The organism is Buttiauxella ferragutiae, assembly GCF_022637515.1.
GTDB classification, from domain to species: Bacteria; Pseudomonadota; Gammaproteobacteria; order Enterobacterales; family Enterobacteriaceae; genus Buttiauxella; species Buttiauxella ferragutiae.
The window spans coordinates 4,321,172-4,551,857 of sequence record NZ_CP093332.1 but is presented as its reverse complement, the minus strand read 5'-3'; the positions used below and the strand labels follow the sequence as shown (position 1 = coordinate 4,551,857).

General features: G+C 50.4%; 204 protein-coding genes, 2 tRNA genes, 3 pseudogenes and 1 riboswitch (2 of these 210 cut by a window edge). Of the genes and pseudogenes, 137 read left to right on the top strand and 72 right to left on the bottom strand.

Annotated elements, in window-relative coordinates:
* From MNO13_RS20965 to MNO13_RS20845, 25 genes are all read left to right on the top strand, one after another.
* Positions 1–621, top strand: partial view of a GPO family capsid scaffolding protein gene (locus MNO13_RS20965; protein WP_241939227.1) — the 3' portion only. Its footprint begins 201 nt before the window's first position; 621 of the gene's 822 nt are visible here — the last part of the coding sequence; its start codon lies off the left edge, out of view; the stop codon is at positions 619–621.
* A 31-nt stretch (positions 622–652) separates the two neighbouring features.
* Positions 653–1,723 carry a phage major capsid protein, P2 family gene (locus MNO13_RS20960; RefSeq protein ID WP_241939226.1) on the top strand — a complete coding sequence of 357 codons (1,071 nt, stop codon included), beginning with the start codon at positions 653–655 and terminating at the stop codon, positions 1,721–1,723.
* Positions 1,724–1,726: 3 nt separating this feature from the next.
* Entirely contained in the window at positions 1,727–2,479 is a 753-nt protein-coding gene (locus MNO13_RS20955; protein WP_241939225.1) for a phage terminase small subunit, read from the top strand.
* 92 nt (positions 2,480–2,571) lie between these two features.
* A complete protein-coding gene (locus MNO13_RS20950; RefSeq protein ID WP_241939224.1) occupies positions 2,572–3,078 on the top strand; it encodes a head completion/stabilization protein in 507 nt (168 codons plus the stop codon).
* On the top strand, positions 3,078–3,281 hold the full coding sequence (locus MNO13_RS20945) for a tail protein X (protein WP_121814369.1): 204 nt from the start codon (positions 3,078–3,080) through the stop codon (positions 3,279–3,281). The genes MNO13_RS20950 and MNO13_RS20945 overlap by 1 nt, the downstream gene beginning before the upstream one ends.
* Positions 3,272–3,493, top strand: a complete 222-nt coding sequence (locus tag MNO13_RS20940; RefSeq protein WP_115631019.1) for a primosomal protein — start codon at positions 3,272–3,274, stop codon at positions 3,491–3,493. Before MNO13_RS20945 ends, MNO13_RS20940 begins: the two co-directional genes overlap by 10 nt.
* The gene (locus MNO13_RS20935) at positions 3,477–3,986 is read left to right on the top strand and encodes a lysozyme (protein ID WP_241939223.1); all 510 of its coding nucleotides are present in this window, start codon (positions 3,477–3,479) and stop codon (positions 3,984–3,986) included. Before MNO13_RS20940 ends, MNO13_RS20935 begins: the two co-directional genes overlap by 17 nt.
* Entirely contained in the window at positions 3,983–4,408 is a 426-nt protein-coding gene (lysB, locus tag MNO13_RS20930; RefSeq protein WP_241939222.1) for an Rz-like lysis system protein LysB, read from the top strand. The genes MNO13_RS20935 and lysB overlap by 4 nt, the downstream gene beginning before the upstream one ends.
* Positions 4,296–4,541: an Rz1-like lysis system protein LysC gene (lysC, locus tag MNO13_RS20925; protein ID WP_241939221.1), complete on the top strand. Its 246-nt coding sequence runs from the start codon at positions 4,296–4,298 to the stop codon at positions 4,539–4,541. Before lysB ends, lysC begins: the two co-directional genes overlap by 113 nt.
* Positions 4,504–4,971, top strand: a complete 468-nt coding sequence (locus tag MNO13_RS20920) for a phage tail protein (protein ID WP_241939220.1) — start codon at positions 4,504–4,506, stop codon at positions 4,969–4,971. The genes lysC and MNO13_RS20920 overlap by 38 nt, the downstream gene beginning before the upstream one ends.
* On the top strand, positions 4,964–5,413 hold the full coding sequence (locus MNO13_RS20915; protein ID WP_241939219.1) for a phage virion morphogenesis protein: 450 nt from the start codon (positions 4,964–4,966) through the stop codon (positions 5,411–5,413). Before MNO13_RS20920 ends, MNO13_RS20915 begins: the two co-directional genes overlap by 8 nt.
* Before the next feature lie 130 nt (positions 5,414–5,543).
* Entirely contained in the window at positions 5,544–6,302 is a 759-nt protein-coding gene (locus MNO13_RS20910) for a hypothetical protein (RefSeq protein ID WP_241939218.1), read from the top strand.
* 69 nt (positions 6,303–6,371) lie between these two features.
* Positions 6,372–7,013 (top strand): phage baseplate assembly protein V, encoded by a 642-nt coding sequence (locus tag MNO13_RS20905; RefSeq protein WP_241939217.1) that lies wholly within the window; start codon positions 6,372–6,374, stop codon positions 7,011–7,013.
* Complete coding sequence (locus MNO13_RS20900; RefSeq protein ID WP_241939216.1) at positions 7,010–7,360, top strand: GPW/gp25 family protein; 351 nt, start codon at positions 7,010–7,012, stop codon at positions 7,358–7,360. The genes MNO13_RS20905 and MNO13_RS20900 overlap by 4 nt, the downstream gene beginning before the upstream one ends.
* A 4-nt stretch (positions 7,361–7,364) precedes the next feature.
* Positions 7,365–8,273, top strand: coding sequence for a baseplate assembly protein (locus tag MNO13_RS20895; RefSeq protein ID WP_241939215.1), 909 nt, complete (start codon positions 7,365–7,367; stop codon positions 8,271–8,273).
* On the top strand, positions 8,266–8,796 hold the full coding sequence (locus MNO13_RS20890; RefSeq protein WP_241939214.1) for a phage tail protein I: 531 nt from the start codon (positions 8,266–8,268) through the stop codon (positions 8,794–8,796). The genes MNO13_RS20895 and MNO13_RS20890 overlap by 8 nt, the downstream gene beginning before the upstream one ends.
* 11 nt (positions 8,797–8,807) lie before the next feature.
* Positions 8,808–10,733 (top strand): phage tail protein, encoded by a 1,926-nt coding sequence (locus tag MNO13_RS20885; protein WP_241939213.1) that lies wholly within the window; start codon positions 8,808–8,810, stop codon positions 10,731–10,733.
* Positions 10,733–11,257 carry a tail fiber assembly protein gene (locus tag MNO13_RS20880; protein WP_241939212.1) on the top strand — a complete coding sequence of 175 codons (525 nt, stop codon included), beginning with the start codon at positions 10,733–10,735 and terminating at the stop codon, positions 11,255–11,257. Before MNO13_RS20885 ends, MNO13_RS20880 begins: the two co-directional genes overlap by 1 nt.
* A 388-nt stretch (positions 11,258–11,645) precedes the next feature.
* On the top strand, positions 11,646–12,833 hold the full coding sequence (locus tag MNO13_RS20875) for a phage tail sheath protein (protein WP_241939211.1): 1,188 nt from the start codon (positions 11,646–11,648) through the stop codon (positions 12,831–12,833).
* 13 nt (positions 12,834–12,846) lie between these two features.
* Entirely contained in the window at positions 12,847–13,368 is a 522-nt protein-coding gene (locus MNO13_RS20870; protein WP_121815279.1) for a phage major tail tube protein, read from the top strand.
* Between the two features lie 62 nt (positions 13,369–13,430).
* On the top strand, positions 13,431–13,736 hold the full coding sequence (locus MNO13_RS20865; protein WP_121814354.1) for a phage tail assembly protein: 306 nt from the start codon (positions 13,431–13,433) through the stop codon (positions 13,734–13,736).
* A gap of 32 nt (positions 13,737–13,768) precedes the next feature.
* Entirely contained in the window at positions 13,769–13,888 is a 120-nt protein-coding gene (locus tag MNO13_RS20860) for a GpE family phage tail protein (RefSeq protein ID WP_121814353.1), read from the top strand.
* The gene (locus MNO13_RS20855; RefSeq protein ID WP_241939210.1) at positions 13,881–16,286 is read left to right on the top strand and encodes a phage tail tape measure protein; all 2,406 of its coding nucleotides are present in this window, start codon (positions 13,881–13,883) and stop codon (positions 16,284–16,286) included. Before MNO13_RS20860 ends, MNO13_RS20855 begins: the two co-directional genes overlap by 8 nt.
* A 12-nt stretch (positions 16,287–16,298) precedes the next feature.
* On the top strand, positions 16,299–16,760 hold the full coding sequence (locus tag MNO13_RS20850) for a phage tail protein (protein ID WP_241939209.1): 462 nt from the start codon (positions 16,299–16,301) through the stop codon (positions 16,758–16,760).
* Positions 16,760–17,923 (top strand): phage late control D family protein, encoded by a 1,164-nt coding sequence (locus MNO13_RS20845; protein WP_241939208.1) that lies wholly within the window; start codon positions 16,760–16,762, stop codon positions 17,921–17,923. The genes MNO13_RS20850 and MNO13_RS20845 overlap by 1 nt, the downstream gene beginning before the upstream one ends.
* A gap of 44 nt (positions 17,924–17,967) precedes the next feature.
* Here MNO13_RS20845 and MNO13_RS20840 read toward each other — a convergent pair whose 3' ends face one another.
* Positions 17,968–18,381 carry a hypothetical protein gene (locus tag MNO13_RS20840; protein ID WP_241939207.1) on the bottom strand — a complete coding sequence of 138 codons (414 nt, stop codon included), beginning with the start codon at positions 18,379–18,381 and terminating at the stop codon, positions 17,968–17,970.
* Between the two features lie 99 nt (positions 18,382–18,480).
* Here MNO13_RS20840 and MNO13_RS20835 point away from each other — a divergent pair, with 99 nt between their 5' ends.
* Complete coding sequence (locus MNO13_RS20835) at positions 18,481–18,699, top strand: DNA-binding transcriptional regulator (RefSeq protein ID WP_115630999.1); 219 nt, start codon at positions 18,481–18,483, stop codon at positions 18,697–18,699.
* A gap of 144 nt (positions 18,700–18,843) precedes the next feature.
* Here MNO13_RS20835 and MNO13_RS20830 read toward each other — a convergent pair.
* From MNO13_RS20830 to rpsU, 4 genes are all read right to left on the bottom strand, one after another.
* Positions 18,844–18,920, bottom strand: a tRNA-Ile gene (locus tag MNO13_RS20830).
* A gap of 184 nt (positions 18,921–19,104) precedes the next feature.
* Positions 19,105–20,943, bottom strand: coding sequence for an RNA polymerase sigma factor RpoD (rpoD, locus tag MNO13_RS20825; RefSeq protein ID WP_064540155.1), 1,839 nt, complete (start codon positions 20,941–20,943; stop codon positions 19,105–19,107).
* A 154-nt stretch (positions 20,944–21,097) separates the two neighbouring features.
* Positions 21,098–22,843 carry a DNA primase gene (gene dnaG, locus MNO13_RS20820; RefSeq protein WP_064540153.1) on the bottom strand — a complete coding sequence of 582 codons (1,746 nt, stop codon included), beginning with the start codon at positions 22,841–22,843 and terminating at the stop codon, positions 21,098–21,100.
* A gap of 166 nt (positions 22,844–23,009) precedes the next feature.
* Positions 23,010–23,225: a 30S ribosomal protein S21 gene (gene rpsU / locus MNO13_RS20815; RefSeq protein WP_001144069.1), complete on the bottom strand. Its 216-nt coding sequence runs from the start codon at positions 23,223–23,225 to the stop codon at positions 23,010–23,012.
* A gap of 247 nt (positions 23,226–23,472) precedes the next feature.
* On the opposite strand from rpsU, the gene tsaD reads away from it, so the two are divergent.
* Complete coding sequence (tsaD, locus tag MNO13_RS20810) at positions 23,473–24,486, top strand: tRNA (adenosine(37)-N6)-threonylcarbamoyltransferase complex transferase subunit TsaD (RefSeq protein WP_064540151.1); 1,014 nt, start codon at positions 23,473–23,475, stop codon at positions 24,484–24,486.
* Positions 24,487–24,520: 34 nt separating this feature from the next.
* Here the strand turns inward: tsaD and plsY are convergent, their stop codons facing one another.
* On the bottom strand, positions 24,521–25,138 hold the full coding sequence (gene plsY, locus MNO13_RS20805) for a glycerol-3-phosphate 1-O-acyltransferase PlsY (RefSeq protein ID WP_064540149.1): 618 nt from the start codon (positions 25,136–25,138) through the stop codon (positions 24,521–24,523).
* 107 nt (positions 25,139–25,245) lie between these two features.
* On the opposite strand from plsY, the gene folB reads away from it, so the two are divergent.
* The 10 genes from folB to MNO13_RS20755 all read left to right on the top strand — a co-directional run bounded on the left by folB (position 25,246) and on the right by MNO13_RS20755 (position 39,696).
* Positions 25,246–25,614 (top strand): bifunctional dihydroneopterin aldolase/7,8-dihydroneopterin epimerase, encoded by a 369-nt coding sequence (gene folB, locus MNO13_RS20800; protein ID WP_064540147.1) that lies wholly within the window; start codon positions 25,246–25,248, stop codon positions 25,612–25,614.
* Positions 25,615–25,718: 104 nt separating this feature from the next.
* Positions 25,719–26,537, top strand: coding sequence for an undecaprenyl-diphosphate phosphatase (gene bacA / locus MNO13_RS20795; RefSeq protein WP_241939206.1), 819 nt, complete (start codon positions 25,719–25,721; stop codon positions 26,535–26,537).
* 148 nt (positions 26,538–26,685) lie between these two features.
* Entirely contained in the window at positions 26,686–27,189 is a 504-nt protein-coding gene (locus tag MNO13_RS20790; RefSeq protein WP_064540142.1) for a hypothetical protein, read from the top strand.
* Positions 27,171–27,485 (top strand): PTS fructose transporter subunit IIB, encoded by a 315-nt coding sequence (locus MNO13_RS20785; RefSeq protein ID WP_064540140.1) that lies wholly within the window; start codon positions 27,171–27,173, stop codon positions 27,483–27,485. The genes MNO13_RS20790 and MNO13_RS20785 overlap by 19 nt, the downstream gene beginning before the upstream one ends.
* Positions 27,478–28,599 (top strand): PTS fructose transporter subunit IIC, encoded by a 1,122-nt coding sequence (locus MNO13_RS20780; protein WP_064540138.1) that lies wholly within the window; start codon positions 27,478–27,480, stop codon positions 28,597–28,599. The genes MNO13_RS20785 and MNO13_RS20780 overlap by 8 nt, the downstream gene beginning before the upstream one ends.
* Before the next feature lie 136 nt (positions 28,600–28,735).
* Positions 28,736–31,324 carry a glycoside hydrolase family 38 N-terminal domain-containing protein gene (locus MNO13_RS20775; protein WP_241939205.1) on the top strand — a complete coding sequence of 863 codons (2,589 nt, stop codon included), beginning with the start codon at positions 28,736–28,738 and terminating at the stop codon, positions 31,322–31,324.
* Between the two features lie 12 nt (positions 31,325–31,336).
* A complete protein-coding gene (gene ptsP, locus MNO13_RS20770; protein ID WP_241939204.1) occupies positions 31,337–33,817 on the top strand; it encodes a phosphoenolpyruvate--protein phosphotransferase in 2,481 nt (826 codons plus the stop codon).
* Positions 33,818–34,213: 396 nt separating this feature from the next.
* Positions 34,214–35,839 carry a PTS transporter subunit EIIC gene (locus MNO13_RS20765; protein ID WP_241939203.1) on the top strand — a complete coding sequence of 542 codons (1,626 nt, stop codon included), beginning with the start codon at positions 34,214–34,216 and terminating at the stop codon, positions 35,837–35,839.
* An 11-nt stretch (positions 35,840–35,850) separates the two neighbouring features.
* Positions 35,851–37,086, top strand: a complete 1,236-nt coding sequence (locus MNO13_RS20760) for a CehA/McbA family metallohydrolase (RefSeq protein WP_241939202.1) — start codon at positions 35,851–35,853, stop codon at positions 37,084–37,086.
* A gap of 12 nt (positions 37,087–37,098) precedes the next feature.
* Positions 37,099–39,696, top strand: a complete 2,598-nt coding sequence (locus tag MNO13_RS20755; RefSeq protein WP_241939201.1) for a glycoside hydrolase family 38 N-terminal domain-containing protein — start codon at positions 37,099–37,101, stop codon at positions 39,694–39,696.
* Between the two features lie 2 nt (positions 39,697–39,698).
* Here MNO13_RS20755 and MNO13_RS20750 read toward each other — a convergent pair whose 3' ends face one another.
* Together MNO13_RS20750 and MNO13_RS20745 are read right to left on the bottom strand one after the other, a co-directional pair.
* Positions 39,699–40,922, bottom strand: a complete 1,224-nt coding sequence (locus MNO13_RS20750; RefSeq protein ID WP_237931763.1) for a multifunctional CCA addition/repair protein — start codon at positions 40,920–40,922, stop codon at positions 39,699–39,701.
* Between the two features lie 67 nt (positions 40,923–40,989).
* On the bottom strand, positions 40,990–41,610 hold the full coding sequence (locus tag MNO13_RS20745; RefSeq protein WP_232886577.1) for a TIGR04211 family SH3 domain-containing protein: 621 nt from the start codon (positions 41,608–41,610) through the stop codon (positions 40,990–40,992).
* Between the two features lie 243 nt (positions 41,611–41,853).
* Here MNO13_RS20745 and MNO13_RS20740 point away from each other — a divergent pair, with 243 nt between their 5' ends.
* Genes MNO13_RS20740 through hldE form a run of 3 tightly spaced genes read left to right on the top strand, consistent with a single transcriptional unit; the run spans position 41,854 to position 47,532 of the window.
* Positions 41,854–43,152, top strand: coding sequence for a CYTH domain-containing protein (locus tag MNO13_RS20740; protein ID WP_241939200.1), 1,299 nt, complete (start codon positions 41,854–41,856; stop codon positions 43,150–43,152).
* A 44-nt stretch (positions 43,153–43,196) separates the two neighbouring features.
* Positions 43,197–46,049 (top strand): bifunctional [glutamate--ammonia ligase]-adenylyl-L-tyrosine phosphorylase/[glutamate--ammonia-ligase] adenylyltransferase, encoded by a 2,853-nt coding sequence (glnE, locus tag MNO13_RS20735; RefSeq protein ID WP_422387202.1) that lies wholly within the window; start codon positions 43,197–43,199, stop codon positions 46,047–46,049.
* Positions 46,050–46,104: 55 nt separating this feature from the next.
* A complete protein-coding gene (gene hldE / locus MNO13_RS20730) occupies positions 46,105–47,532 on the top strand; it encodes a bifunctional D-glycero-beta-D-manno-heptose-7-phosphate kinase/D-glycero-beta-D-manno-heptose 1-phosphate adenylyltransferase HldE (RefSeq protein ID WP_121814338.1) in 1,428 nt (475 codons plus the stop codon).
* A gap of 51 nt (positions 47,533–47,583) precedes the next feature.
* On the opposite strand, the gene MNO13_RS20725 is transcribed toward hldE, so the two are convergent.
* The gene (locus tag MNO13_RS20725; protein WP_064540116.1) at positions 47,584–48,489 is read right to left on the bottom strand and encodes a prohibitin family protein; all 906 of its coding nucleotides are present in this window, start codon (positions 48,487–48,489) and stop codon (positions 47,584–47,586) included.
* Between the two features lie 318 nt (positions 48,490–48,807).
* Positions 48,808–49,092, bottom strand: a complete 285-nt coding sequence (ubiK, locus tag MNO13_RS20720; RefSeq protein WP_064540114.1) for a ubiquinone biosynthesis accessory factor UbiK — start codon at positions 49,090–49,092, stop codon at positions 48,808–48,810.
* A 134-nt stretch (positions 49,093–49,226) separates the two neighbouring features.
* Positions 49,227–49,374: riboswitch (FMN riboswitch) on the top strand.
* Between the two features lie 98 nt (positions 49,375–49,472).
* On the opposite strand from ubiK, the gene ribB reads away from it, so the two are divergent.
* On the top strand, positions 49,473–50,126 hold the full coding sequence (gene ribB / locus MNO13_RS20715) for a 3,4-dihydroxy-2-butanone-4-phosphate synthase (RefSeq protein WP_121814337.1): 654 nt from the start codon (positions 49,473–49,475) through the stop codon (positions 50,124–50,126).
* Positions 50,127–50,162: 36 nt separating this feature from the next.
* Here the strand turns inward: ribB and zupT are convergent, their stop codons facing one another.
* A complete protein-coding gene (zupT, locus tag MNO13_RS20710) occupies positions 50,163–50,930 on the bottom strand; it encodes a zinc transporter ZupT (RefSeq protein ID WP_064540110.1) in 768 nt (255 codons plus the stop codon).
* 198 nt (positions 50,931–51,128) lie between these two features.
* Here zupT and ygiD point away from each other — a divergent pair, with 198 nt between their 5' ends.
* The gene (gene ygiD / locus MNO13_RS20705) at positions 51,129–51,917 is read left to right on the top strand and encodes a 4,5-DOPA-extradiol-dioxygenase (protein ID WP_237931154.1); all 789 of its coding nucleotides are present in this window, start codon (positions 51,129–51,131) and stop codon (positions 51,915–51,917) included.
* Positions 51,918–51,955: 38 nt separating this feature from the next.
* Here ygiD and MNO13_RS20700 read toward each other — a convergent pair whose 3' ends face one another.
* The 3 genes from MNO13_RS20700 to tolC all read right to left on the bottom strand — a co-directional run bounded on the left by MNO13_RS20700 (position 51,956) and on the right by tolC (position 55,441).
* On the bottom strand, positions 51,956–53,116 hold the full coding sequence (locus tag MNO13_RS20700) for a glutathionylspermidine synthase family protein (RefSeq protein WP_237931157.1): 1,161 nt from the start codon (positions 53,114–53,116) through the stop codon (positions 51,956–51,958).
* A gap of 6 nt (positions 53,117–53,122) precedes the next feature.
* A complete protein-coding gene (locus MNO13_RS20695; RefSeq protein WP_064540103.1) occupies positions 53,123–53,797 on the bottom strand; it encodes a DUF1190 family protein in 675 nt (224 codons plus the stop codon).
* Positions 53,798–53,956: 159 nt separating this feature from the next.
* Positions 53,957–55,441 (bottom strand): outer membrane channel protein TolC, encoded by a 1,485-nt coding sequence (gene tolC, locus MNO13_RS20690; protein WP_064540101.1) that lies wholly within the window; start codon positions 55,439–55,441, stop codon positions 53,957–53,959.
* A 212-nt stretch (positions 55,442–55,653) separates the two neighbouring features.
* Between tolC and nudF the strand changes: the two genes are divergently transcribed.
* The 5 genes from nudF to parE are packed head-to-tail and all read left to right on the top strand — an operon-like array spanning position 55,654 to position 60,079.
* On the top strand, positions 55,654–56,286 hold the full coding sequence (nudF, locus tag MNO13_RS20685; protein ID WP_064540100.1) for an ADP-ribose diphosphatase: 633 nt from the start codon (positions 55,654–55,656) through the stop codon (positions 56,284–56,286).
* Positions 56,287–56,288: 2 nt separating this feature from the next.
* Entirely contained in the window at positions 56,289–56,711 is a 423-nt protein-coding gene (locus MNO13_RS20680) for a DUF1249 family protein (protein WP_064540098.1), read from the top strand.
* Positions 56,712–56,736: 25 nt separating this feature from the next.
* On the top strand, positions 56,737–57,564 hold the full coding sequence (cpdA, locus tag MNO13_RS20675; RefSeq protein ID WP_064540096.1) for a 3',5'-cyclic-AMP phosphodiesterase: 828 nt from the start codon (positions 56,737–56,739) through the stop codon (positions 57,562–57,564).
* On the top strand, positions 57,564–58,139 hold the full coding sequence (yqiA, locus tag MNO13_RS20670; RefSeq protein WP_064540094.1) for an esterase YqiA: 576 nt from the start codon (positions 57,564–57,566) through the stop codon (positions 58,137–58,139). The genes cpdA and yqiA overlap by 1 nt, the downstream gene beginning before the upstream one ends.
* 44 nt (positions 58,140–58,183) lie before the next feature.
* Positions 58,184–60,079, top strand: a complete 1,896-nt coding sequence (parE, locus tag MNO13_RS20665) for a DNA topoisomerase IV subunit B (protein WP_064540092.1) — start codon at positions 58,184–58,186, stop codon at positions 60,077–60,079.
* Positions 60,080–60,143: 64 nt separating this feature from the next.
* Here the strand turns inward: parE and MNO13_RS20660 are convergent, their stop codons facing one another.
* From MNO13_RS20660 to qseB, 6 genes are all read right to left on the bottom strand, one after another.
* Entirely contained in the window at positions 60,144–64,403 is a 4,260-nt protein-coding gene (locus MNO13_RS20660) for an autotransporter outer membrane beta-barrel domain-containing protein (protein WP_241939199.1), read from the bottom strand.
* Between the two features lie 281 nt (positions 64,404–64,684).
* Positions 64,685–65,605, bottom strand: coding sequence for a LysR family transcriptional regulator (locus MNO13_RS20655; protein ID WP_241939198.1), 921 nt, complete (start codon positions 65,603–65,605; stop codon positions 64,685–64,687).
* A gap of 121 nt (positions 65,606–65,726) precedes the next feature.
* The gene (locus MNO13_RS20650) at positions 65,727–66,044 is read right to left on the bottom strand and encodes a putative quinol monooxygenase (RefSeq protein ID WP_064540086.1); all 318 of its coding nucleotides are present in this window, start codon (positions 66,042–66,044) and stop codon (positions 65,727–65,729) included.
* 31 nt (positions 66,045–66,075) lie between these two features.
* The gene (locus tag MNO13_RS20645) at positions 66,076–66,657 is read right to left on the bottom strand and encodes an NAD(P)H-dependent oxidoreductase (protein WP_064540084.1); all 582 of its coding nucleotides are present in this window, start codon (positions 66,655–66,657) and stop codon (positions 66,076–66,078) included.
* Between the two features lie 120 nt (positions 66,658–66,777).
* A complete protein-coding gene (gene qseC / locus MNO13_RS20640) occupies positions 66,778–68,133 on the bottom strand; it encodes a quorum sensing histidine kinase QseC (protein ID WP_241939197.1) in 1,356 nt (451 codons plus the stop codon).
* Entirely contained in the window at positions 68,130–68,789 is a 660-nt protein-coding gene (gene qseB, locus MNO13_RS20635) for a quorum sensing response regulator transcription factor QseB (protein ID WP_133522731.1), read from the bottom strand. Before qseB ends, qseC begins: the two co-directional genes overlap by 4 nt.
* 193 nt (positions 68,790–68,982) lie before the next feature.
* Between qseB and MNO13_RS20630 the strand changes: the two genes are divergently transcribed.
* The 5 genes from MNO13_RS20630 (at position 68,983) to MNO13_RS20610 (ending at position 76,826) form a co-directional block, all read left to right on the top strand.
* Complete coding sequence (locus tag MNO13_RS20630; protein ID WP_121814332.1) at positions 68,983–69,387, top strand: YgiW/YdeI family stress tolerance OB fold protein; 405 nt, start codon at positions 68,983–68,985, stop codon at positions 69,385–69,387.
* A gap of 161 nt (positions 69,388–69,548) precedes the next feature.
* Positions 69,549–71,819, top strand: a complete 2,271-nt coding sequence (gene parC / locus MNO13_RS20625) for a DNA topoisomerase IV subunit A (RefSeq protein WP_064540076.1) — start codon at positions 69,549–69,551, stop codon at positions 71,817–71,819.
* Between the two features lie 149 nt (positions 71,820–71,968).
* Complete coding sequence (locus MNO13_RS20620; RefSeq protein ID WP_064540258.1) at positions 71,969–72,724, top strand: 1-acylglycerol-3-phosphate O-acyltransferase; 756 nt, start codon at positions 71,969–71,971, stop codon at positions 72,722–72,724.
* A 202-nt stretch (positions 72,725–72,926) separates the two neighbouring features.
* Complete coding sequence (ftsP, locus tag MNO13_RS20615) at positions 72,927–74,339, top strand: cell division protein FtsP (protein ID WP_064540074.1); 1,413 nt, start codon at positions 72,927–72,929, stop codon at positions 74,337–74,339.
* Positions 74,340–74,573: 234 nt separating this feature from the next.
* A complete protein-coding gene (locus tag MNO13_RS20610; protein WP_241939196.1) occupies positions 74,574–76,826 on the top strand; it encodes a YgiQ family radical SAM protein in 2,253 nt (750 codons plus the stop codon).
* 134 nt (positions 76,827–76,960) lie between these two features.
* Here MNO13_RS20610 and dkgA read toward each other — a convergent pair whose 3' ends face one another.
* Together dkgA and yqhD are read right to left on the bottom strand one after the other, a co-directional pair.
* Positions 76,961–77,788, bottom strand: coding sequence for a 2,5-didehydrogluconate reductase DkgA (dkgA, locus tag MNO13_RS20605; protein ID WP_064540070.1), 828 nt, complete (start codon positions 77,786–77,788; stop codon positions 76,961–76,963).
* Between the two features lie 130 nt (positions 77,789–77,918).
* Positions 77,919–79,082 (bottom strand): alcohol dehydrogenase, encoded by a 1,164-nt coding sequence (gene yqhD, locus MNO13_RS20600; RefSeq protein ID WP_064540068.1) that lies wholly within the window; start codon positions 79,080–79,082, stop codon positions 77,919–77,921.
* Positions 79,083–79,272: 190 nt separating this feature from the next.
* On the opposite strand from yqhD, the gene MNO13_RS20595 reads away from it, so the two are divergent.
* Positions 79,273–80,163 carry an AraC family transcriptional regulator gene (locus MNO13_RS20595; RefSeq protein WP_064540065.1) on the top strand — a complete coding sequence of 297 codons (891 nt, stop codon included), beginning with the start codon at positions 79,273–79,275 and terminating at the stop codon, positions 80,161–80,163.
* A 58-nt stretch (positions 80,164–80,221) separates the two neighbouring features.
* Here the strand turns inward: MNO13_RS20595 and MNO13_RS20590 are convergent, their stop codons facing one another.
* Together MNO13_RS20590 and metC are read right to left on the bottom strand one after the other, a co-directional pair.
* Positions 80,222–80,881, bottom strand: a complete 660-nt coding sequence (locus MNO13_RS20590; protein ID WP_064540063.1) for a DedA family protein — start codon at positions 80,879–80,881, stop codon at positions 80,222–80,224.
* Between the two features lie 180 nt (positions 80,882–81,061).
* On the bottom strand, positions 81,062–82,249 hold the full coding sequence (gene metC / locus MNO13_RS20585) for a cystathionine beta-lyase (RefSeq protein ID WP_241939195.1): 1,188 nt from the start codon (positions 82,247–82,249) through the stop codon (positions 81,062–81,064).
* 188 nt (positions 82,250–82,437) lie between these two features.
* Between metC and exbB the strand changes: the two genes are divergently transcribed.
* The 3 genes from exbB (at position 82,438) to fucR (ending at position 84,513) form a co-directional block, all read left to right on the top strand.
* Positions 82,438–83,172, top strand: coding sequence for a tol-pal system-associated acyl-CoA thioesterase (exbB, locus tag MNO13_RS20580; protein ID WP_121814329.1), 735 nt, complete (start codon positions 82,438–82,440; stop codon positions 83,170–83,172).
* A gap of 4 nt (positions 83,173–83,176) precedes the next feature.
* Positions 83,177–83,602, top strand: a complete 426-nt coding sequence (gene exbD / locus MNO13_RS20575; RefSeq protein WP_064540055.1) for a TonB system transport protein ExbD — start codon at positions 83,177–83,179, stop codon at positions 83,600–83,602.
* 173 nt (positions 83,603–83,775) lie between these two features.
* Entirely contained in the window at positions 83,776–84,513 is a 738-nt protein-coding gene (gene fucR / locus MNO13_RS20570) for an L-fucose operon activator (protein WP_064540053.1), read from the top strand.
* Here the strand turns inward: fucR and MNO13_RS20565 are convergent.
* The gene (locus MNO13_RS20565; protein ID WP_241939194.1) at positions 84,492–84,878 is read right to left on the bottom strand and encodes a cytoplasmic protein; all 387 of its coding nucleotides are present in this window, start codon (positions 84,876–84,878) and stop codon (positions 84,492–84,494) included. The two genes, fucR and MNO13_RS20565, sit on opposite strands and share 22 nt — an antisense overlap.
* Positions 84,879–84,883: 5 nt before the next feature.
* Positions 84,884–85,282: a hypothetical protein gene (locus MNO13_RS20560; protein WP_064540049.1), complete on the bottom strand. Its 399-nt coding sequence runs from the start codon at positions 85,280–85,282 to the stop codon at positions 84,884–84,886.
* A gap of 103 nt (positions 85,283–85,385) precedes the next feature.
* On the opposite strand from MNO13_RS20560, the gene MNO13_RS20555 reads away from it, so the two are divergent.
* The 4 genes from MNO13_RS20555 (at position 85,386) to MNO13_RS20540 (ending at position 88,952) form a co-directional block, all read left to right on the top strand.
* On the top strand, positions 85,386–85,889 hold the full coding sequence (locus MNO13_RS20555) for an ESA_00282 family adhesion-associated protein (RefSeq protein WP_133522735.1): 504 nt from the start codon (positions 85,386–85,388) through the stop codon (positions 85,887–85,889).
* A 203-nt stretch (positions 85,890–86,092) separates the two neighbouring features.
* Complete coding sequence (locus tag MNO13_RS20550; protein ID WP_121814327.1) at positions 86,093–86,653, top strand: NlpC/P60 family protein; 561 nt, start codon at positions 86,093–86,095, stop codon at positions 86,651–86,653.
* A 175-nt stretch (positions 86,654–86,828) separates the two neighbouring features.
* Positions 86,829–87,374, top strand: coding sequence for an OmpH family outer membrane protein (locus MNO13_RS20545; protein WP_064540044.1), 546 nt, complete (start codon positions 86,829–86,831; stop codon positions 87,372–87,374).
* Between the two features lie 219 nt (positions 87,375–87,593).
* On the top strand, positions 87,594–88,952 hold the full coding sequence (locus MNO13_RS20540) for an 8-oxoguanine deaminase (protein WP_241939193.1): 1,359 nt from the start codon (positions 87,594–87,596) through the stop codon (positions 88,950–88,952).
* Between the two features lie 2 nt (positions 88,953–88,954).
* Here the strand turns inward: MNO13_RS20540 and MNO13_RS20535 are convergent, their stop codons facing one another.
* Entirely contained in the window at positions 88,955–90,316 is a 1,362-nt protein-coding gene (locus tag MNO13_RS20535) for an HdeD family acid-resistance protein (RefSeq protein WP_241939192.1), read from the bottom strand.
* Between the two features lie 252 nt (positions 90,317–90,568).
* Here MNO13_RS20535 and MNO13_RS20530 point away from each other — a divergent pair, with 252 nt between their 5' ends.
* The 7 genes from MNO13_RS20530 (at position 90,569) to MNO13_RS20500 (ending at position 101,272) form a co-directional block, all read left to right on the top strand.
* Positions 90,569–93,103, top strand: a complete 2,535-nt coding sequence (locus tag MNO13_RS20530) for a penicillin G acylase (RefSeq protein ID WP_121814324.1) — start codon at positions 90,569–90,571, stop codon at positions 93,101–93,103.
* A 238-nt stretch (positions 93,104–93,341) separates the two neighbouring features.
* Positions 93,342–93,599, top strand: coding sequence for a hypothetical protein (locus tag MNO13_RS20525; protein ID WP_064540036.1), 258 nt, complete (start codon positions 93,342–93,344; stop codon positions 93,597–93,599).
* A gap of 538 nt (positions 93,600–94,137) precedes the next feature.
* The gene (locus MNO13_RS20520; protein WP_064540034.1) at positions 94,138–94,845 is read left to right on the top strand and encodes an oligogalacturonate-specific porin KdgM family protein; all 708 of its coding nucleotides are present in this window, start codon (positions 94,138–94,140) and stop codon (positions 94,843–94,845) included.
* A gap of 295 nt (positions 94,846–95,140) precedes the next feature.
* On the top strand, positions 95,141–97,603 hold the full coding sequence (locus MNO13_RS20515) for a hypothetical protein (protein ID WP_241939191.1): 2,463 nt from the start codon (positions 95,141–95,143) through the stop codon (positions 97,601–97,603).
* The gene (gene bglB, locus MNO13_RS20510) at positions 97,600–98,673 is read left to right on the top strand and encodes a beta-galactosidase BglB (RefSeq protein WP_064540030.1); all 1,074 of its coding nucleotides are present in this window, start codon (positions 97,600–97,602) and stop codon (positions 98,671–98,673) included. The genes MNO13_RS20515 and bglB overlap by 4 nt, the downstream gene beginning before the upstream one ends.
* Before the next feature lie 39 nt (positions 98,674–98,712).
* Positions 98,713–100,356: an alpha-glucoside-specific PTS transporter subunit IIBC gene (locus MNO13_RS20505; RefSeq protein WP_064540028.1), complete on the top strand. Its 1,644-nt coding sequence runs from the start codon at positions 98,713–98,715 to the stop codon at positions 100,354–100,356.
* An 82-nt stretch (positions 100,357–100,438) separates the two neighbouring features.
* The gene (locus MNO13_RS20500; protein WP_241939190.1) at positions 100,439–101,272 is read left to right on the top strand and encodes a sugar phosphate isomerase/epimerase family protein; all 834 of its coding nucleotides are present in this window, start codon (positions 100,439–100,441) and stop codon (positions 101,270–101,272) included.
* Positions 101,273–101,346: 74 nt separating this feature from the next.
* Here the strand turns inward: MNO13_RS20500 and MNO13_RS20495 are convergent, their stop codons facing one another.
* A complete protein-coding gene (locus tag MNO13_RS20495; RefSeq protein ID WP_241939189.1) occupies positions 101,347–101,682 on the bottom strand; it encodes a hypothetical protein in 336 nt (111 codons plus the stop codon).
* Positions 101,683–101,743: 61 nt separating this feature from the next.
* Here MNO13_RS20495 and MNO13_RS20490 point away from each other — a divergent pair, with 61 nt between their 5' ends.
* Positions 101,744–101,962: a SymE family type I addiction module toxin gene (locus MNO13_RS20490; protein ID WP_241939188.1), complete on the top strand. Its 219-nt coding sequence runs from the start codon at positions 101,744–101,746 to the stop codon at positions 101,960–101,962.
* A 42-nt stretch (positions 101,963–102,004) separates the two neighbouring features.
* Here MNO13_RS20490 and MNO13_RS20485 read toward each other — a convergent pair whose 3' ends face one another.
* The 8 genes and pseudogenes from MNO13_RS20485 to MNO13_RS20450 form a co-directional block, all read right to left on the bottom strand.
* Positions 102,005–102,487: a pentapeptide repeat-containing protein gene (locus MNO13_RS20485; RefSeq protein ID WP_064540020.1), complete on the bottom strand. Its 483-nt coding sequence runs from the start codon at positions 102,485–102,487 to the stop codon at positions 102,005–102,007.
* Positions 102,487–102,954, bottom strand: a pseudogene (locus tag MNO13_RS24570) (RHS repeat-associated core domain-containing protein); the annotation flags it as partial. The pseudogene MNO13_RS24570 and the gene MNO13_RS20485, both read right to left, overlap by 1 nt.
* A gap of 181 nt (positions 102,955–103,135) precedes the next feature.
* The gene (locus MNO13_RS20475) at positions 103,136–103,444 is read right to left on the bottom strand and encodes a hypothetical protein (RefSeq protein ID WP_064540018.1); all 309 of its coding nucleotides are present in this window, start codon (positions 103,442–103,444) and stop codon (positions 103,136–103,138) included.
* Positions 103,441–107,640, bottom strand: coding sequence for an RHS repeat-associated core domain-containing protein (locus MNO13_RS20470; protein ID WP_241939187.1), 4,200 nt, complete (start codon positions 107,638–107,640; stop codon positions 103,441–103,443). The genes MNO13_RS20475 and MNO13_RS20470 overlap by 4 nt, the downstream gene beginning before the upstream one ends.
* Before the next feature lie 58 nt (positions 107,641–107,698).
* Positions 107,699–108,043, bottom strand: coding sequence for a PAAR-like domain-containing protein (locus MNO13_RS20465; RefSeq protein WP_064540016.1), 345 nt, complete (start codon positions 108,041–108,043; stop codon positions 107,699–107,701).
* An 11-nt stretch (positions 108,044–108,054) separates the two neighbouring features.
* Positions 108,055–109,149, bottom strand: a complete 1,095-nt coding sequence (locus MNO13_RS20460; protein ID WP_232886592.1) for a DUF2169 family type VI secretion system accessory protein — start codon at positions 109,147–109,149, stop codon at positions 108,055–108,057.
* A gap of 55 nt (positions 109,150–109,204) precedes the next feature.
* Positions 109,205–111,196: a type VI secretion system Vgr family protein gene (locus tag MNO13_RS20455; RefSeq protein WP_232886593.1), complete on the bottom strand. Its 1,992-nt coding sequence runs from the start codon at positions 111,194–111,196 to the stop codon at positions 109,205–109,207.
* Positions 111,197–111,422: 226 nt separating this feature from the next.
* On the bottom strand, positions 111,423–111,941 hold the full coding sequence (locus tag MNO13_RS20450) for an Hcp family type VI secretion system effector (protein ID WP_064540010.1): 519 nt from the start codon (positions 111,939–111,941) through the stop codon (positions 111,423–111,425).
* Between the two features lie 642 nt (positions 111,942–112,583).
* On the opposite strand from MNO13_RS20450, the gene tssB reads away from it, so the two are divergent.
* From tssB to MNO13_RS20355, 19 genes and pseudogenes are all read left to right on the top strand, one after another.
* Positions 112,584–113,084 (top strand): type VI secretion system contractile sheath small subunit, encoded by a 501-nt coding sequence (gene tssB / locus MNO13_RS20445; protein WP_064540008.1) that lies wholly within the window; start codon positions 112,584–112,586, stop codon positions 113,082–113,084.
* Between the two features lie 20 nt (positions 113,085–113,104).
* Positions 113,105–114,589 (top strand): type VI secretion system contractile sheath large subunit, encoded by a 1,485-nt coding sequence (tssC, locus tag MNO13_RS20440; protein ID WP_241939186.1) that lies wholly within the window; start codon positions 113,105–113,107, stop codon positions 114,587–114,589.
* A gap of 2 nt (positions 114,590–114,591) precedes the next feature.
* The gene (tssE, locus tag MNO13_RS20435; RefSeq protein WP_416135270.1) at positions 114,592–115,014 is read left to right on the top strand and encodes a type VI secretion system baseplate subunit TssE; all 423 of its coding nucleotides are present in this window, start codon (positions 114,592–114,594) and stop codon (positions 115,012–115,014) included.
* Positions 115,015–115,016: 2 nt separating this feature from the next.
* Positions 115,017–116,837 carry a type VI secretion system baseplate subunit TssF gene (tssF, locus tag MNO13_RS20430; protein WP_241939185.1) on the top strand — a complete coding sequence of 607 codons (1,821 nt, stop codon included), beginning with the start codon at positions 115,017–115,019 and terminating at the stop codon, positions 116,835–116,837.
* On the top strand, positions 116,804–117,850 hold the full coding sequence (gene tssG, locus MNO13_RS20425) for a type VI secretion system baseplate subunit TssG (RefSeq protein WP_241939184.1): 1,047 nt from the start codon (positions 116,804–116,806) through the stop codon (positions 117,848–117,850). Before tssF ends, tssG begins: the two co-directional genes overlap by 34 nt.
* A gap of 28 nt (positions 117,851–117,878) precedes the next feature.
* Complete coding sequence (gene tagH, locus MNO13_RS20420) at positions 117,879–119,174, top strand: type VI secretion system-associated FHA domain protein TagH (RefSeq protein ID WP_370919136.1); 1,296 nt, start codon at positions 117,879–117,881, stop codon at positions 119,172–119,174.
* A gap of 17 nt (positions 119,175–119,191) precedes the next feature.
* On the top strand, positions 119,192–119,701 hold the full coding sequence (gene tssJ / locus MNO13_RS20415; RefSeq protein ID WP_121815691.1) for a type VI secretion system lipoprotein TssJ: 510 nt from the start codon (positions 119,192–119,194) through the stop codon (positions 119,699–119,701).
* Positions 119,702–119,703: 2 nt separating this feature from the next.
* Entirely contained in the window at positions 119,704–121,047 is a 1,344-nt protein-coding gene (gene tssK / locus MNO13_RS20410) for a type VI secretion system baseplate subunit TssK (protein ID WP_064556633.1), read from the top strand.
* A gap of 79 nt (positions 121,048–121,126) precedes the next feature.
* A complete protein-coding gene (gene icmH / locus MNO13_RS20405; protein WP_121815690.1) occupies positions 121,127–121,870 on the top strand; it encodes a type IVB secretion system protein IcmH/DotU in 744 nt (247 codons plus the stop codon).
* Between the two features lie 8 nt (positions 121,871–121,878).
* The gene (gene tssH, locus MNO13_RS20400) at positions 121,879–124,581 is read left to right on the top strand and encodes a type VI secretion system ATPase TssH (protein ID WP_241939183.1); all 2,703 of its coding nucleotides are present in this window, start codon (positions 121,879–121,881) and stop codon (positions 124,579–124,581) included.
* An 83-nt stretch (positions 124,582–124,664) separates the two neighbouring features.
* Positions 124,665–125,270: pseudogene (vasI, locus tag MNO13_RS20395) on the top strand (type VI secretion system-associated protein VasI); the annotation flags it as partial.
* A gap of 4 nt (positions 125,271–125,274) precedes the next feature.
* On the top strand, positions 125,275–126,669 hold the full coding sequence (gene tssA / locus MNO13_RS20390; protein WP_241939182.1) for a type VI secretion system protein TssA: 1,395 nt from the start codon (positions 125,275–125,277) through the stop codon (positions 126,667–126,669).
* An 18-nt stretch (positions 126,670–126,687) separates the two neighbouring features.
* Positions 126,688–130,212: a type VI secretion system membrane subunit TssM gene (gene tssM, locus MNO13_RS20385; protein ID WP_338423817.1), complete on the top strand. Its 3,525-nt coding sequence runs from the start codon at positions 126,688–126,690 to the stop codon at positions 130,210–130,212.
* Positions 130,213–130,286: 74 nt separating this feature from the next.
* Positions 130,287–130,766, top strand: a complete 480-nt coding sequence (locus MNO13_RS20380; protein WP_064539989.1) for an Hcp family type VI secretion system effector — start codon at positions 130,287–130,289, stop codon at positions 130,764–130,766.
* 19 nt (positions 130,767–130,785) lie between these two features.
* Positions 130,786–131,646: a hypothetical protein gene (locus tag MNO13_RS20375; RefSeq protein ID WP_241939181.1), complete on the top strand. Its 861-nt coding sequence runs from the start codon at positions 130,786–130,788 to the stop codon at positions 131,644–131,646.
* A 4-nt stretch (positions 131,647–131,650) separates the two neighbouring features.
* A complete protein-coding gene (locus MNO13_RS20370) occupies positions 131,651–132,109 on the top strand; it encodes a DUF1240 domain-containing protein (RefSeq protein WP_162303014.1) in 459 nt (152 codons plus the stop codon).
* A gap of 66 nt (positions 132,110–132,175) precedes the next feature.
* Positions 132,176–132,640 (top strand): hypothetical protein, encoded by a 465-nt coding sequence (locus MNO13_RS20365; RefSeq protein WP_241939180.1) that lies wholly within the window; start codon positions 132,176–132,178, stop codon positions 132,638–132,640.
* A 66-nt stretch (positions 132,641–132,706) separates the two neighbouring features.
* Positions 132,707–133,177: a hypothetical protein gene (locus MNO13_RS20360; RefSeq protein ID WP_241939179.1), complete on the top strand. Its 471-nt coding sequence runs from the start codon at positions 132,707–132,709 to the stop codon at positions 133,175–133,177.
* A 112-nt stretch (positions 133,178–133,289) separates the two neighbouring features.
* Positions 133,290–134,618 carry a VasL domain-containing protein gene (locus tag MNO13_RS20355; RefSeq protein ID WP_241939178.1) on the top strand — a complete coding sequence of 443 codons (1,329 nt, stop codon included), beginning with the start codon at positions 133,290–133,292 and terminating at the stop codon, positions 134,616–134,618.
* A gap of 157 nt (positions 134,619–134,775) precedes the next feature.
* On the opposite strand, the gene MNO13_RS20350 is transcribed toward MNO13_RS20355, so the two are convergent.
* Together MNO13_RS20350 and MNO13_RS20345 are read right to left on the bottom strand one after the other, a co-directional pair.
* On the bottom strand, positions 134,776–135,537 hold the full coding sequence (locus tag MNO13_RS20350) for a lipoprotein YafT (protein WP_241940090.1): 762 nt from the start codon (positions 135,535–135,537) through the stop codon (positions 134,776–134,778).
* A gap of 260 nt (positions 135,538–135,797) precedes the next feature.
* Positions 135,798–136,706: a LysR substrate-binding domain-containing protein gene (locus MNO13_RS20345; RefSeq protein WP_241939177.1), complete on the bottom strand. Its 909-nt coding sequence runs from the start codon at positions 136,704–136,706 to the stop codon at positions 135,798–135,800.
* Between the two features lie 99 nt (positions 136,707–136,805).
* Here MNO13_RS20345 and MNO13_RS20340 point away from each other — a divergent pair, with 99 nt between their 5' ends.
* Positions 136,806–137,579 (top strand): HalD/BesD family halogenase, encoded by a 774-nt coding sequence (locus MNO13_RS20340; protein ID WP_241939176.1) that lies wholly within the window; start codon positions 136,806–136,808, stop codon positions 137,577–137,579.
* Here MNO13_RS20340 and MNO13_RS20335 read toward each other — a convergent pair.
* The 4 genes from MNO13_RS20335 to MNO13_RS20320 all read right to left on the bottom strand — a co-directional run bounded on the left by MNO13_RS20335 (position 137,576) and on the right by MNO13_RS20320 (position 140,930).
* Complete coding sequence (locus tag MNO13_RS20335; RefSeq protein ID WP_422387201.1) at positions 137,576–138,610, bottom strand: DUF2817 domain-containing protein; 1,035 nt, start codon at positions 138,608–138,610, stop codon at positions 137,576–137,578. The genes MNO13_RS20340 and MNO13_RS20335 overlap by 4 nt on opposite strands.
* Before the next feature lie 71 nt (positions 138,611–138,681).
* Positions 138,682–139,452, bottom strand: a complete 771-nt coding sequence (locus tag MNO13_RS20330; protein WP_121814308.1) for an ABC transporter substrate-binding protein — start codon at positions 139,450–139,452, stop codon at positions 138,682–138,684.
* A gap of 357 nt (positions 139,453–139,809) precedes the next feature.
* A complete protein-coding gene (locus MNO13_RS20325) occupies positions 139,810–140,601 on the bottom strand; it encodes an SDR family NAD(P)-dependent oxidoreductase (protein ID WP_064539978.1) in 792 nt (263 codons plus the stop codon).
* Positions 140,602–140,854: 253 nt separating this feature from the next.
* Positions 140,855–140,930 (bottom strand) — tRNA-Phe (locus MNO13_RS20320).
* A gap of 435 nt (positions 140,931–141,365) precedes the next feature.
* Between MNO13_RS20320 and MNO13_RS20315 the strand changes: the two genes are divergently transcribed.
* Positions 141,366–143,504 carry an ornithine decarboxylase gene (locus MNO13_RS20315; protein ID WP_241939175.1) on the top strand — a complete coding sequence of 713 codons (2,139 nt, stop codon included), beginning with the start codon at positions 141,366–141,368 and terminating at the stop codon, positions 143,502–143,504.
* Between the two features lie 136 nt (positions 143,505–143,640).
* Here MNO13_RS20315 and MNO13_RS20310 read toward each other — a convergent pair whose 3' ends face one another.
* From MNO13_RS20310 to mutY, 4 genes are all read right to left on the bottom strand, one after another.
* Complete coding sequence (locus MNO13_RS20310) at positions 143,641–144,894, bottom strand: nucleoside permease (RefSeq protein ID WP_064539974.1); 1,254 nt, start codon at positions 144,892–144,894, stop codon at positions 143,641–143,643.
* Between the two features lie 255 nt (positions 144,895–145,149).
* Positions 145,150–146,226, bottom strand: a complete 1,077-nt coding sequence (gene mltC / locus MNO13_RS20305) for a membrane-bound lytic murein transglycosylase MltC (RefSeq protein ID WP_064539972.1) — start codon at positions 146,224–146,226, stop codon at positions 145,150–145,152.
* A 59-nt stretch (positions 146,227–146,285) separates the two neighbouring features.
* On the bottom strand, positions 146,286–146,558 hold the full coding sequence (locus MNO13_RS20300) for an oxidative damage protection protein (protein ID WP_034493327.1): 273 nt from the start codon (positions 146,556–146,558) through the stop codon (positions 146,286–146,288).
* Positions 146,559–146,560: 2 nt separating this feature from the next.
* Positions 146,561–147,643 carry an A/G-specific adenine glycosylase gene (gene mutY, locus MNO13_RS20295; protein ID WP_157092904.1) on the bottom strand — a complete coding sequence of 361 codons (1,083 nt, stop codon included), beginning with the start codon at positions 147,641–147,643 and terminating at the stop codon, positions 146,561–146,563.
* Between the two features lie 155 nt (positions 147,644–147,798).
* On the opposite strand from mutY, the gene trmB reads away from it, so the two are divergent.
* The 3 genes from trmB (at position 147,799) to MNO13_RS20280 (ending at position 149,633) form a co-directional block, all read left to right on the top strand.
* Positions 147,799–148,518, top strand: coding sequence for a tRNA (guanosine(46)-N7)-methyltransferase TrmB (trmB, locus tag MNO13_RS20290; protein WP_064539968.1), 720 nt, complete (start codon positions 147,799–147,801; stop codon positions 148,516–148,518).
* The gene (locus MNO13_RS20285) at positions 148,518–148,844 is read left to right on the top strand and encodes a YggL family protein (protein WP_064539966.1); all 327 of its coding nucleotides are present in this window, start codon (positions 148,518–148,520) and stop codon (positions 148,842–148,844) included. Before trmB ends, MNO13_RS20285 begins: the two co-directional genes overlap by 1 nt.
* A gap of 72 nt (positions 148,845–148,916) precedes the next feature.
* A complete protein-coding gene (locus MNO13_RS20280; protein WP_241939174.1) occupies positions 148,917–149,633 on the top strand; it encodes a YggN family protein in 717 nt (238 codons plus the stop codon).
* Between the two features lie 128 nt (positions 149,634–149,761).
* Here the strand turns inward: MNO13_RS20280 and leuD are convergent, their stop codons facing one another.
* From leuD to leuA, 4 genes are read right to left on the bottom strand one after another with little or no spacing between them, the layout of a single operon-like run.
* Complete coding sequence (gene leuD, locus MNO13_RS20275) at positions 149,762–150,367, bottom strand: 3-isopropylmalate dehydratase small subunit (RefSeq protein ID WP_237931560.1); 606 nt, start codon at positions 150,365–150,367, stop codon at positions 149,762–149,764.
* Between the two features lie 11 nt (positions 150,368–150,378).
* Entirely contained in the window at positions 150,379–151,779 is a 1,401-nt protein-coding gene (gene leuC / locus MNO13_RS20270) for a 3-isopropylmalate dehydratase large subunit (RefSeq protein ID WP_241939173.1), read from the bottom strand.
* Positions 151,780–151,781: 2 nt separating this feature from the next.
* Positions 151,782–152,873 carry a 3-isopropylmalate dehydrogenase gene (gene leuB, locus MNO13_RS20265; RefSeq protein WP_064539956.1) on the bottom strand — a complete coding sequence of 364 codons (1,092 nt, stop codon included), beginning with the start codon at positions 152,871–152,873 and terminating at the stop codon, positions 151,782–151,784.
* Position 152,874: 1 nt separating this feature from the next.
* The gene (gene leuA / locus MNO13_RS20260) at positions 152,875–154,446 is read right to left on the bottom strand and encodes a 2-isopropylmalate synthase (RefSeq protein WP_064539954.1); all 1,572 of its coding nucleotides are present in this window, start codon (positions 154,444–154,446) and stop codon (positions 152,875–152,877) included.
* A gap of 844 nt (positions 154,447–155,290) precedes the next feature.
* On the opposite strand from leuA, the gene leuO reads away from it, so the two are divergent.
* From leuO to lpxC, 20 genes are all read left to right on the top strand, one after another.
* Complete coding sequence (gene leuO / locus MNO13_RS20255; RefSeq protein ID WP_064539952.1) at positions 155,291–156,235, top strand: transcriptional regulator LeuO; 945 nt, start codon at positions 155,291–155,293, stop codon at positions 156,233–156,235.
* Between the two features lie 410 nt (positions 156,236–156,645).
* Positions 156,646–158,370: an acetolactate synthase 3 large subunit gene (gene ilvI / locus MNO13_RS20250; RefSeq protein ID WP_232886607.1), complete on the top strand. Its 1,725-nt coding sequence runs from the start codon at positions 156,646–156,648 to the stop codon at positions 158,368–158,370.
* Between the two features lie 2 nt (positions 158,371–158,372).
* Positions 158,373–158,864, top strand: a complete 492-nt coding sequence (gene ilvN / locus MNO13_RS20245) for an acetolactate synthase small subunit (RefSeq protein ID WP_064539950.1) — start codon at positions 158,373–158,375, stop codon at positions 158,862–158,864.
* A gap of 173 nt (positions 158,865–159,037) precedes the next feature.
* Positions 159,038–160,042, top strand: coding sequence for a catabolite repressor/activator (cra, locus tag MNO13_RS20240; protein ID WP_064539948.1), 1,005 nt, complete (start codon positions 159,038–159,040; stop codon positions 160,040–160,042).
* Positions 160,043–160,604: 562 nt separating this feature from the next.
* Positions 160,605–161,063 (top strand): division/cell wall cluster transcriptional repressor MraZ, encoded by a 459-nt coding sequence (mraZ, locus tag MNO13_RS20235; RefSeq protein ID WP_064539946.1) that lies wholly within the window; start codon positions 160,605–160,607, stop codon positions 161,061–161,063.
* A 3-nt stretch (positions 161,064–161,066) separates the two neighbouring features.
* Entirely contained in the window at positions 161,067–162,008 is a 942-nt protein-coding gene (rsmH, locus tag MNO13_RS20230) for a 16S rRNA (cytosine(1402)-N(4))-methyltransferase RsmH (RefSeq protein WP_133522754.1), read from the top strand.
* The gene (gene ftsL / locus MNO13_RS20225) at positions 162,005–162,370 is read left to right on the top strand and encodes a cell division protein FtsL (protein ID WP_064539942.1); all 366 of its coding nucleotides are present in this window, start codon (positions 162,005–162,007) and stop codon (positions 162,368–162,370) included. The genes rsmH and ftsL overlap by 4 nt, the downstream gene beginning before the upstream one ends.
* Positions 162,371–162,385: 15 nt before the next feature.
* The gene (locus tag MNO13_RS20220; RefSeq protein WP_064539940.1) at positions 162,386–164,152 is read left to right on the top strand and encodes a peptidoglycan glycosyltransferase FtsI; all 1,767 of its coding nucleotides are present in this window, start codon (positions 162,386–162,388) and stop codon (positions 164,150–164,152) included.
* Positions 164,139–165,626 carry a UDP-N-acetylmuramoyl-L-alanyl-D-glutamate--2,6-diaminopimelate ligase gene (gene murE, locus MNO13_RS20215; RefSeq protein WP_064539938.1) on the top strand — a complete coding sequence of 496 codons (1,488 nt, stop codon included), beginning with the start codon at positions 164,139–164,141 and terminating at the stop codon, positions 165,624–165,626. Before MNO13_RS20220 ends, murE begins: the two co-directional genes overlap by 14 nt.
* Positions 165,623–166,981 (top strand): UDP-N-acetylmuramoyl-tripeptide--D-alanyl-D-alanine ligase, encoded by a 1,359-nt coding sequence (murF, locus tag MNO13_RS20210; protein ID WP_064539936.1) that lies wholly within the window; start codon positions 165,623–165,625, stop codon positions 166,979–166,981. Before murE ends, murF begins: the two co-directional genes overlap by 4 nt.
* Entirely contained in the window at positions 166,975–168,057 is a 1,083-nt protein-coding gene (gene mraY, locus MNO13_RS20205) for a phospho-N-acetylmuramoyl-pentapeptide-transferase (protein ID WP_064539934.1), read from the top strand. Before murF ends, mraY begins: the two co-directional genes overlap by 7 nt.
* A 2-nt stretch (positions 168,058–168,059) precedes the next feature.
* A complete protein-coding gene (murD, locus tag MNO13_RS20200; RefSeq protein WP_241939172.1) occupies positions 168,060–169,376 on the top strand; it encodes a UDP-N-acetylmuramoyl-L-alanine--D-glutamate ligase in 1,317 nt (438 codons plus the stop codon).
* The gene (gene ftsW / locus MNO13_RS20195) at positions 169,376–170,620 is read left to right on the top strand and encodes a cell division protein FtsW (RefSeq protein WP_064539930.1); all 1,245 of its coding nucleotides are present in this window, start codon (positions 169,376–169,378) and stop codon (positions 170,618–170,620) included. Before murD ends, ftsW begins: the two co-directional genes overlap by 1 nt.
* Positions 170,617–171,684, top strand: coding sequence for an undecaprenyldiphospho-muramoylpentapeptide beta-N-acetylglucosaminyltransferase (murG, locus tag MNO13_RS20190; RefSeq protein ID WP_064539929.1), 1,068 nt, complete (start codon positions 170,617–170,619; stop codon positions 171,682–171,684). Before ftsW ends, murG begins: the two co-directional genes overlap by 4 nt.
* A 67-nt stretch (positions 171,685–171,751) precedes the next feature.
* A complete protein-coding gene (gene murC / locus MNO13_RS20185) occupies positions 171,752–173,227 on the top strand; it encodes a UDP-N-acetylmuramate--L-alanine ligase (protein WP_064539927.1) in 1,476 nt (491 codons plus the stop codon).
* On the top strand, positions 173,220–174,140 hold the full coding sequence (locus tag MNO13_RS20180; protein WP_064539925.1) for a D-alanine--D-alanine ligase: 921 nt from the start codon (positions 173,220–173,222) through the stop codon (positions 174,138–174,140). Before murC ends, MNO13_RS20180 begins: the two co-directional genes overlap by 8 nt.
* Position 174,141: 1 nt before the next feature.
* Positions 174,142–174,975, top strand: coding sequence for a cell division protein FtsQ (ftsQ, locus tag MNO13_RS20175; RefSeq protein ID WP_064539923.1), 834 nt, complete (start codon positions 174,142–174,144; stop codon positions 174,973–174,975).
* A 2-nt stretch (positions 174,976–174,977) separates the two neighbouring features.
* Positions 174,978–176,234, top strand: a complete 1,257-nt coding sequence (ftsA, locus tag MNO13_RS20170) for a cell division protein FtsA (protein WP_034460940.1) — start codon at positions 174,978–174,980, stop codon at positions 176,232–176,234.
* A gap of 63 nt (positions 176,235–176,297) precedes the next feature.
* Positions 176,298–177,449, top strand: coding sequence for a cell division protein FtsZ (ftsZ, locus tag MNO13_RS20165; RefSeq protein WP_064539921.1), 1,152 nt, complete (start codon positions 176,298–176,300; stop codon positions 177,447–177,449).
* Positions 177,450–177,548: 99 nt separating this feature from the next.
* Entirely contained in the window at positions 177,549–178,466 is a 918-nt protein-coding gene (gene lpxC / locus MNO13_RS20160; RefSeq protein WP_064539919.1) for a UDP-3-O-acyl-N-acetylglucosamine deacetylase, read from the top strand.
* Between the two features lie 8 nt (positions 178,467–178,474).
* Here lpxC and MNO13_RS20155 read toward each other — a convergent pair whose 3' ends face one another.
* The gene (locus tag MNO13_RS20155; protein WP_064539917.1) at positions 178,475–178,993 is read right to left on the bottom strand and encodes a DUF721 domain-containing protein; all 519 of its coding nucleotides are present in this window, start codon (positions 178,991–178,993) and stop codon (positions 178,475–178,477) included.
* A gap of 22 nt (positions 178,994–179,015) precedes the next feature.
* Here MNO13_RS20155 and secM point away from each other — a divergent pair, with 22 nt between their 5' ends.
* From secM to mutT, 3 genes are all read left to right on the top strand, one after another.
* Positions 179,016–179,522, top strand: a complete 507-nt coding sequence (gene secM / locus MNO13_RS20150; RefSeq protein ID WP_064539915.1) for a secA translation cis-regulator SecM — start codon at positions 179,016–179,018, stop codon at positions 179,520–179,522.
* A 67-nt stretch (positions 179,523–179,589) separates the two neighbouring features.
* On the top strand, positions 179,590–182,295 hold the full coding sequence (gene secA / locus MNO13_RS20145; protein ID WP_064539914.1) for a preprotein translocase subunit SecA: 2,706 nt from the start codon (positions 179,590–179,592) through the stop codon (positions 182,293–182,295).
* Positions 182,296–182,359: 64 nt separating this feature from the next.
* Positions 182,360–182,749 (top strand): 8-oxo-dGTP diphosphatase MutT, encoded by a 390-nt coding sequence (mutT, locus tag MNO13_RS20140; RefSeq protein WP_064539912.1) that lies wholly within the window; start codon positions 182,360–182,362, stop codon positions 182,747–182,749.
* On the opposite strand, the gene yacG is transcribed toward mutT, so the two are convergent.
* The 3 genes from yacG to coaE are packed head-to-tail and all read right to left on the bottom strand — an operon-like array spanning position 182,746 to position 184,316.
* Positions 182,746–182,943 carry a DNA gyrase inhibitor YacG gene (yacG, locus tag MNO13_RS20135; RefSeq protein ID WP_064539910.1) on the bottom strand — a complete coding sequence of 66 codons (198 nt, stop codon included), beginning with the start codon at positions 182,941–182,943 and terminating at the stop codon, positions 182,746–182,748. The genes mutT and yacG overlap by 4 nt on opposite strands.
* Before the next feature lie 9 nt (positions 182,944–182,952).
* Positions 182,953–183,696 (bottom strand): cell division protein ZapD, encoded by a 744-nt coding sequence (gene zapD, locus MNO13_RS20130; RefSeq protein ID WP_064539908.1) that lies wholly within the window; start codon positions 183,694–183,696, stop codon positions 182,953–182,955.
* On the bottom strand, positions 183,696–184,316 hold the full coding sequence (gene coaE / locus MNO13_RS20125; protein ID WP_064539906.1) for a dephospho-CoA kinase: 621 nt from the start codon (positions 184,314–184,316) through the stop codon (positions 183,696–183,698). Before coaE ends, zapD begins: the two co-directional genes overlap by 1 nt.
* A 185-nt stretch (positions 184,317–184,501) precedes the next feature.
* Between coaE and MNO13_RS20120 the strand changes: the two genes are divergently transcribed.
* Positions 184,502–185,545, top strand: coding sequence for a GMP reductase (locus MNO13_RS20120; protein ID WP_064539904.1), 1,044 nt, complete (start codon positions 184,502–184,504; stop codon positions 185,543–185,545).
* 32 nt (positions 185,546–185,577) lie between these two features.
* On the opposite strand, the gene hofC is transcribed toward MNO13_RS20120, so the two are convergent.
* The 4 genes from hofC to nadC all read right to left on the bottom strand — a co-directional run bounded on the left by hofC (position 185,578) and on the right by nadC (position 189,689).
* The gene (gene hofC / locus MNO13_RS20115) at positions 185,578–186,783 is read right to left on the bottom strand and encodes a protein transport protein HofC (RefSeq protein WP_232886612.1); all 1,206 of its coding nucleotides are present in this window, start codon (positions 186,781–186,783) and stop codon (positions 185,578–185,580) included.
* Positions 186,776–188,155, bottom strand: coding sequence for a type II secretion system protein GspE (gene gspE / locus MNO13_RS20110; protein ID WP_064539900.1), 1,380 nt, complete (start codon positions 188,153–188,155; stop codon positions 186,776–186,778). Before gspE ends, hofC begins: the two co-directional genes overlap by 8 nt.
* Positions 188,156–188,158: 3 nt before the next feature.
* Positions 188,159–188,608: a prepilin peptidase-dependent pilin gene (gene ppdD / locus MNO13_RS20105; RefSeq protein WP_133522760.1), complete on the bottom strand. Its 450-nt coding sequence runs from the start codon at positions 188,606–188,608 to the stop codon at positions 188,159–188,161.
* Positions 188,609–188,798: 190 nt separating this feature from the next.
* Positions 188,799–189,689, bottom strand: a complete 891-nt coding sequence (gene nadC / locus MNO13_RS20100; protein ID WP_064539896.1) for a carboxylating nicotinate-nucleotide diphosphorylase — start codon at positions 189,687–189,689, stop codon at positions 188,799–188,801.
* 83 nt (positions 189,690–189,772) lie between these two features.
* Here nadC and ampD point away from each other — a divergent pair, with 83 nt between their 5' ends.
* Both ampD and ampE read left to right on the top strand, forming a co-directional pair.
* Positions 189,773–190,336 (top strand): 1,6-anhydro-N-acetylmuramyl-L-alanine amidase AmpD, encoded by a 564-nt coding sequence (gene ampD, locus MNO13_RS20095; RefSeq protein ID WP_241939171.1) that lies wholly within the window; start codon positions 189,773–189,775, stop codon positions 190,334–190,336.
* Positions 190,333–191,187 carry a beta-lactamase regulator AmpE gene (ampE, locus tag MNO13_RS20090; protein ID WP_064539892.1) on the top strand — a complete coding sequence of 285 codons (855 nt, stop codon included), beginning with the start codon at positions 190,333–190,335 and terminating at the stop codon, positions 191,185–191,187. Before ampD ends, ampE begins: the two co-directional genes overlap by 4 nt.
* A gap of 18 nt (positions 191,188–191,205) precedes the next feature.
* On the opposite strand, the gene MNO13_RS20085 is transcribed toward ampE, so the two are convergent.
* The 3 genes from MNO13_RS20085 to aroP all read right to left on the bottom strand — a co-directional run bounded on the left by MNO13_RS20085 (position 191,206) and on the right by aroP (position 195,109).
* Positions 191,206–192,162 (bottom strand): glycoside hydrolase family 43 protein, encoded by a 957-nt coding sequence (locus tag MNO13_RS20085; RefSeq protein ID WP_241939170.1) that lies wholly within the window; start codon positions 192,160–192,162, stop codon positions 191,206–191,208.
* Between the two features lie 9 nt (positions 192,163–192,171).
* Positions 192,172–193,572, bottom strand: a complete 1,401-nt coding sequence (locus tag MNO13_RS20080; protein ID WP_064539888.1) for a glycoside-pentoside-hexuronide (GPH):cation symporter — start codon at positions 193,570–193,572, stop codon at positions 192,172–192,174.
* A 178-nt stretch (positions 193,573–193,750) separates the two neighbouring features.
* Positions 193,751–195,109, bottom strand: a complete 1,359-nt coding sequence (gene aroP / locus MNO13_RS20075; RefSeq protein WP_064539886.1) for an aromatic amino acid transporter AroP — start codon at positions 195,107–195,109, stop codon at positions 193,751–193,753.
* Positions 195,110–195,694: 585 nt separating this feature from the next.
* Here aroP and pdhR point away from each other — a divergent pair.
* The 4 genes from pdhR to lpdA all read left to right on the top strand — a co-directional run bounded on the left by pdhR (position 195,695) and on the right by lpdA (position 203,028).
* Positions 195,695–196,459 (top strand): pyruvate dehydrogenase complex transcriptional repressor PdhR, encoded by a 765-nt coding sequence (gene pdhR / locus MNO13_RS20070; protein ID WP_064539884.1) that lies wholly within the window; start codon positions 195,695–195,697, stop codon positions 196,457–196,459.
* A gap of 383 nt (positions 196,460–196,842) precedes the next feature.
* Positions 196,843–199,506 (top strand): pyruvate dehydrogenase (acetyl-transferring), homodimeric type, encoded by a 2,664-nt coding sequence (gene aceE, locus MNO13_RS20065; protein WP_064539882.1) that lies wholly within the window; start codon positions 196,843–196,845, stop codon positions 199,504–199,506.
* Between the two features lie 15 nt (positions 199,507–199,521).
* Complete coding sequence (aceF, locus tag MNO13_RS20060) at positions 199,522–201,399, top strand: pyruvate dehydrogenase complex dihydrolipoyllysine-residue acetyltransferase (RefSeq protein WP_064539880.1); 1,878 nt, start codon at positions 199,522–199,524, stop codon at positions 201,397–201,399.
* Between the two features lie 201 nt (positions 201,400–201,600).
* Positions 201,601–203,028, top strand: a complete 1,428-nt coding sequence (lpdA, locus tag MNO13_RS20055) for a dihydrolipoyl dehydrogenase (RefSeq protein WP_064540238.1) — start codon at positions 201,601–201,603, stop codon at positions 203,026–203,028.
* Between the two features lie 50 nt (positions 203,029–203,078).
* Here lpdA and MNO13_RS20050 read toward each other — a convergent pair whose 3' ends face one another.
* Both MNO13_RS20050 and MNO13_RS20045 read right to left on the bottom strand, forming a co-directional pair.
* Entirely contained in the window at positions 203,079–203,924 is an 846-nt protein-coding gene (locus tag MNO13_RS20050) for a DUF2950 domain-containing protein (RefSeq protein WP_121814294.1), read from the bottom strand.
* An 11-nt stretch (positions 203,925–203,935) separates the two neighbouring features.
* Complete coding sequence (locus MNO13_RS20045) at positions 203,936–205,528, bottom strand: DUF3300 domain-containing protein (protein WP_064539876.1); 1,593 nt, start codon at positions 205,526–205,528, stop codon at positions 203,936–203,938.
* Positions 205,529–205,945: 417 nt separating this feature from the next.
* Between MNO13_RS20045 and acnB the strand changes: the two genes are divergently transcribed.
* Complete coding sequence (gene acnB, locus MNO13_RS20040) at positions 205,946–208,543, top strand: bifunctional aconitate hydratase 2/2-methylisocitrate dehydratase (RefSeq protein WP_232886616.1); 2,598 nt, start codon at positions 205,946–205,948, stop codon at positions 208,541–208,543.
* 153 nt (positions 208,544–208,696) lie between these two features.
* A complete protein-coding gene (yacL, locus tag MNO13_RS20035; protein ID WP_133523128.1) occupies positions 208,697–209,062 on the top strand; it encodes a protein YacL in 366 nt (121 codons plus the stop codon).
* Positions 209,063–209,149: 87 nt separating this feature from the next.
* On the opposite strand, the gene MNO13_RS20030 is transcribed toward yacL, so the two are convergent.
* The gene (locus MNO13_RS20030) at positions 209,150–209,497 is read right to left on the bottom strand and encodes a YacC family pilotin-like protein (protein WP_064539870.1); all 348 of its coding nucleotides are present in this window, start codon (positions 209,495–209,497) and stop codon (positions 209,150–209,152) included.
* Positions 209,498–209,642: 145 nt separating this feature from the next.
* On the opposite strand from MNO13_RS20030, the gene cueO reads away from it, so the two are divergent.
* From cueO to MNO13_RS19990, 8 genes are all read left to right on the top strand, one after another.
* Positions 209,643–211,235: a multicopper oxidase CueO gene (gene cueO, locus MNO13_RS20025; protein WP_121814291.1), complete on the top strand. Its 1,593-nt coding sequence runs from the start codon at positions 209,643–209,645 to the stop codon at positions 211,233–211,235.
* A 352-nt stretch (positions 211,236–211,587) separates the two neighbouring features.
* Complete coding sequence (locus tag MNO13_RS20020) at positions 211,588–212,163, top strand: fimbrial protein (RefSeq protein WP_064539866.1); 576 nt, start codon at positions 211,588–211,590, stop codon at positions 212,161–212,163.
* 78 nt (positions 212,164–212,241) lie between these two features.
* Positions 212,242–212,979: a fimbrial chaperone gene (locus tag MNO13_RS20015; RefSeq protein ID WP_064539864.1), complete on the top strand. Its 738-nt coding sequence runs from the start codon at positions 212,242–212,244 to the stop codon at positions 212,977–212,979.
* Positions 212,980–213,024: 45 nt separating this feature from the next.
* Positions 213,025–215,631 carry an outer membrane usher protein gene (locus MNO13_RS20010; RefSeq protein WP_166642092.1) on the top strand — a complete coding sequence of 869 codons (2,607 nt, stop codon included), beginning with the start codon at positions 213,025–213,027 and terminating at the stop codon, positions 215,629–215,631.
* Between the two features lie 38 nt (positions 215,632–215,669).
* Positions 215,670–216,239: a fimbrial protein gene (locus tag MNO13_RS20005; protein ID WP_064539860.1), complete on the top strand. Its 570-nt coding sequence runs from the start codon at positions 215,670–215,672 to the stop codon at positions 216,237–216,239.
* 30 nt (positions 216,240–216,269) lie between these two features.
* Positions 216,270–216,845: a fimbrial protein gene (locus MNO13_RS20000; protein ID WP_133523126.1), complete on the top strand. Its 576-nt coding sequence runs from the start codon at positions 216,270–216,272 to the stop codon at positions 216,843–216,845.
* 105 nt (positions 216,846–216,950) lie between these two features.
* Complete coding sequence (locus MNO13_RS19995; RefSeq protein ID WP_237929867.1) at positions 216,951–217,463, top strand: fimbrial-like protein; 513 nt, start codon at positions 216,951–216,953, stop codon at positions 217,461–217,463.
* Positions 217,456–218,571 (top strand): fimbrial protein, encoded by a 1,116-nt coding sequence (locus MNO13_RS19990; RefSeq protein WP_241939169.1) that lies wholly within the window; start codon positions 217,456–217,458, stop codon positions 218,569–218,571. Before MNO13_RS19995 ends, MNO13_RS19990 begins: the two co-directional genes overlap by 8 nt.
* 39 nt (positions 218,572–218,610) lie before the next feature.
* On the opposite strand, the gene MNO13_RS19985 is transcribed toward MNO13_RS19990, so the two are convergent.
* Entirely contained in the window at positions 218,611–221,022 is a 2,412-nt protein-coding gene (locus MNO13_RS19985) for a glucose/quinate/shikimate family membrane-bound PQQ-dependent dehydrogenase (RefSeq protein ID WP_422387200.1), read from the bottom strand.
* 160 nt (positions 221,023–221,182) lie between these two features.
* Here MNO13_RS19985 and hpt point away from each other — a divergent pair, with 160 nt between their 5' ends.
* Complete coding sequence (gene hpt, locus MNO13_RS19980; RefSeq protein WP_034460899.1) at positions 221,183–221,719, top strand: hypoxanthine phosphoribosyltransferase; 537 nt, start codon at positions 221,183–221,185, stop codon at positions 221,717–221,719.
* Positions 221,720–221,783: 64 nt separating this feature from the next.
* On the opposite strand, the gene can is transcribed toward hpt, so the two are convergent.
* Complete coding sequence (can, locus tag MNO13_RS19975; protein ID WP_064539851.1) at positions 221,784–222,464, bottom strand: carbonate dehydratase; 681 nt, start codon at positions 222,462–222,464, stop codon at positions 221,784–221,786.
* Positions 222,465–222,574: 110 nt separating this feature from the next.
* Between can and MNO13_RS19970 the strand changes: the two genes are divergently transcribed.
* The 4 genes from MNO13_RS19970 to MNO13_RS19955 all read left to right on the top strand — a co-directional run bounded on the left by MNO13_RS19970 (position 222,575) and on the right by MNO13_RS19955 (position 226,279).
* Complete coding sequence (locus MNO13_RS19970) at positions 222,575–223,501, top strand: ABC transporter ATP-binding protein (RefSeq protein ID WP_121814287.1); 927 nt, start codon at positions 222,575–222,577, stop codon at positions 223,499–223,501.
* Positions 223,498–224,268, top strand: coding sequence for an ABC transporter permease (locus tag MNO13_RS19965; protein WP_064539845.1), 771 nt, complete (start codon positions 223,498–223,500; stop codon positions 224,266–224,268). Before MNO13_RS19970 ends, MNO13_RS19965 begins: the two co-directional genes overlap by 4 nt.
* 244 nt (positions 224,269–224,512) lie before the next feature.
* Complete coding sequence (locus MNO13_RS19960; protein ID WP_064539843.1) at positions 224,513–224,944, top strand: PTS sugar transporter subunit IIA; 432 nt, start codon at positions 224,513–224,515, stop codon at positions 224,942–224,944.
* Between the two features lie 84 nt (positions 224,945–225,028).
* A complete protein-coding gene (locus MNO13_RS19955) occupies positions 225,029–226,279 on the top strand; it encodes a polysaccharide deacetylase family protein (RefSeq protein ID WP_133523123.1) in 1,251 nt (416 codons plus the stop codon).
* A gap of 105 nt (positions 226,280–226,384) precedes the next feature.
* Here the strand turns inward: MNO13_RS19955 and panD are convergent, their stop codons facing one another.
* The 6 genes and pseudogenes from panD to gluQRS form a co-directional block, all read right to left on the bottom strand.
* Entirely contained in the window at positions 226,385–226,765 is a 381-nt protein-coding gene (panD, locus tag MNO13_RS19950; RefSeq protein ID WP_232886625.1) for an aspartate 1-decarboxylase, read from the bottom strand.
* A gap of 98 nt (positions 226,766–226,863) precedes the next feature.
* Positions 226,864–227,718 carry a pantoate--beta-alanine ligase gene (gene panC / locus MNO13_RS19945; RefSeq protein ID WP_133523122.1) on the bottom strand — a complete coding sequence of 285 codons (855 nt, stop codon included), beginning with the start codon at positions 227,716–227,718 and terminating at the stop codon, positions 226,864–226,866.
* A gap of 13 nt (positions 227,719–227,731) precedes the next feature.
* Entirely contained in the window at positions 227,732–228,526 is a 795-nt protein-coding gene (gene panB, locus MNO13_RS19940; protein ID WP_241939168.1) for a 3-methyl-2-oxobutanoate hydroxymethyltransferase, read from the bottom strand.
* Positions 228,527–228,573: 47 nt separating this feature from the next.
* A complete protein-coding gene (gene folK / locus MNO13_RS19935) occupies positions 228,574–229,053 on the bottom strand; it encodes a 2-amino-4-hydroxy-6-hydroxymethyldihydropteridine diphosphokinase (protein ID WP_064539834.1) in 480 nt (159 codons plus the stop codon).
* Complete coding sequence (pcnB, locus tag MNO13_RS19930; protein ID WP_208111337.1) at positions 229,050–230,447, bottom strand: polynucleotide adenylyltransferase PcnB; 1,398 nt, start codon at positions 230,445–230,447, stop codon at positions 229,050–229,052. The genes folK and pcnB overlap by 4 nt, the downstream gene beginning before the upstream one ends.
* A 56-nt stretch (positions 230,448–230,503) precedes the next feature.
* A pseudogene (gene gluQRS / locus MNO13_RS19925) lies at positions 230,504–230,686 on the bottom strand (tRNA glutamyl-Q(34) synthetase GluQRS) (it continues 713 nt past the right edge of the window).

Below are 230,686 nucleotides of genomic sequence, written 5' to 3'. Positions count from 1 at the left end.
AAAGCCGAAACCATTGATGATGATTCCGCGCTCAACGGCAAGCTGGCTTTGTTCGCCCGCATCACCCCGCTGGCGAACCTGGTGGAAATGGTCGGCAAAGGCCAGAAGGTTTACACCTCGATGGAGATCCGCCCGAATTTCTCCAACTCCGGCAAGTGCTATCTGATTGGCCTCGCGGTGACTGATGACCCGGCAAGCCTCGGTACTGAATATCTGGAGTTCTGCTCGCGTGCCAAAACCAATCCGCTCGCGGGTCGCAAAGAACGCCCGGAAGATTTGTTCTCGGTTGCCACGCTGGCCGAGCTGGAATTTGAAGACCAGCCCGACACCCTGCTGAACAAACTGACCGACACCGTCAAAGGCATTTTCAGCCGTAAACAGGCTGATGACGATGCGCGTTTTAACGATGTGCATGAAGCGGTAACGGTGGTCACCGAGCAGGTGCAGGCCAACCACGACGCCACTGAGCAGCGTCTGAATGCGATGGAGCTGTCATTCAACACCCTGAAAGGCGAACTCTCCACGCTGGAAACCTCACTCGACAACACCGAGAGCTTTACGCAGCGCCGTCGCGAACCGGCAAGCGGCGGCAATGGCGACTCCGTGCTGACCAACTGTTAACCCCGAACAACCTCATTAATCAGGAAAAACAATGCGCCCACAAACTCGCTTTAAATTTAACGCCTACCTCACCCAGGTGGCGAAGCTCAACAACGTCGACACCGGCGACATGACCAAAAAATTCAGCGTTGACCCGTCCGTCACGCAAACGCTGATGAACACCATGCAGGAGTCATCCGACTTTCTGACCCGCATCAACATGGTGCCGGTCGCGGAAATGAAAGGGGAAAAAATCGGTGTCGGTGTCTCCGGCTCGATTGCCAGTACCGCCGATACCGCCAGTGGTGATGAGCGTAAAACCGAAGATTTCACCGCGCTGGAGTCCAATAAATACGAATGTGATCAGGTCAATTTCGATTTCCATATTCGTTTTCGTACCCTCGATTTATGGGCGCGTTTCCAGGACTTCCAGCTGCGTATTCGTAACGCCATTATCAAACGTCAGTCGCTCGATTTAATGATGGCCGGTTTCAACGGCATTAAGCGTGCGGCAACCTCTGACCGCAGCAAAAATCCCCTGTTGCAGGACGTGGCGGTCGGCTGGTTGCAGAAATACCGCAACGAAGCGCCCGCGCGCGTGATGAACAAACATACCGCTGAAGATGGCACTGTTTCGGATGTGATCCGCGTGGGTAAACACGGCGATTACGCCAACCTCGATGCGCTGGTGATGGATGCCACCAATACCATGATTGCGCCGTGGTATCAGGAAGACCCTGACCTTGTGGTGATTTGTGGTCGTCAGTTGCTGGCCGACAAATACTTCCCGATTGTGAATCAGGAGCAGGCCAACACCGAAGCCATGGCGGCGGATGTGATTGTCAGCCAGAAACGCATCGGCAACCTGCCAGCGGTACGCGTGCCGTTCTTCCCGGCGAATGGACTGATGGTGACCACCCTCGAGAACCTGTCGATTTACTACATGGATGACAGCCATCGCCGCATCATTGATGAGAACGGCAAGCTCGACCGTATCGAAAACTACGAATCCATGAACATTGATTACGTGATCGAGGATTACGCCGCTGGTTGCCTGGTTGAAAACATCCAGCTCGGTGAGTTCCCTGCGCCGCCGAAAGATGAACCGGCAGCGGAGGCATAAACCATGACGAGTCCCGCTGCACGACACATGATGCGGGTCTCGGCCATTGTGACCGCGCAGCGGGACGATAACCCGCTGCGCCATGCAAATGCTTACGAGCAGATGCTGGTCAAACTGGCCGCCGACCAGCGCATTTTAAAAACCATTCATTCCATCGAGCGCAAGGCCGACAAAAAGCGCGCGCTGTTGCCGTCCTATGCGCCGTGGGTCGCCGGTGTGCTGGCCGAAGGCAAAGGCGCGCAGGATGACATCGTGATGACCGTCATGCTGTGGAAGCTCGATGCCGGTGATATTGCCGGTGCGCTGGAGATTGGCCGCTATGCGATGCAGTACGGCCTCACCATGCCCGCGCTGCACAAACGCACAACGCCATATGTGCTGGCCGAAGATGTGGCGCTGGCCGCCATGCGTGCGCACGCCGCTGGTGAGCCGGTCGACGTTGGGCTGTTGCTGGCGACCCAGACCCTGACCAGTACCGCCGATATGCCCGACAAGGTGCGCGGCAGGCTGCACAAAATCACCGGGCTGGTACTGCGTGACGTGGGGCTGCTGGCGGATGCACTCGCACAGCTGAAGCGAGCAATGCAGCTCGATGCACAGGCGGGTGTGAAAAAGGACATTGAGCGCCTTGAAACCGCTCTCAAACCGAAGCCCGTCATCGTGAAGAAGCCAAAGACAAAACCGCGACCGCGTAAACCTGCGACCACACCAGGCAAACGCGGTCGCCCCCGCAAAGTGGCTAACACCACCGGTTAAGAATGCGCCCCGCGCCGGACGGCACGCCGGTTGAGAATGGATTTATTCCTCATCGATACCGGCGTCCACCGTCCACCTATTTTGAGGTTGTCATGACGACAGTGATTATCAGCAAGCCTGAAAGCCCGCAGGTCGGTCAGGGTGTGGTTATTCCTCCGCGCCCGGTCGCGGAAGCGGCCATTAGCAATACGGCTTTTTTCCCCGACGTTGAGCCGCTGCGCATTCGCGAACTGCTGCGCCTTGAGCACACCGTGACACCGGTGCGGCTGCGTGCGGCGATTATTGACGGGATGGCGGAAACCAACGCCGAGTTACGCGACTACCGCCGTGAGCAGATGGCGCTCGGGTATGACAGCCTGGCTGCTGTACCGGCTGACGCGATTGATGGGGAAAGTGTGCGGTGTTTTTACTACCTGCAAGCCGTGACCGCGATGACCACCGCGAAGCTTTATGAGAACTATCGCGGCGTGGATGCGAGCGCTAAAGGGGATAAAAAAGCCGACAGCATCGAGAGCACCATTGATGAGATGTGGCGGGATATGCGCTGGGCGGTCTCCCGCCTCCAGGATAAATCCCGCTGCATCATCGGGCAAATCTGATGAAGGTTTTTGCGCTCCAGGGCGACACGCTCGACGCACTGTGTGCACGCCATTACCGGCGCACCGAGGGTGTGGTCGAAGCAGTGTTACTCGCCAATCCAGGTCTTGCAGAACTCGGTGAGGAGCTGCCTCACGGCACCGCGGTTGAACTGCCGGATGTCGATTCCTCACCGGTCACGGAGACCCTGAATTTATGGGACTGACAATGGAAAAAATCACCACGTTTGTCACTTACTGGCTGTCGGTGGCGCTGGCGTATTTCGGTACGCAGACGCCGGAAAAACTGGCGCTGTATGTCGGCGGAGGCTGCGCGATTTTCACCGCGCTGGTGAATTTCTGGTATCGCCGCCAGACCTTCCGCTATCTGCGCGCAATGGGGTTGAATGAGGAGGTGGTGCGTGGCATCAATCGTTAAACGTTGCAGTGTCGCGGCTGTGCTGGCGCTTGCCGTTCTGCTGCCGGATTTCTCATTACTGAAAACCTCACCCGACGGGCTGGCACTGATTGCCGACCTCGAAGGGTGTCGCCTGAAACCGTACCAGTGCAGCGCCGGTGTCTGGACGTCAGGCATCGGTCACACCGCAGGCGTTACGCCAAAAGGCGATATTACCGAGCGTCAGGCCGCGCAGAACCTGGTCAGCGATGTGCTCAATGTTGAGCGCCGTCTTGCTGTTTGCGTGCCGGTCGATATGCCACAGCCGGTGTATGACGCAGTGGTGAGCTTTGCGTTTAACGTCGGCACCGGTGCGGCCTGTCGCTCGACGATGGTGAGCTACATCAAGCGTCACCAGTGGTGGCAGGTGTGTGACCAGTTCCCGCGCTGGGTGTTTGTGAATGGCGTCAGAAATACCGGGCTGGAAAACCGCCGCGCACGTGAGCGGGCTTACTGTCTCAGGGGGATGGAATGAAAACACTGATGATTTTGCTGTTGCTGGCCGTCGCCGGTCTGATGTGGATGAAGCGCGAAAACAACACGCTGACCCGCTCGTTTGAAAAGGCAAACCGTGTCGCCGGTGAGCAGAAAACCCAGATCATCATGCTGCGCAATCAGCTCGATGTTGCTGCAAAACTCCGGCAGCGGAATGAACAGGCGCAGGTCGATTTACGCAACCAGCTCGCCACCGCAAACCGGCTTGCGGCGAACCGTGGCAATACCGTGACGAGGTTACTCAATGAAAATAAAGCGCTGCGCGAGTGGTATGAGTCTGATTTGCCTGATGACATTATCCGGCTGCACACTCGCCCCGCATTCACCACCACCGCTGATTATTTACAGTGGCTGTCCGAAAGTGGCGCTGTGCAAGATACCGGCAAGCCAGCCGCACACTAACGGTGATTTAAGCGCGGACATTCGCCAGCTTGAGGCCGGGCTGGTCAGCTGCGCCGCCCAGACTGAAACCATCAGACACTGCCAGGAGAAACTCGATGCTCAAGCCCGCCAGTTTACGCAAAGCCCTCTGTGATGCAGCGCCGGTGCTGCGAAATAATCCGGACATGCTGCGCATTTTTATCGACAGCGGGAAAATCGCCTCCACACTTGCGGCCTCGCTGTCGTTTGAAAATCAGTACACGCTGAATGTCGTGGTCACCGATTATCACGGGGATCTGGATTACCTCATCGTACCGGTCAACGCCTGGCTGCGGGAAAACCAGCCCGATATCATGACCACCGATGAGGGGAAAAAAAGAGGCTTCACCTATATCGCCGATATTAACGACGACGAGAGTGTCGATGTCAGTATCAGCCTGTTGCTGACCGAGCGCACACTGGTCAGGCAGGAAGGTGAAGCGCTGCACGTGAAGCACGTCCCTGAGGCGCCCCTGCCTGAGAACGTCTCCCGCCCGATGGAACTCTATGCTAACGGCGAGCTGGTGAGTCAGTGGCATGAATGAATTTAAACCCTTCGAGGACAAACTCGCCGGACTGATTGCAGCGTTATCACCGACAGCGCGCCGCAAAATGACGGCTGAGATTGCGAAGGAACTGAGAACCTCGCAGCAGCAGCGTATTAAACGCCAGCAGGCACCGGACGGCACGCCGTATGCCGCCCGTAAACGTCAGCCGGTAAAGGGCAAAAAAGGCCGGGTGAAACGTGCGATGTTTACCAAACTGCGCACCAACCGGTACATGAAAACGAAAGGAACAAATGACGCTGCGGTCGTGGAGTTTGTCGGGCGTGTGCAGCGTATGGCGCGGGTGCATCAGGAGGGGCTGAGAGACAAGCCAAACCGTTACAGTGCGGGGGTGCAGTATGAAGAGCGGCCGTTGTTGGGCGTTAGTAAACAAAATGAACAGCTAGTTTCTGAAGTAATAATTAACCACCTGAATAATTGAATTTTTAATATTATTAATTTCGATAAATTAATGATGGTTTATATCAGGTTATGGATTGGCTGTTGTTAACGTAATATCTTCCATAAAAAAGAGAAGTGTTTTATAAAGAAAATCCATTATAGGAGGTGCTATGTTTGAAAGTTTGGTCAATATTGAATCACTGATTGCAGTTTCAGTTGGGGCTATTTTTAGTTTTAAAATCAGCAAGGCTAACGTTAATATTAGGTCTGAGAGGCGCGAGCAGAGTCCGAATGTAAGTGGAGATAACAATGTTATTGTTTACAATAATAACATGTTAAATGTGCGAAAAGAGATGCGCTTTTCTGTAAAGGCATGCGCCTTCGCTATTTTTTTATTTTTCCATATGTTTTCAGGTTTTTTTATCCAGCTACTTTCTTCGCTATCTATTTTTCTCCCTTTATTCTGTTTGTTTGGTGTTATAAATAACATAAGACTTTACGGTTTTAGTCGGGGTGGTGATTTTCTTTATTTGCTTTTCGCGATTCCTCTAGGCGTTGTATGCTATTGCGCAGCACAGTTAATATCGCAACATGCTGACTTATACCCAAGGTTATTTCAATTATTTAGTGATGTGTCCAGTTACGGTATTAAGAGTGTTTTCTATGCCAACACCCAAATTATATCAATAGCATTTATCATTTTGTCGAGCATTGCATGCTCTGGGTTGATACTACTTCATTTCTATTTGAGCTTTGCTTTTGTTATTTATCGCAATGCAAATGATGCGTTCAGATACTCGCTTTCAATTTTAGTCTTCGGCTACGCGCTTTATTTCCTCTCATCAGGTGCAGTCTTTTCACCATTCGCATCTGATCTTGAGTACTTCAAAGCCGTGTTGGTATATCCATTCAAGATACTTAGTTTTTAAGTTGTTGTACTACTAGCAGGCAAACGACCATCAATTGCCGCCTGAGCCTTCAGGCGGCATCCTTTCCCCATGAATACTCTCTCATCACTCCAGGAAGTCGCGCGCCTGCTGCGCAACCTTATCCGCATCGGCCTCGTGACCGAAGTCGACACCGCACAGGCATTATGCCGTGTGGAAACCGGCGGTATTACTACCGACTGGCTGCACTGGCTGACATCCCGCGCCGGTCGCTCGCGCGCCTGGTGGGCACCGTCTGTCGGTGAGCAGGTTCTGGTGCTGGCAATTGGCGGTGAGCTGGATACTGCTTTTGTCCTGCCTGGCATTTATTCCGGTGACCATCCCGCACCGTCAGCGTCCGCCGATGCGCTGCACATTTCTTTCCCCGATGGTGCCGTTATCGAGTACGAGCCGGATACCGGTTCGCTGACCGTGAGTGGGATTAAAACCGCTGATGTCACCGCGACCGAGTCTATTACCGCCACCGTGCCGCTGGTGCTGGTCAAAGCCGAGACCCGCATTACCCTCGATACGCCGGAAGTGGTCTGCACCAACAAGCTGACCACCGGCACGCTTGAAGTCAAAAAAGGCGGCAAGATGAGCGGCAACATCGAGCACAGCGACGGTACGTTTAAATCCAACGGCGTGCAGGTGGATAAGCATAAGCATGGCGGCGTTGAGCGCGGCGGAAGTCTGACGGAGGGCACACAATGACGGCTCGTTATCTCGGCATGAACCGTGCCACCGGTCTGAGTTTGTCCGATTCCGGACATATCAGTCAGAGCGTGCGCGACATTCTGATCACCCCCATTGGCTCACGCGTGATGCGCCGCGATTACGGCTCGCTGTTATCAGCACTGATTGACCAGCCCGATAACCCGGCGCTGCGCCTGCAAATTATGTCGGCCTGCTACATGGCCATCCTGAAATGGGAACCCCGCGTCAGGCTGACCGCCATCACCTTTGAAAGCACCACCGCAGGGACGTTATTCGTCGACATCACCGGCGTGCGAACCGGCACCGGCGGAGCGCCTTTTTCTTTAACCATTCCCCTGAGCTGAGATTATGGCAACCATTGACCTGAGCCAGTTACCGCCCCCGGACGTGGTCGAGGTACTGGACTATGAAACCCTGCTGGCTGAACGTAAAGCGACGCTGATTTCCCTTTACCCGGAGGAGGAGCAGGAAGCCGTTGCGCGGGTGCTGGCGCTGGAATCCGACCCCATCGTCAAGCTGCTGGAGGAGAACGCGTATCGTGAGCTGATTCTGCGCCAGCGGGTTAACGAGTCGGCGCTGGCCGTGATGCTGGCATTTTCCAGGGCAAACGACCTTGATGTGCTCGGTGCAAACAATAACGTCACGCGCCTGGTCATTACACCTGCCGATGACACTGCCATCCCACCGGTGGCGGCGGTGATGGAATCGGACAGTGATTTCCGTCTGCGTATTCAGCAGTCCTTTGAAGGACTGAGTGTGGCGGGGCCGGTCGGGGCGTATCAGTTTCATGGCCGCAGTGCCGACGGGCGTGTCGCGGATGTGTCGGTGATCAGCCCGTCACCGGCGTGCGTGACGATTTCGGTGCTCTCGCGTGAAGGGAACGGCACCGCCAGTGATGAGCTGGTGAACATTGTCAGCCTTGCCCTGAATGATGAGAACGTGCGCCCGGTGGCTGACCGTGTGACGGTGCAGTCGGCGGTCATTGTCGACTATGAAATTGACGCGACACTTTACCTTTACCCTGGACCCGAACTGGAGCCGGTGAGGCAGGCTGCCGAGGCCAAACTGAAAGCCTACATCAGCGCGCAGCACCGCCTCGGCCGTGATATTCGCAAGTCGGCCATTTATGCCGCTTTACATGTTGAAGGTGTGCAGCGCGTTGAGCTGGCTAAACCGCTGGCCGACATCGTGCTCGATGACACTCAGGCTTCGTACTGTGCGGATTACCAAATCGTTATCGGGGGCGCTGATGAATAACGTCCGGCTGCTGCCGGTTGGCTCCTCTGAGCTGGAGCTGGCCGCCGAAAAAGCCTGTGCCGAACTGACGCGCGTACCGGTGCCGCTGCGCCAGCTCTGGAACCCGCTGGAATGCCCCGCACAACTGCTGCCGTATCTGGCTTGGGCGTTTTCGGTTGACCGCTGGGATGAGAACTGGACGGAAGAAGCCAAACGCAACGTTATCCAGACCGCCAAATACATTCACAAACACAAAGGCACCATCGGCGCTATCCGGCGCGTGGTGGAGCCGCTCGGCTATCTGATTAATGTCACCGAGTGGTGGCAGAGCAACGAAGCACCCGGCACGTTTCGTCTTGATATTGGCGTGCTGGAAAGCGGCATTACCGAGGAAATGTACCTCGAAATGGAGCGCCTGATTGCTGATGCAAAAGCCGCCAGCCGTCACCTGACTGGCCTGAACATTACCCAGGATGTCAGGGGCGAATTTTACGTCGGTGGCATGAGCTATGACGGCGACATTATTACCGTGTACCCCGGATAAAAGAGGCAATTATGACCGTGAAATATAAAACACTGCTGACCACCGCCGGGGCGGCAAAACTGGCTGCTGCCACCGCAGGCGGCACACTGATTAGCCTGACACACATGGCTGTCGGGGATGGCGGCGGCTCGCTGCCGGAGCCGGATGTCAGCCAGACAGCCCTCATCCGTGAAAAATGGCGCGCAGAACTGAATAAAATCAGCATCGATGTCAATCACGATAATTACGTGGTGGCCGAGCTGGTTATTCCGCCAGAACGGGGCGGATTCTGGATGCGGGAAATGGGCTTGTTTGATGCTGATGGCACACTCATCGCCATTGCCAATATGGCCGAAAGCTACAAGCCGAAACTGGCTGAGGGTTCAGGCCGCGCGCAAACCGTGCGTATGGTGATTATGGTCAGTGCCATTGAGTCGGTTGACCTGACCATCGACACCACCACGGTGATGGCGACCCAGGACTACGTTGATAATCAACTCGCGGAACATGAACGCTCGCGCCGACATCCTGATGCCACGCTGGAAGCTAAGGGTTTTAGCCAACTGAGCAGCGCGACCGACAGTGACAGCGAGGTGCTGGCCGCCACGCCGAAAGCGGTGAAAGCCGCATTTGATATGGGCGATAAGGCGAACAAAAATGCCGACAGCCGCCTGCTCAAAGAAAACAACCTGTCGGATTTACCTGATGCTGGTCAGGCTCGCCAGCATCTCGGGCTGAAAGGTGCGGCGGTGATGGATACCGGCACCACGGCGGGAACGGTGGCGGCGGGTGACGACGCGCGTATTGTTAACGCCCTGCAGAAAGACAAAAACCTTTCTGATGTGGAAAACAAGGAACAGGCTCGGGAAAACCTCGGGCTGAAATCCGCCGCCTTGTGTGACGCTCAGACCTCAAGCGCGGATATCACTCCCGGGCGCGTGCTCGTCAACGGAGGCACATTCTCCATTGGCGCTAATCAGGTTCAAATGTTGGTGGGGGATGCCAGTTTCCGGTTCAGTGCTAATGGCGACTTCACCGCTACGCGCGCGATTAACATCGGCGACAGTGACACCGGCTTCCTGGCAAATAGTGACGGGAGCACGTTTATTCGTGCTGACAATGCCAATATTGGTTGGTGGAACAGTAGCAAATTTGTACTCGACAGATATTTTCTGGCTAATGCCGGATTGCAGACTCCGGCAATTGAGCTGACAGGTGGTAATGCGATTGTCGACTTCCACCTGAGAAACGACACCGATGATTTTAACGTCAGACTCTACAACGATGCCGATAATCAGTTACTGCTGCAAAGCAGAAGCGGCAGAGCAATCCTTAATAACCAGGGGAAGTATATCGGACTGGCTGCTGCGGGTGCCTGGAATACGGAATATGGTAACCAGACTCACTCACCCTTTAATGCCTCGTATTTAAATGTCGGCAATGGCGATACATGGTGCCCCATGATGACGGGAGGCGCACAAAAAAATAACGGTTTCCCTACCTTTACCTCGTTTGGTCAATACATTCCGGCTGACAATGGGTTCGGCTGCCCGGTTATTACGGCTATTGGGGATAATGGTCGGTGGGCTCGATGGATGTTTGATTTCGGATCAGGAGGCATTTCTTATTTCAACCAGGCGGGTGGCAGAAGTGTCGCTTTTCAGGACTGGGTCAACGGGCGTGTAGGTGAAGTGCAAAACTGGGTCAATGGACGTGTCAATGATGTGGTCAATCAGTCCGATGGTCGTTACATCATGGACGTGGCACGCGGCGGGCAGGCGATGTCAAATCCCGGTCACGGTCAGGAACAGGTCTGGGAAACCCCGGATGGGTGCTTTATGACTGGACTATCCATGCGTAGTGACCTGGGGGATTGCCGAAACATGGGTAAATATTATCGCGCTCTTGTAGTGCGTACTTATAGCGGCAGCTGGCGGCAGGTCGGGAGTATTGCGTAATGATCCAGTTTAAAAATATCCGTATTTCAAAGCGGGTGATTGAGAAAGGCATGGCCTTACCCTTTATCTATTTTGAAGATGACAAGGGGCGAGACTGGTACACACTGCGTGATAAAACCTGGACAGGTAAAACGGCATTTATCGCGGTTGCACCAGATGGTTTTATCACTACCGGTGCGCTGAATCCCAATTTCCTGACGCTTCATGAAGGCCTGAGTGTTTACGAAATTAACGCGGCTGACTACCAGGCTGATATCGGGAGCAAGCCCTATGTTTTCAAAGACGGGAAAATTACCGCGTTTACGTTACCCCCGCAGGAACTGGCGGGCATCACCCAAAACGAACTGCTGATTCAGGCCACCAAAGCGATCGCGCCACTTCAGGATGCGGTTGATGTTGGTATCGCAACCGGGGAAGAAACCGAACTGCTGACCGAGTGGAAACGCTTCCGTGTGATGGTCAGTCGTGTGGATACCACGCTTGCACCTGCCATTGAATGGCCGGTCGCACCGGACACAAAGTAACAGACACAAAAAAGCCCGCGCAAAGCGGGCTAGTCATACGGACATTCCTGATAATCCTCCTCTTCATCATCGACAAACCACAGGCACCAGAAATACCCTGCCAGTAACCAGACGACCAGTGCCGCCACGCCCCATAAAACATATTCCATCGCGTCATCTCCCTTAATGCCGGAAACGATAACGGCAATACACCTTTATAGATAATGGATATAAACGATCAATTCTCGTCAATTGATCGCTCTCGCCGATCAATCACCGTCACATTCCCCCGTTGATTTTGCTCTGTTTTCCGGTTTGTTGTGCCTTATGTGAGCGAGCGCTGATTGCTCGCACGCTGACGGCACAACACCTGAAAATAGACACTTCTGAAAACTACGGAGTGACCCGGATGGCTGACTATCACCACGGCGTGCAGGTTATTGAAATTAACGACGGCACGCGTGTTATTTCCACGGTCTCGACGGCGGTCATCGGCATGGTGTGTACCGCCAGCGATGCCGACGCGCAGACCTTTCCCCTTAATGAGCCGGTCTTAATTACTAATGTGCAGACCGCCATTGGCAAAGCTGGCACCAAAGGCACCCTTGCTGCTTCCCTCCAGGCGATTGCTGACCAGTGCAAGCCGGTAACCATCGTGGTGCGCGTCGAAGAAGGTGACGACGAGGATGAGGACGCCGCCCGCGCGCAGACCATCAGCAATATCATTGGTGGCACCGATGTGAACGGTAAATACACTGGCATTAAAGCACTGCTGACCGCTTCAGCCGTCACCGGTGTAAAACCGCGCATTCTCGGCGTGCCGGGGCTGGATTCACAGGAAGTGGCGGTTGCGCTGGCCTCGGTGTGCGTCAGCCTGCGCGCCTTTGGCTATGTCAGTGCGTGGAACTGCAAAACGATTTCTGACGCCATCAAGTACCGCGACAATTTCAGCCAGCGTGAGCTGATGGTTATCTGGCCGGACTTTATCGCCTGGGATACGGAGACGAACGCCAGTGCTCCGGCGTATGCCACGGCGCGTGCACTCGGTTTGCGTGCCTTTATTGACCAGACCGTCGGCTGGCACAAAACCCTGTCTAACGTCGGGGTGCAGGGTGTCACCGGTATCAGTGCTTCGGTGTTCTGGGATTTGCAGGCCTCCGGCACCGATGCCGACCTGCTCAATGAGGCAGGGGTCACGACCCTTATCCGCAAAGATGGTTTCCGCTTCTGGGGTAACCGCACCTGTTCTGACGACCCGTTATTCCTGTTTGAGAACTACACCCGCACCGCGCAGGTCATTGCCGACACCATGGCCGAGGGGCATATGTGGGCGGTGGATAAGCCGATCACACCGGTGCTCATCCGCGACATTGTTGACGGCATCAAGGCCAAATTCCGCGAGCTGAAAACCGCTGGTTACATTGTCGATGCAGATTGCTGGTTTGACGAAACCGCCAACGATAAAGAATCGCTGAAAGCCGGGAAACTCTATCTCGATTACGACTACACGCCGGTGCCACCACTGGAAAACCTCACCCTGCGTCAGCGCATCACCGATAAATATCTGGTGAACCTGATCGCCTCGGTCAACGGATAAGGAACGCTGAATCATGGCAATGCCCCGCAAGCTTAAATCACTCAACCTGTTTAACGACGGCCTCAGCTATATGGGCGTGGTGTCCTCGGTGACGCTGCCGAAGCTCACCCGCAAGCTGGAAAATTATCGCGGCGGCGGCATGAACGGTGCCGCGCAGGTGGATTTTGGTCTCGACGATGATGCACTCACGATTGAGTGGACACTCGGCGGTTTTCCGGATGAAGAACTCTGGGCGCAGTACGCACTGCCGGGAGCGTCCAGTGTGCCGCTGCGTTTTGCAGGCTCCTACCAGCGCGACGACACCGAAGAAGAAACCGCCGTCGAGGTGGTGGTGCGTGGCCGTCACAAAGAATTTGACGGCGGTGACAGCAAACAGGGTGAGGACACCGAAACCAAAATCACCACGGTGTGCACCTATTACAAGCTGACGATGAACGGCAAAGAGCTGATTGAAATCGACACCCTCAACATGATTGAGAAAGTGAACGGCGTCGACCGTCTGGAGCAGCGCCGCCGCAATATCGGTCTGGCTTAAAGTATTGACCGGTCAGCCAGGCTGGCCGGGTATCCCTTGTGAAATCCACGGAGAACAACCTCATGAGCAACGCAAAAAAATACAAGAACACCTCTGATAACCCGAACATTGTGACCCTGGTGAAGCCGGTTAAACGCGGGGAAATTGTGATTGAAACGGTCACCCTGATTAAGCCGACCGCAGGCACCCTGCGCGGGGTGAGTCTCGCTGATGTCGCCAGCTCGGATGTGAACGCGCTGATTAAAGTGCTGCCGCGCATGACTTACCCGAGTCTGACTGAGTCGGATGTTGCCGCACTGGAGTTGCCGGACATGATGACGCTGGCCGCGAAGGTGATCGGTTTTTTGGCTCCGGCTTCGGCGGCTTAAGCTTCCCGTCGGGTTTATCGGTCGACGACCTGATGGCGGATATTGCGGTGATCTTCCACTGGCCGCCATCAGAGCTCTACGCCCTGAGCCTGAGCGACCTCATCAGCTGGCGCGAGATGGCGCTTAAACGTAGCGGAAATTCTCATGAGTAATAACGTCAGAATCGAAGTGCTGCTTAAAGCCGTTGACCAGGCAACGCGCCCGTTTAAACACATCCAGACGGCGAGCAAGGCGCTGGCGGGTGACATCCGCAACACGCAGAAAACCCTCAAGGATTTAAACGGCCAGGCATCGCGTATTGACGGTTTTCGTAAAACCAGCGCGCAGCTTGCGGTCACCGGTCAGTCACTGGCAAAAGCAAAACAGGAAGCCGCCGCGCTGGCGGTACAGTTCCGGAATACCGCCAGCCCGACGCGTGCACAGGCGCAGGCACTGGAAGCCGCAAAGCGTTCGGCTTCGGAATTGCAGACCAAATACAACGGGCTGCGTCAGTCGGTCCAGCGCCAGCGGCAGGAGCTGGCACAGGCGGGAATTAATACCCGCACCCTGTCAGCTGATGAGCGCCGCCTGAGAAACTCGCTCAGCGAAACCACCGCACAGCTTAATCGCCAGCGGGAAGCTCTGGCGCGGGTCAGCCGACAGCAGGACAGACTCAACGCCGTCAACAACCGTTATCAGGCCGGTAAACAGCTGGCCGGGACAGCCGGTGCCGTGGGTGCTGCCGGTATCGGCATGGCAACCGCCGGTGTGGCAGCAGGTGTCGGTATCCTGAAACCCGGCTACGACTTTGCACAGAAAAATTCCGAGTTGCAGGCGGTACTCGGGGTGGAAAAAACCTCACCGGAAATGGAAGCCCTGCGTAAACAGGCGCGCCAGCTCGGGGACAACACCGCAGCGTCAGCAGATGATGCCGCCGGTGCGCAGATTATTATCGCCAAATCCGGCGGGGATGCGGCGGCCATTCAGGCGGCGACACCGGTCACGCTGAATATGGCGCTCGCCAACCAGCGCACCATGGAAGAAAACGCCGCGCTGCTGATGGGGATGCGCTCGGCGTTCCAGCTTTCCGACGACAAGGTTGCACACATTGGTGATGTGCTTTCGACCACGATGAACAAAACCGCCGCCGACTTTAACGGGCTGAGTGATGCCCTGACCTATATCGCGCCGGTGGCGAAAAATGCCGGTATCAGCATTGAAGAAACCGCCGCGATGGCCGGTGCGCTGCACGATGCGAAAATCACTGGCTCGATGGCCGGTACCGGAAGCCGCGCGGTCATCAGCCGTTTGCAGGCACCGGTCGGCCAGGCGAAAACGGCACTCACTGAGCTGAAAGTCAGCACCGCCGACAGCAAGGGCAACATGCGCCCGCTGTTTACCATCCTGAAAGAAATGCAGGGCAAATTTGAGAAAAACAAACTCGGTACGGCGCAGCGTGCGGAGTACATGAAAGTCATCTTTGGCGAGGAAGCCAGTTCGGCGGCTGCGGTACTGATGACCGATGCCATGACCGGCAAACTCGACAAACTCACCGCCACCTTTAAAGCCTCGGACGGCAAAACCGCCGAACTGGTGAAGGTGATGCAGGACAACCTCGGCGGCGACTTTAAAGAGTTTCAGTCGGCGTATGAGGCAGTCGGCACCGACCTGTTTGACCAGCAGGAGTCTTCCCTGCGCCAGCTGACACAGACCACCACCAAATATGTGCTCAAACTCGACCACTGGATTGTGCAGAACAAAGGACTGACACAGACCCTGCTCAAGGTCGGGGGCGTGGCACTGGCGGTCATTGGCCTGGTCGGTGCGATTGGTCTGGTGGCATGGCCGGTGATTGCCGGGGTTAATGCCCTGATTGCCGCTGCCGGTCTGCTCGGCACCGCGTTTACCGTGGCCGGTGGGGCGATGATGACGGTACTCGGCGCACTCAGCTGGCCGATTGTCGCCATCGGTGCCGCCATCGCCGGGGGTGCGCTGCTCATCTATCAATACTGGGAGCCGCTGAGCGCCTTCTTCAGCGGTGTGGTGGAAGGACTGAAAGCCGCCTTTGCGCCGGTGGCTGAGATGTTCGCGCCACTGGCTCCTGTGTTTGACGCTATCGGGCAGAAAGTTCAGGGGGTCTGGCAGTGGTTCAAAGAGCTGATTGCCCCGGTGAAAGCCAGCAAGGACACGCTCGACAGCTGCAAGGAATCCGGCGTGGCGTTTGGTCAGGCACTGGCCGGTGCTTTCCGGCTCGCCATGACACCGTTTACCGCCCTGCGCGACGGTATCGAGTGGGTACTCGACAAGCTCGGCCTCATCAACCAGGAGTCCGGTCAGCTCAGTGTGCAGGCCGAAAAGGTCAACGCTTATGCCAGCGGAGCCGGGGGTTATCAGCCGGTCACCGCCAGCAGTGGCAAAAGCTACACCGACCAGAGCCGCAATGAGTATCACATCGCCATCGGTGGCGGCGTGCAGAACGGCGGTGAGCTTGACCGCCAGCTGCGCGACAGCCTGGAAAAATACGAGCGCGAGAAGCGGGCGAAACAACGCGCCAGCATGATGCACGACTAAGGAGGAATCACCATGATGCTTGCCCTCGGCATGTTTGTTTTTCAGTTACAGACGCTGCCTTATCAGAGCCTGCAACGGGATGTGGATTATCGCTGGCCGTCGAACAGCCGCGTCGGCCTGCGACCAGCGATGCAGTTCCTCGGCGTGAATGAGGAAAAAATTGTCCTTAGCGGAAGTCTGTTGCCGGAAATCACCGGCGGCAGGCTGTCACTGCTGGCACTCAACCTGATGGCGGATGAGGGGCGCGCCTGGTCGCTGCTCGATGGCAGCGGCACCATTTACGGCATGTTTGTGATTAATTCAGTCAGCGAAACCCACAGCGAGTTTTTTGCCGACGGCTCAGCCATGAAAATTGATTTTACCGTCAGCCTGACCCGCGTGGATGAGTCGCTGACGGCAATGTTTGGTGATATTGAGAAGCAGGCCGAAAGCCTGGTCGGGAACATGCAGAGTAAAATCGGAGGGTTATTTTAATGCTGACCGGAATGACACTGGATGCCGGGGCAAGCATGGCACCGGCGTTTATGCTCACCCTCAACCAGCAGGACATTACTCGCAATATCAGCGACCGGTTGATTAGCCTCAGCATGACGGACAATCGTGGCTTTGAGGCTGACCAGCTCGATATCGAACTCGATGACACTGACGGCCTGATTGAGTTGCCGGTGCGCGGCGCAGTCTTGTCACTGTTCCTCGGCTGGCAGGGTTCGGCGCTGCTGGGGAAAGGCCTGTTCACGGTCGATGAAATTGAGCACCGGGGTGCACCGGACACCCTGACCATTCGTGCGCGCAGTGCAGATTTTCGCGGCACGCTCAACTCACGCCGCGAGGCGTCCTATCACGACACCACGCTCGGGGAAGTGCTCAACACTATCGCCAGCCGTAACAAACTGACCGCCAGCGTTGCCCCGCAGTTCGCCGGAATTGCCATCCCGCATATCGACCAGACGCAGGAGTCCGACGCGAAATTCCTCACCCGCCTGGCAGAACGCAACGGCGCGGAGGTATCAGTCAAGGCCGGTAAACTGCTGTTTATCAAAGCCGGTGCCGGAGTTACCGCCAGCGGCAGACCTATTCCGCAGATGAGCATCGAGCGCCGCGACGGTGACCGTCACCAGTTTGCGATTGCCGACCGTGGGGCTTATACCGGCGTGACCGCCAAATGGCTGCACACCAAAGAGCCGCAAGAGCAAAAGCAGCAGGTCAAACTCAGGCGTAAGGCCAAACCGCAGAACCTGCGCGCGCTCCAGCACCCGAAGGCCAAACCGGTGAAAGCGAAGAAAGCCGCGAAGGAAAAGGAAGCGCGCGAGGGCGAGTATATGGCCGGTGAGGAGGATAACGTGTTTGCGCTCACCACCATTTACGCCAGCAAGGCACAAGCGATGCGTGCGGCTCAGGCCAAATGGGACAAACTGCAACGCGGGGTGGCGGAGTTTTCGATTAGCCTCGCGATGGGGCGCGCAGATCTTTACCCGGAAACACCAGTCATTGTGTCAGGCTTTAAGCGCGTCATCGACGAGCAGGCATGGACGATCACTAAAGTGGTGCACTCACTCAGTAACAGCGGCTTCACGACAACCTTAGAGCTTGAGGTGAGGTTAAAAGATGTTGATTACGACGCAGATAATGAAGATTAACTAAAACAACCCGCTTTTGCAGCAGGTTGTCAGTTTTGTGGTAGTTACTTGAGGCTGCCTGTAAACAAATGGGTTTTTGAAAGCATCAGTGTTTTTGCATCAGTTGGTGATAGATCCCCCATTTCCTTACATGTATTAAGTGGGGTCTCGAGAGAGTAGCCAGTCGCTTTAAATTGATTAGTGATATGCAGGTATTTTACTCCGACCAGATATGAAGACGGAGCATCTTTAGTCCATATTGAATTACAGACTCCAGTTTTTATAACTAAATCGTAAATCTCAGGGGTAATGCTGCGACTCGGGAGGGCGACTAAAACACCTTCTTTCTCAGCTGTAATCTCGACAGGTTGCCATGGGGCGAGGTATTTGTTCAGGACTTTAGTGTTTACGTTCTGGGCTAGGGCAGAGGAGGAGATGACTAACATTGAACCCAGAAGGGTAAGTTTAATCGGTGACATAAAACGTCCTTATCTTGAGAAAATATCAAAATTCAAAATTCACAATTAATGAATTAAGGTGTACTATTTATTCACTTATTGGGAGTTTTGGGGGTGATTATGTTTCATTGTCCACAGTGTCAGCACGCAGCACATGCGCGTACAAGCCGCTATCTTAGTGAGAATACTAAAGAGCGTTATCACCAATGCACTAACATAAATTGCAGTTGCACTTTTGTAACAATGGAGTCCGTAGAGCGATTTATCGTCACTCCGGGCAAGGTAAATCCTGCGCCGCCACATCCATTACCAACCGGTCAGCGTCAGCTGTGGATGTAATAGAACCCGCTTGGAGCGGGTTTTTTTATGTCTTTTTTATGATGGCGATAAAAATCTACCGCCATTCTATCGCCATCGAAAATCAGAAACAAAAAAGCCACTTCGTTAAAAGTGGCTTAATCATATGATTTTAAAGCTAAAATTTGGTGGCCCCTACTGGACTTGAACCAGTGACCAAGCGATTATGAGTCGCCTGCTCTAACCAACTGAGCTAAGGGGCCGTGGCGCAGGATTATAATGTAACTCTGGGCTGCAATCCAGTGATTGCGTGACATCTGCCGCTTTTATAATCAAAGCCTAATCAAACTCTTATATTTCCCGCTTCTGATATTTTGCTCAGCTATTGTTAGCGGGCAGAAATAAAAAAGCCCTCGCGATGGAGGGCTCTTGAGAAGGGCGATGTGATTAGTCGTCCAGGAAGCTACGCAGTACTTCAGAGCGGCTTGGGTGACGCAGTTTGCGCAGTGCCTTCGCTTCGATCTGACGGATACGTTCGCGGGTAACGTCGAACTGTTTGCCCACTTCTTCCAGCGTGTGGTCGGTATTCATGTCGATACCGAAACGCATACGCAGAACTTTCGCTTCACGCGCTGTCAGGCCCGCCAGAACGTCGTGAGTTGCGTTACGCAGGCTTTCAGACGTTGCAGAGTCCAGTGGCAGCTCGAGGGTGGTATCCTCGATGAAATCACCCAGATGCGAATCTTCATCGTCGCCGATTGGCGTTTCCATGGAGATAGGCTCTTTGGCGATCTTCAGCACTTTACGGATTTTGTCTTCCGGCATTAACATGCGTTCAGCCAGTTCTTCCGGCGTTGGCTCACGACCCATCTCTTGCAGCATCTGGCGCGAAATACGGTTGAGTTTGTTGATAGTCTCAATCATATGCACCGGAATACGGATGGTACGCGCCTGGTCAGCGATAGAGCGAGTGATAGCCTGGCGAATCCACCATGTGGCGTAAGTCGAGAACTTATAACCACGGCGGTATTCAAACTTATCAACCGCTTTCATCAGGCCGATGTTACCTTCCTGAATCAAGTCGAGGAATTGCAGACCACGGTTGGTGTATTTCTTGGCGATCGAAATAACCAGACGTAAGTTTGCTTCCACCATCTCTTTCTTCGCACGACGAGCTTTCGCTTCACCGATGGACATACGACGGTTAATGTCTTTAACCTGCTCGATAGTCAGGCCGGTTTCTTCTTCAATCTGTTGCAGTTTCTGCAAGCTGCGATGAACGTCGTCAGCAACGTCATGCAGTTTTTCAGACCACGGCTTGTTCATTGCGATAGCGGCTTTGAACCAGGTTTCGCTGGTTTCGTTGCCGGTGAACAGTGTGATGAAGTTTTTCTTCGGCATTTTGCACTGTTCAACACACAATCTCATGATCAGACGTTCTTGCGTACGAACGCGGTCCATCATGACACGCATGCTGTTTACCAGGTAATCGAATTGCTTCGGTACCAGGCGGAACTGTTTGAAGACTTCAGACAATTGCAAGATTTCAGCGGCAGAGTCTGCGTGAGCACGGCCTTTCGCTTTAATCGTGTCGCGAGTTCTTTCGTACTGCGTGCGCAGTTCGCCAAATTTCTCACGAGCGAGTTCAGGGTCGATGCTGTTGTCATCGTCCGCGTCGTCGTCGTCGTCTTCCTCATCGTCACTGTCACTGTTTTCTTCGGTGGTCAGTTCTGAGCCAATGTGAGTGGCGGTAGGGGCAAGGTCTTCTTCTGCATTCGGGTCAACAAATCCGGTGATCAAATCAGACAGACGTGCTTCTTCTGCTTCGACGCGGTCATACTGCTCAAGCAGATAAGTGATCGCTTCCGGGTATTCGGCAACGGAGCACTGCACCTGGTTGATACCGTCTTCGATACGCTTAGCGATATCGATTTCACCCTCACGGGTTAACAGCTCAACGGTACCCATTTCACGCATGTACATGCGAACCGGGTCAGTAGTACGCCCGATTTCGGATTCAACGCTGGACAGAACCTGTGCAGCAGCTTCTTCCGCATCTTCGTCTGTGTTGTTTGAGTTTTCAGCAAGCAACAGGTCATCGGCGTCAGGTGCTTCTTCCATCACCTGAATGCCCATGTCATTGATCATTTGGATGATGTCTTCGATCTGATCAGAGTCGACGATATCTTCCGGCAGATGGTCATTGACCTCGGCATAGGTCAGATAGCCTTGCTCCTTGCCCTTGGTAACAAGAAGTTTAAGCTGTGACTGCGGGTTTTGCTCCATAAGACGGTATCCACACTTCAGTATTAGGGTTGGTGTCGGTCGGCGAAACCGCCAACAATAACGTAACGAGGGCTGACTTATTTTATTGCCGCTGCCCATCCTTGCGGCGTTCGGGTTTGACCCGATCAATGTTCGGCAGTTAAGCCGATAATAATTACTTTTTCGCGCGTGATTCTGTTATCACACGGACTTCCTCACGCTCCGCAGGCGTTAGCCCTGTAGTTCTGGAACGTGCCATCAATTCTTCAAACCTCAATTCCAGCACTGAATCAAACATGTGTTCGAGTGCGTCGTTGAATGTTTTTTCTGCAATGTCCTTATCTGCTATATCGTCCCATGAAGAGAGTTTTTCAAGGGTGGCGGCTTCTTCTGTACCGCGATATAGCTCTAAAAGCTGCCCGGTGGTTAAACCCGGTTGTGCCAGACAGGTGTTCACCAAATTGATAAACAGTGTCAGCCCTGGCAACTTAGCCTGCTCCAGACCGTTTAGCGGTGGCACATTCGGTGCCAGCTCTGGATTCTGCACCAGCAGTCCTATCAGTATACGCATGGTTGTGCGTTTTAGCTGTGGGGCTGGGCGCGGCGTGCTGTTTTCCGCAAGCTTTGGCATCAATTTTTCAAGCTGGCTATCGTCCAGAATGCCCAGTTTGTTACCCAGCTCCTGACGCAGATAAATGCGCAAAGTTTCACCAGGTACCTGACTAATCAGGGGTAATGCAAGAGTACTCAGTCGCGCTCGGCCATCCGGTGAGCTCAAATCGACCTGCGGCATCAGGCTGTTAAAAAGAAACGTAGAAAGCGGCTGAGCATGTTCCATGCGCGCTTCAAATGCTTCTTTGCCTTCTTTGCGCACCAGCGTGTCGGGGTCTTCACCGTCAGGCAGGAACATAAAGCGCAACTGACGGCCGTCCGTCATATAAGGTAGTGCAGTTTCCAGAGCACGCCATGCGGCATCTCGCCCTGCGCGATCCCCGTCATAACAACAGACAACGGTATCAGTCACCCGGAACAGCAACTGGATATGGTCGGCAGTGGTTGAGGTGCCCAGTGAGGCAACGGCGTAAGAAATACCGTATTGCGCCAACGCCACCACATCCATGTAGCCTTCCACAACTAACAAACGTGCGGGTTCGGGCTGGCTCTGTTGAGCTTCATACAGGCCATACAACTGGCGGCCTTTATGGAAAATATCGGTTTCCGGGGAGTTCAGGTACTTCGGCAGGGCATCGCCCAGCACTCGGCCACCAAAACCAATTACCCGGCCTCGCTTGTCGCGGATGGGGAACATCACCCTTTCGCGGAAACGGTCGTAACTACGTCCCTGATCGTTAGTGACCAACATACCCGCATCCGTCAGTGCTTGACGGTTTTCGGTATTACCACCAAAACGTTTTAAAACGTTATCCCAACCGGGAGGGGCGTAGCCGATGGCGAAATGTTGAATAACTTCGGAGCTTAAACCGCGCTGTGCCAGATACTGACGAGCAGGTTCAGCCGATTGTTGAGCCAGGGATTGTTGATAAAAGGCGTTTAAGCCATCCATTAATTGATAAAGACTTTGCCGTTGATGACGCTCAATCTGGCTCGGTCCGCTACCTGCTTCGTAAGGCACTTCAAGATTGTGCATTGCCGACAGTTCTTCAACGCTTTCGACAAACTCAAGCTTGTCATAGTTCATTAAAAAATCGATGGCGTTGCCATGTGCCCCACAGCCGAAGCAATGGTAAAACTGTTTTTCACCGTTTACGGTGAAAGAGGGGGTTTTTTCGTTATGGAACGGACAGCACGCATGATAGTTCTTGCCCTGCTTTTTGAGCTTAACACGGGCATCAATCAGATCGATGATGTCGGTGCGAGCCAGCAAGTCATTGATGAATACACGTGGAATTCGTCCAGCCATAGGCCCCGTTTGGTACTCGCTTTCTTTCAATATTGCGATAAAACCGCGACATGAAAGAGCAGGAAGTATGTCAGTTCATGAACGAAAATAAGCCGCGCATTCCTTTCGGAAGCACGGCCTTTACAACTACTACTAGTCTGTTTTGGAGGATTGAGCCTCCAGAAAATTAGTACAGACGAGTGCGGCGTGCGTTTTCGCGAGCCAGTTTCTTCGCGTGACGTTTCACAGCAGAAGCTTTAGCGCGTTTACGTTCGGTAGTCGGTTTTTCATAGAACTCACGACGACGAACTTCCGCCAGAACACCTGCTTTCTCACAAGAACGCTTGAAGCGACGCAGTGCTACGTCGAATGGCTCGTTTTCACGTACTTTAATTACCGGCATTAACTCTCACCTTTGATAAATTCGGTTTGCCGCTGACTTAGGCGTCAGCTATTTCAAAATGGTGCGGAATTTTACTGCAACTACTGCTGCTTTGTAAAGCACCGGACAACCAGAAACCTGGCTTTTAAGGCCGGAATCTTCCAGGGGTGCGGATTATACACCACCGTCGGCCAATAGGTGAGCATTGTTTTACAATAAGCCCCCATGAGCTTAAACTTCGCGCCAAGACTTTGAGGTAGAGACCGCCATGCGAGTACTGGGTATAGAGACTTCCTGTGATGAAACCGGCATCGCCATTTATGACGATGAAAAAGGGTTATTAGCTAATCAATTGTATAGTCAGGTGAAACTGCACGCTGACTATGGCGGCGTGGTGCCGGAGCTTGCTTCCCGCGACCATGTTCGCAAAACAGTGCCATTGATTCAGGCAGCATTAAAAGAAGCAGGATTAACCGCAAAAGATATTGACGGTGTCGCCTATACCGCAGGGCCTGGTTTGGTCGGTGCGTTGTTAGTCGGCGCAACAATTGGTCGCTCGCTGGCGTTTGCCTGGGATGTTCCTGCTGTGCCGGTTCATCATATGGAAGGGCATTTATTAGCGCCGATGCTGGAAGAAAATCCACCTGAGTTCCCGTTTGTCGCCCTGCTGGTTTCCGGCGGTCATACACAATTGATTAGCGTGACGGGAATTGGGCAATATGAGCTTTTAGGTGAGTCTATTGATGATGCTGCCGGTGAAGCCTTTGATAAGACTGCCAAACTATTGGGGCTGGATTATCCTGGCGGCCCAATGCTGTCAAAAATGGCATCACAAGGCACTGCGGGGCGCTTTACTTTCCCACGCCCGATGACTGACCGCCCAGGTCTTGATTTCAGCTTCTCCGGCCTGAAAACGTTCGCGGCGAACACTATTCGCGGCAATGAAGCCGATCCACAAACCCGTGCAGATATCGCTCGCGCATTTGAAGATGCGGTTGTCGATACGCTGGCGATTAAGTGTAAACGTGCGTTGGATCATACTGGCTTTAAACGCCTGGTAATGGCTGGTGGCGTCAGTGCAAATCGTACTCTGCGTACGCGTATGGAAGAAATGATGGCAAAACGCCGTGGGGAAGTGTTCTACGCGCGCCCAGAATTTTGTACTGATAACGGCGCAATGATTGCTTATGCTGGCATGATTCGTTTGAAAGCCGGAACAGCGGGTGAATTGAGCGTGACTGTGCGCCCTCGTTGGCCGCTGGCTGAGTTACCTGCTGCGTAAAGGTTCACCAGAATCATTAGAAGGGAGTGAGAATTCACTCCTTTTTTTTGTCTTTATTTCTGCGCAGTTTCTTCCAGATTTTGGCTTCCTGCCCACGCCATAAACGTTGAATGTTGTCGTGGTGGCGCATCAAAATCAGGCACGACAGCATGGCAACCGGGAAGGTAAATTGCGGTTTGAACCACCAGACATAGAACGGCGCAATCAGAGCGCTGATAATCGCCCCTAAAGACGAATAACCGCTCAGTAATACGCTCAACAGCCAGGTTCCCGCCATTACGCCGGTTAAATCCCAGCCGATGGGAGCGATAGCACCAAAAGCCGTCGCAACGCCTTTACCGCCGTGGAAATTGAAGAATACAGGCCAGATATGCCCGATACAGGCTGCGATAGCGATAAGCCCCAGCCAGAACGGTGTCACGCCTAGTGCGTAAGCCGCCCAGACGGGTAGCATTCCTTTAAGAACATCAAAAATCAGTACCGCTACGGCAGCGCCTTTGCCGCCAATGCGTAAGACATTGGTTGCTCCAGGATTGCCAGAACCGTTTTGTCGTGGATCAGGAAGACCGGCAACTCGGCAAACCAGGATGGCGCTAGAAATTGAGCCGCAAAGATACGCAAGCAGGATCATGACTGGCGCGATTGCACTCATAACGCTGTTCCATTTTGAAAGTGTCGTTGTATTCTCTGCATCTGTGGATAATACGCATATTTCGCCGGAAGTGGTATCTGGCGTGACTAAAAACCGGGCAGGGCGTGATGGATATTGTATTTATAGAGCAACTCACTGTAATCACCACAATTGGTGTTTACGACTGGGAACAAACGATCTCACAGAAACTGGTCTTCGATATCGAAATGGCATGGGATAACCGCCAGGCTGCCAGCAGTGACGACGTAAAAGATTGTTTAAGCTATGCCGATGTCAGCGATGCAGTCATCAGCCATGTTTCGGGTGGCCGTTTTGCATTGGTTGAACGCGTGGCTGAAGAGGTTGCACAACTGCTACTCACTCGCTTTAACTCGCCGTGGGTACGTTTAAAAGTCAGTAAACCAGGTGCGGTTGCGCAGGCCGCCAATGTTGGTGTAGTTATCGAGCGTGGCATTAATCTTAAATTAAGTCATTAGGTTCATATTGGCTAAACCAAACAGGCGTAGCTTAGTCAAAACTGTCATCTTTTCGCGGCAGACGCCGCTTTTTTTCTGTGTGTTTTGGGGTTAGAGGATTTTTAATGAGCGATCTGCACTCGTTAGTTATTGCTGCAATTCTTGGGGTTGTCGAAGGGTTAACGGAGTTTTTACCCGTCTCATCCACCGGTCATATGATTATTGTTGGTCACCTTCTGGGATTTGAAGGTGACACGGCGAAAACGTTTGAAGTCGTTATCCAGTTAGGTTCGATTCTGGCGGTTGTGGTGATGTTCTGGCGCCGTCTGTTTGGGCTTATCGGTATCCACTTTGGTCGCCAACCTCACGAAGGTACCGGAACCGGGCGTTTAACGCTGATTCACATTCTGCTGGGCATGGTGCCTGCAGTAGTGTTGGGGCTGGTTTTCCATGACATGATCAAGTCGCTATTTAACCCGGTAAACGTCATGTATGCGCTGGTGGTTGGTGGTGTGCTACTGATTGCCGCTGAGATGTTCAAACCGAAGGTTCCGCGTGCCGAAGGTGTGGATGACATTACTTATCGTCAGGCTTTTGCGATTGGTTGTTTCCAATGCTTAGCGCTGTGGCCGGGCTTCTCGCGCTCAGGCGCCACGATTTCAGGTGGTATGTTAATGGGCATCAGCCGTTATGCAGCCTCTGAGTTCTCGTTCCTGCTGGCGGTGCCAATGATGATGGGTGCGACCGTGCTGGATGTTTATAAGAGCATCGGTTTCTTAACCATGGCTGATTTGCCAATGTTTGCCGTTGGTTTTATGACAGCATTTATAGTTGCGTTGGTTGCCATTAAAACGTTCCTGCAACTGATTAAACGTATTTCGTTCATTCCGTTCGCAATTTATCGATTTGCGGTCGCAGCAGTGGTTTATTTCGTATTCTTCTAATATTAACCACTAATAACAAAAGCCACTTTAATTAAGTGGCTTTTTTATTCCAAATATTTGGTTGATTAGAATAACGGGAATTGTGCGAGCAATCACATTTACTCCACAGGTTAATGACTATTATCATGCGCTCAAGACTGGAGGAAATATGTACGTCATAGTCCACCGATTAATCAGTTACTGCTTTTACTGCCTGCTGGGGAAATTCAGCAGCGTGAGGTCATTGCTGAGTGGACTTTGCTGTTTCAACTCCGTTCAATCACTTAGTGTTGCCGAAGAATACCCGCAGGAAAATAACGAAGATGAGTTTTCTGGCGGCTGGTCACGCTTGTGGGATTGTGCTGGCGAGAGCCTGTTTACCTTATCCAAACGCCCACAAACCCCACTCGTTTCCAACACTGTAAATACCACTATTCAGGCCCAACTAGTGGCGCAACTTCGCCATGAACTGGCATTTAGCTACACCACTCGCAGTGCGCACCAGTTGCTGGTGTGCCACCGTTTGAGTGGCGAGTCCGATGCGAATTCAGATTCACATAACAGACTGTTTTACTGCTTAAAAAGCACAATGCGCCTTATCGCCATTGTGCTTTTTTTATTGTCTGTACCCGCCCATCTGAGAGAGGAATCACTATGTACATCGTTTGTGTAGCTGCATGTCCGACTGGCGTTGCTCATACCTTCATGGCCGCCGAAGCTCTGGAAATCACTGGCAAAAGCCGTGGGCACGAAATTAAAGTCGAAACCCAGGGCAGTATGGGGTCGGAAAATGAAATTACCGCGGAGGATCTGGCGCGTGCCGATGGTGTAATCATCGCCGCTGATGTGGCCATTAACAACAAAGAGCGCTTCGATGGCATGCTAAAGCTGGAATGCAGCGTGGCAGACCCGATTAAGTTTGGTGACGCCGTCTTTGATGCCATTGAGCAGGAGATCAATAATGGCTAAATTTCAGGGTGGCGGGGTGAAATCCTCTACCGGGACGGAGGTGAAAAACGCCATTATGACCGGTGTGTCATACATGCTGCCGTTTGTCATTGCCGGTGCCGTCATTATGGGTATTGCCCGTATCGGTGCATCGATGTATGGCATTGATAACATTTGGGATGCCAGCCACGAACAGGCCGCAAGCCTGGTGGTGCAGATGCTGCATAAGTTCGATGGTTTTGGCGGCCTGGCGTTGTCATTAATGCTGCCGATTGTGGCAGGTTACATCAGCTTTGCGATTGCCAATAAACCGGGGATTGCACCAGGTATGGTCGGCGGCCTGTTAGCCAGCAACCTCGGCACCGGCTTTCTTGGTGCGCTGGCGGCGGGTTTTGTCGCCGGTTACGTGGTCCGCATGCTGACCGCAAAAATAAAACTGCCACGCTCGCTGGCCTCTGCTGGGCCGATTTTCATTCTCCCCGTTGGCGGCACGCTGCTGACCTGCATCATTATGGCGTTTGTGATTGGCACGCCACTGGCGGCGCTCAATCGCGGTATGGAAGCGTGGCTGCTGGCGATGTCCGGCACTAACAAAATTATTCTGGCCGCAGTGGTCGGTGGCATGGTGGGCTTTGACCTTGGCGGCCCGGTCAATAAAGCCGCAGTTACCACCGCAATGGCACTGCTGGCCTCGGGGATTTACGACCCCAACACCGCGGCACAAGTGGCGATAATTATCCCGCCGATTGGCCTTGGCGTCGCAACTCTTATCTGGAAGCATCGCTTCCCAGAATCTCTGCAAGAAGCGGGCAAAGCCTCAACGTTAATGGGCTTGATTGGTGTTTCAGAAGGGGCGATCCCTTTCGCCTTAGCCAATCCAAAGATCATCATTATCAACGTGGTCGGTACAGCGACAGGGGCGGCGATGGCGGTTGGTTTAGGGGCGGTAAACCATGCGCCAATTTCCGGATTTTACGGTTGGTTAGCCGTTGATGGCTGGCCGGTTTACATCCTGTCTATTGCCGTAGGTTCAGCAATTGTCGCAATGGGTTCGCTGCTGGTGTTCAGTCAGTCGACACCTTCGGGCAATAAAGTAGAAAAAGCAGCTGCACCTAAATTTAAAGTGAGCCGTTAGACTTTTATTTAATGGTTTGCTGATAGCGCAGTAATAAATATCAATGAGACTCATCAGTCTCAGGGTTTCCTGTATTTAAAATAAAGTCATGGCAGCTGGGTTAAATATGCAGTCATTGTCATGATGAGGTTGAAATATGAAAATTGTTCATCTGGTACAACATACCCATTGGGATCGCGAGTGGTATTTCACTGAGAACGATTCAAAAGCGGTACTTTATTATTTTATGGACGATCTTTTTCAGCGTCTGGAAGAAGATAAAACCTTAGGGCCATTTGTTCTCGATGGGCAAACGGTGGTTATAGAAGATTACTTGAGTGTTGCGCCTCATCAGGAAACCCGGTTACGACAGTTAATAGAGCAGGGGCGTATTGTGATTGGCCCGTGGTATACACAGAGCGATTTTCTGGTGGTTGGTGCGGAATCAATAACCCGAAACTTATTGCTCGGCCACGCCGACTGCCAGTGTTTCGGTGGCACAATGCCAATCGGTTATGTGCCTGATTCTTTTGGGCAAAGTGCACAACTGCCGATGTTTTTGCAGCAATTTGCGATCGACTACGCCGTTATCTGGCGCGGCTGGAGCGAACACAATGTCGCGCATAGCGAATTTAGCTGGCAGGCCGCCGATGGCAGCAAAGTCACCACCGCCGTGTTGCCGTGGGGCTATGGTTGCGCCAAATGGCTGCCTGACAATCCCCAAACGGCCCAAAAAACGCTGGAACCGATACTGGAAAAACAGACGCGTTTCTCCCTCACCGACCACGTTTTGCTGCCCAACGGTAACGACCAGTCGCCGTTTGAATATCGTGTTCCGGCAATGCTCGAGCAGCTTAACCCACAGCAGGATGACTACCGCTTTGTGCGCAGTAGTTTCAGCCAGTTTTTCCAGGCGCTGGAAAGCGCCAACGTGACTCTGCCGGTTTATCAGGGCGAGTTTCTCAGCCCGAAATATATGCGTATTCATCGCGGTATTTTCTCGACCCGCATCGACATCAAGCAACTTAACGCCCGCCTGGAACGGACGCTGAGCCAGCATCTGGAGCCGTTGCTGGCAGTCAACTGGCGCCTGGGCCTGCCGTATCCGCAACATGCCGTCGATAATATCTGGCGTGAAGCGATGAAATCCCACGCCCACGACAGCATCGGTGGCTGCAATTCAGATCGGGTTAACGCGATGGTCAAAAATCGCCTTGAATCGGGTCTGGAAATGGCGAACCAGTTGATTGACCTGAATATGAAGATGCTGGCTGAAGGGATCACAGCGCAGCAAGATGGCAAGAAAATCATCATCTTCAATGCGCACCCGCAGATGAGTGCCGGGCTGGTCGAGCTGACAATATTCACACCGGAACAAGATTTCCGCGTGGTCGACAGCGAAGGCAAAGAGTGTCGCTGGCAGATTGTCGAAGAAGGCCGCCAGGATATGTCGACTATCGTTCAGGAGTTATCAAACAGCACCGAAACCACCTGGTATCGCAAATGTTGTTTGTTGCTGGAGGTCGCCAATATTCCTGCCTGTGGCTATCAAACGTTGTATCTGCAAGAGGGTATTAACGCAGGCTTTGAGCAGCAGGCTAAATCGATAAACAAACTGGAAAACGCCTGGCTGCGTCTGGAAGTGGACGAGCAAGGCATTTTGACGTTAACCGACAAGCGCAGTCAGCAGAGCTATCACAATATTCTGCAACTGGTTGATGGCGGCGATGCAGGCGATAACTACAACTATTCGCCGCCGTTTGATGACTGGCTAATCAACAGTAATGGCTTCCTGGCGTCAATCAGCGGCACACAAGGGGCGCTGCAAAGTGCGCTGACGCTAAGCTGGAAAATAGCGGTGCCGCAGGATCTGGCGGCTCGCCGTGAACAGCGTGCGGATGCCGTACTCGATATCACCATGACCATCACGCTTGCCGACAGCAACGCCTGGCTGGATGTGGCAATTAGCGTCAATAACACGGTGCGCGACCACCGCTTGCAAGTGCTACTGCCGACCGCGGCTCAAAGTCATATTCATTTTGCTGACCAGCCGTTTGGCCTGATTGAGCGCCAAAACTTGCCGTCGGAAATGGCGGTCTGGCAGGACGAGCAATGGACCGAAGCGCCGGTGGCGCTCTACCCGATGCAAAGCCAGGTGATGATGTATGACGCTCAGCGGGGATTGTGCACGGTGACTGAAGGGTTGCGTGAATATCAAATCCCGCAAAACAGGCAAGATGTGATAGCGGTGACCTTGCTGCGCAGCGTCGGTTGGCTCGGGCAGGCCAATATGTCTTACCGTCCAGGGCGTGCGTCCGGTATGGTTTTGCCTTCGCCTGATTCGCAAATACAGGGCATGCACCACTTCAAACTCAGTGTACTGGCGATGAATCACGGTGCGGATAACGCATTCTGGCGCAACGTTGAACGCGCGCGCGGCAACCTTCATGCGTGGCTGGCTACTGGCTGGTCGCGTTTTCGCACTAATCCTCATGGCCGCACTTTCCCGCCTCATTTCAGCGTCTTAAGTTGGGATACCGAACTGCATTTCAGCGTGCTGAAAAAAGCTCAGCATCGCGATGCGCTGGTGGTGCGTGGCTGGAATCCCTCAGCTCAACCGCTGCAGCGTGGCGTGCCTGAAACCCACGGCGAAATCATGCCAGCAACGCTTGCGGAAACCGCACTGGAAGCTCAGCCAGACACGGTGCCAACGTGCGCGCCGGCGACTTTTGTCATCACATTTTAGGGCGGGAAACACATGTTAACCCTCAACTTTATTTGTACTTTGCCTAACGGCATCCATGCTCGCCCGGCAAGCGAAATAGAACAGCGCACACAACCTTTTTCGGCGTCGATTACGCTTATCAACTTCAGCAAAAAGACCCAGGCCGATGCGAAAAGCGTACTGGGCATGATTGGTGCCGATATTACTAACGGCGACTCGTGCCAGTTTCTGATTGAAGGTGGCGATCAACAGGCAGCCTTTGAGGTGTTGCAGGCTTTTATGCGTGATGAGTTTGCCGATTGCGATGAACCGCTGGCTTTCTCACTGGAAACCCACTCACAGCCGTTGCCGGTATTTATAGAACATGCGGGCGCGGAGTATGTGCGTGGTAACGGAGTGAGTAAGGGAATCGGGCGCGGTGTGCCGGTGCATATTAATTGCGTCGATCTCCATGAATTGTCGCGCCATGAACCTGCCGCTGACCTCGTACATCAGCATCAGCAACTGTGTGATGCCTGGGTTTTAACGAAGAATATGTTAGCCGAGTCGGATAGCGGTGCTGCGCAGGTGTTAGCCGCACAGCTTAAATTGCTGAGCGATCCAGCATTTAAATCCTGCTTGCTGTCACATACCTCGGCGCGCAATGCGTTGCAGGCCATCGCATTGACGGTGCAAACACTGAGCGAGTCTTTGCTGAAAAGCAGCAGCCAATATTTGCGTGAAAGGGTGATCGACATTCGCGATCTTTGCCAGAGCATTGCCGCAAATGTGCTGGGGCGGCCACTTGAAATTCAACTGACGCTCACCGAAGACAGCATCGTGATATGTAGCGGCGTACTGACGCCAGGGCAGTTCCTGCGACTGCGCAACCCACATCTGCAAGGCATAGTGATGGGCGATGGCGGTGAAACGTCCCACACCGTGATTCTGGCGCGGTCATTTGGTGTGCCGTTGTTGTGCGGAGTGACGCAATCTGAGGCACTCGTGCGTAGCGCCAGCATGATGATTCTCGACAGCCGCCACGGTGTGCTGGTGGCCAATCCCAATGCCGCAATGGAAAGCTGGTATCGGCTGGAAACCGAAAAGCAGCAGGCGATTACGGCACGCAGTGCATCGCTGTGCGGGCAACAAGTTACGACGGTGGATGGCACATCGGTGAGCGTGCTGGCGAATATTGCCCTGGCTGTTGAAGCGCAGGAGGTGTTTAGCAAAGGCGCGGATGGCGTCGGCCTGTTCCGCACCGAAATGCTCTTCTGTGAACGCAGTCTGCCACCTGATGAAGAAGAACAATATCAGGCGTATAGCGAAGTGTTGCGTGCGGCGAAAGGCAAAAAAATCACCATTCGTACACTGGATATCGGCGGCGATAAACCTTGTGATTTTCTCGATTTACCCAAAGAAGAGAACCCATTCCTCGGCTATCGCGCAGTGCGCATGTATCCGCAATTTCATGAAATATTCACCACACAAGCGCGAGCTTTACTCAGATCGAGCGCGGTTGGCCCGCTAAATATTATGGTACCGATGGTGGCCACGCTTCAGGAAATTCAGTGGTTACACAGCCAGTTCCACCATGTCGCGCACACCTTGCAGCAAGAAGATATCTCCGTCGGCGAATGGCATCTCGGCATTATGGTTGAGGTGCCATCTACGCTTTATTTACTGGAAAAAGCCGCGAAATACCTCGATTTTGTCTCTATTGGTAGCAATGACCTTACACAGTACTTCCTGGCGTGCGATCGCGGTAATACACAGGTGCGTCACCTTTACGATTATCGCAACCCGACGTTTTTGGCACTTATGCGTGATATTACGCAACGTGCGCAGGCCGCCGGGCTGGCGATTAGCTTGTGTGGCGAAATGGCCGCAGATAAGCAAATGTTGCCGCTGCTGATTGGAATGGGATTAACGCAGTTAAGCATGGCGGTGGGAGCTATCACGCCGTGTAAGGAAGCGCTAACTTCGCTGGATATTGCGCAATGCCAACAACTCTTTGAAACAGCGATTGCCAGTGAGAGCGGCGAACAAGTGCTGGAACTTGTTGAGCAATTCATGCGAGCACAGTCGCAAAAAACGGTGCTGGCGGCGGAGTTGGTGTTGCTGGATAAAAGTGTGTCCAGCAAAGAAGAAGCCATCAAATTACTGACTGATAACCTTGAAGTGCAGCAGCGTGTCGTTTCCGGAGCACTAGTGGAAAGGGCTATCTGGGATCGCGAAACCGTGTTTTCTACCGCACTCGGATTTTCAGTGGCGATTCCACATTGCAAATCAGCGCATGTATTGCACAGCAGTATTTCGCTTTTGCGGTTAAATGCGCCATTGAATTGGGGCGAAGATGTTGATGTGAAGCTGGTCATTATGCTGACAGTGAGCGAACAGGAACAAGATAATCACATGAAGATTTTCTCGCGCCTGGCTCGCAAATTGATGCACAGCGAATTCCGCGAACCGCTTCACACGTTGTCGAATGCTGCCGCGATCACCGAACTTTTAGCTATTGAACTGGCACTTTAACGGACTATAGCGAAATGAGCCTGTCCCATTAGACTATTTGTTTCATGAATGTATTTTGAAGTGTAATGGGATTATTTATCTCTGTTTTTTGTAGAGTAAATAACATAAGGAAATAATAAATCTTGCTAGGGTGGTTACTGTAATTACCCTGGCTTTATTAATTGAGTGGTTTTATTTTCTGGATGTAACGGGAAGTAATGGATATTGTTTGTTTCTAAATCTAAATGAGAGCAAAGATAACTTCACTATGACAGGGTTAATTAATCTGTGACTCCTGTCTTTTTTCTTTTTAACACAATGCATTATTTATATCCGTCATGATTCAACTGATTGGGTGCAGTCAGTACAGGTGCCACAGCGAATCTGTCTGATATATATGAATAAGAGGGATCTTCAATGAAGCAGCAGATGCAAATGGTCGGGCAGGCTATGTTAGTCCCTATTTCTATTATCACGATTGGTTCTATGTTAATGGGTTTTGGTAGCGCTTTTACAAATAAAGAGGTGATAGCAGCGCTACATCTGTCCTCCTTTATTTATGAGGGGTCTTTGCCATTTATTGGTTTCACAATTATGAAAGCGATGGGCGATGTGGTTTTCACTAATTTACCGCTTTTTTTTGCCTGTGGTGTCTCTTTTGGTTTGGCCAAAAAAGAGAAAGGCTGGGCCGCGTTTTCCGGTGTGGTTGGGTTTATGGCGATGCACTATGTCATAAGCACCATCCTCGGTTTAAACGGTTTATCCCCACAGACGACCAGTGCGAGTTATTTTCAACAAGTAGGTTTTGAGCAGGTGAGTGCAGTCCAAAAGGCTTCGATATATACCAACGAGCTTGGCATGTTTACCTATCGAATGAGTATTTTTGGTGGCCTGCTTATCGGGTTAGTCACCTCTTATTTGCATAACCGTCTTTATAACGTGAAGCTGCCCATCGTGCTGTCTTTTTTTGCCGGAACACGCACCGTGCCTATTGTGGCGCTGTTAACCGGTTCAATGTTGGGCATTGTTTTTTACTTTATCTGGCCTCCGATAGGCGGTGTGCTTGCCCAGTTCAGCAAATTGATCTGGAATTCCGGGTTGTTCGGGACATTCCTTTGGGCGGTGGTCGATAAATCGTTACTGCCAATTGGTTTACATCATCTGGTCACCACGCCGATTCGCTTAACTGAATTGGGCGGGTCAATGGAGATCTGCGGCAAGTTGGTTAGCGGGACCACGAATATTTATATGGCTCAACTCGCTTGCGAGGAAACAACTGAACTATTAGTGAGAGGTTTTCAGTCTGGTCGTTCCGTGATTCATTTTGGTGCTTTACCCGGCGCAGGTTTAGCTATCTATCAGTGTGCTAAATATAAACATAAAAAAGCGGTGGCGGGTTTACTGATTCCGGTATTAACGGCCATGGTTCTTTTTGGCGTAACGGAACCGATTGAATATACCTTTTTATTTGTCGCACCGTGGTTGTTTTACCTGGTGCATGTGCCATTAACTGGACTTGCCTTTGTGCTGACTGAGATGGCAGGTGTTTCCATTTATGGTGGAAGTATTAAAGATATTTTACCGGTGCTGCTACAGCCTTCAAAACTTAATTGTTGGGGCTATCTCTGGCTGATACCCCTGTTCTTTTGTATTTATTACGTGCTATTCAGGTTTCTCATTTTGAAATTTAATGTCATGACACCAGGTCGTGAGCCTGACGATGAAGAAAATACAGCAGAAGAAATAAAGTTGTATACCAAAGCAGACTATAAAAATAAGCAGCAAAGTACGCCTGGCGACATGCTAGCCCATCAAATCATTGAAGCCTTTGGCGGTGCGGAAAATATTATTGCTTTTGATAACTGTATTTCTCGCTTACGGGTCGAAGTCAAAGATCCCGAAAAAGTGGCCGCTGATAATTACTGGAAGAAAAAATTACAGGCAAAAGGCGTCGTCCGCGTGGGTGATAAGGGCTACCAGATTATTTATGGCGCTGAGGTGGTAATGATTGCTGGCGATTGTAAAGAATTATTGGATTGTTAAGGGAAAATATCATGACGATTCAGAAACCCACCGACACAGAATATATCGAACTCTTGCCGTTACATCTGACCGTATATCCAAAAGATCAGCAGCAGATCCAGCAAATTTCCTTTTGTGTGCCGGAAGGAATCGAACGACTGGAAGTTCGCTATCGCTATAGCCCCGGGAACACAGTTGATCTGGGAATGATGGCGAATGGAACGGTGCATGGCTGGAGTGGGGGGGCAAGAGATGCAGTGCGACTTAGCGAATGCTATGCAACACCGGGTTATCAGCGAAGTGCCATTGCGCCAGGAAACTGGCACATCCTGCTTGGCCTGCATCACGTAACCAATACCTGCGATATTCATGTTGATATCACTTTTCACAAGAAACACTGGCGCTGGTTTAAAGGCGATACACACATTCATTCCCTGCACAGCGACGGGAAATTGAGTGTCGGGGAACTGGTTGAGCGAGCGCAGGCGTATGGCTATCACTACCTGTTTTTTACCGATCACAATACGTGCTCTCAAAACCGAGAAATTAGCGCCATCAACAGTGAGCTTTGCCTGATACCGGGAATGGAACTGACGACCACTCGCGGGCATGTCAACCTGGTAGGTTGCGATCGCCCGGTTCAGAATTTCATCCCCTGCGACAGTGAATTCGCTGTCTTTGCGCGCATCCACGAAGCGCGTCAAAACGGTGCGCGCATTGGTATCAATCATCCTTTTTGCCAGCATTGTCCGTGGCTGAGTGAAATCAAAGAGTTTGACTGGCTGGAAATTTGGAACGGTGAATGGGATGGCTGTACGCAAAATGAACAGGCGTTTCAGTTCTGGTATCAACAGCTTTGTGACGGGAAATTTTGTGTTGCGGTAGCCGGAAGTGATTTCCACCGTGAAAAAGGTCTGGCGCTTGCACATACCTGGGTGCGGGCCGAATGTTGCGAACGTGAAGCCATTCTCAGTGCATTACAGGCTGGCCGAGCCTGGTTTCAGTGCGATGACATGGTGCTCGAAGAGTTTAGTGTCAGCGGGGCAGGGATTGGCGAGTCCACTTCCGGGCAGCAACTGGTGGTGAAACTTAAGACCGAGCCTGCGAACGAAATTCTACTCTATAGCAGCAGGGGCATCACAACGCTGGAAAGTGACAACGGAAATCTCTGCTGGTCCGGGGATTGTGCAGCGGAAGGTTTTGTTTTCCTGCGTATTAATCGCGAGGGTCATGCTCGTTTAATTACCAACCCTGTCTGGCTTAGATAAAAGGAATATCCAATGAAGAAGGATCGCCGTGTTATTCATGCTGTGTCGCATACCCACTGGGATCGCGAATGGTATTTCACTACCATCGATACCCAGGTGCTGGCAGTAAAAGCATTTACCGAACTGGTGGAGGCGTTAGAGGGGAACGAGCACTTTGACTACCATCTTGATGCACAAAGCTCCTTGCTGGTTGATTATTTGCAGATCAAACCGGAGATGACCGCACGGGTCAGGAAACTGGTGGCAGACAAGCGTTTGCTGGTCGGGCCGTGGTACACCCAGCCGGATTTGTTTGCTATTAGCACCGAGTCAATGTTCCGAAACTTGCGGATTGGTATCTACCATGCAAAGCAAGCTGGCTACTGCATGGATGTCCTTTATTTGCCTGACACTTTTGGCGCACATGCTCAAATTCCTCAGCTCGCTAGCGCATTTGGTCTGAATAATATTTTGATCCGCAGAGGTTATGACCGCGATTTGATGGGGCCGCCAGAGTTGATGTGGCAGGCCGCCAATGGCGAGCAAGTTAAAACGGTCGTGATGCCTTACGGTTACATGCTGGGGCATCCTGAGCGCGGGGCGCGATACCGCAATTTTGATATTAACCATTTTCATGTTGAAACCTTCCCGCTGCTGGAACGCATGAAACAGCTAAGCGATAGCGAACATCTGCTTTGCCCGATCGGTGGCGATCAGGTGAGCTGCGACAAGGATTTTGAAAAGCTGGTGGCGCAGGTGGGTTGTCACTCGGAGGATGACTGGCGGGTCAGTAACTACGAGGCTTTTATGGCCGCCATTGAGCCTGATTCACTGTCGATATACCAGGGCGAGTTTCGCAGCCCGCGTATGGCTCGGGTACACAAAAGTATCGGTTCTTCGCGTTATGACATTAAAAAGGCGAACTATGAGGCTGAGGCCTGTTTAATCACCCTTGTCGAACCGATGATTGCCCTGGCGCGGGCGAATGGTTTTCGCGTGCCGGAAGAGATGCTCGAAAAAGCGTGGCGGTTGCTTCTGGAATCTCATGCCCATGATAGTGCGGGTGGGTGTAATAGTGACGAAACCAATCGTGATGTTGTGCATCGTTGCCGCCAGGCGCAGCAGATTGGTGAAGCACTTTATAATTTGTGCGCGCGCTTGCTGTTGCAAAATCATGATCGCCAGAATACCTACCGTTTTTTACTCACCAATGGTACCAGTAGCCCGCGCATTTACAGCCGCGACCAGGTGTTAATCTCGGCCAGCGCCGCATTTTCCATTCTCGACAACGAAGGTGCCAGCGTACCGTTTGTCTTGCTGGATCAGCAGAAGATCAATCGCCCACGTCATGTGCTGTTAACGCCAGATGGTGAAGTCGAAACCTTGAGTAACGAGTTTTATTATCTTAATCGCATTGATATTCCTGATGTTGCCGTCCCGCCAACGGGTATGGCTCAGTTCAGACTGGAGAGCGCCACGGCGGATTCAATGATCACTATGCAGCCGCTAGCTCAGAGCGCTATTGAAAACAGTCGCTACAAACTCACCTGGCGGGAAGGAAATCTTGACCTGCTTGATAAATTCAGCGGCGACACCATTGAGCGGTTAATACGGCTGGCGGATATCGCGAACGATGGCGATTTATATGATTTCTCTCCGCTTGCTGGAGATGAAGAAAGGCTGTTTGACCAGTTTGAATGGCTCGGTGCCAGTCAGTGCGAACGCAAGCAGGAGCTGCGGTTATCTGCCACATTGCAACTGCCCGAAGCGATCAATTCGCAGCGAACAGAGAGAGTTTCGCAGCAGCGGCCAGTCGCCATTGAGCTGGTTGTGACAATGGAAGACGACGTAATACGCTTTGCGCTGGCGGTTGATAATCAGGTGCGCGAGCATCGTATGCAGGTACTGATTAACACCGGTAAGGCGATCACTTCCGTGAAAGCCGACATGCCGTTCGGCTGGATTGAGCGGCATAACCAGAACATCACCTCAGCTTCAGGCTATACAGAAATGCCAGTGGATACGGAGCCTTTTATGCACTGGCTCAGCGCCCACGAGGATTACCACGTGTATGCCCGTGGTCTGAAAGAGTACGAATATAGCGGGTCAGATCTGCGATTGACGTTGTTCAGAGGGGCGGGTTTTGTGGGGAAAGACGATCTGCTATATCGGCCAGGGCGCGCTTCCGGGCATGTGCTTGCGGCACCGGAGGCGAATTTGACCGGTTGGCTACATTTCGAATTTGCGCTTAGCCTTGGGAAAAGAAGTGCCGCTGCGGTGGTTATCAGCCAGCAAAAGTACAGTTTCAATGCTTTGCTCTGGCAGTGGCAGGAGGAAGAGAAGCACCTTCATCGGCTGGATAATTTCGATATGGAAATAACCCAAAAGCCGGTCACCGTCTGGAGCCTGATTGATGAGATTCCTCAAGGGCTGGTGTGGAGTGGAACAGACGTGTTGTACGGTAAAACCCTGCTACGGTTCTGTAATCCCGCTGCGCAACCGATAGACATTCCGCAATGCTGGAAGTCATTGTTGTGTAACGCACTGGGAGAACCGATTAACAAGGACAGGCTCACGGCTTTTGATCATCTGACGCTACGCCTGGCGAACACCGAGGCTCAAAGCTGTTAGCGCTAGAGTGTCATTTTCCATGCCTGAATAGCGGCAATACGGCGACGCGTTAACTCATCGCGGATCGCCGGGCCGCTAAAACCAGCATCAATGACCTCTTTGTTGGTGACGCTTTGTGCTGCAACCCAGGCCGCACGCAGCAATCTGCCCTGAGGATAGTCATTGGCTTCAAAACCTGTGCGCCCGCGGGCATCCGCTTCGCTGGTTAAAGCGACTTGCTCAATGCGCTGCGGTTTGCGCCAGGCATCAATGGCATCGAATAACTTGATGATGGTTTTTGGCTGTAAAATAGCGAAGGTGTGAATCAGGTCGTGGTATTCAGCGACCAGTTTGGCAAGGTCGCGAATTTCATTAGGCACACGCATTCGCTGGCACATTCGTTCGACGAGTTTTACCCCCGCCGGGCCATGCCCGTGATGACGCGGCCAGAACTCTTTTGGTGTCAGCCCTTTCCCCAGATCGTGGCATAAGGTGGCAAAGCGTACATCGACTTCAGGGCTGAGTTGCGCGGCAATCGCCAGCGTCATCAAAACGTGAATGCCGGTGTCGATTTCCGGGTGCCATTTTTCTGGCGCAGGGACACCAAACAGCGCATCAATTTCTGGAAACAGAATTTTCAGTGCGCCGCATTTGCGCAGTACATCGAAATACACTTGTGGATTGCGGGTGGTGAGCGCATTTTCTGTTTCTTTCCAGACGCGTTCCGGTGTCAGATGCTCAAGCTCGCCATTGGCGGCCATCGACGACATCAATGCCATGGTTTCAGGAGCAATCTGGAAATTTAGGTGAGCGTAACGTGCAGCAAAACGCGCGACGCGTAAAACACGTAGCGGGTCTTCATTAAAAGCGGGAGAGACATGGCGCAGCAGGCGTTTTTCGATATCGACACGCCCGTTATATGGGTCGATAAACTCGCCGTGTTCGTCCTGTGCAATGGCATTGATGGTGAGATCACGGCGCAGTAAATCTTGCTCAAGCGTGACATCAGGCGCGGCGTAGCAGGTGAAACCTGTGTAACCCTGGCCTGATTTTCGCTCGGTGCGCGCTAATGCGTACTCTTCACGCGATTGGGGATGCAGAAACACCGGGAAATCTTTGCCCACCTGCTGATAACCCGCATCGAGCATTTCTTGTGGAGTTGCCCCCACAACCACCCAATCTTTATCTTTGACCGGTAATCTCAACAACCCATCGCGTACTGCACCACCGACCAGATAAATCTTCACGCTTCAATGCCCCTGCATCTGTTAACCAATTACGATAATACCTAAGTGTAGGATACAGGGATGGCGATCAGTTCATCCAGCGATCTTTCTTCTTCCGGCTTGGAATCATGTGTGGCAGTAACAGGCCAAGCAGCAAGCCGAAACCTGCAACACCGCCGCCGTACATAAACCATTGCATGATGATGGCGCGTTGCTTGTCGTCCAATTGAACATTCGCGGCTTCAACTTTTTTCTTCGCGACGATCAATTGGTTTTTAAGTTCTTGATTTTCATCTTTTAGACCGGTGATAACGCTGTCGCTCTGCGCGACTTTCTGCTGCATATCAGCAGTACGCTGATTCCAGGTGGTGTCGATATTAGTCAACTTGTCCGTCAGCGTTTTAACCTGGTTTTCCAGGTCTGGCACTCGAATACGCAGGCTTGGCGTGGTGCTCAGTTGCGCCAGAGGAATCCAGGATGTACGGCCATTGCTATCGCGCACCTGACCGTATTTGCTTTCTTCATTGCTCTGCAACAGAGTCACTTCTTCCCCGGCATTGACGGTGCCAAGTAAGCGATAATTGTCCCCAGGGCCACTACGTACCCAGGTATTTAGTTCGTCCGATACGTAACGTTTTTCTTCGGCATGAGCCACAACGGAAACGCTAAGAGAAAGCAAAGTAAGGCAAATTAGGCGGAATTTGTGCATGATTTCGTCGTTATTGTCATAAATAGTGGAACGATAGTAGTGGCATCAGTCTGACGGTGCAATCCGTAAACCTGAATGAGAATCATCCTGGTGTTAATTTGACCACTTACTCGCGATTAGTGGCCCGTCGAAATACGCGCCACTCATGGTAATTTGGTGAAAAATATTATCTACTGACCACCAGTTAAAGATTAAGTTCGCCGGGTGTAAACCCGATGTGACCCAAATAAAAGTAAAAAGACGATGACCCAAGAAATCGAGCTCAAATTTATTGTTAATCCAGCTGAACTGGATTCCATTCGTAACACTTTAAATTCGCTGGAAAGCCAGCACAGCGAACCTCGCCAGTTGCTCAATATCTACTATGAAACTGCCGATAACCAACTGCGCCGTCATGATATGGGGCTGCGTATCCGTGGCGATAACGGCCACTATGAAATGACGATGAAAATCGCGGGACGTGTCATTGGCGGGCTGCATCAACGCCCGGAATACAACGTTGAGCTGACATCACCGGAACTGGCACTTGCGCTGTTGCCGGCAGAAGTCTGGCCGGAAGGTATTTCCCCTGACGAAATTCAGTCACAGCTTAATCCTTTATTCAGCACTGATTTTGCCCGTGAAAAATGGGTCGTTACGCACGGTAACAGCCGTATCGAACTGGCGCTGGATTTAGGTGAAGTGAAAGCGGGCGAACAGGTTGAACCTTTATGTGAGCTGGAGCTTGAGCTGCTGGAAGGCGAAACGTCGGATGTGCTGGCTTTTGCTAAACAACTGGTTGCACAACCGGGTATACGGCAGGGTAGCTTGAGCAAAGCCGCGCGTGGATACCATCTGGCACAGGGAAATGTGGACCGCGAAATTAAGCCGTTAACCGTATTGCGAGTGGCACCGAAAGCAACAGTAGAGCAAGGTCTGGAAGGCTCTCTGGAGCTGGCGCTTTCCCACTGGCAATACCACGAAGAACTGTGGTTGCGTGGCAACGGCAAAGCGAAAGCTCAGGTGTTGGAAGCGGTTGGCCTTGTGCGACACGCACTGGCACTGTTCGGCGGCATCGTTCCACGCAAAGCAAGTACAGAACTGCGTGAATTGCTGGCAACCTACGAAGCGATGCTTCCACAAGAACTGAAAGCAACTGAACTGGCATTCAGCGAACAAAGCAGCCAGGCCAAACTGGCGCTAACTGAATGGCTGGTTGGGCGTCAGTGGCAGAAATTTAGCGACGACAAAGCCAATGTCAAACTGGCCGGTTCGTTTAAGCGCTTTGCGGATACCCATCTTTCGCGTCATGCCGCAGAACTGAAAGAAACTTTCCAGCGTCCATTGGGCGATAGCTATGCTGATCAGTTGCCGCGTCTGGCACGTGAAACTGGCTCCATTCGCCTGCTGGCAGGCGTTTATGACGATGCGAAAACGCAACCGTGGCTGGATAACTGGCAAGGGTTGCGTCATGCCATTGTGACTCGCCAACAAGTCGAAATTGAACATTACCGTAATGAAGCGATCTCGCAGGCTCCTTTCTGGTTGCATAGCGGGAAGTAACTTTACCCATTATTTAGAGCATATCGTTTGTAAGGGACACACCCATGATGTCGCAAGCGCCACTTTTACAGCAGCATATGCAGGCGGCGCTGGCGCGTCTGCCACAGGATATTGACCGCCAGACGCTAAGCCACGAGGCTCAAGCTGTGTTGGCGTTTAGTGATTTTGTTTGTGACAGCATGGCGGCTTATCCCGCATGGATGGCGGAGCTGGAACAGTCCCCTCCGCTTGCCGACGAATGGCAGAACTATGCCGCCTGGCTGCAGGAAGAATTGCAGCACGTTGATAGCGAACCTACGCTAATGACCGCGCTGCGTCTTTTCCGCCGCCGTATCATGGTGAGAATTGCCTGGGCGCAAACACTGCAACAAGTCCCTACCGAAAGCTCTCTCCAGCAATTAAGTGTATTGGCCGAAACGTTAATTATTGCCGCTCGTGACTGGTTGTATGCCGCGTGCTGCCGCGAGTGGGGCACACCCTGTAATCAGGCGGGAGTCGCTCAGCCGCTGATGATTCTCGGCATGGGTAAACTGGGCGGGGGGGAGCTTAATTTTTCCTCCGATATCGACCTGATTTTTGCCTGGCCAGAAAACGGCTCGACACAGGGCGGACGGCGGGAACTCGATAACGCACAGTTCTTTACTCGCCTGGGTCAGCGGCTGATTAAAGTCCTCGACCAGCCAACACAAGACGGCTTTGTTTACCGTGTTGACATGCGCCTGCGTCCGTTTGGCGACAGTGGCCCGTTGGTGGTGAGCTATGCCGCGTTAGAGGACTATTACCAGGAACAGGGCCGCGATTGGGAACGCTACGCGATGGTCAAAGCCCGAATCATGGGCGATACCGACGACGCATGGAGCCAGGAACTGCGCAATATGCTGCGGCCGTTTATCTTCCGTCGCTATATCGACTTCAGCGTTATTCAGTCTCTGCGAAATATGAAAGGAATGATCGCCCGCGAAGTGCGACGCCGTGGGCTGACCGATAACATTAAACTCGGTGCTGGCGGCATTCGTGAAACCGAGTTTATCGTCCAGGTCTTCCAGCTGATTCGCGGTGGCCGTGAGCCTGCTTTACAGTCCCGTTCATTATTGCCGACCCTTGAAGCTATCCAGCAATTACATCTGCTGCCCGAATCTGATGCGGTTAAATTGAATGCGGCCTATTTATATCTGCGTCGCCTCGAAAATCTGTTGCAGAGCATCAATGACGAGCAGACTCAAACCTTGCCTGGTGATGATTTAAACCAGGCTCGCCTGGCGTGGGGCATGAACGCGCAGAATTGGGATTCTCTGCAAGAAACCCTGCAACAGCATATGAATGCCGTGCGGCAGGTATTTAACGAATTGATTGGCGACGATGAACCGGAACCCGGTGAAGATAAGCTCGCCGAAGCGTGGCGCGAACTGTGGCAGGATGCGCTGGATGCTGATGCCAATACGCCAGTGCTGGAGCATTTAACGCCGGAAGCGCGTAGCGAAGTGTTACGTCTGGTGAGTGATTTTCGCCAGGACACTGACAAACGCACCATTGGCCCGCGTGGCCGCCAGGTGCTGGATCAGCTCATGCCGCGTTTGCTGTGTGAAGCTTGTTCGCGCCACGACGCGCCACTGCCATTATCACGCCTGACGCCGCTGCTGCTCGGCATTGTCACGCGTACCACCTATCTTGAGCTGCTGACGGAATATCCTGGAGCACTGAAGCATTTGATCACGCTGTGTGCGGCATCACCGATGATTGCCAGCCAACTGGCGCGTTATCCGTTGCTGCTCGACGAACTACTCGACCCGAACACGCTTTATCAACCGACCGCGACGGACGCTTATCGTGACGAGCTACGCCAGTATTTACTGCGCGTGCCTGAAGACGATGAAGAGCAGCAACTGGAAGCATTGCGTCAGTTTAAGCAGGCTCAGCTGTTACGTGTGGCGGCGGCTGACATTACCGGTACATTGCCGGTGATGAAAGTCAGTGACCATCTGACCTGGCTTGCTGAAGCGATGATTGACGCGGTTGTTCAGCAGGCCTGGGCGCAAATGGTCTTGCGATACGGCCAGCCAAAACACTTACAGAACCGTGAAGGGCGTGGTTTCGCGGTCGTCGGCTACGGCAAACTCGGTGGCTGGGAACTGGGTTATAGCTCTGATTTGGACCTGGTATTCCTGCATGACTGCCCGTCGGATGTGATGACGGATGGTGAGCGTGAAATCGATGGCCGCCAGTTCTATTTGCGCCTCGCACAGCGTGTGATGCACTTGTTCAGCACCCGGACGTCATCAGGCATTTTGTATGAAGTGGATGCGCGTTTACGCCCGTCTGGTGCGGCTGGCATGCTGGTAACGACTGCCGAAGCCTTTGCTGATTATCAGCAAAATGAAGCCTGGACCTGGGAGCATCAGGCTCTGGTTCGCGCGCGTATTGTGTATGGTGACCCGCAGTTGCAGCGGGAGTTTGATGCCATCCGCCGCAATATTTTGTGCCTTGGGCGTGAAAGCGAAAAACTACAAACTGAAGTACGAGAAATGCGTGAAAAAATGCGTGCGCATTTGGGTGGGAAAAATATCGAACGCTTTGATATTAAAGCTGATGAAGGTGGTATCACCGATATCGAATTTATCACTCAATACCTGGTTTTACGTTATGCGGCGCAGGCCCCAAAACTGACACGTTGGTCAGACAATGTGCGCATTCTGGAATTAATGGCGCAAAACGACATCATGAGTGATGACGAAGCGAAAGCGCTGACGCATGCTTATGTCACGTTGCGCGATGAACTCCATCACCTGGCATTGCAGGAACTGCCCGGGAATGTGGCAATGGATACTTTCACTCAAGAACGCGAGCAGGTACTACAAAGCTGGCTTACGTGGCTGAGTGAGCCGCAAACATGCGCTTAACACTAATTGTGATATTATCCGCGACAAAATTTTATCCCTCTCTGGAGAGTCAGGAATGAAAGTAACGCTGCCCGAATACAGCCGTGCAGGCGTCATGGTAGTTGGTGATGTGATGCTGGATCGCTACTGGTATGGCCCTACAAGCCGCATTTCCCCGGAAGCTCCGGTGCCAGTGGTGAAAGTCGACAACATTGAAGAACGGCCTGGTGGTGCGGCAAACGTGGCAATGAACATTGCCTCGTTAGGCGCAAATTCTCGCCTGGTTGGCCTGACAGGGATCGATGATGCCGCGCGTGCGCTCAGCCAAACGCTGGCTGGCGTGAACGTTAAATGCGATTTTGTTTCCGTGCCGACACACCCGACAATCACCAAACTGCGTGTACTTTCCCGTAACCAGCAACTGATTCGCCTCGACTTTGAAGAAGGCTTCGAAGGTGTTGACCCAGAACCGATTCATGAACGCATTAGCCAGGCTTTGCCGCATATTGGCGCGCTGGTGCTGTCTGACTATGCAAAAGGTGCCTTGGCAAGTGTTCAGCACATGATTAGCCTTGCGCGAGCAGCCAAAGTGCCAGTGCTTATCGATCCAAAAGGTACTGACTTTAATCGCTATCGTGGTGCAACACTGCTGACGCCAAATCTCTCTGAATTTGAAGCGGTTGTTGGTAAGTGCAAGAATGACGAAGAGCTGGTGGAGCGCGGCATGAAACTTATCGCGGAATACGATTTTTCCGCGTTGCTGATCACCCGTTCTGAACATGGCATGACGCTGTTACAGCCGGGTATCGAGCCATTCCATCTGCCGACTCAGGCGCAAGAAGTTTACGATGTGACCGGTGCTGGTGATACGGTAATTGGCGTGTTGGCGGCAACCCTTGCCGCAGGCAACACCCTGGAAGAAGCGTGCTACTTTGCGAATGCAGCCGCAGGCGTGGTGGTCGGTAAACTGGGTACTTCTACCGTTTCCCCAATTGAACTGGAAAATGCTGTGCGTGGCCGTGCCGATTCAGGTTTTGGTGTAATGACCGAAGCTGAACTGAAAGTAGCGGTGGCGACGGCGCGCAAACGTGGTGAGAAAGTCGTCATGACCAATGGTGTGTTCGACATTCTTCACGCCGGCCATGTTTCGTATCTGGCCAACGCCCGTAAGTTGGGTGATCGCCTGATTGTTGCAGTAAATAGTGATGCTTCAACTAAACGCCTGAAAGGGGAGACCCGTCCGGTGAATCCGCAGGATCAACGTATGATCGTGTTGGGTGCACTGGAAGCCGTGGATTGGGTAGTGTTGTTTGAAGAAGACACACCACAACGCTTAATTGGGCAGATTTTGCCAGATTTGTTGGTTAAAGGCGGTGATTACAAACCGGATGATATTGCCGGGAGTAAAGAAGTCTGGGCCAATGGCGGTGAAGTGATGGTGCTGAACTTTGAAGATGGGTGTTCAACCACCAACATTATTAAGAAGATTCAGGAAAATAGTTAAATAAATTGCCAGCCTTGCATAGAGCATGGGCTGGCAATTTTAACTGCAATATTAATGGCCTGATTTACCTGGCGTGGTATCAATAAACGGTAACGTGCCAGAAGGTAATACGGTTGTTGGTAATACACCGTTCCAGCGTTCGGCTTTGGTCAGTTCAATCAGGTTTTGATTACTGGCTAACGCGTCGGCGCGAGCTTTAATTGCTTCGGCTTCTGCCTGGCCGCGCAAACGAGTCGCTTCGGCTTCTGCTTTGGCGTTGGCTAATTGGGCATCAGCTTCTGCCTGAGCCTGAGTGACACGGATTTGGGCCTGAACCTGTTCGGTCGCCAATTCTTGTTCCCGTGTTTTAACCTGAACTTCAGCCGTCATTCTGGCCTCTACCGCTTTTTCATATACATCACTGAAATCGATATTTTCCACCTGAACGCTATCAATAATAATCGGACCAATAACATTTTTCTTAATAGCGTTGGAAATATCGTTAACCAATTGCAAGCGGTGCTGTACAGCATCAACCGCAGTATAACCGCCAAAGACATTCTCAACCTGAGTAGGGACCTGGCGGCTGATTAGACGATCATTGAGAGAAGATACATTTTGATACTGGCTATAGACTTTCGTGACATCCGATGGTGGAACATGCCAGGAAACGGAAACTTTAAGTGTCGCAGATTGCTGGTCTTTACTGTAAGCCTGTAATGAATCATAAACGGTGACCTGGCTTTGAACGGAAATGATTTTTACGCTTTCAATAAACGGGATTTTGAACGACAAGCCTGGGTCAATAGCTTCGACTACCGCGCCGTTACGTAATAAAACACCACGTTCCGTTTCATCAATGGTGTACCACGACCCTAATAGTGAGCCTAAAATAACGAAGGCCGCCACTGCACCACCTACTATTTTTATTTTCGAGCCAGTTCCATTTTTTAAATCAGGAATAAGTTGGTTTATCATTTTAACTTCCACTGTAGATGGGCTGAATATGGCATGATGAAATGCTTTTTTGTGTGCTAATTTAAGTGTTGATGCAGGTGTGGAAATGTATGAAAAATAAAACCTTAAATCAATGAGTGATGAAAATAGCTATTTCAGATGTGGAGGTTATTGTTTTTTAAAACAATACGTTGCTTTTTTTGTATGTTTTAATAAGTATTATTTCGGATTATTCGGAGGTGAAATATCTGACAATAAAATCTAAAGATATTTATTTAATATATGTAGGTAGGGCGATATATTAAGACTCTCCTGCGAACAGGAGAGTAGTGTTATTCATTATTCTTGCGATTCTGTCGGCGGAGTCACAACAGGCGCCTGAACGCTACGATTTTCCAGTTCGGTTAAACGTTGTTCCAGCAAAGCCAGTTTTTCTCTGGTGCGTAACAGTACTTGAGTCTGTACATCAAACTCTTCACGGCTAACGAGATCCAGACGGGTTAATTGAGATTGCAGAACCTGGCGTACTTTTTTCTCAACATCATCCCCGAACTCACGAATCCCTTTCGGCATTGACTCGTGGACCTGGCGTGCGATCTGTTCAATTTTTTTCGGGTCAATCATAGTGGCTTCCATAATCTTACGGGATTGTCTTGCGCGATTAACACTAATTGTAATGCCTGTGAGGCCGGTTAGAAACCCGAAATGTTCTAAGGTTTGGCGTTGCCAGAGAAAATCATCGGCGTTATAGTAAGTCTGCTTATTCTCAGGGCGGGGTGTAACTCCCCACCGGCGGTAAATCAGTGAACGCTGAAAGCCCGCGAGCGCTCCAGAGCAATCTGGAGGTCAGCAGATCCGGTGTAATTCCGGAGCCGACGGTTATAGTCCGGATGGGAGAGAGTAACGACTAAGCTCAAGCTTTAGTAAGCTTGCACACGTTATTTTTTTAGCTCCTAAGACTGCCCTGATTCTGGTAACCATAATTTTAATGAGGTTTTTTTACCATGAATCAGACGCTCCTTTCTGCATTTGGCACTCCTTCCCAGCGCGTGGAACATGCTCTTGAAGCATTACGCGAAGGTCGTGGGGTAATGGTTCTTGACGATGAAGATCGCGAGAACGAAGGCGACATGATTTTCCCAGCCGAAACCATGACCGTTGAGCAAATGGCTCTGACCATTCGCCACGGTAGCGGTATTGTTTGCCTGTGCCTGACTGAAGAACGCCGTAAACAACTCGAATTGCCAATGATGGTTGAGAACAACACCAGTGCTTATGGCACAGGGTTTACTGTGACTATCGAAGCCGCAAAAGGCGTGACCACCGGTGTTTCTGCCGCAGACCGTATTACCACGGTGCGTGCCGCGATTGCTGATGGCGCAACACCAAGTGACCTGAACCGCCCGGGCCACGTGTTCCCGTTGCGCGCTCAACCGGGTGGCGTGTTAACCCGTGGTGGCCACACAGAAGCCACTATCGATTTGGTGACACTGGCAGGCTTCAAACCTGCAGGTGTGTTGTGTGAATTGACCAACGATGATGGCACCATGGCGCGCGCGCCTGAATGCATCACCTTTGCACGTGAACACAATATGGCTGTGGTGACAATTGAAGATCTGGTGGAATACCGTCAGACTCACGAACGCAAAGCCAGCTAAAATGCAAAAAGCCCGGTGATTAAACCGGGCTTCTCCTCAACCAATGCCGCTGGTTTGCAGCAGCGTCAGACTAAACCCCATCACCGCCATACCGCAAAGCACGCCATAACTTGGGTTGTTATGGGGATCAATTTCTTTGGCAAGCGGCATCAGTTCATCAACCGATAACGCCACCATAATCCCTGCGACGGCAGCCATGATAGCCGCCATGATGACTGGCGACACCATTGTGCCCAGAATCAGCCAGGCCAGCACACCACCAAGAATTTCGGCAAGACCCGAAATCCCTGCCCAGAAAATAGCTTTGCGTTTCGATCCCGTTGCCGCGTACACCGGGCCTGCAACCGCTAATCCTTCTGGGATGTTGTGCAACGCAACGGCGAGCGCAATCCCCATTCCTAACTCCAGGTTACTGCTTGCCGTCACAAATGTCGCAACACCTTCCGGGAAGTTATGCAGACTAATGCCGAGGGTCAGTAGCAACGCGGTACGCCGTAAATTGCGAGGCTGCGGTTTACTGTCCATTAAATCTTGCGGATGTGCATGGGGTAGGGCGCGGTCAAGAGCGAAATAGCCTAACAAACCCAACATAAACATGCCGTAACCTAAAACGGGTGACATTCCTTGTGTGTGAAGTGCTGCGGGTAACATCTCCATTAACGAGATAAGCAGCATAATTCCCGCTGCAAAACCGAGAGAAAATGCCAGCACACGGTTTGAAGGTTTCTGGCCGATAACGCCAAGAAAGGCACCTATAAAAGTGGCTCCCCCTGCTAACAGGGTCAGAATCAAGGGTACTGACATTCATTGCTCCTTTTGATAATGATTCTCATTTATATTAATGGGCGGTGTGATAAAAATCGAGAGCCAGATGGGAAGCTTTACACATCGCTTACATTCAAATTTCCTGAAGATCTTCATCATGCTTATCTGAGTTCTTCATTGTGTAAAAGCGCGTACTGTAGTTTTCATAAACTGAATGACCTGATTAAAGGACACACCATGACAACTCAACGAATGCCTGCGCTATTCCTCGGACACGGTAGCCCAATGAACGTGCTGGAAGATAATCACTATACCCAAGCCTGGCGTCATTTGGGAGAAACCTTGCCGCGGCCAAAAGCTATTGTGGTGGTCTCAGCGCATTGGTTCACTAAAGGCACGGGTGTCACCGCGATGGAAACACCAAAAACTATTCATGACTTCGGTGGTTTCCCACAAGCGTTATATGACACGCATTACCCGGCACCGGGTTCGCCTGAACTGGCGCAGCAGTTAGTTGATCTTCTGGCACCTGTCCCAGTAATGCAGGATAAAGAAGCCTGGGGGTTTGACCATGGCTCCTGGGGTGTATTGATCAAGATGTACCCCAATGCTGATATCCCGATGGTGCAACTGAGTATCGACAGCACGAAACCAGCAGCCTGGCATTTCGAGATGGGTCGAAAACTGGCAACACTGCGCGATCAAGGCATCATGCTGATTGCCAGTGGCAACGTGGTTCATAACCTGAGAACCGCACGCTGGCACGGCGAAAACACACCATATCCATGGGCTGAGTCGTTTAACCAATACGTTAAAGACAACCTCACATGGCTTGGGCCGGTCGACGAGCACCCGCTGGTGAACTTCTTAGATCATGAAGGCGGATCGTTATCTAACCCAACGCCGGATCACTACCTGCCGTTGTTGTATGTTCTGGGAGCGTGGGATGGTAAAGAGCCGATTACGTTACCTGTAGACGGCATAGAGATGGGATCGTTGAGTATGCTTTCGGTACAAATCGGCTGATATGTTTCTCCCTCTCCTTTAGGAAGAGGGAGAAACAATTATTCTACGAACACATGCGGATAGAAGCGTGAAAGATCCTGGGTGATTAACTCGCGATCTTCACGAATACCAATACCTGCAGGTTGATCGTTGATAAGCCAACTGCCGATCAGCACATAACTGTCGCCAAATTTTGGTAACTGATAGAACTGCTGGACGATCATCCCTTCTTCACCGTAAGGGCCATCGACACGGGCAATTTCTTCGCCGTTTTCGATGATCTTCACATTCGCACCTTCGCGAGAGAAGATTGGCTTTACCACGTATTTATCCATCGGTGGATAGTTATCTTCGGCAAAATATGAAGGTAGCAGATTTGGATGATCCGGGAACATTTCCCACAGCATTGGGAGCAATGCTTTGTTGGAGATAATGCTTTTCCAGGCCGGTTCCAGCCAGCGTACACCCGCATCTTCCAGCTTGGTGGAGAACATCTCACGCAGCATGAACTCCCACGGGTACAGTTTGAACAGGTTGCTAATCACCTGATCCTGCAGATCGGTAAACTGGCCTTTTTCGCCCAGACCGATATCTTCCATGTAGACGAATTCGCTCGCCACTTCGGCTTCAGCCGCACAGTCTTGTAGATACTGAACGGTCCCGCGATCTTCTTCTGTGTCCTGGCAGCAAGCAAAATGAACCAGATTGAAACCGTGTTGCTGTTTCAGCTCAGCAAAACGCTCAATGATCTTCTCTTGCAGGCTGTTGAACTGATCGCTTTCTGCTGGCAGGTTACCGGCCTGGATCTGATCTTCCAGCCAGATCCACTGGAAGAACGCCGCTTCGTATAAAGAAGTCGGCGTGTCGGCGTTGTTTTCCAGCAACTTGGGTTCACCTACGCCATCCCACGCGATATCCAGGCGTGAGTAAAGTGACGGCTGTTGCGTGCGCCATGACTGACGCACAAATTCCCAGGTGTGTTTAGGAATGCGGAATTTAGCCAGCAGTTCATCGCTGCTCACGACTTTTTCCACTACCTTCAGGCACATTTGATGTAATTCAGCGGTGACCTCTTCCAGGCGTTCTACCTGCGGAAGCGTCAGCTTGTAATATGCGTTTTCACACCAGTACGGCTCGCCGTACATGGTGTGAAAATTGAAACCGTATTCTGTGGCTTTCTCGCGCCAGTCCGGGCGCTCAGTAATCGCGATTCTTTCCATAATTTCTTAGCCACCCATGGAACGAGAAGAACCTGTTGCGCTGCTACTGCGCTGCATAGTCGATTGTTTAGCCACTGAGTCACCGAAACCGCCGCGTGTCACAGTGCTGGTGGTGGCAGGTTTAGGTGCCATTGCCGTTTTCGGTACGGTTGTCGTACGGCCTGGTGTCGCGGCACCATAGCTCTTACCGCTGGCATCGGCATATTTACCGTAAGCAGGGCTTGCAGGGTTCTTCGAAGTAAACAGAGGTTGCTGCGCAAAGCCCGCCCCGCCGCCCATCAATCGGCCCATCATGTAACCGGCCATCAATGGCATCCAGAAACTGCCGCTTTGCTGTGGTTGTGCCTGAGCTTGCTCACCTGCCACGCTGGCTTGAGCTGGTGCTTGCTGGCATTGGCCTTCACCAAACTCAGCGATACATTCTTCACGTGAGGCGTATTTTGGCGCTGTACGTTCTGCTTCTTTTAGTGCGTTGTTAAAGGAAGTCGTACATTCTGCACTTTTGCCAGGGTTGGCTTGCGAACAGTCATCCGCATTTTGATACATGGAGACTGTTTCGTCATTTTGTTCGCAACCGGCTAGCATAAACACAGCGGTAACAGCCAATGCGACTGGCGTCAAATGGCGGGCGTTCCAGCTTTTGCGGAACGATGCGTGGTTTATGATTTTTGTCCGTTTCATTTATCTGTCCTGAGCCCAGTGGTTATGGTGCTTAGGATAGGGGATGAATGGTTGAAATTAAAGCGATGACGGATGTTTGAAGGGAGATCTTTACTCTGCCTTACGTTCGCATGCGTAAGTTGTGATGGGGGCATGTTGCCACACCCCCAAAATATCTGATCAGTTGCCGAATGGGTTAGCTGATTTGCTGCTAGTCGCAGAAGCTGGAGTCGCTTGTGCTGGTGTTGTAGCAGTCGTTGCTTCGCTATCCGCTGTATAACCATCCGCGCGAGCATTTTGGTCTGGCGTTTCTGGAGCCACGCTGTCAGCCGTGGTTGGTACTGGTTTACCCAGTGTTGCATTCAACGCTACAAGATCCTGTTCGTTAAGCGTACCCAGTGCTGATTTAATATTCAGCTGGTTGATTAGGTAGTTATAACGAGCGCTGGAGAGCTGTTGCTTGGCGTTATACAGCGTCGTGGTCGCATCTAACACATCAACGATGGTACGAGTACCGACGGAATAGCCTGCTTCCATGGCATCCAGGGAGCTTTGTGCAGACACAACCGCTTGTTTATAAGCGTTGATGGTACTGATGGACGCATTAACGTTGTTGAACGAAGAGCGAACTGTTTGCACTACGCTACGATGCGCGCTTTCAAGCTGCTCACTTGCGCCAACAAAGTTGTATTGCGCTTGTTTCACTTGAGAGTTAACAGAACCGCCAGTGTACAGTGGCAAGGAGAAGTTCAGGCCGATTTTATTCTGGCCCATATCGCTGTCGTTGTACTGAGAACTATTGGTTTTAGAACCACTGTAGCTGGTATCGGAAACACCAGTAGAAGCGGTCAAACCCACGGTTGGCATGTGGCCGGTTTCTGCGTAGCGAATTTGCTCGCGAGCCAGGTCCTGAGACAGACGTGCTTGCAACAATGCCAGGTTACGTTTTTCCGCTTCTTTCAGCAGATTATTCACGCCATCCGGTTTGTTGGTTTTGAAGCCGTCTACATTCAGTGATGCCAAAGATGGATAGTAATTACCGGTCACCTGGCGCAGCGTTTCTACCGCGTTATCCAGATTGTTTCGTGCAGTGACTTCGTTTGCTAATACGTTATCGTATTGCGCACGGGCGTTCTGTACATCGGTAATGGCGACCAGGCCAACGTTAAAGCGCTGAGTGGTTTGATCCAACTGACGATAAATAGCCTGTTTCTGTGCTTCAGTGAAGGACAGTGCATCAATCGCACTCAATACATTAAAGTAGGCTGTTGCAGTATTCAGAATCAGTGTTTGTTGGTCTGTCTGATAAGTGACATCTTGAATACCGGCTGATTTCTCTTGCAGGGTAAGCGCACGCCATTTCGACATATCAAAAATGGTTTGCGTCAATTGCAAAGAGGCACTCGCTGCCCTGGAGTCGATGCCATTCGCATCGCTAAAACCATTGGTGTATTCATAATCAGCACCAAGGCCAAGTTGTGGCAGTAACGGGCTACGTGCTTCGTTAATTTTTTCGAATGCGGCATCACGGTCAGCAGCGGATTTGCGCAAGTCCGGGTTGCTTAAACGTGCCTGCTGATAAACCTGCATCAGGTTTTCTGCCTGGCTCATGGCACTGAAACCCGTTAGGCTCAGACCGATAAGAATTGGGAGCAGTTTCTTCATTTGCATTCCTTGTTGTGAAGCAAAAAATTATTTGTAAGCGCTGACAAGAGCCGGAAATGATCGTCGATTTTAGCAGAGTCCGCCAGCTCAGGTGCTTGGCGTAATGTGCCATTGACTCTTAATTTTCATCAATCTATCACATAGGAAATGAAACGGCAGTCAAACTGGCTTGAAATTACTCATTTCATAACCATCAAAATCAGGAACCCATCATGACTAAGCAAAACAGTCAACTCGTCACATTAGCCAAAAACGATGTTGAAATTATTGCACGGGAAACGCTTTATAGCGGTTTTTTTTCTCTGGATCTTTATCGCTTCCGCCATCGCTTGTTTAATGGCGAAATGAGTGGCGAAATTTGCCGTGAAATTTTAGAACGCGGGCACGCCGCAGTACTGCTACCCTATGACCCTGTGCGAGACGAAGTTGTCTTAATTGAACAGATTCGGATTGCCGCGTACGACACCAGTGAAAGCCCGTGGCTGCTCGAACTTGTTGCGGGAATGATTGAAGAAGGTGAAAGCGTCGAGGACGTTGCGCGTCGTGAAGCAACTGAAGAAGCTGGAGTGATTGTCGGTCGCACCAAACCGGTTATCAACTACCTGGCAAGTCCTGGGGGGACCAGCGAGCGTTTATCGATCCTGGTTGGGGAAGTCGACGCTACCACCGCGAATGGCATACATGGTCTGGCAGATGAAAACGAAGACATCCGTGTTCATGTCGTGAGCCGGGAACAGGCTTATCAGTTAGTAGAAGAAGGGAAAATCGACAACGCGGCTTCAGTCATTGCACTGCTTTGGCTGCAATTGCATCATGAGAAATTAAGAGAAGAGTGGAATCGATAAATATGAAGCGCTATACACCTGACTTCCCTGAAATGATGCGCCTGTGCGAAACCAATTTCGCGCAACTCCGACGCTTGCTTCCTCGTCATGACGAAGTGGGTGAAAAAGTCACTTATCAGGTAAGTAGCGCTCAATATCGACTCTCTATCCTTGAGTCGACACGTTACACGACACTAGTACAAATCGAACAAACTGTTCCGGCGATAAGCTACTGGAGCTTACCGTCGATGTCGGTCAGGCTTTATCATGACGCCATGGTCGCGGAAGTGTGTTCAAGTCAGCAGATCTTTCGTTTCAAAGCACGGTATGATTATCCTAATAAAAAGTTGCATCAACGCGACGAAAAGCATCAAATTAATCAGTTTCTAGCCGATTGGCTGCGGTATTGTTTAGCGCATGGAGCGATGGCGGTTCCGGTTTGTTAGTGAGGGTGAAACCTAAGGACACCATTTGGAAAGCCTGTTAAATCTTCCTGTGGCCGGTGGGGGCCAGATCAGGATCTTGCAAATTACCGATACCCACCTGTTCTCTGGAAAGAACGAAACGCTGCTTGGTATCAATACCTGGATGAGCTATCAGGCTGTTATTGCCGCCATCCTCGCCGAGCAGCGTCAGTATGACCTAATTGTAGCTACTGGGGATTTAGCCCAGGATCACAGTGCGCAGGCCTACCAGCATTTTGTTGAAGGCATTGCGGAGATTCCTGCGCCCTGCGTTTGGCTGCCAGGCAATCACGATTTCCAGCCAGCCATGTTTAGCTCGTTGCTGGAAGCAGGGATTTCACCTGCGAAGCAAGTTTTCCTCGGTGATAACTGGCAAATCCTGCTGCTCGACAGCCAGGTATTTGGCGTCCCACATGGTGAACTGAGCGATTATCAGCTCGACTGGCTGGAGCGTAAACTCGCCGCTGAACCTGAACGCCATACGCTGCTATTGCTGCATCATCATCCTGTTCCTGCGGGTTGTAGCTGGCTTGACCAACATAGCCTGCGCAACGCCGCAGAGTTGGATAACGTTCTGCAAAAATTCCCGAAAGTGAAAACTCTGGTGTGCGGTCATATTCACCAGGAGCTAGATTTGGACTGGAACGGCAGACGAATGCTGGCGACGCCATCCACTTGTGTGCAATTTAAGCCGCACTGCTCAAACTTCACGCTCGACACTATTGAACCAGGTTGGCGTTGGCTGGAACTTCATCCAAACGGTGAAGTGACCACTGAGGTTTGCCGCCTGAAAGGTGCGGTGTTCAACCCAGATACCGCTTCAGAAGGGTATTGATGTCAACGCTACTTTACTTACACGGTTTCAACAGTTCGCCGCGTTCCGCTAAGGCTACCAGCTTGCAGGCCTGGCTGGCGCAGAACCATCCGCACATCAATATGATTATCCCAGAGCTCCCTCCGTATCCTGCCGATGCGGCAGAGCTGCTGGAGTCGCTGGTACTCAAGCATGGCGGTGAACCTCTGGGGGTTGTTGGCTCCTCTTTAGGTGGTTATTACGCCACCTGGTTAGCGCAATGTTTTATGCTGCCAGCGGTAGTGGTAAACCCTGCGGTACGGCCTTTTGAATTGCTTGTCGATTATCTGGGCACCAACGAGAACCCCTACACCGGGCAGCAATATGTGCTAGAGTCACGCCATATTTACGATCTTAAAGTCATGCAAGTTGACCCGTTAGAAGCGCCAGATCTCATCTGGTTGTTACAGCAAACGGGTGACGAAGTGCTTGATTACCGCCAGGCGGTGGCGTACTACACCCCCTGTCGACAGACGGTAGAGTCCGGTGGCAATCACGCCTTTGTAGGCTTCGAAGATTATTTCTCACAGATCATCGACTTCCTGGGCCTGCATTAATGCCTGATGTCGAATTCCTGTTTCGCAATCTGAACGAATAAACCATGACGCAATCCAGTTATAACGCCGATGCCATTGAGGTACTCACCGGGCTTGAGCCTGTTCGCCGCCGTCCCGGGATGTACACCGACACCACCCGTCCAAACCATTTGGGCCAGGAAGTCATTGATAACAGCGTGGATGAAGCGCTGGCAGGCCATGCGAAGCGTGTTGATGTTATTCTCCATGCCGATCAGTCATTAGAAGTCATTGATGACGGGCGAGGCATGCCGGTAGATATCCACCCGGAAGAGGGTGTTCCGGCTGTAGAACTCATTCTTTGTCGTCTGCACGCGGGCGGTAAATTCTCCAATAAAAACTACCAGTTCTCTGGTGGTTTGCACGGTGTTGGCATTTCGGTGGTTAACGCCTTGTCAAAACGTGTCGAAGTCACGGTGCGTCGTGATGCGCAGGTTTACAGTATCGCTTTTGAAAATGGCGATAAAGTCGAGGAACTGGCGGTGGTCGGGACCTGCGGCAAACGTAATACCGGCACCAGCGTTCACTTCTGGCCAGATGCCTCATTCTTCGACAGCCCACGTTTTTCCGTTTCCCGTTTAAGCCATTTGCTGAAAGCCAAAGCAGTATTGTGCCCTGGTGTTGAAATCACTTTTACTGACAAAGTGAACAATACCGAGCAGCGTTGGTGTTATCAGGATGGCCTGAAAGATTACCTGTGCGAAGCGATTAACGGCTTACCGACGCTCCCTGAATCACCATTTGTCGGCAATTATGCCGGTGATGTTGAACAGGTTGATTGGGCGCTGTTATGGCTGCCAGAAGGCGGCGAACTGCTGACAGAAAGCTACGTTAACCTGATCCCAACCATGCAGGGCGGTACTCACGTCAACGGTCTGCGTCAGGGGTTGTTGGATGCGATGCGTGAATTTTGCGAATACCGCAACATTCTGCCGCGCGGCGTGAAACTCTCAGCGGAAGATATCTGGGAACGTTGCGCCTACGTGCTGTCAGTGAAAATGCAGGATCCGCAGTTTGCCGGGCAAACCAAAGAGCGCCTCTCATCACGCCAGTGTGCCGCCTTTGTTTCCGGTGTCGTTAAAGATGCCTTCAGCTTGTGGCTGAACCAGAATATTCAAGTGGCGGAACAACTCGCAGAACTGGCGATTTCCAGTGCTCAACGCCGTATGCGTGCCGCTAAAAAAGTGGTGCGTAAAAAGCTAACCAGCGGCCCGGCATTGCCTGGAAAACTGGCCGATTGCTCCGCGCAAGATTTGAGTCGTACTGAATTGTTCCTGGTGGAAGGGGATTCTGCAGGCGGTTCTGCCAAGCAGGCCCGTGACCGCGAATACCAGGCGATCATGCCGCTGAAAGGTAAGATCCTTAATACCTGGGAAGTATCTTCCGATGAAGTGCTTGCATCGCAAGAAGTGCACGATATTTCGGTAGCGATCGGCATCGATCCGGACAGTGAAGATCTGAGCCAGTTGCGTTACGGCAAAGTTTGTATCCTTGCGGATGCGGACTCCGATGGTCTGCACATTGCAACGTTGTTATGCGCGCTGTTCGTGCGCCACTTCCGCTCTCTGGTTCGCGGGGGTCACGTCTATGTGGCGATGCCACCGTTGTACCGCATCGATTTGGGCAAAGAGGTTTACTACGCGCTGGACGAAGAAGAGAAAGCCGGCGTGCTCGAGCAACTTAAACGTAAGAAAGGGAAACCGAACGTGCAGCGCTTTAAAGGGCTGGGCGAGATGAACCCACTGCAATTACGTGAAACGACGCTCGATCCCAACACTCGCCGTCTGGTGCAGCTTACGATTGACGATGAAGATAACGATAAAACCATGGCAATTATGGACATGTTGCTAGCTAAAAAGCGTTCTGAAGATCGACGCAATTGGCTGCAAGATAAAGGCGACATGGCTGATATTGAAGTCTAATTATCGTATCAGGCGGGTGATGCAATACATCCCCGCCTGATAAAAACGCCAGTTCTTTCCCTTATCAGAACTTAATTTTTACACCCGCAATCCCGCCGTAATTGATGCTGTCCCCTTCAAACGACTTCTCTACGCTTAAAGAACCGGTGAGTGAAACTGACTCATTGATCTGATGATCAACGCCCGCATTTAATTGACCCCATGTTCCGGCGCTGTTGGTGACGAATGGAATGTCGCCTTGTTGAGAAGAAAATGCGGTTTTTGTTTCTCCTCTGAATTCATGCAGGATCCCCGGACGTACCCAGGCCGTCGTTCTGGTGCGCTCCTCCTCCACTTTTTGTTTATCATCATGATGCCAGGTCTGATGGACGCGCAGGCTCAGACGCCCGGTCAGGGAATCTGCGTTACCGAATTTAACCGCAGATGCCTCGTCATGGGTGTTATCCAGTTTCACTTTTGAGTAAATCAACTGGGCCTGAGGCTCAATAAAGCGCTGTACGTCAGCGTCCGGCTGCCACGGATAACCCGCTTCCAGCGAGGCACTTAAACCATATCCTTTGGTTTTCATTGGGCTGAGATCGGTGGGGTTGGATTCAACATACAGTCGGTTGTATTGGGCGACGGCATCCAGATAGCTTCCCTTTGGTGTGAAGTGCGTCCAGTAACCGCCTAACCCCCATGATTTCAGGGTATTACGCCCAGCAAACTCGTTGTCAGTATCAGTGACTTTGCTGCTCATTTTGCCGATATTACCAAGCACTCCAGCAAAATTTGAACTCCCGTCATCTTTACTTTCACGATACAAATCAATGCCTAACTGAATGGCGCTCAATGAGAATCGAGACTGCGGGCCATCAAAGTCGGATTTCCCATTTTTAAAAATCACCCGTCCCCAACTCATATGTGGCGATTCGGTTGCCTCAGTGATTTTCTCCACGCTGGCAAACTGTTCGCCAGTTCGCTCATGCAGGCTATCGACCAGCATCCGGCTATACAGTAATGCCTGTTGAGGAATGACCTGATACAGCGATGTTTCTGCCCGATAATCTGGCACCGCAATCGGCTGTTGAGGAGCCGCAGGCGCTTCGGGTTTAAGATTATCAACTGGCGGTTCTGCTACTGGCGTGAAATCAGCTGGCGGTGGTGATGGCGGCAGAGGAAGAGGAAGCTCGCTATCGTCAATGATGCCAGGCAACTGCTTATGCGAGCGCAGATACCAGGCTTCTTCATTGCTGCCATCAACACTTGAACGGTAAAGCGAGTATTCATACGGTCCCGCTTTCACTTTGCTGAGCAGGCTAAAAGCTTCTGTTGCCGTTGTCGCACCGCTAATGGTATCTACAACTTTGATACCGTTACCATGAGTGAGAGCGCCACTGCCATCGGTATTGGTGATTTTTAGGCTGGTGGAGCCGTCGGCATGGCCACCATCGACAACTAATTGATCCGACGGTGAATTATCGCTGTGCAAATGGGTGTTTAACGCAATCGTTCCGTTGTCGCCGTGATAGTTATTCACCGTCAACGTCTTGTAGCGGTTATTTTCTGGTGTACTGAAGTTGATCAGGCTTTGATTATTCGTCAACTGGCTGAGCACCGAATTGCCTGTCAAAAACCACAGGCTGGTATTGTTTAATGAAACATCAGAAAACGCATTTGCCTCGGTTAGTGCAGCCCCCGTGAAGAGACTTCCTGACGCGTTGATGCTGGCATTTCCTGGCAACATCACCCCATTTTTTACCTGCAGCCACTGGCTTTCTCCCGTCACACGGCTATTTTGCATTTCAATATCTGCATAACCCGTGGTTTCAATACCATGGCCGTGCTCGCTGGTCAGAATGCTGTTATTGAGGGTGGCTAACCCTGGATTAGTGGCTGTACCCTGGGCTGCCAGGGCAGCAGAACTATCACCATGGGTGGCGACAGAAATATTATCGCCCTGAACATACCCGCCATTGCTGGCGAGAATACCGGCAGCACTAGCACCTTCGGTTTGAACCACGGTATTTTTAGCGTGTAGATTGGCTCCTGCTTCCGCCCAGAGACCGCGCGAGTTATCGCCGTGGGTATTTAGCGTGACGTTATCCAGTGCCATCTCAGCGGTTTCTGCTTTATATTTGCGGCCGACAAATGCGCCGCTCGCATTATTGCCGAGTGTCTCGATTGTGACATTACTGGCTGTCAGGCTAACGTTACCGGGTTTTGCCGCACCAATTCCGGCATACAAACCGATGGAGTTATCACCCTCAGTTTTGACGGTTGTATTCTTCAGAATAATATTCCCACCGTCATCTGCCGTTGCGCCATAAGCCTGCGTACCTTTTGTCTGCAGGGTGGTGCCATCCACCGTCAGCAAAGAACCGGCGTTACGGGAAGCCACGGCATGCGGGAAGGTGAGGTTGGATTGCACAGGTGAGCCATTGCCTGTTGTCATCACACTTCCTCCCGTCACATTCACCGTTGCGCCAGCATCAGCCACAATTCCCATCGCATTATCGTTACCCGAAGTATTGATATGGGTGTGGGTGATTGACGCGGTGCTATTTGCGACCCCAATTCCGGTGCCGTAATTACCCGAGGTGGTAATTCGTGATCTGTTCACCTCAAGCTGGCTACCGTTACTGGCGCTAATACCACTACTGGGATTCTGCGTGGTGAAGACTTCGCTGTCTGTTAAAATCAGTGAGGACCCCGCACCTTGCAGCAAGATCCCTGGAGACCACGGCCCGATAGCGTTAGGAGCGGCGGTGGCGGTTATTTTGCTTTCGCTAATCTCGGCTGTAGCGCCATCAACAATATTCATTCCAGAGCTGCGTGCGCCGCGTGTTTCTATCGTTGTACCACTGACCTGCGTATGCGAACCGGAACCTTCTACTGAGATACCGTGGCTTTGCATCCCGGAAGTACTGATTTGCGAGTTTATGACAGAAACAGAGGCGCCAGCCAGGGCCCGCGCTGCTGCCGTTGAGTGCAACGCATTTCCCTGGCCGCTGACGTTGATAGTGCTATTAGCAAGGGAGATGGCACTGTTTTCCCCTTCAGCGCGGCTCCCACCCTGGTTTACGCCAGAAACGTTTATTGTCAGATTTGAACCAGAGATGTTTGCGCCAGAAAGCGCATGCAGCGCAGCGGTTGTGGTTGTGCTCGAGGCATTGCCGGTACTTTCTATCGTACTATCCTGCAAGCTAATACGGGCATTGTCTTCAGCTCTTGCGGCGCTGGCACTCGCTGCGGTGGTGGTGAGTTGTAGACCCTTTCCGCGGATAGATGTCGCGCTGTCACTTGCCAACAACACATGACTTATACTGAGGGACTTTTCATTGTCCACTGGCGTGGTTGCTGATGCTGCGGCACCGGCAGTGGTGATGGCCGTGCCATCATGCAGCGTAGCCGTTGCGCCAGTTCTTGCCCAGACACCGACTGCACCTTTGCCTGCTGTTTGAATCGAACCGCCATCAATGTCGCCGTGCGTTGTTGCCCCATCTAAAAGTACGCCGTGGCCGTAAACTCCTGCTGTATCAATGGCAGTTTCTTGGAGAGTAATTTGGCTGCTGTCTTGTGCTTTGATTCCGTAGGCTGAGGCTCCAAGTGTGCTGATGGTGGCATTTTCAGCATTTAGCCTGCTATCCGTGCCGCTGACATACACACCGTGGCTTCCTCCAGTTGTTGTACTTCTGGCTCCCGTGGTCAGGACTTCACTGCTATTAGTCAGCTTGACTGCACCGCCTTGTGTCACCGTGATGCCCACCGTTCCCCAGGAGGCAGTTTGTACTTTGGAATGATCCAGAACGGCCTGCGAACCAGCTCCTGACACCACAACGGCGCGGTTATTATTTCCCTTCGCCCCGCCGCCTACGGTGACTGCCGAGTCTTTGAGGTTGAGATGCCCCCCTGATTCCACCAGCATTGCGGTCATATCATTGGCGGTGATGGTTGCACCTGCCAGCGTTTTGGGGTCGAGCAATACCTCGGTTTCCAGTAAATCGACACCGCTTGCAGAAAATACGTGCACACCGATTTGGTCTTTGGAACCTGCAGCCGAAACGGCATTATTCTTGATGCTACCTCTGGCCAATGAAACAATCCCGCCGTCGCCCATTTTGATGCCTGCGGTATTGGCAACGCTCATTTTTATCGTTTCATCATTGTATAAACCCCGGGTACAAATCCCGGCAGTACCAATAGTATTCACCAACCTTTCGGTAGCACTGACGTCAACACAACCAAAACTCAGCACACCAACGATTAATCCGGCGGAGGTTTTAAGCACAATTTTGTGGCGGTTATGGGAGATGTTAGCGGGCGATATCTTAATAATTTTCATACGAGTGCCTCTACGATAGTCTGGTTTGAATATGCCGGGCCTCGCTAAGGGAATGTCATTGTTCTCCGCGGTAAATCGGCAGTAATTCATTGCATGACAGTTGCACGGTATTAAATAGAAATAAAACCGTATCAGGGAATGGAAGTGATTGATATTTATCTGTCTGGGACGCAGGCATTATACGGCCAGTAATTAGATATGGGATTACTCGGGTTTAATTGCGGATTTAGTTTTATTATTGCGCTGTTGTGTTGTTTATTAATGGCATTGCTTTCAATAACCTAATTATTCTTCATTGCTTCCAAAAACTGCATGAAGCTGGCTTTCTTCTCCAGTTCTTTTCGATAGACCAGATAGACGCTAATTTTCTGTACCGGGAATAAGGGTGTTAATTGCCTTAATTTGAAAATATCCCGATAACGAGTAAAGGCATCCTGGGTGATGAAGCCAATACAATCGGTTTCCGACAGTAGGGTGAGAAGCATCAATATCGAATTAGTTTCAAAGGCAACCTGGGCATTTTTCAAGGTTGCCAGCAAAGATTGTTTACGCTGATAAATCATTTCATCACCGGTGAGATGGGTGACCATATCCATATTTTTTAAATCGTCAATGCTAATCGATGTTTTTTGAAAAGGATTATCCTGGCGGCACACTAGCACTGGTGTTAATTCACAGAATAAGACGCAGGTTAATGTGGTGCTGACGACCGGTGCACCTGAGAAAACTAAATCAGCTTTACGCAAATTAAGCAAACCCACAGCATCGGGAATGCCGAGAATAGTTTCGATGTATTTTATTTTAAAGTTAAGTTTTGCCAGCTTTATTTTAATTAATGCAGATGACAAGTCATGCACAGCGACAGAGAATGGAGAATAGATAACCCATGTTTCTCGTTTATTGGTTTGCTTACTTCTGGCTATGGAATCACTCATTATTTCTAAAGTTTGTTTTAGCTGAGTGTAAAGGTCATCGGCAAATACAGTGGGGGCGATGGTGTTTCCGTGGCGAATAAATAAAGGGTCTTCGAAATGAAGACGTAACTTTCGTAAGGCATGGCTAACAGACGGTGGGGTGACCTCAAGAATTTCAGAGACTTCAGTAATGCTTCGTGTCGAGTAAATCAAACAAAAAGTGGTTAACAGATTAAGATTAAAACTGGCTAGTTTTAGAACTTTATCGGAAACCATATTCGTTTTCATTTCTTGCCTCGCTACAAACTTGGGGTAAAAAGTAGCTTAGCAGATATTAAGAAATGCGAATCTTGCAGCCAAAAAAAGGAGCAGGTGTAAACACCGCTCCCGTTATTTCGTCGTCAGCTGATTACTTAATCGCGTCTTCCAGAATATGGATATGAACATCCAGAACATCGTCTTTGACTGCGGCACTGTGAGCTTTCATATGCGGGGTTTGCAGATGGGCTTCAAGGTGAGCCACAGTTTCCCATTTTTCCAGCATAAACACGGAATCGGGTGCGGCTGTCTGGAAGGCGACTTGCGCATTATGATCCACCAGCGGCGCATAACCGAAGCAACCTTCTTCTTCGAGCACAGTAGGAATAATTTTTGCAAAAGCATCTATCACCGCCTGGCGATGATGGGCGCCTGGACGGGTACGAATTTCAGCTATTACTGTTAGCATGACTGACTCCTTCATTTAAACACGGCAACAGTTAAGCAAAAATTTGGCCGAGATGCTCGCGGTATTCTGCGATAAAACGCGGAACATCAGGGACTTTCATCACATCGTTAGCGATAAAGGTCGGCAGGCCTTCCATACCGAGGAACTGGTTAGCTTTATGGAATGGCAGATAAACGCCATCAACACCCACGCCATGGAAGAACTGCTCTTTGTCTTCAAAGGCTTGTAACGGGGCGTTCCAGGTCAGGGAAAGCATATAAGTTTTGCCCTGAATCAGACCACCGGAACCGTATTTTTTCTCAGCGTCTGAACGGGTACGGCCATCGCTGGCATACAGAGAACCATGACCCTCAGTAAATACATCATCGATGTATTTTTTCATGGTCCACGGCGCGCCCATCCACCAGCCCGGCATTTGGTAAATCACGGTATCGGCCCACAGATATTTTTCGACTTCTTCTTTGACGTCGTACTCGCTGTCGGTACGCGTCACCAAAACATCATGCCCGAGGTCGCGCAAAAAACTTTCCGCGACGTCGGTCAGGGTGTCATTAAGTTGGCCGTTTGAGTGGGCGAATTTTTTCGCGCCATTGATAATCAGAATGTTGCTCATAGTTAGTCCTCGAATTATTGCGTATGGCGCGGAGTGTACCGTGATCAATGTCACTGTAAAATGCCGCATACAGGCAAAGACTTTTGCTAAAAACGCAATAATTCGAATGTGAAACCCTTTTTACCAACGTATCCGAACCTCGAAACCGCCGCTACTGGTGTTCATAAAGAGAGCTTGCATTCCATGCAAAGAAGCAATGCGCCGCACTATAGATAACCCCAGTCCGCTGCCGGTTTTTTCCTGTCCTGGTGGGCGGAAGAACCGTTCACCCAATGAAGTTAAAAACTCCGGACTGACGCCTGGCCCGTTGTCAGTAATCGTTATTTCGTGACTTTGCAGAACGACGTCTACCACGCAACCGCGCGGGCTGTAACGTATAGCGTTATCCAGCAAGTTTCTGACCATTAAACTTAGCAACAACGGTTGCCCCTGACGTTTCACGCTCGGGTCTTGCACATCAAGACGAATATCAATGCCTGCACGTAGTGCCTCGTGCCAGGCGTCCATCACGGCATTTTGCAGCAAGAGTTGAAAGGCGACTTCCTGCACATCATCCAAACTCGCTAAAGAGTCCAGGCGTGATAGCGTCAGCAACTGATCAACCAGGCGAGTGGCGCGATCGATTCCCGCACTGAGATTATTGAGGGCATGATCGCGTACTGGCTCGTCATGCTGCGCAAGCTGCGCGACTTCGGCCTGCACTTTTAATGCGGCAAGAGGGCTGCGCAGCTCGTGTGCTGCATCGGAGGTAAAACGCCGTTCGCGCTGCATCAATTCCCCGGTGCGCGAAAAGAGCTGATTGAGTGCCATAACCAGTGGCCGTACTTCTTGTGGCAAGGTTTGGGTCGGGAGCTCGCGCTCATCGTCAGGTTTGCGGGTACGTAACTGATTCGCTAGTTTGTGAAGTGGGGCAAGGGCGCGGCTAACCAACCATACGAGTAGTAGTAAAATCAGCGGTAGCGCGATAAGCCATGGGGTGATCTGCGACAATACAATATCCAGCGCCAGATCTTCCCGATACTCCCATTCCTGTCCCACCACAATCCGATATTTCCCATCTGGTGTGGTGACCCACACCATGCGCCACATATCGTCGTCGCCAGCTAGTTTTCCGTCTGTAAATCCGTCGCGCTGGTAGCGCCAGATGAGGTTGCGGCCATTGTCTCCATCGTTGAGTAACAGCTTTCCATCGGCGGTATATATGGCGAAGGCCAGCGTGTCGTCGTCTTGCTTACCACGATGGTTGGAAATCATGGTTTTAGTGCGCGGTAATTGTGCATCACCTTGCACGCCATCCAGTTCTAATGCACTCAGGCGTTTAGCAAACAGCACCTGCTGAGTGTCAAACAGTTTGTTTAGCGTTTTACTGGTTTGATGCCAGGCGGCAATGCTTGCGCCAACCCATGCTACAAGGGTCAGCAAAATGTACCCGGCAATTAATCTGGCGCGTAAACTTTGAGTCAGTGTTTTTATCATTCTTCGCCCAACGTATAACCAATTCCGTGCACTGTGCGAATAAAGCCGCTACCGAGTTTGCGGCGTAAATGATGGATGTGTACTTCCAGAGCGTTTCGGGAAACGTCGTCATCCCAGTTATAAAGTTTTTCTTCAATAAGTGTGCGTGGTAATACGCGCCCGGCGTTACGCATGAATAATTCCAGCAAGGCAAACTCTTTGGGTTTTAACTGCAACGGCCCTCCATCGCGAGTGACGGTTAATTTAATCGGGTCGAGCTCAACCCCTGCATGGAATAACGTCGATTGTGCTTGCCCATGATTACGACGAATTAAAACCTGCAGCCGGGTGGCAACTTCTATTAACGCAAAGGGTTTACACAAGTAATCATCGGCACCGAGCTGCAACCCCTCAACCCGTTGTTCCAGCGTGTCTCTGGCAGTTAGAATGAGTACCGGTTCAGTTTGGCCACTACGACGCCATGTTTTTAGAATATCCAGCCCGTCGATTCCTGGCAGGCTTAAATCGAGAACTGCTGCATCGTAAGGAGCCAGACCAAGTGCCGACTGGCCTTGCTGGCCATCGGTGAACCAGTCGACAGTAAAGCCCATTTTGGTGAGTCCGGCTTTTAATCCATCACCAATGAGCTTATCGTCTTCAATGAGTAATACGCGCATGCGTTGTCCCTTACTGTCTATTTAGCGGAAGTTAATAACTTTTGCGCAGGTGTGTACAGGGGAAAAATACGATGCTTCGGCAAGCTGCGCAATTTTCTAAAAAATACGATTTCTCAGGGAGAAATTAAGATCGCGTTAAGATCTCTCCGGTTAAATAGCATTCAGAAATTCATTCATATAAGGAAAATAAACGATGAAAAAAGTAGCCGCTATTTTGACTATTCTCGCAATCACCGCAGCACCTGCACTAGCTGCAAATCAAGGCGGGTTCTCTGATCCGAATGCCGCTCCGGCCGCCACACAAACTCAAGCCGCGGGCGGCTTTGTCGGTCCAAGTGGCAGCAATACCACGGCGGCACAGGCGAAGTCATTGTCTGATGATACCTGGGTCACTTTGCGCGGTAAGATTGAGTCCCGCATCGGTGGTGACCACTACATCTTCCGCGATACATCCGGCACAATTAACGTCGATATCGACCAGAAACGCTGGAACGGCCAGACCATCACCCCACAAGATAATGTTGAAATTCAAGGGGAAGTGGACAAAGACTGGAACTCCGTTGAAATCGACGTGAAACAAATTACTAAAGTGAAATAATTCTCTGTAATGAGCCGCAATTTGCGGCTCATTTCTTATCGCTGTGCTTCACCTAAAGATACTCACTCCTCTGTGACTACGACTGCCAGATAAGGTACTATCGGCGGCAATTACGCCGTTTGTGGCCACATGCGGCTCGTCAGTTTGAGGATGAATAATTAATGAGTGATTTAACTCATGATGGTGCAGAACGCCTTGCGCTGCACGAATTCACGGAAAATGCGTATCTCAACTATTCCATGTACGTCATTATGGACCGCGCTCTGCCGTTCATTGGTGATGGCTTAAAGCCGGTACAGCGTCGCATCGTCTATGCGATGTCAGAGTTGGGGTTAAGCAACAGCGCTAAATTCAAAAAATCAGCCCGTACCGTCGGTGACGTTCTGGGTAAATACCATCCGCACGGCGATAGTGCCTGTTACGAAGCGATGGTTCTGATGGCGCAGCCGTTCTCTTACCGCTACCCGTTAGTTGACGGGCAGGGGAACTGGGGGGCTCCGGATGATCCGAAATCCTTCGCTGCGATGCGTTATACCGAGTCGCGACTGTCAAAATATGCGGAAGTCTTGCTGGGTGAGTTAGGGCAGGGGACGGTCGACTACGTGCCGAACTTTGACGGCACCATGCAGGAGCCGAAAATGCTACCTGCGCGCCTGCCTAATATCCTGCTCAATGGCACCACTGGCATTGCAGTCGGCATGGCAACAGACATCCCGCCACATAACTTGCGAGAAGTGGCGAAAGCCGCAATCACCCTGATTGACCAGCCGAAAACCACGCTCGATGAGCTGTTGGATATCGTGCAGGGGCCGGACTACCCAACCGAAGCCGAAATCATCACCCCGCGTGATGAAATTCGTAAAATCTACCAGAATGGCCGCGGTTCTGTGCGTATGCGCGCAGTCTGGAAAAAAGAAGATGGCGATGTGGTGATTACCGCGTTACCTCACCAAGTTTCCGGCGCGCGCGTGCTGGAGCAAATTGCCAATCAGATGCGTGCTAAAAAGCTGCCGATGGTTGAAGACTTGCGCGATGAGTCGAACCACGAAAACCCGACGCGCCTGGTGATTGTTCCACGTTCCAACCGTATCGACGTCGAACAGGTGATGAACCACCTGTTTGCTACTACCGATCTTGAGAAAAGCTATCGCATCAACCTCAATATGATCGGACTGGATAATCGTCCATCGGTGAAAAACCTGCTGGAAATCCTGACTGAGTGGCTGGTTTATCGTCGCGAAACGGTGCGCCGTCGCCTGAGTTATCGTCTGGAGAAAGTGCTCAAACGCCTGCACATCCTTGAAGGTTTGCTGGTGGCGTTCCTCAATATTGACGAAGTGATTCACATTATTCGTACCGAGGACGAACCCAAGCCCGTGTTGATGTCGCGTTTCGAATTAAGCGAAACGCAGGCTGAATCTATCCTCGAGCTGAAATTGCGCCACCTCGCAAAACTCGAAGAGATGAAAATTCGCGGCGAGCAGAGCGAGCTGGAAAAAGAGCGTGACCAATTGCAGGGCATTCTGGCGTCCGAACGCAAAATGAATACCTTGCTGAAGAAAGAGTTGCAGGCCGATTCAGATGCTTATGGCGACGATCGTCGTTCACCGCTGCGTGAACGTGGTGAAGCGAAAGCCATGAGCGAACATGATATGACTCCGTCCGAACCGGTCACCATTGTGCTCTCACAAATGGGCTGGGTGCGTAGCGCTAAAGGCCATGACATTGACGCGCAAGGACTTAACTATAAAGCAGGCGATAGCTTCCTTGGTTCGGCTAAAGGGAAGAGCAACCAGCCAGTGGCGTTTATTGACTCCACCGGACGCAGCTACGCACTTGACCCAATAACGTTACCCTCGGCACGTGGCCAGGGTGAGCCGCTGACCGGTAAACTCACGCCACCACCGGGTGCGGTTGTCGAGCATGTCTTAATGGCGCCAGACGACCAAAAACTGCTGATGGCATCTGATGCGGGCTACGGTTTCGTTTGTACCTTCAACGATTTAGTGTCGCGTAACCGTGCGGGTAAAACGCTGATTTCATTGCCGGAAAATGCGAAAGTGATGCCGCCGATGGAAATCTCAAGCACTGACGATATGCTGCTGGCGATTACCGCTGCAGGCCGCATGCTGATGTTCCCGGTCGCTGATTTGCCGCAACTTTCCAAAGGCAAAGGGAATAAAATTATCTCGATTCCTTCTGCGGAAGCGGCAAAAGGTGATGACAAACTGGCACATTTGTTTGTCTTGCCGCCACAAAGCACGGTCACGCTGCATGTTGGCAAACGCAAAATTAAACTCCGTCCAGAAGAACTGCAGAAAATCACCGGTGAGCGCGGTCGTCGCGGTACGCTGATGCGTGGTCTACAACGCATTGATCGTGTTGAAGTTGATTCACCTCAGCGTGCTAGTGCGGGCGACAGCGAAGAGTAATCGAATTCTGGCGGTCGTCAGGCCGCCGGAACGATGTGTTTTGTGCTAAAGCAGGTCATATATCCGCGATATTTCAGGTGCAGGTGGGGCGACTGCTCCTCCTGGAATTTAGGGTATACTTGTCAGCGGTTTTGGCTTTTGAGGTTGTTATGCTATCCATCGTACGTTTTATAATCGTAATAATTTATTGCCTGCTGGTGTGCATTTTTGGCTGCATTTATTGCTTGTTCAGCCCACGTAACCCACGCCATGTTGCTACGTTTGGTCATCTTTTTGGGCGTCTTGCGCCTGTCTTTGGTTTGAAAGTTGAAACCCGTTTGCCTGAGGGCGTAGAAAATCATCCGACGGCGATTTATATCTGTAACCATCAGAATAATTTCGACATGGTGACGGCTGCTAGTATTGTGCAGCCACCGACGGTGACCGTTGGGAAAAAAAGCCTGTTGTGGATCCCGTTCTTTGGCCAAATTTATTGGCTTACCGGGAATATGCTTATCGACCGTGATAATCGTACCAAAGCGCTCAGCACCATTTCCCAGGTTGTGGCGCAAATTCAGAAACGTAATGTGTCGGTGTGGATGTTCCCGGAAGGGACTCGCAGCCGTGGCCGTGGCCTGCTGCCATTTAAAACCGGTGCATTCCATGCCGCAATTGCTGCTGGCGTCCCAATTATTCCGGTGTGTGTTTCCAACACCAGCAATAAAATTAAACTGAACCGTTTGAATAATGGTTTAGTTATTGTCGAAATGCTGCAGCCGATTGATATCAGCCATTACGGTAAAGACCAGGTGCGTAAACTTGCCACCGATTGCCGTGAAATTATGATGGCAAAAATCGATGAACTAAATAAAGAAGTCGCGGAGCGAGAAGCCTCCGGTCGAGTTGAAAGCAAACAAGCGAACTGAACCGGATTGTTGACAAAGGTCACTAAACCGGTGCTGTAGGGTGGATAAGCGGTCGCGCCATCCACCATTTTCGCCAGTTTTGTCGGATGGCGCTGTGCTTATCCGACCTACGAAGAGGTTTGTCATCCGTTTCACCGAGCGCTTTTATTTTGGCGGTACGTGTTGTGCCGCCCCACGTTAGTCAGTTTCACATGGAGTTATTATGTCACTCAGTCGGCGTCAGTTTTTACAGGCATCAGGAGTCGCACTATGTGCAGGCTCGGTGCCACTGAGGGCAAATGCGGCAGGTATGCAGCAACCTTTACCCGTTCCTCCTTTACTGGAGTCTCGCCGTGGTCAGCCTTTATTCCTGACGTTACAACGGGCACATTGGTCATTTACTGGCGGCGCTAAAGCACCCGTTTGGGGCTTGAATGGGCGTTATCTTGGGCCGACCATCCGCGTATGGAGCGGCGATGACGTGAAGATGATTTACAGCAATCGTCTGCAAGAAAACATCGCCATGACGATTGCCGGTTTGCAGGTGCCAGGCCCGTTAATGGGGGGGGCGGCACGAATGATGTCGCCAAATGTAGACTGGGCTCCTGTTCTGCCAATTCGCCAGCAGGCTGCTACATTGTGGTATCACGCTAACACCCCAAACCGCACCGCGAAACAGGTCTACAATGGCCTGGCGGGGATGTGGCTTATCGAAGATGAAGTCAGCAAATCGTTACCTATTCCCAACCATTATGGCGTCGATGACTTCCCGGTAATCATTCAGGATAAGCGTCTTGATAACTTCGGGGCGCCTGAATATGAAGAGCCGGGTAGTGGTGGTTTTGTGGGGGATACGCTGCTGGTGAATGGTGTGCAAGGGCCGTATGTCGAGGTCTCTCGCGGTTGGGTGCGTTTGCGTTTGCTTAACGCCTCGAACTCGCGCCGCTATTTGCTACAAATGAGCGATGGCCGTGCGATGCACGTGATTTCAAGCGACCAGGGTTTTCTCCCGGCACCTGTTTCTGTTAAGCAACTTTCACTGGCACCGGGCGAGCGTCGCGAGATTCTGGTTGATATGACCGACGGCAAAGAGGTGTCGATAACCTGCGGTGAAGCCGCCGGTATCATGGACAGGATCCGTGGCTTCTTTGAACCCTCAAGTATTCTTATCTCCACGCTGGTTCTCACCCTTCGTGCAACCGGTTTGCTGCCTTTGGTAACCGATACGTTACCAATGCGTCTGCTACCGGAAGAGATTATCAACGGTAACCCATCACGTAGCCGTGATATTGCGCTGGGTGATGACCCTGGTATTAACGGCCAACTGTGGGATATGAAGCGCATTGATATTCAGACTCAGCAAGGCACCTGGGAGCGCTGGACGGTGCGTGCTGATATGCCGCAATCTTTCCATATCGAAGGTGTGAGCTTCCTGATTAAAAACGTCAATGGTGCGGCACCGTTTGGTGAAGACCGAGGCTGGAAAGATACGGTTTGGGTTGATGGGCAAGTCGAGCTACTCGTGTACTTTGGCCAACCTTCCTGGGAACATTTCCCGTTCCTTTATTCCAGCCAAACGCTGGAAATGGCGGACCGTGGCTCTATTGGGCAGTTGTTAGTGCAGCCTGCGCCGTAAACCACCCTCACCCTGGCCCTCTCCCTGAGGGAGAGGGAAGATTCGGTATCCGCTCTCGATCACTGAGGGAGAGGGAAGATTCGGTGTTCCCCCTCTCCTGAGGGAGAGGGTTGGGGTGAGGGCAAGAAAACATTGATCGCCCGCAATAATCCTTCATTTATTACCCAATAAAAGCGTATAATCGCCGGCTTTGGTTATTTTTAAATCATTTTTTATTCATTTTTCGGAAGCATTATGAGCTCTATAAGCTTGATCCAGCCCGATCGCGAACTCTTTTCGTGGCCTCAATACTGGGCAGCCTGTCTTGGCCCGGCACCGTTTTTACCCATGTCACGTAAGGAAATGGACGATTTAGGCTGGGATAGCTGTGACATCATTCTGGTTACCGGAGATGCTTACGTTGACCATCCAAGTTTTGGTATGGCGATTTGTGGCCGTATGCTGGAAGCCCAGGGTTTCCGCGTGGGGATCATCGCCCAGCCTGACTGGAACAGTAAAGAAGACTTCATGCGCCTGGGTAAACCGAACCTGTTCTTCGGGGTGACTGCGGGTAACATGGATTCGATGATCAACCGCTATACCGCTGACCGCAAACTGCGTCATGACGATGCGTATACGCCTGATAACGTGGCAGGTAAACGCCCGGATCGCGCCTCACTTGCTTATACCCAACGCTGCAAAGAAGCCTGGCGTGATGTGCCGGTTATCCTTGGCGGTATTGAAGCGAGCCTGCGCCGTACAGCGCACTACGATTACTGGTCTGATACCGTTCGTCGTTCCATTCTGGTGGATGCCAAAGCCGACATGTTGATTTTCGGCAACGGTGAACGTCCGCTGGTGGAAGTGGCTCATCGCCTGGCAATGGGCGAGAAAATCGACGAAATCGGCGATGTGCGTAACACCGCGATGATGCGTAAAGAAGCGATGCCAGGTTGGTCTGGCGTGGATTCTACGCGTCTGGATATGCCTGGTCGTATCGACCCCATTCCACACCCTTACGGTGAAGATTTGCCTTGTGCAGAAACCGGTAAACCGGAAAAGCCAATCAACGAAGCGAAAGCGATTGTTGTGAAGCCTGCACCGATGAAACCGTGGGAAAAAACCTACGTGTTGCTGCCGTCGTACGAAAAAGTTAAAAACGACAAAGTTCTCTACGCGCACGCTTCACGTATTTTGCACCATGAAACCAACCCTGGTTGTGCTCGTGCGTTGATGCAAAAACACGGTGACCGTTACATCTGGATTAACCCGCCAGCCATCCCGCTTTCCACCGAAGAGATGGACAGTGTGTTTGCTCTACCTTATAAGCGCGTTCCGCATCCTGCGTATGGCAAGGCGCGTATTCCTGCGTATGAGATGATTCGCTTCTCGGTGAATATCATGCGTGGTTGCTTTGGTGGCTGTTCGTTCTGTTCCATCACCGAACACGAAGGCCGCATTATTCAGAGCCGTTCTGAAGATTCGATCATCAGCGAAATTGAAGCGATGCGCGATACGGTGCCTGGCTTCACCGGCGTGGTTTCCGATCTGGGTGGCCCAACAGCTAACATGTATATGCTGCGCTGCAAATCGCCACGTGCGGAACAAACCTGCCGCCGTCTGTCGTGCGTCTATCCGGACATTTGTCCGCACATGGACACAAACCATGAGCCGACGATCAACTTGTATCGCCGCGCCCGTGAGATTAAAGGTGTTAAGAAGATCCTGATCGCTTCCGGTGTTCGTTACGATATCGCGGTAGAAGATCCTCGCTATATCAAAGAACTGGCGACGCACCACGTTGGTGGATATCTGAAGATTGCCCCGGAACATACCGAAGAAGGGCCGCTTTCTAAGATGATGAAGCCGGGTATGGGCAGCTATCAGCGCTTCAAAGAGCTGTTTGACACCTACTCTAAACAAGCTGGAAAAGAGCAGTACCTGATTCCGTATTTCATCTCGGCGCACCCTGGTACGCGCGATGAAGATATGGTGAATCTGGCGCTGTGGCTGAAGAAAAACCGTTTCCGTTTGGATCAGGTACAGAACTTCTATCCGTCACCGCTGGCGAACTCCACCACCATGTATTACACCGGCAAGAACCCGCTGGGTAAGATCAGTTACAAGAGTGAAGAAGTTGTGGTGCCGAAAGGTGACCGCCAGCGTCGTCTGCACAAAGCGCTGCTGCGTTATCACGATCCTGCTAACTGGCCGATGATTCGTGAAGCGCTGGAAGAAATGGGTAAAAAGCACCTGATCGGTGGCCGTCGTGAATGTCTGGTGCCTTCGCCAACGCTTGAGGAGATGCGTGAAGCGCGTCGCTACAATCGTGGTGCTCGTCCGGCACTGACAAAACATACGCCAATGACACATCAGCGTCGTACTCCGCAAGCGGGCGCGAAGCCTGCTGTTGGTGCTAAGCCTGCTGCGGGCGCGAAACCTAACGTGGGTGCAAAACCAGCGGCTAAAGCTGCGTCGAAGCCTGCGAACAGAAAGCGTCCGGCATAGTTAATGCCCTCACCCTAACCCTCTCCCACAGGAGAGGGGACTGCTCGGTTTTCTCCCTCAGCCCCAGAAGAGGATTACCACGGTTTTCTCCCTCTCCATCAGGGAGAGGGTCGGGGTGAGGGTTGTTCTAAACCTTAACTCCCAAACACATCAGGGTCTGGTCCCAGACGCTTGCTGCTATCCAATTTCGCAATCTCGCTTAACTCGTCTTTATCAAGACGGAAATCAAACACGTTAAAGTTCTCAGCAATACGCGCTGGCGTCACCGATTTCGGGATAACCACCAGGCCGCTATCCAGGTGCCAGCGAATCACAATTTGTGCCGGCGTTTTGCCGTATTTATCGGCCAGGTCGCGGATGATTTTCTTATCGAACACACCGTCACCACCCTGAGCCAGCGGGCTCCAGGACTCGGTCTGAATCTTGTGTGTGGCATTCCAGGCATGAAGTTGACGCTGTTGCAGCAACGGATGGAGTTCTATCTGGTTGATTACCGGTGAGACACCCGTTTCATCAATCAAACGCTGAAGGTGGTTGAGCTGGAAGTTACACACGCCAATGCTTTTAACCAGGCCTAGTTTTTGCAGCTCAATCATCCCTTTCCAGGCTTCAACATAATGATCTTTGCTCGGCACCGGCCAGTGCATCAAATAGAGGTCGACATAATCCAGTTGCAGTTTTTCGAGGCTATCTTCCAGCGCCTGGCGTGGACGTTGTTGATCGTCGTTCCACAGTTTGGTGGTGATAAACAGCTCTTCACGCGGAATACCCGCTTGTTTTAGCGCACTGCCCACGCCGTCTTCATTCTTATACGCGGCGGCGGTATCAATCGATCGATAGCCGACTTCCAGCGCTTTATCGATGGCAATCAGAACTTGCTCGTTGCTGGCTTGCCAGACACCGAGGCCCAATTGCGGCATTACATTTCCATCCTGGAGCTTGATTACAGTTGGAGTCGCCATGTATTCCTCCTTAATGATTAAACTCACATAATTCAAGTTGCAGGGGCGTTGGCTAATCCTGCAACCTGAATTATTTAGGGTTTAAGTCTGGACCAAATACTCAAAAACGAGAACCAATTGACTAAATTACTTAGCGTGCAGCTTCGTAAATACGACGGCTCACGTCCAGAGTAATGTCCTGGCGCTCACCCAATTTAGTCATGCCTTTTTCTTCCAGTTTCACCAACAGAGCCGGGATAGTGCTGCCATCCAGACCGTAGGCAGACAGGCGAGTTGGTGCGCCCATTTGCTCGAAGAAATTGCGCGTTGCAGCAATCGCCGCATCAATACGTTCTTCTTCAGAACCTGCAGTGATATTCCACACGCGCTCAGCATATTGCAGCAGTTTGCCGCGTTTCTCGTTACGTTTTTCGTTCAGCAACGATGGCAGAACCACCGCCAGAGTTTGCGCGTGATCCAGTCCGTGCATCGCGGTCAGTTCGTGACCCAGCATATGAGTTGCCCAGTCTTGCGGTACGCCAGCACCAATCAGGCCGTTTAACGCCATGGTCGCCGCCCACATTACGTTGGCACGAACGTCATAGTTTTCAGGTTCTTTCAGCGCTTTCGGGCCATCTTCAACCAGAGTTAACAGAATGCCTTCGGCAAAACGGTCCTGCACTTTGGCGTTTACCGGATAAGTAATGTATTGCTCCACGGTATGCACAAACGCATCCACCACACCATTTGCGACCTGACGTGGTGGCAGCGTGTAGGTATAAACCGGATCAAGCACCGCAAAGACAGGCTGCACGTGTTCAGACATAAATGCCTGTTTGTCGCCTGTAGTACGGCGAGATACGACAGCACCTTTGTTAGATTCAGAACCGGTTGCTGGCAGTGTCAGAACAGAGCCCATTGGGATGGCGCTTTTCACATCATTGCCGTGAGTCAGCAGAATATTCCATGGGTCGATATCAGCCGGGTAGTTGGCTGCCGCGGCGATGAACTTAGTACCATCCAGCACAGAACCACCGCCGACGGCTAACAGGAAAGTGACTTTCTGCTGGCGAACGATTTCGACTGCTTTCATCAGCGTTTCGTAAGTCGGGTTCGGTTCAATACCGCTAAACTCCAGCACGTCCAGCCCTTCAAGTTGGGAGTAAACCTGGTCCAGTACGCCATTTTTCTTCACGCTGCCGCCGCCGTAGGTAATCAGAACGCGGGCACCTGCTGGAATTTGTGCACGCAATTCGGAAACAGCGCCTTTACCAAACAGGATGCGAGTCGGGGTGTGTAGGTTGAAGTTGTTCATTATTGGTTCCCTTTGCTTGGGTAAACAGAGATTGCTTATCGCATTTGATGGTAGCCATTGTCGGCCTCGGGTGGCTATCTCTCAATGCTTATTCCTGCCTTTATCTTGCCTATTTCTCCTGGGTGCTGGAGAAATGAAAGAATTAGTTGCACACTGACATCGGTAGAAAAGCCATGCGGAGCGCAGGAAAATGAAGCGGAAGGCGATTTGTCAGCAGTTAACTAACAAAATTAATTTATTGATACAAAAAGAAAATAGTGGCCTGAGTTCTCTGCCAAACGTTAGCTTACTGTATGGCACGAAACCCTATGCGCGCACGCCAGTTATGTATGAGCCGGGGATCATTATTCTCTTTTCCGGCCATAAAACGGGTTATCTGAATGATCGCGTGTTTCGCTATGATGCCAACGAATACCTGCTATTGACCGTCCCACTCCCTTTTGAATGTGAAACCTTCGCTACCCCTGAAGTGCCGTTGGCCGGGCTGCGCATTAATATTGATATTTTGCAGCTTCAGGACTTGCTGATGGATATCGGCGAAGATGATTTATCGCACCCGCAAACCTGCTCGACCGGGATTAACTCCGCCCAGCTATCCGAAGAAATCCTTTGTGCTGCCGAGCGCTTGCTGGACGTGCTGGAACACCCGCTCGATGCGCGTATCTTGGGCAAACAAATTATCCGCGAGATTCTCTATCACATTCTGGTGGGGTCATGCGGTGCGGCACTGCTGGCGCTGGTTAGCCGGCAGACGCATTTCAGCCTGATAAGCCGGGTGCTCAGGCGCATTGAAACGCAGTACACAGAAAACCTGTCGGTGGACCAACTCGCCGCAGAAGCGAACATGAGTGTTTCGGCGTTTCATCACAACTTTAAGTCGGTCACCAGCACCTCGCCGCTGCAATATCTCAAGAGTTACCGTTTGCACAAAGCGCGAATGCTGATTTTGCATGATGGGATTAAAGCCAGTACCGCGGCGATTCGTGTCGGGTACGAAAGTGCATCGCAGTTTAGCCGCGAGTTTAAGCGTTACTTTGGTGTGACGCCGGGGGAAGATGCTGCGCGGATGCGGGTGATTTAAAGGAAAGTGAACAGCGTTAGCGGGGTGGATAATGTCACGTTATCCACCCTGTAATGTCTTATGCCGGGTTAAATTTTTTCTTGATGACCACAAACAGAGTACCCACAAGTCCTGCTACCAGCAGCGCCATCGGTAGCACCATCAGGCAAGTCATCACCTGATCTTCATGGCGTTTCACAAATGGAATCATGCTCAGGGCAAAGCCCAGACTCGTCACACTGCCGACCCATAACAGTCCACTTAACCAGTTAAACACCTGGAAGCGACGGTTGCTGAGCCCAGAAATCCCCGCCATGGTAGGCAATAACGTGCGGACAAACGCTAAAAAGCGGCCCGCTAACAAAGCGGCTAACCCGTGCCGGTCAAACATCACCGTCGCCCGCTGGTGGTATTGCGGTGGTAGTTGTTTCAGCCAGCTTTTCACTATTTTGGTATTACCGAGCCAGCGCCCTTGTGCGTAGCTCAACCAGCAGCCAAGGCTCGCCGCCGCGGTGAGGATCAATAAGGTGGGGACAAAACCCATCACCCCTTTCGCCACTAAGGCTCCCGCGAGTAACAGCAGACTGTCGCCCGGCAAAAATGAGGCGGGTAGTAATCCATTTTCGAGAAACAGCGTCGCAAACATGACGCAATAAACCACTCCAACAACATGAGGGTCCGCGAGTGCAGCAAAATCATGTTGCCAAAGCGCCTGAACAATATTGTGTATAACAGCCATGGCAAATCCTGTGGAACCGCTTTATTGGGCGTACCTAAATCTAAAGTCATTAGCTTAGGCACACCTTAATTTTAGGGACATAGTGTAACGCTAAATGGCCTGCGACACCTTGATCACAGGCTCAACAAATCACCATGAAAGCAAAAAAACTGTTCTTTGCGGTGTCCACATTTGGCAATTTTAGGCGATACGCTGGAAACCTGCGTCCAGATCGGCAATCAGGTCGTCCACATTCTCCAGCCCGATATGAACACGCACCAGCGTTCCGGTGAAGTCTATTCCCCCGGCAGGGCGAATCTCCGCGAGTTCTTCTGGCTGGTTGGCCAGAATCAGCGATTCATATCCGCCCCATGAATAGGCCATACTAAAGTAGTTGAAATTGTCCAGGTAGCTTTGATACTGGTCATTATTCAAACGCTTTTTAAGCACAAATGAGAACAAGCCGCTGCTCCCTGTAAAGTCTCGTTTCCAAAACTCGTGGCCTTTGCTGCCGGGCAATGCAGGATGATTGACGCGCTCAACCTGCGGATGTTGCGCCAGCCATTCGGCAATTTTCAGGCTGCTTTCATGATGTTGACGCAGACGCACGCCTAATGTGCGCAAACCACGGCTGGTCATATAAGCAGTATCTGCATCCAGCATTTGCCCCATCAGATACGAGTTCTCACGCAACTGATCCCAGCAGCGGGCGTTTGATACCGCTGTTCCGACCATCGCATCCGAATGGCCAATCAGGTATTTGGTTCCCGCCTGAATTGAAATATCAATGCCGAAATCCAGCGCTTTAAACAAAATGCCCGCCGCCCAGGTGTTATCGATCATGATGATGGCGTCAGGGGCCACGCTGCGTATCGCCTGAACAATGGCTGGAACGTCATGTACTTCCATTGTTATCGAACCAGGCGATTCCAGAAATACAACTTTAGTATTGGGTTGCACGAGTTGGGCAATGCCTGCGCCAATCATCGGGTCAAACCAGGTGGTCGTGACGCCGAGTTTAGCGAGGATTTTGGTGCAGAAATCCTGGCTGGGTTCGTAGGCGGAGCCGGTCATCAGCACATTATCGCCATGTTCGACAAAGGCCAGAATCGCATTGGCGACGGCTGCGGCACCGCAAGGGTAAAGTGCGCAACCCGCACCGCCTTCCAGTTCGCACATGGCTTCTTGCAACGAGAAGTGGGTCAGGGTGCCACGGCGACCATAAAACAGCTCGCCTTTCGCGCGGTTTTCCGTGGCCTGTTTTTTGGCTTCGACGGTTTCAAAAACCAATGATGACGCGCGTTGAATGACGCTGTTAACCGAACCCTGGGTGAATTTTTTATCGCGCCCGGCATTAACCAGCGCCGTTTCAATGTGCTTGTCAGTCATGTTCACTTTGCCCTATTTAACCATCTGGATGTCCAAAACTAACTTATCATGCTTTTGCTGCGTAAACGCAAGGAATCCATGGACAATTTAAGGCACTCTTTAAATACTAATGAGAACTACTATCAATTCGATGTCGTTTTGATATTATTGCGCACAGTTTTAGTATTATTTCGCGGTGGAGAGTAAGAGTGACGAATAATTTGATGCAGACAGATCTCTCTGTCTGGGGCATGTATCAGCATGCTGACATCGTGGTAAAGATTGTGATGATCGGCCTGATTCTGGCCTCTGTCGTCACCTGGGCAATCTTCTTTAGCAAAAGTGTTGAGCTGATGTCGCAAAAGCGCCGTCTGAAGCGTGAACAACAACATTTAGCTAATGCCCGCTCTCTGGATGAAGCCAGCGAAATGGCCGAAACGTTTGATGCAAAAAGCCTGAGCACGATGCTTATCAATGAAGCGCAAAATGAGCTTGAGCTTTCCACAGGTAGCGAAGATAACGAAGGTATTAAAGAGCGTACCGGTTTTCGCCTTGAGCGTCGAGTTGCGGCGGTGGGTCGCCACATGGGGCGCGGTAATGGCTTCCTGGCGACTATTGGTGCCATTTCCCCATTTGTCGGTCTGTTTGGTACCGTCTGGGGCATCATGAACAGCTTTATTGGTATCGCACAGTCACAAACTACTAACCTTGCTGTTGTTGCACCAGGTATTGCCGAAGCCTTGCTGGCCACGGCTATCGGCCTGGTGGCAGCGATTCCGGCGGTTGTTATCTACAACGTATTTGCTCGGGTGATTGGCGGTTACAAAGCTTCTCTGGGCGACGTTGCTGCTCAGGTTTTACTGCTGCAAAGCCGTGACCTCGATTTAGCAGCCAGTTCTCTTGCTCGCCCGGTTCGTACCGCTCAGAAACTGCGTGTAGGTTGATCCCATGGCTTTGCGTCTTAACGAAAATCTCGACGATAACGGTGAAATGCACGAAATCAACGTGACACCTTTTATCGATGTCATGTTGGTATTGCTGATTATCTTCATGGTGGCAGCGCCGCTGGCGACCGTCGATGTGAAGGTTAACCTTCCCGCGTCTTCAAGCCAGCCGCAGCCGCGTCCGGAAAAACCGGTCTACCTGTCTGTCAAAGCCGATCACACGATGTTTATCGGCAACGATGAAGTGACCAAAGAGAGCATGGTCAATGCTCTGATTGCTGCGACAGAAGGCAAGAAAGACACCACGATTTTCTTCCGCGCCGACAAATCAGTTGATTACGAAACGATGATGAATGTGATGGATACGCTGCATCAGGCAGGGTATTTGAAGATTGGCCTGGTTGGGCAAGAAGTCACGAAAACCCAATAAGCATCAATTTTCCTTTCTCTCCATCGCATCACATATATAGAGCGGCCTGCTGGTTAAACTAGCAGGCCGCTTTTTCATAAAGCGAATGAGCGACAGCTGGCGATTTCCGTGTTTCGCCTGGCACGAATGGTTTTGCTGGGCTAATCTCGGGCATTGCCAGGAGACACGCGCTAATGAAAACCGAACGCCACCAGCAACTGGTTCAACTTGTCGAGCAGTACAACAATCTGACCACACAACAGCTGGCGCAGTTATTAGGCGTGAGCCAGGAAACTGTGCGGCGCGATCTGCGTGTACTACAAAAGCAGGGGAAAATTGTTCGCCAACATGGGCGGGCAAAGCGCATTAATCGAGGCGCAGACGAAAGCGGTGATCCTTTCACCGCCCGCCTGAAAAGCCATCTCAATAGCAAAGCGGATATTGCTCATCGCGCTCTGGCCTGGATTGTGCCGGGCATGGTGATTGCACTGGATGCCAGCTCAACGTGTTGGTATCTGGCGCGATTACTGCCAGATATTCCTCTCACTGTTTTCACCAATAGTGAACGTATTTGCCAGGCGTTATCCAGGCGCGAGCATATTAAGCTGATTAGCACTGGCGGTCTTCTCCAGCGCAAATATGCCTGCTATATCAATGCCCCGCTGGCAGCGCATCTTAAATCGATGGATATCGACTTGTTCCTGTTTTCCTGCGAGGGGGTGGATAGCGACGGAACGTTATGGGACACGCGCAGCTGGAATGCCGAATATAAAACGATGTTGCTCAAGCGATCAGCACAGTCCTTGCTGTTGATCGACAAGAGTAAATTTGACCGGGTGAGTGAAGTCCGGATCGGTGAGCAGGCTGATGTGACCGAAATTATTAGTGAAGGCGAGCATACTTTAACGCCTTACAAATGCGGAGTTTTGTAGTTGTTTTCCAGCAACGCACGCGTGCACGACAAACTTTGCGCCTCTTCATCTCTTAGTTTCTGATAAACCACTTCAAGCCGGGCAAGGATCTCGTTTTTCCACCGCGGCTGGTGGGCGATGATTTCACAGAGCACCGCTCCGTAAACTTCTTCTTTTACCCGCCAGGGAAAGATCTGGTGGCGGTTATGCCATTTCTGTTCAACCAGTGCCGAGGTGATATTGAGCTGGCTTTGGGTAAAGCGCGCAATATTTCCATTTTTAATCTGCACTAGTGCTGCAATATTTTCGCGTAATAAGGTGTTATCGGATTCTGCACCCACAGGTGAATCGGAACTGTGCAGAACCTCAGGAAGTTCTTCAGACATTGAGATTACTCGTCCAGTGAATAAAACATCGGCCAGCTTTTTTCCTGGGTGAGTTGATTGACCCAGATTTGCTGTGAATGGTGACTTATCTGCAATTCTTTATCTTCTATTAGCATTTGCAGGTCGGCAGGACTGATCTTTTCTTGCTCAATTAATTCATTTAATACGGTGACCAGCGCTTCAATTTTAAGCGCGCAAAATAATCGGTCTTTTAAATGTCGGTCGCTTTCTTCAAGCAGAGTATTTTTCGCCTGCCCAGCGTAATGATTTGCGCTAAGAACCGTTTTCTCGAGCGATAAAATATTATCCTGGGGATTTAGTGTTAGAGCGCTATCTTCTGCTAATGGTATAAATGCAACCTGCATAGCAGGAAGCATTCCTGGTACCATGTTTTTAGGTAACATATATAAATATCCTGTTATATCAATAGAATGAGATGCGTAGTCACCAAGAATAGCGTTGACAACATTTTGCCTCAAAATTACTATAAAAAAAACAGGAGTCCCCATGCAAAGTGTCTTTTATTCAATTGTATTAATACTATTGTTGCTGTGCGGCGTATTGATGCTAATGCGTGAAAAATCCCATTCCAGCGTCAACCCCATCCCTCAGGCTTCCCCTAAATTAAATTTCTCGCAGAGTGATGAACATGAAGATTACTTTGCGAAATTAATTTTAAAAATCACCCCTGATTATTATTGGCGAGTAAGCCATGAATATGCAGATTTTAACCACGCCACTATTAAGCGTATGAGTATCGATATGCTTAGCGCCGATCCCAAACTCTTTAGTGCCCAACGGCGATGCAGCGATTTAAATTCCGCTATCTATCGCTATTACGACAATCTCAGAAAACGTTGCACTGAGGGTGAAAAAGTCTCTTTTGCTGACATCGAAGTGCTGAACTTACGGCAGTGTTTTGATGAGTTCAGCCAGGATGCTTACCCAGCGCTGGTGGCACTGGTTTGGCCGCATTACCAGCGGCCGGAAGTCAGTCTCCATAACGTGTAAGCCCCATGCCAAACAGCCTGACTCAGTATCAGGCTGTTTTTAAAATAAAAAAAATAGAAGTCTAAAAATAGACCGATTCTCTCGTGGCTAAATTTCATACAGCGGTTATTATTTGCTCACCCAAAAGGAGTTGTTCGTCCCATTGCTAAAAATCAGCAATGGCTTGTTTCGCTGTATTTGCCAGTAGATGAAAGATATTTCTTATGCCTCGTTTAAAAAAATTAATTGCCGCAACTTTGTTTATTATTCCTGTTATTTTTAGTGCAAATTCCTTTGCTTTTAATATGCCAAAGGAATTTGCATCAATCGCAAGCCAGTCGCTTGCCAAGAAAGATGTGTTCTCTGAAAAAGGGAACTATATAAAGAATGATGATCACGGTAATACCAATAGTATTAAGTCTGCCATATTGGCACAATTTTCAAACTGGAAAGGAACGCGTTATCACCTTGGCGGTACGACACATCAAGGTGTCGATTGTTCTGCACTGATGCAGCATATATTTAGCGATTCATTCCATAAATCATTACCGAGAACCACAACGCAGCAAATAAAAAATGGGCAGCCTGTCAGCAAAGAAAAACTCGAGCCGGGTGATTTAGTCTTTTTTAGAACGTCGCCGGGGATGCGCCATGTCGGTGTTTATGTTGGCGATAACCAGTTTGTCCACGCCTCAAGCAGTGTCGGTGTCACCATGTCTTCTCTGGCGAACCGTTATTGGGTTGAACATTATGAAACCGCTCGCCGTTTAAACATGGTTGGTTAAATACAATTCTGGATTGCGGGTTTAATTTTATATTGATAATCACTATTATAGCGGCTGGTTTAAGATATTGGTTATTTTACTATGTGGTGCGCAAATATAATGATGGCGATGTATATTCATGACTTATGAATTAGCCGGTGATTATATTTTAATTTCCTACAGGGATTAGTATCAAATGAAACGAAATTTAATGCGTCAGATGACGGGTGCCGTAATCGCTGTAATGGTTGCTGGTACCTTGCTGGTTGGTTGCGATGCGAAACAAGCTGGAGAAGTTGAAATGAAATTTATTAATGTGGAAAAGGTCGCACTGGATTCAGGTCTGGTTAAGCAAGAACAAGCGTATCTCAAAGCAGTAAATGAAAATCTGCATAAAGGCCTGCAACTGGCAGAAAAGAATTATGCCACGCTGCCTGCAGATAAAGTCGCGGCCGCGCGCCAGGCAGATAAAAAAATTATTGCTCAGCAATGGCAAGGTCAGCAACGCGCCGCACGCCAGGTTGTGTTGGCAGCGGTAAAACAGGCAACTGATGCCTATCGCACTGAAAAGAAAATTGCTGCCATTATGCCTATGCAGACTGCAGTTTCGGTTGCGCCGGAACTCGATGTCACCGCTGACCTGACCACTAAATTGAATGCAACCAAACTGGATTTTGGCAAAGTGCCTGAAATCACGGTTAAAGCGGCTGATACTGCAAAACCGGCAGTAGCAGCAAAGTAATTAGCAAATAATTATCCGCAAATATTGGGCTTCGCCTGCGTGTTCCGCGAAGCCCATTTTCGTTAATCCTTAACACTTTCACCTGCCTGATAACAGCCATACGACGATGCCCCGTCAGTTTCCTGTTAGAATGGCAAAATTGCCCCCGCAATGCCTGGATCAGCAGACAGGCCATAACTGAGCTGGCTTCCTTCACTTTTTAATATTCAGGAGCCAGATATGTCTGACCAACGTTTGTGGATCAAAAATCCCCGCGCAGTTTTTACCGCCAATTCGCAAGACGCCGCAGGTGGCGTAGTGATCGAAGGGGCAATCATTCGTGAATTAATTCCCCTGGGTGGCAAGCCCGCAGTTCCATGTGACTCTGTGTTTGATGCTCGCGAACTTGTCTTGTTACCCGGACTTATCAACACACACCACCATTTCTATCAGACTCTGACCCGAGCGTGGGCACCGGTGGTTAACGTGCCGCTGTTTCCCTGGTTAAAACAACTCTATCCGGTTTGGGCGCGGCTTGATGCCGAAGCTTTAGCGCTGGCCAGTAAAGTGGCGATGGCTGAGCTGCTGCTTTCCGGTTGCACAACCACAACGGACCATCACTACCTTTTCCCGCAGGGCATGGAGGAGGCCATCGATGTGCAGGTTGATGTGGTGAACGAAATTGGCATGCGTGCCGTATTAACGCGCGGCTCGATGAGCCTGGGTGAAGATGACGGTGGGTTGCCTCCTCGCCACACAGTACAACAGGCCGGGACAATTCTGCGTGATAGCGAAAGATTGATTAAACGTTACCATCAGCGCGGGGAAGGGGCGTGGCTACAAATCGCGCTCGCTCCATGTTCGCCGTTTTCTGTGACCACTGAAATTATGCGGGATAGCGCCCAACTTGGGCAGCAAGAGGACGTGCGGCTGCATACGCATCTGGCTGAAACCATAGATGAAGAAAACTTCTGTCTGCAACGTTTTGGCTTGCGTACCGTGGATTATCTGGAAAGTGTTGGCTGGCTAAATGACCGAACCTGGCTTGCCCACGGCATCCATTTTAATGAGAGTGAAATTCAGCGCCTGGGGCGAGCGGGAGTCGGTGTCTGTCATTGTCCGGTTTCAAATATGCGTCTCGCATCAGGCATGTGCCCGACGGTTGATTTGGAAAATGCCGGTGCGCCAGTTGGCCTCGGTGTTGATGGTTCCGCTTCAAACGATGCGTCAAACATCATGTACGAGGCGCGGCAAGCATTGTATTTACAGCGCCTGCGTTATGGCGCTGAAGCGATTACTCCGCACAGAGTGTTAGGCTGGGCGACGCGTGGCTCGGCAAAACTGATTGGGCGTAGCGATATTGGCGAAATTGCCGTCGGGAAGCAGGCCGATTTGGCGCTGTTTGCTCAGGACGAACTCCGCTTTAGTGGCAGCCACGATGCGATTTCAGCCCTGTTGTTATGCGGTGCAGAAAGGGCAGAACACGTGATGGTTGGCGGTAAATGGCGAGTGACCGACGGCAATATCGTCGGGTTGGATGTGCCGGATCTGATATCCCGGCACCGCAAGGCGGCGGCGAAATTAGTCGCTGATGTTTAACATTAATCCTCGGTAACTTCCTCGCCGCTTTTGCCTTTTCCCCAGGCGACGCGGCGCTGAAGCATTTTTTTCAGCGCCCGTCCGCTGGTATTCAACCAACCGGTTGGACGTGGATCGGCCAGCATACTCAGTGCGCGAGCGTAATCCAGCACCAGGCCTGGCGTCCACGCCATGGTTTCAGCCCGTTTACGCAGTTGCAGTGCGACCCAAAGTTCCGGCGTCGACATCAGTTTTCCCATCGCCATCCAGAAACCACGTTTTTGCCAAAGCCTGCCGACCGCCCCCTCAAGTGCCGCTTCCAAAGCCCGCGCCACGCTGCTCGAACAGTTTCGATAGGTCAAATTGTAGGACTCATTCTGGCGATAGCTTTCCCAAAACGCTTGTAGCCGTGCTTCGCTGTAATTACGGATTCGTACTTTTCTTGTGGATGGGCACCACTTTGCGGATTCCGTTGCGTAATCCGGCTGGAAAATCCCCGGTACGTTGTTTTCAGGTGTAGCCCGCAGCAGGCGGGCAAACTCATCTGGCGACTGGTCGATAAGCTCAGCAGGATAGAGGCTGATATAAACCCCGCCGGGAGATTCCAGTGCGGCGTGACCAGTCGAGATCACGCCGTTGCGATCGACCGCTGCGATATAACGGCTGATCACCGGACGGGGGATCGCTTCTCCTGCGGCGGATCCGACGGGTGTCCAGACGTGAACCGTCAGCGCTCTTTCGTCATCGTCCGGTGGGCCGTCCCACTCCACAACGTCAGGCGGAAGATGGTCGGCTTCTGCCATAAATACTGAACCTTTAAGACCCGGATTCTCAGCGGCATTTTTAACGCGCATGGCGAGAATAAACAGGTTCCAGCCCGCAAATGCCAGGCCTAACCCGAGGCAATAAGGAACCGTTCCTTCATAGTTTGACGGCCAGGGCTGGAAGAAAAATATCGCCAGCGCAATTTCGGCAATGCCCCCCCACAAAGCGGGCCGCCATCGGCGATAACGCACCACCACAGCTGAAGCGATTTGCAGAGTGCCGTCGAAGAAAAACAACAAGCCAAAGATCACCGATAACACGAAGTTACCGTGGTGATGACCGGCCAGAATCAACAGCGCCGCAAGGGAAAATGCCGCGCCTTTAACGTAGCGCAGAATGCGTTGCCCACCCATACCGCTATGCGCGACCATCAATGTCGCAGCACCTTCAAACAGCAGCAGGCAGGCGAATGGCTCGATAGGGAAATAGAGCGAGCCATCCAGGGCATCAAGAAAAATGACTATTCCGGCAATAAGCGTAATCCAACCGAAACGACGCAACCCACGCCAGTGGGAACGCAAAAAATCAATGCCGAGCAGGATCATCGTAAGCCGCATCATGGGGAAGTTTCCGTCAATTGCTCCACCAAATATATAGCCCACCAGACTCAAGTGCGATACGAAGCGAATCGACATAACTTTGTGCTTTATGTCAAATTTAATGATTCATATTTTTTGATTAAAGATAAAAATATGAATGATTAATTTAGTTACCACGCTCACGATTTCATCAGAAACTGTTCTGTTGAAATGGATATTGCCAGCTCTGTTGCTAGTATCCTTTTGCGAGTCTTTCACCCGTAAGAGGATACAATGAAAAATAAAAATACCATTATTGTGAGTTGCTTTCTGACAGGAGTAGCTGTGTTGTACAGCGCGAAAGTGTTGGCTGCGGAACAAAGCAAAGACGTAAAAATCATTCGCGACGAGTATGGTGTTGCGCACATTTATGCCAACGACACCCACAACCTGTTTTATGGCTACGGCTATGTTGTGGCTCAGGACCGGCTTTTTCAGATGGAAATGGCACGTCGCAGTACTCAGGGTACGGTGGCGGAAGTGCTGGGTGACAAGTTTCTCAATTTTGATAAAGACATTCGGCTGAACTATTGGCCTGCCAGCATTCATGCCCAAATTGATGCTTTACCTGCTGAAGAAAAAGCTGTTTTGCAGGGTTATGCTGATGGTATGAATGCGTGGATTGATAAGGTTAACGCCGAGCCTGGAAAGTTGTTGCCAAAAGAGTTTTCGACACTGGGTTTTAAACCGCAACACTGGCAGCCTTTCGATGTCGCGATGATTTTTGTCGGCACGATGGCTAACCGTTTTTCAGACAGCACCAGCGAAATTGATAACCTGGCGTTGTTTAACGCGCTGAAAGATAAATACGGTGACAAGCAGGGGATGGGGGTATTTAACCAAATCAAATGGTTAGTGAACCCTTCAGCCTCAACCACTATCGAACCAGAAGAACATCGTTATCCGTTCAAACTGGCAAACCAGGCCATGCAACTGGCTTATAACTTACCGCGTTTCGACCATACTCCTCCGATGTTCGAGCGCCTGGCAAAAGGCAATGATGGCGCTTTACTCACACTAACTCATCAGAAAAATCAGCAAGTAATTGGCGAACAGTTTGCTCACAGCGGCGCAAATGGGCTGGCGGGCTACCCAACCACCAGTAACATGTGGGTGATCGGCCAGAAAAAAGCGGCAGACGCTAAATCCATTATGGTTAACGGGCCGCAGTTTGGCTGGTACGCACCGGCTTACACCTATGGAATCGGCCTGCATGGCGCTGGATACGATGTGGTCGGGAACACGCCATTTGCCTATCCGGGCCTGGTGTTTGGGCATAACGGAAGCATCTCGTGGGGATCGACTGCCGGTTTTGGCGATGACGTCGATATCTTTGCGGAAAAACTTGATCCTCAACGCCCTGATTATTATCAGCGTCACGGGCAGTGGGTGAAAATGCTTAGCCGCAGTGAAACGATCAACGTTAAAGGCGGGACACCGGTTTCGTTCACGATCTATCGCACGGTACACGGCAACGTCATCAAAAACGACCCGCAAACCTCAACGGCTTACGCAAAATCTCGAGCCTGGGAGGGAAAAGAAGTCGCTTCATTGCTGGCGTGGACGCATCAAATGCAGGCGACAAACTGGACGCAATGGACGAAACAGGCGGCAAATCAGGCTTTAACCATCAACTGGTATTACGCGGATAAACAGGGGAATATCGGCTATGTTCACACTGGTGCGTATCCGCAGCGTAAACCTGGGCACGACCCACGCCTGCCTGTTCCTGGAACCGGTGAATGGGACTGGGATGGGATTTTGCCGTTCTCCAGCAATCCGCAAATCTACAACCCGAAATCGGGTTACATCGCAAACTGGAATAATGCGCCAGAAGCAGGTTATCCGGCCTCGGATCTTTTTGCTTTCCTGTGGGGGAGCGCCGATCGTGTCGATGAGATAAAAAAATTGATCGACGCACAGCCGAAACTCACGCATGAGCAGGCATGGGATATTATTGCCAAAACCAGCCGCCAGGATCTGAATCTGCGCCTCTTCCTGCCTTCTATCGAACAGGCGGTTAAAGCGTTACCAGCTGACGATCCGCGTCGCCAGCTTGCGGAGATCCTCGCAAATTGGGATGGCAACAATCAAATGAATGCCGACGGCAAAACTTATCAGCATCCGGGGTCAGCAATTTTGAACGCGTGGCTGACCAGCATGCTGAAACAAACGCTTGTTGCCGCTGTGCCTGCACCATTTAATAAGTGGTACAGCGCCAGCGGCTATGAAACCACACAGGATGGCCCAACCGGCTCACTGAATATCAGTGTCGGAGCCAAAATTCTGTATGAGGCATTGCAAGGAACGCGTTCACCAATCCCGCAAACGGTTGATCTTTTTGGTGGAAAACCATCGGATGAACTGATCAGAAATGCGTTGCAGGATAGCTGGCAGCAGCTCTCACAACGTTATGGCACTCAAGTTGATAGCTGGAAAACTCCGGCGATGCCGCTGACCTTTAGAGCGAATAACTTCTTTGGCGTGCCGCAGGCCAACGCCGATGAAGCGGTGCATCAGGCGGAATACCAAAACCGTGGTACTGAAAACGACATGATTGTTTTTGGTGCGAAGGGAGATGAAGTGCAAGCGTGGGATGTGGTTGCACCTGGCCAAAGTGGCTTTATCGCTCCAGACGGAACGCCTGCGAAGCACTATCGCGATCAACTGGAAATGTATCAGACGTTTGGCCGAAAAGCATTATGGCTAAACAGCGCAGACGTGAACGCCCATAAAGAGTCTGAAGAGGTAATTCAAGTCGTGCAGTAGTTAATTATTAGTACAGCCAAAATAGCGTGTGATGGCTATTTTGGCTGTGGTTTAACCTGTCATTTTTTATCATTTGTCCTCACATCCTTGCAAAATAGCCATTTCACTCATCACTCAGCGGCGTCGCCAAGCGATGGATCCTTTCGCCATGCATTGCGAGCCTTACATTATTGCCATCGCCACGGATAAAAGAGAGGGTTAAGCTCGTGTCAATTATCAGCGCTTTGATTCTGGAAACGTGAAAGTTTATGAACTGGCCGTTGTTCCCGATAACGCAATATTGTTATACGGGCCGGAAAACCCCGGTGATTTTGTCACCCTTAATCTGGCGCTAATGGAATCCGATGCTGATATCAGAATGGCTGGTGAAAATCTCGATGCTTTTATCAGCGATGCGGCAAATAAAACTCAAGCGTCCACATTACTGGCAGCCAACCCAACCGTTTCGGTTGCGATAAAAGTTGCTGAAGAAATGCTGGCATTAAGTGCCAGGTAAATGATGAAAAATGATGATGACAAGGTGATGTTGATTCATGATAGCTGGTTGCGCGATTAACCCATTCCTTACGATATTAACCATCACAAAATTCACGCTAATGACTTTGCTGAAATGACGCTGCGGGTTATGCCGATGATCAGTTCGAAATAATAAAAGAGGCGATATTTTCGCCTCTCTATTTCCGCCCCTAATTATTTCATTTAAAATTAAATTTATTATTAAACAAAAAAAAGAAAATCATTTTATTGAATTTGAAGCTGGCTCTCATTTTTTTAATGCGACAAACTCCCATCGTTGAAAATGAAACAACGTGACAGTATATTAAAACCGTTGTTTTGAAAAAATATTGTGATTTAATTGAATAGGTTATGGCGGTACTTTAAATCTATGCCACTACTGTGCCTCTGACCCATTCGTTGCAATTTTACGCGCTCAATACGACCCCATGAACCCATTCCACATTAAGTGCCATAGAGCACGTTTTCTGGCGTGGGTCATTGTTAGTTGCCGTTTCACAGGAGAGTGATCGAAAGGTATGAAGTTAAAATTCGCATGTGCCGCTATTGCCGTTTGTTCGGTGTTAACCAGCATGAATGCTAACGCATGGAGCCTGAATTATCGCCACGAGTTTCTGGAAAAACAGGAACAGCAAAGCGACCGATTGGTTGTTTCGCATCGTTTCGATAATGGTTGGGGCTTTGGTGTAGAGTCCAAATTTACCAATGGTGGTGAAGGGGAAGGCGCTTTCGACGAATTCCACACTACCGGTACTGAATATGATTTGAGTTATCTTGCCAAACCTAATGATACATGGTGGTGGGAAGCCGGTTTTAATACCGAGATCACTGATACCGTGCAGGATTTGCGAGTTCATGTTAAACCAACGTATTGGTTCAACGAAAATTTTTATACTGCCGCTCGTTTCCGTGTTGGGCAGAGAAACTATACGGATGATGTCAATAAAGATAATGGCCATTATTTCCAGCTGAACTATTACCTTGGCTATAATGCGGAAAGATGGTCTATCGCCTATGACTTCGAATATAAGAAACTTGATTACCCTGATTTTAAGGGTGAAGAGTACTCTTATCTTAATAACGTAACAATTCGTGTGCCAATTAATAAAAATTGGCGGCCATATACCGAAATTGGTTATGTGTCATATAACGACCCTTCTGACAATAGCCCTTACCCAAATGACTGGCAGTGGCGTTGGCGCGTCGGGATTGAATACGTCTTCTAATTTTATCTCTGCTTCACTAACAATGAATCAATCACACTATTAATAGATTTTGTGAATGCATGGAGTGCATCTATTTTTTAGTGCGTGGCTTTTTAGCGCATGGTTTTTTAGCGCGTAGTTTAATTGTGTTGGTTATAACAATAATTCTCGGTGAAATAAGTTATTAGTTTATTGAGAACCATGTTTTCACCTTCATCAAGCTGCTTCCCCCTTTCTGGAATACAGGAAAGGGGGAAGTCAGGTTATTTAACTCTACTAGCACTCGATGGGTGCTAATGGCTTCAAGGACAGTTGTATGGACATTGGGAATTGGGTGCTTGAGCCAAATACAGCACTGACCCGTTTTTGTGTTTCTCCTCCTCGTGAGGAGCGATTCGCTGAATTTTTCGCTGGCGAAGCCATGGATATGGCTATGGATTACCGCTTCCAGAATGGCTCCGGGCCGCAAGAAGATGCGTTTTGTCGGCGTATTTTTCGCCAGCAGATGGCTGAACGCACCGTTGAACTGAGTGAGGCCATTGCGCGTACCCATGTGAGTTACACGGGTGAAAGCGACACGGTTTCCTTTTCCTCCTTCCAGCGCGTGCCATTCCATGTGCAACGTTGGCTGGAGTTGGAGCTACACGCTACGGAAGCGGGCAGTTACCCTTTTCAGCTATCGACTTGTGGTGGGGCTCGCCTATGGTGCAATGAACAGGCCGTCGCCAAGTTCACTCCTTTCTCCCGCAACAAAATGCAAAGTTGTGAGCTGATGCTTCCCTTGCAGGCGGGTAAAAATACCCTGCTGATCCACCTGGAAGAGCTGTTTGAACGCGATACCGTGTTTGCGCTGCGTTTTATCTACCAGGGCTGCGTACCGCTTGGTGTTTCATTGCCGCAAACTGATGCCGCCGTGCTTGATGAATTGAGCCTGTTTGCTGGCGCTATGCGCCCGGAACTCACGGCCAGGGATAACCAGGTAAGGATTCGGCTCGGCGCAAATGCACCGACGCAACCGGTTAGTTTGTCGGGTGAGATCCACGGCATGGGTAATGACAATTTTACCCCGCGTCAGGTGGATTTCGGCACTGCCACGCCGGACGGTCAGCTGTTGACTCTGTCTCTGCCCGCGGAGATTGGTTCCGCTCACTATCAAATTGTGCTGCGCATCAGTTGCGCGGGCGTTTCGATTACCCGCAGTTTTGGTGTCAACCTCATACCGTCGCCTGGCCATGCTGAGCATTCAACCAGCCTCGATGAGCGCAAACTGAAAGCGTTGCGTCACACCGCCCGGCATGGCATGGAGCGGACTTCTCGCCTGCTCGCCATGTTGCAATGTGGTGAAACAACAGCCGAAGCCGATCGGCTGTTGCTCGACACTTTAAAGCGGATCAGCGCCCGCGAAGATTGCTCAGATTTTTCTCTGGTTCCGCTATTGTGGATCTGGCGCGAGCACAATGGCGAACACTTCCCGGCGGCTTTATGGCGACGAGTGCGCAGTTCAATCCTCGGCTATCGCTACTGGATGGACGAGCAAGGCAATGACGTCATGTGGTTCTGGAGTGAGAACCATACCCTCTGCTTCCATACCGCCCAATATCTGGCAGGCCAGATGTTCCCTAATGAGCTGTTCCTGGCGTCTGGGCGTAGTGGCGAAGAGCAGCGTGCTATCGCCGCTCTTCGTCTGGCGCAGTGGTTCGATGCCATCGAACTGTACGGCTTCGTCGAGTGGAATTCAGCTCCTTACTATCCGGTCGATTACATTGGCCTGTTTGCGCTCTATCAACTGGCGGAAGATGCCTGGGTGCGTCAGCGTGCTAAGGGACTGATCGATCGCTTGATGCTGCTAAGTTCCCTGCATTACCAGGATGGGATTGCCGCAGGCACCATGGGCCGCGTCTACGAAAAAGAGCTGTTGGCAGGTGTGCTCACTGAGTTGTCAGCGTACGGAAATGTTGCCTGGGGCGGCGGCTGGTATAACCGCAAATGTGCTTCCTTGCCGCTTTTTTGTGCCAGCGACTATCAGCCACCGGTCGCCGCCGACAGCTACGCAAGGCTGTCTCAAGGCTCGCTCTCAGCCTTCTACCAGGCGGGCGGCGGCAATATTGTTGTCTGGAAAGAGCCGGGCGTTAGCCTCTCAAGTTGCATTAACCACCATCCCGGCCAGCGTGGCCATCAGCAACATCTGATGGACGTGCAGTTTGCCACTCATCACGACGCCAAATTCTGGGTCAATCACCCCGGTGAAGCAGAACCCGGTGGCGAGCAGCGCCCTTCATATTGGTCTGGCAACGGCGTGCTGCCACAACTGATGCAGGTGGAGAATCGCGCTCTCCAGTTCTGGCAGTTGCCCGCAGATACCGCCTTCCCCTGGACTCACCTCTACCTGCCAGCAGATGCCTTCGAACAGGTGATCACATTGCCTCGGACTTGTCTGGTTCGCGCCGGTAATGCCTTTGCTGTGATTGGCTGCTCGGCACCGCTAAACGCGGTCACCACTGGAATGACCGCGGGCAATGAATATCGGGCCCAGTCGCATCACGTCGCCTGGTTTACCGAAGTCGGTCATGGCGACGACGCAGCTTTCGCGGCGTTCTGCCAGCGCATGGAAACACTGGTGGTCAGTATTGAAGACCAGCAGGCCGTTGTCAGTACGGCGCAAGGCGAGCTCATGCGCCTCGATTGGCAGGGTAAATGCCTGATTGAGGGCGTCGTACACCGTTTCCCCGACGCGGCAGGATGCGATCCCATTGTTACCTGGAGTGGAGAAGCACAATGAAACAACAAGCACTGATCCCAACCCTGGAGCGAGTCGTTCACGGTTTCTGCCAGTTGAAAGGCATGGGTGAACTGACGGCCAGTAAAGGCCTGGCGATTCAGTTTGAGCAGTGGGAGTGGGAGGTTGGCGTTGGGCTATATGGTTTCTGGCGCTACGCCAGCCACAAAGACGATGTCGAACTTCAGGATTCTCTGCTGGCCTGGTACGAAGGGCAGATCCGCAAAGGGCTGCCTGCGATGCAGATCAACACCACGGCTCCGATGATCACCCTGGCGCTGCTGGCGGGTCACAGCGGCCGCGACGATCTACGCGAAACGGTGAACGCCTGGGCTGATGATCTGCTGGCTAATCTGCCAAGAACCGAGGAGGGCGGATTCCAGCACGTAGTGAAGGAGCAACCCAACACCGGCCAACTCTGGGATGACACCCTTTTCATGACCTGCCTGTTCCTCGGCACTGCCGGGATCGTGCTCAAGCGAAAGGATTTGATCGACGAGGCGGTCTATCAATTCCTGCTGCACACCCGTTACCTGAGCGAACCCAAAAGTGGACTTTGGTATCACGGCTGGACCTACGTCGAAAAACACCATTTTGCCGGAGTTTTATGGGCGAGAGGGAATGCGTGGATCACTGTTGCCATCCCCGAATTCATCGATCTGATGGGCGACCACCTGGATGCTGGCGTACGACGCTATTTAACCCAGGTGGTGTCACGCCAGGTGCGTTCTCTGTGTGCATTGCAGGCTGAGAACGGTATGTGGCACACGGTGTTGGATGACCCTTATTCACCTCAAGAATCCTCAGCCACGGCGGGGATCGCCTACGGCATGTTGCGCAGCGTGCGGCTGGGTCTGCTGGATGACAGCGTCATTGCCCCAGCCCTGCGGGCAGCCCATGCCGTGTGGCAGCGCATCGACGAGGACGGCATCGTTCTCGGGGCTTCCAAAGGAACCATGGTAGGGCATGACCACCAATACTACTGCGACATTGCCATCGCACCGGTTCCTTATGCACAGGCACTGACCATGTTGCTGCTACTCGAACTAGAGCAAGGCCAGTGGCTGGCATAACAGTTTAATTTTTTTTGTTATTTTTTGGAGAAACAAGAGATGTCCAAACGGAATTTTATGGGGGCCTTCCAGACTTTTGGTGGTGCTATGGCTGTCCCCATTGCCTTTTTACCTTTCACCGGTTTGCTGCTCGCTATCACCGGGCTACTCACCATGCCCGATATCATGGGGAGCCTGGCTCACCCTGACTCCAACTTTTACAAGGTGATGACCATCATCAAGTCGGGTGGCTGGACTATATTCCGCAACTTCCCGTTACTGTTCTGTATGGCGCTCCCTGTGGGTCTTGCCAGGACCGGCCAGGCACGAGCGGCGCTGGTCGCCTTCTTTGCCTACATGGCTTACAACTATTTCACCAACAGCATGCTGACCTTCTGGGGGCCAGAGTTTGGGGTCGATTTTAATCAGAATGTTGGCGGCTCCAGCGGCCTGGCAATGGTTGGTGGCGTCAAAACGCTGGATACCAGTATCGTCTTCTCGCTGATCATCGGCGGAGTGGTCACCTGGATCCACAACCGTTTCTTCGAAAAGAAACTGCCGGATTACCTGACTATTTTCCAGGGGATGAGCCTGGTCTTTATCGTCTCTTTCTGCGTGATGTTGCCGATGGCCTGGCTGACCTGCGAACTTTGGCCAAAGGTACAAGTCGGCATCAATGCCATGCAGAGTTTCTATGTTGAAGCCGATGCCTTTGGTATGTGGATGCTGGCGTTCGTGGAACGTATGCTGGTACCAACCGGCTTGCACCGTTTCGTTTACTTCCCGTTCTTCTTCGGCCCAGCGGTAGTGGATGGCGGTCTTTACACCCACTGGATCGAGAACGTCTCGACTTATGCAGCATCAACCACGCCTCTGGTTGAGCAGTTCCCCGCTGCCGGTTACTCCTTGTATGGCAACATCAGCGTGTTCTGCTCACTCGGTTCAGGCCTGGCTATTTATGCTACTGCTAAGAAGAAGATGAAGCGCAAGATTGCCGCTCTGGTGATCCCGGCGATCATCACGGCAATGGCTGTTGGTATTACCGAACCTATCGAGTTTACCTATCTGTTTGTGGCGCCGGTGCTGTATCTGGTCAATGCTATTATTGGTGCGACCCTGTGTGTGGCGCTCTATCTGTGCGGCGTAGTGGGTTTCATGGGCGGTGGTCTCAACGATATCATCCTGTTCAACTGGGTCTTCTATGCTAAGAACCATGCTCACCTTATCTGGATCCACCTTGCTCTGGGCCTCGGTTTCGCGGCTATCAACTTCTTCGTGTTCCGCTACATGATCCTGAAATTTAACTTCCTGACACCAGGCCGTGGTGATGAGGAAGAGGAAGAAGATGTGCGCCTTTATTCTAAACAAGACTACCGCGGCAAACAGTCTGGACCGGTTGTTGCAGGTCAAGAGCCAGATCGCCTCAGAGCTGCCGCAATCCTGCAATGTGTGGGTGGGTGTGAAAACGTCGATACCATCGGAAACTGTCAGACGCGTTTACGCCTGGTGGTGAAAGACCCGGCCCTGGTACAGGATGACAAGGCTCTCAAGCAAGCCGGAGCTTTGGGTGTGATGCGTACAGGTAAAAACCTTCAGGTTGTGGTGGGTTTATCCGCTCCAATGGTGCGCGAATATTTCGAGCAGGAGTACAATAAAGGCCCGGCCATTCAACCGGACACGACGACTCCAGTGCCAGCAGTCTGATTAGACTGGAAGCGTTTCATTAATTGAATTTGCGAGCCCTGATGGGCTCGCAAGCCATTTTATGACTTCACAGGATGAAGATATGACAACGTTAAAAATAGGCGCACGCGGACATGATCTTATCGATCAGACTCCAGAAGGGATTATTGCTTATGCGCGCCAGGCGGGGATTGACGGACTGCAACTGGCAGTACACAGGAGCTGGGTCGAGGCCTGGCAGGCTCGTGATATCGACACGATGGTCGCCAATATTCAACAGCTTCAGCAGGCCGGTATTTCCATCTTTCTGCTGGCCAGTTACTTCAACCCTGCTCATTCAGATCCAGACTTCTTGAAGAGTGAGATGGAGCGCGTGCGTTTTAATATCGAACTTGCTCGCCGCTGCAATGTCGGCGTCGTGGGCAGTGAGACTGGCTCTCTGAACGACAATGACTGGACCTGGCATCCGGATAATCACAGCGCGGCCTCCTTCAAGAAAGTGGAGCGGACCTTTGAGCAGTTAAAACCCGAACTGGAGCAGGCAGGTTGTGATTTTCTGGTCGAGGCGGTCAAAGATCATATTATTTATGACGCCAATTGTCTGGCGAGCCTGAACACGCGATTGGGCGATAATTTCAAGGTGACTCTTGATCTGGCCAACTTGCTGGATGCGGACAATGCCGGGAACTGGCGTGAGATCTTAGTCGATTTTCTTAGCCAGCATGGCGAGCGCATCCGATTGTTCCATTTCAAGAATTTCATCTTGCAAGGGCGAGATAAGATTCCGACGAGCCTGGAACATGGCCTGATTGATTATGTTGAGGTGTTGGCTGTGCTGGAACAGCGCCAACTGGCTCATATTCCGATCATTGTTGAAGAACTGACCGGTGACCCGCTGTTAGAAAGTGTGGCTTACCTGCGCCGCTTGAGTCAGTGATTCATGGTTTAGAGATAGGGTTTTTCACGGCACGTGGCGCCTGGACGCCACGTTTTCCATAACTCAGCGGGGAGTCAATTATTCGACTCGCTCATCGCTTCATTTCGGTACTGGGCAGCAGCAGTTATGAGTTGCTCCACCCGTTTTTCCACCAGACTACCGTTAACAGCGTATTTCCAGGTGATGTTGTGTTCGTTCACTACCTGGACAAATTTCTCGTCTTCCGGTTTCCCGCTGTCGGGGTTGATGCGTGTGGTGGTGTGCCGCCAGGCTTTGTGCTCCCGCGATGCGACCTGGCCATGCTGGTACTCTTTGCTTTCCAGAACGTCATTCTTCGCTTCCACCCGGCTGCAGAGGGTGGCACTGAGGACGCGGTTGTTGTCACCCTGTGGGACGTCCTCGCGTACCACCTGAACGCTCTATACCGTCGACTATGGTGCGCGCATACCGTCCGGGAAGCTCAATATTCATTTGAAGGGTAAATGGCTGAAAGAGGCGGGGTTTGAGACGGGCGCACATCTCACCGTTAAAATATCGGACGGCTGCATTGTGATTATTAAAGACAGTGACGAAGTGGACACGCTGAAACATGAGCAGGAAGCGCTGCGTCAGCAATTGCGGGATATTAAGCAGGCTAATTGGGACATAAAGAGCACCGCTAAGGCGGCGCTCCAGGGGATGGCGGTTTAGAGAATAAAAGAACCGGGAAGATATGAGATTTTTTCCGGTTCTTCAAATTAATATCAGACCCCGATGTTCTGGGGAAAAACTCTCAGGCCAAAGAGTTTTTTCGTTATAAAGCGCTTCGTTAAAACTTGCATTATCAAATCGTTCTACACCAAGAAAATTAGCCCCTCTTAAATCAGCACCATTAAATTCAACACTAAATACATCTGCCTGGGAAAAATTAGCATTCCTCATATCCGCTTTAAAAAAGCAAGCACCTGATAACCTCGAGGAAGAAAAATCTGAATTCGTTAATACTGAATATTTAAAATAGGCATTCATTAACAACGCCTCAATAAAAATAGCTTCGTCTAAATAGCATCGGGAAAGTTCTGCACTTCGTAGATTAGCTTTTATAAAGCTAGCTTTATATAAAGAAAGCCCATCAAAAATGGCTGCATGCAATTGATTTCCATCAAAATTGGCTCTATCCAAGCTCTCAAGATTAAATTCTTGTGTTTCGTTTGTTTTAAATTTAATGGTTATCATTAATGATTTCCCCAGTCAAAATCATCTACTGTAGTAGATGACATCGGTTTAATATTTGGTACTTGGCCTGGTGATAAAGTCCCTGGTGATATTTCTGTCATTTTCCCTGCTACCTTACCTGCAACGTATCGGTGATTTCCCTCAACGACAACATTACCATCAACTTTAATTGGAGGAGCAACATCACCTTTAAGTAATCGATCTACATAACGTTGAATAGCTGGAAGAGAAACGTCACCTTGCAGAGTCTACATTGTGTCGTCTTTTAATGCGTTTCGAATTATATCTGGCGTTACATCAGCACCGTTGCTGACTTTACACAACCCAAGCGGATCAATCCATTTCAGTGGATTCGACACATACCCGTAAGGGTTCACCCCACCTGCCAGCCCTATCGGGTCCGAGCTCAGGTATTGCCCCGTCCCGTTATCATAGTGACGGAACCGGTTGTAATGCAACCAGGATTGCTGTCAGGGTGTGGACTGCGGCACCGCGCAACGAGTCGGCAATCGTGGTTACATTTTTCACCAGCAGATTTATCCCGATCGCTGTAGCGGAATTGTTGTTGACGACTCTACGAGTCAGTCAAACAGAATCTGCTGCCATAGTATTCATAATTATTTCTTGAGATTACCTTAAGTTATGGATTTAACTATGTGAAGGGTTAAATATTCTTTGCCCTTTGCAAGGTGCTAGATCGTTTATTTTAGCATTTGTATTCTGCTCGATAAATATTAATGCATCGTCAATGGTATTAAATTCAATGATTTCCTCTCTGAGATATTCTTCGGAAGACATCATGGATTCTAATATTTCATCAACATAGACTTTATATTTTCCCTCCCATTTTTGCAACCCGACAGAAGACCAGCAGACCTTGTCTTTATTTAAGAATGAAAATCTGCATCCTACCTGAAAACCATTGGAGATCTTGTTTAATAAACTGTCTCTGTTCATGGATTACCTGTTATGTTAATTACTACTTTTACACCATCTCTACGTTTTATGTTTATATGAGGGTAGTTTCCGTGATCGTCATTTGGACCATGTCCTCTCACTCTTCCCGTTGTAGGATCAACTGAATAATCTTTGTGATATGCCCCTCCTTCTTTAAAACGATCCATTTTCCTTTTTTTTCTAAGGCCAACGGCGTCCTCTGGACCAACGCCATTGACTTTTTGATAGTCAGGGAAAGCCGCTTTGAGCAACGCATCAGCATCCGCTTTAGTTTTAACATTTATTGTAGTATTTTTCCCGCCAGTGCGTAATGCATCAACATCTTTAGGGCAAACACAAGCCAACCCCAGCGGATCAACCCAACTCAACGGGTTATGCACATACCCGTACGGATTCACCCCACCCGCCAGCCCTATCGGGTCTGCCGAAATGTACTGTCCCGTTTCACTATCATAGTAACGGAAGCGGTTGTAGTGCAAGCCGGATTCTGTGTCTTCGTATTGCCCCGGAAAGCGCAGTCTGCAACTCAGCTTGTCATCATTCGCACTTTCTTCACGACCCCAGAGCTGTTGCCTGCCTCGCCAGACGATGGTGCCGTCTTCGGTCAGTAATTCCTGAATACGACCGACCGTATCGGTTACCGCATAGTGCAACTGTCCTTTCTCATAACGCGCCAGTGGTGTGAAGCTGCCTGGCTCGTAAATCCAGCGGATACTGTCGTCATACGCCGGAGTGCCACCGGCATACACCGGGATTTCTTCGGTCAGCTGGTCGCCATTCCAGTGGAAGTTGTAACCGGTTTTCTGGCGGTTAGTGCAACGTTTGCTGATGCGCCTGCCAGACGGGTCGTAGCGGTATTCCCAGCGTTCGCCGTCCGGGGTTTCCAGCGCGGTGAGCTGGCTTCTGGCGTCCCAGCGGTAGCGCCACTGAAGAGGGCGATAGCCGCCTTTATCCACCAGTTTTTCGACCAGGCGACCATTCACATCATATTTCCAGGTGATGTTGTGTTCGTTCACCACCCGGACAAATTTTCCGTCTTCGGGTTTCCCGCTGTCGGGGTTGATGCGCGAAGTGGTATGCCGCCAGGCTTTGTGCTCCCGCGATGCGACCCGGCTATGCTGCTGTTGCTGGTAGGCTTCGCTTTCCAGTACGTCATTCACCCAGGTCTGGCGGCGGGTGATATTAAGGTTCTGGTCATAGGTGAAGCGCTCTTCGCGCATTGGCACACTGCTGCTGCCGGTCCAGGTGGCGTGGCTTATCTGGTCGTTCGCCGTCAGGGTGTGAACTGCGGTACCGCGCAGTGAGTCGGCAATCATTGTCAGGTTGTAAGCCTTGTCGTACAGCCACTGGCGTTGCAGGTCTTTATTGCGGGCGTCCGGTTCAGTGTTACTGCCGGCGCGCTGCTGCGTCAGCATCCCGGTTGGTGTGTAACCCAGTTGCTGGAGGAAGCCGGTGTCATTCTGTCGGGTGATTTCGTGGCCGCGCAGGTCGTGGGTGAAGGTCAGTGGCGAATGGCTGTCCAGTTGCCACTGCTCCAGCTCTCCCATTAATCCACGGGTGAAGTATTCGGTGATACCCGCAGTGGTGCGCTGCGTGACATAATCCTGTTGTGCATCGAACCGGTACTCGGTACGTCTGCCGTTAATAGTTTCGGCACAGAGCCGCCCGGCCTCGTCATATTCATAGATGACAGTGGCATCGTCATTCTTTGCTTCGACCAGACGGCAGAGGGTGTCATAGCGGAAGAGGGTGGCACTGAGTACGCGGGTGCTGTCGCCCTGAGTGACGTTTTCGCGTACGACCTGGTCGGTGACGTTATATACCCGGTTAAGGTGGGCGCCATCCGGGAAAGAAGTGCAGATACAGCGGCCTGCGGCGTCGTAGCGGTAATTCAGCGTTCTGCCGGTAAAGTCGGTTTCCGCAATAAGTTGCCCGGCTTTGTCGTAGGTCAGACGGTAGTGCTCACCGGCGGCGTTGGTGATTTCAGTCAGGCGGGTGAGTTTATCGTAACGGCATTCCAGCCGTTCACCGTCCGGGCGTATCACCGCCGTCAGCAGGTCGAATGCACCGTATTCATAACGGGTGGTTTTTCCTTCCCCGTCAGTGAAGCTTTCGGGCAGTTTTTCACTGTTCTGACGCATCAGTTCGCGCACACCGTCGGGGCGGTTAATTTCCTCGATGCTACCCTGTGGCCCGGCATGTTTTTTGCTGTGGCGGAACTGCGTGGTGAAGCCCTGCGGGTCTTTGACACTCAGCAGACGGCCCAGCATATCCTGTTCTGTGTGTGTGATACCGCCATTCGGGGCAGTGGTTTCCCGCACCTGGTGCAGGGCATCATGGCTCCAGCGCCAGGTCGCGCCGCCGGGAAGAATATGAGCCAGTAAATCGCCCTGTTCGCTGTAGCTGAACTGCTGGCTCCGGCCCTGCGGGTCAGTGAGGCTGACCACGCTGCCGAGCTCGTCGTAAGCCCACAGCCATTGCTGGTCGCCCGGTGTGGTCAGGCGGGTGAGCTGTCCGGCGTCGTTGTACTCGTACCAGAGACTGTGGCCTCCGGGGATGGCGACATGGCGGATATCGCCCTCATCGTTATAGTGATATTCAGTGGTGCGCCCAAGGGCATCGGTGCGCGAGAGCAGGAGGGTATTATCCCAGTGAGCCGAACTTTCACGGCCCAGCTCGTCAAGTGTGCGGGTGACGAGGCCTTCATCGTCATACCAGTAATGACTTTCTCCCCCTTCAGCATCCTGGTAGGTGGTACATTTTTCTTCATCGTTATAGATAAAGTGGTCACTGTAATAGCCTTCGGTTGACTGTGTGCTGATGACCCGGCCCTGCACGTCATAGCTGATATCGACACAGGTTTTATCCGTATCCCGCCAGCGGGTCATAAACCCTTCAGGAGAGTATTCGTGCCACAGATGGGTGAACTGGAAGGTGTCGCATTCAGCGAGAAAACCGTTGCTGTCATAGTGGCAGGTGACAAGGCGCTGGCGTTGAGGGGTGACCAGGTCAATGCTCATCAGTTGCCGGTTCTGCCAGTCAAGGGCGAGCGTGTAACCGTCGCTGTGGCGGATTTCAGTCAGCAGATCATCTGTGCGGATAAAGTCAATGCGGTTGCCGTACTGGTCGTGAAGCGCAGACAGCAGAAAAGTCCCCGGAGCAGAAGGAGCAAAGCGTAGAGTTTGCTGTGTGTGGCGGTCAAAAACGGTGAGTTCTGCGCTAATGTCCCCGGTCAGCCGGTAACGGGGTTGCCGGGAGTTGGCGGCTTGCTGGAAAATACCGTCACGAGGCAGGGGGTAATAGAGCACCACGCCTTCCTGGTCGGTAAAATGCAGATCATTTCCCTGTATATGCAGTGAGCGGGACCATTCATCGGTCCATTTTGGGCCAAATATTCCACCATGGCTGGAGCGGGAGCGATAGACGCGGGAGAGCGTTAATGGTAGTGAGCCGGGTAGCGTGAGTACGCTGAGTTGCTGGAGAAGGCTACCCGTCCCGACATCGACAGGATCACCCCGGCAGATGCTGGAGGTATTGAGCCGCCCCACCCCCCGACCATTTCCCAGTCCTTTACCTTGAATAAATACTCCCTCATTAGCTAAGAGAGGTGCCGGTGGCGGTTTTTGCTTCATGCCAGCAGCCATACCCGCCATATCAGATAGCACGGCACCAGTTTCAAGGGCGCCAGAAACCTGTTGCGGTGTTCCCCCCGCCATCTTTGTTAAGAATGCAGGCAGGTTGAACGGAGGGGCAAGGAGAGCCATGACGATGTCATTGCTGTTTTGCAGAAGCCATTGCTGCTCAGCTTCCGTAATCGGAGCTTCTAGCCTGGGGCCGGGACGATAAACTCTTTCATAGAGGTTATGAAGGTGGCGGATGCGATAGATATCTTCGGGTGGCATGTTGTGGTCAACGTAATCGTTGAGCAACTTTTGCAGGTCATTAAGGTCCTGCTCGGGCATCTGGCTGGGTAAAGCTTCGCACTGGTTTCTGAATGAATTACCAGCGTTCACATTGCCCTGATAGCCTTTATCTGCCATTTTTTTCAGGATGTCTTTTTCGTCGTATTCTTTGAAGATATTCTTCAGATAAGCTTCACAGATGCCGGGTTGTTTGGTCAGCATCTTCTGTGGTTTACAGATACCGGTCAGCGTGTAGATACGCCCCAGTGTTCCGTTGGGGTTAAAGTCGGCCATGGGTTGCCCTCCTTACTGGCATAGTCCGTCGTCAGGTTGTTGAATGACGGGTTTCGTTTCAGACTTTTCCATTCATCAGAACTTCATCCAGATGTCGTGCAGTCTGGCGACCTTCAGTGAAGACCGTGGTGGCACCAGTTAGCACTTTGCAGTGGCCATTACTGAGCGATACACCTGACTGGACACCAACCCCTGCGTTACCTTCCACGCCCTGGATGATGCTATCTATCATCAGTACCTTCTTTCCCCGGGCAAAAACTGTTTTGGAATAAGATATTTTTTCGGAAGATAATTTTTGGACGATATCGAAGGGAATGACGGTTAATCCGACTATGCAAAAATCCGGTGTCACGTTGACGACGATGAACTCATTTTCGGCATCAGCAATATGTTTTATAGCCATATCAGTTCTCCTTAAGCGGAATGCTGTTCTGGTTCTGGCAGTTGAACAGTCCGTAGAAGCAGTTCATGGATATTCAGATGATGCGGTTTGCTCCAGCGCCACACGAGGTCGATACGCCCTTGCCCGGTGTTTTCGTCGGTAGCGATATGTACGGTATCCAGAGGCAACATAGACTGTCGAGCGGTTATGCCTTCCTGCCAGTACGCTGCAATACCAAGGGCGGGTAGCCAGGTTCCAAGATGTGGAATGCCTTTAATTAGATGGAAAAATTCAAGTTTCTCATTTCCATTTAGTGGGGTTGAGCTTTGCAGTGAAGGATGCGCGCACTGAAAAAAGCGCAGGTCAAAGTCATCGGGATAATCCAGATAGGGTGGGTTATCTTTGAGTTGATCCCGCCATTTTTCATCATACGTTCCGGCATATTTTTGACGACTTAACCAATGGCGGGCCACGGGGCCAAAACCGGTCAGTGGCGGTTTTGTACCGATTTGATGTTCTTTTGGTTCCCACTGCGGGGCGGGGAACTGGTCATCAGTTGAGTAGCCTGCAAAACTAAAACCATTGCCTGAAGGATTAGGGGCATAAATTTCCCACTCTTCAGGTGGGGTATCAGGAATTACGTTGCGTCCGCCATAGGCTAGTTCGTAGGCAATCGGAACGTGTTCTGTCAGGGCGGGTTCACTCATATGCCATCCCAGCCGTTCAGTGTGTTGCCAGCAACGCTTTCCAGTGGCTATGCAGGTGTAATCAACCAGCGTGTTGTGACGGTTGCTGATGCGTAAACCTGTCTGAAAATGTTGTGTGGGGCAATCGGCATAAACTGACCCAGTAACCAATATATCGGTACCGGGTTTACCCAAAACAAGATCCCCTGCCTGAAGCAGAGAAGAACCCATTGGGTTATCAGGCTGGCGGTATTTATCAGCAAGAAACAGTACTGCTGGCTGGGGAATAGGGCAAAGGCCACCAGGTAGCAGATTAAAGCTGGCTTTCACTACTACAACATCATGAAACACCTTTCCCGGAGCCATTTTGTCGTACTGAAAAGTAGTCAAACCCGTCTGATTATCCAGAATACGTAATTTGGGTTCAGGTAAAACAGACATGAGTTCTCCTTATCTGTCATGACGTTCACTAATTTTTTAATATGCTGAGCTGCTTTTAATTAAGATGAACATCTTTACCCTTGATCTCCACGGGACCGCTGGCAGTGAATTCAAACTCGGTACCTTTGATGGTGACCTTCCCGCTGTTTTCCAGCGTGATGGAGCTGGAACCGCATATTAGTTCGATTTTATCCACTGATTTAATTTGGGTTTCGTGGTCCACATCAAGCGCATAGTTCTGTTCTACCTTGATTTTTTGAGACTTTTTTACCGTTTCATTATCTTCACCGGCGATGACTGCTTTCTGATCTCCTCCGACGTTTTTCTCGCGATTTTCCGTGATATCCAGCGTCTGATCATTCTGCACAGCTATCTTTTGATCATGGGAGACAGTGACTTTCTGGTCATGACCACCTTCCTTCTTACTCCCCACATTGATGGTCTGACCGACCACAACGGTGACCGTCTGGTTATTCTTCACGGTTTCGGTATGGTCGTGGTTTACTGTCGTTGTCCTGTCATGCAGCACTTCCGTTTGCATGTCTTTCTGGGCGTGGATGTAAACCTGTTCCTTACCGGTTGCATCTTCAAAGCGCAGTTCATTAAAACCATCGCCTTTGTAGGTTTTCGAACGAATAGTCATCTGAGTTTTGGTGCCAGGCAGGCCGCCTGGAGAACGGTTATCCTGATGATAAGTCCGTCCCATAATGATGGGCTGATCCGGGTCGCCATTGAGGAAGTCCACGATCACTTCTTGACCTATACGCGGGATAGCCAGGTTGCCAAACCCCGCGCCTGCCCAGGCCTGTGATACCCGAACCCAGCAGGAACTGTCTTCAGTTTTTGGGTTGTATCTGTCCCAGTGGAATTTCACTCGTACCCGGCCATGTTCGTCACAAAAAATTTCTTCACCGGCTGGGCCTGTGACAATTGCGCTTTGGGGGCCATCTACTTTAGGTTTAGATCGAGGTGAAATGCGCCAGGTTCTGTCTGCTGGTATTGCGGTGAACTGGTTGCTTAGTGTGGTTCCTTGTCCCTGATTACCATGTTGTGCCTGAGGTTGGGCACCCGTGATAATACTGCTGACGATCTGCCAACTACGGTTCAGAGGTTCCTGCGGATGCTTCACCAGCGTGAAGTTTGTTCCAGGCCATAGTTTCGGTGAGTTAGTGGTTCCGGTGCCTTTTTCTGCATCGTTACGCAGCCCGTCCATCTGGTAGCGAGTAAAATCCTGGCCGTGTTGCTCATCCTTGAACCTGCCTGGATAGTCAAAGATTTCATATTGTGAGAACTGGTTATTTAGGTTTATACCTTTCTGTTGGTATTGCCCTTGCCACCCTGGAACTTTAAAGGTGTAATCCTGGCTCATAACTGATGAAGGCCGGACATTCGCTTCGTAACAGAACACGCTTATACATTCATCAGTGACTTCGGTTGTCGTATTCGGGTTGAACGAAATGGGATTCGGTAACTTGGATAGGCCTGCCACATCATCACACAGTGTCAGTTTTTGGTTCGGCCCATCTGCGGACATTTTGTCATAAAAGAAAATCCCCTCTTCGGACCACAGTCGATTCAGAAAATCTAAATCTGATTCGCCGTATTGCACGCAGAATTCTCGCGGAGAATGCTTTTGATAAAAGGATGGAGACCAATCAGTCACACCGTTTTCATTAAGCAGAGTGCTTGAGATTGTCTTGATATCTTGTTGCTGGAATATACGAAAGTTCTGTCGCAAACCACAGCGCCACAGGGTTGGGTGAATTCTGAAGCGGTATTGCATCTGCCATTGGTCATTATTTTGCATCCCAAAGCTGGCTATAACACCTTTGACAGAACGCAGTGCCTTCATTCCCTGCCAGATGGTCAGTGTGACGTTCTTTTCCAGTAAAACTTTCGCTTCCCGATCAAATGACTTACTGACAACATCTACGTCCAGAACAAATGGTAAAGAATATTTTTGCATTAGCAAAAAGTTGACAACCGCGAACGTATCCGGCGCCTGGCCGTCTACCTCCAGTGTGAAACGCAGCCCTTTTAATGACATAACAACCTCCCTGAGTTCACAGGAAAAACAGACTAACCGCAGGAAAGTGACTGTGAATGTAAAGCGATACGTTTCTATTCAGACATGCTACCGGCAGGGGGGACGGCTTATGCCAGCTCCCGTGAAAAACGTAACTTCTTTTTTAGGACAGATCTTTCAGCTTACGGATAGATACAAAAACAACATTCTGCCTATAAGGCAGAATGTTGTTAGTTCACTTTGACACTTACGCTTCCAGCGGTGCGCGCCAGTCATCAGCACCGGAAGTGCCTGACTTGACGTGTTCCCACTCGATCTTGCGGTATGCCAGTGACACTGCGAGCAGTTGGGTAAATTCTCGCTGGCTCGGATCCTGGCAGTGCGGCATATGCAGATTGATATCGACGATGGTCGAATCTGTCAGGCGCGTAGTGAAATAATGCTCTTGCTTGCCTTCAACCGACGTACGCCACCAGTGCAGTTCAGTCGTTGGTAGCATTTCACCGCTTGCCAGTGCGTTGTACAACAGCGGCACAGCTTTGTTTAGTGCTACGGTGAAAATGAACGGCTTGTGCGCCCGTTGACCGCTTGGCTGACCAGATTGCGGGTCAGTTGGGACGGTCACGTTATGCAGAAATTCCTGCACTAGCATTTCATCTTCGTGGCCCTGAACGTAAATATTACCGACAGAATCGGCGGTAAATGCACCGGCAGTGATGTTTCCCTGGGTCAGACCATTGATTGATATATAACAAGGGGTAGGCATAGTTTTAACTCCTTTTTTGGTTGCTGCTAATGATTGCCTACCGTTATTCCTCGATAGGCAGAGGCGGCACGGCTTTAACCGGGAACCGCATCATTCGTGTAGCTGGTATGTTGTTAAAAAAACAAAACCAGATGAATGTATAAAAATTTAAGTACCACTTATTTATTTATATGAAATGGATGAGACATATATAAATTATTAATATTTAGTAGTGCTAATGGAATATGCTATATCGGGATTGGTGTTTTTCACAACAATTGTTTTTATATTATTTGGAGCTTTTAAGATTCTGGCGTTCCTGTATTTCAGTAAAATGAATGCGCAGGGTGCCCTGCTTTGTGAATAGTGATTTAGTACGCCTTAAGTTATTGTTAATTAGCGATTAATTTTTGAGGCTATGTTTGTAATACATTGTTTTTATTTGTTTTATTTTTAATTTAATTTGTTTTTTTAATTGTTTTTTGTGCAAAATAAATTCTCGTATTGAAATGAAAAAAAGTTCTTTTGAAATTATTTAATGCGAGAGTAGAATGCGTTTTAAACACATGGACTGATATTATAAAGCGGCCACTGCATCGGTATTTCTGTTATACGGATTTTGCCGTATTCATGGCTTGAACGATAACCCGATGGACTATTCTCATGAGCAGCAATAAAAACGACGGTAGTATCGCACCTAAAGAGCGCATCAATATTCGTTATATCCCTAAAACTGATGGTCAGGCGGCCGAAGTTGAGTTGCCGCTTAATCTGCTGATCACTGGCAATCTGAAAGGTACTGCAGATGATACTCCGCTGGATGAGCGTCAGCCCGTTTCTATTAACAGGAATAATTTCAACGCTGTGCTAGAAAAGTCCGGAATCGAACGGAGTTTCATCGTTACTTCTGCGCTCAGCGAAATCCCTGATGCACAAATGAATGTCAGCCTGAAAGTGAAGTCGATAAGCGATCTTTCACCAGACAACGTTGCCGCGCAGGTTCCAGAAATGAAAAAACTACTGGAGCTACGTGAGGCGCTTGTTGCGCTGAAGGGGCCAATGGGCAATATCCCAGCTTTCCGCGCCCAGATTCAGGCTCTGCTGGATAACGAAGAAACCCGCGAACAGCTGATTGCGGAACTGGGCCTCGTTGGTCGGAAATAACTTTGTACAAGGATTTCAGTATGTCAGATACCTCATTACAAGAAGAACTCGCTTCGACCACGCCAACGGCTGCACCATCTCTGTTGGATAAAATTATGGCGCAGACCCGCTTTCAGCCAGCATCGGAGAGCTATGATGTTGCCCGTCAGGGCGTGACCGCGTTTATCGCTGCCTTGTTAGAGAGCAATACAGATGCGGAGCCTGTCGATATTCTGGCCGTGAATGCCATGATTGCTGATATTGATGCTCGTATGGGGCGTCAGATGGATCTTATTCTTCACGCTCCTGAGCTTCAGGAGCTGGAGTCGTTCCTGCGGTCACTTAAGTTACTGGTTGATCGTGCAGATACACGGGAAAACATCAAGATTCACGTGCTGCATGCCACCAAAGAAGAATTGCTGGATGATTTTGAATTTGCCCCTGAGATCACCCAATCTGGCTACTACAAGCATGTTTACTCAAGTGGTTTTGGCCAGTTTGGCGGTGAACCAGTAGCCGCCGTTATCGGTAACTACGCATTTGATAACACCGCGGCAGATATGAAGCTGCTGAAATATATCAGTGCAGTAAGTGCGATGGCTCATGCCCCATTCTTGTCAGCAGTATCTCCTGAATTCTTCGGGCTAGATTCGTACACGGAATTGCCGGGTATGAAGGATGTGTCCGCTATTTTTGAAGGCCCGGCATATACAAAATGGCGTGCCCTGCGCGAATCGGAAGACTCCCGTTATCTGGGGCTGACAGCGCCTCGCTGTCTGTTGCGCCATCCGTATGCACCAGATGAAAACCCGGTGAAAAGCTTTAACTATCGGGAAAACGTCAGCCGTAACCATGAGGATTACCTGTGGGGTAACACAGCGTTCTTACTGGCGGCTAATATGGCTGAAAGTTTCATGTTGAGCAGATGGTGCCCAAATATCGTCGGTCCACAGAGTGGCGGAGCGGTGAAAGATTTGCCGGTGCACCTGTATGAGTCGATGGGACAACTTCAGGCTAAAATTCCGACCGAAATACTTATTACTGACCGCCGTGAATATGAGCTGGCAGAAGAGGGATTCATCTCTCTGACCATGCGTAAGGGCAGTGATAACGCGGCATTCTTCTCAGCTAACTCGGTACAAAAACCTAAAACCTTCCCAAATACACCGGAAGGTAAGGCGGCTGAAACGAATTACAAACTGGGTTCACAACTTCCCTACCTGTTCATCATCACGCGTCTTGCTCATTACATCAAAGTGCTGCAACGCGAGCAGATTGGTTCATGGAAAGAGCGTGGCGATCTTGAGCGTGAGCTGAATACCTGGATTCGTCAGTATGTGGCGGATCAGGAGAACCCACCTTCTGAGGTTCGCAGTCGCAAACCTCTGCGCCAGGCGAAGGTTGAGGTATTGGATGTAGAAGGCGAACCAGGCTGGTACCAGGTTGCCCTCTCTGTACGTCCGCATTTCAAGTTCATGGGCGCCAGCTTTGACTTATCCCTGGTGGGTCGTCTGGATAGGGAATAACTATGATGAAGGAGCGGGTGTTCGGGGGCAGTCTGTTTGAACGCATCCAGGAGGCGGTGGATCTGCCTGTACGCAGGAAACCGAAAGAAGCGTTGCTGCGCTCTGTTCGGAGCAATCTGCAGAATGTACTCAACACCCGTTCCGGTAGCTGTTATGGGTCACCGGAGCTAGGTATCACCGATTTAGATGATGATGCCCTGGTCTCCAGTGATTTCAGAAGCGAAATAATAAAAGCCATCAGGAACTGTATGTTGCGCTACGAACCTCGAATGTCTGATGTGGTGGTAACGGCAATTGCAGAGGATGGGTATTCGCCATTGGAACTGTGTTTCCATATTGTGGCGTACATGAATTTCAGCGAAAGCAGGGATGTTCTGGAGTTTGATATCCTGCTGGATAACCGCCAGCACTGGTGTGTGGAGTAGAAATGGCTTTCGAAGAACGCTACTACCGGGAGGAGCTGGATTACTTGCGTCAGCTCGGCAAACTACTCGCGCAAGAAAAACCTTACCTGGCCCGTTTTCTGGCTGAAAAGGAAGGAGATCCAGATGTCGAGCGCCTGATGGAGGCGTTTGCTTTCCTTTCTGGCGGTCTGCGTCAGAAGCTGGAAGATGAATTTCCTGAATTCACACATGGGCTGATTAATATGCTGTGGCCTAATTACCTGCGCCCAGTTCCGTCCATGACAGTCATTGAATATCAGCCCAAAAAAGAGTTACTGACCGCGGTTGAAGTAAGCCGGAACGAATTGGTAAGAACCGATACAGGTAGCAGCTCACAGTCTCTTGCCCCTGGAGGGCTGACCGATGACGAGAAAGCGGCGCCTCCAGCCTGCTATTTTACTCTTGCACGCAATACTTGGTTGCAACCCCTGTATATCCGGGATGTACGCAATGTCAGTAGCTTGAAAGAGGGGGTCATTGAGGTTGATTTCTTCACTGAGGGGAATGTTCCATCTCGCTCCCTGGATATGAATAAACTGACCTTCTGGCTGGGTAACGAGGATGATTACACTCGTCACCAACTTTATCTGTGGTTCAGTGAGCGGTTGATGGATGCTGAACTGGTTTCCGGGTCACATCGTTTCGCATTACCGGAACTGTGGCTGGATGCTGCCGGATTTGAACGGGACGATGCGTTACTACCCTGGCCAAAAAATGTTCATACCGGTTACCGTGTACTCCAGGAATACTTCTGCTATCCGGAGAGTTTTTTCTTCTTTCGCATGCGTGACGCAGCACCGTTACCGGAAGATTTTCCGGTTCAAACCTTCACGCTGCGCCTGCATTTTAACCAGCCGTTGCCTGTGGACATAAAACTGCGAAAGGATTCTTTGCGTCCGTACTGTACGCCAGCGGTAAACCTGTTTGCTTACCATGCCGAACCTGTCAGCCCAGACAGCAGCACACCGCAGTACCCTCTGCGCGCGAGCCATCAGCATCCGGAAGCCTATGATATCTTTCGAGTGAAATCTGTATCCAGCAAGATGAGCAGTTCATCTGACGGTAAACCCTTCCGCCTCTGGCCTGAATTTGAAGGCTTTCAGCATCAAATAGAATACAGCCGTCAGCGCGAAGTCGTTTACTGGCACCACCGGACAAAAACCTCGTTGTTCCATCGTGGTCTGGAACATTCCATAGCCTTTGTACATGCAGATGGCAGCCAGCCAGACCACTCCGGACTGAACGATGAAGTCATCACCGCCTCACTGGTCTGTACCAACCGGATGCTACCTGCGTCGCTACATACTGGTGATATAAGTGTTGCGGTTGACAAAAATTCGTCGGTAGCATCCTTCAGCAATGTTACCCGTCCGACCCGTCCATTGTACCCCGTCACAGATGGCGACATGCACTGGTCGCTGATTTCCTGTATGAACCTGAATTACCTGTCTTTGCTTGACAGAGACGCGCTAATTCAGGTGATGCGTACATTCGACCTGCCGGGGATCCACCACCCGCAGCAAGCAATGCTCTCACGCCAAAAACTGGATGCCATTGAAAAACTTGATACCCACCCAGTTGACCGCTTGTTTAAAGGGGTACCAGTACGTGGATTATCCACCACGCTGTGGATCGACCCCACTCCCTTTGTCTGCGAGGGTGAGATCTACCTGCTGGGAACCGTGCTGTCGCACTTCTTCGCCCTGTATGCCAGCATCAATTCATTTCACTGTCTGAAAATCATCAATACGGAAAGTCAGGAGGCCTGGGAATGGCAACATACCGGTCAGCACGCCCTGATGTAGGGAAACGGGACTCATTCCCGACCGATGTGCGCGGGATGAATTTTTATGTCCTGATGGATGCGCTGTACCGTTTGTATGGAGATTCAGGCGAGGAGCCTTCTTTGCGCACGGAACCCAGCCGGGAAGTGGCACTGTTCAAATCAGACGCCGGCATCGCCTTTCCGGTAAGTGACTTGACTACGCTTGGGCGCAACGATACTGGCCAGTTCTCTCTGACCACAACGTTTCTTGGTTTCTCAGGTAGCCAGTCCCCTTTACCGGGTTATTACCTGGATAAGATGGCCCGGGAAGATGCGCAGCATGAAGAAGGGCTGAAAGCATTTCTCGATCTGTTCAGTCACCGCTGGACACAGTTTGCTTACCACGCCTGGCGCAAGTACCGCTATTACATCTGTTTTCGCAATGGTGGTACGGACATTTTCTCGCAGCGTATGTATGCCCTGGTGGGGTTAGGTAATCAGAGCGTGCGTGGCAAGCTCGCTATCAACCATAGCAAGATGTTGGCTTATGCCGGAGTGCTGGCGACACCAGGCCGTTCGCCGGATGTGGTATGCAATTTGGTATCCCATTGTTTTGATCTGCCGGATGTCACCATTGAAAGCTGGCAGTTGCGTAAAGTACCGATTGAACCATCACAGCAGAACCGTCTGGGTGTCCGTAATTCGAAGAAGAAAACTGCCGGGTATATCCCCGGACGCTCTGTGATTGGCGTTAATTTTACCCTCGGTTCGCGAGTGCCAGATCGCAGTGGAAAATTCTTGCTAAAGATTGGCGGTTTATCGATGACTCGTTATCTGTCTTTTTTACCAGGCGGTGATAACCATCAGGCGCTAACGGTATTTATTTCCTTTCTTCTGCGAGATCAGTTTTCCTGGGATTTACGGCTAGATCTGGCACCAGAACAGGCCCAGGGAATGCGACTGGGTGACTGTGCCCGCTCCTGTATTGGCCGTACTGCGTTTATTGGTCTGCCGAAAACACCGCCTTCTGTCACCCTCCACATCAGGGAATAATTTTATGGAGCAGTATATGGCTGAGGAAATACCACAGTCTTCCGCATTATCACTGACGTTACAGGTGATGAACGGCAACGAACTGGAAAGTGGACGTGCCGCAAAATGCCTTTTTTCCGCCGGAGGTGGGGATATTGGTCATACGCAGGCATGCCACTGGCCGATACAGGACCGGGCTGGTTCGGTTGCAGGCCGTGCCTGCCAGGTCGTCCTGCATGATGGCACATTCTGTTTACGCAATCTGACACCCGGATTGATGATTAATCAAGCTTCAGTATCGGTAGACACTGGGCTGGTGCGTTTGTGTCAGGGCGATGAGATTGGCTTGGGCGCACTGGTATTGAAAGTGTTTATTCACGAAGGGAAGCTGGTGAGTTATGGCGAACAGATGGCCGCGCCCGAAACGATAGTGACAAACCGTGATCGACTAGCTGATGCCCTGCTGACCACTGACGGCCAGCCTGCATATCCAGGAATGCCTCACCGCCATCAACTTGCGGACACGGTTGTAAATGGTTTTTCCACCGACCCATTGCAGGTGCTTCAGGCCGAAAACCTGACCACTGCAGGCGATCTGCTTTCTGGTATGGGGCGCGGTAGGTCTTCCGCCCAGTTGTCCGATCCTGCCAATAATAGTGGGATCGATATTCCTTTTATGGATCTTCCTCCTATGTATGCCGATGCACGTGACAATCGTGACACTAATGAGAATACCGATTCGCCTGCTCAGATGGCGCAGCGCCACCTTGCCGTTACCCCGCTTCTCCGCGGGTTGGGTAGCTCACTTGCCGTACGTAACTCTCAGGATGCGGACGATTTTCTCGAAGAAGCAGGGCGTTCATTACAGGCAGCAATAAAGGGCTTGCTCGACCTACAACAACGGCAAAGTAGCCTGTCAGACAAACATCTGCGTCCCCTGGAAGATAACCCCCTACGCCTGAATCTGGATTATTCCACTGCTGTGGATGTGATGTTTGCCGAAGGCAAAAGCCCGGTACATCTTGCGGCCCCTGCGGCCATTGCTGAGAGTTTGCGTAACATTCGCCATCATGACGAAGCAAACAAGGCAGCTATCAATGAAGCATTACACGTGATGCTGGAGGCTTTCTCTCCGCAGAGTTTGATGCGTCGCTTTATTCAATACCGTTGCAGCCATGAACTGCGTCAACAACTTGATGATGCAGGTTCCTGGCAGATGTACAGCCATTATTACGACGAACTGGCTTCAGATCGCCAGCAGGGTTTTTCCATGTTGTTCAACGAAGTATACGCCCAGGTCTATGACCGGGTGCTGCGTGAGAAACAGCGGGAGCCTGAAGAGTGAAAGGACGCGTTTTCTGCATCTGGATAACGTTGCTTGCCGCAACCCTGAGTGGTTGCGAGACAGCGAAAAAAATTGGTCAGGTGATCAGCGACCCGAGTGTTCAGGTTGGAAAGCGGGCAGAGCAGCCGTCGGAAATCACGATTACCCTGCTAACTGAACCGGACACCAATACCAACGTAGATGGTGAAGCCGCTCCAGTGGATGTGCAACTGGTTTACATGAGCGATGACTCAAAATTACAGGCTGCGGATTATGACCAGATTGCCAGAACCGCGTTACCGGACGTGATTGGGAAAAATTATATCGATCACCAGGATTTCAGCTTATTGCCTGACTCTATGAAAACCCTGCCACCAGTGAAACTGGATGAAAAAACACAGTTTATTGGTGTCATTGCCTATTTTTCTGACGATCAGACCACTGAATGGAAACAAATCGAACCAGTGGAAGGCGCGGGTCACCATGAGTATCGCCTGCTGGTACATGTACGGCAGAACAGCATCGAAATGAAAAAAGAGGAAAACTGATAATGGCGACCATGAAAAATAAAGTGATCTGGCAGGAAGGTTTGTTCGCCGTGCCTCAGCATTTTCAGCAACAGCAGCGTAACCATGAATACCTGCTGAACCAGCGTATCAATGCCCGGGATGATTTCGCCTGGGGGTTTACTGAGCTGTCACTCAATACAGAGCTCCTCGCGCAGGGGAAAATTATGCTTTCCAGTGCGACTGGCTGTATGCCTGATGGCACGGTGTTCAGTATTCCTGAGCAGGATCATCTTCCCGTGCCTTTTCAACCCATCGATATGTCCGCTCCAGGAAGCCATGATATTTACCTGGCGATACCGGTGATCAGCGATATTATCTGCGAAATTAAGGGGCATCAGAGTACCGGGAACGGAACGGAGCGTTACAGCTTAACCCGTGCCGATGTCCGTGATTTACACTCCGATGGTGGCGACGTACAGCAGATCGAACTGGGAATGCTAGTACCGAAAATTGTCAGCGGCGCGGACGATCTCAGTGCCATGGTGACATTGCCGCTATGCCGTATCCGGAGCCTGCAACCCAATGGTGCACTGGTGCTGGATGACAGTTTTATTCCTACCTGTCAGGCCATTCGGGTCAGCTCGGTGCTGAGTGCATTTGCTGGTGATGTGCAGGGCCTTATCAGCAATCGTGCCAGCGAACTGGCGAAACGTATCGGCTCCCCTGAGCAAAGCGGTATTGCTGATGTTGCGGAATTTATGATGTTGCAGATGCTCAATCGCAGTCAGATGCACTTCAATCACCGCTCGCACTTACATACTTTGCACCCCGAAAGTTTTTATCTGGATCTGGTCCGGCTACTGGGTGAGTTGATGACGTTTACTGAAAACAGCCGTCAACCCTGTAGTGTGGAGGTTTACATTCATCGCGACCTCACTATGTCGTTTAAAACGGTGATACCGGAACTGCGCCGTGCGCTTAACACTGTGCTGATGCCACGTGCGCAGAACCTGCCATTGAGCTTCTCGGATGGTGTCTATCTCGCTACTGTAAACGATCCGGCACTGCTGCAATCCGGCTCCTTTGTACTGGCGGTCCGCGCACGTATGCCGAGCAACCAGATTATCCTCCAGTTTACTCAGCAGTCCAAAATCGCCGCTACTGACAAGATTCGCAATGTGGTCAGTGTGCAGGTACCGGGTGTGCCGCTGCGTACACTGACCGCTGCCCCGCGCCAGCTTCCGTATCACGACGGGTATGTTTACTTCGAACTGGAAAAAGGTTCTTCGGCCTGGCAGGACGTGGTGAAAGCCGGTGCGCTGGCACTGCATATTTCCGGTAATTTCCCGGAACTAGACATGCAGCTGTGGGCGATAAGAGGCTAAGTCTATGAGCGAACAGTCCGTTCTTCTATCCGACAAAAATGACCCTCTGCTCACCGTGGGCTCCCCCGGGCAGAGCAGAATGGTTTCACCTGAAGGTGGAGAAGAAATATCTCTGCGCCATTACCGTCTCGTCCTGCGTGGTAGCAGCCTGAACCCAATGATTGACGCTGCCACTCCGATGCTGGGGATGGTCATGCGCGTCACTGGGATGAACAGCCATGCCATGCCGGAACATCTATTTCCTCAGGTGGTGACGGATGTGCAGGCAATAGAGCAGTTGCTCCAGGAGCAGGGTTATGAACCTGGCGCTATCGTTTCATTTCGCTACATCCTCTGCACCTTTATAGACGAGGTGGCGCTAGGTAATGGTTGGTCGAACAAGAATGAGTGGATCAAACAATCTTTACTGGTGCATTTCCATAATGAAGCGTGGGGTGGTGAGAAAGTCTTTATTTTGCTCGAGCGACTGATGCGCGAACCAAAACGCTACCAGGACTTACTGGAGTTCTTATATCTGTGTTTTTCTCTGGGTTTTCGTGGGCGCTACAAAGTTGCGGTACAGGATTCTGGGGAATTTGAGCTGATTTACCGCCGTCTGCACCATGCTTTGCATGGGCTGCGTGGCGATGCGCCGTTCCCGCTGCTGCATCAGGATAATAAAACACAGGGCGGGCGTTATCAGTTAATCAAGCGGCTGACCATTAAACATGTGCTGCTCGGTGGTTTTACTGTGTTGGTTCTGTTTTTCCTATTTTACCTGCTGCGCCTGGATAACCAGACGCAGGACATTCTCCACCAGTTAAACCGGCTGCTCGCCAGGTAAGGACACCTATGATCCAGATTGATTTATCAACGTTGGTAAAACGCCTTAACCTCTTTTCCAGGCAGGCGTTAGAGACGGCTGCATCGGAATGCATGAGCCAGCAAGCAGTGGAGATTACTGTTAGCCACATATTAATACAGATGCTTGCCATTCCTCGTAGCGACCTGCGGGTGATCACCGAACATGCCGAGATCCGGTTGGATGAACTACGCCAGGCACTGACAGTGGAAAATTATGCCAGCTCCCGTTCAACAGACAGTTACCCATCTTTTTCACCGATGCTGGTTGAATGGCTGAAAGAGGCCTGGCTACTGGCGTCTGCACAAATGCAACAGAGCGAATTGCGTGGCGGTGTGCTGCTGCTAGCCCTGTTACATTCACCGTTGCGTTATTTACCTCCCGCTGCAGCTCGTCTGTTGAGCGGTATTAACCGTGACCGTTTGCAACAGGATTTTGCACAGTGGACGCAGGAATCAGCGGAAACAGTGCTATTGAATGCAGAGGGACTGGCCGTCAATACAGCAGCAGATACAGGTGACAGCTTACTTGCCCGCTATGCGAAGAACATGACCGAAGATGCCCGTCAGGGGCGACTTGATCCGGTATTGTGCCGCGATAACGAAATAGACCTGATGATCGATATTCTCTGCCGTCGCCGTAAGAACAACCCAGTGGTAGTGGGGGAGGCGGGCGTGGGTAAAAGTGCACTAATTGAAGGACTGGCGTTACGCGTTGTCGCAAGCCAAGTACCGGATAAGCTACGCGATACCGATATCATGACCCTGGATTTAGGTGCACTTCAGGCAGGGGCGTCAGTCAAGGGTGAGTTTGAAAAACGTTTTAAAGGACTGATGGCGGAAGTGATTCAGTCACCGAAACCAATCATCTTGTTTATTGATGAGGCGCACACGCTAATTGGTGCCGGCAATCAGCAGGGGGGGCTGGATATCTCCAACCTGCTCAAACCCGCCCTGGCTCGTGGTGAGCTGAAAACAATCGCTGCTACGACCTGGAGCGAATACAAAAAATACTTCGAGAAAGATGCTGCGTTGTCACGTCGTTTCCAGCTAGTGAAGGTCAGCGAACCGGATGCTGCCGAGTCCACTATTATCCTGCGTGGCCTATCGGCGGTATATGAACAGTCGCATGGTGTGCTGATTGACGATGAGGCTCTACAGGCGGCGGCGTCACTTAGCGAGCGCTATATTTCTGGCCGTCAGTTGCCAGACAAAGCTATTGATGTGCTGGATACCGCTTGTGCACGCGTAGCGATTAACCTCTCGTCGCCGCCAAAACAAATCTCAGCCTTGACCACTCTGATCCACCAATGTAAAGCGGAAATCCGTCAGCTGGAACGCGAAATCCGAATTGGCCTGCGTTCTGATACGTCGCGACGGGACGAGGTTCAAGCACAATATGAAACAGCGCATAGTGAATTATTGACACTGGAAGCCGCATGGCACCAGCAGCAGGCATTGGTGCAGGAGATTATCACGCTGCGACAAGGGCTGCTGGAAGCGGTGGTTGTCAGCGATGATGCCGCCGAAGCAGCAGATGAACCTGTAATGGAACAGCCTGAAAACGAAGCCGGGATTTGTCCTGTAACACGTCTGGCGGAACTGACCGCCGAACTGGATGCCCTGCATCATACTCAGTTACTGGTCTCGCCGCACGTTGATAAAAAACAAATTGCCGCTGTGATTGCCGAATGGACTGGCGTCCCACTTAACCGTCTGTCGCAAAACGAAATGTCGGTCATTACTGAGTTACCACGGTGGCTCGGCGATACCATCAAAGGTCAAGAGCTGGCAATCAAACATCTACACAAACATCTGCTGACTGCGCGGGCCGATTTGCGCCGGCCAGGGCGTCCGCTCGGCGCCTTCCTGCTGGCTGGCCCTAGCGGTGTGGGTAAAACCGAAACCGTGCTGCAACTGGCAGAACTGCTCTACGGCGGTCGCCAGTATCTCACCACCATTAATATGTCGGAGTTCCAGGAAAAACACACCGTCTCGCGCCTGATTGGTTCACCTCCTGGTTACGTTGGCTACGGCGAAGGTGGGGTGTTGACCGAAGCCATTCGCCAGAAACCTTACTCAGTAGTCCTGTTGGATGAAGTGGAAAAAGCTCATCCGGATGTGCTCAACCTCTTCTACCAGGCATTTGATAAAGGTGAGATGGCCGACGGTGAAGGTCGTCTTATTGACTGCAAAAACATTGTATTTTTCCTGACGTCCAACCTTGGTTACCAGGTGATTGTTGAACATGCCGAAAATCCTGAAGTCATGCAGGAAGCGTTGTATCCGCTGCTAGCGGAATTTTTCAAACCTGCGCTACTGGCGCGTATGGAAGTCGTACCCTATTTACCGCTTTCACGCGAGACCTTATCCGTGATTATCGCCGGGAAGCTAACCCGCCTTGAGAACATTTTGCACACCCGCTTTAGTGCAGAAGTGGTGATTGAACCGGAAGTGACGGATGAAATCATGCAGAGAGTCACCCGCGCGGAAAACGGGGCTCGTATGCTTGAGTCGGTGATTGACGGCGAGATGCTGCCGCCACTTTCTCTACTGCTGTTGCAGAAAATGGCCGCCAGTACGGCGATTGCGCGGATTTGCCTGAGCGCAGTGAACGGCGTGTTTACGGCAGAAGTAGAAGATGAATTGAATGAAGCAACGATTGCTGAGGAAGAAGACGTTTTATGCGAATAGCTCCCTGCTGGTCGCTGATGGCGTCTCTGACGTTCTCTCCGGTGTATGCCGGGGAGTTTCCCGACGTTGCACCGCAGGCGCAGGATGCATTGTCCTCGTTGCAGGCAATGCAATCCTGCCGTCGGGAGTCTGCGGCACTAGAGCGTCTCGATTGCTATGACCAAATACTCGCTCCGATGCAATCACAGGGGTTCAGCGGTGCGCTGGCAAAAGCAAGTTACGTTGGGGAGGCGTGGACGCGAGCTATTGAGCAGGAAAAACAGCGTACCGGCAATACTACTGAATTGCTGATCACACAGGCTTCTGGCGAGCGCCCGACGGTAACTATCACTACCCCTGCGATTGGCAACTTGCCGCCTCGCCCGGTGCTGATGTTCAGTTGCGTGGACAACATCACCCGGATGCAGGTAGCGCTAATGCAACCGCTGAACAGACACGATCTCACCGTCCAACTGAATGCAGATAACAGAACTTTCAGTAGCCACTGGTTTGTACGTGAGAACGGTACGCTGCTGGAGGCCAGCCGGGGGCTATCCGGTATTGATGAAATCAGACAGATCCTGGGTGCAAAAACACTGACTATTAACACTGGCACGGACAGCGCCGCCGGGAAATTGACCTTTAATATCGACGGACTAGCGCAGGTGATTAAGCCGTTACAGGAAGCCTGTCACTGGGCGAGGGAATAAATAGATGGACTTACATAATCCCGATGTGTGGTTTGCACAACTACTGGAAAATCTGCCAGAAGATAAATCAGCCGCAGCACTAAAAGATGACAATCCTGACTGGGAGTATATTGACGGCGACATCGTCAAGCTTGGTTCGCTGGCGCATGGTCAACTGAATATTCCAGAAATACAGCGTCGTGGGCTTGTACTCCTGGCCTCAGAGAGCAAAGACTTCCGTCTGTTGGCGCATCTTTTGCGTACCTTGCAACACGCTGGCAACCCGTTGCTGGCATTGCGCCTGTTGGACCGTTACGTGGAACACTACTGGTTGGTCGCTGCGCCACAAAATATGGCGCATAAAAAACGCTTTGCCGGGCAGGTGATAAAGCGTTTTGAGCCTGGCGTTGATGGTTTTGCCCGGCAGGCTGATGCCACACAGCGCGACCTGCTACTGGGGGAATTGGCGAAACTTGCACTGCGCTGGCAGGAACATAACGCGCCGGAACTGGCACAGTCCGCAGATGATCTCTTTGCTCTTTACCAGCGGGCATTCCGGGACTGCTCGCCAGTCTCTTCTCCTGCATCTACACAGTCCACCGCTACCCCGGTGCAGACCGCTGCTTTGCCGGTATCAACAACGCCTGCGGCAATGGTAAATATCGATAGCCATGACAATAAAACCTGGCGCGACACGTTACTGAAAGTTGCAGCCATCTTATGTGAACGCCAACCGGACTCGCCGCAGGGCTACCGTTTGCGCCGCCATGCATTATGGCAATCTATCACCAGCACTCCTCAGGCTGAAAGCGATGGACGCACACAACTGGCGGCAGTCTCTGCCGATATGGCAGCAGAGTACCAGTCCCGTCTGAACACTGCGGATATGGCGTTATGGCAACAGACAGAGAAAAGTCTATTGCTTGCCCCGTACTGGATTGACGGCCATTACCTTTCCGCACAAATCGCGCAGCATCTTGGCTATTCCCGCGTGGCGGAGTCTATCCGCGATGAAGTTACCTGCTTTCTCACCCGGTTACCTCAGTTGGCTAACTTAAAGTTTAACGATCTCACACCGTTTATGGCTGAACCAACGAAACAGTGGCTGCTTGCAGGGCAGGGTAGCCAGCCAACTCATGCCGTGCAGACAGATGAAGCTACGCAGGCCATCCGTCAGTGCTTTAGCGATCACGGATTGGAAGCAGCGCTGCGGTATCTGGAGCAACTTCCTGCAGGGGAGCCCCGTGACCAGTTTCACCGGCAGTATCTTGGTGCACAACTGATGGAAGAAGCAGGGATGGAACAGCTTGCTCAACAGCAGTACCGGATGATGTTCCAGGCAGGGGGGCGGATGATGCTGGCCGACTGGGAGCCGTCATTGCTGGAAGCACTGAAAAACAAATTCACGGCAGAACAATAAGAAATTACAGGAGTTTTTGTGTTCAGATTACCAACCCCCCGACTGTTTAGCGGGCTTAAGACCATGCTCAGGCCGGCGATGCCGCGGTTAAAGGTTTCCGCTGCCTGGTTGTTGATGCTGGCGTGGATCTTTCTGCTGGTATGGATCTGGTGGAAAGGCCCCGCGTGGAAGCTGTATGACGAGTATTGGCTACAACCTTTGGCAAACCGCTGGCTGGCCACTGCTGCCTGGGGATTGATCGCGCTGGCGTGGCTGACTATCAGGGTCATGAAGCGACTGCAGCAACTTGAAAAACAGCAGCGTCAGCAGCGTGAGGAGACGCAGGATCCGCTCAGCGCGGAACTGAATGCACAGCAGCGTTATCTTGATCGCTGGTTGTTGCGTCTGCAACGTCATCTCGACAGCCGTCGTTACCTGTGGCAATTGCCGTGGTATATGGTCATAGGCCCAACAGGGAGTGGTAAAACAGCGCTGCTGCGCGAAGGTTTTCCATCTGACATTATTTATACTCCTGAAGCCGTTCGGGGAGCAGAACAACATCTACGCATAACACCGCATGTCGGGAAGCAGGCGGTGATTTTTGATATTGATGGTGCGCTCTGCGACCAGCCAGATGGAGATGTCTTACACCGTCGGCGCTGGGAACACATTCTGGGCTGGTTAGTCGAAAAACGCGCCCGTCAGCCGCTGAATGGCCTGATCCTGACACTGGACTTTACTGATCTGCTTACTGCTGACAAACGCCGCCGTGAGAATCTGTTGCAGATGCTGCGCAGCCGTCTGCAGGATGTACGTCAACATCTTCACTGCCAGTTACCGGTCTATGTGGTGCTAACCCGACTGGATTTACTCCATGGTTTTGCCGCCCTGTTTCAGTCGCTGGACAAAAAAGATCGTGACACTATTCTCGGCGTCACCTTTACCCGCCATGCCCATAAGAATGAAGACTGGCGTACGGAATTGAATACATTCTGGCAAAAATGGGTAGAACAGCTCAACCATAGCTTGCCGGATCTGATGCTGGCGCAGAACCACAATCGCAGTTCCCTGTTCAGCTTTGCCCGCCAAATACAGGGCAGCCGCGAATCCCTGACTGCGCTGATTGACGCCTTGCTGGACGGCGAAAACATGGATGTCATGTTGCGCGGGGTGTACCTCACCTCTTCGCTGCAACGTGGTCAGGTAGATGACATCTTTATGCAGTCCGCTGCCTGTCAATATCGGCTGGGTAGCAGCCCGCTGGTGGCCTGGCCACTGGTAGACACCGTACCGTATTTCACCCGCAATCTGTTTCCACAGGCGTTGCTGGCAGAGCCTAATTTGTCTGGGGAAAATAGCGTCTGGCTGGGTAATGCCCGTCGCCAGATGATGGCTTTTTCGGCATGCGGTGCAGTTCTGGCCATCCTGCTTATCAGCGGCTGGCAGCATTACTACAACACCAACTGGCGCGCAGGGATTAGGGTACTGGAGCAGGCGAGGGCGTTTATGGCCGTACCGCCGCCACAGGGAACAGATGACTACGGCAATCTGCAATTGCCTCTGCTTAACCCGGTACGTGATGCCACGCTGGCGTATGGTGACTGGGGCGAGCGTAGCCGCCTGGCTGAACTGGGGTTATATCAAGGGCGGCGTATTGGTCCCTATGTGGAACAGACTTATCTGCAACTGCTGGATCAGCGTTATCTCCCAGCTCTGTTTAATGGCCTGATGAAGGATCTGGCAGCAGCTCCGGATGGCAGTGAAGAGAAACTTGCTGTACTACGTGTGATCAGGATGCTGGAGGACAAAAGCGGGCGCAACGTGACTGCGGTGAAGCAGTATATGGCGAAACGCTGGAGCGATAAGTTTCATGGCCAGCGCGATGTGCAAGCGCAACTGATGGCGCACCTCGATTACAGCCTGAAGCATACAGACTGGCAGGCAGAGCGTGTGGCAGGCGATGTCGACGCCATCAATCGCTGGACACCGTATGAAAATTCAGTCGCTGCCGCACAGAAAGAACTCAGCAAACTGCCGGTTTACCAGCGCGTCTACCAGAGCCTGAAAACAAGGGCGTTGGGTGTGTTGCCTGCTGATCTGAATTTGCGTGACCAGGTCGGCCCGACCTTTGATCTGGTGTTTACCTCTTCAGATGACAGCAAACTAATTGTCCCGCAGTTTCTTACCCGTTACGGCCTGCAAAGTTACTTTGTGCAACAGCGTGACGCGCTGGTGGAGTTGACGGCGATGGACTCTTGGGTACTGAACCTGACTCGCAGTGTGAAATACAGCGAGGCTGACCGGGCTGAAATCCAACGTCAACTCACCGAGCAGTATTTCAGCGATTACACAGCGACCTGGCGTGCAGGGATGGACAACCTGAACGTGCATAACTATGAGTCGATCACGGAACTGGCAGGGTCGCTGGAGCAAATCATCAGCGGCGACCAACCTCTTCAGCGGGCGCTGACCGCATTGCGGGATAACACGCAACCGGCGGTGTTTTCCGAAAAACTGGATGACAAGGCCCGCGAAGAAGCGTTGGCAGAGCCGGATTACCTGTTGCTGACGCGTCTGGGGCATGAGTTTGCTACCGAAAACAGCACACTGACGGTACAGAAAGACAAAGAAAGCACTCTACAGGCAGTTTACCAACAACTGACAGAGCTGCATCGTTATCTACAGGCTATTCAGAACGCACCGGTGCCGGGTAAATCAGCGCTGAAAGCCGTGCAGTTACGGCTGGATCAAAACAGCAGCGACCCTATTTTCGCCACTCGGCAGATGGCGAAAACATTGCCCGCACCGCTCAACCGTTGGGTAGGCAAGCTAGCTGACCAGGCCTGGCATGTGGTGATGGTGGAAGCTGTTCACTATATGGAAGTGGACTGGCGCGAAAACGTAGTAAAACCGTTCAATGAACAGCTTGCGAATAACTATCCGTTTAACCCGCGTTCATCGCAGGATGCATCGCTGGACGCGTTTGAACGCTTCTTTAAACCAGACGGTATTCTGGACAGCTTTTATCAGCAGAACCTGAAGCTGTTTATGGAAAACGATCTGAGTCTGGTGGATGGCGATAACAACGTGATTATTCGCGAAGATATCCGCCAGCAACTAGATACCGCGCAAAAAATCCGCGACATCTTTTTCAGTCGGCAAAACGGTTTAGGGACTCAGTTTGCGGTGGAGCCGGTGCAGCTTTCGGGTAACAAACGGCGCAGCGTATTGAACCTGGATGGCCAGCTTGTCGATTATAGCCAGGGGCGTAACTATACCGCGCATTTGGTGTGGCCGAACAATATGCGCGAAGGTAACGAGAGCAAGCTGACGATGATCGGTACTGGAGGGAATGCGCCACGAAGTATTAGCTTCAGTGGGCCGTGGGCACAATTCCGGTTATTTGGTGCAGGCCAATTAACCAACATTCAGGATGGTAGTTTCAGTGTGCGCTTTAATGTGGATGGCGGTGCAATGGTATATCGGGTACATACCGATACAGAAGATAACCCATTTGTTGGCGGGCTATTCAGCCAGTTCAAACTGACGGATACGCTGTACTAAGGATCGATGCCTTCTCAGGTTATTTATCTGATGAAGGCATCACATAATATTTAAACTTATCGTGCGGAATAATTATGGCAAATCTTATATATATGTCTCTTAACGGGGAATTACAGGGGTTAATTTCAGCTGGATGTTCTTCTCTGAATTCTATCGGTAATAAAGCGCAGGTTATTCATTATGATCAAATAATGGTGATGGAATTGTCTCACAGCTTAACTCGGCAGCAGAATGTTAATCACCAGGCGCTAACGATGGTTAAGCCGATAGATAAATCATCCCCTTTATTGGGGAAAGCCATCACAGAAAATGAATGTTTAACTTGTGATTTCAGTTTCTATCGTACCAATCGTATGGGCATGAATGAATGTTATTATAAGCTGAAATTAATTAATGCCAGAATAGCGGGAATTCATCTTCAGGTTCCCCATACTATTGATGATAGTGATGGCCAACCGCAAGAAACTATTGAACTGACATATGAGTCAATTAATTGGGAGCACTGTACTGCGGGAACCAGTGCATATAGTTTATGGAGCGATCGTATTTTCTGAATTAGGGAGGTGTGTTTAAATGACAAGTTATTCCCAGTGGTTAGAGAATAATGCTCAGGATGCTTTCATAAGGGGGGGGGACGATACCATTCTGGAGGCATGGAGACAAAGTCGCCGCGATTTAGAAGCACAATTATCAAAAAACACGCAGCATATAATGCTGTTAACTACGGATGAAGCACTTGATGCTGTGAAGGATCTTTATAGTTACGGCACCACCTTTGCAGGCAATATAAAAGATACAATATCTGGTGCAAAAAATATTACTAAACTGATGAGCTACAGAGAGGCTGAGAAGCTGGTTTTTAGATTTAAAGGGTTGGGTGTTAAGGCAGAAACTTATATTCAGAAAGGTGTCACCTATATTAAAATTACCGGCTATGCTTCTCTGCGCCGAATTTTGAATGGAACCCGTTATGCGGTTAATCACCCACAGATCCTTGAACTGGGTATAGGAAAAGCAGGAATTAATGCCGGAATCATGAGTGGTGCACGGTTCTGCATTTATTTTGCTGCTGCTCAACGTGTTGTGGAGTTTATTTTTTCCGATCACAGCGGGGAGGCTGTTGCCGCATTTATTGGAAATATCACCATGGATGTGGCTAAAGTAGTGGTGACTATATTTGTGACAAAAATGGTAGTAGCAGGAGCAGGAATTATGTTTAGTGTCACTCTCCCAATTTCTGCTGGCATAGTGCTTATTATTTTATTAGGGGTTGCTGTTACGACCGGATTGATGTATTTGGATGAAGAATTTCATTTATCCAATAAACTAATCTCGAGTATCGATAAAGGGATGGAAGAACATCAGAAAGTGACTGAATGGAATGTCAAAAATGCCAATCCTTATTTGTATACAATGTTGAATGGGCAGTATTGACATTATGGATATTGAGACATCCAAGAAAAAAGTTGTAGCGTTTATTATGGTTGTCTTTCTGACAAGTATGATAATCTTTCTTTATAATGCTTGCAGCAAAACTATAATGGGTTTGATTAATAGTGAGGATTATATTTTTTATACGTGGGGAAGTATTCCATCCTTTTTTGCACTGCCTGTAATAATTTATGGCGATGTGCTCTGTTTGAGTGTACTTCTTCCATATAGTTTGAAAACGACTCCTGCTTTGCTAAAGCTAATAATCCCAGCAACAATTTATGCCGCTGCTGCATTGGTTCTTGGTTTTATGCTTTCTTTAATAATATCCATTTACCCACTGGGTGCTAATTACTATCAATGTAAAGCCCCAAGTATTGTGTCAGGTAGTCATTATGCTAAGAGTAAAGAAATGTGCAAGGCGAGAGAATATTCAATAGACAGTGAAGGCGAAACTCAGAGGTAAATCCAGAAGATATTTAAAGCACAGATGATTATCAATTCACATTAATGATTAAGAGATGTTTATATTATGGACATGGTAAAGCTGAAAGGTATAGCTGGGGCTGTTTTTCTTATTGTGTTTCTAACGAGCGGGATAGTTTTTATTTACAATGAAGCAGGGTCGGATACAATAGAATTAATCAAAGGCTACGACTATATTTCCTATGATTGGAAACAAATGCCGTTATTTCTTTTTCTGCCAGTTATGGTTTTTTTTGATCTATTTATTATTTGTATGTTACTACTTCCATGGAGAAGAAGAATATCTTTGGTAATGCAAAAATTAATGATCCCAGTAACAGTTTACGGCATTTTTTCATTTGTTATTGGTGTAATTATCTCTATGGTCATTTCTGTATATCCGCTTGGTACCGATTACTATAAATGTGATTCCACAAGTATAGTCTCTTCAGGTAGTCATTACGCTAAGAGTAAAGAAATGTGCAAGGCGAGAGAATATTCAATAGACAGTGAAGACGAAACTCAGAGGTAAATCCAGAAGATATTTAAAGCACAGGTGATTATCAATTCCCATTAATGATTAAGAGATGTTTATATTATGGATATTGTAAGGCTGAAAGGTATAGCTGGGGCTGTTTTTCTTATTATACTCCTGACGAGTGGTGTGTTGTTTTTTTACACTATTGGCAGTGAGACAGTGATTGGGTTGATTAAAGGAGATGATTATATTTATTATGACTGGAAACAAATACCATTATTCCTTTTCACTCCGGTTATGATTTTTTTTGATTTATTTATTATTTGCCTTTTGATTTTTCCATGGAAAAAAAGAATGGCTTCGGTAATGCAGAAATTAATGATTCCAGTAACGGTTTATAGTATTTCCTCATTTGTTGTTGGTATTATTATTTCCATGATTATTTCTGTATACCCTCTTGGCACCGATTACTATAAATGTGATTCCACAAGTATCGTATCCTCAGGTAGTTATTATGCTAAGAGTAAAGAGATATGCAAACAAAGAGCATATTCACCTGAGCAGGAAAGCAAAGTAGATTCTATTAAATAATGTTTAATCTGTCGACATTGAATTTGTAAGAGTTATGCGAAATATATAATGAGCACAAGATTATTCTGTACGTGGTTATTTTGTTCTCAATTACATCCAAGGAATAAGTAAAATGAAAGAGACGCAGACCATCGTTACTGGTAGCGACCCGCGCGAATTGCCGGAATTTAGTGCCATCCGCGAGGAAATTAATAAAGCCAATAATCCATCGCAACCGGAACTGAACTGGAAACTGGTGGAATCGCTGGCGCTGGCGATTTTCAAAGCCAATGGAGTGGATTTGCATACTGCAGCTTACTATACGCTGGCTCGCACTCGTACCCAAGGGTTGCCTGGGTTCTGTGAAGGGACTGAATTGCTGGCAGCGATGATAAGCCATGAATGGGAAAAATTCTGGCCGCAGAGTGGCCCCGCGCGCACCGAAATGCTCGACTGGTTTAACACTCGTACTGGCAATATCTTGCGCCAACAGCTGTCATTTTCTGACGCTGACCTACCGCTGCTCTATCGCACTGAGCGGGCATTACAACTTATCTGCGACAAACTCCAGCAGGTGGAGTTGAAGCGTCATCCGCGTGTGGAAAATCTTTTGTACTTTGTGCAGAACACGCGAAAACGGCTTGAACCACAGCTAATAACCAGCGTGCCAGTACAACCGACTGTCCGGACGCTGGTGTACGCACCAGAGGGTGCAGAAACCTCACACGATTTGCTGCCGCCCCTTCCTGAATTGCCGGAGATGAGAGTGGCTGTTCATGGTGTGGCAGCCAGCCAGCCTATAGCCCAGAAGGGAAATCTCGTTAAGGGATTTGCAGGTGGTGTGTTCTGTAGCGCCGTTGCGGTTGTCGCATTCTGGTGGTGGCAGGTTTACCCTATGCAGCAACAAATCGGTGCAGTGCGCGATACGGCGCAGGGGGCAGCAACTGTGTGGTTAGTATCACCGGATCAGGCGAATTATCAGCAGCGGTTACAGCAACTCCTTACTGTTTCACCGTTGAAACCACTGGAAACGGGTCAACGGATGGTTCGCACGGCAGACAGCCAGTGGCCTGAAAGTTTGCAACAACAGCAAGCGACGGCGCAGTGGAATGACATGCTAAAAGGCCGCTCAGCAAACAGCCCCGAACTTAAGGGCTGGCAGCAGACGCGCACGGATTTACGCGCATTCGCTGAATTGTTAGTACAACGTGAAAAAGCGAAAGAAGGTTTTACACTTTCTTCTATCAAAACCATGGTCTATCAGGCAGAACGGACGCTGAACCAGGAAACACCTCTGGAATACCTGCTGACGCAATACCAGGATGCACACGAGCAGAAGCTGAATACTGATGCTCTGGAAAAACAAATTAATGAGCGGCTGGATGGCGTATTAAGCCGCTGGTTGTTGCTGAAAGACACCACTGTTCTGGGGACGGTAACCGACACTAAAGTTGATAAATAGTACTGACTATCAGGGGGATTAACATGGCAGATTTTTTAACTGACATTAAACAGAGAGTGATAGTTGTTGATATATCACCGTATTTCACATGAAGTACGAAAGTAATATATTTATCAATGCCTGCCGCCATAAATTACAGGCGGCAGATGTGGTGATATTACTGATATCGGTTCACTAGATCTTTAACCACAGCTACAAACGTTTTCTGCTTAAGCTGAATAATCTGTTGCTCTGTTGTATTTATGTTTCCTGACTGAACCGGGAGCACACTGTATTCATAATTGACAGGTGACCAGGTAGCCCATTCACCCGTTGCTACATTCACCAGAGAAAAACGTATCAGGTAACGCAGTGAGGCTGAATCCGTGAGTTTTTCATTTTTATAATCGGACCATGCCATGTTTTTTGTCACAGAATCATATCTGCCTGACTGCAATGTATCCTGGTAAACGATAATGACTCTTTGATGCCCCTTCGCTGCAATATAACGTAACGCCTGCATATAATTCATATTTTCACTGGCAATAATATCCCCACTCTCATTTTTATTACATACAGCTACTTTTTGTCTGTCTGGAATTCCGGTGAATGTCGATACCCGATAGTATTTTTCCATTTCCTGTTGCATGGACATTTCAGGCGCCTTGTTACCTGACTGAACCAGGATAACGGCAGAATTCAGCGGTACACTTAACTTCTCGCCATCCAGTGCTGCCTGAATATCTTCTTCAGATACAGCCAGTGTCGTTTCATTCCCAAAAATGTCTTTGTCGGTCAGTTGCTGTGCGAGGGCATTTTTACTGGCACTACTTTCTGGACGAAATGCTCCGGTTTTTTTTGCATCAATAGGGGAATGTGGTGCACAGCCAGCAAGAAAAAATGCAGCCGCGCACAAAAAGACTGTTGACCTGGAATCCATGCTACTTTCTTCCTTGTTTTCGCCAAAATTATTGTGATTGTTCATCTGGAAATCTGAAGTGATTATATACCTGTACTAGTAGTCAGCAAAATAGGATTTATTTTATTATACATTCATGAAATATATGGGTTGTACTGAAATGATTATCTGAATGATTATCATGATGGTGAATTAAGTCTTTGGTCGTGGTGGTGATATTTCTGTAATATTAAATAGGTAAGTAGAAATATCACAATGTTTGGTCTGGCACGGCACTTTTATTAATCATCCGTTCCGGTAATCCCTCCTAGCCAGGCAATTAACTGGCTACTTCCCGGTTGGCTCAGTGTTCGTTGTGGCCAGGCGAGAAAATAGGGTTTACTCAGCGGCAGGCTGAGCTCATCTACGACAACAAGGCTGCCTAATGCTAGTTCTTTGGCAATTAAATGCCGTTGCCCAAGTACAACCCCCGTACCCGCGACAGCGGCATCTAATGCGAGTGAAGTGAGATTGAAGATGAAAGAGGGCTGCGGTTGAGGTTCTTCCCTCTCTTTAGCCTGAAACCAGCTTCGCCAGTCAGGTAGAAAACGCCCTTCATTTCCCCAGTCGAGATGAATCAGTGGTGCTTCGTTTAGCAGATCCCGGCCCTGGAAACGCGCAACCAGTTCCGGGCTGGCGACTGGCAGCACCTCATCGTGAAATAAAAATTGTTTTTCCAGTTGGCTATAGCGCTCCTCACCAAAACAGATAACAAAATCGGCATGCATGGTGTTGAAGTCCACCTGGGTATGAGTGCCATGCAACGCCAGGTCAACATCCGGGCAATGGGCACGCCAGTTATGTAACTCGGGAAGTAGCCATTTGGTTGCCAGTGAAGGCAAAGAATAGAGCGTTAATCGGGGAGCCGCAGCGGCATAGCGAATGTTTTGCTGGCCAAGCAGCAAAATATCAAAAGCTTCAGTGACATAACGTAAATACTCTTTCCCTGTTTCGGTCAACATCACTCCGTTTGGTGTGCGGACAAAAAGTGCACTGCCTAGCTGTTCCTCCAACTGACGAATTTGCTGGCTAACAGCCGCAGGAGTGAGCGCTAACTGAGCTGCCGCTTTTGCAAGGCTGCCCAATTCAGCCGCCGCTTTGAACGAGTTAATCACGCTGATTTTGGGTAATCGCAGTTGCGGTGCAGGCATTAATTTTTCCTTTTCAAGGTATTAAGTATTTATCGTTATCTACTCAGCGTGCAGGGGATTACAGTAAAATCACACCTGCTAACGATGAGAATTGCATATATGCCTGAATCCATTATTAGTCTCGACGCGCACCCGATTAACGATATCGCCTGGCGTCGCTCTTGCCGGGAGCAGTTAAACACCAGCGGTGCGCTGGTACTACGCCAGTTTTTGCAACCAGCAGCACTGAATACCATTATCGGTGAGGCCGAAGCACAGCGCCATCAGGCGTATCACACGGTCAGCAACCATAATGCATACCTGATGAAAACCGATCCGGAATTCAGCGCGGAACATCCCCGCAATCGCGACGTAATCAGTACCAAAGGTTGCATCACTGATGATTTAATTGCCTCTAATTCGCCGCTACGCACACTTTATAATAGTGCTGAGTTTCAGTTTTTTCTTTGCGATGTACTGGGCGAAGAAGCTCTCTATCCTTATGCCGACTCCCTCTCATCGATTAATATTCACTATGCTCCGCACGGTAAGGAATTGGGCTGGCATTTTGATAACTCATCGTTTGCCATCACTCTGTTATTACAAAAACCGCTAGCGGGCGGTATTTTTCAGTATGTGAAGGATTTGCGCGATGCAGATGCGGGTGAGATGAATTACGACGGAGTGGCAGAAGTCCTTGATGAACGCCGCACTGTCGATCAATTGGCAATTGACCCGGGCGATCTGGTTTTGTTTCGGGGCCGTAATTCGCTTCATCGCGTCACGCCCACCGAAGGTGAGGTGACGCGAATGTTGGTCGTACTGGCTTACAACACTAAACCGGATATCGCACTATCAGAAAACGCCCGTATGACCTTTTATGGGCGTCTTTAATCTTCAGTCTCGTTAAGCAGCGCCCGCCAACCACGGGCAAAGTATTGCTGAGTACGCAACGCCACCAGTGCCCGCCAGTCCTCATCGGCGGGCCAGAACGCTTCCACCAAATCACGTTTAATTTCCTGGCCCTCGGCAGTGGCAGGATTACCTTTGAGATGTAACCAGTGATCGTTCCGTAGTCGCCGGTGCATCTCTTCTGCGGGGTAGGTGCCACATTCCACGACCAGCGGCAGAATCTGGGTATCAGGCAGAGCGTTGAGCAGGAACTGCGACAAATAACCCGTTGCTGTCGCTGTGACGCCGGTATCGCTATCTCGACCCGCACCGGTAAACAAAAGCGTCAGTGATTCTTTGTAGATCCGTTTGCCCCATGCGTGTGCCGGGAATGGCTGCTCAGCAATAGAAAGCAGCATTGGATGGGCCCAGGCTCCAGCACCCGTATGCAGATCAAAACTGATGATGGTCCGTGCGCGACTGAGATGACGCTCAATGATGGCTTGCATGGTTTGCATGGACCAACTGGGTTGGTTGCCACCATAGAACAAGCCTGTCGGAAACTGATACTGCCCGGCCTCGACTACGCGTTTTAGCGCAGGCCATCCCTCCCTGGACAGCGCTGACGCCAGTTGCCTGTCGGCAAATTCCCGCTCACCAGAGTAAATATCGTGCCAACGCAGATAGTCTTGATTACTCGGGATGGTCTGTGAAAAATCGATGAAACCGCGGTTAAGATCAATATTGTCTTCGTTGACTCGCCGCAGGTGGGCGGTTCCCCAGGGGTTAAGCAGATGGATAAACAGCAGTGCTGTATCAGCAGGTAACTGATTCATCTCAAATTCCGCAAGCCAGGCAATCTGGCTCTCTGAGCCATAATAGCCTTCAACCCCGTGAGTGCCAGAAATCACAAGCATCATGCGAGATGCCGTCTCACTGCCAAAAAGCGCTACATCGGTATAAAGTAATTCACCTTTCGGGCCGCTGAGTGGATGTGGGTAAGAATGAATCAACCCACCTTTCGTCTCTGCCATGGAAATAAAACGCGACCTTTGAGTGGTATAATCCGCTAATGGAATATCCGCTGTCATCATTATTTATTTCCTTATGGATAAACTGAGTAATTAAAGTATTTCTTTGCCAGACGATCGTAAGTGCCATTTTTATGTATTTCGGCCAATGCCAGGTTTATTAATTGCAGATTTGTTTTATCGTCTTTTCTTAATGCGATGCCAACACCATCACCAAATACTTCTTTGTCTGTAATAGTGGCCTTAATCGCAAAGTTTTTACCCTCCGGTTTATCAAGAAAACCTTGCTCGGCAGAGATAATATTGGTCAGGCTGCCATCAAGACGCCCGGAAACCAGATCAGGATAAATCTCCATCTGATTGGCGTAGGAGATGACCTCCACGCCTTGTGGTTCCCATTTTTTCTTGGCGTAGGTTTCCTGAATAGTCCCCTGTGCTACGCCGATTTTTTTGCCCTGCAGTGAAGCCGTATCATGGCTCAGTGTGCTGCTGTTCAGTGCGATCAGCGCATTTGGAGTGTTATAAAGCATGTCGCTAAATGCGACCTGCTCACGGCGCTTCTCGGTCATTGCCATAGCAGACAGAATCGCATCAAACTTCCGCGCATTAAGCGCAGGAATGGTCGCGTCAAAGCCAATTTCTACCCACTGGCAGGTCACTTTAGCCTGGGCGCAGATGGCATTGCCCAGATCAATATCAAACCCCTGAAGCGAGCCGTCAGTAGCTTTAGATTCAAACGGCGCAAACGTTGGGTCGACACCAATACGTAGGGTCTGCTGTGCAAAAGCAGTATGACTTAATCCTGAAAACGCGAGAATCAGTGAGGCGAGAATATGCTTTTTCATTTTTATCTCCGAGGGGCGCAGGTGAAATTATTAGTCACACATAAATTAATTACCATGACGTTACTATTTCCGCCAGTAAATATCTTACTTCAGCTCTAGTTTTTTCTTATAATTTCGGTTGGGTCGTTGTGGTAAGTAAAACTTTCGACAGCATTAAATATTATTTAATACTATTAGTGGGAATAAATGCGTTTATTTATATTGCAAATTAAGCAGGCGATTTATTGATAAATTATTGGTCAAGTAACCGAACTGTAGAATGGTGATGATTCCAGTTTATTGATAGTGCTTAATAACCAGGTTAGAGATCTATAAAAATGCCGTTCAACCCGGTTATGTCAGTGAAATAGTTTGCTGTCAGAGAGTATCGATGACCCCACCGTCAACGCGAACGGACGCTCCTGTGGTCGCGGAAGCAAACGGCGACACAAGATAGGTTACTAAGTTTGCGACTTCCTCGACGCTGCTGGCACGTTGAATGATCGAACTGCCACGATGCTGCTTGACGAAGGCGGCGGCAATTTCCTCCAGCGGCAACCCCGTTTTCGCTTGCTCATCGGCAAGCATCGCTTCTACACCTTCGGAAAGAGTAGGACCCGGGAGTACGGAGTTAACGGTGACATTTGTACCAGCCATGCGCTTAGCGAGACCGCGGGCGACAGCGATGTCGGCGGTCTTGCTGACGCCGTAGTGAATCATTTCGACCGGAATATTAAAACCGGATTCTGAGGCCAGGAATATCACGCGGCCCCAGTTCAGTTTCTGCATGCCTGGAAGATAGGCGCGAGAAAGCCTGACGGCGGACATGACATTGACCTGCCAGTGGCGATCCCAAACTTCGTCGTCAGCGTCGAAAAAGTCAATTGGCTGGAAGATGCCTGCGTTGTTAATCAGGATGTCTACCTGAGGAATTTGGGCGACAAGAGCCGCACACCCCTCGGCAGTTGACAGGTCGGCCGTGGCAGGTTTAACGCTACCTCTTGCGCCTTCGGCTTCTAGCCGTTTGGCGGCCTTTGTGGTCTTTTCCTCTGAGCGGCCATTGAGCACGACATCCGCTCCAGCCCTTGACAGTTGGCGAGCAATTGCGTAGCCGATGCCTTCCGTTGAACCTGTAACCAGCGCTCTCTTGCCTGTGAGATCGATTTGCATTTTCTGCTCCTGTCGAGATTGGATGACAAAAACATGGGGGTCAGTTTTGCAGTCTCGCAATGGGCAGGTCAGTGGGGAATATGGGGAGAAAGGAAGTGAATTCGCCCTTCAGAATGCCTGCGCATCAGGATTGCTGAAAGTGTAGCAGGCGCTGGAATGTGGGGGGAGGCGATGAGTCATCGAATAGGGTTTGATGGAGTGAGCGTTTCTCTAAAAGCAAAAAACCAGCCCGTAGGCTGGTTTCTTTAAATAGTGGTGCCCGGACTCGGAATCGAACCAAGGACACGGGGATTTTCAATCCCCTGCTCTACCGACTGAGCTATCCGGGCAACGGGGCGCATTAAACCGTAAAGGCCGTTTGTCGTCAATGGTTTTGTGTTAATAAGCCGTGCGTTTGCGCGAATATTGTGCTCCGGCTAGCAGCGTCGTCTTGAACCCTCGTGCAGAAGGTGCCATGATTGCGCGAAATTTCACACATCGTAACGGGGCGCTTATTGATGTTTAGAGTCAATGTTCACCGGCATCTCTCGATGGCGCTCGTTCACCTTTCTGTTGTATCCCGAAGACCCTTGCTCACCATGCGGTGAGGGCATCGCACGCTCACTGCAGGACATCAGTAAAATCAGGTGATGCCTGGTTTTACTGATGTCTGGCGGTCGGAGTGGGAATCATCCTTCAGACCATCAAGACACATTCGCCGGGGAATGCTCCCTTTGCCGTGCCATCTGGCACTCACTCATCCTTGACCTCTGGGATTTGTGCATATGAAATCTTTGAAAATTGCCGCCAGCCACGATGTGGTTGCCACACTTGAAACGCATCGCGAAGTGGTCACGCTCGATAGCACTGACTTCACCGATATCGCCGCCGTTGTCCTTTCTGTCGCTGATAGCTGCAGCGGTATTCTGGCGCTACTCAAACGTACAGGTTTTTCGATTCCCGTTTTTTTAGCCGCTGATGCAAGGCCTGGCGAGCAAGAAGGGATATCGGGGCTGATAACCGGCGAAGCGCAGGATTATCTGGAGCTGGAAAAAGCGGCCAGTGACTACGAAGCCAATCTGTTGCCGCCGTTTTTCGATACGTTGACGAAATATGTCGCGATGGAAAACAGCACTTTTGCCTGCCCTGGCCACCAACACGGTGAATTTTTCAAAAAGCACCCGGCCGGCCGCCAGTTCTATGATTTCTTCGGCGAGAATCTATTCCGCGCCGATATGTGCAACGCTGACGTTAAACTCGGTGATTTGCTGATCCATGAAGGATCGGCCAAGCATGCGCAGAAGTTTGCCGCCAAAGTGTTTAACGCGGATAAAACTTACTTCGTGCTAAACGGTACCTCGGCGGCCAATAAAGTCGTCACTAATGCGCTGCTGACCCGTGGCGATCTGGTTCTGTTTGACCGCAACAACCATAAATCAAACCATCATGGTGCATTGATTCAGGCCGGAGCGACTCCGGTTTATCTCGAGGCTGCTCGTAATCCATTTGGGTTTATCGGCGGTATCGATGCGCACTGTTTTGATGAAAAGTATCTGCGTGAGTTGATCGCCGAAGTTGCGCCAGCTCGCGCACAAGAAAAGCGTCCGTTCCGCCTGGCGGTGATCCAACTCGGGACTTACGATGGCACCGTCTATAACGCGCGCCAGGTGGTGGATAACATCGGCCACCTTTGTGATTACATTTTGTTTGATTCAGCATGGGTCGGTTATGAGCAATTCATCCCGATGATGGCGGACTGCTCGCCGCTGCTGTTGGATCTTAACGAAAACGATCCGGGGATCTTTGTGACGCAATCGGTGCATAAGCAGCAGGCCGGTTTCTCGCAGACTTCGCAGATCCACAAAAAAGATAACCATTTACGTGGGCAAGCACGATTCTGCCCGCATAAGCGGCTGAATAACGCGTTTATGTTGCATGCTTCAACCAGCCCGTTTTATCCGCTGTTCGCCGCACTTGATGTGAACGCGAAAATTCACGAAGGGGAGAGCGGACGCCGTCTATGGGCCGAGTGCGTGGTGCAGGGCATTGAAGCGCGCAAAGCGATCATCGCCCATTGTAAGATGATCAAACCGTTTATCCCACCGGTGGTGGCGGGTAAGCCGTGGCAGGATCATCCCACTACGGCAATCGCGCAGGAGCGCCGTTTCTTCAGTTTTGAGCCGGGTGAGAAGTGGCATGGTTTTGAAGGTTATGCGCAGGATGAATACTTCGTTGATCCTTGCAAGTTGTTGCTGACGACACCGGGTATCGATCCACAAACCGGGCAATACACTGAATTTGGTGTACCTGCGGCGATCCTCGCAAACTATCTGCGTGAAAACGGGATTGTCCCTGAGAAATCGGATCTTAATTCGATTCTGTTCTTACTGACGCCTGCGGAAAGCACTGAGAAGCTGGCGCATCTGGTGGCGATGCTGGCGCGGTTTGAGCAGCATATCGAAGACGATACACCGCTGGTGGATGTTTTGCCGACGATCTATCAGAAATATTCCCAACGCTACAGAGGCTATACGCTGCGCCAGTTGTGCCAGGAAATGCACGATCTTTACGTCAGCTTTGCGGTGAAAGATCTGCAAAAAGCGATGTTCCGCAAAGCCAGCTTGCCTGCGGTTGCTATGAATCCACAGGATGCCAACAGCGAGTTTATTCGCGGCAATGTGGAACTGGTGCGTTTAAGCGAATCAGAAGGGCGCATTGCGGCGGAAGGTGCGTTGCCGTATCCGCCGGGCGTGTTGTGTGTCGTACCGGGCGAAGTCTGGGGCAGTGCCGCGCTGCGTTATTTCCTCGCGCTGGAGGAAGGTGTGAATATGTTGCCGGGCTTCTCGCCAGAATTACAGGGTGTGTATAGCGAAACAGATGCGGATGGGATCAAGCGTTTGTACGGCTACATGATAAAAGCCTAAAAACGCTCCCCTTTTCAGCTTTTGTAGGGGGGATAAGCGCTAGCGTCATCCACCAATTTACATTAGTGGTGTCGGATGACGCTGCGCTTATCCGACCTACGAAAAAAGATTTGCCAGTAGTTTTAGGTGTTATCAATCAGGCAACTGGCTGGATAGCCGCAGGCGTTCTGACGTGTTTATATTTGAACAGTGCGACGAAGGCGAAGGCTAGTACCAGTGAATATCCGGCGAAAATTAGCCATACGCTTTGCCAGTCAGTAATGCCAGCCGTCGTGTAGTTTTCCACCACTTTCCCGCTGACAATCCCGCCCAAAATGCAACCAAAGCCGTTGGTCATCATCAGGAACATGCCCTGTGCGCTGGCACGAATTTCTGGTTTCACTTCTTGCTCAACGAATACCGAACCGGAAATGTTGAAGAAGTCAAAGGCGCAACCGTAGACGATCATCGACATTACCAGCAGCATGGTGCCCATCGGCGTTGGGTCGCCAAAGGCAAACAGACCAAAGCGCAGCATCCACGCCACAATACTGATAAGCATCACGTTCTTGATGCCGTAACGCAGCAGGAAGAACGGAATCGTCAGGATAAATACGGTTTCAGAAATCTGCGAAATAGACATCAGCACTGACGCGTGTTCAACAATAAAGCTGCTGGCGAACAGCGGGTTTTGATCGAAGCTGTGCAGGAAGGTGTTGCCAAACATATTGGTAATTTGTAACTCGGCACCTAACAGCATAGAGAAGATAAAGAAAATCGCCATGCGCTTGTTTTTGAATAAAGCGAAGGCATCCAGCCCTAACATGGAAGTCCAGCTTTGGTTTTTTTGCGCGTTGGCGACCGGAATATGTGGCAGTGTCAGGGTGAACAAGGCTAAAACCACTGACAGTGTGGCACCGATATAAAGCTGCATGTGGCTCAATTCGAAGCCTGAGAAGCTCACGCCCCACATGGCGAAGATAAAGCCAATGGTTCCCCAGATACGAATTGGCGGGAAGTCAGTGACAATATTCATTCCCGCTGATTGCAGGCGATAGTAAGAGATGGTGTTCACCAGGCCAAGCGTTGGCATATAGGCCAGTGAGTTCAGCAGAATCACCACGAACATCGCACTCGGTGAGGTGACCTGGGCTGCGAAATACAGTGTGACGGCGCCAACCAGATGACAGGCAGCGTAGAGCCAGCGCGCACTAATCCATTTGTCCGCAATAATACCCAGTAGCGTTGGCATAAATACCGCAGCAATCCCTAATGAACTGTATACCGCGCCGATGGCCGCGCCATCAAACTTGAGGGTGACGAACATGTATGAGCCGAGCGTAGTCAGCCAGCTACCCCACAAGCAGAACTGCAGAAACGAAAGTACTTTAAGCTGCAGCTTAAGGTTCATGGAAATTTCCTCACAGGATTTAACTATCGAATGTTTCATTTCTCACATATCTGTTTCGATATGTTGTAATCGTAACATTAGCAGGGCTGCGGAGTAATTTTTGGTACATTCAGCAAATAAATGAAAACATCTTCAAGTTACATTCGAAAATAGTGACCGGGGCTACATTTTTTGCTGAATGAGGCAGGTAAAGCGCGGGCAATGTTGTCTCTCCTGGCATCAAAATGAATGACAGGAGAGACAACAAACAGAGGATTAACGCCGACGATAGCTCTTCTGTGCGGTGTTCACTTTTTTCAGATAATTACGAGATTCCGCAGACGGGTGGCGTGTTGTCAGGGTTTGATAGATATCACCTGGAGCCATACTATTGATAATATTGAACGCGCGGTTCTTATCGTTGTTGAACACGCGCAGCACGCTGCCCGCACCGCCGTTATATGCGGTGATGACGGCATAACGGCGCGAGGTTGGGTTATCAATTCCGCTCAAATAGCTGTCTTGCAGAATCGCCAAATAAGCCGTGCCGGTATCGATATTGCTTTCCGGGTCAAACAAGAAGCTGCGGCTTGGTTTGCCCCATTTCCCTTGCGATTTGAAGACATCAACCCCGGCGCTGTGCTGCACAACCTGCATCAGGCCCAGTGCATCAGCGTGGCTCACGGCATACGGGTTAAAGCTCGATTCGGTTTGCATGATTGCCAGGATCAGGGATTCATCGACGCCATATTTCTTCGACGCTTTGCGTACCATGCCAATGTATTTATGCGCACGTTTATCAAGGTGGTTTGGTACCAGGTTGATGGTCACGCTATAAACAATTTTCAGCCCGGTACTGCGGCTTTTCATGCGTGTTTGCAGCAGGTAATCAGCAAACTTAGAGGCGCGGCCTTCCCAGCGAATCGGCTGGCCGGTGTTATCAACTACCTGGCCATACAGGAACGGTTCTTTGGAGATAACCACATCGTTGGCATCGGAATAAAGGTCGATTGAACCCGGATCGTCGCCCATCAGTAACGTGTTGATGATCGCCTGACGTAAGTGCGCAGCAGGTTCAGTGCCGGCAATGGTTTCGATGGTAATCGTACCTTCGTCAAAGTTGATGTGGCTACGGGTCAGGTATTGGTCGGTATATTTCACGTAGTCTTTAGGACCCGCAATCAACACTTCCTTGATGCCCCAGATATTTTCAATGTTATGAGCGAATTGCCCCATCAAAATATCGAAACCATTGGTGTCTTTAACAAAAGCCTCGTTATAGGAGTCTTCTTTTTTGCTCGAACATGAGATGAGCAAGGGGACAACCAGAGCTAGCGCGAGAAATTTTTTCATCGTTCCGTGTATGCGTGTGCTTGTTGGAGTTTGCATAAGGGGCGATGGCCCCTGTATTTTTATTTTTCTGGCGGCGTGTAGCCTTCGATGTGGACTTCTTTGCCTTCGAACAGGAAGTTGACCATTTCAGCTTCCAGCTCTTTGCGGTGTTCTGGATTCATCATGCTCATTTTGCGTTCATTGATAAGCATGGTTTGTTTGGTCTGCCACAAAGCCCATGCTTCTTTAGAGATCTCGTTATAGATACGTTTGCCGAGTTCACCTGGATACAACTGGAAATCCTGGCCTTCCGCGTCACGTTGTAGGTAAGTACAAAAAATAGTTCTGCTCATCATTATTCCTCTTCAACAGCTCGTGCGGGTTTAAGTACCACCGGCTCGGCGTGTAATTGCTGTAATAAACGCTCTACAGGGGCGGCCAGTCCTACGGACGGTGGCTGCGCTAAGTTATACCAGAGAGCGGTTCCTTCATCCATGCACCCATTAAACGAAAGCACCGGCAGCCACATCGGGACAATGTCCAAATGGAAGTGGCTGAATGTATGGCGGAAGGCGTTTAATTGCGTGAGATTATCTGCGGGAATATTGCGTTGTGCTAGCCAGTCGTACAGCTCTTCTTCGCTCGCAAATTGTGGGAAGCAGTACAAACCGCCCCATAATCCAACAGCAGGGCGCTGGGAAAGCAGGATGCTTTGTTGATGCTGCATCATCAGGAAATAGCCAGTGCGCTCAGGTATCGTCACCTTCGGTTTTTTGCCTGGATAGTTCGCCCAACTGTTATTGGCATAAGCGACACAAATATTATTCACCGGACAAAGTTCGCACTTGGGTTTCGAACGCGTGCAAACCATCGCGCCAAGATCCATCATCGCCTGGTTAAATTGGCTAACGCCTTGCGCGGGTGTGACTTGTTCGCTGATGTCCCAGAGTTTCTTCTCAACATCTTTTTTACCCGGCCAGCCAGAAACCGCATAACAACGTGCCAGCACGCGTTTTACGTTGCCATCAAGAATCGGGAAATGTTTGCCCAGCGATAGAGAGAGGATTGCACCTGCGGTGGAACGACCCACACCGGGTAGCGCTGAAACCTCTTCAAAGGTTTCCGGGAACACGCCATTGTGAAGATTAGCCACCATTTGTGCTGCTTTATGCAGATTTCTGGCGCGAGCGTAATAACCGAGGCCAGTCCAAAGATGTAGCACTTCATCAAGTGGCGCATTAGCGAGATCGGTGACGGTCGGGAAGCGTTCCATAAAGCGCTCAAAGTAAGGAATGACGGTGGTAACTTGCGTTTGTTGCAACATTACCTCCGACAGCCATACTTTATATGGCGTTTTTTCGAGTTGCCATGGCAGGGTTTTGCGCCCGTACTTTTGGTACCAGTCGAGAACCTGGTTGGCGAATTGCGGCGCTTGTATCATTGTTGCCTGGCATCCGATAAATGTGTGATTTAGGGGGCTGATTCCAGCACAGACGGCTCCGTGCTGTAAACCGGAACTTTCTGGTGCTTGCTTCTCATCATTAACTTTGGATAATGCCCGTTTCCCGAACACTAACTCAAAGCCTGAACACCATGAAAAATGACGTCATCTCACCGGAATTTAATGAAGAAGGCCGCGCAATGCGCCGGATTCGTAGTTTTGTGCGCCGCCAGGGTCGCCTGACTAAAGGGCAGGAGTACGCACTGGAAAACTATTGGCCGGTGATGGGCGTTGAATATCAAGACGCGCCTGTCGATTTTGCCGAGCTGTTTGGCCGCGAAGCACCAGTGACGCTGGAAATTGGTTTTGGCATGGGTACGTCGCTGGTGGCAATGGCAAAGGCTAATCCACAGCAGAACTTTTTAGGCATTGAAGTGCACTCACCAGGCGTCGGTGCATGCCTCGCGACAGCTCATGAAGAGGGCGTTGAGAACCTGCGCGTGATGTGTCACGACGCGGTTGAAGTGCTGCAAAAAATGGTTCCTGACAATTCTTTATCCATGGTTCAGCTCTTTTTCCCTGATCCGTGGCACAAAGCACGTCATAATAAGCGCCGTATCGTTCAAGTGCCGTTTGCCGAGCTGGTAAAAAGCAAACTGAAATTGGGTGGTGTGTTCCATATGGCAACCGACTGGGAACCTTATGCAGAACACATGCTCGAAGTGATGTCCTCTATCGATGGTTATCAAAACCAGTCAGAGAGTAACGACTACGTACCGCGCCCGGATTCACGTCCGGTGACCAAATTTGAACAACGTGGCCATCGTCTTGGTCATGGCGTATGGGACTTAATGTTCGAGAGGGTAAAGTAATGGCAATTAATCGTAGCCGTCGTTTGCGTAAGAAAATGCACATCGACGAATTCCAGGAACTAGGGTTCTCTGTTGCATGGCGTTTCCCGGAAGGCACCTCCGAAGAACAAATTGATAAAATCGTTGATGCGTTTATTGACGAAGTTATCGATAAAAATGGTTTGGCTTTTGATGGCGGCGGCCACCTTTCCTGGGAAGGCTTAATCTGCCTGCAGGAAATCGGCAAATGCACCGAAGAGCATCAAGCTCTGGTGCGCAAATGGCTTGAAGATCACAAAGCAGAAGACGTTCGCACCAGCGAGCTGTTTGATGTTTGGTGGGATTGATATTTGCAGAATAATTAGGTCGGTGAAAACCGGCCTTTTTTTTCTTAAATTTTTAGAAGTTCAGGAGTCACTATGATTCGTAAGGCACTGATGGGCGTTTTGCTGCTCACCGCGATGCAGGCGCAGGCCGACTATAAATGTAGCGTCACTCCTCGCGATGACGTGGTCATCAACCCGCAATCAGTCCAGGTTGTTGGTGAGAATGGAAATCTGGTTATTGCCCCAGACGGTAGCCTGCAATTCAACGGCAAGCCACAGACTTTAAATGCAACGCAGCGCCAATTGGCGGTGAATTATCAGCAAGCGTTGCGTACAGACCTGCCATGGATCAATAACGGTGCTTTGGCTCGTGTAGAAAAAGGCCGTGTCGCGCTGGATAAAATCATCGCTAAAGAAGTGGGTGAGAGCAGCAATATGCGTGGCCGCCTGACTAAACTCGACGCGCAACACAAAGAGCAGATGAACCGTATTATCGAGACTCGTCAGGACGGTTTAACCTTCCATTACAAAGCGATTGACCAGGTTCGAGCCGATGGGCAACAGCTGGTAAACCAGGCGATGGGCGGCATCTTGCAAGACAGCATCAACGAAATGGGTGCGAAAGCGGTTCTGAAAGGTGGCGGTAACCCGCTGCAAGGCGTGCTGGGTAGCCTTGGTGGCTTACAGACTTCCATTCAGAATGAGTGGAAAAATCAGGAAAAAGATTTCGAGCAATTTGGCCGCGATGTGTGCAGCAAAGTGGTGACGCTGGAAGGGCAGCGCAAAGGGCTGGTCGAAACATTAAAGTAATGTTTTAGCCGTTGTAGGGTGGATAAGCGAAGCGTCATCCACCGTTTGTCGGGTGACGCTGCGCTTACCGGACCTACAACAAAGCTGTGTCATCAGTCTAATGGCGGGTGAAACACCCGCCATTATTGTTAACGCATAAACGCCGGTTGTTTTTGCTCGTAAGCAGAAATTGAACCTTCGTGTTGCAGCGTCAGGCCAATACTATCCAGCCCTTCTAACATGCAGTGGCGGCGGAAAGTATCGATATTAAACGAGTAACTTTTCTCGCCCGCAATTACGGTTTGCGCTTGCAGATCGACGACAAACTTAATCCCCGGATTTGCCGCAACCAGTTTGAACAGCTCGTCCACTTCTTTTTCGCTCAACGTCACCGGCAGCAGCTGGTTGTTGAATGAGTTTCCGTAGAAAATATCTGCAAAACTTGGCGCGATAACCACTTTAAAACCGTAATCGGTTAAGGCCCACGGTGCGTGTTCACGCGAAGAACCACAGCCGAAGTTTTCACGCGCCAGTAAAATTGAAGCGCCTTTAAACTCCGGGAAGTTCAGCACGAACTCTGGGTTTGGCTTTTGGCCTGCGTCATCCAGAAAGCGCCAGTCGTTAAACAGATGAGCGCCAAAACCGGTGCGTGTCACCTTCTGCAAAAATTGCTTAGGAATGATTGCGTCAGTATCAACATTTGCGGCATCCAGCGGAACGACCAGGCCGGTATGTTGGATAAATTTTTCTGCCATGGTGTTTTCCCTTATTTCAACGTGCGGATGTCAGCAAAATGACCAGATACCGCAGCGGCGGCTGCCATTGCTGGGCTAACCAGATGCGTGCGGCCACCACGGCCCTGACGGCCTTCGAAGTTACGGTTGCTGGTGGAAGCACAACGCTCACCGGGTTCCAGGCGGTCGTTGTTCATTGCCAGGCACATCGAGCAGCCTGGTAAACGCCATTCAAAGCCCGCTTCAATAAAGATCTTATCCAGACCTTCAGCTTCGGCCTGCGCTTTGACAGGGCCGGAACCAGGAACCACTAACGCCTGCACGCCTGGAGCCACTTTGCGGCCTTTGGCAATTTCAGCCGCAGCACGCAAATCTTCAATGCGTGAGTTGGTGCATGAACCGATAAACACTTTATCGATAGCCACTTCGGTTAATGGAATGCCTGGTTTCAGGCCCATGTAAGCCAGTGCTTTTTCAGCAGAGGCGCGTTCAACAGGGTCCACGAAGGATTCTGGATTCGGGATGTTTTCGGTGACGGAAATCACCTGGCCTGGGTTGGTACCCCAGGTGACTTGCGGTGCAATGTCAGCGGCGTCCAGCGTGACAATGGTGTCGAACTTAGCGCCTTCGTCGGTGCTGAAGGTTTTCCAGTACGCTACTGCATCGTCCCAGTCGGCATCTTTCGGTGCGTGCAGGCGGCCTTTCACGTAGTTAAACGTAGTTTCGTCTGGAGCAACGATGCCAGCTTTAGCACCCATTTCGATTGCCATGTTGCACAGCGTCATGCGGCCTTCCATCGACAACGCCTGAATTGCGCTACCGCAGAATTCCACCACATGCCCGGTACCGCCAGCGCTGCCGGTTTTACCGATAATTGCCAGCACGATGTCTTTTGCCGTGATGCCTGGTGCGGCGGTGCCGGTGACTTCAATCTTCATGGTTTTAGCACGACCCTGTTTCAGGGTTTGCGTCGCCAGAACGTGTTCAACTTCAGAAGTGCCGATACCGAACGCCAGTGCACCGAATGCGCCGTGGGTCGCGGTGTGGGAGTCGCCACAAACAATGGTCATGCCAGGCAAGGTGATACCTTGTTCTGGGCCCATGACATGGACGATGCCCTGGAATGGGTGGTTCAGGTCATACAACTCAACGCCGAATTCTTGGCAGTTTTTCATCAACTCCTGCATTTGAATGCGGGCCATTTCGCCGGAAGCGTTGATGTCTTTAGTTTGCGTAGAAACGTTGTGATCCATGGTGGCAAACGTTTTGCCTGGCTGACGCACCGGGCGCTTATGCGCACGCAGGCCATCAAACGCCTGCGGGGAGGTCACTTCGTGAACCAGATGACGGTCGATATACAGCAGCGGCGTTTCATCTACTGCTTCGTAAACGACGTGGGCATCGTACAATTTTTGATATAACGTCTTCGCCATGATTATTTCCCCTCTGCCACGAAACGAGCAATGGTATCGCCCATTTCGTCGGTGCTGATTGCATTGCCATCGCGAGCCAAATCGCCGGTACGGAAACCTTCTTCCAGCGCAAGGTTGATAGCGTTTTCGATGGCCTGTGCGGCCTCTTCAGCATCCAGGCTGTAGCGCAGTAATAGAGCCAGAGACAGGATCTGCGCAATTGGGTTAGCAATGTTTTTACCTGCGATATCAGGTGCTGAACCGCCAGCAGGTTCGTACAAACCAAAACCTTGTTCGTTCAGGCTTGCGGAAGGCAACATGCCCATAGAGCCGGTGATCATCGCGCATTCGTCAGACAAAATGTCGCCGAACAGGTTGGAGCACAGCAGCACGTCAAACTGAGATGGGTCTTTGATTAACTGCATGGTGGCGTTGTCGATGTACATGTGCGCCAGTTCTACGTCCGGATATTCTTTAGCGATTTCGCCGACGATTTCACGCCACATTACCGACGATTGCAGCACGTTAGCTTTATCAATCGACGTCACTTTGTTGCGACGTTTGCGTGCTGATTCGAAAGCGATGCGGGCAATACGCTCAATCTCAAAGCGGTAATACACTTCGGTATCAAACGCTTTTTCGTGCATGCCAGAACCTTCGCGGCCTTTCGGTTGACCGAAGTAGATCCCGCCGGTTAATTCACGCACACACAGAATGTCGAAACCGTTAGCGGCAATGTCAGCACGCAGCGGGCAAAACTCTTCCAGGCCTTGATACAGGCGAGCAGGGCGCAAGTTGCTGAACAATTTGAAGTGCTTACGCAATGGGAGTAACGCGCCACGCTCAGGTTGCTGAGCGGGTGGCAGGTGTTCCCATTTCGGGCCACCGACGGAGCCAAACAGAATGGCATCTGCTTGTTCGCAGCCTTCAATGGTCACCGGCGGCAGTGGATTGCCGTGGCGGTCAATGGCAATACCGCCCACGTCATATTGACTGGTGGTTATGCGTATATCGAAGCGCGTACGAACTGCATCCAGTACTTTCAGCGCCTGAGCCATGACTTCTGGGCCAATGCCGTCACCCGGCAATACTGCTATATGATGAGTTTTTGACATGTCACACGGTTTCCTGATTATTTTCTTTATTATGAGCTTTGCGTTGCAATTCTTTCTCGACGATTCCCGCGCGCCAGATGTTGTTCAGCACGTTGACCATCGCTTTTGCTGAGGATTCGACGATATCGGTCGCCAGACCTACGCCATGGAAGCGACGGCCTTTGTGGGTGACGACTATGTCCACCTGACCCAGCGCATCTTTACCCTGGCCTTTCGCAGACAGCTGGTATTTCACCAGTTCCACATCGTAATTGGTGATGCGGTTAATCGCCTGGTAGACCGCATCGACCGGGCCGTTGCCTGTTGCTGCTTCAGATTGTGTTTCTTCGCCACATTGCAACTGGACGGAAGCGGTAGAAATCACACTTGAACCGGACTGCACGTTGAAGTATTCCATGCGGAAATGTTCTGGCTCTTCTTGTTGCTTACCGATAAAGGCCAGAGCTTCCAGATCGTAATCAAATACCTGGCCTTTCTTATCAGCCAGTTTCAGGAAGGCGTCGTACAACGAATCCAGATTGTAATCGTCTTCTTTATAACCCATCTCTTCCATGCGGTGTTTCACAGCAGCGCGGCCAGAGCGGGAGGTCAGGTTCAATTGCACCTGATTCAAACCAATAGTTTCCGGGGTCATGATTTCGTAGTTTTCGCGGTTTTTCAGTACGCCATCCTGATGAATCCCGGAGGAGTGCGCGAAAGCATTGGAACCAACCACCGCTTTGTTAGCTGGAATTGGCATGTTGCACAACTGGCTGACAATCTGGCTGGTGCGGTAAATTTCATGGTGATTGATATTGGTATGCACGCCCAACATTTGGCCGCGTACTTTAATCGCCATGATCACTTCTTCCAGCGCGGTGTTACCAGCACGTTCACCGATGCCGTTCAGGGTGCCTTCAACCTGGCGAGCGCCTGCCTGAATTGCCGCGATAGAGTTGCCTGTCGCCATGCCCAAATCATCGTGGCAGTGAACGGAGATAATCGCTTTATCAATGTTAGGGACGCGGTTATACAGGGTCTGGATAATGCCGCCAAACTGTACTGGAGTGGTGTAACCCACGGTGTCCGGGATGTTAATTGTGGTAGCGCCAGCGCCAATTGCAGCTTCTACAATGCGGCACAGGTTATCGATTGGGGTCCGGCCTGCATCTTCACAAGAGAACTCTACGTCGTCGGTGTAGTTACGGGCGCGTTTTACAGAATTGACTGCACGGGCTAACACATCATCGAAGGTACTACGCAGTTTCGTTTCGATGTGCATCGTGGATGTCGCCAGGAACACGTGAATACGGAAGGCCTCGGCAATTCTTAATGCTTCAGCTGCAACATCAATATCTTTATCTACACAACGAGCGAGGCCACACACACGGCTTTTTTTGATGTTGCGAGCGATGGTCTGCACAGATTCGAAGTCACCAGGGGAGGAAACAGGGAAACCAACCTCCATCACGTCAACACCCATACGCTCCAGTGCCATTGCGATTTGCAGTTTCTCTTTAACACTCAGACTAGCCTGTAACGCCTGCTCACCATCACGTAAAGTGGTATCGAAAATAATGACTTGTTGGCTCATGTTGTGGTCCTTTCTCGTCTTAGGGGCCGTTGCTACGAGCATAAAAAAACCCGCGCAGTGGCGCGGGTTTTTTCTGTCTGATGGCTTGAATCAACGCTTGATTTCGCCCACCAGCCTACCGCGCAAAGAAGTTGCGTTTAGTAGTAGGTCTAGTAGGCGAATGCTGCGAATCATGTTTCAAGCCTCAAGTGAATTCGTTATGCATTTATTGGTACTTGATCTGCTTTGCTGTGTCAACACTCGATTGCCTCAACCCCCGATTAAGGATTGAAAGACAACCACCGACCTAAGCCATTTGTGCTGACATATGTAACTTTCATAATATATCTAAAAAGTATGGAAAAGGATTACTTACGTTCCCCTGTAAAATTGAAATTCTCAGAAACAATTAAAAATATAATGTTTGTTATCTATTTCATTCATCATGGTTATGATTTGAGGTCAATAATCCATGTTTTGATGCTATTTTAGGAATTTGGCCTCTTTCTTTATTAACTGAATATGAGTAGAGAGATTGTTTCCGTGATGATGATGTTATCCATGCTTAATATATTATTCACTGTGCGAATCATTGTGTGTTAAGTCATTTTGTGATTTGATTAGCACGATCCAGAAATCAACTGACGAAGAGTAAAATCATATGAGTTTTATAGATTTATCAGGGTGTCAGTAGCTGAAGTCGTGTTGGTATATTAGAAAGCGTAAATTTATTGATTTATATCTGAATTGTTTAATTAACGTTTTTAAATGCATAAATCAGCATGCTCTGCTTAGTAAATGATAATAGGAGTAGTTCACAGGGCTAATCTGTGAATAAGGAATTGAAATCTTAGTGGAGACTAACATGTCTGATAACTACGTAGAGCAGCCAGCAGCTCATGATGGGTTTAAGCCTCAGTTGCGTTCCGTTGATTTAAATTTATTAACTGTATTTGATGCTGTTATGCAGGTGCAGAATATTACTCGTGCTGCTCAATCTCTGGGAATGTCCCAACCCGCAGTGAGTAATGCAGTAGCCCGGCTTAAAGTGATGTTCAATGATGAGCTGTTTGTTCGCTACGGCCGTGGTATCCAGCCTACAGCACGCGCATTTCAGCTATTTGGTTCAATTCGTCAGGCTTTGCAATTGATACAGAATGAGTTGCCGGGAGCTGGTTTCGAACCGAGCAGCAGTGAAAGAGTGTTTAACATCTGCGTCAGTAGTCCTTTGGACAATATGTTAACCTCTGCGATTTTCAATAATATGAAGCGTTTTGCTCCAGGTATTCAATTATTGTTTAAGTCTTCATTAAATAAAGATATTGAACATCAATTGCGTTATCAAGAGACCGAGTTTGTTATTAGCTATAGTGAATTTCGTCGTCCTGAGTTTACTTGTATCCCATTGTTTGAAGATGAAATGGTACTGGTAGCCAATCAGAAGCATCCGCGTTTAATTAAACCGCTTACTGAAGAAGATGTTTATAACGAAAAACATGCAGTGGTCTCCCTTGAGCGTTTTGCATCATTTAGTGCTCCGTGGTATCACACTTTGGAACAGCAATCCTGTATTGCTTATCAAGGAATGGCATTAACTAGTGTTTTAAATGTTGTTTCGCAGACTCAATTGGTCGCTATCGCACCACGCTGGTTAGCTGAAGAGTTTGCTGAATCACTTCATTTGCAAACATTCCCACTGCCGCTGCAAAATAATAAGGCCACCTGCTATTTATCCTGGCACGAAGCTGCCGGACGCGATAAAGGGCATCAGTGGATGGAAAAACTTCTGACCACTGTATGTAGTAAATAGGTTCCGATTGTTCACTTGATCCAGCCGGATAGTAAAAACTATTCGGTTATTCCGCATTTATTCATTTTTCTGGTTTTTTTCTCTGTAGTTGTTTTTGTTCTTTCCTTCCTTCGATCCCAATAATTCCTGCTGTAATTAGATTTAACCTACAAAGCCACCATTCATAACATTTTCAATCATAATCTTTGCTTATGCTCAGAGCTTAACTCCGTCTGAGTAGTGTTTTGCAGTGTTGATGAGAAAACGCTGTATCGACGGCTGAAGATTGGCAATTGATTGCCTGATTTTCAACGGTTATGTTAGGCGGACTATCAAAAAAGAAAATAAATGCAGGGCGCAACAACCTGTCTCAACGACTTAGCCGAAATGATTTCAGCGGTCGGTCAAACACGTAAGCCTGGAGGCAAACCATGGAGATGTTGTCAGGAGCCGAGATGGTCGTTCGATCGCTTATCGATCAGGGCGTTAAACATGTATTCGGTTACCCCGGAGGCGCAGTACTCGATATTTACGATGCGCTTCATACTATTGGCGGCATTGATCATGTGCTGGTACGCCACGAACAAGCAGCAGTGCATATGGCCGATGGCCTTGCACGTGCAACCGGTGAAGTGGGTGTCGTACTTGTGACATCAGGTCCGGGTGCGACAAACGCGATAACCGGTATAGCTACGGCTTATATGGATTCAATCCCGATGGTCGTACTATCGGGCCAGGTGGCGACATCCCTTATTGGCTATGACGCTTTCCAGGAATGCGACATGGTGGGAATTTCTCGCCCAGTCGTAAAACATAGTTTCTTAGTCAAACAAGCGGAAGATATTCCGGCCATTATTAAAAAAGCCTTCTGGCTCGCAGCAAGCGGTCGCCCAGGGCCGGTGGTGGTGGATTTGCCGAAAGACATTATGAGTCCGGCAAACAAGTTTCCTTATAGCTACCCTGAATCCGTCAGCATGCGTTCTTATAACCCGACCACTCAAGGTCACAAAGGGCAGATTAAGCGTGCACTGCAAACGTTGCTGGCGGCGAAAAAACCGGTGATGTATGTCGGCGGCGGGGCAATCACTGCTGCTTGCCATGACGAATTGCACGAGCTGGCGGAAAAACTCAATATTCCCGTTGTTTCCTCCTTAATGGGGTTGGGTGCATTCCCGGGAACGCATCGTCAGGCATTAGGAATGCTGGGGATGCACGGAACCTACGAAGCCAACATGGTGATGCACAATTCCGATGTGATTTTCGGTGTCGGAGTGCGCTTTGATGACCGCACCACTAACAATCTGGCGAAGTACTGCCCGAACGCGACTGTGCTGCATATTGATATCGACCCAACTTCGATATCTAAAACAGTCGGTGCAGATATTCCAATTGTTGGCGATGCGCGTCAGGTTTTACAGCAGATGCTGGAATTGCTGGCGCAGGAGGATACGTCACAATCCTGCGATGAAATTCGTGACTGGTGGCAACAGATTGAGCAATGGCGTGCGCGTCAGTGCCTCGAATTTGACAGAACCAGCGATAAAATTAAGCCACAGGCAGTTATTGAAACTATCTACCGTCTGACCAAAGGCGAAGCTTATGTCACTTCGGATGTCGGCCAGCACCAGATGTTCGCCGCACTCTATTACACCTTTGATAAACCACGCCGTTGGATTAACTCTGGTGGCCTCGGCACCATGGGCTTTGGCCTGCCTGCGGCACTAGGTGTGAAGCTGGCATTGCCGGAGGAAACCGTAGTTTGTGTCACCGGCGATGGCAGTATTCAGATGAATATCCAGGAGCTTTCTACTGCGCTGCAATACGGTTTGCCAGTGTTAGTGCTCAATCTTAATAACCGCTATCTCGGCATGGTCAAACAGTGGCAGGACATGATTTATTCGGGTCGGCACTCCCAATCCTATATGGAGTCTTTACCTGATTTCGTACGCGTTGCAGAAGCTTATGGCCACGTTGGGATTGGTATCAGTAAACCTGAAGAACTGGAAAGCAAACTTATTGAAGCGCTGGAAGCGGTGCGTAACCAGCGTCTGGTATTTGTCGATGTGACTGTCGATGGCACTGAGCATGTGTACCCAATGCAGATCCGTGGCGGTGGTATGGATGAGATGTGGTTAAGTAAAACGGAGAGAACCTGATTATGCGCCGGATATTATCTGTATTACTCGAAAATGAGTCCGGGGCGCTGTCCCGAGTTATTGGCTTGTTCGCTCAGCGTGGTTACAACATTGAAAGCCTGACGGTGGCACCGACTGACGATCCGACACTGTCTCGTATGACTATCCAAACGGTAGGTGATGCAAAAGTGCTTGAGCAGATTGAAAAGCAATTGCACAAGCTGGTTGATGTTCTGCGGGTGAGTGAACTGGGACAAGGGGCCCACGTTGAGCGCGAAATCATGCTGGTTAAAGTACAAGCCAGTGGTTACGGGCGTGAAGAAGTGAAGCGCAACGCTGAGATCTTTCGTGGGCAAATCATTGATGTAACCCCAACGCTGTATACGGTTCAGTTAGCAGGAACCAGCGATAAGCTAGACGCTTTCCTGAATACGATTCGTGAAGTGGCAAAAATTGTCGAAGTGGCACGCTCGGGTATTGTGGGCGTATCGCGTGGTGATAAGATCATGCGCTAGCCTGTGAATGGCGAATAAAAAGTAACCCGGTCTACTCATGCCGGGTTTTTTTTTGCAAATGACCCAACAACTGCCAGTAAAAGCGGTTGCCCGAGTTATTATTCTGCGCTTAGATGATAAAAATGAAACCATGACCAGGGCATGGTTATGGCAATCCTAAATAAGGGGCTACTGTGAAATTGGATGAAATCGCGCGCCTGGCTGGAGTTTCGCGCACCACGGCGAGCTACGTCATCAACGGTAAGGCAAAGCAGTATCGCGTCAGCGATAAGACTGTTGATAAAGTTATGGCGGTTGTTCGCGAACATAACTACCACCCGAATGCGGTGGCGGCGGGATTACGTGCCGGGCGTACGCGTTCTATCGGATTGGTTATTCCAGATCTTGAGAACACGAGTTATACCCGTATCGCTAACTATCTCGAGCGGCAGGCTCGTCAGCGTGGGTACCAGCTATTAATTGCCTGCTCTGAAGATCAGCCGGATAACGAAATGCGCTGTATCGAACATCTGTTGCAACGTCAGGTGGATGCCATCATTGTTTCCACCTCTTTACCCCCTGAGCATCCGTTCTATCAGCGTTGGGCGAACGATCCCTTCCCAATAATTGCACTCGATCGTGCATTAGACCGTGAAAATTTCATCAGCGTAGTGGGTGCTGACCAGGAAGATGCAGAAATGCTGGCCAGCGAGCTGCGTACTTTTCCTGCTGAAACTGTACTTTACCTTGGCGCATTGCCTGAGCTTTCCGTCAGCTATCTGCGTGAACAAGGTTTTCGCACTGCATGGAAGGATGATCCGCGTGAGGTGAATTTCCTCTATGCCAACAGCTACGAGCGCGAAGCTGCAGCACAGTTATTTGATAAATGGCTGGAAACCCATCCAATGCCACAGGCCCTGTACACCACTTCATTTGCGTTATTACAAGGTGTTATGGATGTAACATTGCGGCGTGAGGGGCAATTACCGACAGAGTTGGCGATTGCTACCTTTGGGGATCATGAACTGCTCGATTTCCTGCAATGCCCAGTCCTCGCGGTAGCTCAGCGCCACCGTGATGTTGCGGAGCGTGTGCTGGAATTAGTTCTTGCCAGTCTTGATGAGCCACGTAAACCTAAGGCCGGCCTCACTCGTATTCGCCGTAATCTATACCGTCGTGGCAGTTTAAGTCGCCACTAACAAGAAATGGCAGTTCCGGCTGCCATTCTTATTTAAGAATATTCTCGTGTTAATTCCCTTAGTAATACAGGTAATTATTTTTTACCGGTAATAGTTAAATCTTTAATTCCAGAATCGATATAACACGGCTTTGGAATTATTTTGTTACATAGCAATGTGTAAAAATGCCGGATAATTAAACAATAGCTATCTGAAAAGAATCAAACTTCCCTCCAGCCCGCGCTTCGCCTACATCTGACGCTGTTATCCTGCCGAGAAATACCTTAAAATGCCGACCGCGTCGCAAACTGGACACTTCATATTTTACCTGTCAGGTTTTCAGTCGATTTAACGATATTTATGCTTATTGATCCTTTTTCTTTCAAATATTCATAACGTTAATTTTGCATCGTGAATGTAGCGCCTTTTCACGCCAGTCATTTATCAATCGCTTAGGAGATGAAAATTATTTCCGTCTGCGTTGTAGCTTGCTTGACAAGGTTTTCCTCCGCTCCGTAAACTCCTTTAGGTGGGATTTTGTGGGTCAAAGTGGTGGAAAGGGGAATTTAAGGGTGAGGCTGGCATGTTCCGTGGGGCAACATTAGTCAATCTCGACAGCAAAGGGCGGCTCGCCGTACCTACCCGTTACCGGGATGCGCTTGTCGAAACCTCTGAAGGTCAGATGGTTTGTACCATCGACATCCATCACCCATGCCTGCTGCTTTATACCCTTCCCGAGTGGGAAATTATTGAACAAAAGCTAGCTCGTCTGTCGAGCATGAACCCGGTTGAGCGTCGCGTGCAGCGATTGTTACTGGGCCATGCCAGTGAATGTCAGATGGATAGCGCCGGGCGTTTGTTGTTGGCCCCAGTTTTGCGCCAACACGCCGGGCTAACCAAAGAAGTGATGCTGGTTGGGCAGTTCAATAAATTTGAACTGTGGGATGAAACGACCTGGCATCAACAGGTCAAGGAAGACATCGACGCTGAGCAGGCCACGACGACTACGTTGTCGGATAGGCTGCAGGACTTGTCACTATAAATAATGATGGAAAATTTTAAACATACTTCGGTGCTGCTTGATGAGGCCGTGAATGGTCTCAACATTCGTCAGGATGGCATCTACATCGATGGCACCTTTGGTCGTGGCGGCCATTCTCGTTTGATTCTTTCCCAACTGGGACCAGAAGGACGCTTGCTGGCTATCGACCGTGATCCGCAAGCAATTGAAGCGGCTCAGGCAATTGATGACCCACGCTTCTCCATTATTCATGGGCCTTTCTCTGAATTAGCTGAATACGCACGCGAACGCGATTTGCTGGGAAAAATTGACGGCATCCTGTTGGATCTTGGCGTCTCTTCACCGCAACTCGATGATGCTGAACGCGGTTTCTCGTTTATGCGTGACGGCCCGTTAGATATGCGTATGGACCCAACTCGTGGTCAATCCGCTGCTCAGTGGTTACTCACAGCAGACGAAGCTGATATCGCCTGGGTTATTAAAACCTTTGGTGAAGAAAAGTTCGGTAAGCGTATTGCTCGCGCCATTATTGAGCGCAACCGTGAACAGCCAATGACTCGTACCAAAGAACTGGCAACAGTCGTGGCTGCGGCAATGCCGGTAAAAGATAAGTTTAAACATCCGGCAACGCGTACGTTCCAGGCGATCCGTATCTGGATCAACAGTGAACTTGAAGAGATTGAACAGGCACTTAAAGGTTCAATTGAAACACTGTCCCCTGGTGGCCGCTTGTCGATTATCAGTTTCCACTCTTTGGAAGACCGGATTGTTAAGCGCTTTATGCGTGAAAACACCCGTGGGCCACAGGTTCCGGCTGGTATTCCAATGACTGAAGCTCAGTTGAATAAACTCGGCGGCAGATATTTAAAATCCATCGGCAAAATGATGCCGGGTGACGAAGAAGTGGCGGAAAACCCACGCGCGCGTAGTTCGGTACTGCGTATCGCTGAAAGGACGAACGCATGATCAATAAAGTGGCAGAAGCCCTAAATAAAGTTACTGGCCAGTTGAGCAGTGGCGAGCGTCATGCACTACCAGCGGTGATTGGTGGTGACTTGCTGCGTCATGGGAAAATGCCACTGATTTTGTTTACCGCCATTATCGTTACCGCCATTTTTGTCGTCACCACCGCGCACCATACCCGTCTGCTTACCGCACAGCGTGAGCAAATGGTGGTGGAGCGTGATGCGTTAGATATCGAGTGGCGCAATCTGATTTTGGAAGAAAATGCACTAGGCGATCATAGCCGAGTGGAGCGGGTCGCGACGGAAAAGCTGCAATTGCAGCATGTCGACCCATCGCAGGAAAACATCGTAGTTCAGCAATAAGGAATCGCGTGACAGATGAGAGCAGCGGCAAAAACGCTTAAACCGAAACGCCAGGAAGAACAGGCCAACTTTGTAAGTTGGCGTTTTGCGTTGCTTTGCGGTTGCATTTTGCTGGCGCTGGTTTTCCTGTTGGGGCGCGTTGCCTGGCTGCAAATCATCGCGCCAGACATGTTAGTGCGCCAGGGGGATATGCGTTCCCTACGCGTGCAGGAAGTCTCGACTTCTCGTGGCATGATTAGCGACCGTGCAGGTCGTCCACTGGCAGTGAGTGTGCCGGTGAATGCGATTTGGGCAGACCCTAAAGAGTTGCATGATGCGGGTGGCATTACGCTTGATAACCGCTGGAAAGCACTGGCAGATGCTCTAAAAATCCCTCTTGATCAGCTTGCTTCTCGCGTCAACAGCAATCCAAAAGGTCGCTTTATTTATCTGGCACGCCAGGTAAACCCCGATATCGGCGACTACATCAAAAAACTCAAACTTCCAGGGATTCATCTACGTGAAGAGTCTCGTCGCTACTACCCATCTGGCGAAGTAACCGCTCATCTTATTGGCTTCACCAACGTCGATAGTCAGGGGATTGAAGGCGTAGAAAAGAGCTTCGATAAATGGCTTACCGGCCAACCTGGCGAGCGCGTTGTGCGTAAAGACCGCTACGGTCGCGTCATCGAAGATATCTCCTCAACCGATAGCCAGGCTGCCCATAACCTGGCTTTGAGCATTGATGAACGCCTGCAGGCGCTGGTTTATCGCGAGCTCAACAACGCTGTGGCCTTCAACAAAGCTGAATCAGGTAGTGCAGTGCTGGTGGATGTGAATACAGGTGAAGTGTTGGCGATGGCTAACAGCCCTTCCTACAACCCCAATAACCTGACCGGCACGCCGAAAGACATTATGCGTAACCGTACTATTACGGACGTTTTCGAGCCGGGTTCGACAGTTAAACCGATGGTTGTCATGACCGCTCTGCAACGTGGTGTGGTACGTGAAAACACCGTTCTGAATACCGTGCCGTACCGCATTAATGGTCATGAGATCAAAGATGTGGCGCGCTACAGCGAATTGACCCTTACCGGGGTACTACAGAAGTCGAGTAACGTCGGGGTTTCAAAACTGGCGTTAGCGATGCCCTCCTCAGCGTTGGTAGATACTTACTCACGTTTTGGATTGGGAAAAGCGACCAACTTGGGGCTGGTCGGAGAACGCAGTGGCTTATATCCGCAAAAACAACGGTGGTCTGACATAGAGAGGGCCACCTTCTCTTTCGGCTACGGGCTAATGGTAACCCCGTTACAGTTAGCGCGTGTCTACGCAACGATCGGCAGCTACGGCGTATATCGTCCGTTGTCGATAACGAAGGTTGATCCACCGGTTCCAGGTGAACGTATCTTCCCTGAACCGTTGGTTCGTACCGTCGTTCATATGATGGAAAGTGTGGCATTACCCGGTGGTGGTGGCGTGAAAGCGGCCATCAAGGGTTACCGCATTGCAATTAAGACCGGTACTGCGAAAAAAGTCGGGCCGGATGGAAAATACGTCAACAAATACATCGCTTACACCGCAGGTGTTGCGCCAGCCAGTAATCCACGATTCGCTTTGGTTGTGGTCATTAACGATCCACAAGCAGGTAAATATTACGGTGGTGCCGTCTCTGCACCTGTGTTCGGTGCCATCATGGGCGGCGTTCTGCGCACCATGAATATCGAACCGGATGCTTTGGCGACAGGTGAAAAAAGTGAATTTGTAATCAATCAAAAAGAGGGAACAGGTGGCAGATCGTAATTTGCGCGACCTTCTCGCTCCGTGGGTGCCAGCGCTACCTGCGAGAGCTCTGCGAGAAATGACACTCGATAGTCGCGTGGCGGCGTCGGGCGACCTTTTTGTGGCTGTAGTCGGCCATCAGGCGGACGGGCGTCGATATATCCCGCAGGCAATAGCGCAAGGCGTAGCCGCTGTCGTGGCTGAAGCTGAAGGCGAAGCAACGGATGGCGAAGTCCGTGAAATGCACGGTGTGCCGGTTATTTATCTGAGCCAGCTGCATCAACGCCTTTCTGCCCTGGCAGGGCGTTTTTACCACCAACCCTCGAGTGCATTACGCCTGGTTGGCGTGACGGGTACTAACGGTAAAACCACTACAGCTCAGTTGCTTGCGCAGTGGAGCCAGTTATTAGGCGAAACCAGTGCCGTTATGGGGACTGTCGGTAACGGCCTGCTTGGTAACGTAAAACCAACCGAAAACACCACCGGTTCTGCCGTTGATGTACAGCAAGTGCTTGCTAACCTTGCAGAGCAAGGTGCGAGCTTTGCCGCAATGGAAGTTTCCTCCCACGGTCTGGTTCAGCATCGTGTTTCCGCTCTGAAATTTGCCGCCAGCGTGTTCACCAACCTAAGCCGTGATCACCTCGATTACCACGGCGATATGGCAGGTTACGAAGCGGCTAAATGGCTGCTGTTCTCCGAACACGATTATGGCCATGCCATCATCAATGCTGACGATGAGGTCGGGCGCAACTGGTTAGCGCGTCTACCTGACGCCGTTGCCGTGACGATGGAAAATAATTTACAGCCTGGCTGTCGTGGCCGTTGGTTGAAAGCCACCAACGTGCATTATCACGATGGTGGCGCGACTATCCAGTTCAACTCCTCCTGGGGCGATGGCGAAATTGAAAGCCGCCTGATGGGAGCCTTTAACGTCAGCAACTTGTTGTTAGCGCTGGCGACTCTGTTAGTGCTGGATTACCCAATTGAAGAATTACTGAAAACAGCACCGAGTCTGCAACCGGTTTGCGGGCGAATGGAAGTTTTCAGCGCGCCGGGTAAACCGACGGTAGTGGTGGATTATGCCCACACGCCGGATGCTCTGGAAAAAGCATTACAGGCTGCCCGTTTGCATTGCAGTGGCAAGCTATGGTGCGTCTTCGGTTGCGGTGGCGATCGTGATAAAGGCAAGCGTCCGATTATGGGCGGTATCGCCGAGCAATATGCGGATGTTGTGGTTGTCACCGATGACAACCCACGTACTGAAGAGCCGAACGCAATTGTGGCTGATATTCTGGTTGGCATGCTGGACGCCGGGCGTGCACATGTGGTTTCAGGTCGTGCCGAAGCGGTAACCAACGCGATTATGCAGGCGCAAGAAAATGATGTCGTTCTGGTAGCAGGCAAAGGCCATGAGGACTATCAGATTGTTGGTGTGCGCCGTCTGGACTATTCCGACCGCGTCACTGCCGCCCGCCTGTTGGGAGTTGTGGCATGATCCGCGTTTCATTAGGCCAGCTCGCCACTATCCTGCATGGCGAATTGCACGGCGCTGATGCGGACATCATTGATGTCACCACTGACACGCGCAAATTAACGCCTGGGTGCCTGTTTGTCGCATTAAAAGGCGAACGCTTCGATGCACACGATTTTGCGCAAGATGCGGTAAACGGCGGGGCAGGTGCATTACTGGTTTCTCGCAAGCTGGATGTTAAGGTTCCGCAACTTGTGGTTGCAGATACACATCAAGCATTCGGCGAACTGGCGGCCTGGGTCCGTCAACAGGTTCCAACGCGGATTGTGGCGTTGACTGGTTCTTCCGGAAAAACCTCTGTAAAAGAGATGACCGCAGCGATTTTGCGCGAATGCGGTAACACCTTGTATACCGCTGGCAATCTGAATAACGACATTGGTGTGCCAATGACGTTGTTACGCCTGACGCCAGAATATGAATATGCTGTCATTGAGCTGGGTGCAAACCATCAAGGTGAAATCGCCTGGACGGTTAATCTGACGCGCCCGGAAGCCGCACTGGTGAACAACCTTGCCGCGGCACACCTTGAAGGCTTTGGCTCACTTGCCGGTGTTGCGAAAGCGAAAGGTGAGATCTTCGCCGGCCTGCCGGAGAATGGTATTGCGATTCTCAATGCCGACAATAATGACTGGCTGAACTGGCAAGAAATTATTGGTGCGCGCAAAACCTGGCGTTTCTCTCCGAATGCAACCGGAAGTGATTTTACCGCGACCAATGTCCACATCACCGTACATGGCACTGAGTTCACCATCAAAACGCCAATCGGCGATGTTGATGTGACCTTGCCGCTTCCTGGCCGTCACAACATTGCTAATGCATTGGCTGCAACGTCGCTGGCGTTGGCGGTGGGGGCGTCACTGGAAGCTGTGAAAGCAGGTCTTGCCGACTTAAAAGCTGTTCCTGGGCGTTTGTTCCCGATTCAACTTTCCGAAAACCAACTTCTGCTCGATGACAGTTACAACGCGAATGTGGGCTCAATGACCGCCGCCGCGCAGGTGCTGTCTGAAATGCCGGGTTTCCGCGTGATGGTTGTTGGCGATATGGCTGAACTGGGCGACGAGTCTGTTGAATGCCATCGTCAGGTGGGTGAAGCGGCGAAAGCCGTGGGTATTGATTGTGTATTGAGTGTTGGCAAACTGAGCGAAATTATCAGCCAAGCCTCTGAAGTTGGCGAACATTTTACCGATAAGCCTTCTTTAATCGTGCGTCTGAAGGCGCTTATCGAAGAGCATTCAATGATGACCATTTTAGTGAAGGGTTCACGTAGTGCTGCCATGGAACAGGTAGTACTCGCATTACAGGAGAATGGAACATGTTAGTTTGGCTGGCCGAACACTTGGTCAAATATTATTCAGGCTTTAACGTCTTTTCCTATCTGACGTTTCGCGCCATTGTCAGCCTGCTGACTGCTCTGTTCATCTCGTTATGGATGGGGCCGCGTATGATTGCTCGTTTGCAGCAACTCTCTTTCGGCCAGGTCGTGCGTAATGACGGCCCGGAGTCCCATTTTAGCAAGCGCGGTACACCAACGATGGGCGGGATTATGATCCTGACCTCAATCGTTATCTCTGTGTTGATGTGGGCGTATCCTTCCAATCCATACGTCTGGTGCGTGTTGTTCGTACTGGTGGGTTACGGGGCGATTGGCTTTGTCGATGACTACCGCAAAGTGGTACGCAAAGACACCAAAGGTTTGATTGCTCGTTGGAAATATTTCTGGATGTCGGTTATCGCGTTGGCTGTTGCCTTCACGATGTACATCGCAGGGAAGGGAACGCCAGCCACCGAGCTGGTTGTGCCGTTCTTTAAAGACGTGATGCCGCAACTTGGCCTGTTTTACGTACTGCTGGCGTACTTTGTCATCGTCGGTACCGGCAATGCCGTAAACCTGACCGATGGTCTCGATGGCCTGGCGATTATGCCAACCGTGCTGGTGGCGGCAGGATTTGCGCTGGTGGCGTGGGCGACAGGTAACATTAAGTTTGCTGAGTATCTGCATATCCCTTATCTGCGCCATTCCGGTGAACTGGTTATCGTCTGTACGGCGATTGTCGGTGCCGGGTTAGGTTTCCTGTGGTTCAACACCTATCCAGCGCAAGTCTTTATGGGCGATGTCGGCTCTTTGGCTCTGGGCGGTGCACTCGGCACTATCGCGGTACTACTGCGCCAGGAATTCCTGTTAGTGATTATGGGTGGCGTGTTCGTGGTTGAAACGCTGTCGGTTATTTTGCAGGTTGGTTCCTTCAAATTGCGCGGGCAGCGTATTTTCCGCATGGCCCCGATTCATCACCATTATGAATTGAAAGGCTGGCCTGAGCCGCGAGTCATTGTGCGCTTCTGGATTATTTCGCTGATGCTGGTTCTGATCGGCCTCGCTACCCTGAAGGTGCGCTAACCATGACTGATTACCAGGGTAAAAAAGTCGTTATTATCGGATTGGGCCTCACTGGCCTGTCCTGTGTGGATTTCTTCCTTGCGCGCGGCGTCACGCCTCGCGTAATGGATACCCGCATCTCACCACCGGGGTTGGAAAGATTGCCAGACACGGTGGAACGACATACTGGCTCACTCAACGAAGACTGGTTGTTAGCGGCTGACTTGATTATTGCCAGCCCTGGTATCGCTGTCGCTCATCCTGCGTTGAGCCGTGCCGCAGACGCCGGTGTTGAAATCATTGGTGATATCGAACTGTTTTGCCGTGAAGCACAAGCGCCTATTGTGGCGATTACCGGTTCTAACGGTAAAAGCACGGTCACCACGTTAGTCGGTGAAATGGCGAAAGCCGCTGGCGTCAATGTTGGCGTGGGTGGAAACATCGGGTTGCCAGCATTGATGCTACTCGATCAGAACTGTGAGCTTTATGTACTTGAGTTATCCAGCTTCCAGTTGGAAACCACGTTTAGCCTGAAAGCCGCAGCGGCGACCATTCTCAACGTCACTGAAGATCATATGGATCGCTATCCGTTGGGTTTGCAGCAGTACCGTGCGGCTAAGTTACGAGTTTATGAAAACGCGGCGCTTTGTGTCGTCAATGCTGATGACGCGCTGACGATGCCAGTGCGTGGTGCAGACGAGCGCTGTGTGAGCTTTGGTGTGGATGTCGGTGACTATCATCTTAATTACCAGCAGGGCGACACCTGGCTACGAGTGAAGGGCGAGAAAGTCCTGAACACCAAAGAGATGAAAGTGGTGGGGCGTCATAACTACACCAACGCGCTTGCTGCACTGGCACTGGCTGATGCGGTGAAACTCCCACGCTCCAGCAGCCTGAAAGCCCTCACCACATTTACGGGTCTGGCTCACCGCTTCCAGCTTTCCTGGGAACGTAACGGTGTGCGCTGGATTAACGATTCTAAAGCGACCAATGTCGGCAGTACTGAAGCGGCGTTGAACGGTTTGAAAGTCGACGGGACTTTGCATCTGCTGTTAGGCGGTGACGGTAAATCTGCGGATTTCTCCTCGCTTAGCCAATATCTGCAAGGTTCAGCAATTCGCCTTTATTGTTTTGGCCGTGATGGTGCTGAACTTGCGGCACTGCGCCCGGATGTTGCCGAGCAAACTGAAACCATGGAACAGGCGATGAAATTGATCGCAACCCGCGTACAACCGGGTGACATGGTTCTGCTTTCACCGGCTTGCGCCAGCCTCGATCAGTTCAAAAACTTCGAGCAACGTGGCGACCAATTCACTCTGCTTGCGAAGGAGCTTGGCTGATGCGCTTATCTCTCCCTCGCCTGCGAATGCCACGACTGCCAGGATTTGCCATCCTGAGTTGGCTGGCGTCGGCGGTAAAAGGCTGGGTGATGGGCTCCCGCGAAGCTGATTCAAATAGCATGGTGCTGTACGACCGTACTTTGCTCTGGCTGACTTTCGGGTTGGCCGCAGTAGGCTTTGTTATGGTCACATCGGCATCGATGCCGGTGGGGCAGCGTCTGGCAAATGATCCGTTCCTGTTTGCCAAACGTGATGGTTTGTACATCGCACTGGCTTTTGCACTGTCGTTGGTAACACTGCGTTTACCGATGGAATTCTGGCAGCGTCACAGTACCGCGCTGCTGCTATTATCCATCGCAATGCTGTTGATCGTACTGGTCGTCGGTAGCTCGGTTAACGGGGCATCACGCTGGATTGCGTTCGGTCCACTGCGTATTCAGCCTGCTGAGTTTACCAAGCTGTCGTTGTTCTGCTATCTGGCCAACTACCTGGTTCGTAAGGTTGATGAAGTACGTAACAACTTGCGCGGCTTCCTCAAACCGATGGGCGTTATTCTGGTGATGGCAGTGTTGTTGCTGGCGCAGCCTGACCTCGGTACTGTGGTTGTGCTGTTTGTGACAACGCTTGCGATGTTGTTCCTCGCCGGTGCCAAACTCTGGCAGTTCCTCGCGATTATCGGCATGGGTATTTCTGCCGTGGTGCTACTGATCCTCGCAGAACCTTATCGTATTCGCCGCGTAACGTCCTTCTGGAATCCGTGGGAAGACCCGTTTGGTAGTGGCTACCAGCTAACACAATCTCTGATGGCGTTTGGCCGCGGTGAATTGTGGGGGCAGGGCTTAGGGAATTCGGTACAAAAACTCGAGTATTTACCGGAAGCGCATACCGACTTCATCTTCTCCATTATCGGAGAAGAGCTCGGATATATCGGTGTGGTGCTGGCATTAATGATGGTATTCTTCGTGGCTTTTCGTGCGATGTCCATCGGTAAACGTGCGTTAGAAATGGACCAACGTTTTGCAGGGTTTTTAGGCTGCTCAATCGGGATCTGGTTTAGTTTCCAGGCTCTGGTAAACGTTGGGGCGGCAGCGGGCATGTTGCCAACCAAAGGCCTGACATTACCCCTGATCAGTTACGGTGGTTCAAGCCTGATAATTATGTCTACAGCAATCATGATGTTGCTGCGTATTGATTATGAAACCCGTCTGGCAAAAGCACAGGCGTTCACGAAGGGTGTGCGATGAGTAATCAAACCCGGCGGTTAATGGTGATGGCAGGCGGGACTGGCGGGCATGTGTTCCCGGGGCTTGCTGTGGCGCATCACTTAATGGACCAGGGCTGGCAAGTCCGCTGGCTGGGAACCGCCGATCGTATGGAAGCTGACTTAGTTCCTAAACATGGGATTGAGATCGATTTTATTCGTATTTCAGGTTTGCGCGGTAAAGGCCTGAAAGCCATGTTGTTGGCGCCCGCGCGTATTTTCAACGCCTGGCGTCAGGCGCGAGCCATCATGAAAGCGTATCGCCCGGATGTGGTTCTGGGGATGGGCGGTTATGTATCTGGCCCTGGTGGTCTGGCAGCCTGGTCGCTCGGTATTCCCGTGGTGTTACATGAGCAAAATGGTATTGCTGGTTTAACCAACAAATGGTTGTCAAAAATCGCCAAAAAAGTGATGCAGGCATTTCCGGGGGCTTTCCCGAATGCTGATGTGGTGGGCAATCCGGTGCGCACTGATGTGCTGGCGCTACCATTACCGCAAGAACGTTTTTCCGGACGTGAAGGCCCTGTTCGCGTTTTAGTCGTCGGTGGCTCTCAAGGGGCTCGCGTGCTGAACCAGACGATGCCGCAAGTTGCAGGCCGTCTGGGTGATTCTGTCACTATCTGGCACCAATGTGGTAAAGGTGGGCTGGACGTTGTTCAGCAGGCCTATGCTGAAGCCGCACAGCCTCAGCATAAAGTGACCGAATTTATTGATGATATGGCTGCTGCTTATGCATGGGCCGATGTCGTGGTGTGTCGCTCCGGTGCGTTAACCGTCAGTGAAATCGCGGCAGCAGGGTTACCTGCACTGTTTGTTCCCTTCCAGCATAAAGATCGGCAGCAATACTGGAATGCGCTGCCGCTGGAAAAAGCTGGAGCGGCAAAAATACTGGAGCAACCGCAGTTTACCGTGGATGCCGTTACCCAAACTCTCGCCGGGTGGGACAGAACGACGTTACTGGCAATGGCCGAACGTGCGCGTGCTGCATCCATTCCTGATGCCACAGAACGGGTAGCAAATGAAGTGAGCGCCGCAGCACTGGCGTAATCATTGTGGGTGGCTCTTTTGCCCATGAATATTTGAAGTAATGGCGTTTGACGCTGCAGGTTAGAGAATGAATACACAACAACTGGCGAAACTGCGTTCTATCGTGCCCGAGATGCGTCGCGTCCGGCACATTCACTTTGTTGGCATCGGCGGCGCCGGTATGGGCGGTATTGCCGAAGTTTTAGCTAACGAAGGTTACCAGATCAGCGGGTCTGATTTGGCTCCGAACCCGGTCACTCAGCAGTTGTCGGCGCTGGGCGCCACGATTTATTTCAACCATCGTCCAGAGAACGTACTGGATGCGAGTGTTGTGGTGGTTTCTACCGCCATCTCGATGGATAACCCAGAAATTGTTGCGGCGCATGAAGCGCGTATTCCGGTTATCCGTCGCGCTGAAATGCTGGCAGAACTGATGCGCTTCCGTCATGGCATCGCCATTGCAGGAACACACGGGAAAACCACCACCACAGCGATGGTTTCCAGTATTTATGCAGAAGCTGGTCTCGACCCGACTTTTGTCAATGGTGGTCTGGTGAAAGCAGCAGGAACCCACGCGCGTCTGGGTCATAGCCGTTACCTGATTGCTGAAGCCGATGAGAGTGATGCGTCATTCCTCCATCTGCAACCGATGGTTTCTGTGGTGACAAATATAGAAGCTGACCATATGGATACCTACCAGGGCGACTTCGAGAATTTAAAGCAGACGTTTATTAACTTCCTGCACAACCTGCCGTTTTATGGCCTGGCTGTGATGTGTGTAGACGATCCGGTTATTCGCGAGCTGTTGCCACGAGTGGGCCGCAAGATCACCACTTACGGTTTTAGTGAAGACGCTGACGTTCGTGTTGAAAATTATCAGCAGAAAGGGCCGCAGGGGCATTTCACCATCGCACGTCAGGGTAAGCCTGCTCTGCATGTGACCTTGAATGCTCCTGGCCGCCACAACGCGTTAAACGCGGCTGCTGCGGTGTCCGTTGCCACTGAAGAAGGCATTGATGATGCTGACATTCTGAGTGCGCTGGAAAGCTTCCAGGGTACAGGGCGTCGCTTTGATTTCTTGGGTGAGTATCCGCTTGCCGAAGTGAATGGCAAAGAAGGTACCGCGATGTTGGTTGATGACTACGGTCACCATCCGACAGAAGTGGATGCCACCATTAAAGCTGCACGTGCGGGATGGCCGGATAAAAATCTGGTGATGATTTTCCAGCCGCATCGCTTCACGCGTACTCGTGATTTGTACGATGATTTTGCTAACGTATTGTCGCAAGTCGATTCTTTGCTGATGCTGGATGTTTATTCTGCCGGTGAAGCGGCAATTCCAGGCGCTGATAGCCGTTCGCTATGCCGCACTATTCGTGGCCGTGGAAAAGTCGACCCAATTCTTGTACCTGACGCAAGTCAGATTGCGGACATTTTAGCGCCAGTTTTGTCAGGAAATGACCTGATCCTGGTGCAAGGTGCAGGAAATGTTGGGAAAGTTGCCAGAAACCTGGCTGAATTCCGCTTGCAGTCCCACACTAAGGAGGGCGACCAACATGGCTGAGAAAATCGCTGTCCTGTTCGGCGGAACTTCTGCTGAACGTGAGGTGTCATTGCAATCAGGTGCAGCGGTACTCGCGGGCCTGAGAGAAGCCGGAATTGACGCTCACGAGGTCGATCCGAAAAATACACCGGTGACTGAACTGAAAGCGCAGGGTTTTGAAAAAGTATTTATTGCTTTACATGGCCGTGGTGGCGAAGACGGAACCCTGCAAGGGTTACTGGATTTCCTGAAACTGCCATATACCGGTAGTGGCGTGATGGCTTCGGCTATCTCTATGGATAAGCTGCGTACCAAATTGTTATGGAAAGGTGCCGGTTTACCCGTTGCTCCGTGGGTTGCATTGACTCGCCGTGATGTGGAAGCCGGTATCAGCGCAACAACGGTAGAACGTATTGCCAGCCTGGGGCTGCCAGTTATCGTGAAACCAAGCCGTGAAGGTTCAAGCGTGGGGATGTCGAAGGTTGATAGCGTTGCTGCACTGCCAGCAGCACTTGAACTGGCCTTCGAACACGATGAAGAAGTGTTGATTGAGAAATGGTTAAGTGGCCCTGAGTACACGGTTGCTATCCTGGGTGAAGAAATTTTGCCGTCAATTCGCATTCAACCCGCCGGAATTTTCTATGATTATGAGGCGAAGTATCTCTCTGATGAAACACAGTATTTTTGCCCAGGCGGTTTAATCGAACAACGCGAGCAAGAATTGCAGGCGTTAGTGCTGCAAGCCTGGCAAGCTTTGGGTTGCAGTGGTTGGGGGCGCGTAGATGTCATGCTGGATAGTGACGGGCAGTTTTATCTGCTGGAAGTTAACACGTCCCCTGGCATGACCAGCCATAGTCTGGTGCCGATGGCGGCACGTCAGGCAGGCATGACGTTCTCTCAACTGGTGGTGCGTATTCTGGAGTTGGCAGACTGATATGTCGCAAGCAGCTCTGAATACACGTAATCGCCAGGAAGAAGAGGAAACCAGCTCTCGCCGGAGTAATGGCGGGCGACTGGCCGGGATCATTTTCCTCAGTGCAGTGCTGTTTACGGTATTTATCGGCGGCTGGATTGTCGTCGGCTGGATGGAAGATGCACAACGTCTGCCACTGTCTAAGTTGGTAGTTACTGGTGAACGGCATTACACCCGTAACGATGATATTCGTCAGTCAATTCTGGCACTTGGGCCACCAGGCACCTTTATGACCCAGGATGTGAATATCATCCAGCAGCAAATTGAACGCTTGCCGTGGATTAAACAGGCGAGTGTCAGAAAGCAGTGGCCGGACGAATTGAAGATTCATCTGGTTGAATATGTACCCATAGCGCGCTGGAATGATCAGCATATGATTGATGCGCAAGGAATTGCGTTTAGCGTTCCAGCAGAACGCGCGGTAAAGCAGACTTTACCTATGTTATCTGGACCCGAAGGCAGTGAAGGTGAAGTCTTGCAAGGCTATCGCGCAATGGGCGATGTGCTGGCAAAGGATAAATTTACTTTGAAAGAAGCGGCGATGACCGCTCGTCGTTCCTGGCAATTGACGTTGAATAATGGCATCAAGCTCAACTTGGGCCGTGGCGATACGATGAAACGCTTGAGTCGCTTTGTAGAACTTTACCCTGTTCTGCAGCAGCAAGAGCAAGCCGACAATAAAAGGATTAGCTACGTCGACTTGCGTTATGACTCAGGCGCGGCAGTGGGTTGGCAGCCAGCTCCCGTAGAGGAACCTAATCCTAATCAGCAACAGAATCAGGCACAGGCAGAATAACAATGATCAAGGCGACGGACAGAAAACTGGTAGTAGGACTGGAGATCGGTACCGCAAAGGTTGCCGCTTTAGTAGGGGAAGTTCTGCCTGACGGTATGGTCAATATTATTGGCGTGGGCAGTTGCCCATCGCGTGGTATGGACAAAGGTGGCGTAAACGATCTCGAGTCAGTCGTGAAATGCGTTCAGCGCGCGATTGACCAGGCCGAGCTTATGGCTGATTGCCAGATTTCTTCGGTCTACCTTGCGCTGTCAGGTAAACACATTAGCTGTCAAAACGAGATTGGCATGGTGCCAATTTCGGAAGAAGAAGTGACGCAGGAAGACGTTGAGAACGTTGTTCACACCGCGAAGTCAGTACGCGTACGTGACGAACATCGTGTTTTGCACGTTATCCCGCAAGAATATGCAATTGACTACCAGGAAGGCATCAAAAATCCTGTAGGTTTATCGGGGGTGCGCATGCAGGCTAAAGTGCACCTCATCACCTGCCATAACGATATGGCTAAAAACATCGTCAAAGCTGTTGAACGATGTGGCTTGAAAGTGGACCAACTGATCTTTGCAGGTCTTGCGGCGAGCTACGCAGTATTGACCGAAGATGAGCGTGAATTAGGGGTCTGCGTTGTGGATGTCGGTGGTGGTACTATGGACATCGCGGTCTACACTGGCGGCGCGTTGCGCCACACAAAGGTTATCCCTTATGCGGGGAACGTGGTGACCAGCGATATCGCTTACGCCTTTGGTACACCACCGAGTGATGCAGAAGCCATTAAAGTCCGTCATGGTTGCGCGTTGGGTTCAATTGTCGGTAAAGATGAAAACGTTGAAGTGCCAAGTGTCGGTGGACGTCCACCGCGTAGCCTGCAACGCCAGACGCTCGCTGAAGTCATCGAGCCTCGTTATACCGAACTGTTGAATCTGGTCAACGAAGAGATTTTGCAATTACAAGAGCAACTTCGCCAACAAGGTGTGAAGCACCACCTGGCGGCGGGGATTGTACTAACGGGTGGCGCTGCACAAATTGAAGGTCTGGCAGCCTGTGCGCAACGCGTGTTCCATACGCAAGTTCGTATCGGACAACCGTTAAATATTACCGGCCTGACTGATTACGCCCAGGAGTCTTATTACTCCACAGCGGTCGGCTTGCTGCACTACGGGAAAGAAACTCATCTCAGTGGTGAAGCGGAAGTGGAAAAACGGACCTCTGTCGGCTCATGGATTAAGCGAATCAACAGCTGGCTGAGAAAAGAGTTTTAATTTTTATAAGAGACCAGACAAAATTAGTGGTCTCAGGCGACAGGCACAAAACGGAGAGAAACTATGTTTGAACCTATGGAACTGACCAACGACGCGGTGATTAAAGTCATCGGCGTCGGTGGTGGCGGCGGTAATGCCGTTGAACACATGGTGCGTGAACGCATCGAAGGTGTTGAATTCTTTGCAGTGAATACTGACGCGCAAGCGTTACGTAAAACTGCGGTAGGCCAGACTATCCAGATTGGTAATGGTATTACCAAAGGTCTGGGTGCTGGAGCTAACCCTGAAGTGGGTCGTACCGCTGCGGAAGAAGACCGCGATGCGTTACGTGCAGCCCTTGAAGGCGCAGACATGGTCTTTATCGCCGCTGGCATGGGTGGCGGTACTGGTACAGGTGCAGCGCCGGTAGTTGCGGAAGTTGCTAAAGATCTGGGCATCCTGACCGTAGCCGTTGTGACTAAGCCTTTCAACTTCGAAGGCAAGAAGCGCATGGCGTTCGCGGAGCAGGGTATTGCCGAGTTGTCTAAGCATGTTGATTCACTGATCACCATTCCAAACGACAAATTATTGAAAGTTCTGGGCCGTGGTATTTCTCTGCTGGACGCTTTTGGCGCAGCAAACGATGTACTGAAAGGTGCAGTTCAGGGTATCGCTGAACTGATTACCCGTCCGGGTCTGATGAACGTCGACTTTGCTGACGTGCGCACCGTAATGTCCGAAATGGGTTATGCCATGATGGGCTCTGGTGTAGCAAGTGGCGAAGATCGTGCAGAAGAAGCGGCAGAAATGGCGATTTCTAGCCCACTGTTGGAAGACATCGATCTGTCTGGTGCTCGTGGCGTTCTGGTCAACATCACCGCTGGCTTTGACCTGCGTCTGGATGAGTTCGAAACTGTGGGTAACACCATTCGTGCGTTCGCATCTGATAACGCTACTGTGGTTATCGGTACTTCTCTGGATCCAGAGATGAATGACGAACTGCGTGTGACTGTTGTTGCAACTGGTATTGGCATGGACAAACGTCCAGAAATTACTCTAGTGACCAACAAGCAGACTCAGCAGCCAGTGATGGATCGCTACCAGCAACACGGTATGGCTCCTCTTCAACAAGAGCAAAAGCCAGTTGCAAAAGTAGTGAATGACAATACGCCACAAACAACGAAAGAGCCTGATTATCTGGATATTCCAGCGTTTCTGCGTAAGCAAGCTGATTAAGAATAAACCGGAAGTTGGGGATCTGCGCTCTTTGTGCTAAACTGGCCCACCGATTGTGATATACACTTCGGTTGGATAGGTAATTGGCGAGATTATACGATGATCAAACAAAGGACACTTAAACGTATCGTTCAGGCGACTGGCGTCGGTTTACATACCGGCAAGAAAGTCACACTGACGTTGCGCCCTGCGCCGGCAAATACCGGGGTCATCTATCGTCGCACCGACTTGAATCCTCCGGTAGATTTTCCGGCAGATGCCAAATCTGTGCGTGATACCATGCTCTGTACTTGCCTGGTGAACGAGCACGATGTGCGGATTTCTACCGTTGAGCATTTGAATGCCGCCCTTGCGGGATTAGGTATTGATAACATTATTATTGAAGTCAATGCCCCAGAAATCCCAATCATGGACGGTAGTGCAGCGCCATTCGTCTACCTGCTGCTTGATGCCGGGATTGACGAATTAAACTGTGCGAAGAAATTTGTGCGCGTGAAAGAAACAGTTCGCGTTGAAGACGGCGATAAATGGGCTGAATTCAAGCCGTACAATGGTTTCTCGTTGGATTTCACCATCGACTTTAACCATCCGGCGATTGATGCCAGTACCCAACGCTACAGTATGAACTTCTCTGCGGACGCGTTTATGCGCCAGATTAGTCGTGCTCGTACCTTCGGTTTTATGCGTGATATCGAATATCTGCAGTCCCGTGGTTTGTGCCTGGGCGGTAGCTTCGATTGTGCCATCGTTGTTGACGATTATCGCGTACTGAACGAAGACGGTCTGCGTTTTGAAGATGAATTCGTTCGTCACAAAATGCTCGACGCAATCGGCGACTTGTTCATGTGCGGCCATAACATTATCGGCGCGTTTACCGCCTATAAGTCAGGTCATGCACTGAATAACAAACTGCTTCAAGCGGTTCTGGCGAAGCAAGAAGCCTGGGAATGGGCAACCTTCCAGGACGATGCCGAACTTCCGTTAGCGTTCAAAGCACCGAAAATGGTTCTGGCATAACACCAGAATTATTTATTACGACTGGTTTCATTGGTACTCTCTCCGGCCAATGACGCCAGTCGTTCTATTATTGCCTTCAATTTCTCAGGGCTACGTTCAGCCACCATTCTTAATGCCTCCGCGCTTTGCTGGCTTAACACTCTGTTGACCCCTTCAGTTTTCCCTTTCACTGTCTGAGTGCTGTTTTCTTGTACTGATTCTTGTCCAATTGCAGCCAGTGATGGATTAATCCTGATGTCGATTGATGTCAATGATGGTAATATTTGTGCACGTAATGCACTCAGTAGCGTGGCTTGTTCATAGCGTAACCGCATCAGCCAGCTAGCATTTGCAGTTTCAAGTACGAGAATGCCTTGTCGGAAATTTGCTACCCGGCACCAGGGATGCAGTTGAGCGGGTAATATCCCTTTCACTGCCCTGTTGAGCTTAAGTAGCGCAGTTGCGCGCTGTTGCACGTTTTGCAACACGCTTTCGGCACCAGCATCATCGAACAAATGATCTAAAGATTGTGGGCGGCTATCACGCATACATAATGCTCCGGCGGATAAAGTGATTGGTATTCTAAATCGTTGGCGACAGTTTGGCAGACGTTATTTCTGGCCGCATCTCTTATTAGGGATGGTTGCGGCGAGTTTTGGCATGCCTGCGCTCAGCCAAAATACCGAACCAACCGCCCCTGCCGAAACATCTACCAGTAGCCACGACTACCTGAATAAGGTTAGCTTCAATAGTCTGGCATTATTGCAGGAAAGTACCCGCCGACCATCTTTTAGTGTCGATTACTGGCATCAACATGCTATTCGTACAGTAATTCGTCATCTTTCATTTGCAATGGCACCTCAAGCATTGCCTGTAGCACAAGAAAGTTTGCCACTTCAGGCACACAAACTCGCTTTGCTGGACACGCTCACAGCGCTTCTTACCCAGGAAAGCAAACCCCCTGTTATTGTGCGTCATATCGCGCTTTGGCAATCTCCAGCGGTTGAGACATTCAGTCCTGCCATTTGGATTAGCCAGGTTCACGGTATCCGCGCCGGTCCACAACGCCTCAGCTAAATTCCTTTCCTTTAATTATAACGTTATTTTTAGCTCTGCCCTGATGGCAGGCGTTTGAGAATTAATCATGCTAATCAAATTATTAACTAAAGTTTTCGGTAGTCGTAACGACCGCACTCTGCGTCGTATGCGTAAAGTTGTCACCCTGATCAATAGTATGGAACCGGAAATTGAAAAACTTTCCGATGATGAATTAAAAGCCAAAACGAATGAGTTCCGTGCTCGTCTTGCGAAAGGTGAAGTACTTGAAAATCTGATCCCAGAAGCTTTTGCGGTTGTTCGTGAAGCTAGTAAGCGTGTATTCGGGATGCGTCACTTCGACGTGCAGCTGCTTGGCGGTATGGTACTAAACGATCGCTGTATCGCAGAGATGCGTACAGGTGAAGGTAAAACACTGACCGCAACTCTACCAGCATACCTGAATGCGCTGAGTGGCCGTGGTGTTCACGTGGTTACAGTGAACGATTACCTGGCCCAGCGTGATGCCGAAAACAACCGTCCGCTTTTCGAATACCTCGGTCTGAGCGTTGGCATTAACTTGCCAAACATGCCAGCTCCGGCAAAGCGTGAAGCTTATGCCGCTGACATCACTTACGGCACCAACAACGAATACGGTTTTGACTACCTGCGTGACAACATGGCGTTCAGCCCTGAAGAACGTGTACAGCGTAAACTGCACTACGCATTGGTGGATGAGGTTGACTCAATTCTTATTGATGAAGCGCGTACGCCGCTAATCATCTCCGGTCCTGCTGAAGACAGCTCCGAGATGTACCGTAAAGTAAACAAAATCATCCCGAGCCTGATCCGTCAGGAAAAAGAAGATTCTGATACTTTCCAGGGTGAAGGCCACTTCTCCGTAGACGAAAAATCTCGTCAGGTAAACATTACTGAACGCGGTCTGGTACTGGTTGAAGAGTTACTGGTACAGGAAGGCATTATGGAAGAAGGTGAGTCTCTGTACTCCCCGACGAACATTATGCTGATGCACCACGTGACTGCAGCACTGCGTGCGCATGTGCTGTTCGCCCGTGACGTTGATTACATCGTTAAAGATGGCGAAGTTATCATCGTTGATGAACACACCGGTCGTACCATGCAAGGCCGCCGTTGGTCTGATGGCCTGCACCAGGCTGTTGAAGCTAAAGAAGGCGTCGACATTCAGAACGAAAACCAGACGCTGGCATCTATTACCTTCCAGAACTACTTCCGCCTGTATGAAAAACTGGCCGGTATGACGGGTACTGCGGATACCGAAGCATTCGAATTTAGCTCTATCTACAAACTCGATACTATCGTTGTGCCGACTAACCGTCCAATGATCCGTAAAGACATGCCTGATCTGGTCTATATGACTGAAGCAGACAAGATTATGGCAATCATTGAAGATATTAAAGAGCGTACTACTAACGGTCAGCCCGTTCTTGTTGGTACCATTTCTATCGAAAAATCCGAAGTGGTTTCCGCTGAGTTGACCAAAGCGGGTATCAAACACAATGTTCTGAACGCCAAGTTCCACGCTAACGAAGCCGGTATCGTGGCGCAGGCGGGTTATCCTGCCGCAGTGACCATTGCAACCAACATGGCTGGTCGTGGTACGGATATCGTACTGGGTGGTAGCTGGCAGGCTGAGGTCGCTGAGCTTGAAGACCCAACGCCTGAGCAAATCGCGCAGATTAAAGCTGACTGGCAGATTCGCCATGACGCAGTTCTGGCATCCGGTGGCTTGCACATTATCGGTACCGAGCGTCACGAATCTCGCCGTATCGATAACCAGTTGCGCGGCCGTTCCGGTCGTCAGGGTGATGCGGGTTCATCGCGTTTCTACCTGTCTATGGAAGATTCACTGATGCGTATTTTCGCATCGGATCGTGTTTCAGGCATGATGCGTAAACTGGGTATGAAGCCGGGCGAAGCGATTGAACACCCATGGGTCACTAAGGCAATTGCTAACGCACAGCGTAAAGTTGAAAGCCGTAACTTTGATATCCGTAAGCAGCTTCTTGAATATGATGATGTGGCGAACGACCAACGTCGTGCGATCTACAGCCAGCGTAACGAATTGCTGGACGTGAGCGACGTTAGCGAAACCATCAACAGCATCCGTGAAGATGTCTTTAAAGTGACAATCGACACGCACATCCCACCGCAATCACTCGAAGAAATGTGGGATGTTGAAGGCCTGCAAGAACGCCTGAAAAACGACTTTGACCTCGAGCTGCCAATTAAAGAGTGGCTGGATAAAGAGCCAGAGCTGCATGAAGAAACGCTGCGCGAGCGTATTCTGCAAAACGCAATGGAAGTGTATCAGCGTAAAGAAGAAGTGGTTGGCGTTGAAATGATGCGTCATTTCGAAAAAGGCGTGATGCTACAGACCCTGGATTCATTGTGGAAAGAGCACCTGGCGGCTATGGACTATCTGCGTCAGGGTATCCACTTGCGTGGTTATGCGCAGAAAGATCCTAAGCAAGAATACAAGCGTGAATCTTTTGCCATGTTTGCTTCTATGCTCGAAGCTCTGAAATATGAAGTTATCAGTACCTTGAGCAAAGTCCAGGTTCGTATGCCTGAAGAAGTAGAAGCGATGGAACAACAGCGTCGTGATGAAGCTGAGCGTTTGGCGCAGATGCAGCAGTTGAGCCATCAGGATGACGACACGCTGGCTGCGGAATCACTGGCAGCAGAGACGGGTGAGCGCAAAGTGGGTCGTAACGATCCGTGCCCATGCGGTTCCGGTAAAAAATTCAAGCAGTGTCATGGCCGTTTAAGCTAAGAACTGTATTGTTGACGAAGGCGCAGCTTGCTGCGCCTTTTTTCTATGGAGCACCTGCACAAAAATGAAACAACTAGAAATAGCCGTCGGGATCATTCGCAATTCCCAAGGGCAGATTTTTATCACTCAGCGAGCTGCTGACGCTCATATGGCAAATAAGCTGGAGTTTCCCGGTGGGAAAATCGAAGTTGATGAAACGCCAGAGCAAGCATTAGTTCGCGAGCTACATGAAGAAACAGGCATCACGGTCACTGGGTTTACGCTGTTTGATAAACTGGCTTACCAGTTCCCGGACCGGCATATCACGCTGTGGTTTTTCATGGTGGAGAGCTGGGAAGGCGAGCCGTGGGGCAAAGAAGGGCAACCGGGGCAGTGGGTTACACAGAATGCGCTGGTGGCAGCAGATTTCCCACCAGCAAATGAACCGATTATCAGAAAATTACAGCAGAGCTAACGTAAATCTTCTTCACTCCAGTCATCACTCTCTGACAAATCGCCGCTGCTTGGAATACGTTTTTCCTCAGCGGCCCATTCACCTAAGTCAATCAGCTGGCAACGTTTACTGCAAAATGGGCGATACGGGCTGGCTTCATTCCAGACAACGACTTTGCCACAACCAGGGCAGTTTACTTTAGTAAGTTCAGACATATTCGCTCCTTAACAGCATGCCAGCTCAAAATCGAGACGCTCAGGGATAATTCCATTTTCGCTATCTAGCGGTAAGAAACGGATTGCAAAACGGCTTTTATGACCAGAAACCTGGGGGTAGAGCTGGGACGAGAGATCCAGCTGTAAACGCAGCAAATCAGCATCATCACCGTTATCCTGATAAAAACCATTCAGGCTGGTTTGTTTACGGAATGGAGCCGAATTACGAATAATATCCAGCAACAAATCCAATGCCTGCTTCAACGGCTGCAAACTCGTAAGCCAGGTATTAATTTGGGCATTGCGCTGCTCTTGTGGCGAATACAACCAGATGTGTAACGTTGGCAAATCGAAACTGCAGCATCCGCCAGGAATACTTAGACGCTGACGAACAAGGGCAATCAGACGGTCTTCTCGTAAAGACTGCCCAAGGCGTGGCGCTGCCATTAAAACACTACCGCGTTCTTTGAGCTGGCTACGCAGCGAATCGATAAGCTGCATATCTACACCAGGAACCTCAGCCCAGTTCAATAATTTACGCTGCTGACGCTCAAGCTCTTTGAGGATATCTGTGCGAATTTCGCCTCGTTCAAAGACGTCTAGCAGGTCACCGACATTACGGAAAAAATGAAGGGCTTTGGAAGTCCCATCTACCGGTAATGAACTGTCGAGTTGTTGGATTAAGAACTCGATACGCAACCAGGTACGCATTTTTTCATTCAGTGGGTGCTCAAAAAGAATCTGGGTGCTCATTATTCATTTTCCTGCTGTGCGGCCTGGGACGCCAGTTCCAGATACTGGCGGTGCAGACGGTCAACATGTGCGGCCACCTGTTCGGCGGCACCATCATTATTAATTACATCATCGGCAGCGCTCAAGCGCGCCTCGCGTGTCGCCTGTGCAGTAAGGATTTGTTGCACATGTTCACGACTGACTTTATCGCGCGCAATAGTACGTGCGATTTGCACCTCTGGCGAGACATCAACAACCAGCACGCGATCGGCCATTTGCTGTAGATTATTCTCAACTAACAACGGAACAACCCACAAAACGTAGGGGGAAAGAGCCTCATTGATTTCAGTTCGGGTTCGTTGATGGATCAGTGGATGTAGCAGCGCATTGAGCCATTGTTTTTCTTCAGGTGAAGAGAAGATCTTTTCGCGAAGAACCCGGCGGTTAAGAGTGCCATCCTGAAGAAGAATCTCTTTGCCAAAATGGTCAGAAATAATGCTAAGAGCAGGTTGCCCTGGCTCAACCACCCGACGAGCAATTACATCTGCGTCTACTACGGTAATACCTAATTGGGAAAAGTTATCGGCGACAGTACTTTTACCACTGCCAATCCCACCCGTTAATGCCACCGTATAAACCATAAGACCCAGACCCTAAAGCGATTTCATATTTCTAAGGTAAATTTTAACGATTGTAGCGCAAAAAAGACTGTTTTCGCAGTCTTGCGGCGGCATTAATAGTGCGTATGATAGCGTCACTGGAATTGGTGCCTAAATCGCCAATTGCGTTCACGCGTCCTTCGCCATTCGACCCAGGAATCTGCAACATGCGTATTGAAGAAGATTTGAAGTTAGGTTTTAAAGACGTTCTTATTCGCCCAAAACGTTCCACTCTTAAAAGCCGCTCTGATGTTGAGCTCGAGCGCCAATTCACTTTCAAACACTCCGGTATTGCATGGTCAGGTGTGCCGATCATTGCTGCTAACATGGACACCGTGGGTACATTCGGTATGGCCGAGGCGTTGGCTTCGTTTGATATCCTTACTGCTGTCCATAAGCACTACTCTGTTGAAGAGTGGAGCAACTTCGTTAAATCTGTTCCAGAAAACATCCTGAAGTTCGTGATGGTTTCCACCGGCACATCTGATGCTGACTTCCAGAAAACCAAACAAATTCTCAACCTGAACCCTGCGCTGCAATTTATCTGCATCGATGTGGCGAATGGTTACTCTGAACACTTCACTCAGTTCGTGTCTAAAGCGCGTGAAGCATGGCCGGATAAAGTGATCTGTGCGGGTAACGTTGTGACTGGCGAAATGTGCGAAGAGCTGATTCTCTCTGGTGCGGATATCGTTAAAGTCGGTATCGGTCCTGGTTCAGTTTGTACTACCCGTGTGAAAACCGGCGTGGGTTACCCACAGCTTTCAGCTGTTATCGAATGTGCCGACGCGGCTCATGGCCTTGGCGGCCAGATTGTTAGCGACGGTGGTTGTACTATGCCGGGCGATGTTGCTAAAGCATTCGGCGGCGGCGCAGATTTCGTGATGCTGGGCGGTATGCTGGCTGGTCATGACGAAAGCGGTGGCACAATCGTTGAAGAAAACGGTGAGAAATTCATGCTGTTCTACGGTATGAGCTCCGAGTCTGCAATGACTCGGCACGTTGGTGGTGTTGCGCAATACCGCGCAGCAGAAGGCAAAACCGTTAAGCTGCCATTGCGTGGCCCGGTTGAAAACACTGCTCGTGACATTATGGGCGGCCTGCGTTCTGCCTGTACTTACGTTGGTGCTTCTCGCCTGAAAGAGTTGACCAAACGTACTACGTTCATTCGTGTGAATGAGCAGGAAAACCGCGTTTTCAATAGCCTCTAAGCGATATAAACGGCGTGGCTTTGGCCGCGCCGTCATCCCGCACTCATCGCATCTCCTAGCTGGAAAATAGGTAGATACATCGCAATCACTAGTGTCCCAATTATAATACCCACGACGATCATCATGATTGGCTCCAGCGCTGCGGCCAGGTTATCCGCCAGTTCCTCAGTATTGTTGTGATGCCAACTCGCCAGTTTCTCCAGCATCAAATCCAAAGAGCCTGACTCTTCACCAACCCGTACCAGCTGACAACACAACGCTGTGAATCGCTCACTCTCATTGAGCGCATGCCAAAACGGAACACCCTGGATCACTTTGGCGCTAATTTGCGAGATCACTTTTTTCCACAGCAGTGGAGTGAGTGTCGTTTCCACCGCCTCAAGTCCTTGTAATAAAGGAATGCCTGCCTGCTGGGAGAGTGACAGTGTGGTATAGATTTGGCTGAGAATTTGCCCTCGCCAAAGTGGGGCAATCAGCGGAATGTGCAGCAAAAGATTTTGCTCATACTCTTGCCAGTGAGGTTTTCGTCGCCGAAGAAAATATCCACAGGCAAACAGAATGACAAACGCCAATAACCATCTCAAACCTTGCGTCGTGACCCAATTTGACACTGCCATTACCATCGCCGTAATGGCAGGCAGTGGGGCGTTAAAAGATCGATAGATATTGGCAAACTCCGGCAGCACAAAACTCATCATTCCGATAGTGACAAGTAAGGCGACAACTATAATAAACAGTGGGTAGCGCAAGGCTTTCATGACCTTTTTACGCAGCTGATACAGTTTTTCTTGTTGGTCAGCTAATCTTTTACAGCACTCGTCCAGCTTCCCCGTTAACTCCCCAATGTGAATAAGGGCAATGAATAGCGCAGGGAAAATCTTCGGCCATTGCCTTAATGCGGCTGAAAATGGTGTACCGTTTGAAACACGTTGCTCAATGTCTTTTAGCAAAGCACGCCATTCCTCAAAGGGATGTTGCTGAGCAATAAGCACTAATCCATCAGATAAGGAAATTCCTGCCTGAAGTAGCGTAGCAAGCTGGCGGAATACTTGAATTTTTTGCTGAATATTCCAGCAGCCACGACGGGTGTGCGAGGTTTTACGTAGATGCAACAGCTGAAGATCGGCATTGAACAATTGATCGGTAACGGATGTGGCATCCTCCGCTAATACCGCTCCTTTCTGTACTTGTCCGAATTGATCGATCGCTTTCCAGCGCCAAAGCAAAAACTTAGCCATGAGGTATACCCAGTACCCGATAACACTCTTCGAGAGTGGTTAGCCCTTGTTCCACTGCTCGACAGCCATTTTCGAATAGCGTCTCCATACCTTGTTGACGAGCCAGAGCTTCGATTTCATTAGCGGGCATGCCTTTGATAATCGCAGCTTGTAGGTGCGGGTCGATAAGTAAAATTTCAAACAAGGCGCTTCGCCCATAAAAGCCGCCGTAGCAGCGTTCACAACCGACTGCCTGCCAGTAGGGTAAAGCTCGATTCCAGAGTGTTGTCGGAAGCGTGATGTCTTCCGCAAGCTGTTGCTTGCAGTGAGGGCAGAGTTTGCGAACCAGTCGCTGTGCGACCACCATGTTCAACGCCGAGGCTAACATCCAGCGCTCCACCCCCATTTGTTGTAGGCGAACCACAGTTTCAGCCGTTGAGTTGGTATGGAGTGTTGAAAGTACAAGGTGCCCAGTTTGCGCTGCTTTAATGGCAATATCAGCGGTATCACCGTCCCGAATCTCACCCACCATGATGATGTCGGGATCCTGGCGCAGTAAGGCGCGTAATACACTCTGGAAACTCAACCCTGCTTTACTGTTTACCTGCGTTTGATTGAGCCCCCGCATCGGAATTTCTATCGGGTCTTCTACGCTACAGAGGTTGCTGGAAATCTGGTTGAGTATCTTTAGTGCGCTGTAAAGTGTGATGGTTTTACCGCTGCCGGTGGGGCCGGTGACCAGAATCATGCCTTGTGGGTTGGCTAAACAACTCTGAAAACGGGTGCAGTCATCCGGTGACATTCCCAAATCTGAAAGCTCAAAAGTTTGTTTGGTTTGGGTCATTAAACGTAGAACGACCTTTTCACCGTGATACACCGGTAGCGTAGCAATGCGAAATGAACATTTGTGCTGTTCGACTTCAATCTCCATTTGCCCATCCTGGGGTAAGCGACGCTCTGCGATATCCAGACTTCCCAGTACTTTTAACCTTGCCGTTAATGGTGCAGCCAGATGAGCGGGTAGAAGGGGTTGCAGTTGTAGTACACCGTCGACGCGAAAACGAATCTGGTAGCCTTGCTCTATCGGCTCAAAGTGAATGTCTGAAGCACGTAGTTGTATTGCTTTATGAAGTGTTTCTTGTAGCAACTTAACCACTGGCGCGAAATTTTCAGCTGTTTCAGCTGTGTTGGCAGAAACACCTGAATGGCGTGCTTTCTCCAACTGCTCGACTGGCCAGTATTCAATGTTTGCTGGTTTATCACAGATAAAACGCAATGCCTCAAAAAACTGCGCGGGCGGATTCGGTGCAATGGCGATATGCAGTGTTGGAGTTTCAGAAAGTAATACTGCTTGATATTGGTTGCACAGGGCGAGGATCTGCCGATTTTCCATGGCTTAGTTTCCCGCCTGGTTATTATCAAAACGGAAAACCTCTTCACAAGTCTGTTTAAGCGAACCGCCATCGGTCGTGGCGCAGGTTCGTGTCCAACCTTCCACACCCTCAGAGTCACTCCAGCTTGGGGTTAACGAAACGGAAAGCCCATTCAGGCTTTCTTGTCCTGTCAGAGTAACCGTGCCATTTTCAACGCTCATGCCACTGACATAACGGGTCGTTTTAGGGGGCGGAATACCGTTAGTTCCGGCATCACACTCGCTAATTCCACCTCGTTCAAGCGCGCAAAGCTCTATAGCGGTACGGTAGGGGATGAAGGTTTGTAGCATGTCTGTCAGTGCCGCTTTTCGCAGGTAGTTTTGGTAAGCCGGTATGCCGATGGCGCTAAGAATCGCAATGATGCCAATGACCACCATTAGCTCAATGAGTGTGAATCCATGTTGTTTGTTCATGTGCCGCTCCTGAATATGATTGCGGGCACTTTGCGCCGTAAAAATGGCTCAGACGAGGGCGAGTCGAAGTATCAGGAAGGCGTCTTCCAGGATTTATTTATGGTTTGCATAGGGAAGCATTGAAAATGCGAGCGGTGACGAAACGAGAAGAAAAAGGCAGATGAATATTACCTCATCTGCCTGGCAGGCATTAGCGGAAGCGCATAGAGAGATCGAGTGCGCGAATATGTTTAGTTAGCGCACCCACAGAGATAAAGTCGACACCTGTTTCGGCAAATTCACGGATGGTTTCTTTCGTCACGTTGCCGGAAACTTCCAGGCGGGCTTTGCCATCGGTGATAGCGACAGCCTGGCGCATATCTTCAACGTTGAAATTATCAAGCATGACGATATCAGCCCCAGCATGCAGCGCCTGTTCCAGTTCTTCAAGCGACTCAACTTCAACTTCTACCGGCACATCCGGATGGTACCAGAAGGCTTTTTCTATCGCCTGGCGAATCGAACCCGAGGAGATGATGTGGTTTTCTTTAATCAGGAAAGCGTCAGACAAGCCTAAGCGGTGGTTGCTGCCGCCACCGCACAATACTGCGTATTTCAGCGCGGTGCGCAGGCCTGGCAGTGTTTTACGCGTATCAAGTAGTTGCGTATTGGTCCCTGCCAGCAGGTCGACGTAAGTGCGAACTTCACTGGCGACGCCAGACAGCGTTTGCACAAAGTTAAGCGCAGTCCGTTCGCCGGTTAACAATACGCGCGAAAGGCCGGCCAGTTCGAACAACGGCTGGTCAGCCACGACAAGATCGCCATCTTCGACATGCCATGTGACTTTGACATCTCCGCCAAGTTGGATGAACACTTCTTCAACCCAGCGTTTACCGCAAAATACGCCGTTTTCACGGGTGATGACCACCGCATGGGAACAATGTTCTTCAGGTAGTAATTGCGCGGTAATATCATTTTGAGGGTTGACGTCACCACCCAGATCTTCACGTAAAGCCTGGGAAACAGCCTGGGGAATATCAAGGTTAATACGTTCGAGAAGCTCGTCACGTCGGCGGTCTGGGTTATAACGGCGAGGCGGCATGATAAAACTCCGAAATGGCTTAGTTAATGTCGAAACATGCTACATTGATGCGACGTCAAGTACCACTACTGAGGAGACTATGGATGCAGCTAAAAGACGGCTGGCTAGTGGGCGTAAAGCAGGTTCCTTCCCCACATTTCGATTGCCGACCGGAGGATGAAACCCCTTCGCTGCTGGTGGTGCATAACATCAGTTTGCCACCGGGAGAATTTGGTGGTCCATGGATTGATGCTTTGTTTAGTGGCACGCTTGACGCCACGGCTCACCCATATTTTGCCGGAATCGCCCATTTGCGCGTTTCGGCGCATTGTTTGATTCGCCGTGATGGCAAAATCGTTCAGTATGTTTCTTTTGATAAACGTGCCTGGCATGCGGGTATTTCTTTGTATCAGGGGCGTGAGCGCTGTAACGATTTTTCCATTGGTATAGAGCTGGAGGGTACCGATACGCTGCCTTATACTGATGCGCAATATCAACAGCTTACGGCTATCACTGAAACATTGATTCAGGTGTATCCGTCAATTGCTGACAATATGACGGGGCATTGCGATATTGCACCGGATCGTAAGACAGACCCAGGCCCCGCGTTTGATTGGTCGCGTTTTCGTCAGGCGGTTGAGGTCACGTCAAACAAGGAGAACAAATGACGCTATTTACATTGCTGCTGGTGATGATTTCAGAGCGGCTGTTTAAGCTGGGTGAGCACTGGCAGTTAGATCACCGCCTTGAAGTGCTTTTTCGGCGAGTAAAAAGCTTCTCGCTGATGCGCACTATCCTGATGACCGCCCTGTGCATGCTGGTGGTTTTCCTCTGTATTCGTGCGTTGCATGGTTTGTTCTTCAATGTCCCGTTGCTGGTTTTCTGGATTGCGCTCGGCGTGCTGTGTATTGGCGCAGGCCAGGTTCGATTGCATTATCACGCTTATTTGCAGGCAGCGAGCCACGACGACAGCCACGCGCGTGATGCGATGGCGAGTGAACTGACGCTGATTCATGGCATCCCGCCAGACTGCGATGAACGTGAGTACCTCAAAGAGCTACAAAACGCGCTGTTGTGGATTAACTTTCGTTTTTATATCGCACCGCTTTTTTGGTTTATCGTCGGTGGAGTTTGGGGGCCGGTTACGCTTGCGGGCTATGCTTTTCTGCGCGCGTGGCAGACCTGGCTTGCTCGTCATCACACGCCGCAGCAGCGTCTGCATTCAGGAATTGATGCCATTCTGCATGTGCTGGATTGGGTGCCGGTGCGTCTGGTTGGCGTGGCTTACGCGCTTCTGGGGCACGGTGAAAGGGCACTTCCGGCGTGGTTTGCATCCCTGGCCGACCGTCATACTTCGCAGTATCAGGTGCTGACTCAACTCGCCCAGTTTTCACTGGCACGAGAGCCGCATCTCGATAAAATCAAAACGCCGAAAGCCGCCGTTTCTCTGGCGAAGAAAACATCTTTGGTGATTTTGGTGGTAGTGGCGTTGCTGACTATTTACGGCACTCTGGTTTAGGCCAGAGCGCCGCTCAGGTTAACGGTTATCCGCAGGCGGTATGCCAAACACTGGCATACCGTTTTCATCCCATTCGAGTGTTTTCAGACGTGTGTGGCGGTTCGGGTCATACAGCGGGTCACCTTCAATTTCCGTATAATTCCGCGCGTGGTACACCAGCACGTCCTTACCGTCTTTGGTTTTGGTAAAGCTGTTATGCCCTGGCCCAAACTGTTTGTTCTCGTAGCTGGTGGTAAACACCGGCTGCGGAGATTTGTGCCAGTTCGCCGGGTTGGTTGGGTCCGCTTTCAGGTCGATCCACAACAGCCCAATACAGTAATTTTCGTCGGTGGCGCTGGCTGAATAGCTGACAAACAGTTTGTCGCCATGAACCACCACCGCCGGGCCTTCGTTAACCAGAAAACCTCTGCATTCCCAGTCCAGTTCAGGCTTGCTTAACATCACAGGCGTGCCTTTGATGGCCCACGGCGTTTCCAGTTCGGCAAGATAGATATTCGAGTTACCGGCAATATTCGGATCTTTTTGCGCCCATAAATACCATTGCTTGCCCTGATGTTTAAAGGTTGTGGCATCCAGACAGAAGCTGTCGAATTGGGTTTTTACCTGGCCTTTTTCACTCCATTTTCCGCTTAACGGATCGGCGTCTGCGCATTCCAGCGCAAACATCCGATGCTGGAACATATTTAGCTGATCCAGCTCTTGTGTATGGGTGGCGGCAAAGTAGATATACCACTTGCCGTCGATATGATGCAGTTCTGGAGCCCAGATAAGCTCGTTCATCGGGCCGTGGTTCGGTTTGCGCCACACAACGGAAGGCTGTGCATTAGGCAACTCGCTTAAAGTTGCTGCGTGGCGGATCTCCAGTCTGTCGTACTCCGGCACTGACGCAATAAAATAGTAGCCATCGCCATGTTGCAAAATAAACGGGTCAGCGCGTTGCTCTATAAAGGGATTTGGCCATTGCTCCTGGTTCATAACGCTTCCTTAAAGTTTGGCTTCAACAGGTTTGCTGTCGTGATATTCATTCAGTTCGCGGTAGTTGATACGGCGTTTTTCAAGGTCAGCCTGAATGCGCTGCATCAGTTCACGGTCAACTTTCAGCAGACGCACTACGCCTGCGGTAATCAGGTAACCGACGCCAGGGATAATGGTAAACAGCATCACGATTCCGTTAATTGAGTCGGCGCTTTGTTGTTTTGCGCCCGCATCGTAACCGTACCAGGAAAGCAGGAAACCAACCATCGCACCAGCAATTGCTAACCCCAGTTTCAGGAAGAATAAGTTACCAGAGAAGCTGATACCGGTGATGCGTTTACCGGTTTTCCACTCGCCGTAGTCATCAACGTCAGCCATTAATGACCAGTGCAGCGGTGACGGAATCTGGTGCAGAATGTTGAGCAGGAAGTACATCACTACAATAAGCGTGGTGGCGTGCGGGTCGAGGAAGTAAAAACCACAGGAGAAAATCGCCAGCACGATGTTGGTCCAGAAGAACACTTTCAGTTTGCAAATGCGGTCGGTCAGTACTTTCGCCAGCATACTGCCGCCCATCATGCCTACCACGCCCAGGCTGATGAACAACGTTGCGAAGCTGGTACTTTGCCCCATTACCCAGGTGACGTAGTACATGGTGGCTGCCATGCGGATAAATCCAGGACAGACGTTGCACAGGGTCAGCAGAAGAATGCGCACCCACTGGTCGTTTTTCCACACATCTTTCAGGTCAGCCTTCAGATCGTCGTTGCTTGGTACAGCCGGGCGCACACGTTCTCTAACGGTGGTGAAGCAGAACAGGAACATACACATTCCCAGTACCGCCAACACACCCATCGCCATTTGGTAACCTTTGGCTTTGTCGCCGCCGCCAAACCAGTCAACCATCGGTAGCAGTGAAAGTGACAGGATCAGCGTGGCAATCCCGACCATCACAAAGCGATATGCCTGGCAGGCCACGCGTTCTTTCGGGTCGTTGGTGATAACGCTTCCGAGTGAGCAATAAGGAATGTTGATGGCGGTATAGGTTAAAGACAGCAGGAAGTAAGTGACGAAGGCATAGATAACTTTGCTGCTATAAGCCCAGTCTGGTGTGGTAAACATCAGGTAGCTGAAGAAGGCGAATGGCGCAGCCATCCATAAAATCCATGGACGAAAACGCCCCCAGCGGCTCTGCGTTCTGTCAGCAATTGCGCCCATAATGGGGTCGGTGACGGCATCAATAACGCGGATAGAAAGCAGCATCACGCCGACGAGTGCCGGAGCCAGGCCAAAGATGTCAGTGTAAAAATAGTTAACAAACAACATTATGGCGCCAAAGATAATGTTGCACCCGGCGTCGCCCATTCCGTAGCCAATCTTTTCTTTAATCGATAATTTGCTGCTTTCCATTGGAAATGCTCCTGACCAGTATATGGACAAGAGTATTGAACTATTGGTGAATAATTGCGTGTCAGTAATTCAGCGCAGTGATGGACAATACTGTCATTGTAAAGGAAGTGTGAAGTAGATAACAAAGCGCCCCGGCAAGCGTTGGCTCACCGGGGCGCTTTATTCAAAGAAGAAAGTCTTAAGCTTTAACGCTCTTCAGGTTCTTCTGTTTGATGAAGTAACCGATACCAAGAATCACCACCCACACAGGAATCAACCATACGGAGATCGCCATGCCTGGCGTCATCGCCATGATAACCAGCACCGCCGCCATAAACAGCAGACAGATGTAGTTACCTAATGGATAGAACAGGGCAGGGAAACGGGTTTTCATCCCTTCTTTATCCTTCGCACGACGGAACTTGATGTGTGCGAGGCTGATCATCGCCCAGTTGATTACCAGTGCAGAAACCACCAGAGCCATCAGCAGGCCGAATGCTTCTGCTGGAGCCAAATAGTTAATCAGGACACACAGTGCGGTGAACAGTGCGGAGACCAGAATGGTATTCACCGGCACGCCACGCTTATCCACTTTCTGGAATGCTTTTGGCGCGTTGCCTTGCTGCGCCAGGCCGAACAACATACGGCTGTTGCAGTAAACACAGCTGTTATAAACAGACAGTGCGGCGGTCAGAACCACGATGTTAAGCGCGTTGGCAACAAAGGTGTCACCCAATTCGTGGAAGATAAGCACGAACGGGCTGGTATCAGCAGTAACGCGAGTCCACGGCATCAGAGATAACAAAACAGCCAGTGAGCCCACATAGAAAATCAGAATACGGTAGATAACCTGGTTGGTCGCTTTCGGAATACTAACGTGTGGGTTATCCGCTTCTGCAGCCGTAATACCGACCAGCTCGAGCCCACCGAAGGAGAACATGATAATTGCCATCATCATCACCAGACCAGTGAAGCCGTGTGGCAAGAATCCGCCTTGTTCCCAAAGGTTGCGCACTGTTGCTTGTGGGCCTGCATTGTCGCTGAACAGCAACCAGCCACCAAACAGAATCATCGCGACGACAGCGATGACTTTAATGATAGCGAACCAAAATTCCATTTCACCGAACACTTTCACGTTGGTGAGGTTAATGGCATTGATAACCACAAAGAACACCGCAGCAGATGCCCAGGTTGGGATCTCCGGGTACCAGAACTGAATGTATTTACCGACGGCAGTCAGTTCTGCCATGGCGACCAGCACGTACAGCACCCAGTAGTTCCAGCCAGACGCAAAACCGGCAAAACCACCCCAGTATTTGTAAGCAAAGTGGCTAAATGAACCTGCTACAGGCTCTTCAACCACCATCTCACCCAACTGGCGCATGATCAGAAAGGCAATAAAGCCTGCGATCGCGTAACCAAGAATAATCCCCGGTCCGGCGGATTGAATGACGGATGCACTGCCCAGAAACAGGCCTGTCCCAATAGCTCCGCCCAGCGCGATGAGCTGGATATGGCGGTTTTTAAGGCCGCGTTTAAGCGTGTCGCCTTGTTCCATTGTTAACCCTCGTGTCTTTTCTTATATATGTACTCGTAGCGGCACATGTAAGTTTGTAATTCCGTAATGTGTAGTGTTTGTTTTACGGTTTTTAATTCCAGTATTTTGCGCATTAGACTACCGCAGCGCAAAGAATAGTGGTAAGTGCCAGCATTTGCACCTGCTTTCTATTATTGCCGTGACGAGTTGAATAAAAAGAAACCAGTTGTCATATCGCTCACATTTTCCACTTCGTCAATTATTCATCCAGGTTAAGCGATGTCAGTGAATTAATATTCATATTTTAAACTGATGAATCGCTTCAATTTGCAAGAAAAAGCACTTTTTACTGTTTCGTAAACGTTAAATACGTCTGGGTGTGAGTAAATGTGACATTTGTGCAAAGTTACAGTTATGAAACGTCATTTCTGTAATGTTGTTAAAATGTGCCGGGTTTAATGATTTCAATCAAAACCAATATGGACAGAAGGTGAATACTTTGTTACTTTAGCGTCAAGAATGTGAAATTGGTCATACCAATTGACTTTGCCCCGAATGATTTAAAGTTTGAAGGGCATAAGCGCTAATGGCAGAGACAGGGAATACATGGCCTACAGCAAAATCCGCCAACCAAAATTATCCGATGTGATTGAGCAGCAGTTGGAGTTTCTCATCCTCGAGGGAACCTTGCGTCCCGGCGAAAAACTCCCACCAGAGCGCGAATTGGCAAAACAGTTCGACGTTTCTCGTCCTTCACTGCGCGAGGCTATTCAACGCCTTGAAGCGAAAGGGCTCCTGCTACGTCGTCAGGGCGGTGGTACTTTTGTCCAAAACAGTCTTTGGCAAAGTTTAAGCGACCCACTGGTCGAACTGCTGTCTGACCATCCCGAATCCCAGTTTGATCTGCTCGAAACCCGCCACGCACTTGAAGGTATTGCTGCGTATTACGCTGCCTTACGTGGTACGGACGAAGATCTCAAACGTATTGGCGATTGCCATTTAGCCATTCAAAAAGCGCAAGAGTCCGGCGATCTGGATGCAGAATCCGATGCGGTTATGCAGTATCAAATCGCTGTAACCGAAGCCGCCCACAATGTGGTGCTACTACACTTGTTGCGCTGTATGTCACCGATGCTCGAACAAAACGTTCGTCAGAATTTTGAATTGCTCTATGCGCGCCGTGAAATGCTGGCGCAAGTGAGCAGCCATCGCGCCAGTATTTTTGCGGCGATTATGGCTCGCCAGCCGGAGCAGGCGCGTGAAGCGTCGCACCGTCACCTGGCATTTATCGAAGAAATATTGCTGGATCGCAACCGCGAACAGAGCCGTCGAGAACGTTCTCTGCGGCGCTTGCAGCAACGTAAGGAATAAGAGTCTTCTACCCTTCATCCTTCACGCTGCTGGGGTGTTGGCTACAGGAGTTCACCCGAATCACTTACTTGAGTAAGCTCATCGGGATTCACTCCTTTGCCGCCTACCAGCAACCTGAATGTTAAAGGGTAAAATATAAGCGCCAATTTTTAGAGCGCGGCAACTAAACGCAGAACCTGTCTTATTGTGCTTTGTGTTGTCCAAATAGTTCGGGGTGTATCGCGGTGGCAAGCGCGCGAATCCCCAGGAGCATAGCCTAACTATGTGACTGGGGTGAGGAAGTGCTGCCAACAAAGAGACAACCCGAAATATGAAGGGCAAAAAGCACAATGGGACAGGTTCCAGATAATCAACGTATTAGACACAGATAAGGAATACCACCCATGTCAGAACGTTTCCCAAATGACGTGGATCCGATCGAAACTCGCGACTGGCAACAGGCGATCGAATCGGTCATCCGTGAAGAAGGTGTTGAGCGCGCACAGTACCTGATCGATCAGTTACTGAGCGAAGCCCGTAAAGGCGGAGTAAAAGTTGCAGAAGGTTCTGCTGCCCGTCAGTACGTAAACTCCATCGCCGTTGAAGATGAACCGGAATACCCGGGGAATCTGGAGCTGGAACGCCGTATTCGTTCTGCTATCCGTTGGAACGCCATCATGACCGTCCTGCGTGCGTCTAAAAAAGACCTCGATCTGGGCGGCCATATGTCTTCTTTCCAGTCCTCTGCAACCGTGTATGACGTGTGTTTCAACCACTTCTTCCGCGCACGCAATGCGAAAGATGGCGGCGATCTGGTGTACTTCCAGGGCCACATCTCCCCAGGCGTCTATGCACGTGCTTTCCTTGAAGGCCGTCTGACTGAAGACCAGATGAACAATTTCCGTCAGGAAGTTCACGGTAATGGTCTGTCCTCTTATCCGCACCCGAAATTGATGCCTGAATTCTGGCAGTTCCCGACCGTATCTATGGGTCTGGGTCCAATCGGTGCTATCTATCAGGCTAAATTCCAGAAATACCTGGAACACCGTGGTCTGAAAGACACTTCCGCACAGCGCGTTTACGCGTTCCTGGGCGATGGTGAAATGGATGAGCCAGAATCCAAAGGTGCGATCACTATCGCAACCCGTGAGAAGCTGGATAACCTGTGCTTCATCATCAACTGTAACCTCCAGCGTCTGGATGGCCCAGTAACCGGTAACGGCAAAATCATTAACGAACTGGAAGGTATCTTCGCGGGTGCTGGCTGGAACGTGATTAAAGTGATTTGGGGCTCTCGTTGGGATGCTCTGCTGCGTAAAGATACCAGCGGTAAACTGCTGCAGCTGATGGGCGAAACCGTTGACGGTGACTACCAGACCTTCAAATCCAAAAACGGCGCTTACGTACGTGAGCACTTCTTCGGTCGTTATCCTGAAACTGCTGCACTGGTTAAAGATATGTCCGACGATGAGATTTGGGCACTGAACCGTGGCGGCCACGATCCTAAGAAAATCTACGCTGCACTGAAAAATGCACAAGAAACCAAAGGCAAAGCAACTGTCATCCTGGCTCATACCGTTAAAGGTTATGGCATGGGTGAAACTGCCGAAGGTAAAAACATCGCTCACCAGGTTAAGAAAATGAACATGGACGGCGTGCGTTATGTTCGCGACCGTTTCAATGTGCCAGTGACCGATGCCGAAATTGAAAAACTGCCATACATCAAGTTCGAAGAAGGCAGCGAAGAGTACAAATATCTGCATGGCCAGCGTGAAAAACTGAACGGCTACCTGCCGACTCGTCTGCCAAAATTCACCGAGAAACTGGAACTGCCTACCCTGGCTGACTTCAGCTCTCTGTTAGAAGAGCAGAACAAAGAAATCTCCACCACTATCGCTTTCGTTCGTGCCCTGAACGTAATGCTGAAGAACCCGTCTATCAAAGACCGTCTGGTTCCAATCATTGCCGATGAAGCGCGTACTTTCGGTATGGAAGGTCTGTTCCGTCAGATTGGTATTTACAGCCCGAACGGCCAGCAGTACACCCCGCAGGACCGTGAGCAGGTTGCATACTACAAAGAAGACGAGAAAGGCCAGATCCTGCAAGAAGGTATCAACGAGCTGGGCGCAGGTTCTTCCTGGCTGGCTGCTGCGACTTCTTACAGCACCAACGATCTGCCAATGATCCCGTTCTACATCTACTACTCCATGTTCGGTTTCCAACGTATTGGCGACCTGTGCTGGGCAGCGGGTGACCAACAGGCGCGTGGCTTCCTGGTCGGTGGTACTTCTGGTCGTACGACGCTGAACGGTGAAGGTCTGCAGCACGAAGATGGCCACAGCCATATTCAGTCTCTGACTATCCCTAACTGTATCTCTTACGATCCATCTTACGCATACGAAGTTGCAGTCATCATGCATGACGGCCTGGTGCGTATGTACGGTGAAGCGCAAGAGAACATTTACTACTACATCACTACGCTGAACGAAAACTACCACATGCCAGCCATGCCAGAAGGCGCGGAAGAAGGCATCCGTAAAGGTATCTACAAACTGGAAACAGTTGAAGGTAGCAAAGGTAAAGTTCAGCTGATGGGCTCGGGTTCCATCCTGCGTCACGTACGTGAAGCGGCACAGATCCTGGCTAAAGATTACGGCGTTGGCTCTGATGTATTCAGCGTAACTTCCTTCACTGAACTGGCTCGTGATGGCCAGGATTGTGAGCGCTGGAACATGCTGCACCCAACTGCTGAACCACGTGTACCGTACGTTGCTCAGGTAATGAGCGATGCACCAGCAGTGGCATCTACTGACTATATGAAACTGTTCGCTGAACAGATCCGTAACTTCATCCCGGCAAGCGATTACCGCGTACTGGGTACTGATGGCTTCGGTCGCTCAGACAGCCGCGAAAACCTGCGTCACCACTTCGAAGTGGACGCATCTTATGTGGTTGTTGCAGCACTTGGCGAACTGGCTAAACGTGGCGAAATCGATAAGAAAGTGGTGGCTGACGCTATCACCAAATTCAACATCGATGCAGATAAAGTCAACCCGCGTCTGGCATAAGAGGTAAAGAATAAAATGGCTATCGAAATCAAGGTACCGGACATCGGTGCAGACGAAGTTGAAGTTACCGAAATCATGGTGAAAGTGGGCGACAAGGTTGAAGTTGACCAGTCCATCATCTCCGTGGAAGGTGACAAGGCTTCAATGGAAGTCCCTTCTCCGCAAGCAGGCGTGGTCAAAGAGATCAAAGTTGCGGTGGGTGACAAAGTTGAAACCGGCAAACTGGTTATGATTTTCGAATCCGCCGAAGGTGCAGCGCCAGCTGCACCAGCTCCGGCTGAAGAGAAGAAAGAAGCAGCGCCAGCAGCCGCTCCGGCAGCAGCTGCAGCTAAAGAAGTGAACGTGCCAGACATCGGCGGTGACGAAGTAGAAGTTACCGAGATCATGGTTAAAGTGGGCGACAAAGTAGAAGCAGAGCAATCTCTTATCACCGTTGAAGGTGACAAAGCTTCTATGGAAGTCCCGGCACCGTTCGCAGGCGTTGTCAAAGAAATCAAAATCAACACTGGCGACAAAGTGTCTACCGGTTCTCTGATTATGGTCTTCGAAGTAGCGGGTGCTGCACCTGCTGCCACAGAAACCAAAGCTGAAGCGGCTCCGGCAGCAGCACCAGCGGCATCTGGCTCGAAAGAAGTTAACGTGCCAGACATCGGCGGTGACGAAGTTGAAGTGACTGAAGTGATGGTTAAAGTGGGCGATAAAGTTGCCGCTGAACAATCACTGATCACCGTAGAAGGCGACAAAGCCTCTATGGAAGTCCCGGCTCCGTTCGCAGGCGTAGTTAAAGAAATCAAAATCAAAACTGGCGACAAAGTGTCTACCGGTTCTCTGATTATGGTCTTTGAAGTGGAAGGCGCTGCACCAGCTCCTGCCGCTAAGCAAGAAGCAGCTGCTCCGGCTCCTGCGGCTCAGAAACCGGCTGCTGCACCAGCTCAGGCTTCCGGCAAAACTGAATTCGCTGAAAACGACGCATACATTCACGCCACCCCACTGATTCGCCGTCTGGCGCGTGAGTTTGGTGTGAACCTGGCGAAAGTGAAAGGGACTGGCCGTAAAGGTCGTATCCTGCGCGAAGACGTTCAGGCTTACGTGAAAGACGCGGTTAAGCGTGCTGAAACAGCACCAGCAGCTGCAACTGGTGGCGGTCTGCCAGGCATGCTGCCATGGCCGAAAATTGATTTCAGCAAGTTCGGCGAAATCGAAGAAGTTGAACTGGGCCGTATTCAGAAAATCTCTGGTGCGAACCTGAGCCGTAACTGGGTAATGATCCCGCACGTTACGCACTTCGACAAAACTGATATCACCGATTTGGAAGCTTTCCGTAAGCAGCAGAACGATGAAGCGGCTAAGCGCAAGCTGGACGTGAAGTTCACACCTGTTGTGTTCATCATGAAAGCCGTGGCTGCCGCTCTTGAGCAAATGCCTCGCTTCAACAGCTCCCTGTCCGAAGACGGTCAGAAGCTGACGCTGAAAAAATACATCAACGTCGGTGTTGCGGTTGATACGCCAAACGGCCTGGTTGTTCCAGTCTTCAAAGACGTGAACAAGAAGAGCATCAGCGAGCTGTCTCGCGAACTGATGGCTATCTCTAAGAAAGCTCGCGATGGCAAGCTGACTGCTGGCGAAATGCAGGGCGGTTGCTTCACTATCTCAAGCCTGGGTGGTATCGGGACGACTCACTTCGCGCCAATCGTTAATGCGCCAGAAGTGGCAATCCTCGGTGTCTCCAAGTCTGCTATTGAGCCGGTCTGGAATGGTAAAGAGTTCACGCCGCGTCTGATGATGCCGATGTCTCTTTCCTTCGACCACCGCGTGATTGACGGTGCTGATGGTGCGCGCTTTATCACCATCATCAACAATATGCTGGCCGACATTCGCCGTCTGGTGATGTAAGCCAAAAAGCCGGCCTTGCGGTCGGCTTTTTTCTGGTAATCTCGTGATGCAGTTCGAGATTATCTGATGCAAAGGACAATTCGTTTGCCGTTTGTTGTTTCAAAATTGTTAACAATTTTGTAAACTGCGTGCGGATAGAACGTCCCGGTGGCGATGGGCGTTAAAGACCAGGGACCGCCGGAAATAAATTAAGAGGTCATGATGAGTACTGAAATCAAAACTCAGGTCGTCGTACTTGGGGCAGGCCCGGCAGGTTATTCTGCTGCATTCCGTTGCGCTGATTTAGGTCTGGAGACCGTCATTGTAGAGCGTTACAGCACCCTCGGTGGTGTTTGTCTGAACGTTGGCTGTATCCCTTCTAAAGCCCTGCTGCACGTTGCTAAAGTTATCGAAGAAGCAAAAGCTTTGGCTGAGCACGGCATTGTTTTCGGTGAGCCGAAAACTGACATCGACAAAATTCGTACCTGGAAAGAAAAGGTTATCAACCAGTTGACTGGTGGCCTGTCCGGTATGGCAAAAGGTCGTAAAGTTAAAGTGGTGAATGGCCTGGGTAAATTTACCGGCGCTAACACCCTGGTTGTTGAAGGTGAGAATGGTCCAACAACTATCACTTTTGATAACGCAATTATCGCGGCGGGTTCTCGTCCGATTCAATTGCCATTCATTCCGCATGAAGATCCACGCGTATGGGATTCTACCGACGCACTGGAACTGAAATCCGTACCAAAACGCATGCTGGTTATGGGTGGCGGTATCATCGGTCTGGAAATGGGTACTGTGTACCATGCGCTGGGCTCAGAGATTGACGTGGTTGAAATGTTCGACCAGGTTATCCCTGCTGCCGACAAAGACGTGGTTAAAGTCTTCACCAAGCGTATCAGCAAGCAATTCAACCTGATGCTGGAAACCAAAGTGACTGCGGTTGAAGCCAAAGAAGATGGCATCTACGTCACCATGGAAGGCAAAAAAGCCCCAGCTGAACCACAGCGTTACGATGCGGTTCTGGTGGCAATCGGCCGCGTACCTAACGGTAAGCTGCTGGATGCAGGCGCTGCTGGCGTTGAAGTTGATGAGCGTGGCTTCATCCGCACTGACAAGCAAATGCGCACTAACGTGCCGCACATCTACGCTATCGGCGACATCGTCGGCCAGCCAATGCTTGCGCACAAAGGTGTTCACGAAGGTCACGTTGCCGCTGAAGTTATCGCTGGTATGAAGCACTACTTCGACCCGAAAGTGATTCCTTCAATCGCTTATACCGAACCAGAAGTTGCATGGGTTGGTCTGACCGAGAAAGAAGCGAAAGAAAAAGGCATCAGCTACGAAACCGCCACCTTCCCGTGGGCTGCTTCTGGCCGTGCTATCGCTTCCGATTGCGCAGACGGTATGACCAAACTGATTTTCGACAAAGAAACTCACCGTGTTATCGGTGGTGCGATTGTCGGGACTAACGGCGGCGAGCTGTTGGGCGAAATTGGTTTGGCTATCGAAATGGGTTGTGACGCAGAAGACATCGCGCTCACTATCCACGCGCACCCGACTCTACACGAGTCTGTAGGTCTGGCTGCCGAGATCTTCGAAGGTAGCATTACCGACCTGCCAAACCCGAAAGCGAAGAAAAAGAAGTAAGCGCTTGATGGTAATAAAAAAGCGGCCTTGGCCGCTTTTTTATTGGGTTACTATTGGTCTTCTTCCCAGCTTTTATCCGGGTTGAACTGTTTTATCTCTTTCACTTTTTCAGCCGTTTGCTCACCGAGATCCTTCTGATAAATCACCCCCTGGTTATCGACCATAAAGGTGGTGATACCGGTTTCCCCATACTCCACAGGCCAGGCAATTAACGCAAAGCCAGCTGCCATTTTCCCGTCTGAAATATAGTTTTTCTCACCACCCGCAGCGTCTGCCCCTTGAGCTGTAAGAATGCGGAAGTGATATCCGTGATAGCCCATGCCAGGATGCTCAGGACTGAAACTTGGGCCGAGAGGGCTGGGAGATTCACCCGGTGTGAGTGGCCAGTACAATCCATCCTTCTTACCTTCGCTGCTGACAAATTTCTGGGCATATTGCTGATTGAGCTGATAATAATCTTCCTGTGCCGCGACATAGGCGTCTATCGCCTGAATCGCGGAAAGCTCGTTAAGACCAATAGTGCGCGTGAGAATTTCATCCGCCGCCTGCTGCATATCGAAGTGCCAGCCCGCATCGGTTTTTACTATCGGGATAGGCAATTGCCAGTTTTCATGCCCAACATTCAGATGCGCAGTTTCACCTTTCTGCTCAATGTTATGGCTCACTTTCCAGTCACGAACAAAACGAGCCACTGCTTCAGGATCGGCTTTGTCATCGGGAAGATACTGCCGCCAGTTATCACCCAGCACCTTGGTCAGTGCGGCTTCATCCTGACTAATGACAGCGTCGGCAAATGAGGTGGCTGCCAGTTCAGGTGTAGTGAACAACTGCTGTGCCTGAACAAAGGCAGGCAGCATAAGCATTACTAATGCACATAACTTCATACGATTTTTCATGATGCCTCCTTTTAACGGCGATTAACTTCACGATGCCCAGAACTACGTTCTCTGGAAGGGCTCCGTTGCTCACGGTTAGCTGATGAGCGGTTAAGACTTTGCTGGCCACGCTGGTTCTGCGCCTGCCAGGAAGGGGAACGGCTGTCGTTACCGCTTAATGCAGACCTCGTTTGTTGCTGACGTGGCCTGGTATTGGTCGTGGCCCGATTCTGGGTTTCTCGCGTCTGGGTTCTGGCTGCTTCCTGACGACGCTGTGTTTGTTGATTCGTTGAACGGTTGGCCTGAGTCTTCGCGGCGTTACGGCGTGCGTCAGTGTTAGGGCTGTCGTAACCCCGATAATTATTGCGCTGAGCAATTTTGTTCACTTGTTGGGAAGATGCCTGACGCTGAGCGTCGCGGGTAGTGCGCTGTGCTGCTGTGCCTGCGTCTTTCCGTTGAGTCTGCTGCATTTGCGTCCTGGCCGCTTGCCGCTGGGCATCACGGTTGACTGTTGCGGCATTAGGCGTTGCGCTCAGCCCACCTGCAGTATTAGTCCGGTTATATCGTTGAGATACTGCGTTGGACTGATAGCCAACCCCATCCCTGTAGGCTGGGTTATGCTGGAAGCGCACATTGCTGCCCTTGGCCAGTTGCTGCCCGGAAACGCGGTTGTAACGGTCAACGTCAATATTAATGTTGTTGTCCCCATTACGGTTATAGCCACCACCACCACCATGATAACCATCGTAATCGTCATCATCCCAGTCGATGCTGCCAAATAAAGCCGCAGTGGTCACGATACCAAGGCCAAATCCGAGCCCATCAACAAAGTTGTCACCGAACTGATCTTCGGGAGGTGGAAGATAGACAGGCGGATAAGCGGTATTTGGCCAGGTACCGTACGCGGTCGTTGGGTTGTAAGTAGGAACATAAACGACCTCCGGATTAGTGGGTTCGATTTTTATAACCTGAGCCGGAGCTGCGCTGGTAGTGGATGGCTCTTGAACCGTCGTATTTTGGTTTACCGTAACAGGGGTAGTGGTCACCGTTTGTTGCGGAGTGGTTTTCAGAGTACCCGTCTGTTCCGCCATCAAACGCAATTTCTGCACGGAATCCATGACATCTTTAGGTTGTGCGAGGAACGCATCACCCAGATTTTGCACCCATTGCGGATTTTCACCCATCAGCGCTGTTAATTGCGGGAAAGCGACCAGAGATTTTACACTCGGATCCCAGGGTTGATTTGAGACAGCCTGAACGGCGGCATCACCTTGTAGCTTCGGGTTGTCATGGGACCATTGCACCGCCTGAACGACGTTCGCCGGATAGGTTGACGCCATTAGCACTTGCGATAGAAGCGGGTCAGGGAATAGCGCAACAGGCGCAACCCATTGGTCGATTTGGGCAGTAGTAAATGTAGGTGCATTGGTTAGCGGTGCTGTCGCCCCTGCTACGGGTGCTGCGGGTGCAGCCACAGGAGCAGGCGTTGCAGGTTGTGCAACCGGAGCTGGCGGAGATGATGCCGCCTCCGTGGATTGGCTTTTCACAAATAGCATGCCGGATGCCGCTAAAATGACAGCACTCCCTACAAGGGCAAAAATATGAGGCTTGAATGGCAACTTCATTTAACTTCTCCTGGTATTCAGAAGGATACCCGTGAATTAGAGAGCTATGCCGGGAGGCGGCTGTGTCTGGGTGAGTATATGGAGCTGATAGTTTAATTTTTGTCTTAAACGGTGATTCTTGCCGTAAATGTAGTACGAAACCGTGAAATATTATTTCTGGCTATACAAATTCTGTACAAAACAGGTATCCAAAGGCGGTTTTTTTGTGCCCGAAGGTCATATCGAAAAGTAATATTTTGCCCTTAACGATTCAGCAAGTATTTAATGTTGCTTTTTTGTAAACGGATTAACACCCCCTGAAAATCCTGCTATGCTGCCCGTCGCGGTACCGGGCATTTACCCTACAAACTGCTGTCTCACAGGAGCGTGAAGAGAATAGCCGGAACCGAAATGACAATGAGAGCGAGGAGAACCGTCGTGCTAGAAGAATACCGTAAGCACGTAGCCGAACGTGCTGCAGATGGGATTGTTCCAAAACCTTTAGAAGCATCCCAAATGGCCGCACTGGTCGAGCTGCTGAAAACCCCGCCAGCGGGTGAAGAAGAATTCCTTTTAGATCTTATTACTAATCGTGTTCCGCCAGGCGTTGATGAAGCCGCCTATGTTAAAGCTGGTTTTCTGGCTGCCCTGACTAAAGGCGAAGCCACTTCCCCGCTAATCTCTCCTGAAAAAGCTGTAGAACTGCTTGGCACCATGCAAGGTGGCTACAACATTCATCCGCTGATTGACGCGCTGGATAACGAAAAGCTGGCCGCGATTGCAGCCAAAGCGCTGTCCCACACGCTGCTGATGTTTGATAACTTCTACGATGTAGAAGAGAAAGCAAAAGCCGGTAACACCCACGCACAACAAGTACTGAAATCCTGGGCTGATGCCGAGTGGTTCTTGTCTCGTCCTAAACTGGCTGAGAAAATCACCGTTACCGTATTTAAAGTCACTGGTGAAACCAACACCGATGACCTGTCACCGGCACCTGATGCCTGGTCACGCCCGGATATCCCTCTGCACGCGTTAGCGATGCTGAAAAACGCCCGTGAAGGTATCGAGCCGGATCAACCTGGTAGCGTAGGGCCGATCAAACAGATCGAAGCGTTAAACAAAAAAGGTTTCCCGCTGGCCTATGTGGGCGACGTTGTGGGCACGGGTTCTTCGCGTAAATCTGCAACCAACTCCGTGCTGTGGTTTATGGGCGACGACATCCCGAACGTGCCAAACAAGCGCGGCGGTGGCGTGGTGCTGGGTGGCAAAATCGCGCCAATTTTCTTCAACACTATGGAAGATGCGGGCGCGCTGCCAATCGAAGTGGACGTCAACGACCTGAACATGGGCGATGTCATCGACATCTATCCGTATAAAGGTGAAGTGCGTAACCACGAAACCAACGAAGTTATCGCAAACTTCGAGCTGAAAACTGACGTGCTGCTGGATGAGGTTCGTGCCGGTGGCCGTATTCCGCTGATCATTGGTCGCGGCCTGACAACTAAAGCACGTGAAGCGCTGGATCTGCCACGCAGCGAAGTGTTCGTGCAGGCGAAAGATGTTGTAGCCAGCACCCGCGGCTTCTCTCTGGCGCAGAAAATGGTTGGCCGTGCTTGTGGCGTGGAAGGTATTCGCCCGAATCAGTACTGCGAACCAAAAATGACTTCTGTAGGTTCCCAGGACACCACCGGTCCAATGACCCGTGATGAACTCAAAGACCTCGCATGCCTGGGCTTCTCTGCTGATTTGGTGATGCAGTCTTTCTGCCACACTGCTGCTTATCCTAAGCCGGTGGATGTGAATACTCACCACACATTGCCGGACTTCATCATGAACCGTGGCGGCGTGTCGCTGCGTCCTGGCGATGGTGTTATCCACTCCTGGCTGAACCGTATGCTGTTGCCGGATACCGTCGGGACTGGCGGTGACTCCCACACTCGTTTCCCAATCGGGATTTCCTTCCCGGCAGGTTCTGGTCTGGTGGCGTTTGCTGCGGCAACCGGCGTGATGCCACTCGATATGCCTGAGTCGGTACTGGTGCGCTTCAAAGGCAAAATGCAGCCGGGTATCACTCTGCGCGACCTGGTTCACGCGATCCCGCTGTATGCGATTAAACAAGGTCTGCTGACCGTTGAGAAGAAAGGTAAGAAAAACATCTTCTCTGGTCGCATCCTGGAAATCGAAGGCCTGCCTACGCTTAAAGTTGAACAAGCGTTTGAGCTGACCGATGCTTCCGCTGAACGTTCTGCTGCCGGCTGTACCATCAAGCTTGATCGCGAGCCGATCGAAGAGTATCTGAGCTCAAACATCGTGCTGCTGAAGTGGATGATCGCCGAAGGTTACGGCGATCGTCGTACGCTTGAGCGCCGTATCCAGGGCATGGAAAAATGGCTGGCCGATCCTCAGTTGCTCGAAGCCGATGCCGATGCGGAATACGCAGAGATCATCGAAATCGATCTGAACGATATCAAAGAGCCAATTCTGTGTGCGCCAAACGATCCTGACGATGCGCGTCTGCTGTCTGATGTTCAGGGCGAGAAAATCGACGAAGTGTTTATCGGTTCTTGCATGACCAACATTGGCCACTTCCGTGCGGCAGGTAAACTGCTGGATAGCCACAAAGGCCAGTTGCCAACTCGCCTGTGGGTTGCGCCACCAACGCGTATGGATGCCGCTCAGTTAACTGAGGAAGGCTACTACAGCGTGTTTGGTAAGAGCGGTGCGCGTATTGAAATCCCTGGCTGTTCACTGTGCATGGGTAACCAGGCGCGTGTGGCGGACGGTTCAACCGTGGTTTCAACATCGACCCGTAACTTCCCGAACCGTTTGGGTACTGGTGCGAATGTATTCCTGGCTTCCGCAGAACTGGCCGCAGTGGCTTCACTGCTGGGCAAACTGCCAACGCCTGACGAGTACCAGACCTTCATGGCACAAGTCGATAAGACTGCTGTGGATACCTACCGTTACCTGAACTTCGACAAACTTTCTCAGTACACCGAGAAAGCAGACGGCGTGATTTTCCAGACTGCGGTATAACATTTACCCATTCTGCGACAGGGGAGGCTTAGGCCTCCCTTTTTATTTCCTTCACGCGCGCCCACCACGCTGTTTTTCGCCGGTTTTGCTGCGATAATTACCTTATACGCTAAGGGGTACTGCATTTCCCCAAGCTGGGTAGAGGAAAACACCATGGAATATGAATTTTTGCGTGATGTCACCGGGTTGGTGAAAGTGCGTATGTCGATGGGTCACGAAGTGGTGGGTCATTGGTTTAATGAAGAAGTAAAAGATAATCTCGCCCTGCTTGATGAAGTCGAAGAGGCAGCAAACTCAGTTAAAGGCAGTGAGCGTCAGTGGCAACGCACCGGGCACGAATACACGTTGTGGCTCGACGGTGAAGAGGTGATTATCCGGGCCAATCAGCTGGAAATTACTGGTGATGAAATGGAAGACGGGATGAACTACTACGACGAAGAAAGTTTGTCTTTTTGCGGTGTTGAGGACTTTATGCAGGTGGTTAACGCTTATCGGGAATTTATCTCTCACAAGCGCTAAACCTGTTTTTCAATACGGTGTCCCAAAAGTTTGCTGAACGACTTTTGGGAGCACTCGATTCAAAGTAGCCAGAATGAGAAGGGCGGGTTACTTCACGTAGGCGAGCAAGCTCAATGAATCCCGGGCAAGGGATTTGCATTTGTTTGCTGTCGGAATGGCGATACCGCTGAGATCGCGATAACTATCTTCCCCCAATGCTTTCATATTGAAGGTATCGTAATTACTCAAATCCCACTGGTTTTGCTGGGCAAAAAAGACCAATGCGCGACGAATTTGTCCATTAGGCAGGTTTTGGTAGCCACAATCATTTTTCAGGAACACAAATACCGCAGTAAGATCGGCCATATCTTCTGCTTCAGACTCGCTAAGTGCCTGACTGCTGGTGGAAAAAGCCAGCAATAACCCCAGCATTAATGCCCTAACACCCATCTTCATCACTTCTACCACTTTTTATTAGATACGAAACGTTAACACAGTTAATTGAGGCACGACGAGAATTATTCATCGCTTTAAATTTGACCTTACCCTTGGGGTAAGGTTTATGCTCAATCCCAAGCCTGCTAATAGAAAGGAATTGAATATGCATCGCCGTGATTTTCTGAAATATTCTGCAGCCATCAGTGCATTCAGTGCACTGCCGCTCTGGAGTAAAGCTGCGCTGGCGGCTGACAGACCCGTATTACCGATCCCGCAAATTCTCGCCCCTGATGCAAAGAATAGCATCCGTTTAACAGTGCAAGCGGGTAAAAGTACTTTCAACGGAAAAACCGCTACCACCTGGGGTTATAACGGTAACTTGTTGGGGCCAGCATTGCAGTTAAGTGAGGGCGAAGAAGTCACTGTTGAGATTAATAATAACCTCGCAGAAGAAACCACGCTGCACTGGCATGGATTAGAAGTGCCTGGCGATGTCGACGGTGGGCCGCAAGGAGTGATTGCCGCAGGTGGCAAGCGCACTGTGAAATTTACTCCGCAACAACGCGCTGCAACATGTTGGTTCCATCCTCATCAGCATGGCAAAACCGGCCATCAAGTGGCGATGGGGTTGGCGGGGCTGGTGTTAATCGACGATGCCGAAAGCCGTGCGTTGCGTTTACCGAAACAGTGGGGCATCGACGACGTGCCGCTGATCATTCAGGACAAGCGTTTCGCTGCTGACGGGCAAATCGACTATCAACTGGACGTGATGAGTGCGGCAGTAGGCTGGTTTGGCGATACATTATTGTGTAATGGCGCGATGTATCCGCAACACGCAAACCCGCGTGGCTGGTTGCGTTTACGCCTGTTGAACGGCTGTAACGCGCGTTCGCTCAATATTGCCGCTAGTGATAACCGTCCGCTTTACGTGATAGCTAGCGACGGCGGCTTATTAGCGGAGCCTGTGAAAGTCACTGAACTTTCTATGCTGATGGGCGAGCGTTTCGAAGTACTGATCGATACCCGCGACGGCAAAGCGTTTGATATTGTCACGCTGCCTGTTAAACAAATGGGCATGACGGTTGCCCCGTTCGATAAACCGCAGCCGATAGTGCACATCCAGCCTTTAATTATTGCGGCTTCTGGCGAAATGCCAGACAAGCTAGCAGATGTTCCGCCGTTGCCGAAAATTGAAGGTATTACCGAGCGTTGGCTACAGCTGATGATGGACCCGATGCTGGACATGATGGGTATGCAGGCGTTGATGGAAAAATATGGTCCGCAGGCAATGGCGGGCATGAGCATGTCCGGACACGGCGATATGGGTAATATGGGCAACATGAGCCATATGAAGGATGGAATGATGAACCATGGTGGCATGAAGCACGGAAAACAGGGTTCAGGATTCGACTTCCATAATGCCAACAAGATTAACGGCAAAGCATTTGATATGAACACCCCAGCGTTTGCCGCCGAGAAAGGCAAATTCGAGAAATGGACGATTTCTGGTGAAGGCGACATGATGCTGCATCCGTTCCACATTCATGGCACGCAGTTCCGCATCCTGAGTGAAAACGGTCAGCCCGTTGCTCCACATCGTCAGGGCTGGAAAGATACGGTTCGTGTCGAAGGCGGGCGTAGTGAAGTATTAGTACGTTTTGAACATGCCGCCTCTCAGGAACATGCCTATATGGCGCACTGCCATCTACTGGAACATGAAGATACTGGCATGATGTTAGGATTTACTGTTAAGTAAATTCTCATATTCTCTAAATAAACTCTGCCTCATAAAAGCTTGCATGAAAAAATGCAGGCTTTTTATTTTTCATTAAAAATAAAACATCATTACCCGACACATGCTATTCATCTTGTTGTGCTCTGGATGGTGTATTAACGATTACTTAATATATTATTTCAATAATGAGGTGTTGTGTATACCCTCCCTTGACTACATACTTCATCTTTCTACTGGCATTTGCAGATTTTCAATAAAATATCTAATGATCGCTTGTGTTAAATGTATTTAACGCATATTGCGATTATTAGTTCATGCCTATGTCACTGGAATTATTAATAGATAATTAATTTTAAATTAAAGGGATGTTTATATGAAATTTAAAGTTTCTGCGTTGCTATTGGCAATGGGGGTATTTTCTGCCCATGCAACAGATCTTGGTCTGATTACTCTCGATGGTGCAGTTACAGGTACCACTTGTAAAATTACGACCAACAACGGAATTGATGCTAGTAACGTAACTATTTCAATGCCGGTAGTCACTAAAGCGGCTGTAGAAGGCTCAACTCTTGTTGCGGGTGGTGTGGGTTCGAAGGAATTTGAACTGATGCTAAACGAATGTGAAGAGTCTTTGACTAAAGCAACAATTTCATTCTCTTCACAGCAATTTGCTGAGCTATCAAATGGTACTCTGAAGCCTGATTCCACTGTTTCTGGCGCTGCTCAAAACGTGAGTGTGGCGCTGTTTAATAACGCTTCAGGTAATGTCACTCAGGTTAAGATTGGTGACCCAACTGATGTTTCTCAGGTGGTCACCCTCGATGCTGGTAGAGGTGTATTTGCTTATCGTGCCGCTTATGTACCCAGTGCTGACTGGAACGTAGCCAGCAATCCCGTTGTGCCAGGTAAAGTCAATACCAACGTTACCTTCACGATGGCTTATGAATAAAATTTTATTCTAAAGTGTTATTTATTAAACCTGCCATTAAGGCAGGTTTATTATTCTTTATTTTACCGGTATATCATTATGAGCTTCATTAATTACAAGAGAGTATATTCTTTAGTCGTCTTCTTGAGCGCTTGGTTTGTGGCTTCTAACTGTTATGCCGATATTGTTATTTCGGGTACCCGGATTATCTATCAGCAATCTGCGAAAGATGTTTCGGTTAAACTCGATAATCGTGGGCAAAAGCCTTTGCTTGTCCAGTCATGGCTGGATGATGGGCGTGATTCTGTGAATCCGCAGGAGTTAAAGCTTCCTTTTTTAGTCACCCCACCAGTTTCACGTATTGATCCAAATAAAGGGCAGACAATCAGGATTACTTCTCTTGGGGCTGAGTTACCGAAGGATAAAGAAAGTCTCTTTTGGTTTAACGTACTGGAAGTACCGCCTAAAGCTAAAAATACAGATGGTGAGAATATTGTCCAACTTGCTTTCCGTACACGGATAAAAATGTTCTATCGTCCTGATGGTTTACAAGGTACTCCTGAAGAAGCGGCCACGAAATTACAATGGTCATTAAGAAAAGATGCGCAGGGAGTATATGCAGAAGTAAAAAATAGCTCTCAATATTATGTGTCATTCAGTGATGCTACATATTTAAATAACAATAAAAAATATAGCATTGATACCAGTGCTATAGCACCAGGTAGCAGTGCTTCCTTTAAGATAAAGGATCTTAGTAATACCGCCTCTGGTGGGAAAATAAAATATAGCGCAATAAATGACTATGGCGGAAGCATTGAGCGTGAAGTGAATATCTAACTTTTCAGGTGGACCTGGTTTATCATAATATGGATGTGTGCTATCGTGCGTGGCTTAACGAGATACTATAGTCCGTTATTTTTAATAGGTACTTTATTATCAGTACCTATTTATGCGGAAGAGAATCACGAACAAATATCTTCTTCAGAAGACGGTGTTGAGTTCAACGATCAATTTCTCTTTAACACAGACAGCAGTGGCAAGGTGGATGTCAGCCGTTTCTCTCACGGGAACCCGGTATTACCTGGCGTTTACAGTGTTGTCGTATATGTTAATAACGCTGCAAAATATAATGGGAAAATCACATTCAAAGCCAATGGTACTGATATTGCTTCACCCTGTATTACTCAGTTGCTATTGTCTCAGTTAGGAATAGACACCTCTACTATTAAGTTTGTTGCGGAAGAAGAGGATGCTTCCTCCGAGCAGGCGACCTGTTACGACTTAAGTGCAATTTATTCTGGTTCTCATGTCAGCTTTGCCAGCGAAGAGCAACGACTGGATATTTCGTTGCCACAAATATATGTTCTTAAGCGCCCAAAAGGGTATATCGATCCTTCTTTGTGGGATAGCGGCGTCAACGCGGCCATGCTCTCTTACGATCTGAATGCATATACCTCCAACAATGATGGCGACATGGCTCAAAGCGCTTATATGGGGCTTAATTATGGTGTGAACCTGGGGGCATGGCGTTTTCGATCTCGTGGTTCGGCTAATTGGTCGAAAGATAATGGCAGCGGATATGAAAGCCAGGATATTTATGTCCAGCGTGATATTCCGTCACTGAAATCTCAGTTTGTTATCGGTGATACCTTTACCAGCGGGGATACTTTCGATTCAGTGAGTTTGCGAGGGATCCGTTTATACAGCGATACCCGTATGCAACCTGGTGGGGAAGAAAGCTATGTACCAGTAGTACGCGGGGTGGCTAACAGCAATGCCAAGGTTACCGTGCGCCAGAGTGGCAATACCATTTACGAAACCACTGTACCGCCAGGCCCCTTCGCTATCGATGACCTGAATCCATCGGGTTCTGGTAGCGATCTTGATGTAACAGTTGAAGAGGCCGATGGTAGCAAACGTAGCTTTTCTATCCCCTTCTCTTCGGTTACTCAAATGTTGCGTCCGGGTACTGCGCGTTGGGATTTTGGCCTGGGTGAACTCAATGATGAGACTCCCGGTAACAAACCTAAAGTCGTTGTGGCTTCCGGATATTATGGGATCAATAATCTTTTAACCGGCTACACCGGTATTGAATTCACGGATACTGATTATTTCGCTGCTTTACTCGGTGTGGCGGTAAATACTTCTTTCGGCGCAATAGCATTAGATGTAACACAATCGCAGGCGGATATCGAAACTGTTGGAACACTGCAGGGGCAGAGCTATCGTCTTACATTTAGTAAACTGCTGGAAATGACCGATACCTCATTCAACGTTACCGCATATCGGTTCTCAACGACGGACTACCTTAGTTTAAGTGATGCAAGTAGTTTAAATAATGATATCGATAGTACTAATAATGCTGATGGAAATGAAAACAGCTGGAACAATTTTGATCGACAGAAAAACCAAGTCCAGGTGAGTATCAACCAACTGCTGCAAGCCGGAGATAATAACTACGGTTCCGTTTATTTAACCGGGAGTTGGGAAGATTACTGGAATAATAGTAAAACAACGTCACAGTATTCATTTGGTTATAGCAATTCATTTAGCTGGGTGAGCTATAATCTCTCGTTGCAGCGTGCTTATAACGTCAATGGTGAAGAAGATGACCGTGCGTATATAGGTTTAAGTATTCCGTTTGGTAATCTACCCGGACATGATATTCGCAAAGGAGGGTTCAATAACATGAATGCTTCCATCAGCAGTGATTTTAAAGGGAATTCTCAGGCTGATGTTTCTGCATCGGGTAATTCTGCAGACAACCGCTATAACTATAGTGTGAATGCATCTTCAACATTGTCGGAGTCTCAGGATTTAACTCAGATTGGTGGTTATGGCAGTTACAATAGTGCCTATGGGCCTATAAGCGTGTCTGCTTCTATCAATGATCACAGTGGACAACAAGCTTCATTTGGCAATAGCGGTGGTGTCGTTATTCATTCAGGTGGAATAACCTTTTCACCCGGAAACATAGGCACAACAAGTACGATCGCTTTGGTAAAAGCCAAAGGGGCGAAAGGCGCAAAAATGACCAACGGTGATGGAGAAATCGATGGGCAGGGTTACGCGGTGGTGCCTTATCTTTCGCCATATCGTGAAAATACCATTGGGCTGAATATTGATACTCTGGAAAATGATGTGGCAATTATGAACACCAGTACCACTGCTATTCCGCGTGATGGTGCTGTCGTGCGTGTTGATTTTGCCACTGAAGAGGGGCGCTCGGTACTTCTTGAACTCATTCGTAATGATAAAGGTTTTATTCCGTTGGGGGCTGATGTCTATGATGAAAATAATAATGTTGTAGGTAGCGTGGGCCAGGCGGGACGTGCGTTTGTCAGGGGTATTAATGACGCAGGACGATTAACGATTCGCTGGGGAAACAAGTCTGAAGAACAATGCACAGTAAATTATCAGATCCCTGCGAATGCGCAAACAATCGGTTTAACCACGGTATTAACTAACCAAAGTTGTCATGTGAATTAATAATAGGTAGTTATTTATTATAATCAAGGAGGAGTTCAATGAGGTTAAATTCATCGATAGCAAAATTACTATGTGTTTCATGTGGAATATTATCCAGTAACATTTATGCTACAGATCTGACTGTCAATTTTACTGCGAATATTCGGGAAACTACGTGTGATATGCGCATTACCGGTGGCACGGGAAATAATCAAAATAATACTATTGCCATTGGTAATTCAGGGAAAACATCTTTAGATAAGATATTATCCGGTGACGCCAGCGTTTCGGTTCCCTTTTCACTGGATATCGTGACATGCCCATCGAGCCTGGCAGTAATAAAAACCACTATAACTGGCACTCAATCTGGAATTGTCCCTACATTAATCATCAATGGTATTACAAGTACTGACAAGGCAGATTATCTTGGGGTTTCAGTAGCGAGAGCTTCAGGTGGCGAGGCATTCACTATTAACTCAACGGTAGATGCTAAGCGTTTGGTTTGGACTACCAGTGAAATAGCTGCTAAGAAAGTTAATTTGTTAGCAAAGCTTGTGCCTACGGATGCCACGAAGGTCACAACGGGTGCTTTTAATGCCACTGCAATATTTAACTTCACTTATGAATAATTTTTCTCGCTCAGATCAAGGAGTGCGATCATGAAGAATATAAATCTAAAAATCTATTTCTTATCTCTGTTTGCAAGTCTATTTTCCATATCATCCGCTTACGCTATTACGGGTACGGATAGTGTGACTGCAACATTTACCTCGACTGTAGAAGCGGGGACTTGCAATGCTCAAATAAAGGATAGTGCAGGAGCGGCTACGTCAACTATTTCTTTCGGCGATGTATTTAAATCTGATTTACAGACGAAGGCTCGTGTCGAGAATTTTAAGTTAGCGTTTAGCGGCTGTTCTGGGGTCAAGAGTGCCATGGTGAGTACGCAAATTAGCGGCGGGGGGTGCTCTGGCCTAAATGGCGATGGAACCTCATATCCAAATTATACGGGCACTGCGGCAGCAACTGCCGTTGAGATATGGCGCGGTCTGCCGGACAGCGGTACAGAATTTAGCTGTAAAGATCGTTCCATCCCTCAGGAACTTGCTATTTCTGGAAGTACGCTTGATGTTGCTATGAATGCCAGAATGGTGATTGGGAATGAGCGCTCAATTGACGAGGTTACTGCCGGTACCTTCCAAGTCCCGATTACTTTTGTTATCACTTACAAATAAGGTTTGGTTATGATATCCCACCGGTCTCGTGGAGCTATTTTTAGGTACCTGGCACTATTCATTTTAGCAAGTGGCACCTCTTTAGCGTGCGAGGCTGGTGTGGATATGAATATCAACGCCAACATAATTAATAATACCTGTAATGTGACGGTAGAAAATAATGGCAGTGTGCATTTGCCGACGGTGAGTCGGGATTATTTTTCACCACGCGGCAATCCTCCAGCGCCGTTGTCTCCTACAGATGCTGCAGGTGGGCAACCTTTTAAAATTACAGTTGATGACTGCGTTGACTGGGTTCAGGGTGAGGCAAACCGCCTTCATTTTCAGTTTAAACCCGTTTCGGAACAATTTCCTGCGCAGTCAAAACAAGTCTTTATTAATGAAGCTTCCCCTTCGTCAGGCGGTGCGGAGAACGTTGGTGTTGTCATTTTCTCTGCGCTGACAAATACCAATGTCTTGAAGAGCGATGGTAGTTCCGATGTTATTTATGACGTGCAGGATCAAACATCTTCAGAGTATTTAACAGATTATCTCTTTTATGCCCGTTACCAGAATACGGGAGTCGTTTCAGCTGGAAGAGTGGCTTCGAATATTATGGTGAGTGTAATTTATGATTAACCTGCAATGTCTGAAAATTCTACCCGTGGGTAGAATGTTACTGCTGATAATGTCTTCATTTTATATCTTATGCAGTACGCCAGCTATCGCTGCAACATTTTGTCAATTTGAATCGCCTTATTCAGTGACAATACCTTCGGCGGCTATTTCTGTATATCAGTTTGCAGGTGTCAATAATGCGCCCTATGTGAGACTGACGCCAAGTTGGATATCACTTACTGAGACTAGTGCTATTAAAACTGACTGTTATAATGGCAGGGGGTATCTGTATTTTAATCAAATATCAGGCAATGCGCAGAATGTTGTCATTAAAGATACCAATACCGGTGACTCAGGTGGTAGTAATAATTATTCAACTTTCTTTAGAACCACTATTCCAGGTATCGTCTATGAGGTGGCCATAATATGTCGCGCCCACAAAAGTAATGGATGCGATGGCGGTATAAGAAACAACCAGACTTTGCCACTTGGAGCAACTAATAACTGGGGGCATCTCGGCAGCGAATCGTACCCATGGGATAGAGATAGTCAAACCTATGGAATTTACATGAGGATTTATCAAACTCCTGACTACAAATGGGCTCCAGGCCAGACGGTTGCGCATCCAATAGCAGGAAGATTAACGACGTTACAAATGAGTGATTTTAATACGGACGTGCTTACTAATAGTGCAATTAGTATTAATCTTCTAAACAGTTTTCCTACCTGTAGCACTGCGGTTGTCGCGGGTACCAACGTTAGCGGAAATACACTAGCGCTTGGTGAATATGATATGGATGACTTGAATAGAAAGGACCCCGTACCTTTTTCACTTAAAATGACTCAGTGCGTGGGTACAAAAGTTAAGGTCAAACTTAATACTAATTCCAGGGAAGATAGCAGCCAGTTATTAAAAAATACCACGACGACTTCCAGTGGTAGCACCGGCGTAGCATTACGAATTAAGAACGGCAGTTCAACGGTCGTCCCGGATGGCTCTTCTACCTTTAGTGTATCAATGACTGGCTCAACGACTATAAATCTGACCGCACAATTAGAGAAAAATGGTAAATCTACCCGACCGGGTTCTTTTACCTCGCAGGCTGTTTTTACTATCTCCTATGAATAAAATTATCTCCCGGCAGGTTGCCTGCCGGGAGATAATGGTTTATTTAACGTCCGGCAAAGCGTAAGCGACGATGTAATCGCCCATCTTCGTCCCGAAGGATCCGTGGCCACCTGCAGAAATCACCACGTACTGCTTGCCATTCACTTCATAGGTCATCGGCGTTGCCTGGCCACCGGCTGGCAGACGCGCTTCCCACAGTTTTTCACCGTTGCTCATGTTATAAGCACGCAGGTAGTTATCTGCGGTTGCGCCAATGAACAACACATTCCCGGCGGTAGAAATTGGGCCGCCCAGCATTGGCATCCCCATTTTAAACGGCAGCGGAAGCGGCGAACTGTCACGCACTGTCCCGATACGTTTTTTCCACACCACTTCGTTGGTTTTCAAATCTACCGCAGAGATGTAACCCCAGGCCGGTTGCTTACACGGCAAGCCGAACGGAGAAAGGAACGGGTTCAGCGTCACGCCAAATGGTACGCCGTACTGCGGCTGAATGCCGGATTCAGAACCACTGCCTTTAGCATCTTTTGGCGGCTCCATCGGGTTACCTGGCCCGCGTGGCATCAGTTTAGAAACAAACGGCAGTGCCATTGGGTTGGCAATCGCCACCTGACGGTTAGGGTCGACTGAAATCCCACCCCATTCGAACATCCCCAGGTTCCCCGGGAACACCAGCGTGCCTTGCTCAGAAGGCGGCGTGAAGATGCCTTCATAACGTAGGTTGTGGAAGATAATGCGGCAGACCATTTGATCGTAAAGGGTCGCACCCCACATATCGGCACCGCTCAGGTCTTTCTTCGGACGGAAACTCAAATCCGAGAATGGCTGAGTTGGCGTCACGTAGTCACCTTTCGCCGCACCTTGTGGAACTGGTTTTTCCGGAGCCGGAACAACCAGTTTACCGTCACGACGGTCGAGCACAAAGATGTTGCCGGTTTTCGCAGGCGCGTAGATAACCGGAACGGTTTCGCCTTTAACGGTAATATCGGCAAGCGTTGGCTGCGACGGCATGTCCATATCCCACAGGTCGTGGTGCACCGTTTGATAAGACCACACCAGTTTGCCGGTGGTCGCGTTCAGCGCCACGATGCTGCTGGCAAAACGCTCTTGTTCCGGTGTGCGGTTGCCACCCCAAATATCTGGCGTGGTGACACCCATCGGCAGATACACTAAATCCAGCTTCGCGTCATAGGCCGCAGGTGCCCAGGAGTTCGGCGAGTTAAGGCTGAAATGGTGCTCGTCGCCTGGAATTGTATTCGGGTCTTTGGCTCCCGGATCGAATGCCCACAGCAGTTTGCCGCTGTTGACATCAAAACCACGGATCACGCCAGACGGCTCGCGAGTGGAGTAGTTATCGGTCACTGCACCGGCAATCACGATCACTTTATCGGTGATAATCGGTGGTGATGTCGGTTCATACATCCCTGGAGTGGTCACCGGCATGTTGGTTTGCAGGTTCAGAATGCCTTTGTTAGCAAAGCTTTCGCAAAGCTGGCCGTTATCGGCATTAATCGCAAACAGACGGCCATCATTCACTGGAAGAATGATTCGACGAGGGCAGTCAGAAACCACATCCGCACTCGCGTTATCAGCCGTTGCTTCGTGGTAAGAAACACCACGGCAGGTCACATGCTGGAACGAAGGATTGGTATCCAGACGCGGATCGAATTTCCACTTCTGCTTACCGGTTGCCGCATCCAGCGCGAACAGTTGCTGGTGAGCGGTACACAGGTACAGCGTATCGCGGACTTTAATCGGGGTGACTTCGTTAGTGATTTCACCAGGATCGGTTGGGCGCTTCACATCGCCAGTCTGGAAAGTCCACGCTTCTTTAAGTTGACCGACATTTTTATCGTTGATCTGTTTTAGAGGAGAGTAGCGCTGTCCTTCCTGATTGCGGCCATATGCAGGCCAGTCGGCATCAGGAATTGCGGAACTTGCTGCCACAGGAGCCTGCGCATCCGCACTGAGCGTACCGTTGATTTCTTGGGGATCGTTAAACACGGCCCAGGCCAATACCACCACGGTAATCGCCAGCACAGCGCCAAGTGCTGCTGCGGCACCCGAAGAAGGCAGAGTCAGATGACGATAAACGAACGGCAGCAGCAGCCATACGCCGAAGAAGAACAGTACGTCTAAACGTGGTGTTAATGCCCAGAAGTCGAAACCTACTTCCCAGACACCCCACGCCACGGTGCAAAGCAGTAATGCGGCGTAAATCCCCAGCGCCAGCGCTTTACGTTGCCAAAGTAACACTGCGGTGATTAACATCACCACCCCGGCAATCGGGTAATACCATGACCCACCAATTGCCACTAACCATATCCCGCCAATGAGTAAATACAGCCCAGTTAATACCGCAAACAGGACTGTTAAGGTTGCGATGACTCGCGAACCGGAGTTATTTGTTTTCACAATTATCACGCTCTTAAAAATTTGATAGCAATTCATTATAGTTATTAACAAACGTGATATTCATCACATAAATGGCTTTTTTACTGATAGCGCATGCGAATGTGTTTTGCTGGTATACTGCTGGCCTGAATATTTTGTGTTGGTTGAAATTTAATCGACATCGAATGATTTATTTTTAAATCATATGGTTATAACTATGAAACATACTGTTGAAGTGATGATCCCCGAAGCGGAGATCAAAGCCCGTATCGCTGAATTGGGTCGTGAGATCACTGAACATTATCGTGATAGCGGTAGTGATATGGTGCTGGTTGGCTTGCTGCGTGGCTCATTTATGTTTATGGCTGACTTGTGCCGTGAAGTTCAAGTGCCCCACGAAGTCGATTTTATGACCGCATCCAGTTATGGCAGCGGCATGTCCACCACCCGCGATGTGAAAATCCTCAAAGACCTCGATGAAGATATTCGCGGCAAAGACGTGCTGATCGTCGAAGATATTATCGATTCTGGTAATACGCTGAGCAAAGTGCGCGAAATTCTGAGCCTGCGTGAGCCAAAATCACTGGCCATTTGTACGCTGCTGGATAAACCAGAGCGCCGCGAAGTGGACGTGAACGTGGAGTGGGTTGGTTTCGCCATTCCTGACGAGTTCGTGGTGGGTTATGGCATTGACTACGCTCAGCGTTATCGCCATCTGCCATACGTCGGTAAAGTGGTTTTGTTAGACGAATAAGTTGAGCAAACGCCCAATCACCGATAAATAAAAAGGGCCTTTAAGGCCCTTTTTGCTATCTGAGTTACTGCGAAGGTGTTCTATTCTTGTGGCTGCGATGGGAGTTTTGCAGATTCGAAATCCCGCTGCGGTAACCTTTTTCCAGCGATTCACGGCTAGTGGCGGTGACTTCTAAATCGCGCAGGCGACCATCATGAATCCCGTAAGCCCAGCCATGTACTGTGACTTTCTGCCCGCGTTTCCATGCTGATTGCATAATGGTGGAATGGCCGAGGTTATAAACCTGTTCCATGACATTCAGCTCGCAAAGCGTATCCAGACGTTGCTCTGGTGGGAGTTCTCCCAACAGCGAACTATGCTTGAACCAGATATCGCGGATGTGCAGCAGCCAGTTGTTGATAAGCCCTAAATCTGGGTTCTCAACCGCTGCTTGTACGCCGCCGCATCCGTAGTGGCCGCAAATAATAATGTGTTCAACTTCAAGAACATCAACGGCGTACTGCACTACAGAAAGGCAATTTAGATCCGTATGAATGACCAGGTTTGCCACGTTACGGTGAACAAATAATTCGCCAGGCTCAAGGCCGGTCAGACGCTCAGCGGGTACGCGACTATCAGAACAGCCGATCCACAAGAAGCGCGGTTTTTGGGCCTGAGACAAACGTTCAAAAAAGCCCGGGTCTTCGTCCTCCATCAGTTTTGACCAGACCTGGTTATTGCTGATGAGGGTATCAATGTCTTTCATGGAGGTTAACAACCTGTAACGGAAGAAGTGCGTTGAGGTAATATAGGGCAACTGAAATAATTTTTAAACGGCATAATTTTTTTTGTACCGGACAAGGTAACCGTATATCCATGACTATTGCATTAGAGCTGGAACAGTTAACGAAAACCTATCCCGGCGGTGTTCAGGCGCTGCGCGGCATAGATCTTCGTGTTGAAGCAGGGGATTTTTACGCTCTGCTGGGGCCGAACGGCGCAGGAAAATCCACCACCATCGGGATTATTAGCTCGCTGGTAAATAAAACCTCTGGCCGGGTGCGTGTGTTTGGATACGACCTGGAAAAAGACGTGGTTAACGCTAAACGTCAGCTCGGGTTGGTGCCGCAGGAATTTAACTTCAACCCGTTTGAAACCGTGCAGCAAATTGTCGTTCATCAGGCGGGCTATTATGGTGTTGAACGAGCTGATGCCATCGCACGTAGCGAAAAGTACCTGAAACAGCTCGATCTGTGGGAAAAACGCAACGAACGTGCGCGTATGTTATCTGGTGGCATGAAGCGCCGTTTAATGATTGCCCGTGCCTTAATGCACGAACCAAAATTGCTGATCCTTGATGAACCCACCGCGGGCGTCGACATCGAGCTGCGCCGTTCTATGTGGGGTTTCCTGAAGGATTTAAACGACAAAGGCACTACTATCATTTTGACCACTCACTATCTTGAAGAAGCAGAAATGCTCTGCCGCAACATCGGTATTATTCAAAATGGCGAGTTGGTTGAAAATACCTCCATGAAATCACTGCTTTCAAAGCTGAAGTCAGAAACGTTTATCCTCGATCTTGCGCCTAAAAGCCCACTTCCGCAGCTGGATGGTTACCAATATCGCCTGGTTGATACTTCCACCCTGGAAGTAGAAGTGCTGCGCGAACAGGGAATCAACAGCGTGTTTAGCCAGTTAAGTTCTCAAGGGGTTCAGGTACTAAGTATGCGTAACAAAGCTAACCGTCTTGAAGAGCTGTTTGTCACGCTGGTTAACGGTCATAAAGGAGACCAGGCATGATGCATCTCTATTGGGTGGCGTTAAAAAGTATCTGGACCAAAGAAGTCCACCGTTTCACGCGTATCTGGATACAAACTCTCGTCCCACCGGTCATCACTATGACCTTGTATTTCATCATTTTTGGTAATTTGATTGGCTCGCAAATCGGCTCAATGCATGGTTTTACCTACATGCAGTTCATCGTGCCGGGTTTGATCATGATGGCGGTGATCACCAACTCTTATGCCAACGTTGCTTCCTCTTTCTTTAGCGCTAAATTCCAGCGCAACATTGAAGAACTACTGGTGGCGCCGGTGCCGACGCATATTATTATCGCCGGTTATGTTGGTGGTGGTGTGGCGCGTGGCTTGTGTGTTGGTATTCTGGTTACCGCTGTGTCGCTGTTCTTTGTGCCGTTCCAGGTGCATTCATGGCTGTTTGTTGCGTTAACTCTGCTGTTGACGGCGATTCTGTTCTCGCTGGCCGGTTTGTTGAACGCGGTGTTTGCTAAAACATTTGACGATATCAGTCTGATCCCAACCTTCGTGCTGACCCCGCTGACCTATTTAGGTGGCGTGTTTTACTCTCTTTCATTGCTGCCTCCATTCTGGAAAGCGCTGTCTCACCTTAACCCGGTGGTGTATATGATCAGCGGCTTCCGTTATGGTTTCCTCGGCATTAACGATGTCCCGTTGCTGTTTACCGTAGCCGTGCTGGTGGGCTTTATTCTGGCCTTCTACATTCTGTGCTGGTATCTGATTCAGCGTGGCCGTGGTCTACGTAGCTAAGAGACTGATGACAAAGCTCTTTCGTAGGTCGGATAAGCGATAGCGTCATCCGACACCACTGGCGTAAATGGTGGATGGCGCTATCGCTTATCCACCCTACAAAACCTGTTCTGTGACCTTTGTCAGCAATCTTACCTCCCCGCAAGGGGAGGTAAACATCCTTCTTTCTTACCCAGTTTTGATTAGCATCAGGGTGCTTATTTTTCGCTCTGGCACACTGTCGCTCCGCAAAAAGGAGAAGGCCATGTTGGGTTGGGTTATTGCCGGTCATGACTATTATGCTCAGGATATGCTCGATGCGATTGAGCGACGTTTTGGCCCACAGCCGCAATGCTGTGCGGTAAATTACTGGCAAGGGCTTAGCACCAATATGCTCAGCCGTATGATGTGTGATGCGTTGTACAATTGTGATTCTGGTGATGGCGTGATCTTTCTGACGGATATTACTGGCGCGGCTCCTTACCGTACTGCGGCACTGATTAGCCACCAGCATCCCCATTGTGAAGTGATTTCAGGCGTCACACTGCCGCTGCTGTTTGCGATGCGTGCGCACCGTGAAACACAAACTGGCGAAGCATTCCGTGAACTTATTGTTGAGCATGGCGGGGGCGACGTCACCAGCCTTTGGCATCAGCAGCAGAAAAACCCACCGTTTGTGTTACTCCACCAATATTGAGCGGAAAGGTTGGTATTGAGTGGACTTTTGTTAGAATAACCGCTTCTTCTCGCCATTGAGACACCCAGTGTTATCAAACTTGTTATGCTAACTCGCCTTTTCTTTACCGTGCTGATGCTGATTGGTGGCAGTAGCGCCAATGCCAGCCTGCTCAGTAGCCATCACACTCCCGCGCAATATATGCAAACCACAGAAGATGCTGATATTTGGGCACAGGTGGGGGATAAAGTCATTTCTGTCGGTAACATTCAGGAAGGGCAAATCCTGGCCGTAGTGCCTACTGCGGCAGATTATTACGAGTTCAATTTTGGTTTTGGCACCGGGTTTATTGATAAAACACACCTTGAATCGGTAGCAGGAAAACAACGTGTTGAAGACCGTCTGGGTGATTTGCACAAACCGTTGAGCAACCAGAATCTGGTCACCTTCCGCGATATCACGGTATATAACGCACCGAGCAGCGGTAGTGCTCAGTTCGGTACGCTGGCAGACAATTTGCGTTACCCGATTATTGCCAGCTTAAAAGACCACCTCAATCAAACTTGGTATCAAATCCGCATTGGTAACCGCCTCGGGTATGTCAGCAGCCTTGATGCGCAGCCCGATAACGGCATTCCGGTGCTGACTTATCACCATATTTTGCGTGATGAAGAGAACACTCGCTTCCGTCATACCTCAACCACGACTTCGGTGGTGGCCTTCAACAACCAGATGACCTGGCTGCGCGATATGGGCTATACCACGCTGACGATGTATCAACTTGAAGGTTATGTGCGTAACCGGATGAATATGCCAGCACGTGCGGTGGTGATTACCTTTGATGACGGACTGAAATCGGTTTATCGCTATGCATACCCAATTCTCAAACAGTACGGTTTTAAGGCAACCTCATTTATCATTTCGTCACGTATTAAAGCGCACCCGCAACTCTGGAACCCGAAGGCACTGCAATTTATGAGTATTTCGGAATTGCAGGCCAGCCAGGATGTGTTTGATGTTCAGTCGCATACCCATTTCCTGCATCGCGTTGACGCTAATCGCCAGCCGACACTGTTACGTCGTAGCTATCGTAATATCCTGCTTGATTTTGAACACTCAAGACGCGCCCTTGCGCAGTTTAATCCGCATGTTTTGTACCTCTCGTATCCGTTTGGTGGATATAACGATAAGGCTGTGAAAGCGGCGAACGATGCGGGATTCCATATGGCGGTGACAACGGTGCGTGGGAAGGTGAAGCCGGGGGATAATCCGTTTTTGCTAAAACGGCTATATATTTTGCGGACGGATTCGCTGGAAACGATGTCGCGGTTGATTAGTAACCAGCCGCAGTCTTGAAAGGAATAATGGTTTTGTAGGGTGGATAAGCGAAAGCGTCATCCACCAAATGCGTCAATTATGTCGGGTGACGCTTCGCTTACCCGACCTACAAATCCTTAATGATTACGCTACCTGCACCGGCACAGCTTTCGCGAGGCGCTTCATTTCGTTGTCGCCATCGAAATAAGCTACCTTCGGTTGCCAGCTACGAGCTTGCTCATCTGGCATCGTCACATAAGTGGCGATAATCAGAATGTCGTCAACATCAGCACAGTGCGCGGCGGCACCATTAACGGAAATGATTTTGGAACCCCGTTCGCCAGCAATTGCGTAAGTTGAAAAACGCTTACCGTTGGTGACGTTATAAATATCAATGGCTTCATATTCCAGAATGCCAGCCGCCTCAAGGAAGTCCTGATCGATGGCGCAGGAACCTTCATAGTGCAAATCCGCCTGCGTCACTTTGACACGGTGAAGTTTGCCTTGCAGCATGGTGCGTATCATAGCTTAAACCTTCGTCACTATTGGGTTGCTTAAGCGGCAAACTCAGAGCTTGCCGCCGGAATTGAGTTGGGCAGTATTGCCCGATTTTGCCAGGCTGTCTACTGTGTGAGCTCGACCTGAACATTATCGATTAAACGCGCCTGGCCAAGCCATGCAGCCATTAACACGACAGCACGTTTGCTCTCAGCATCCAGCTCCAGCAAGCTATCCGCATCGCGGATTTGCAGGTCGTCTGAACGGAAACCTTTTTCATTCAGCTCGGTCGCGGCAATCGCTAACATTTCTTCAGTATCACGCTCGCCAGCACGCAGCTTATCGGCCAGAGACTGCATCACTTTATGCAGACCCGGTGCGATTTTGCGTTGTTCTGCACTCAGATAACCATTGCGTGAACTCAGCGCCAGGCCATCTTTCGCACGCACCGTTGGCACGCCAACTATCTCGATGTCGTAACCCATGTCCGCCACCATCTTGCGAATTAACGCCAGCTGCTGGAAGTCTTTCTCACCAAAGCAGGCGATGTCAGGTTGCACCATGTTAAACAGCTTGCTGACGATGGTAGAAACACCACGGAAATGCCCTGGACGGCTGGCACCTTCAAGCATGCTTGACAGCCCAGGCACTTCGACGAAGGTCTGGGAATCCAGGCCTTTCGGGAAAATATCGCCAGGTGCCGGCGCAAATACCAAATCCACTTTGCGGCGGTTTAGCTTCTCGCAATCTTCCTGCAACGTACGTGGATAGCGCGTTAAGTCATCCGGGCGGTCAAACTGCATCGGATTCACAAAAATGGTGGTGATAACGACATCGGCGCGGCTTTTCGCATCGTCGACCAGCTTCATATGCCCGTCATGCAGGTTGCCCATGGTCGGAACCAATGCGATGCGTTTACCTTCCTGGCGCCAACGGCGAATCTGCTGACGTAACAGCGGTATCGTTTCGATAATCAACACAACCCTTCTCCTGTCAGTGGAAACTATGTTCTTCACCTGGATAGGTGCCGGACTCAACTTCGTTGATGTACAGACGCACCGCAGCACGCATGTCGCCGGTTCCGGTGAGGAAGTTTTTAGCGAATTTTGGAATGTGACCGCCGGTAATACCGAAGGCATCGTGCATCACCAGAATTTGCCCGTCAGTGACATTGCCCGCGCCAATACCAATAACCGGGATCGTCAGCGCGTCGGTAATGCGTTTTGCCAGCACAACCGGTACGCATTCCAGTACTAACAATTGAGCGCCTGCGGCTTCGAGCGCCAAGGCATCGTCAAACAACGTTTGTGCGGCAGCTTCATCACGGCCCTGGATTTTATAACCACCAAAGATGTTCACGGATTGCGGCGTCAGGCCCAAATGCCCGCAGACCGGCACGGCACGTTCGGTCAGCATTTTGACGGTTTCGACCAGCCAGCGACCGCCTTCGATTTTGACCATGTTGGCACCAGCGCGCATCACTTCAGCGGAGTTAGCAAAAGCTTGTTCCGGGGTGGCATAAGCCATAAACGGCAGGTCTGCCAGCAACAGGCAATTCGGCGCGCCACGGCGTACTGCACGAGTGTGGTAGGCAATATCTTCTACGGTGACTGGCAGCGTGGAGTCGTGGCCTTGAACGGTCATCCCTAATGAATCGCCAACCAGCATCACGCCAATGCCTTCTTCGGCAAACAGTTTGGCAAAGCTGAAATCGTAAGCGGTGATGGTGGCGAACTTGCGTTGAGCCTGTTTCCATTGGCGCAACTGAGACATAGTGATTGGTTTCATGGCAGTCCCGGTGAGGAATGATATTGATTAAATGAACGCGTCCGTGGTTACCAAAAAGTAATCCCATCCTGGGAGAGGTTTTCTAAAACTTTCGCGACTGGCAGGCCTTCGGGGAACGCACAGTCAGGCGCAATTTCCAGCAATGGAACCAACATAAAAGCGCGGTTTTTCATATCGTAATGCGGCACTGTCAGCGTTGATGTGGCAATAGTCAGATTACCGAACAGCATCATGTCGAGATCAAGCGTGCGTGGCCCCCAGCGTTCAGCTTTGCGCACTCGTCCGTGTTCCAGCTCTATACGTTGAGTATGGGCCAGTAATGTTTCGGGAGACAGTTCAGTTTCCAGTGCGACAGCAGCATTCAGGTAATCGGGTTGGTCTTGCGGGCCGAGCGGCGGGGTGCGATAGAAAGAGGAGATGGCAACCACCCGGCTTTGCGGGATGGCTGCAATGGCGTCGAGCGCATGAGTCACTTGCTCAAGCGGCGACGCCTGGTTGCTGCCTAGCGCGATATACGCAAGCGTCATGCACTTCCACCGCTGCGTGGTGCACGCTTGCGCGGGCGACGATGACGGCGGCGTACCGCAGGTTCATCACCTAACACATCAAGCATATCTTTTTGCGCCGGTGGAGCAGCCACCTGGAATTCACCCCACCATTTGGTCAGGCGTTGTAATTCCTGGTTGTTTTCCACTTCAGCACGCAGTGCCAACAAATCATACGCCGCGCGGAACTTAGGATGCTCCATCAGCTTCCATGCGCGTTTGCCCTGGCGGCGTGACAGACGAAGCTGCAAGCCCCAGATATCACGAACCAGCGTGGTAATGCGTTTTGGAATCGCCAGCGCACGGCAGGCTTCATCAAGCACTTCGTTCATTGCTAATGCGAAGGCGTCCATATAGGCAAGGCCGCTTTCCTGAGTCAGCTTTTGAGCCATCTCCAGTTGCGGATACCAGAAAATGGCGGAGAACAAGAAGGCCGGATTAACGCGCATATCGTTATGAATGCGGTTATCGGTATTCTTCAGCACCTGAGTGATCATGCGCTCCATCGGGCTGTCACCTTGTTCGGTGAAGTAGCGAGTGATGGTCGGGAATAACGGCTGGAACAGCTGATATTCACGCAGCAATTCGTAAGTGTCATATCCATGGCCGGCTTGCAGAAGTTTCAGCGATTCTTCAAACAAACGGGCTGGAGGGACATCATTAATCAAGGTGGCTAAACGCGGAATAGGCTCGCCAGTTTCCGGGCTAATCGTCATATTCAGTTTGGCAGCAAAGCGCACCGCACGCAGCATGCGCACCGGGTCTTCGCGATAGCGCGTTTCAGGATCGCCGATTAAACGGATAACGCCATTGCGTAAATCACGCAGGCCACCAACATAATCGCGAACTGAGAAATCAGCCACGCTGTAATAGAGGCTGTTGATGGTGAAATCACGGCGCTGAGCATCTTCTTCGATTGAACCAAAGATGTTATCGCGCAACAGCATGCCGTTCTGGCCAGTCTGGGAAGTCTGTTTATCAGACTTTTGCTCTTCGTGGTGACCACGGAAAGTGGCAACTTCGATGATTTCCGGCCCAAACATCACATGAGCCAAGCGGAAGCGACGGCCAACCAGGCGGCAATTGCGGAACAGTTTACGCACTTGATCCGGTGTGGCGCTGGTAGTGACATCAAAGTCTTTCGGCTGTTTGCCGAGCAACAGGTCACGGACACCGCCACCCACGAGGTAAGCCTCGTAGCCTGCTTTGTTCAGACGATAGAGTACCTTGAGGGCATTTTCACTGATATCTTTGCGGGACAGAGCGTGCTGGTCACGCGGAATCACCGTGATTTGCGGGAGATCTTCATTCTCCTCGACCACGACGTCATCGCGGTTAAGCACCTTGCGGCAAAAATTAGCGACTCGGGTAAAAATAGTACACCTCGGCAGTGTCAATCATAGGGACAAAAAAAACAGCGGCTAATCATAGCTCAGTGTGCGGCATTTGAGAATGATGTATTCACGAAGAGCCTGGCACAACAGCCGGCAGCGACCAATTTTGCACCGCCAGACGGAGTAATTCGCTCAGCTTCAAATCTTGCCAGCCAGCAATTATTGGTTGGTTCAAAAACGTCAGCGCGGCATGAATAACCGGACGCGGATCGCCCTGAGCC

Coding starts and splice junctions, on each gene's coding strand:
- panB (WP_241939168.1), bottom strand. CDS start 228,526: ATGAAACCAATCACTATGTCTCAGTTGCGCCAATGGAAACAGGCTCAA.
- MNO13_RS20855 (WP_241939210.1), top strand. CDS start 13,881: ATGAGTAATAACGTCAGAATCGAAGTGCTGCTTAAAGCCGTTGACCAG.
- MNO13_RS20460 (WP_232886592.1), bottom strand. CDS start 109,149: ATGTCTGTTTTACCTGAACCCAAATTACGTATTCTGGATAATCAGACG.
- MNO13_RS20880 (WP_241939212.1), top strand. CDS start 10,733: ATGATCCAGTTTAAAAATATCCGTATTTCAAAGCGGGTGATTGAGAAA.
- MNO13_RS20120 (WP_064539904.1), top strand. CDS start 184,502: ATGCGTATTGAAGAAGATTTGAAGTTAGGTTTTAAAGACGTTCTTATT.
- MNO13_RS20900 (WP_241939216.1), top strand. CDS start 7,010: ATGACGGCTCGTTATCTCGGCATGAACCGTGCCACCGGTCTGAGTTTG.
- MNO13_RS20950 (WP_241939224.1), top strand. CDS start 2,572: ATGACGACAGTGATTATCAGCAAGCCTGAAAGCCCGCAGGTCGGTCAG.
- lysC (WP_241939221.1), top strand. CDS start 4,296: ATGACATTATCCGGCTGCACACTCGCCCCGCATTCACCACCACCGCTG.
- MNO13_RS20455 (WP_232886593.1), bottom strand. CDS start 111,196: ATGTCATTAAAAGGGCTGCGTTTCACACTGGAGGTAGACGGCCAGGCG.
- MNO13_RS20565 (WP_241939194.1), bottom strand. CDS start 84,878: ATGTCTGAAGAACTTCCTGAGGTTCTGCACAGTTCCGATTCACCTGTG.
- MNO13_RS20220 (WP_064539940.1), top strand. CDS start 162,386: ATGAGAGCAGCGGCAAAAACGCTTAAACCGAAACGCCAGGAAGAACAG.
- qseC (WP_241939197.1), bottom strand. CDS start 68,133: ATGATAAAAACACTGACTCAAAGTTTACGCGCCAGATTAATTGCCGGG.
- ppdD (WP_133522760.1), bottom strand. CDS start 188,608: ATGAACAAACAACATGGATTCACACTCATTGAGCTAATGGTGGTCATT.
- fucR (WP_064540053.1), top strand. CDS start 83,776: ATGAAAACCGAACGCCACCAGCAACTGGTTCAACTTGTCGAGCAGTAC.
- ftsL (WP_064539942.1), top strand. CDS start 162,005: ATGATCAATAAAGTGGCAGAAGCCCTAAATAAAGTTACTGGCCAGTTG.
- trmB (WP_064539968.1), top strand. CDS start 147,799: ATGAAAAATGACGTCATCTCACCGGAATTTAATGAAGAAGGCCGCGCA.
- MNO13_RS20180 (WP_064539925.1), top strand. CDS start 173,220: ATGGCTGAGAAAATCGCTGTCCTGTTCGGCGGAACTTCTGCTGAACGT.
- pdhR (WP_064539884.1), top strand. CDS start 195,695: ATGGCCTACAGCAAAATCCGCCAACCAAAATTATCCGATGTGATTGAG.
- lpdA (WP_064540238.1), top strand. CDS start 201,601: ATGAGTACTGAAATCAAAACTCAGGTCGTCGTACTTGGGGCAGGCCCG.
- secA (WP_064539914.1), top strand. CDS start 179,590: ATGCTAATCAAATTATTAACTAAAGTTTTCGGTAGTCGTAACGACCGC.
- zapD (WP_064539908.1), bottom strand. CDS start 183,696: ATGAGCACCCAGATTCTTTTTGAGCACCCACTGAATGAAAAAATGCGT.
- MNO13_RS20515 (WP_241939191.1), top strand. CDS start 95,141: ATGGACATTGGGAATTGGGTGCTTGAGCCAAATACAGCACTGACCCGT.
- MNO13_RS20315 (WP_241939175.1), top strand. CDS start 141,366: ATGAAATCTTTGAAAATTGCCGCCAGCCACGATGTGGTTGCCACACTT.
- lysB (WP_241939222.1), top strand. CDS start 3,983: ATGAAAACACTGATGATTTTGCTGTTGCTGGCCGTCGCCGGTCTGATG.
- MNO13_RS20890 (WP_241939214.1), top strand. CDS start 8,266: ATGAATAACGTCCGGCTGCTGCCGGTTGGCTCCTCTGAGCTGGAGCTG.
- murG (WP_064539929.1), top strand. CDS start 170,617: ATGAGTAATCAAACCCGGCGGTTAATGGTGATGGCAGGCGGGACTGGC.
- leuD (WP_237931560.1), bottom strand. CDS start 150,367: ATGGCAGAAAAATTTATCCAACATACCGGCCTGGTCGTTCCGCTGGAT.
- MNO13_RS20945 (WP_121814369.1), top strand. CDS start 3,078: ATGAAGGTTTTTGCGCTCCAGGGCGACACGCTCGACGCACTGTGTGCA.
- tssF (WP_241939185.1), top strand. CDS start 115,017: ATGGCTTTCGAAGAACGCTACTACCGGGAGGAGCTGGATTACTTGCGT.
- MNO13_RS20595 (WP_064540065.1), top strand. CDS start 79,273: ATGAAGCGGAAGGCGATTTGTCAGCAGTTAACTAACAAAATTAATTTA.
- MNO13_RS20015 (WP_064539864.1), top strand. CDS start 212,242: ATGAGCTTCATTAATTACAAGAGAGTATATTCTTTAGTCGTCTTCTTG.
- MNO13_RS20775 (WP_241939205.1), top strand. CDS start 28,736: ATGAAAATTGTTCATCTGGTACAACATACCCATTGGGATCGCGAGTGG.
- dkgA (WP_064540070.1), bottom strand. CDS start 77,788: ATGGCGACTCCAACTGTAATCAAGCTCCAGGATGGAAATGTAATGCCG.
- MNO13_RS20745 (WP_232886577.1), bottom strand. CDS start 41,610: ATGCACAAATTCCGCCTAATTTGCCTTACTTTGCTTTCTCTTAGCGTT.
- rsmH (WP_133522754.1), top strand. CDS start 161,067: ATGATGGAAAATTTTAAACATACTTCGGTGCTGCTTGATGAGGCCGTG.
- leuA (WP_064539954.1), bottom strand. CDS start 154,446: ATGAGCCAACAAGTCATTATTTTCGATACCACTTTACGTGATGGTGAG.
- ampD (WP_241939171.1), top strand. CDS start 189,773: ATGCAGCTAAAAGACGGCTGGCTAGTGGGCGTAAAGCAGGTTCCTTCC.
- MNO13_RS20465 (WP_064540016.1), bottom strand. CDS start 108,043: ATGGCTATAAAACATATTGCTGATGCCGAAAATGAGTTCATCGTCGTC.
- hldE (WP_121814338.1), top strand. CDS start 46,105: ATGAAAGTAACGCTGCCCGAATACAGCCGTGCAGGCGTCATGGTAGTT.
- can (WP_064539851.1), bottom strand. CDS start 222,464: ATGAAAGACATTGATACCCTCATCAGCAATAACCAGGTCTGGTCAAAA.
- MNO13_RS20450 (WP_064540010.1), bottom strand. CDS start 111,941: ATGCCTACCCCTTGTTATATATCAATCAATGGTCTGACCCAGGGAAAC.
- MNO13_RS20725 (WP_064540116.1), bottom strand. CDS start 48,489: ATGATAAACCAACTTATTCCTGATTTAAAAAATGGAACTGGCTCGAAA.
- ftsA (WP_034460940.1), top strand. CDS start 174,978: ATGATCAAGGCGACGGACAGAAAACTGGTAGTAGGACTGGAGATCGGT.
- MNO13_RS20335 (WP_422387201.1), bottom strand. CDS start 138,610: ATGGCAGAGACGAAAGGTGGGTTGATTCATTCTTACCCACATCCACTC.
- dnaG (WP_064540153.1), bottom strand. CDS start 22,843: ATGGCTGGACGAATTCCACGTGTATTCATCAATGACTTGCTGGCTCGC.
- MNO13_RS20870 (WP_121815279.1), top strand. CDS start 12,847: ATGGCAATGCCCCGCAAGCTTAAATCACTCAACCTGTTTAACGACGGC.
- MNO13_RS20700 (WP_237931157.1), bottom strand. CDS start 53,116: ATGGAAAGAATCGCGATTACTGAGCGCCCGGACTGGCGCGAGAAAGCC.
- ampE (WP_064539892.1), top strand. CDS start 190,333: ATGACGCTATTTACATTGCTGCTGGTGATGATTTCAGAGCGGCTGTTT.
- mraY (WP_064539934.1), top strand. CDS start 166,975: ATGTTAGTTTGGCTGGCCGAACACTTGGTCAAATATTATTCAGGCTTT.
- MNO13_RS20050 (WP_121814294.1), bottom strand. CDS start 203,924: ATGAAAAATCGTATGAAGTTATGTGCATTAGTAATGCTTATGCTGCCT.
- MNO13_RS20630 (WP_121814332.1), top strand. CDS start 68,983: ATGAAAAAAGTAGCCGCTATTTTGACTATTCTCGCAATCACCGCAGCA.
- MNO13_RS20500 (WP_241939190.1), top strand. CDS start 100,439: ATGACAACGTTAAAAATAGGCGCACGCGGACATGATCTTATCGATCAG.
- hofC (WP_232886612.1), bottom strand. CDS start 186,783: ATGGCTAAGTTTTTGCTTTGGCGCTGGAAAGCGATCGATCAATTCGGA.
- MNO13_RS20620 (WP_064540258.1), top strand. CDS start 71,969: ATGCTATCCATCGTACGTTTTATAATCGTAATAATTTATTGCCTGCTG.
- parE (WP_064540092.1), top strand. CDS start 58,184: ATGACGCAATCCAGTTATAACGCCGATGCCATTGAGGTACTCACCGGG.
- ribB (WP_121814337.1), top strand. CDS start 49,473: ATGAATCAGACGCTCCTTTCTGCATTTGGCACTCCTTCCCAGCGCGTG.
- MNO13_RS19995 (WP_237929867.1), top strand. CDS start 216,951: ATGAATATCAACGCCAACATAATTAATAATACCTGTAATGTGACGGTA.
- tolC (WP_064540101.1), bottom strand. CDS start 55,441: ATGAAGAAACTGCTCCCAATTCTTATCGGTCTGAGCCTAACGGGTTTC.
- MNO13_RS20370 (WP_162303014.1), top strand. CDS start 131,651: ATGGATATTGAGACATCCAAGAAAAAAGTTGTAGCGTTTATTATGGTT.
- glnE (WP_422387202.1), top strand. CDS start 43,197: ATGATGTCGCAAGCGCCACTTTTACAGCAGCATATGCAGGCGGCGCTG.
- lpxC (WP_064539919.1), top strand. CDS start 177,549: ATGATCAAACAAAGGACACTTAAACGTATCGTTCAGGCGACTGGCGTC.
- gspE (WP_064539900.1), bottom strand. CDS start 188,155: ATGGAAAATCGGCAGATCCTCGCCCTGTGCAACCAATATCAAGCAGTA.
- MNO13_RS20865 (WP_121814354.1), top strand. CDS start 13,431: ATGAGCAACGCAAAAAAATACAAGAACACCTCTGATAACCCGAACATT.
- MNO13_RS20845 (WP_241939208.1), top strand. CDS start 16,760: ATGCTGACCGGAATGACACTGGATGCCGGGGCAAGCATGGCACCGGCG.
- cueO (WP_121814291.1), top strand. CDS start 209,643: ATGCATCGCCGTGATTTTCTGAAATATTCTGCAGCCATCAGTGCATTC.
- MNO13_RS20520 (WP_064540034.1), top strand. CDS start 94,138: ATGAAGTTAAAATTCGCATGTGCCGCTATTGCCGTTTGTTCGGTGTTA.
- ubiK (WP_064540114.1), bottom strand. CDS start 49,092: ATGATTGACCCGAAAAAAATTGAACAGATCGCACGCCAGGTCCACGAG.
- leuB (WP_064539956.1), bottom strand. CDS start 152,873: ATGTCAAAAACTCATCATATAGCAGTATTGCCGGGTGACGGCATTGGC.
- MNO13_RS20080 (WP_064539888.1), bottom strand. CDS start 193,572: ATGGAAAGCAGCAAATTATCGATTAAAGAAAAGATTGGCTACGGAATG.
- MNO13_RS20310 (WP_064539974.1), bottom strand. CDS start 144,894: ATGAACCTTAAGCTGCAGCTTAAAGTACTTTCGTTTCTGCAGTTCTGC.
- MNO13_RS20755 (WP_241939201.1), top strand. CDS start 37,099: ATGAAGAAGGATCGCCGTGTTATTCATGCTGTGTCGCATACCCACTGG.
- MNO13_RS20530 (WP_121814324.1), top strand. CDS start 90,569: ATGAAAAATAAAAATACCATTATTGTGAGTTGCTTTCTGACAGGAGTA.
- zupT (WP_064540110.1), bottom strand. CDS start 50,930: ATGTCAGTACCCTTGATTCTGACCCTGTTAGCAGGGGGAGCCACTTTT.
- MNO13_RS20555 (WP_133522735.1), top strand. CDS start 85,386: ATGCAAAGTGTCTTTTATTCAATTGTATTAATACTATTGTTGCTGTGC.
- murC (WP_064539927.1), top strand. CDS start 171,752: ATGAATACACAACAACTGGCGAAACTGCGTTCTATCGTGCCCGAGATG.
- ilvI (WP_232886607.1), top strand. CDS start 156,646: ATGGAGATGTTGTCAGGAGCCGAGATGGTCGTTCGATCGCTTATCGAT.
- MNO13_RS19965 (WP_064539845.1), top strand. CDS start 223,498: ATGATGCATCTCTATTGGGTGGCGTTAAAAAGTATCTGGACCAAAGAA.
- MNO13_RS20835 (WP_115630999.1), top strand. CDS start 18,481: ATGTTTCATTGTCCACAGTGTCAGCACGCAGCACATGCGCGTACAAGC.
- MNO13_RS20760 (WP_241939202.1), top strand. CDS start 35,851: ATGACGATTCAGAAACCCACCGACACAGAATATATCGAACTCTTGCCG.
- MNO13_RS20910 (WP_241939218.1), top strand. CDS start 5,544: ATGTTTGAAAGTTTGGTCAATATTGAATCACTGATTGCAGTTTCAGTT.
- ftsQ (WP_064539923.1), top strand. CDS start 174,142: ATGTCGCAAGCAGCTCTGAATACACGTAATCGCCAGGAAGAAGAGGAA.
- MNO13_RS20610 (WP_241939196.1), top strand. CDS start 74,574: ATGAGCTCTATAAGCTTGATCCAGCCCGATCGCGAACTCTTTTCGTGG.
- MNO13_RS20915 (WP_241939219.1), top strand. CDS start 4,964: ATGAATGAATTTAAACCCTTCGAGGACAAACTCGCCGGACTGATTGCA.
- MNO13_RS20905 (WP_241939217.1), top strand. CDS start 6,372: ATGAATACTCTCTCATCACTCCAGGAAGTCGCGCGCCTGCTGCGCAAC.
- MNO13_RS20645 (WP_064540084.1), bottom strand. CDS start 66,657: ATGAGCAACATTCTGATTATCAATGGCGCGAAAAAATTCGCCCACTCA.
- aceF (WP_064539880.1), top strand. CDS start 199,522: ATGGCTATCGAAATCAAGGTACCGGACATCGGTGCAGACGAAGTTGAA.
- nudF (WP_064540100.1), top strand. CDS start 55,654: ATGACTAAGCAAAACAGTCAACTCGTCACATTAGCCAAAAACGATGTT.
- folB (WP_064540147.1), top strand. CDS start 25,246: ATGGATATTGTATTTATAGAGCAACTCACTGTAATCACCACAATTGGT.
- MNO13_RS20920 (WP_241939220.1), top strand. CDS start 4,504: ATGCTCAAGCCCGCCAGTTTACGCAAAGCCCTCTGTGATGCAGCGCCG.
- MNO13_RS20340 (WP_241939176.1), top strand. CDS start 136,806: ATGCCTGAATCCATTATTAGTCTCGACGCGCACCCGATTAACGATATC.
- parC (WP_064540076.1), top strand. CDS start 69,549: ATGAGTGATTTAACTCATGATGGTGCAGAACGCCTTGCGCTGCACGAA.
- MNO13_RS20375 (WP_241939181.1), top strand. CDS start 130,786: ATGACAAGTTATTCCCAGTGGTTAGAGAATAATGCTCAGGATGCTTTC.
- MNO13_RS20300 (WP_034493327.1), bottom strand. CDS start 146,558: ATGAGCAGAACTATTTTTTGTACTTACCTACAACGTGACGCGGAAGGC.
- MNO13_RS20330 (WP_121814308.1), bottom strand. CDS start 139,452: ATGAAAAAGCATATTCTCGCCTCACTGATTCTCGCGTTTTCAGGATTA.
- MNO13_RS19970 (WP_121814287.1), top strand. CDS start 222,575: ATGACTATTGCATTAGAGCTGGAACAGTTAACGAAAACCTATCCCGGC.
- MNO13_RS20860 (WP_121814353.1), top strand. CDS start 13,769: ATGGCGGATATTGCGGTGATCTTCCACTGGCCGCCATCAGAGCTCTAC.
- MNO13_RS20960 (WP_241939226.1), top strand. CDS start 653: ATGCGCCCACAAACTCGCTTTAAATTTAACGCCTACCTCACCCAGGTG.
- murD (WP_241939172.1), top strand. CDS start 168,060: ATGACTGATTACCAGGGTAAAAAAGTCGTTATTATCGGATTGGGCCTC.
- mltC (WP_064539972.1), bottom strand. CDS start 146,226: ATGAAAAAATTTCTCGCGCTAGCTCTGGTTGTCCCCTTGCTCATCTCA.
- MNO13_RS20485 (WP_064540020.1), bottom strand. CDS start 102,487: ATGATAACCATTAAATTTAAAACAAACGAAACACAAGAATTTAATCTT.
- ilvN (WP_064539950.1), top strand. CDS start 158,373: ATGCGCCGGATATTATCTGTATTACTCGAAAATGAGTCCGGGGCGCTG.
- yqhD (WP_064540068.1), bottom strand. CDS start 79,082: ATGAACAACTTCAACCTACACACCCCGACTCGCATCCTGTTTGGTAAA.
- ftsP (WP_064540074.1), top strand. CDS start 72,927: ATGTCACTCAGTCGGCGTCAGTTTTTACAGGCATCAGGAGTCGCACTA.
- MNO13_RS20840 (WP_241939207.1), bottom strand. CDS start 18,381: ATGTCACCGATTAAACTTACCCTTCTGGGTTCAATGTTAGTCATCTCC.
- MNO13_RS20765 (WP_241939203.1), top strand. CDS start 34,214: ATGAAGCAGCAGATGCAAATGGTCGGGCAGGCTATGTTAGTCCCTATT.
- MNO13_RS20280 (WP_241939174.1), top strand. CDS start 148,917: ATGATTCGTAAGGCACTGATGGGCGTTTTGCTGCTCACCGCGATGCAG.
- MNO13_RS20940 (WP_115631019.1), top strand. CDS start 3,272: ATGGGACTGACAATGGAAAAAATCACCACGTTTGTCACTTACTGGCTG.
- MNO13_RS20155 (WP_064539917.1), bottom strand. CDS start 178,993: ATGCGTGATAGCCGCCCACAATCTTTAGATCATTTGTTCGATGATGCT.
- rpsU (WP_001144069.1), bottom strand. CDS start 23,225: ATGCCGGTAATTAAAGTACGTGAAAACGAGCCATTCGACGTAGCACTG.
- MNO13_RS20325 (WP_064539978.1), bottom strand. CDS start 140,601: ATGCAAATCGATCTCACAGGCAAGAGAGCGCTGGTTACAGGTTCAACG.
- MNO13_RS20655 (WP_241939198.1), bottom strand. CDS start 65,605: ATGAAAACGAATATGGTTTCCGATAAAGTTCTAAAACTAGCCAGTTTT.
- MNO13_RS20680 (WP_064540098.1), top strand. CDS start 56,289: ATGAAGCGCTATACACCTGACTTCCCTGAAATGATGCGCCTGTGCGAA.
- tssB (WP_064540008.1), top strand. CDS start 112,584: ATGAGCAGCAATAAAAACGACGGTAGTATCGCACCTAAAGAGCGCATC.
- MNO13_RS20695 (WP_064540103.1), bottom strand. CDS start 53,797: ATGAAACGGACAAAAATCATAAACCACGCATCGTTCCGCAAAAGCTGG.
- yacL (WP_133523128.1), top strand. CDS start 208,697: ATGGAATATGAATTTTTGCGTGATGTCACCGGGTTGGTGAAAGTGCGT.
- MNO13_RS20535 (WP_241939192.1), bottom strand. CDS start 90,316: ATGATGCGGCTTACGATGATCCTGCTCGGCATTGATTTTTTGCGTTCC.
- MNO13_RS20590 (WP_064540063.1), bottom strand. CDS start 80,881: ATGGCTGTTATACACAATATTGTTCAGGCGCTTTGGCAACATGATTTT.
- MNO13_RS20005 (WP_064539860.1), top strand. CDS start 215,670: ATGAGGTTAAATTCATCGATAGCAAAATTACTATGTGTTTCATGTGGA.
- MNO13_RS20550 (WP_121814327.1), top strand. CDS start 86,093: ATGCCTCGTTTAAAAAAATTAATTGCCGCAACTTTGTTTATTATTCCT.
- yacG (WP_064539910.1), bottom strand. CDS start 182,943: ATGTCTGAACTTACTAAAGTAAACTGCCCTGGTTGTGGCAAAGTCGTT.
- bglB (WP_064540030.1), top strand. CDS start 97,600: ATGAAACAACAAGCACTGATCCCAACCCTGGAGCGAGTCGTTCACGGT.
- MNO13_RS20545 (WP_064540044.1), top strand. CDS start 86,829: ATGAAACGAAATTTAATGCGTCAGATGACGGGTGCCGTAATCGCTGTA.
- MNO13_RS19985 (WP_422387200.1), bottom strand. CDS start 221,022: ATGAATTGCTATCAAATTTTTAAGAGCGTGATAATTGTGAAAACAAAT.
- MNO13_RS20380 (WP_064539989.1), top strand. CDS start 130,287: ATGGCAAATCTTATATATATGTCTCTTAACGGGGAATTACAGGGGTTA.
- MNO13_RS20360 (WP_241939179.1), top strand. CDS start 132,707: ATGGATATTGTAAGGCTGAAAGGTATAGCTGGGGCTGTTTTTCTTATT.
- MNO13_RS20355 (WP_241939178.1), top strand. CDS start 133,290: ATGAAAGAGACGCAGACCATCGTTACTGGTAGCGACCCGCGCGAATTG.
- plsY (WP_064540149.1), bottom strand. CDS start 25,138: ATGAGTGCAATCGCGCCAGTCATGATCCTGCTTGCGTATCTTTGCGGC.
- MNO13_RS20030 (WP_064539870.1), bottom strand. CDS start 209,497: ATGAAGATGGGTGTTAGGGCATTAATGCTGGGGTTATTGCTGGCTTTT.
- tssK (WP_064556633.1), top strand. CDS start 119,704: ATGGCGACCATGAAAAATAAAGTGATCTGGCAGGAAGGTTTGTTCGCC.
- coaE (WP_064539906.1), bottom strand. CDS start 184,316: ATGGTTTATACGGTGGCATTAACGGGTGGGATTGGCAGTGGTAAAAGT.
- MNO13_RS20790 (WP_064540142.1), top strand. CDS start 26,686: ATGTACGTCATAGTCCACCGATTAATCAGTTACTGCTTTTACTGCCTG.
- mutT (WP_064539912.1), top strand. CDS start 182,360: ATGAAACAACTAGAAATAGCCGTCGGGATCATTCGCAATTCCCAAGGG.
- MNO13_RS20785 (WP_064540140.1), top strand. CDS start 27,171: ATGTACATCGTTTGTGTAGCTGCATGTCCGACTGGCGTTGCTCATACC.
- metC (WP_241939195.1), bottom strand. CDS start 82,249: ATGACTGACAAGCACATTGAAACGGCGCTGGTTAATGCCGGGCGCGAT.
- aceE (WP_064539882.1), top strand. CDS start 196,843: ATGTCAGAACGTTTCCCAAATGACGTGGATCCGATCGAAACTCGCGAC.
- qseB (WP_133522731.1), bottom strand. CDS start 68,789: ATGCGCGTATTACTCATTGAAGACGATAAGCTCATTGGTGATGGATTA.
- MNO13_RS20650 (WP_064540086.1), bottom strand. CDS start 66,044: ATGCTAACAGTAATAGCTGAAATTCGTACCCGTCCAGGCGCCCATCAT.
- MNO13_RS20365 (WP_241939180.1), top strand. CDS start 132,176: ATGGACATGGTAAAGCTGAAAGGTATAGCTGGGGCTGTTTTTCTTATT.
- MNO13_RS20470 (WP_241939187.1), bottom strand. CDS start 107,640: ATGGCCGACTTTAACCCCAACGGAACACTGGGGCGTATCTACACGCTG.
- yqiA (WP_064540094.1), top strand. CDS start 57,564: ATGTCAACGCTACTTTACTTACACGGTTTCAACAGTTCGCCGCGTTCC.
- ygiD (WP_237931154.1), top strand. CDS start 51,129: ATGACAACTCAACGAATGCCTGCGCTATTCCTCGGACACGGTAGCCCA.
- MNO13_RS20560 (WP_064540049.1), bottom strand. CDS start 85,282: ATGTTACCTAAAAACATGGTACCAGGAATGCTTCCTGCTATGCAGGTT.
- MNO13_RS20045 (WP_064539876.1), bottom strand. CDS start 205,528: ATGAAGTTGCCATTCAAGCCTCATATTTTTGCCCTTGTAGGGAGTGCT.
- MNO13_RS20780 (WP_064540138.1), top strand. CDS start 27,478: ATGGCTAAATTTCAGGGTGGCGGGGTGAAATCCTCTACCGGGACGGAG.
- MNO13_RS20875 (WP_241939211.1), top strand. CDS start 11,646: ATGGCTGACTATCACCACGGCGTGCAGGTTATTGAAATTAACGACGGC.
- tssA (WP_241939182.1), top strand. CDS start 125,275: ATGGACTTACATAATCCCGATGTGTGGTTTGCACAACTACTGGAAAAT.
- MNO13_RS20285 (WP_064539966.1), top strand. CDS start 148,518: ATGGCAATTAATCGTAGCCGTCGTTTGCGTAAGAAAATGCACATCGAC.
- rpoD (WP_064540155.1), bottom strand. CDS start 20,943: ATGGAGCAAAACCCGCAGTCACAGCTTAAACTTCTTGTTACCAAGGGC.
- bacA (WP_241939206.1), top strand. CDS start 25,719: ATGAGCGATCTGCACTCGTTAGTTATTGCTGCAATTCTTGGGGTTGTC.
- MNO13_RS20350 (WP_241940090.1), bottom strand. CDS start 135,537: ATGGATTCCAGGTCAACAGTCTTTTTGTGCGCGGCTGCATTTTTTCTT.
- MNO13_RS19955 (WP_133523123.1), top strand. CDS start 225,029: ATGCTAACTCGCCTTTTCTTTACCGTGCTGATGCTGATTGGTGGCAGT.
- leuC (WP_241939173.1), bottom strand. CDS start 151,779: ATGGCGAAGACGTTATATCAAAAATTGTACGATGCCCACGTCGTTTAC.
- icmH (WP_121815690.1), top strand. CDS start 121,127: ATGGTTTCACCTGAAGGTGGAGAAGAAATATCTCTGCGCCATTACCGT.
- ptsP (WP_241939204.1), top strand. CDS start 31,337: ATGTTAACCCTCAACTTTATTTGTACTTTGCCTAACGGCATCCATGCT.
- tssC (WP_241939186.1), top strand. CDS start 113,105: ATGTCAGATACCTCATTACAAGAAGAACTCGCTTCGACCACGCCAACG.
- MNO13_RS20850 (WP_241939209.1), top strand. CDS start 16,299: ATGATGCTTGCCCTCGGCATGTTTGTTTTTCAGTTACAGACGCTGCCT.
- tssH (WP_241939183.1), top strand. CDS start 121,879: ATGATCCAGATTGATTTATCAACGTTGGTAAAACGCCTTAACCTCTTT.
- aroP (WP_064539886.1), bottom strand. CDS start 195,109: ATGGAACAAGGCGACACGCTTAAACGCGGCCTTAAAAACCGCCATATC.
- MNO13_RS20000 (WP_133523126.1), top strand. CDS start 216,270: ATGAAGAATATAAATCTAAAAATCTATTTCTTATCTCTGTTTGCAAGT.
- MNO13_RS20955 (WP_241939225.1), top strand. CDS start 1,727: ATGACGAGTCCCGCTGCACGACACATGATGCGGGTCTCGGCCATTGTG.
- MNO13_RS20020 (WP_064539866.1), top strand. CDS start 211,588: ATGAAATTTAAAGTTTCTGCGTTGCTATTGGCAATGGGGGTATTTTCT.
- hpt (WP_034460899.1), top strand. CDS start 221,183: ATGAAACATACTGTTGAAGTGATGATCCCCGAAGCGGAGATCAAAGCC.
- MNO13_RS19990 (WP_241939169.1), top strand. CDS start 217,456: ATGATTAACCTGCAATGTCTGAAAATTCTACCCGTGGGTAGAATGTTA.
- ftsZ (WP_064539921.1), top strand. CDS start 176,298: ATGTTTGAACCTATGGAACTGACCAACGACGCGGTGATTAAAGTCATC.
- tssG (WP_241939184.1), top strand. CDS start 116,804: ATGGCAACATACCGGTCAGCACGCCCTGATGTAGGGAAACGGGACTCA.
- MNO13_RS19960 (WP_064539843.1), top strand. CDS start 224,513: ATGTTGGGTTGGGTTATTGCCGGTCATGACTATTATGCTCAGGATATG.
- tsaD (WP_064540151.1), top strand. CDS start 23,473: ATGCGAGTACTGGGTATAGAGACTTCCTGTGATGAAACCGGCATCGCC.
- MNO13_RS20740 (WP_241939200.1), top strand. CDS start 41,854: ATGACCCAAGAAATCGAGCTCAAATTTATTGTTAATCCAGCTGAACTG.
- MNO13_RS20475 (WP_064540018.1), bottom strand. CDS start 103,444: ATGAACAGAGACAGTTTATTAAACAAGATCTCCAATGGTTTTCAGGTA.
- MNO13_RS20505 (WP_064540028.1), top strand. CDS start 98,713: ATGTCCAAACGGAATTTTATGGGGGCCTTCCAGACTTTTGGTGGTGCT.
- ftsW (WP_064539930.1), top strand. CDS start 169,376: ATGCGCTTATCTCTCCCTCGCCTGCGAATGCCACGACTGCCAGGATTT.
- murF (WP_064539936.1), top strand. CDS start 165,623: ATGATCCGCGTTTCATTAGGCCAGCTCGCCACTATCCTGCATGGCGAA.
- nadC (WP_064539896.1), bottom strand. CDS start 189,689: ATGCCGCCTCGCCGTTATAACCCAGACCGCCGACGTGACGAGCTTCTC.
- MNO13_RS20660 (WP_241939199.1), bottom strand. CDS start 64,403: ATGAAAATTATTAAGATATCGCCCGCTAACATCTCCCATAACCGCCAC.
- exbD (WP_064540055.1), top strand. CDS start 83,177: ATGGCTTTGCGTCTTAACGAAAATCTCGACGATAACGGTGAAATGCAC.
- MNO13_RS20885 (WP_241939213.1), top strand. CDS start 8,808: ATGACCGTGAAATATAAAACACTGCTGACCACCGCCGGGGCGGCAAAA.
- MNO13_RS20085 (WP_241939170.1), bottom strand. CDS start 192,162: ATGAACCAGGAGCAATGGCCAAATCCCTTTATAGAGCAACGCGCTGAC.
- MNO13_RS20895 (WP_241939215.1), top strand. CDS start 7,365: ATGGCAACCATTGACCTGAGCCAGTTACCGCCCCCGGACGTGGTCGAG.
- mraZ (WP_064539946.1), top strand. CDS start 160,605: ATGTTCCGTGGGGCAACATTAGTCAATCTCGACAGCAAAGGGCGGCTC.
- MNO13_RS20345 (WP_241939177.1), bottom strand. CDS start 136,706: ATGCCTGCACCGCAACTGCGATTACCCAAAATCAGCGTGATTAACTCG.
- MNO13_RS20540 (WP_241939193.1), top strand. CDS start 87,594: ATGTCTGACCAACGTTTGTGGATCAAAAATCCCCGCGCAGTTTTTACC.
- panD (WP_232886625.1), bottom strand. CDS start 226,765: ATGATACGCACCATGCTGCAAGGCAAACTTCACCGTGTCAAAGTGACG.
- tssE (WP_416135270.1), top strand. CDS start 114,592: ATGATGAAGGAGCGGGTGTTCGGGGGCAGTCTGTTTGAACGCATCCAG.
- leuO (WP_064539952.1), top strand. CDS start 155,291: ATGTCTGATAACTACGTAGAGCAGCCAGCAGCTCATGATGGGTTTAAG.
- folK (WP_064539834.1), bottom strand. CDS start 229,053: ATGACGCTTGCGTATATCGCGCTAGGCAGCAACCAGGCGTCGCCGCTT.